The sequence below is a fragment of the Rhodopseudomonas boonkerdii genome, assembly GCF_021184025.1.
Lineage (GTDB): Bacteria > Pseudomonadota > Alphaproteobacteria > Rhizobiales > Xanthobacteraceae > Tardiphaga > Tardiphaga boonkerdii.
Map to the genome: position 1 here is coordinate 3,082,695 of NZ_CP036537.1, position 230,686 is coordinate 3,313,380.

194 protein-coding genes, 2 tRNA genes and 4 pseudogenes (1 of these 200 running past the window's edge) are annotated in these 230,686 nt (G+C 61.5%); 86 read left to right on the forward strand and 114 right to left on the reverse strand.

Annotation, left to right across the window (positions count from 1 at the left end; all coding sequences use genetic code 11):
• The 10 genes from E0H22_RS14150 to E0H22_RS14195 all read left to right on the forward strand — a co-directional run.
• Positions 1-947, forward strand: the 3' portion of a protein-coding gene (locus tag E0H22_RS14150; RefSeq protein ID WP_233021646.1) for an amidohydrolase/deacetylase family metallohydrolase. The gene continues 331 nt to the left of window position 1, outside the view; the window shows 947 of its 1,278 coding nt (coding positions 332-1,278); its start codon lies beyond the left edge, outside the window; the stop codon is at positions 945-947.
• 39 nt (positions 948-986) lie between these two features.
• Positions 987-3,368, forward strand: coding sequence for a xanthine dehydrogenase family protein molybdopterin-binding subunit (locus tag E0H22_RS14155; protein WP_233021647.1), 2,382 nt, complete (start codon positions 987-989; stop codon positions 3,366-3,368).
• Complete coding sequence (locus tag E0H22_RS14160) at positions 3,365-4,198, forward strand: FAD binding domain-containing protein (protein WP_233021648.1); 834 nt, start codon at positions 3,365-3,367, stop codon at positions 4,196-4,198. Before E0H22_RS14155 ends, E0H22_RS14160 begins: the two co-directional genes overlap by 4 nt.
• Entirely contained in the window at positions 4,195-5,397 is a 1,203-nt protein-coding gene (locus E0H22_RS14165; protein WP_233021649.1) for a xanthine dehydrogenase family Fe-S subunit, read from the forward strand. The genes E0H22_RS14160 and E0H22_RS14165 overlap by 4 nt, the downstream gene beginning before the upstream one ends.
• 79 nt (positions 5,398-5,476) lie before the next feature.
• Complete coding sequence (locus E0H22_RS14170) at positions 5,477-6,631, forward strand: ABC transporter substrate-binding protein (protein WP_233021650.1); 1,155 nt, start codon at positions 5,477-5,479, stop codon at positions 6,629-6,631.
• Positions 6,632-6,778: 147 nt separating this feature from the next.
• The gene (locus tag E0H22_RS14175; RefSeq protein WP_233021651.1) at positions 6,779-7,651 is read left to right on the forward strand and encodes a branched-chain amino acid ABC transporter permease; all 873 of its coding nucleotides are present in this window, start codon (positions 6,779-6,781) and stop codon (positions 7,649-7,651) included.
• Positions 7,648-8,691, forward strand: a complete 1,044-nt coding sequence (locus E0H22_RS14180) for a branched-chain amino acid ABC transporter permease (RefSeq protein WP_233021652.1) — start codon at positions 7,648-7,650, stop codon at positions 8,689-8,691. Before E0H22_RS14175 ends, E0H22_RS14180 begins: the two co-directional genes overlap by 4 nt.
• Positions 8,691-9,491 carry an ABC transporter ATP-binding protein gene (locus E0H22_RS14185; RefSeq protein WP_233021653.1) on the forward strand — a complete coding sequence of 267 codons (801 nt, stop codon included), beginning with the start codon at positions 8,691-8,693 and terminating at the stop codon, positions 9,489-9,491. The genes E0H22_RS14180 and E0H22_RS14185 overlap by 1 nt, the downstream gene beginning before the upstream one ends.
• Positions 9,484-10,188 (forward strand): ABC transporter ATP-binding protein, encoded by a 705-nt coding sequence (locus E0H22_RS14190; RefSeq protein ID WP_233021654.1) that lies wholly within the window; start codon positions 9,484-9,486, stop codon positions 10,186-10,188. The genes E0H22_RS14185 and E0H22_RS14190 overlap by 8 nt, the downstream gene beginning before the upstream one ends.
• The gene (locus E0H22_RS14195; RefSeq protein ID WP_233021655.1) at positions 10,154-10,516 is read left to right on the forward strand and encodes a Rieske (2Fe-2S) protein; all 363 of its coding nucleotides are present in this window, start codon (positions 10,154-10,156) and stop codon (positions 10,514-10,516) included. The genes E0H22_RS14190 and E0H22_RS14195 overlap by 35 nt, the downstream gene beginning before the upstream one ends.
• Before the next feature lie 159 nt (positions 10,517-10,675).
• Here the strand turns inward: E0H22_RS14195 and E0H22_RS14200 are convergent, their stop codons facing one another.
• Entirely contained in the window at positions 10,676-11,161 is a 486-nt protein-coding gene (locus tag E0H22_RS14200) for a MarR family winged helix-turn-helix transcriptional regulator (RefSeq protein WP_233021656.1), read from the reverse strand.
• A gap of 67 nt (positions 11,162-11,228) precedes the next feature.
• Between E0H22_RS14200 and E0H22_RS14205 the strand changes: the two genes are divergently transcribed.
• Positions 11,229-12,422 carry an FAD-dependent monooxygenase gene (locus E0H22_RS14205; protein ID WP_233021657.1) on the forward strand — a complete coding sequence of 398 codons (1,194 nt, stop codon included), beginning with the start codon at positions 11,229-11,231 and terminating at the stop codon, positions 12,420-12,422.
• Positions 12,423-12,465: 43 nt separating this feature from the next.
• Here the strand turns inward: E0H22_RS14205 and E0H22_RS14210 are convergent, their stop codons facing one another.
• Positions 12,466-13,158, reverse strand: coding sequence for a TetR/AcrR family transcriptional regulator (locus E0H22_RS14210; RefSeq protein ID WP_233021658.1), 693 nt, complete (start codon positions 13,156-13,158; stop codon positions 12,466-12,468).
• A gap of 102 nt (positions 13,159-13,260) precedes the next feature.
• Between E0H22_RS14210 and E0H22_RS14215 the strand changes: the two genes are divergently transcribed.
• A complete protein-coding gene (locus E0H22_RS14215; RefSeq protein WP_233026371.1) occupies positions 13,261-14,391 on the forward strand; it encodes a serine hydrolase domain-containing protein in 1,131 nt (376 codons plus the stop codon).
• A 175-nt stretch (positions 14,392-14,566) separates the two neighbouring features.
• On the opposite strand, the pseudogene E0H22_RS14220 reads toward E0H22_RS14215, so the two are convergent.
• Positions 14,567-15,520, reverse strand: a pseudogene (locus tag E0H22_RS14220) (aldo/keto reductase); the annotation flags it as partial.
• Positions 15,521-15,602: 82 nt separating this feature from the next.
• On the opposite strand from E0H22_RS14220, the gene E0H22_RS14225 reads away from it, so the two are divergent.
• Positions 15,603-16,163 (forward strand): TetR/AcrR family transcriptional regulator, encoded by a 561-nt coding sequence (locus E0H22_RS14225; RefSeq protein ID WP_233021659.1) that lies wholly within the window; start codon positions 15,603-15,605, stop codon positions 16,161-16,163.
• Positions 16,164-16,253: 90 nt separating this feature from the next.
• Here E0H22_RS14225 and E0H22_RS14230 read toward each other — a convergent pair.
• Both E0H22_RS14230 and E0H22_RS14235 read right to left on the reverse strand, forming a co-directional pair.
• A tRNA-Ser gene (locus E0H22_RS14230) sits at positions 16,254-16,343 on the reverse strand.
• A gap of 272 nt (positions 16,344-16,615) precedes the next feature.
• On the reverse strand, positions 16,616-17,176 hold the full coding sequence (locus E0H22_RS14235) for a hypothetical protein (RefSeq protein ID WP_233021660.1): 561 nt from the start codon (positions 17,174-17,176) through the stop codon (positions 16,616-16,618).
• Between the two features lie 687 nt (positions 17,177-17,863).
• On the opposite strand from E0H22_RS14235, the gene E0H22_RS14240 reads away from it, so the two are divergent.
• Positions 17,864-18,592: an outer membrane protein gene (locus E0H22_RS14240; protein WP_233021661.1), complete on the forward strand. Its 729-nt coding sequence runs from the start codon at positions 17,864-17,866 to the stop codon at positions 18,590-18,592.
• Between the two features lie 47 nt (positions 18,593-18,639).
• Here the strand turns inward: E0H22_RS14240 and E0H22_RS14245 are convergent, their stop codons facing one another.
• The gene (locus tag E0H22_RS14245; RefSeq protein WP_233021662.1) at positions 18,640-18,864 is read right to left on the reverse strand and encodes a hypothetical protein; all 225 of its coding nucleotides are present in this window, start codon (positions 18,862-18,864) and stop codon (positions 18,640-18,642) included.
• A 631-nt stretch (positions 18,865-19,495) separates the two neighbouring features.
• Here E0H22_RS14245 and E0H22_RS14250 point away from each other — a divergent pair.
• Positions 19,496-20,371 (forward strand): LysR family transcriptional regulator, encoded by an 876-nt coding sequence (locus E0H22_RS14250; RefSeq protein WP_233021663.1) that lies wholly within the window; start codon positions 19,496-19,498, stop codon positions 20,369-20,371.
• A gap of 7 nt (positions 20,372-20,378) precedes the next feature.
• Here E0H22_RS14250 and E0H22_RS14255 read toward each other — a convergent pair whose 3' ends face one another.
• From E0H22_RS14255 to E0H22_RS14265, 3 genes are all read right to left on the reverse strand, one after another.
• Positions 20,379-20,774, reverse strand: a complete 396-nt coding sequence (locus tag E0H22_RS14255) for a DUF930 domain-containing protein (protein WP_233021664.1) — start codon at positions 20,772-20,774, stop codon at positions 20,379-20,381.
• 287 nt (positions 20,775-21,061) lie between these two features.
• Positions 21,062-21,253 (reverse strand): hypothetical protein, encoded by a 192-nt coding sequence (locus tag E0H22_RS14260; RefSeq protein WP_233021665.1) that lies wholly within the window; start codon positions 21,251-21,253, stop codon positions 21,062-21,064.
• Between the two features lie 66 nt (positions 21,254-21,319).
• Positions 21,320-21,985, reverse strand: coding sequence for a Spy/CpxP family protein refolding chaperone (locus E0H22_RS14265; protein ID WP_233021666.1), 666 nt, complete (start codon positions 21,983-21,985; stop codon positions 21,320-21,322).
• A gap of 215 nt (positions 21,986-22,200) precedes the next feature.
• Between E0H22_RS14265 and E0H22_RS14270 the strand changes: the two genes are divergently transcribed.
• Positions 22,201-23,190: a hydroxyacid dehydrogenase gene (locus tag E0H22_RS14270; protein WP_233021667.1), complete on the forward strand. Its 990-nt coding sequence runs from the start codon at positions 22,201-22,203 to the stop codon at positions 23,188-23,190.
• Between the two features lie 155 nt (positions 23,191-23,345).
• Entirely contained in the window at positions 23,346-23,873 is a 528-nt protein-coding gene (locus E0H22_RS14275; protein ID WP_233021668.1) for a hypothetical protein, read from the forward strand.
• Between the two features lie 213 nt (positions 23,874-24,086).
• Here E0H22_RS14275 and E0H22_RS14285 read toward each other — a convergent pair whose 3' ends face one another.
• Positions 24,087-24,491: a (R)-mandelonitrile lyase gene (locus E0H22_RS14285; RefSeq protein WP_233021669.1), complete on the reverse strand. Its 405-nt coding sequence runs from the start codon at positions 24,489-24,491 to the stop codon at positions 24,087-24,089.
• 148 nt (positions 24,492-24,639) lie between these two features.
• The gene (locus E0H22_RS14290; protein ID WP_233021670.1) at positions 24,640-25,338 is read right to left on the reverse strand and encodes a ribonuclease activity regulator RraA; all 699 of its coding nucleotides are present in this window, start codon (positions 25,336-25,338) and stop codon (positions 24,640-24,642) included.
• Positions 25,339-25,575: 237 nt separating this feature from the next.
• On the opposite strand from E0H22_RS14290, the gene pxpB reads away from it, so the two are divergent.
• Genes pxpB through E0H22_RS14305 form a run of 3 tightly spaced genes read left to right on the forward strand, consistent with a single transcriptional unit; the run spans position 25,576 to position 28,128 of the window.
• Positions 25,576-26,307 carry a 5-oxoprolinase subunit PxpB gene (pxpB, locus tag E0H22_RS14295; protein ID WP_233021671.1) on the forward strand — a complete coding sequence of 244 codons (732 nt, stop codon included), beginning with the start codon at positions 25,576-25,578 and terminating at the stop codon, positions 26,305-26,307.
• Complete coding sequence (locus tag E0H22_RS14300; protein ID WP_233021672.1) at positions 26,304-27,341, forward strand: 5-oxoprolinase subunit C family protein; 1,038 nt, start codon at positions 26,304-26,306, stop codon at positions 27,339-27,341. Before pxpB ends, E0H22_RS14300 begins: the two co-directional genes overlap by 4 nt.
• A 19-nt stretch (positions 27,342-27,360) precedes the next feature.
• Entirely contained in the window at positions 27,361-28,128 is a 768-nt protein-coding gene (locus tag E0H22_RS14305; RefSeq protein ID WP_233021673.1) for a LamB/YcsF family protein, read from the forward strand.
• An 8-nt stretch (positions 28,129-28,136) separates the two neighbouring features.
• Here the strand turns inward: E0H22_RS14305 and E0H22_RS14310 are convergent, their stop codons facing one another.
• The 14 genes from E0H22_RS14310 to E0H22_RS14375 form a co-directional block, all read right to left on the reverse strand.
• Positions 28,137-29,177: an aliphatic amidase gene (locus E0H22_RS14310; protein WP_233021674.1), complete on the reverse strand. Its 1,041-nt coding sequence runs from the start codon at positions 29,175-29,177 to the stop codon at positions 28,137-28,139.
• A 214-nt stretch (positions 29,178-29,391) separates the two neighbouring features.
• A complete protein-coding gene (locus E0H22_RS14315; RefSeq protein ID WP_233021676.1) occupies positions 29,392-30,336 on the reverse strand; it encodes an ABC transporter substrate-binding protein in 945 nt (314 codons plus the stop codon).
• Positions 30,333-31,427, reverse strand: a complete 1,095-nt coding sequence (locus E0H22_RS14320; RefSeq protein ID WP_233021677.1) for an LLM class flavin-dependent oxidoreductase — start codon at positions 31,425-31,427, stop codon at positions 30,333-30,335. Before E0H22_RS14320 ends, E0H22_RS14315 begins: the two co-directional genes overlap by 4 nt.
• 31 nt (positions 31,428-31,458) lie before the next feature.
• Complete coding sequence (locus E0H22_RS14325) at positions 31,459-32,598, reverse strand: acyl-CoA dehydrogenase family protein (protein ID WP_233021678.1); 1,140 nt, start codon at positions 32,596-32,598, stop codon at positions 31,459-31,461.
• 166 nt (positions 32,599-32,764) lie between these two features.
• Positions 32,765-33,574: an ABC transporter ATP-binding protein gene (locus tag E0H22_RS14330; RefSeq protein ID WP_233021679.1), complete on the reverse strand. Its 810-nt coding sequence runs from the start codon at positions 33,572-33,574 to the stop codon at positions 32,765-32,767.
• On the reverse strand, positions 33,567-34,325 hold the full coding sequence (locus tag E0H22_RS14335; RefSeq protein ID WP_430715277.1) for an ABC transporter permease: 759 nt from the start codon (positions 34,323-34,325) through the stop codon (positions 33,567-33,569). Before E0H22_RS14335 ends, E0H22_RS14330 begins: the two co-directional genes overlap by 8 nt.
• 133 nt (positions 34,326-34,458) lie before the next feature.
• Positions 34,459-35,415, reverse strand: coding sequence for an ABC transporter substrate-binding protein (locus tag E0H22_RS14340; RefSeq protein WP_233021681.1), 957 nt, complete (start codon positions 35,413-35,415; stop codon positions 34,459-34,461).
• Positions 35,416-35,530: 115 nt separating this feature from the next.
• Positions 35,531-36,316, reverse strand: a complete 786-nt coding sequence (locus tag E0H22_RS14345; RefSeq protein WP_233021682.1) for an ABC transporter ATP-binding protein — start codon at positions 36,314-36,316, stop codon at positions 35,531-35,533.
• Complete coding sequence (locus E0H22_RS14350; protein WP_233021683.1) at positions 36,310-37,350, reverse strand: ABC transporter permease; 1,041 nt, start codon at positions 37,348-37,350, stop codon at positions 36,310-36,312. The genes E0H22_RS14345 and E0H22_RS14350 overlap by 7 nt, the downstream gene beginning before the upstream one ends.
• Positions 37,328-38,425, reverse strand: a complete 1,098-nt coding sequence (locus E0H22_RS14355; RefSeq protein WP_233021684.1) for an ABC transporter substrate-binding protein — start codon at positions 38,423-38,425, stop codon at positions 37,328-37,330. The genes E0H22_RS14350 and E0H22_RS14355 overlap by 23 nt, the downstream gene beginning before the upstream one ends.
• A 431-nt stretch (positions 38,426-38,856) precedes the next feature.
• Positions 38,857-40,455: a sulfite reductase subunit alpha gene (locus E0H22_RS14360; RefSeq protein ID WP_233021685.1), complete on the reverse strand. Its 1,599-nt coding sequence runs from the start codon at positions 40,453-40,455 to the stop codon at positions 38,857-38,859.
• Positions 40,452-42,254: a NirA family protein gene (locus E0H22_RS14365; RefSeq protein ID WP_233021686.1), complete on the reverse strand. Its 1,803-nt coding sequence runs from the start codon at positions 42,252-42,254 to the stop codon at positions 40,452-40,454. Before E0H22_RS14365 ends, E0H22_RS14360 begins: the two co-directional genes overlap by 4 nt.
• 300 nt (positions 42,255-42,554) lie before the next feature.
• On the reverse strand, positions 42,555-43,727 hold the full coding sequence (locus E0H22_RS14370; RefSeq protein WP_233021687.1) for a CmpA/NrtA family ABC transporter substrate-binding protein: 1,173 nt from the start codon (positions 43,725-43,727) through the stop codon (positions 42,555-42,557).
• Complete coding sequence (locus E0H22_RS14375) at positions 43,724-44,311, reverse strand: ANTAR domain-containing response regulator (protein ID WP_233021688.1); 588 nt, start codon at positions 44,309-44,311, stop codon at positions 43,724-43,726. The genes E0H22_RS14370 and E0H22_RS14375 overlap by 4 nt, the downstream gene beginning before the upstream one ends.
• Before the next feature lie 109 nt (positions 44,312-44,420).
• On the opposite strand from E0H22_RS14375, the gene rimO reads away from it, so the two are divergent.
• Complete coding sequence (gene rimO, locus E0H22_RS14380) at positions 44,421-45,749, forward strand: 30S ribosomal protein S12 methylthiotransferase RimO (protein WP_233021689.1); 1,329 nt, start codon at positions 44,421-44,423, stop codon at positions 45,747-45,749.
• Positions 45,750-45,787: 38 nt separating this feature from the next.
• On the opposite strand, the gene E0H22_RS14385 is transcribed toward rimO, so the two are convergent.
• Both E0H22_RS14385 and E0H22_RS14390 read right to left on the reverse strand, forming a co-directional pair.
• Positions 45,788-46,951, reverse strand: a complete 1,164-nt coding sequence (locus tag E0H22_RS14385; RefSeq protein WP_233021690.1) for an MFS transporter — start codon at positions 46,949-46,951, stop codon at positions 45,788-45,790.
• 24 nt (positions 46,952-46,975) lie between these two features.
• Positions 46,976-48,361 (reverse strand): FAD-binding oxidoreductase, encoded by a 1,386-nt coding sequence (locus E0H22_RS14390; protein ID WP_233021691.1) that lies wholly within the window; start codon positions 48,359-48,361, stop codon positions 46,976-46,978.
• Between the two features lie 111 nt (positions 48,362-48,472).
• Here E0H22_RS14390 and E0H22_RS14395 point away from each other — a divergent pair, with 111 nt between their 5' ends.
• A complete protein-coding gene (locus tag E0H22_RS14395; protein ID WP_233021692.1) occupies positions 48,473-49,378 on the forward strand; it encodes a LysR substrate-binding domain-containing protein in 906 nt (301 codons plus the stop codon).
• A gap of 84 nt (positions 49,379-49,462) precedes the next feature.
• On the opposite strand, the pseudogene E0H22_RS14400 reads toward E0H22_RS14395, so the two are convergent.
• Together E0H22_RS14400 and E0H22_RS14405 are read right to left on the reverse strand one after the other, a co-directional pair.
• A pseudogene (locus tag E0H22_RS14400) lies at positions 49,463-50,437 on the reverse strand (quinone oxidoreductase family protein).
• Positions 50,438-50,502: 65 nt separating this feature from the next.
• Complete coding sequence (locus E0H22_RS14405; RefSeq protein WP_233026372.1) at positions 50,503-51,228, reverse strand: TerC family protein; 726 nt, start codon at positions 51,226-51,228, stop codon at positions 50,503-50,505.
• A 175-nt stretch (positions 51,229-51,403) separates the two neighbouring features.
• Between E0H22_RS14405 and E0H22_RS14410 the strand changes: the two genes are divergently transcribed.
• Positions 51,404-52,600: a UbiH/UbiF family hydroxylase gene (locus E0H22_RS14410; protein ID WP_233021693.1), complete on the forward strand. Its 1,197-nt coding sequence runs from the start codon at positions 51,404-51,406 to the stop codon at positions 52,598-52,600.
• A 192-nt stretch (positions 52,601-52,792) separates the two neighbouring features.
• On the opposite strand, the gene E0H22_RS14415 is transcribed toward E0H22_RS14410, so the two are convergent.
• On the reverse strand, positions 52,793-53,746 hold the full coding sequence (locus tag E0H22_RS14415; protein WP_233021694.1) for an AEC family transporter: 954 nt from the start codon (positions 53,744-53,746) through the stop codon (positions 52,793-52,795).
• Positions 53,747-54,080: 334 nt separating this feature from the next.
• On the opposite strand from E0H22_RS14415, the gene E0H22_RS14420 reads away from it, so the two are divergent.
• Both E0H22_RS14420 and E0H22_RS14425 read left to right on the forward strand, forming a co-directional pair.
• Positions 54,081-54,494, forward strand: a complete 414-nt coding sequence (locus E0H22_RS14420) for a hypothetical protein (protein ID WP_233021695.1) — start codon at positions 54,081-54,083, stop codon at positions 54,492-54,494.
• A 160-nt stretch (positions 54,495-54,654) separates the two neighbouring features.
• On the forward strand, positions 54,655-55,044 hold the full coding sequence (locus E0H22_RS14425) for a hypothetical protein (RefSeq protein WP_233021696.1): 390 nt from the start codon (positions 54,655-54,657) through the stop codon (positions 55,042-55,044).
• A gap of 306 nt (positions 55,045-55,350) precedes the next feature.
• On the opposite strand, the gene E0H22_RS14430 is transcribed toward E0H22_RS14425, so the two are convergent.
• On the reverse strand, positions 55,351-55,866 hold the full coding sequence (locus E0H22_RS14430) for an STN domain-containing protein (RefSeq protein WP_347340835.1): 516 nt from the start codon (positions 55,864-55,866) through the stop codon (positions 55,351-55,353).
• A 269-nt stretch (positions 55,867-56,135) separates the two neighbouring features.
• Between E0H22_RS14430 and E0H22_RS14435 the strand changes: the two are divergent.
• Positions 56,136-57,300, forward strand: a pseudogene (locus E0H22_RS14435) (IS3 family transposase).
• 440 nt (positions 57,301-57,740) lie between these two features.
• Here the strand turns inward: E0H22_RS14435 and E0H22_RS14440 are convergent.
• The 8 genes from E0H22_RS14440 to E0H22_RS14475 all read right to left on the reverse strand — a co-directional run bounded on the left by E0H22_RS14440 (position 57,741) and on the right by E0H22_RS14475 (position 80,293).
• Positions 57,741-70,454: a filamentous hemagglutinin family protein gene (locus E0H22_RS14440; RefSeq protein ID WP_233021698.1), complete on the reverse strand. Its 12,714-nt coding sequence runs from the start codon at positions 70,452-70,454 to the stop codon at positions 57,741-57,743.
• Between the two features lie 161 nt (positions 70,455-70,615).
• Positions 70,616-71,590, reverse strand: a complete 975-nt coding sequence (locus E0H22_RS14445) for a FecR family protein (protein ID WP_233021699.1) — start codon at positions 71,588-71,590, stop codon at positions 70,616-70,618.
• Between the two features lie 47 nt (positions 71,591-71,637).
• Positions 71,638-72,189 (reverse strand): RNA polymerase sigma factor, encoded by a 552-nt coding sequence (locus tag E0H22_RS14450; RefSeq protein WP_233021700.1) that lies wholly within the window; start codon positions 72,187-72,189, stop codon positions 71,638-71,640.
• 9 nt (positions 72,190-72,198) lie between these two features.
• Positions 72,199-72,891 (reverse strand): STN domain-containing protein, encoded by a 693-nt coding sequence (locus E0H22_RS14455; protein WP_233021701.1) that lies wholly within the window; start codon positions 72,889-72,891, stop codon positions 72,199-72,201.
• 338 nt (positions 72,892-73,229) lie between these two features.
• Positions 73,230-73,706 carry an RNA polymerase sigma factor gene (locus tag E0H22_RS14460; protein ID WP_233021702.1) on the reverse strand — a complete coding sequence of 159 codons (477 nt, stop codon included), beginning with the start codon at positions 73,704-73,706 and terminating at the stop codon, positions 73,230-73,232.
• 767 nt (positions 73,707-74,473) lie between these two features.
• Entirely contained in the window at positions 74,474-75,883 is a 1,410-nt protein-coding gene (locus E0H22_RS14465; RefSeq protein ID WP_430715152.1) for a TolC family outer membrane protein, read from the reverse strand.
• A 21-nt stretch (positions 75,884-75,904) separates the two neighbouring features.
• On the reverse strand, positions 75,905-79,048 hold the full coding sequence (locus E0H22_RS14470) for an efflux RND transporter permease subunit (RefSeq protein WP_233021705.1): 3,144 nt from the start codon (positions 79,046-79,048) through the stop codon (positions 75,905-75,907).
• Between the two features lie 15 nt (positions 79,049-79,063).
• Positions 79,064-80,293, reverse strand: a complete 1,230-nt coding sequence (locus tag E0H22_RS14475; protein ID WP_233021706.1) for an efflux RND transporter periplasmic adaptor subunit — start codon at positions 80,291-80,293, stop codon at positions 79,064-79,066.
• A gap of 161 nt (positions 80,294-80,454) precedes the next feature.
• Here E0H22_RS14475 and E0H22_RS14480 point away from each other — a divergent pair, with 161 nt between their 5' ends.
• The 4 genes from E0H22_RS14480 to hspQ all read left to right on the forward strand — a co-directional run bounded on the left by E0H22_RS14480 (position 80,455) and on the right by hspQ (position 84,239).
• Positions 80,455-81,129 (forward strand): response regulator transcription factor, encoded by a 675-nt coding sequence (locus tag E0H22_RS14480; protein WP_233021707.1) that lies wholly within the window; start codon positions 80,455-80,457, stop codon positions 81,127-81,129.
• Positions 81,130-82,479, forward strand: coding sequence for a sensor histidine kinase (locus E0H22_RS14485; protein ID WP_233021709.1), 1,350 nt, complete (start codon positions 81,130-81,132; stop codon positions 82,477-82,479).
• 199 nt (positions 82,480-82,678) lie between these two features.
• Positions 82,679-83,656, forward strand: coding sequence for a tripartite tricarboxylate transporter substrate binding protein (locus E0H22_RS14490; protein WP_233021711.1), 978 nt, complete (start codon positions 82,679-82,681; stop codon positions 83,654-83,656).
• Between the two features lie 250 nt (positions 83,657-83,906).
• On the forward strand, positions 83,907-84,239 hold the full coding sequence (hspQ, locus tag E0H22_RS14495; RefSeq protein ID WP_233021712.1) for a heat shock protein HspQ: 333 nt from the start codon (positions 83,907-83,909) through the stop codon (positions 84,237-84,239).
• 479 nt (positions 84,240-84,718) lie between these two features.
• Here the strand turns inward: hspQ and E0H22_RS14500 are convergent, their stop codons facing one another.
• Positions 84,719-85,534 carry an invasion associated locus B family protein gene (locus E0H22_RS14500; protein WP_233021714.1) on the reverse strand — a complete coding sequence of 272 codons (816 nt, stop codon included), beginning with the start codon at positions 85,532-85,534 and terminating at the stop codon, positions 84,719-84,721.
• 335 nt (positions 85,535-85,869) lie between these two features.
• Here E0H22_RS14500 and E0H22_RS14505 point away from each other — a divergent pair, with 335 nt between their 5' ends.
• The 3 genes from E0H22_RS14505 (at position 85,870) to E0H22_RS14515 (ending at position 90,520) form a co-directional block, all read left to right on the forward strand.
• Complete coding sequence (locus E0H22_RS14505) at positions 85,870-87,642, forward strand: extracellular solute-binding protein (protein ID WP_233026373.1); 1,773 nt, start codon at positions 85,870-85,872, stop codon at positions 87,640-87,642.
• A 4-nt stretch (positions 87,643-87,646) separates the two neighbouring features.
• Complete coding sequence (locus tag E0H22_RS14510) at positions 87,647-89,146, forward strand: class I adenylate-forming enzyme family protein (protein WP_233021715.1); 1,500 nt, start codon at positions 87,647-87,649, stop codon at positions 89,144-89,146.
• 135 nt (positions 89,147-89,281) lie between these two features.
• Positions 89,282-90,520, forward strand: coding sequence for a GGDEF domain-containing protein (locus E0H22_RS14515; RefSeq protein ID WP_233021716.1), 1,239 nt, complete (start codon positions 89,282-89,284; stop codon positions 90,518-90,520).
• Positions 90,521-90,522: 2 nt separating this feature from the next.
• Here E0H22_RS14515 and mfd read toward each other — a convergent pair whose 3' ends face one another.
• Both mfd and E0H22_RS14525 read right to left on the reverse strand, forming a co-directional pair.
• Entirely contained in the window at positions 90,523-94,041 is a 3,519-nt protein-coding gene (gene mfd, locus E0H22_RS14520) for a transcription-repair coupling factor (RefSeq protein WP_233021717.1), read from the reverse strand.
• Positions 94,041-94,328 (reverse strand): FAD assembly factor SdhE, encoded by a 288-nt coding sequence (locus E0H22_RS14525; protein ID WP_233021719.1) that lies wholly within the window; start codon positions 94,326-94,328, stop codon positions 94,041-94,043. The genes mfd and E0H22_RS14525 overlap by 1 nt, the downstream gene beginning before the upstream one ends.
• Before the next feature lie 243 nt (positions 94,329-94,571).
• Between E0H22_RS14525 and recG the strand changes: the two genes are divergently transcribed.
• The 5 genes and pseudogenes from recG to E0H22_RS26050 form a co-directional block, all read left to right on the forward strand.
• The gene (recG, locus tag E0H22_RS14530) at positions 94,572-96,677 is read left to right on the forward strand and encodes an ATP-dependent DNA helicase RecG (protein ID WP_233021721.1); all 2,106 of its coding nucleotides are present in this window, start codon (positions 94,572-94,574) and stop codon (positions 96,675-96,677) included.
• Positions 96,678-96,760: 83 nt separating this feature from the next.
• Positions 96,761-97,435, forward strand: a complete 675-nt coding sequence (locus E0H22_RS14535; protein WP_233021722.1) for a response regulator transcription factor — start codon at positions 96,761-96,763, stop codon at positions 97,433-97,435.
• The gene (locus tag E0H22_RS14540) at positions 97,432-98,799 is read left to right on the forward strand and encodes a sensor histidine kinase (protein ID WP_233021723.1); all 1,368 of its coding nucleotides are present in this window, start codon (positions 97,432-97,434) and stop codon (positions 98,797-98,799) included. Before E0H22_RS14535 ends, E0H22_RS14540 begins: the two co-directional genes overlap by 4 nt.
• 145 nt (positions 98,800-98,944) lie before the next feature.
• Positions 98,945-99,532 carry a class I SAM-dependent methyltransferase gene (locus E0H22_RS14545; protein WP_233021724.1) on the forward strand — a complete coding sequence of 196 codons (588 nt, stop codon included), beginning with the start codon at positions 98,945-98,947 and terminating at the stop codon, positions 99,530-99,532.
• 78 nt (positions 99,533-99,610) lie between these two features.
• Positions 99,611-99,964, forward strand: a pseudogene (locus tag E0H22_RS26050) (DedA family protein); the annotation flags it as partial.
• A 199-nt stretch (positions 99,965-100,163) separates the two neighbouring features.
• Here the strand turns inward: E0H22_RS26050 and E0H22_RS14550 are convergent.
• The 3 genes from E0H22_RS14550 to glmU all read right to left on the reverse strand — a co-directional run bounded on the left by E0H22_RS14550 (position 100,164) and on the right by glmU (position 104,740).
• A complete protein-coding gene (locus tag E0H22_RS14550) occupies positions 100,164-100,928 on the reverse strand; it encodes a DUF502 domain-containing protein (protein WP_233021725.1) in 765 nt (254 codons plus the stop codon).
• A gap of 192 nt (positions 100,929-101,120) precedes the next feature.
• The gene (gene glmS, locus E0H22_RS14555) at positions 101,121-102,947 is read right to left on the reverse strand and encodes a glutamine--fructose-6-phosphate transaminase (isomerizing) (RefSeq protein WP_233021726.1); all 1,827 of its coding nucleotides are present in this window, start codon (positions 102,945-102,947) and stop codon (positions 101,121-101,123) included.
• A 440-nt stretch (positions 102,948-103,387) separates the two neighbouring features.
• A complete protein-coding gene (gene glmU / locus E0H22_RS14560; RefSeq protein ID WP_233021727.1) occupies positions 103,388-104,740 on the reverse strand; it encodes a bifunctional UDP-N-acetylglucosamine diphosphorylase/glucosamine-1-phosphate N-acetyltransferase GlmU in 1,353 nt (450 codons plus the stop codon).
• A 159-nt stretch (positions 104,741-104,899) separates the two neighbouring features.
• Here glmU and E0H22_RS14565 point away from each other — a divergent pair, with 159 nt between their 5' ends.
• Positions 104,900-106,168, forward strand: coding sequence for a hypothetical protein (locus tag E0H22_RS14565; RefSeq protein ID WP_233021728.1), 1,269 nt, complete (start codon positions 104,900-104,902; stop codon positions 106,166-106,168).
• A gap of 116 nt (positions 106,169-106,284) precedes the next feature.
• A complete protein-coding gene (locus E0H22_RS14570; RefSeq protein ID WP_233021729.1) occupies positions 106,285-106,665 on the forward strand; it encodes a hypothetical protein in 381 nt (126 codons plus the stop codon).
• On the opposite strand, the gene E0H22_RS14575 is transcribed toward E0H22_RS14570, so the two are convergent.
• Entirely contained in the window at positions 106,625-108,196 is a 1,572-nt protein-coding gene (locus tag E0H22_RS14575) for a glycoside hydrolase family 17 protein (RefSeq protein ID WP_233026374.1), read from the reverse strand. The two genes, E0H22_RS14570 and E0H22_RS14575, sit on opposite strands and share 41 nt — an antisense overlap.
• Positions 108,197-108,494: 298 nt before the next feature.
• Between E0H22_RS14575 and E0H22_RS14580 the strand changes: the two genes are divergently transcribed.
• From E0H22_RS14580 to E0H22_RS14590, 3 genes are all read left to right on the forward strand, one after another.
• A complete protein-coding gene (locus tag E0H22_RS14580) occupies positions 108,495-109,070 on the forward strand; it encodes a beta-1-3, beta-1-6-glucan biosynthesis protein (RefSeq protein WP_233021730.1) in 576 nt (191 codons plus the stop codon).
• 199 nt (positions 109,071-109,269) lie between these two features.
• Positions 109,270-111,939: a glycosyltransferase gene (locus E0H22_RS14585; RefSeq protein ID WP_233021731.1), complete on the forward strand. Its 2,670-nt coding sequence runs from the start codon at positions 109,270-109,272 to the stop codon at positions 111,937-111,939.
• Between the two features lie 180 nt (positions 111,940-112,119).
• A tRNA-Lys gene (locus E0H22_RS14590) sits at positions 112,120-112,194 on the forward strand.
• A 49-nt stretch (positions 112,195-112,243) separates the two neighbouring features.
• On the opposite strand, the gene E0H22_RS14595 is transcribed toward E0H22_RS14590, so the two are convergent.
• From E0H22_RS14595 to E0H22_RS14615, 5 genes are all read right to left on the reverse strand, one after another.
• Positions 112,244-112,540 (reverse strand): DUF3325 domain-containing protein, encoded by a 297-nt coding sequence (locus E0H22_RS14595; RefSeq protein WP_233021732.1) that lies wholly within the window; start codon positions 112,538-112,540, stop codon positions 112,244-112,246.
• Positions 112,537-114,165: a PepSY-associated TM helix domain-containing protein gene (locus E0H22_RS14600; RefSeq protein WP_233021733.1), complete on the reverse strand. Its 1,629-nt coding sequence runs from the start codon at positions 114,163-114,165 to the stop codon at positions 112,537-112,539. The genes E0H22_RS14595 and E0H22_RS14600 overlap by 4 nt, the downstream gene beginning before the upstream one ends.
• Before the next feature lie 13 nt (positions 114,166-114,178).
• Entirely contained in the window at positions 114,179-114,460 is a 282-nt protein-coding gene (locus tag E0H22_RS14605) for a DUF3649 domain-containing protein (RefSeq protein WP_233021734.1), read from the reverse strand.
• A complete protein-coding gene (locus tag E0H22_RS14610; protein WP_233021735.1) occupies positions 114,457-115,191 on the reverse strand; it encodes a DUF4198 domain-containing protein in 735 nt (244 codons plus the stop codon). The genes E0H22_RS14605 and E0H22_RS14610 overlap by 4 nt, the downstream gene beginning before the upstream one ends.
• A gap of 106 nt (positions 115,192-115,297) precedes the next feature.
• Positions 115,298-117,619: a TonB-dependent receptor gene (locus tag E0H22_RS14615; protein WP_233021736.1), complete on the reverse strand. Its 2,322-nt coding sequence runs from the start codon at positions 117,617-117,619 to the stop codon at positions 115,298-115,300.
• Positions 117,620-117,990: 371 nt separating this feature from the next.
• Here E0H22_RS14615 and E0H22_RS14620 point away from each other — a divergent pair, with 371 nt between their 5' ends.
• The 5 genes from E0H22_RS14620 to E0H22_RS14640 all read left to right on the forward strand — a co-directional run bounded on the left by E0H22_RS14620 (position 117,991) and on the right by E0H22_RS14640 (position 122,219).
• Positions 117,991-118,578, forward strand: coding sequence for a formyltransferase family protein (locus E0H22_RS14620; RefSeq protein WP_233021737.1), 588 nt, complete (start codon positions 117,991-117,993; stop codon positions 118,576-118,578).
• A 163-nt stretch (positions 118,579-118,741) separates the two neighbouring features.
• Positions 118,742-119,101 (forward strand): hypothetical protein, encoded by a 360-nt coding sequence (locus E0H22_RS14625; RefSeq protein WP_233021738.1) that lies wholly within the window; start codon positions 118,742-118,744, stop codon positions 119,099-119,101.
• A gap of 22 nt (positions 119,102-119,123) precedes the next feature.
• Entirely contained in the window at positions 119,124-119,621 is a 498-nt protein-coding gene (locus E0H22_RS14630; protein WP_233021739.1) for a hypothetical protein, read from the forward strand.
• A gap of 173 nt (positions 119,622-119,794) precedes the next feature.
• On the forward strand, positions 119,795-120,676 hold the full coding sequence (locus E0H22_RS14635; protein ID WP_233021740.1) for a DMT family transporter: 882 nt from the start codon (positions 119,795-119,797) through the stop codon (positions 120,674-120,676).
• A gap of 118 nt (positions 120,677-120,794) precedes the next feature.
• Positions 120,795-122,219, forward strand: coding sequence for a caspase family protein (locus E0H22_RS14640; protein ID WP_233021741.1), 1,425 nt, complete (start codon positions 120,795-120,797; stop codon positions 122,217-122,219).
• A gap of 69 nt (positions 122,220-122,288) precedes the next feature.
• Here E0H22_RS14640 and E0H22_RS14645 read toward each other — a convergent pair whose 3' ends face one another.
• Positions 122,289-122,519 carry a BrnA antitoxin family protein gene (locus tag E0H22_RS14645; RefSeq protein WP_233021742.1) on the reverse strand — a complete coding sequence of 77 codons (231 nt, stop codon included), beginning with the start codon at positions 122,517-122,519 and terminating at the stop codon, positions 122,289-122,291.
• 346 nt (positions 122,520-122,865) lie between these two features.
• Between E0H22_RS14645 and E0H22_RS14650 the strand changes: the two genes are divergently transcribed.
• Together E0H22_RS14650 and E0H22_RS14655 are read left to right on the forward strand one after the other, a co-directional pair.
• Positions 122,866-123,099 carry a hypothetical protein gene (locus E0H22_RS14650; protein ID WP_233021743.1) on the forward strand — a complete coding sequence of 78 codons (234 nt, stop codon included), beginning with the start codon at positions 122,866-122,868 and terminating at the stop codon, positions 123,097-123,099.
• Positions 123,100-123,726: 627 nt separating this feature from the next.
• Positions 123,727-123,930 carry a hypothetical protein gene (locus E0H22_RS14655; protein ID WP_233021744.1) on the forward strand — a complete coding sequence of 68 codons (204 nt, stop codon included), beginning with the start codon at positions 123,727-123,729 and terminating at the stop codon, positions 123,928-123,930.
• 27 nt (positions 123,931-123,957) lie between these two features.
• Here E0H22_RS14655 and E0H22_RS14660 read toward each other — a convergent pair whose 3' ends face one another.
• From E0H22_RS14660 to E0H22_RS14695, 8 genes are all read right to left on the reverse strand, one after another.
• Positions 123,958-124,449 (reverse strand): MarR family winged helix-turn-helix transcriptional regulator, encoded by a 492-nt coding sequence (locus E0H22_RS14660; RefSeq protein ID WP_233021745.1) that lies wholly within the window; start codon positions 124,447-124,449, stop codon positions 123,958-123,960.
• Positions 124,450-125,102: 653 nt separating this feature from the next.
• On the reverse strand, positions 125,103-125,852 hold the full coding sequence (locus tag E0H22_RS14665) for an SDR family NAD(P)-dependent oxidoreductase (RefSeq protein ID WP_233021746.1): 750 nt from the start codon (positions 125,850-125,852) through the stop codon (positions 125,103-125,105).
• Positions 125,849-126,718 (reverse strand): fumarylacetoacetate hydrolase family protein, encoded by an 870-nt coding sequence (locus E0H22_RS14670; RefSeq protein WP_233021747.1) that lies wholly within the window; start codon positions 126,716-126,718, stop codon positions 125,849-125,851. Before E0H22_RS14670 ends, E0H22_RS14665 begins: the two co-directional genes overlap by 4 nt.
• A gap of 22 nt (positions 126,719-126,740) precedes the next feature.
• On the reverse strand, positions 126,741-127,526 hold the full coding sequence (locus E0H22_RS14675; RefSeq protein WP_233021748.1) for a 2-keto-4-pentenoate hydratase: 786 nt from the start codon (positions 127,524-127,526) through the stop codon (positions 126,741-126,743).
• Positions 127,527-127,533: 7 nt separating this feature from the next.
• Positions 127,534-128,412: an alpha/beta fold hydrolase gene (locus tag E0H22_RS14680; RefSeq protein WP_233021749.1), complete on the reverse strand. Its 879-nt coding sequence runs from the start codon at positions 128,410-128,412 to the stop codon at positions 127,534-127,536.
• Between the two features lie 26 nt (positions 128,413-128,438).
• On the reverse strand, positions 128,439-130,256 hold the full coding sequence (locus E0H22_RS14685) for an FAD-dependent monooxygenase (RefSeq protein WP_233021750.1): 1,818 nt from the start codon (positions 130,254-130,256) through the stop codon (positions 128,439-128,441).
• A 41-nt stretch (positions 130,257-130,297) separates the two neighbouring features.
• The gene (locus E0H22_RS14690) at positions 130,298-131,251 is read right to left on the reverse strand and encodes a 3-carboxyethylcatechol 2,3-dioxygenase (RefSeq protein ID WP_233021751.1); all 954 of its coding nucleotides are present in this window, start codon (positions 131,249-131,251) and stop codon (positions 130,298-130,300) included.
• Positions 131,252-131,291: 40 nt separating this feature from the next.
• The gene (locus E0H22_RS14695) at positions 131,292-132,515 is read right to left on the reverse strand and encodes an ABC transporter substrate-binding protein (RefSeq protein ID WP_233021752.1); all 1,224 of its coding nucleotides are present in this window, start codon (positions 132,513-132,515) and stop codon (positions 131,292-131,294) included.
• Positions 132,516-132,607: 92 nt separating this feature from the next.
• Here E0H22_RS14695 and E0H22_RS14700 point away from each other — a divergent pair, with 92 nt between their 5' ends.
• Positions 132,608-133,390, forward strand: a complete 783-nt coding sequence (locus E0H22_RS14700; RefSeq protein ID WP_233021753.1) for an IclR family transcriptional regulator domain-containing protein — start codon at positions 132,608-132,610, stop codon at positions 133,388-133,390.
• A 214-nt stretch (positions 133,391-133,604) separates the two neighbouring features.
• Here the strand turns inward: E0H22_RS14700 and E0H22_RS14705 are convergent, their stop codons facing one another.
• Positions 133,605-133,868: a metal-sensing transcriptional repressor gene (locus E0H22_RS14705; RefSeq protein ID WP_233021754.1), complete on the reverse strand. Its 264-nt coding sequence runs from the start codon at positions 133,866-133,868 to the stop codon at positions 133,605-133,607.
• 886 nt (positions 133,869-134,754) lie between these two features.
• Here E0H22_RS14705 and E0H22_RS14710 point away from each other — a divergent pair.
• Together E0H22_RS14710 and E0H22_RS14715 are read left to right on the forward strand one after the other, a co-directional pair.
• Positions 134,755-136,491, forward strand: a complete 1,737-nt coding sequence (locus E0H22_RS14710; RefSeq protein WP_233021755.1) for an ABC transporter permease — start codon at positions 134,755-134,757, stop codon at positions 136,489-136,491.
• A 12-nt stretch (positions 136,492-136,503) separates the two neighbouring features.
• Positions 136,504-137,814, forward strand: a complete 1,311-nt coding sequence (locus E0H22_RS14715) for an ABC transporter ATP-binding protein (RefSeq protein WP_233021756.1) — start codon at positions 136,504-136,506, stop codon at positions 137,812-137,814.
• Positions 137,815-137,922: 108 nt separating this feature from the next.
• Here the strand turns inward: E0H22_RS14715 and E0H22_RS14720 are convergent, their stop codons facing one another.
• Genes E0H22_RS14720 through E0H22_RS14745 form a run of 6 tightly spaced genes read right to left on the reverse strand, consistent with a single transcriptional unit; the run spans position 137,923 to position 142,895 of the window.
• Complete coding sequence (locus E0H22_RS14720) at positions 137,923-138,327, reverse strand: carboxymuconolactone decarboxylase family protein (protein WP_233021757.1); 405 nt, start codon at positions 138,325-138,327, stop codon at positions 137,923-137,925.
• 51 nt (positions 138,328-138,378) lie between these two features.
• A complete protein-coding gene (locus tag E0H22_RS14725; RefSeq protein WP_233021758.1) occupies positions 138,379-139,101 on the reverse strand; it encodes an ABC transporter ATP-binding protein in 723 nt (240 codons plus the stop codon).
• The gene (locus E0H22_RS14730) at positions 139,098-139,823 is read right to left on the reverse strand and encodes an ABC transporter ATP-binding protein (RefSeq protein ID WP_233021759.1); all 726 of its coding nucleotides are present in this window, start codon (positions 139,821-139,823) and stop codon (positions 139,098-139,100) included. The genes E0H22_RS14725 and E0H22_RS14730 overlap by 4 nt, the downstream gene beginning before the upstream one ends.
• Positions 139,820-140,794, reverse strand: a complete 975-nt coding sequence (locus E0H22_RS14735; protein WP_233021760.1) for a branched-chain amino acid ABC transporter permease — start codon at positions 140,792-140,794, stop codon at positions 139,820-139,822. Before E0H22_RS14735 ends, E0H22_RS14730 begins: the two co-directional genes overlap by 4 nt.
• Entirely contained in the window at positions 140,791-141,651 is an 861-nt protein-coding gene (locus E0H22_RS14740) for a branched-chain amino acid ABC transporter permease (RefSeq protein WP_233021761.1), read from the reverse strand. The genes E0H22_RS14735 and E0H22_RS14740 overlap by 4 nt, the downstream gene beginning before the upstream one ends.
• Before the next feature lie 20 nt (positions 141,652-141,671).
• Positions 141,672-142,895, reverse strand: a complete 1,224-nt coding sequence (locus E0H22_RS14745) for an ABC transporter substrate-binding protein (RefSeq protein WP_233021762.1) — start codon at positions 142,893-142,895, stop codon at positions 141,672-141,674.
• A gap of 106 nt (positions 142,896-143,001) precedes the next feature.
• On the opposite strand from E0H22_RS14745, the gene E0H22_RS14750 reads away from it, so the two are divergent.
• From E0H22_RS14750 to E0H22_RS14760, 3 genes are read left to right on the forward strand one after another with little or no spacing between them, the layout of a single operon-like run.
• Positions 143,002-143,682, forward strand: a complete 681-nt coding sequence (locus tag E0H22_RS14750; RefSeq protein WP_233021763.1) for a GntR family transcriptional regulator — start codon at positions 143,002-143,004, stop codon at positions 143,680-143,682.
• 51 nt (positions 143,683-143,733) lie between these two features.
• Entirely contained in the window at positions 143,734-144,624 is an 891-nt protein-coding gene (locus tag E0H22_RS14755) for an NAD(P)-dependent oxidoreductase (RefSeq protein WP_233021764.1), read from the forward strand.
• A 9-nt stretch (positions 144,625-144,633) separates the two neighbouring features.
• Positions 144,634-145,854, forward strand: coding sequence for an alpha/beta fold hydrolase (locus E0H22_RS14760; protein ID WP_233021765.1), 1,221 nt, complete (start codon positions 144,634-144,636; stop codon positions 145,852-145,854).
• A 33-nt stretch (positions 145,855-145,887) separates the two neighbouring features.
• Here E0H22_RS14760 and E0H22_RS14765 read toward each other — a convergent pair whose 3' ends face one another.
• A complete protein-coding gene (locus E0H22_RS14765; RefSeq protein ID WP_233021766.1) occupies positions 145,888-147,297 on the reverse strand; it encodes a sensor histidine kinase in 1,410 nt (469 codons plus the stop codon).
• A gap of 4 nt (positions 147,298-147,301) precedes the next feature.
• The gene (locus tag E0H22_RS14770; protein ID WP_233021767.1) at positions 147,302-147,976 is read right to left on the reverse strand and encodes a response regulator transcription factor; all 675 of its coding nucleotides are present in this window, start codon (positions 147,974-147,976) and stop codon (positions 147,302-147,304) included.
• A 333-nt stretch (positions 147,977-148,309) separates the two neighbouring features.
• Here E0H22_RS14770 and E0H22_RS14775 point away from each other — a divergent pair, with 333 nt between their 5' ends.
• The 3 genes from E0H22_RS14775 to E0H22_RS14785 are packed head-to-tail and all read left to right on the forward strand — an operon-like array spanning position 148,310 to position 154,256.
• The gene (locus E0H22_RS14775) at positions 148,310-149,551 is read left to right on the forward strand and encodes an efflux RND transporter periplasmic adaptor subunit (protein ID WP_233021768.1); all 1,242 of its coding nucleotides are present in this window, start codon (positions 148,310-148,312) and stop codon (positions 149,549-149,551) included.
• A 39-nt stretch (positions 149,552-149,590) separates the two neighbouring features.
• Complete coding sequence (locus tag E0H22_RS14780) at positions 149,591-152,740, forward strand: efflux RND transporter permease subunit (protein ID WP_233021769.1); 3,150 nt, start codon at positions 149,591-149,593, stop codon at positions 152,738-152,740.
• Between the two features lies 1 nt (position 152,741).
• The gene (locus E0H22_RS14785; RefSeq protein WP_233021770.1) at positions 152,742-154,256 is read left to right on the forward strand and encodes an efflux transporter outer membrane subunit; all 1,515 of its coding nucleotides are present in this window, start codon (positions 152,742-152,744) and stop codon (positions 154,254-154,256) included.
• A gap of 510 nt (positions 154,257-154,766) precedes the next feature.
• On the opposite strand, the gene tgt is transcribed toward E0H22_RS14785, so the two are convergent.
• From tgt to coaD, 5 genes are all read right to left on the reverse strand, one after another.
• Positions 154,767-155,900: a tRNA guanosine(34) transglycosylase Tgt gene (gene tgt / locus E0H22_RS14790; protein ID WP_233021771.1), complete on the reverse strand. Its 1,134-nt coding sequence runs from the start codon at positions 155,898-155,900 to the stop codon at positions 154,767-154,769.
• Complete coding sequence (gene queA / locus E0H22_RS14795) at positions 155,897-156,979, reverse strand: tRNA preQ1(34) S-adenosylmethionine ribosyltransferase-isomerase QueA (protein WP_233021772.1); 1,083 nt, start codon at positions 156,977-156,979, stop codon at positions 155,897-155,899. The genes tgt and queA overlap by 4 nt, the downstream gene beginning before the upstream one ends.
• Positions 156,980-157,198: 219 nt before the next feature.
• The gene (locus tag E0H22_RS14800; protein ID WP_233026375.1) at positions 157,199-157,666 is read right to left on the reverse strand and encodes a peptidylprolyl isomerase; all 468 of its coding nucleotides are present in this window, start codon (positions 157,664-157,666) and stop codon (positions 157,199-157,201) included.
• Between the two features lie 113 nt (positions 157,667-157,779).
• Positions 157,780-158,370 (reverse strand): peptidylprolyl isomerase, encoded by a 591-nt coding sequence (locus E0H22_RS14805; protein WP_233021773.1) that lies wholly within the window; start codon positions 158,368-158,370, stop codon positions 157,780-157,782.
• 25 nt (positions 158,371-158,395) lie between these two features.
• Complete coding sequence (gene coaD / locus E0H22_RS14810) at positions 158,396-158,893, reverse strand: pantetheine-phosphate adenylyltransferase (protein ID WP_233021774.1); 498 nt, start codon at positions 158,891-158,893, stop codon at positions 158,396-158,398.
• Positions 158,894-159,219: 326 nt separating this feature from the next.
• Between coaD and E0H22_RS14815 the strand changes: the two genes are divergently transcribed.
• The gene (locus tag E0H22_RS14815; RefSeq protein WP_233021775.1) at positions 159,220-159,477 is read left to right on the forward strand and encodes a hypothetical protein; all 258 of its coding nucleotides are present in this window, start codon (positions 159,220-159,222) and stop codon (positions 159,475-159,477) included.
• Between the two features lie 90 nt (positions 159,478-159,567).
• Here the strand turns inward: E0H22_RS14815 and E0H22_RS14820 are convergent, their stop codons facing one another.
• The 3 genes from E0H22_RS14820 to E0H22_RS14830 form a co-directional block, all read right to left on the reverse strand.
• A complete protein-coding gene (locus E0H22_RS14820; RefSeq protein ID WP_233021776.1) occupies positions 159,568-160,896 on the reverse strand; it encodes a VpsF family polysaccharide biosynthesis protein in 1,329 nt (442 codons plus the stop codon).
• Between the two features lie 117 nt (positions 160,897-161,013).
• Positions 161,014-161,700 (reverse strand): class I SAM-dependent methyltransferase, encoded by a 687-nt coding sequence (locus E0H22_RS14825; protein WP_233021777.1) that lies wholly within the window; start codon positions 161,698-161,700, stop codon positions 161,014-161,016.
• A gap of 302 nt (positions 161,701-162,002) precedes the next feature.
• Positions 162,003-162,896 carry a LysR family transcriptional regulator gene (locus tag E0H22_RS14830; RefSeq protein ID WP_233021778.1) on the reverse strand — a complete coding sequence of 298 codons (894 nt, stop codon included), beginning with the start codon at positions 162,894-162,896 and terminating at the stop codon, positions 162,003-162,005.
• Between the two features lie 149 nt (positions 162,897-163,045).
• Here E0H22_RS14830 and E0H22_RS14835 point away from each other — a divergent pair, with 149 nt between their 5' ends.
• The 4 genes from E0H22_RS14835 (at position 163,046) to E0H22_RS14850 (ending at position 168,241) form a co-directional block, all read left to right on the forward strand.
• Complete coding sequence (locus E0H22_RS14835) at positions 163,046-163,696, forward strand: hydrolase (RefSeq protein WP_233021779.1); 651 nt, start codon at positions 163,046-163,048, stop codon at positions 163,694-163,696.
• Positions 163,697-163,826: 130 nt separating this feature from the next.
• Entirely contained in the window at positions 163,827-165,227 is a 1,401-nt protein-coding gene (locus E0H22_RS14840; protein WP_233021780.1) for an alginate export family protein, read from the forward strand.
• Positions 165,228-165,268: 41 nt separating this feature from the next.
• Positions 165,269-166,306: an Atu2307/SP_0267 family LLM class monooxygenase gene (locus E0H22_RS14845; protein WP_233021781.1), complete on the forward strand. Its 1,038-nt coding sequence runs from the start codon at positions 165,269-165,271 to the stop codon at positions 166,304-166,306.
• Positions 166,307-166,411: 105 nt separating this feature from the next.
• Positions 166,412-168,241, forward strand: a complete 1,830-nt coding sequence (locus E0H22_RS14850; protein ID WP_233021782.1) for a monovalent cation:proton antiporter-2 (CPA2) family protein — start codon at positions 166,412-166,414, stop codon at positions 168,239-168,241.
• Positions 168,242-168,413: 172 nt separating this feature from the next.
• Here E0H22_RS14850 and E0H22_RS14855 read toward each other — a convergent pair whose 3' ends face one another.
• Entirely contained in the window at positions 168,414-168,767 is a 354-nt protein-coding gene (locus E0H22_RS14855; protein ID WP_233021783.1) for a hypothetical protein, read from the reverse strand.
• A gap of 175 nt (positions 168,768-168,942) precedes the next feature.
• Here E0H22_RS14855 and E0H22_RS14860 point away from each other — a divergent pair, with 175 nt between their 5' ends.
• Positions 168,943-169,170, forward strand: coding sequence for a hypothetical protein (locus E0H22_RS14860; protein WP_233021784.1), 228 nt, complete (start codon positions 168,943-168,945; stop codon positions 169,168-169,170).
• A 156-nt stretch (positions 169,171-169,326) separates the two neighbouring features.
• Positions 169,327-170,082, forward strand: a complete 756-nt coding sequence (locus E0H22_RS14865) for a sulfite exporter TauE/SafE family protein (RefSeq protein ID WP_233021785.1) — start codon at positions 169,327-169,329, stop codon at positions 170,080-170,082.
• A 170-nt stretch (positions 170,083-170,252) separates the two neighbouring features.
• On the opposite strand, the gene gyrA is transcribed toward E0H22_RS14865, so the two are convergent.
• Positions 170,253-173,006, reverse strand: coding sequence for a DNA gyrase subunit A (gene gyrA, locus E0H22_RS14870; protein WP_233021786.1), 2,754 nt, complete (start codon positions 173,004-173,006; stop codon positions 170,253-170,255).
• 549 nt (positions 173,007-173,555) lie between these two features.
• Between gyrA and E0H22_RS14875 the strand changes: the two genes are divergently transcribed.
• The gene (locus E0H22_RS14875) at positions 173,556-173,819 is read left to right on the forward strand and encodes a DUF1127 domain-containing protein (RefSeq protein ID WP_233021787.1); all 264 of its coding nucleotides are present in this window, start codon (positions 173,556-173,558) and stop codon (positions 173,817-173,819) included.
• Between the two features lie 15 nt (positions 173,820-173,834).
• On the opposite strand, the gene E0H22_RS14880 is transcribed toward E0H22_RS14875, so the two are convergent.
• Together E0H22_RS14880 and E0H22_RS14885 are read right to left on the reverse strand one after the other, a co-directional pair.
• Positions 173,835-174,242 carry a DUF2306 domain-containing protein gene (locus E0H22_RS14880; protein WP_233021788.1) on the reverse strand — a complete coding sequence of 136 codons (408 nt, stop codon included), beginning with the start codon at positions 174,240-174,242 and terminating at the stop codon, positions 173,835-173,837.
• 176 nt (positions 174,243-174,418) lie between these two features.
• Complete coding sequence (locus E0H22_RS14885) at positions 174,419-174,916, reverse strand: single-stranded DNA-binding protein (protein WP_233021789.1); 498 nt, start codon at positions 174,914-174,916, stop codon at positions 174,419-174,421.
• Positions 174,917-175,363: 447 nt separating this feature from the next.
• On the opposite strand from E0H22_RS14885, the gene E0H22_RS14890 reads away from it, so the two are divergent.
• Together E0H22_RS14890 and uvrA are read left to right on the forward strand one after the other, a co-directional pair.
• Positions 175,364-176,074 (forward strand): outer membrane protein, encoded by a 711-nt coding sequence (locus E0H22_RS14890; protein WP_233021790.1) that lies wholly within the window; start codon positions 175,364-175,366, stop codon positions 176,072-176,074.
• 258 nt (positions 176,075-176,332) lie between these two features.
• A complete protein-coding gene (gene uvrA / locus E0H22_RS14895; RefSeq protein WP_233021791.1) occupies positions 176,333-179,308 on the forward strand; it encodes an excinuclease ABC subunit UvrA in 2,976 nt (991 codons plus the stop codon).
• A gap of 320 nt (positions 179,309-179,628) precedes the next feature.
• Here the strand turns inward: uvrA and E0H22_RS14900 are convergent, their stop codons facing one another.
• Complete coding sequence (locus E0H22_RS14900) at positions 179,629-180,168, reverse strand: DMP19 family protein (RefSeq protein ID WP_233021792.1); 540 nt, start codon at positions 180,166-180,168, stop codon at positions 179,629-179,631.
• A gap of 284 nt (positions 180,169-180,452) precedes the next feature.
• Between E0H22_RS14900 and E0H22_RS14905 the strand changes: the two genes are divergently transcribed.
• Positions 180,453-181,088 (forward strand): HAD-IA family hydrolase, encoded by a 636-nt coding sequence (locus tag E0H22_RS14905; RefSeq protein WP_233021793.1) that lies wholly within the window; start codon positions 180,453-180,455, stop codon positions 181,086-181,088.
• A 58-nt stretch (positions 181,089-181,146) separates the two neighbouring features.
• Positions 181,147-181,458, forward strand: a complete 312-nt coding sequence (locus tag E0H22_RS14910) for a GNAT family N-acetyltransferase (RefSeq protein WP_430715153.1) — start codon at positions 181,147-181,149, stop codon at positions 181,456-181,458.
• 58 nt (positions 181,459-181,516) lie between these two features.
• Here E0H22_RS14910 and E0H22_RS14915 read toward each other — a convergent pair whose 3' ends face one another.
• Both E0H22_RS14915 and E0H22_RS14920 read right to left on the reverse strand, forming a co-directional pair.
• Positions 181,517-182,308 (reverse strand): fumarylacetoacetate hydrolase family protein, encoded by a 792-nt coding sequence (locus E0H22_RS14915; protein ID WP_233021794.1) that lies wholly within the window; start codon positions 182,306-182,308, stop codon positions 181,517-181,519.
• 109 nt (positions 182,309-182,417) lie between these two features.
• The gene (locus E0H22_RS14920) at positions 182,418-182,798 is read right to left on the reverse strand and encodes a DUF3597 domain-containing protein (protein WP_233021795.1); all 381 of its coding nucleotides are present in this window, start codon (positions 182,796-182,798) and stop codon (positions 182,418-182,420) included.
• Between the two features lie 372 nt (positions 182,799-183,170).
• On the opposite strand from E0H22_RS14920, the gene E0H22_RS14925 reads away from it, so the two are divergent.
• The 5 genes from E0H22_RS14925 to E0H22_RS14945 all read left to right on the forward strand — a co-directional run bounded on the left by E0H22_RS14925 (position 183,171) and on the right by E0H22_RS14945 (position 188,545).
• A complete protein-coding gene (locus E0H22_RS14925; protein WP_233021796.1) occupies positions 183,171-184,073 on the forward strand; it encodes a DUF2189 domain-containing protein in 903 nt (300 codons plus the stop codon).
• 607 nt (positions 184,074-184,680) lie between these two features.
• Positions 184,681-184,833 (forward strand): DUF1127 domain-containing protein, encoded by a 153-nt coding sequence (locus E0H22_RS14930; protein WP_211908563.1) that lies wholly within the window; start codon positions 184,681-184,683, stop codon positions 184,831-184,833.
• 165 nt (positions 184,834-184,998) lie between these two features.
• Positions 184,999-186,435 carry a methylenetetrahydrofolate--tRNA-(uracil(54)-C(5))-methyltransferase (FADH(2)-oxidizing) TrmFO gene (trmFO, locus tag E0H22_RS14935; RefSeq protein WP_233021797.1) on the forward strand — a complete coding sequence of 479 codons (1,437 nt, stop codon included), beginning with the start codon at positions 184,999-185,001 and terminating at the stop codon, positions 186,433-186,435.
• A gap of 22 nt (positions 186,436-186,457) precedes the next feature.
• On the forward strand, positions 186,458-187,558 hold the full coding sequence (locus tag E0H22_RS14940; protein ID WP_233021798.1) for an AMP-binding enzyme: 1,101 nt from the start codon (positions 186,458-186,460) through the stop codon (positions 187,556-187,558).
• Between the two features lie 27 nt (positions 187,559-187,585).
• A complete protein-coding gene (locus E0H22_RS14945; protein WP_233021799.1) occupies positions 187,586-188,545 on the forward strand; it encodes an NAD-dependent epimerase/dehydratase family protein in 960 nt (319 codons plus the stop codon).
• A 7-nt stretch (positions 188,546-188,552) separates the two neighbouring features.
• Here E0H22_RS14945 and E0H22_RS14950 read toward each other — a convergent pair whose 3' ends face one another.
• From E0H22_RS14950 to yajC, 5 genes are read right to left on the reverse strand one after another with little or no spacing between them, the layout of a single operon-like run.
• On the reverse strand, positions 188,553-189,389 hold the full coding sequence (locus tag E0H22_RS14950; RefSeq protein ID WP_233021800.1) for a phytoene/squalene synthase family protein: 837 nt from the start codon (positions 189,387-189,389) through the stop codon (positions 188,553-188,555).
• Positions 189,386-189,769: an Mth938-like domain-containing protein gene (locus E0H22_RS14955; protein WP_233021801.1), complete on the reverse strand. Its 384-nt coding sequence runs from the start codon at positions 189,767-189,769 to the stop codon at positions 189,386-189,388. The genes E0H22_RS14950 and E0H22_RS14955 overlap by 4 nt, the downstream gene beginning before the upstream one ends.
• Positions 189,769-190,782, reverse strand: a complete 1,014-nt coding sequence (gene secF / locus E0H22_RS14960) for a protein translocase subunit SecF (protein ID WP_233026377.1) — start codon at positions 190,780-190,782, stop codon at positions 189,769-189,771. Before secF ends, E0H22_RS14955 begins: the two co-directional genes overlap by 1 nt.
• Before the next feature lie 31 nt (positions 190,783-190,813).
• Positions 190,814-192,418: a protein translocase subunit SecD gene (secD, locus tag E0H22_RS14965; protein WP_233021802.1), complete on the reverse strand. Its 1,605-nt coding sequence runs from the start codon at positions 192,416-192,418 to the stop codon at positions 190,814-190,816.
• A 42-nt stretch (positions 192,419-192,460) separates the two neighbouring features.
• On the reverse strand, positions 192,461-192,835 hold the full coding sequence (yajC, locus tag E0H22_RS14970) for a preprotein translocase subunit YajC (RefSeq protein ID WP_233021803.1): 375 nt from the start codon (positions 192,833-192,835) through the stop codon (positions 192,461-192,463).
• Positions 192,836-193,026: 191 nt separating this feature from the next.
• On the opposite strand from yajC, the gene E0H22_RS14975 reads away from it, so the two are divergent.
• Complete coding sequence (locus E0H22_RS14975) at positions 193,027-193,998, forward strand: ATP-binding protein (RefSeq protein ID WP_233021804.1); 972 nt, start codon at positions 193,027-193,029, stop codon at positions 193,996-193,998.
• Between the two features lie 102 nt (positions 193,999-194,100).
• Here E0H22_RS14975 and E0H22_RS14980 read toward each other — a convergent pair whose 3' ends face one another.
• Positions 194,101-195,507, reverse strand: a complete 1,407-nt coding sequence (locus tag E0H22_RS14980; protein WP_233021805.1) for a peptidoglycan DD-metalloendopeptidase family protein — start codon at positions 195,505-195,507, stop codon at positions 194,101-194,103.
• Between the two features lie 106 nt (positions 195,508-195,613).
• Positions 195,614-196,264 carry a protein-L-isoaspartate(D-aspartate) O-methyltransferase gene (locus tag E0H22_RS14985; RefSeq protein WP_233021806.1) on the reverse strand — a complete coding sequence of 217 codons (651 nt, stop codon included), beginning with the start codon at positions 196,262-196,264 and terminating at the stop codon, positions 195,614-195,616.
• A 273-nt stretch (positions 196,265-196,537) separates the two neighbouring features.
• On the opposite strand from E0H22_RS14985, the gene E0H22_RS14990 reads away from it, so the two are divergent.
• Positions 196,538-196,915, forward strand: a complete 378-nt coding sequence (locus tag E0H22_RS14990) for a response regulator (RefSeq protein ID WP_233021807.1) — start codon at positions 196,538-196,540, stop codon at positions 196,913-196,915.
• Between the two features lie 9 nt (positions 196,916-196,924).
• Here E0H22_RS14990 and surE read toward each other — a convergent pair whose 3' ends face one another.
• Positions 196,925-197,692 (reverse strand): 5'/3'-nucleotidase SurE, encoded by a 768-nt coding sequence (gene surE, locus E0H22_RS14995; protein ID WP_233021808.1) that lies wholly within the window; start codon positions 197,690-197,692, stop codon positions 196,925-196,927.
• Positions 197,693-197,855: 163 nt separating this feature from the next.
• Between surE and E0H22_RS15000 the strand changes: the two genes are divergently transcribed.
• Complete coding sequence (locus tag E0H22_RS15000; RefSeq protein WP_233021809.1) at positions 197,856-198,422, forward strand: hypothetical protein; 567 nt, start codon at positions 197,856-197,858, stop codon at positions 198,420-198,422.
• A gap of 18 nt (positions 198,423-198,440) precedes the next feature.
• Here E0H22_RS15000 and serS read toward each other — a convergent pair whose 3' ends face one another.
• The 11 genes from serS to E0H22_RS15055 all read right to left on the reverse strand — a co-directional run bounded on the left by serS (position 198,441) and on the right by E0H22_RS15055 (position 209,853).
• Complete coding sequence (serS, locus tag E0H22_RS15005; protein ID WP_233021810.1) at positions 198,441-199,745, reverse strand: serine--tRNA ligase; 1,305 nt, start codon at positions 199,743-199,745, stop codon at positions 198,441-198,443.
• Positions 199,746-199,832: 87 nt separating this feature from the next.
• Positions 199,833-200,039 (reverse strand): hypothetical protein, encoded by a 207-nt coding sequence (locus tag E0H22_RS15010; RefSeq protein ID WP_233021811.1) that lies wholly within the window; start codon positions 200,037-200,039, stop codon positions 199,833-199,835.
• A gap of 181 nt (positions 200,040-200,220) precedes the next feature.
• On the reverse strand, positions 200,221-201,024 hold the full coding sequence (tatC, locus tag E0H22_RS15015; protein ID WP_233021812.1) for a twin-arginine translocase subunit TatC: 804 nt from the start codon (positions 201,022-201,024) through the stop codon (positions 200,221-200,223).
• Entirely contained in the window at positions 201,021-201,545 is a 525-nt protein-coding gene (gene tatB / locus E0H22_RS15020) for a Sec-independent protein translocase protein TatB (protein WP_233021813.1), read from the reverse strand. The genes tatC and tatB overlap by 4 nt, the downstream gene beginning before the upstream one ends.
• A 67-nt stretch (positions 201,546-201,612) precedes the next feature.
• The gene (locus tag E0H22_RS15025; protein WP_233021814.1) at positions 201,613-201,852 is read right to left on the reverse strand and encodes a twin-arginine translocase TatA/TatE family subunit; all 240 of its coding nucleotides are present in this window, start codon (positions 201,850-201,852) and stop codon (positions 201,613-201,615) included.
• A gap of 141 nt (positions 201,853-201,993) precedes the next feature.
• Positions 201,994-203,148, reverse strand: a complete 1,155-nt coding sequence (gene scpB, locus E0H22_RS15030; protein WP_233021815.1) for an SMC-Scp complex subunit ScpB — start codon at positions 203,146-203,148, stop codon at positions 201,994-201,996.
• A 21-nt stretch (positions 203,149-203,169) separates the two neighbouring features.
• On the reverse strand, positions 203,170-204,000 hold the full coding sequence (locus E0H22_RS15035) for a segregation and condensation protein A (RefSeq protein ID WP_233021816.1): 831 nt from the start codon (positions 203,998-204,000) through the stop codon (positions 203,170-203,172).
• A complete protein-coding gene (gene nagZ, locus E0H22_RS15040; RefSeq protein WP_233021817.1) occupies positions 203,997-205,022 on the reverse strand; it encodes a beta-N-acetylhexosaminidase in 1,026 nt (341 codons plus the stop codon). Before nagZ ends, E0H22_RS15035 begins: the two co-directional genes overlap by 4 nt.
• A gap of 46 nt (positions 205,023-205,068) precedes the next feature.
• Positions 205,069-206,484: an SPOR domain-containing protein gene (locus E0H22_RS15045; RefSeq protein ID WP_347340792.1), complete on the reverse strand. Its 1,416-nt coding sequence runs from the start codon at positions 206,482-206,484 to the stop codon at positions 205,069-205,071.
• Between the two features lie 199 nt (positions 206,485-206,683).
• Entirely contained in the window at positions 206,684-208,486 is a 1,803-nt protein-coding gene (gene argS / locus E0H22_RS15050) for an arginine--tRNA ligase (RefSeq protein ID WP_233021819.1), read from the reverse strand.
• 152 nt (positions 208,487-208,638) lie between these two features.
• Positions 208,639-209,853 carry a deoxyguanosinetriphosphate triphosphohydrolase gene (locus tag E0H22_RS15055; RefSeq protein ID WP_233021820.1) on the reverse strand — a complete coding sequence of 405 codons (1,215 nt, stop codon included), beginning with the start codon at positions 209,851-209,853 and terminating at the stop codon, positions 208,639-208,641.
• A gap of 100 nt (positions 209,854-209,953) precedes the next feature.
• Between E0H22_RS15055 and erpA the strand changes: the two genes are divergently transcribed.
• Positions 209,954-210,301, forward strand: coding sequence for an iron-sulfur cluster insertion protein ErpA (gene erpA, locus E0H22_RS15060; RefSeq protein WP_233021821.1), 348 nt, complete (start codon positions 209,954-209,956; stop codon positions 210,299-210,301).
• A 9-nt stretch (positions 210,302-210,310) separates the two neighbouring features.
• On the opposite strand, the gene E0H22_RS15065 is transcribed toward erpA, so the two are convergent.
• Positions 210,311-211,546 (reverse strand): FAD-dependent oxidoreductase, encoded by a 1,236-nt coding sequence (locus E0H22_RS15065; RefSeq protein ID WP_233021822.1) that lies wholly within the window; start codon positions 211,544-211,546, stop codon positions 210,311-210,313.
• Positions 211,547-211,766: 220 nt separating this feature from the next.
• On the opposite strand from E0H22_RS15065, the gene E0H22_RS15070 reads away from it, so the two are divergent.
• Positions 211,767-212,819, forward strand: coding sequence for a Rieske 2Fe-2S domain-containing protein (locus E0H22_RS15070; protein WP_233021823.1), 1,053 nt, complete (start codon positions 211,767-211,769; stop codon positions 212,817-212,819).
• Here the strand turns inward: E0H22_RS15070 and E0H22_RS15075 are convergent, their stop codons facing one another.
• The gene (locus tag E0H22_RS15075; RefSeq protein ID WP_233021824.1) at positions 212,820-213,194 is read right to left on the reverse strand and encodes a nuclear transport factor 2 family protein; all 375 of its coding nucleotides are present in this window, start codon (positions 213,192-213,194) and stop codon (positions 212,820-212,822) included. It lies immediately after the preceding gene.
• Positions 213,191-214,687, reverse strand: coding sequence for a caspase family protein (locus tag E0H22_RS15080; protein ID WP_233021825.1), 1,497 nt, complete (start codon positions 214,685-214,687; stop codon positions 213,191-213,193). Before E0H22_RS15080 ends, E0H22_RS15075 begins: the two co-directional genes overlap by 4 nt.
• Before the next feature lie 230 nt (positions 214,688-214,917).
• Between E0H22_RS15080 and E0H22_RS15085 the strand changes: the two genes are divergently transcribed.
• Complete coding sequence (locus E0H22_RS15085; RefSeq protein WP_233021826.1) at positions 214,918-215,244, forward strand: hypothetical protein; 327 nt, start codon at positions 214,918-214,920, stop codon at positions 215,242-215,244.
• 22 nt (positions 215,245-215,266) lie between these two features.
• On the opposite strand, the gene E0H22_RS15090 is transcribed toward E0H22_RS15085, so the two are convergent.
• Positions 215,267-217,084: a winged helix-turn-helix domain-containing tetratricopeptide repeat protein gene (locus E0H22_RS15090; RefSeq protein WP_233021827.1), complete on the reverse strand. Its 1,818-nt coding sequence runs from the start codon at positions 217,082-217,084 to the stop codon at positions 215,267-215,269.
• A gap of 320 nt (positions 217,085-217,404) precedes the next feature.
• Between E0H22_RS15090 and E0H22_RS15095 the strand changes: the two genes are divergently transcribed.
• The 4 genes from E0H22_RS15095 (at position 217,405) to E0H22_RS15110 (ending at position 225,268) form a co-directional block, all read left to right on the forward strand.
• Positions 217,405-221,769 carry an autotransporter-associated beta strand repeat-containing protein gene (locus E0H22_RS15095; RefSeq protein ID WP_233021828.1) on the forward strand — a complete coding sequence of 1,455 codons (4,365 nt, stop codon included), beginning with the start codon at positions 217,405-217,407 and terminating at the stop codon, positions 221,767-221,769.
• 226 nt (positions 221,770-221,995) lie between these two features.
• Positions 221,996-222,268: a hypothetical protein gene (locus E0H22_RS15100; RefSeq protein WP_233021829.1), complete on the forward strand. Its 273-nt coding sequence runs from the start codon at positions 221,996-221,998 to the stop codon at positions 222,266-222,268.
• A gap of 280 nt (positions 222,269-222,548) precedes the next feature.
• Complete coding sequence (locus E0H22_RS15105; protein WP_233021830.1) at positions 222,549-224,081, forward strand: DEAD/DEAH box helicase; 1,533 nt, start codon at positions 222,549-222,551, stop codon at positions 224,079-224,081.
• Between the two features lie 119 nt (positions 224,082-224,200).
• Positions 224,201-225,268, forward strand: coding sequence for a GGDEF domain-containing protein (locus tag E0H22_RS15110; RefSeq protein WP_233021831.1), 1,068 nt, complete (start codon positions 224,201-224,203; stop codon positions 225,266-225,268).
• 150 nt (positions 225,269-225,418) lie between these two features.
• On the opposite strand, the gene E0H22_RS15115 is transcribed toward E0H22_RS15110, so the two are convergent.
• From E0H22_RS15115 to sufC, 7 genes are all read right to left on the reverse strand, one after another.
• Positions 225,419-225,868: a TfoX/Sxy family protein gene (locus E0H22_RS15115; protein WP_233021832.1), complete on the reverse strand. Its 450-nt coding sequence runs from the start codon at positions 225,866-225,868 to the stop codon at positions 225,419-225,421.
• A gap of 117 nt (positions 225,869-225,985) precedes the next feature.
• Positions 225,986-226,381, reverse strand: coding sequence for a HesB/IscA family protein (locus E0H22_RS15120; protein ID WP_233021833.1), 396 nt, complete (start codon positions 226,379-226,381; stop codon positions 225,986-225,988).
• A 118-nt stretch (positions 226,382-226,499) separates the two neighbouring features.
• Positions 226,500-226,913, reverse strand: coding sequence for a VOC family protein (locus tag E0H22_RS15125; protein ID WP_233021834.1), 414 nt, complete (start codon positions 226,911-226,913; stop codon positions 226,500-226,502).
• Positions 226,914-226,921: 8 nt separating this feature from the next.
• Positions 226,922-227,293 carry an SUF system Fe-S cluster assembly protein gene (locus E0H22_RS15130; RefSeq protein WP_233021835.1) on the reverse strand — a complete coding sequence of 124 codons (372 nt, stop codon included), beginning with the start codon at positions 227,291-227,293 and terminating at the stop codon, positions 226,922-226,924.
• Positions 227,290-228,537: a cysteine desulfurase gene (locus tag E0H22_RS15135; RefSeq protein WP_233021836.1), complete on the reverse strand. Its 1,248-nt coding sequence runs from the start codon at positions 228,535-228,537 to the stop codon at positions 227,290-227,292. Before E0H22_RS15135 ends, E0H22_RS15130 begins: the two co-directional genes overlap by 4 nt.
• Positions 228,534-229,853 (reverse strand): Fe-S cluster assembly protein SufD, encoded by a 1,320-nt coding sequence (gene sufD, locus E0H22_RS15140; protein WP_233021837.1) that lies wholly within the window; start codon positions 229,851-229,853, stop codon positions 228,534-228,536. Before sufD ends, E0H22_RS15135 begins: the two co-directional genes overlap by 4 nt.
• 11 nt (positions 229,854-229,864) lie before the next feature.
• The gene (gene sufC / locus E0H22_RS15145; protein WP_233021838.1) at positions 229,865-230,623 is read right to left on the reverse strand and encodes a Fe-S cluster assembly ATPase SufC; all 759 of its coding nucleotides are present in this window, start codon (positions 230,621-230,623) and stop codon (positions 229,865-229,867) included.
• Positions 230,624-230,686 lie beyond the last annotated feature (63 nt).

The window sequence follows — 230,686 nt, forward strand, 5'->3', positions numbered from 1 at the left end:
TCATCGCTGAACCCGCAAAATCCAGGGTTTACGCATTTCTCTCGGCCTATCTCGTTGGCGGGCTTGAAGGTCACTTCTATCCCAATCTCTATAGCCCCGATTGCGTCGATATCGATGCGACGGTGAAATCCGCCGTCGCCAATCGCGACCTCGTGCGCGGAATCAAGGCCCATGCCGAGATCGGCGGCTTCGCGCGCTGGGGCATCCGCGTGATCGAGATGGCGGCGGAAATCGGCAAGCGCGCCGAACTGCCGGTCTATGTGCATTTCGGCCAGTTGTGGGGCCTGCCGGAAAGCGGCACCAATGGTGAGGACGTCGATACGATCCTCGAGCGCGTGATCCCATTGCTCAAGGAAGGCGATGTGCTCGCGCACCCCTTCACACGACATCCCGGCGGCTTCGTCAACCGCGAGGGCGAGGTGCATCCGGTAATTCAGGCCGCCATCGATCGCGGCCTGAAGATCGATGTTGGCCACGGCAGTCATTTCTCCTATCGCCTCGCCAAGAAGGCGATCGCTGCCGGCATCGTGCCAAACACGCTCGGCGCCGACATCCACGGTTACAACACCGAAGTGCCCGCCCCCGCCGGGACGCCGGACGAGCACGAGGATGACGAGAACCATCCGTTCAAGGGGCAGGCCAAGTTCAGCCTCGTGCAGGCGATGAGCTCGATGATGGCGCTCGGCCTTACACTCGAACAGGTGGTTCCGATGGTGACCGCCAATCCAGCCAAGATGGTCGGCCTATCTGACAAGATCGGTTCACTGAAAGTTGGCATGGATGCCGACGTTTCGGTGATCTCGCAGATCCCCGGCAAGTTCATCCTGCGCGACAATGAAGACACCAAGACTGTCTCTGACGGCCTGCTGCAGCCAGCTTTCTGCATGCGCAGCGGCGTTCGCTACGACGCCACCGCCCCGATCCTGCCTCAGGCCGTCGCGGCCTGAGCTTTGCACATCGAACCGCAAGAGATCCGGAGTTTGTCGATGCGCAACGAGCGAGACATCGCGCCAGCCAGCCCTGCTTCCCCGCAAGGAGTAGGCGCGCGCGTGCCCCGCAAGGAGGATGATCGTCTGATGCGCGGCCGCGGACAGTTCGTCGGAGATATCCGCTTGGCCGGGCTACAGGACGTCGCCTTCGTGCGCAGCCCTCTCGCCCATGCCCGCATCAAGGGCATCCATGTTCCCGAACGCTATCGCGACGTGGTGTTCACCGCCGACGACCTGATCGGCGTCAAACCGATCCGGGCCGTAACATCGCTGACCGGCTTCAAGGTCTCCGACCAACCGATCCTTGCCACCGGAAAAGTGCGTCAGGTCGGCGAGCTGATCGCCATGTGCGTCGCGCCGACGCGTGCGGAGGCGGAAGACATTGCTGCCTCCGTCACGCTCGATCTCGAAGAACTCCCCGCTGTGTACGACATGCGCAAGGCGCTGGAGCCCGGCGCACCGCTGGTGCATGAGCATTGGGGCGACAATGTCTTTCTCGAAAGCTTCTTCGAGACCAATATCGATTCCGCTTTCGACGCCCCGATCAAGGTGACACGTGAAATCTCGACCGCACGGCAATGCATGTCGCCGCTGGAAGGTCGTGGTGTCGTCGCCACGTACGATCATCGCCTCGATCAGCTTACGCTCTACTCGGGCAGCCAGATGCCCCATATCGTGCGCAACGGCCTGTCCGACTGCCTTGAGATGGATCAAGGACAGATCCGTATCGTCTCGCCGGACGTGGGCGGCGGTTTCGGTCACAAGGGAATTCTGCTGCCGGAAGAAGTGTGCTTGTCCTGGCTGACCATGAAGCGCGGCTTCCCGGTGCGCTGGATCGAAGATCGCCGCGAGCACCTGACGGCCGCTGCAAATTGTCGCGAGCATTTCTACAAGATCACCGTCTATGCCGATCGTGACGGCACGCTGCGCGGTATCGATTGCGAGGCGCTGGTCGATTCCGGCGCCTACTCATCCTATCCATTCTCGGCCTGCCTCGAAGCCGCACAGGTCGTCAGCATCCTGCCCGGTCCCTACAAGATGCCGGCCTACCGTTGCCGCACCTATTCGGTGGCGACCAATAAGTGCCCCATCCTGCCCTATCGCGGCGTGGCACGTACCGGCGTCTGCTTCGCGCTCGAATTGATGCTCGATCTGGTTGCCGTGGAGGCTGGCCTTGAACCCGGCGATGTGCGCCTGCGCAACCTGCCTGGGCCCGAGCAGATGCCATTCGACAACATCACGAAGAAGCATTTCGACAGCGGCGACTATCCTGAAGCGATGCGACGCGCGCTTGCGCAGATCAATATCGAGGCTATCCGCGCGCGCCAACGCAAGGGCGAAGACGATGGACGCCTGATCGGCGTCGGCCTGTCGATCTACTGCGAACAAGCCGCGCATGGAACGTCCGTCTATTCCGGCTGGGGCATTCCCATGGTGCCCGGTCACGAACAGGCAACGGCGCGCATGACCCCGGATGGTGGTCTCGAATTGCGCGTCGGCGTGCATTCACATGGCCAGGGTATGGAAACCACCATGGCGCAGGTTGCCCATGAATTGCTCGGCATCGACCTTGCCAAGATTCGCCTCGTGCATGGCGACACCACTATGACTCCTTATTCGACAGGCACCTGGGGCTCGCGCGCGATGGTGATGGCCGGCGGCGCGGTTGCTACCGCCTGCCACGAACTCGCGGATCGTGCGAGGAAGATCGGCGCCAAGCTGCTGCAGGTGGACGAAGCCAGCGTTGTGCTGGCAGACGGCGAAATCCGCGGGCCGAACGGCAGCGTGTCGCTGCAGGAAATCGCTCACACTTGGTATCGCCGCCCGCAGGACCTGCCGGGCGATGTCGATCCCGCCGGGCTAGAAGCCACGTCCGGTTACAAGCCGAAGCGCGACACCGGCACATTCAGCTACGCTGCCCACGCCGTGACTGTCGCCGTAGACCCCGATCTCGGCGACGTCGAAATACTCGACTACGCCATCGTTGAAGACGGCGGCGTGCTGGTCAATCCGATGATCGTGGACGGCCAGATCTATGGCGGCCTTGCGCAGGGCATCGGTACGGCACTCTATGAGGAAATGCCGTTCGACCGCACCGGTCAGCCGCTCAATACCACCCTCGCCGATTATGTCCTGCCCGGTCCGACCGAAGTGCCGGAGCCCTGGCTCGATCACATGGAGACGCCGTCGCCTTATACCAAGTTCGGCGTCAAGGGGATCGGCGAAGGCGGCGCCATCGCGCCGCCAGCAGCAATCGGCAATGCGGTCAACGACGCGTTGCGCGGGCTCGGAGCTGAAATGCTGCATTCCCCGATCACGCCAAAGCGGATCGTCGAGGCCATTCTCGCAGCGCGGGATGCAGAAAGGTCGGCAGCATGAAACCGGCTCCGTTCACCTATGAGCGCCCCCGCGACATTGGCTCCGCCCTGTCTGTGATGACCGGGGCCGAGAGCAGCGTCAAAATCATCGCCGGCGGTCAGTCGCTCGGGCCGATGCTTAATCTGCGTCTCGTTGCCCCCGACACTATTCTCGACATTACCGGCATCGCCGAACTGAAGCGGGCCGACGTTGATGGCAACGAACTCATGCTCGGCGCCTGCGTCACGCACGCGGATATCGAGGACGGCCGCGTTCCGGACGTCACCCGCGGCGCCATGCAGCGCGTAGCCGCTAACATTGCCTACCGCGCCGTGCGCAATCGCGGCACGGTGGGTGGCTCGCTCAGCCATGCCGATCCATCCGCTGACTGGGTCTCGTCGCTCGCGGCGCTCGGCGCGTCGCTGTCCTTACGCAGCACGAGCGGCACGCGCCGCGTGGCGATGAAAGACTTCATCCTCGGTGCGCTGGAAAGCGTAATGGAATCCGGCGAAATGTTGGAAGCCGTGCACGTCCCCCTGATGCCATCCTCGGCCCGCTGGGGTTATGTCAAGAGCTGCCGCAAGACAGGCGAGTTTGCCCATGCCATCGGCGCGGTGCTGATCGATCCCGATGCCGGCAAGGCCCGCATCGTGATCGGCGCCGTCGAGGCTGCTCCTATCATTGTTGAACAGGCCGACGAATTGTTCGGTGGCACGATCGACGGCGGGTTCGCGTCGCGCTTCGACGCGCGCGTTGCGGACAAACTGCTCGCAGAGGCCGGCATGGCCGATTCTGCCGACCGGCATATCCATGTCGCTGTGCTCCGCAAAGCCGTCGCGGAGGCCGCATGAATACCGTCGAGCTCACCGTCAACAAGCGCGGCTTGCAACGCACCATCGAGCCTCGCACCAGTCTTGCCGACATGATGCGAGATACGCTCGATCTCACCGGTACGCATCTCGGCTGCGAGCATGGCGTCTGCGGTGCCTGCACCATCCTCGTGGATGGCGTACCGACGCGGTCCTGCATCACCTTTGCGGCCGCCTGCGACGGCGCTGACATCACCACAATCGAAGGCCTCGACGACGACGAGATCGCCACCGAATTGCGCGCCGCCTTCACCCGTGAACATGCCCTGCAGTGCGGTTACTGCACGCCAGGGATGCTGGTATCGGCACGCGATCTGGTGCTGCGCCTGCCTGAGCCGGACGAGAAGGCAATCCGCATCGGCATGAGCGGAAATCTGTGCCGCTGCACTGGTTATGTGGGTATCGTTCGTGCCGTGAAATCGGTGATCGAAGCTCGGCGTGCCCGCGACATCGCGTCAGAACCGAACGCCGGGCGGACGGTGCTTGGCCCGGCAGGTTCAGGCCACAAAGCTTGCACCGTTTCGCAGCAGCTTGCCTCGACGAGGCCAGCCACGACCGAGACTATGCCCGCGATCGTGCCGCTTGCCATTCCTGACTTCACGCCATCGACGGTGATGAAACAGAGTTTCACTGTCGCCCATCCCCCCGCAAAGGTGTTCGCACTGTTCGACGACATCACCACAGTCGCATCCTGCCTACCTGGTGCGACACTCACCGGTACGCCGCGTCCCGAGCGCGTCGAGGGCGCCATCAAGGTCAAGATCGGCCCCATCTCAGCGAACTTCAACGGCGCTGCGCGCGTAGAGCGCGATGACGCCAATCTTGCCGGTCGCATTATCGGCATCGGCAATGATCAGCGCAGCCGCTCTACGACCCAGGGCGAGATTCGTTACCGGCTCCTGCCGGAGAACGATGGCGCCGCCACACGTGTCGAACTCGCCATCGGTTACAGCCTCACCGGCATGCTGGCTCAGGTCGGCCGCAGCGGCCTCGTGCGCGATCTCGCGGCACGGCTGGTTGGTGAATTCGCCGCCAATCTCGATCGCCGCCTGTCCGGCGACACCATCACTGCGACTGCGTCCGCTGCGGGGCTGAACGGGAGCTCACTCGTCCTCGGTCTTCTGCGTGATCGCGCGGCACGATTACTGCAACGGTTCACCGGACGCGGAGACGCGGCATGAGGAATCCATGCTCGTGCTCCGCGCGCACCGGCGACGTCTGCACGGTTCAAGTTTCATCGGCGTATTACTGGAGGACCATATGATACGGACATTCAAGGCTGCCACCGCGACCGCCTTCGCGCTCGCTCTGCTCGGTAGCACGGCCTATGCACAGACAATCAAGATCGGCGTCAACGAACCTCTGACCGGCGCCTTTGCGGCGTCCGGCACCTATGTCGTCAACGGCGCCAAGATCGCCGTTGACGAAATCAACGCCAAGGGCGGCGTGCTCGGCAAGAAGATCGAACTCGTGATCGAAGACAACAAGAGCAATCCGACGGAGGCCGCTGCCGTCGCCGAGAAGCTTATCACCCGCGACAAAACGCCGGTGCTGCTGGGCGCCTGGGGCTCCAGCCTGACGCTGGCGGTGATGCCGAAACTCGTCGAATACGAAACTCCCATGGTGGTCGAGACATCGTCGGCGAGCAAGATCACCACCTCCGGCAACCCCTATGTGTTCCGCATTTCACCGCCGTCTTTCGTCGAAGCGGCTGCGTTCAAGGGAATCGTCGACAAGCTCGCGCTGAAGAAGGTTGATTTCCTCGTCATCAACAATGACTGGGGCCGCGGCACCGCCGAGGATTTCAGCAAGATGATGAAAGAAAAGGGCATCACCATCGGTCTCACCGAGACCATGGACCAGTCGGCCCAGGACATGAGTGCCCAACTCGCCAAGATCAAGGCGACGGATTCCGAGACAGTGATCATCACGGCCGCTGTGGATCAACTGACACTGATCTTCAAACAGGCCGCAGCTCTAGGTCTGAAGAAGCGTATCATCACGACCGGCGGCTCGCAGAATCCGGACCAGATTATTGCCCAAGCCGGAGCAGCCGCGAACAACACCATGCACTTGACGACATTCCTGCCGTGGATGCCGGAAAAGACTCCAAACCCGGAAGCCACAACCTATTTCATCACCGAGTGGAAGAAGCGCGGTTACGATTTCGCGGGGTGTACCGAGAGCTTCCGCGGCTATGACGGCATCCGCACCATCGCGGCTGCCATCGAGAAGGCCGGCAAGGCCGAGCCGGCGGCGATCAAGGACGCACTCTGGAAGATCGACGTCAAGGGACTGAACGGCGACATCATCTTCAGGAAGTCGGGGCCTGCCGGTTCGGAAAGCGGCCAGAGCTTCCCGAATGTCTATCTGGTCGAAATTGTCGACGGCAAGATCGTGATGAAGGATCTGTAAGCCAAGCAACGCGTCGTTCCGGGGCGCGCATTTTCGCGCGCCTCAGAACCTCGGCATGAGAAGCATCACTGCAAGATTCCGGGTCTTCGCCCTTAACGGCTATGCCGTCTACGGCGAGTCCCGGAATGACAGAGGAAGAAACACACCGTGGACCAGCTCCTCCAACACGTCGTCAACATGCTCGTGCTCGGCGGTACCTATGCTTTGCTCGGCATCGGCCTGACGCTGATCTTCGGCATCATGAATGTCGTGAATTTCACCCACGGCATTCTCTATACGTTCGGCGCCTATATGATGTTCATCGTCGTGCATCAGCTCGGCCTGAATTTCTTTCTCGCGCTGCCGGTTGCGATCGTCGCAGGCTGGCTGCTCGGCGCCGCCATCGAAATCACGTTGCTGCGCCCTCTCCGCGGCGCCGATATCGACACCACCATGCTGGTGATGATCGGCGCCTGGATTGCCATGCAGTCCGGCGCGCTATGGATCTGGGGCGGCGTTGCCAAGTCCATCGACAACCCCTTCCCTGAAGCGCCACTGGTAATCGGATCTGTCTCGGTCTCGTGGCTGCGTCTGTTCGTGCTTTTCGCTGCAGCGCTGCTCATCGTGATCGCCTATTCGCTGATCAACCTCACCAAGCTCGGCAAAGCGATGCGGGCAACCTTTCAGGATTCCGACACTGCAGCTCTGATGGGCGTCAATGTCGGTTGGATCTACACCTCGACCTTTGCCATCGGCTCCAGCCTCGCCGCCGCGGCTGGCGCCCTGCTCGGCCCCGTCTATGTCGTGTTTCCGCAAATGGGCGACCTCGCTGCTGTGAAAGCCTTCGCCATCGTTATTCTCGGCGGTCTCGGCAATATCACCGGAGCCGTGATCGGCGGCTTCATTCTTGCGCTGGCCGAAGAGCTCGGCGCCGGTTACGTGTCGTCCGGCTATCGCGACGCCATGGGATTTCTCATTATCATCGCCGTGCTGGTCTTTAAGCCCACCGGCCTGTTTGCTCGTGCGGAGCGCGTCGGATGAATCGTATCGTCTCTCTCTCCACGCTCGCCTTCTTCGCCTCGGTGCCGCTGTGGCTGAAGGATCCGTATCTGCTCAATGCGCTGATCACGACAGGCATCTTCATCATCGGTGCGATGAGCATGAATCTGCTGCTCGGCTTCACCGGGCAGCTCAGCCTCGGCCACATCGCGTTCTTCGGCATCGGCGCCTATGTCAGCGCCCTGACGTCGCTGGGCTTCGATGTCGAGTTGATCGGCGGTTTTCGCGTCGTGCATGAGCCGTGGCCACCGATCGCCGGATTCGCACTTGCCATCGTGATCTCCGGCCTGTGCGGCTATCTGGTCGGACGCTTGTCTTTCAGCGTGCGCGGCGCGTACTTCGTTATCGTCACGATTTCGTTCGCGGAAGTGGTACGACTGGTCGCGCTGAACTGGGTCGAGTTAACCCAGGGACCTCTGGCACTGACCAACATTCCCTCCATCGCCATCGGCTTGCCCGGCCTCGGCTACGTCACCCTGAAGACCAAGCTGCAGAACTACTATCTGGTTCTGACGGTCGCCGCAGTGTCGTACTTCCTCATCTCGCGTCTTGTGCATTCGCATTACGGCCGTGCTATGCGTGGATTGATGGAGAACGAGACGCTGGCGGTGTCCGTCGGCATCGACGTCACCAAGGCGCTGACGCTCACCGCTGTTATCTCAGCCGCGATCGCCGGCGCCGCAGGCAGTCTCTATGCGCATTATATCCGCATTATCGACCCCGAGGTCTTCGCTTTCATCTCCACTGTCACGATGGTGATCATGGTGGTGTCCGGCGGCAAGGGATCGCTGGCAGGCCCTGTGATCGGTGGCGTAATCTTCGGCCTGTTACCGGTGTTCCTGCGGCCAATCATGGCACCAGAGGCACAGTGGATCACCTATGGTCTCGTGCTGATCGCAATCCTCTTCGTCTTGCCGCGTGGCATCGTTCCGTCTCTGGCACCAAAGCTGGGCTTTGGCCGGCAGCCGCCGCGGCCCAAATCCATCGTTGTGAGCGAACGCACCGCAGAGGAAAGCGTGTGATGACCGATACCGTTCTCAGCATCGAACATGTCGGCGTGCAATTCGGCGGCCTTGTTGCGATCTCGGACATGAACTTTCATGTCGGCAAGGGTGAGATCGTCAGCCTGATCGGGCCCAACGGCGCCGGCAAGACGACGGCCTTCAACGTCATGACTGGTTTTCTCACGCCCACGAAAGGCGCAGTAAAATATTGCGGGCGCGATTTGCGCGGGATGAAACCGCACGAGATCGCCAATCTCGGCCTCGCCCGCACATTCCAGCGCACCAGCGTATTTCCGAACGACACCGTGTTCGACAATGTGCTGATCGGCCTGCATCGTCAGGGCAAGCTCGGTTTGTTCGAAGCAATCTTGCGGTTACCACGCGCCCGCGCGTCGGAAAGGGCCATGCGGGAGCGTGCCGCCGAGCTGGTCCGCTGGGTCGGGCTAGAGAACCGCACCCATGATCTGGCCGGGTCGCTTTCCTATGGCGAACAGCGCTTGGTCGGGGTTGCACTGGCGCTCGCCGCCCAGCCCGACATGCTGCTTCTCGACGAACCGGTGTCCGGCATGAATGCGTCGGAGACGCATACTTTCGTGCAGCTCATCCGCAATATCCGGGATCGGGGCGTCACCATCCTGTTGGTCGAGCACGACATGCCTATGGTGATGAGCGTGTCCGATCGCATCGTGGTGCTCAACTACGGTCGCATCATCGCCGAAGGGCCGCCCGACGAGATCCGCAAGAACCCGGCGGTAATCGAGGCCTATCTCGGCCAGAGCGCCAGGGATGTGGTGAAGGAGGTCACCATCGATGCTTGAGATCCGCGACATGATCTGCACTTACGGGCAGATTTCTGCCCTCAAGGGCATCTCGCTGTCGGTGAAGTCCGGTCAGCTGGTGGCGCTGATCGGCGCCAACGGTGCCGGCAAGAGCACGACATTGCGCGCCATTTCCGGCCTCGTGCCGTCTCGCTCCGGCCAGATGATCTTCGATGGCGAGGACATAACAGGCATCGGCGCGCAGCGCGTGCTCACCAAGGGTATCGCGCATTGCCCAGAAGGCCGCCGCGTCTTCCCGCATATGACCGTTGCCGAGAATCTCGACATGGGCGCCTATCTGCGCAAGGACACAGGCGAAGTCGCCGCCGACCGCGAACGCATCTACACCGAATTTCCCCGCCTCGCCGAACGCCGCAAACAGGCGGCCGGCACCCTCTCCGGCGGTGAACAGCAGATGCTGGCGATCGGCCGTGCACTCATGTCGCGCCCGCGTCTCGTGATGTTCGACGAACCTTCGCTTGGCCTCGCGCCGAACATCGTCGAGCGCACCTTCTCCATCATTCGTTCGATCCGCGACAGCGGCACCACTGTGCTTCTGGTCGAACAGAACGCCTTCGCCGCGCTTGAAATGTGCGACTACGCCTATCTGCTGGAATCCGGCCGTGTCGTTCTTGCCGGCGGCGGTGCCGAGCTGATCGCCAATGAACATGTGCGCCGCGCCTATCTCGGCGGATGACCGGGAGCGCTGGGTCGCAGTCTGTACCCGGGACAGGCTTGCGGTTCAGGAGATCGTCTGCGCCACGATTGCAGGCGTCGGCATCCTTATCATTCGCGATGGCGAAAGGATCATCGCCTGCGAACGCACCTGCCCGCACGAACAGGCAGATCTCGCCCGTGGTCATGTTGCCGATGGGCGGTTACATTGCCCGCATCATCGCGCCTCGTTCAGTCTGGCGACGGGCCAGGTGTCGGCGGGCTGGTCAAGCCGTCCGCTGCGCCGTTTTCCAGTGCGGTTCGATGAAACTCAGGTGTGGATTGACACAGAGGGCTGGGAACAACGCTGACAATGCGTGTTCTCGTCGGTACAGCCGGGACTGGTCGGAACATCAATAAGTACAAATCACGGATGCTGCCTGGCACGTGCCGGACACCGTTAGTTGAAAGACTGCATCGCAGCCTATAGCCAATCGCCGTTCAACCGACGGCCCAAAGGGCGATTGCTTCTAACGTTCCTTCTTTCCCGACCAGGCCAGCAATTGTGCGGTCATCTCGTCCTGAATGGCGATGGCTTCGTGCAGCACTTCGGCCACGACCTTCAATTCCTTGGCACCGTGCTTGTCGAAGGCAGCAGCGCCCGCCCGAGCTAATGGCAGATAGACCTCATTTATCAGCGCCTCGGTCGCCGCGTCCGCCTCCACCAGCACCTTGCGCCGGTCGACCGGGTCGGCACGACGGCGGACATAATTGCGCGCTTCCAGCCGATCGACCAAGGCCGTCACCGCCGCGGGGGTGAGCCGGGTGGCCCGGGCAATGGCGCTCGCCGTCTGCGGACCGCTGGTAAGGAAGCTCAAGCAAAGCCGCTCGGCCGGGCCCAGCTGGAAAATCTCGCCCACCGTTTCGTCATGGCGCTGGGTGGCTTCCTGCCAACGCACGATCAGCCGGCCGAGCCTTTCGATAAGTTCTGCCTTGCCGGCATTTGATTTGACCATCTAACTATCTTATTGTCTAATATTTAAGTTTTCGCATTATGCGGCGACCATGGTCGATGAGGCAAGGATGAAACCGAAGATCGGGATCGTAGGGGCGGGTTTTGCCGGGCTGGGCCTCGCCCTGGCCCTCGCCCGCAAAGGCTTTGCCTCCACCGTCATCGAGAAGAGAAGCGAGGAGCAACTGCAGAGTGAAGGCATTTTCCTGACGCTGGCACCCAATGGCATGAATGCACTGCGTGGAATGGGTCTGGCTGAAGCGGCACTCGAGCGCGGCGTCGAGACCCGGGGGCTGGTCTTTCATAACGAACATGGTCGCGCGCTGGGCACGCTCGATTACACAAAACATGCTCAGCGTTTCGCTGCACCTTCGGTCACCATCCGCCGGGGCGAATTGGGTGCTATCCTGCTCGATGCGGCGCGGGCCGCCGGGATTGCCACGCGTTTCGGCACGGCAGTGGAGGCCGTCGCGGAAACACCGTCTGAAGTGCTGGTGACCTCTTCGGACGGCGTCACGGAGGGCTTTGACATTCTCGTCGCGGCCGACGGGCTGCGCTCCAGCGTGCGGCGCCTCGTCATGCCCGAGCTGCCTGCCCCCGTCTACAATGGGCTACAGGGCTGCGGAGGCATTGTCGATGTGCCCGAGGTGCCCACCACCGATGGGCGGATGCTCATGACCTTCGGCCGCAACGCGTTCTTCGGCTATATCAAGGCGGCGGACGGACCGGTCTATTGGTTCAATACCTATCCCCAGGCCGACGAAAGCCGCAGCCAGCTCCTGACAGGCGTCGCGCTGGCGCAATTCCTGGGCGAGCTGCACCGGCCTGATCCCGAGATTAATCGGCAGATCATCGCCGCGATCGATCCCGCAGCGATCCGCGTCTATCCCGATTACGATATTCCGGACCTCGCGCATTGGTCGGCCGGACGGGTCGTCCTCATCGGCGACGCGGCCCATGCGGTAACGCCCCATTCCGGCCAGGGCGCCTCGATGGCGCTGGAGGATGCATTGGTGCTGGCCGCCACCATCGCAGCGGAAGCCACGCCCGCTCAGGCCTTCCGGCGCTTCGAATTGCTGCGCCGCCCACGGGTGGAGGCCGCGGTGCGCCTCGGTCGGCAGAGCGGTACGCCCAAAAAAGCGCAGAACTGGCTCTCGCTGCACTTGCGCGACCTGCTGCTACCACTGTTCATCCCGCTCGGGCAAAAGGCTCAAGAACGACTCTTCGCGTATCGGGCCGATTGCGCGCCCTTGTCGACACCCTGACCTCTCGCCACGGTGCGCGATAGTTCCCCGGCTGCGATTTTGTTCATGACCGCGGCGCGTCATCCGCCTGATGACGATGCAATTCGGCGATGCCAAGATAAGCGATGTCTTTGAGGTCAGCCTCGGTCGCGCCATCGCGCGCCTGCACCGACATGCCTTGAACCAGAGCGCCGATGAATCGGGCAAGTGCCGCCACATTCGTATCGGGTCGGAGCGCGCCTTCATCGACACCTTGTTGCAAACGGCCACGAAAGGCGACCAGTGTCGCGTCGCGCAAACCTGCAACCATCTCCGCGACCGCATGGTTCTCGGTGGCGCAGGTGAGAACGGCCGTCGAGATCATGCAGCCCCGAGGCCGATCCGGCCTGCAAAACTCCCGCGCCGAATCGAGCAGGACACGTTCGAATGCGGCCACCACATCGCTGTCTCTCAACGCTTCGGTTGTCGCTGCGCCGATATCGCCTTGATACCATTGCAGCGCCTCGCGATAGAGATCGGCCTTTGAGCGGAAGGCAGCATAAAGGCTCTGGGGCGTAATCCCCATCGCCGTCGTCAAATCGGCAATCGACGCACCCTCATAGCCAAGCCGCCAGAAGTGATGTCCCGCGACGGCCAGCGCCTGTTCGCGGTTGAAGGCTCGTGGGCGTCCCCGCGGGCGAGAAATCGCGGATTTTCCATTTATCACATCGGTCACTCTAGAAATTATCTCCGCGCTCAGATATTCAGGATCGATCATTCCTTATATCGAAGATCGTCTTTCATGCACATTCGCGTCATCGCTATCGCCTCCCTGACGCTTGCCGCTGCCGCGACAACGGCCCCCTCTGTCGATCCGGGGATGACAGCGCGGTTGGATCAGGCCATCGACCGGGCTATTGTGAGCAAACGCATCGTTGGCACGGTGGTGCTGGTCGCGCGCGACGGCGAGATCATCTATCGCCGCGCCGCCGGTTTCGCCGATCGCGAGGCCACGGCGCCGATGAGCGAGGACATGATCTTTCGCCTTGCCTCGATTTCCAAGCCGGTCGTCTCGACCGCATTCATGCGGCTGGTGGAAGAGAAGCGCATCGGCCTCGACGATCCCGTGACAAAATGGCTGCCGGACTTCCGACCGCGCCTGGCGAACGGGGAAACACCGGCAATCACGCTGCGGCAGTTGCTGACGCACACTTCGGGCCTCAGCTACCGGTTCCTGGAGCCCAAAGGCGGCGTCTATCATCGGCTGAACGTCTCCGATGGCCTCGATCAACCCGGACTCAGCCTCGACGAAAATCTGCGCCGTCTCGGCCAGGCGCCGCTCGCCTTCCGTCCGGGTGAAGGCTGGAGCTACTCTCTCGGGATCGACGTGCTGGGCGCTGTGATCGCGAAAGCGACGGGGGAGAGCCTGCCGGATGTGGTCAGAACGCGAGTGACTGGCCCGCTCGATATGCGCGACACTGGCTTTGCTGTCGCCGATCCATCGCGACTAGCGATTCCCTATGCGGATGGCAGGCCACAGCCGGTCCGCATGACCGATGGCATCTTCGTGCGGCTATGGGATGGCGGCGCCAGCTTTGCGCCGAGCCGGGCGATCGACCCAGCTTCCTATGCTTCGGGCGGTGCAGGCATGGTGGGCACGGCGGGCGACGTCCTGCGATTTCTGGAAACGATCCGCAAAGGCGGCGGCGACATCCTTTCGCCAGCCACGGTTGCTGCCATGATGCGCGATCAGGTCGGGCCGCAGGCGCATGCTCAAGGACTCGGCTGGGGCTTCGGCTATGGCTGGGCTGTCCTGGACGATCCATCCGGCACAGGCACGCCCCAATCCCGCGGCACGATCCAGTGGGGCGGAGCCTATGGCCATAGCTGGTTCGTCGATCCCAGCCGGAAGCTGACTGTCGTCGCGCTCACCAACACGGCCTTCGAAGGCATGTCGGGGGCATTTCCCTCCGAAGTCCGGGACGCCGTCTACGGCCGAAACGGTGAGTGACCGTTCGCCGCAACGGCAGACTGGAGCAATCAAAGTCTCAAAAGCCTACTCCGTGTAGCGTTCATATCGCCTTACTCAGTTCACGCACTGGGAGATGGCTGACACTGTATCCCGTGGCTGTCTCGGCGGCGCGGCGCAGCATCGCTGGGTCCGACACTCCCTGATGATCGAGCCGCGGCGTATAAGGGGCCTCCAGCCTTGCTGCCTCCTCGTCGGTGAGGCTGATGGAGAGGGAGGCCACGGCGTCGTCAATATGCTCCGTCTTCAAAGCACCCACGATCGGGGCTGCCACCACCGGATTGCGACGCAACCAGGCTAGCGCAATCAGGGACCGGCCGACACCCCGTGCTTCGGCAATGGCGCCTACTACGTCGACAATCTGTTTGTCGCTGTCGGCGGTGGCGGCACCCAGCTTGTAGACGGCTTCACTTTCCGCCCTTGCCGTGACCGCTCCCCAGGGGCGGGCCAGCCGGCCGCGGTTGAGCGGGCTATAGAGAATGGTCTGCACGCCTTCGTCGATGCAAAGCGGATGCATCTCGCGCTCTTCCTCTCGGTCGAGGAGATTATAGGTATCCTGCATGGACACAAAACGGGCCCAGCCGTTGGATTGCTGAAGATGAAGCGCCTTGCCAAATTCCCAGGCCCTCATGGACGATGCGCCGAGATACCGGACCTTGCCGGCCTTCACGATATCGTTCAGGGCCTCAAGCGTTTCCTCCCAGGGGGTGGTGCGGTCGCGGCGATGGATTTGATAGAGGTCGATATAGTCGGTGCCCAGGCGTCTGAGGCTCATATCGACTTCGGTCATGATCGCCTTGCGCGATAGCCCGATGCCATTGGGTCCGTCGCGCATCGGTGCGCTGATTTTGGTGGCGATCACGACATTTTCGCGATGCGCGAAGTCCTTCAGGGCCCGCCCCAAAATCTCCTCGCTGGAACCGATCGAATATAAATTGGCGGTGTCGAAGAAATTGATTCCCACCTCAAGCGCATGGCGAATGAGACGCCGGCTTGCCTCCTCGTCAAGCGACCAGGAGGGGTAACCACGGGAGGGGTCCCCGAACCCCATGCAGCCAATGCAGATCGGCGAAATATCGAGGCCCGTACGGCCGAGCTTGGCATATTGCATGTCCATCTCCACATTGGCTATATTCGGACAAATGTCCGTTTACCTGCGTAACGGACAATTGTCCATTTAGTCAAGAGGTGATATGGCTGTAGAAGAGGATGGATTGCGCGCTGACGCTCGCGCCAACCGGGATCGCATCCTGGAGGTGGCGCGGGCGGCCCTGACCGCCGATCCCGAAACGCCGCTCAGCGCTATCGGCAAGGCAGCCGGAGTTGGGCAAGGCACGCTTTATCGCCACTTCCCGACGCGGGAGGCTCTGGCCCTCGCCATTTATCGCAAGGAAATCAGCGCTCTTGCCGCCCTCGCCTCCACTCTTTTGCGAGAGCATCCGCCGCTTGAGGCGTTCCGTCTGTGGTGTGCCCAACTGGCCGATTCCAGCGCGATGAAGCGCGGCGTGGCCAAACTCCTGCAAGGGACAACTTCGGAGGCTGATGAGCGCGACGCCTATCAGCAAATGGTGTCGGCGGTGCGTTCACTCATAGCCGCGTGCGAGGCCGCGAGAGCGATCGATCGCGGCGCAAATGCCGACGATGTCTTGATGCTTCTCGGAATCCTTTGGCAGCTTCCGTCCCATCCTGGGAGGGATGTTCAGGCGGCGAGGATAGTCGCGCTCATGTTCAAGGGGTTGGGAGCCAAAGACTAGTTCGGCGAGGCAGGAGGCGCGTACAACATACTCAGGTGTTGAAGACCGAGCTGCTGCCGACGCCTATTGCTGGCCAAGTACGGCAATCGGTGGCGGAAGGGGTGGGATTCGAACCCACGGTACCTTTGCAGGCACGGCGGTTTTCAAGACCGCTGCCTTAAACCACTCGGCCACCCTTCCATTTCACACAGCGCTTAGCAAAGGGGGGCTCCAAGGGGAAGCGAAATACGGTTCGCCGTGCGCTCATCGGTGGACCGCACCGTAACGCAACGGCCTCAAGTTCACCCCTGCAAGCGCCTATTCGATAACACCCTACGCAGCGCTGGCATTATTGCCATCGCGGACACGCGGCACCGCCCATGTCCGCACTGGAGAAATCGTCACCGCCTTATCCGAGTTCACGCAGCGACCGAGACAGAGCTTGAACGGCACAAAGGTTCGCCCCTTCGCGCTCAGCGTGCCGGTGCTGTTTGCAGCGGAGCGCCGCCCACGGAGATGGCTCCTGCTGGCCGATCTACCGCCGGCATGCGCTTGCGCGGTGCGGCTGGAGCCGGGCGCGGAGCCGCTGCCACCGGGGCCGCGACGGCCGGCGTGCCTGGTGCCCTGCCCTGTTGCATCTGATCGATCTTCGATGTCAGGCTGGACACTTGCGTGGTCAATTCCTGAACCTGCTCGGACAACCGCTTCAGTTCGGACTGCTGTGCATTGAGGAGATCGGTGGCCGCGCGGATCGAGCCCCCGGTCTGCTGCTGGAATGCGGTGAAATCGGCCGCACTCACCATAGGTTCGGAAGCGCTGGCCAGAACGTCCGAATTCGCGCCGCTGTTCGAGGACGGGGTCGCGACGCCGTGCAGAATGTCCGTGACAGTGTCGAGATTGAGCCAGAGCACCCCACCCGTCACACCGACGAAAAGCAGCAGCGCTAGGACGCCGATCGCCCCGAACGATCGCCGCTTGCGCAGCGTCGTCGGCGGCGGCCCGACATTGATTTCACTTCCAAACGTATCAGACACTGAACTTCCTTCGCGCTTTGCATCGCCGTTCCCGCAGTCGAAGCGACTGCACGGAATTTCCCGGGGGTGAACGCCCCAAGCACTCGGCTAGCAGCGATTTATCTGTTTCACCGGGCTTGCGAGAAGCTTGCGCCGCGCGCCTGCCAAGGAATCTGCAAGATGGTGCCACGGTTTAGCCCGCGTGGATGTTGCAACAGCGCATCACCGTGCGACCGAATGACAGCCGCCGCATGATTGTCTTTGACTGTGCGGGCTCTGGTGACGTTTGGTCAGCGCGGGGGAGAAGGACCACGACCATGATCGACACCGTCACCGCACTGTTTGGCGTACTCAGCGCAAGCATCCTCGTCGCTCACGCTTACGACGGCTTCCGCGCCCGCTTCTGATTTCCCTTGGACCGATGCCCCCGCGCGGCATCCGCTGATGTCAGCTCGCGCTAACCATGCAGCTCCGGCGTCGAGTTTGCCCCCGAGCTTGCGACCGTGATCCCGGTTGCCATTTGGCAACAGCCAGGACCTTGGCTGGCCACTCCGTAAACCACACTCAGGTATTGTTCAGCTGCTGTTGCCGGCTGGTGACAGCCTGTGCTGCCAAGACTCGCTAGAACTTTTCCGATCGTCGCCTTCCCGACGGCCAAGGTTTTGGATGAGACGGCTCGAATTGGCATTGTTGCTTGCAACGTTTGGCGTGGCCCCTGCCACGGCCGCCGATCTGTCGTCGCGTATCCTGACCAAGGCACCTGCAGTCAGCGATCCCGCCTACAGCTGGGGTGGCTGGTATGCAGGTGGACAGATCGGTGGCGTCTGGGCTCCGAACAATGTCGACAGTCAGCAGACACTCCCCTCTGCATCCTGGCCGCCCAGCTCCGCCGGCTTCAACGGTGGCGGGCAGATCGGCTACAACCATCAGATCGATCGCTGGCTGTTCGGAATCGAGGCCGATGCGAGCTATACTGGGCTGCGCCGGAGTCCCACGGTGATGGCCCCGCTTCCGGCTGGCGGCGCTTTCACCGCGACCAGTTCCATCGGGAGCGACTGGATGGCGACGCTGCGGCCTCGTGCCGGCTATGCGATCGATCGCACACTGTTCTATCTGACCGGTGGTCTCGCTCTGACCGATCTCAATTTCGCGTCGTCCTATGCCGATACAGGCGGCCAAACAGCGACTGGCGGTTTCGACAAAACCAGGGTCGGCTGGGTTGCCGGCGCTGGAATTGAACACGCCTTCACCAAGAACTGGACGGCCAAGATCGAATATCTTTATGCGGATTTCGGCAAGCAGTCATTGACGACGCCGGTCATTGCCGGAACTGGCTCATCCAACGGCCTCATCGCTCAGGAGGTCGATCTGAAGACCAACACGGTACGCGGCGGTCTGAACTATCATTTCAGCGGCTCGCCATTCGGAAGGTACTGACGTCCAGATACTGCTATATGGGCCGCACGCGCCGGCGTCTAAGTCCCTTAGCCCGCGAGCGCCATACGCCGCTCTGATACCGGGAAGGCCTCGACCGTCACCGTCCACCTGAGCGGCCAGCAGGTCAGATCGGGACGCACCGCGTGCACGTACCCACCCACATAGACGCTATCGGATGCATCGCTGAAACGCTCGTCGATCACCTCACCATGAAGATGCGCCATTCGGCAGCGGCGCATCTGCGCGTAGGATGTCGTCTCGTATGTGGCCAAGCAGGCCTCCCGCGATTGTATTGCCTTGTTGAGCAAAAGTCAGTGAGTCGCGGTTAACAAATCTTCAAACGAAGGGCGGTCGGATCGACCGCTGATATGGTCTGCTCTAGCTCCATCAGCATCGGATCTCCTCTTTCGCCAAGACGAGATCAGAGGCTCGCTGCGGCGGTGTCAGTCTGAGCAGCCGACGCGCCTGGCAATGGGGACATACGAAGGTCCTGACCTCGCCCCCGCTGCCATCCGATTCGATCTTCAGCAGAAACGACTGGGTCCGACAGCTCGAGCACTTCAAATGCTCGGTTCTGATGTTGTCGTTGAGATACGCTTCGCGCCTGGACGACATATCTAATCTCCGAAATCGGCTGGGCTTTCGCTCCAGGTGCCATATTGGGCTGCTTCGAAAAACCCCGGAATAACAATCTATAGTTGCAAAATGGGTCGTTCTGACTTGATCAATGGAATCGGGGCCGTATGGAGCTACCTCACCTAAGGTTGAAAATCTAGATACTAGACGACACGGGGATACCTTTTTCTGCAACGAGCGCAGCAGCTCACCGAATTCGATTGCGATTCGCAGGAACACAACTGTAGATTTTTATACCGTCAACGATTCCGAATTCGGGGGCGTGACATGCACAAGCGATACCAACCGCTGAACATTCCGATTGAAATTGTCCGTACGGTCGTGGCGATTTCGGAAACAGGATCCCTTACGAAAGCTGCAGAACGACTTGGGCTTAGCCAGCCGGCCGTCAGCTCTCAGATCAAACGGATTCAGGGACTGGTCGGCGGCGCGCTTTTTACCAAAACCTCTCAGGGAGCGACTGCGACGCAGCTTGGCAAACTGGTGCTGCAACAGGCACGGCGCATTCTTGACGCCAACGATCAGATGTTACGGATCGGCGGTGCTGCACACGCCCCGCAGCCGATCCGGCTGGGGCTCAGCACATTGTTTGTGCGCCAATTCCTCGGCGAACGGAACGCCGGAAAGCTCGTTGACGTCGTCATCCATACGGACAACTCGGTCGGCATCACGAAGGGACTGATCGACGGCTATATCGACGTCGCATATATTTTGGAAAACCCTGAGATGACGAGCGAGACCTCGCATCTCGTCGTCAACGAAATTGACGAGGAATTCGTCTGGGTGCGCGCCAGGGACTTCGTGCTCAGTCCGGGCGCGCCGATCCCGCTGCTTACGTGGCCCGGAGACGAGTTGATGATCCGCACGCTGACCCGGAACGGCCTCGCCTACAAGATCGTCTTCAACAGTCCCGATTATCATGCCAAGCTGGCTGCAGTGGAAGCCGGGATCGGAATCACTGCAATCCCCAGACGTATGATTCCCGAACCGCTCGTATGGGCGCAGGAATATTACCTGCCGCCGCTTCCGCCGTTAAAAGCACTGCTTTGTGCAAGGCCTCACTTGGAGAGTTCACAGAGCACGGATTTGTTGAACGCGATATCGGAGCGCTTCTTCAAGACGCCGCAAGTCATGAACCTGTAAGCCGCGATCAGCGTGGAACGAGATAGTGCGCGTCCCACTCGCTGCGAGGAACTTCGGCACCGAGCTGGTAGCTGAACGATTTGATGTCGAGACCGTCCGACGACGTCTCGCATACATAAGACAGTTTGTACCATCGTCCCGCGGAACGGATCGCCCCGCCCGGCGCCTTGATTTGCGTGCCTCGCATCACCGGGTCCGCGAAAGCGTAGGCGACAAATTCGTCCGGTCGATATCCCTTGTGTTCACGGCCGACGATACCCATCGCCCGCGCATCGCAGCGCTGCTCGATGCGGGTTGCGGGATCGAGTTTCAACATCTGATCGGTACGGGACGATCTGGCATCCGCGGACGATGCGCCGGCGATTCCGGCAATCAACATGACGCCAAGAGCGATATTTTTCATAGGCTTGGAACGGGAACTTGAGATGAGTAGTGAGGAAGGCTTTGGGACGTAGGTTAGCACGTTCGCGGTTGCGAGAAACCCGGCTCAGCAATGAGCGGGTTATTTGTCCGCGCCATGGCCGACGTGTTTGTGCTCAGAAACTGGCAAAACTCGGACGGTTTGAACGGCCTACCTCGCTCCCGACATGCGGACAGTCCAGCCTGCGTGGATGGTCAAGCTGCAGCATGTGGGCCGGACAACCGCTTGTGAACATACCGCTCGTAAGGACCTGACCCGCGCAACGCCGTCTAACGCCGAGCGTCTTGATCTGCGTCGTGCCTGGACTTGTCAGGCTGAGTGGCGCTTACGGGGTCTGAGGCTGGGAATGTGTCCGTCAGCCCGGTCTTCAGCGCATCATGCGTCTTGCGATCCTCCTTTGCCGCTTCCTTGACGCCCGCGGCATATTTGTCGTGCGGTGCCGGATCGAACTTCTTAGCCATGACGGCTCCTCTCCATAGTTCGGAGAAAAACGTGGGCAAGTCAAAGAGGTTCCCGGAAGGCGGCTGTCAGTCTAGACCACGTTCGCGGCTCAACTTCACCATTTCCTGGACGAAGAGCGTCTTCTGCTTGTCGTCGAGCACTGTATAGAGCGGCTCCGCTGCATCAGCGACGGCGCGCTGATCGACCGCGCGGTCGTTGAGGAACTGAGCTTCGTTGCGCATCTGCTCGATAATATCGTCTGGCGGATCACGCTTGGCGCGGGCGACACGCAGCTTCAACCGCTCGGCGCCGTTATTGCCGAGCTTATGCATGGCGTCGCTGAAACCGGTCCAGTCCTTTTCCTGTTCGGGTGTCAGATTGAGCAACGCCTTGATTCTGAGGATGTTGGCGTCGCTGTTCGCGACGATCTGCTCGGCGGTCAATTCAGGCGTCTGCTCGGTGTCTTTCTTGCCCTTCTTTGCCTTGGACTGCTTGGCATTGGACCCCGTCCCCGAGACCGGTCCGCGCACGCTGTTGTTCGAGGGGACGCCGAGCACACCGCCGACGGCGCCGACCACGCCTCCGATTGCGCCACCCAGCACGCCTCCGATCGGCCCTGCTGCACGATTGCCATCCCGCGCGCCCTTCTGCATGCCCTGCACCAGGCCCTGAGCATGGGCAGCACCTGCATGCGCGAGCAGCAGCACGACGGCGACACCCAGCGCACGCTGCAGTTTGGACGATCGGATCATCAGTACCTCTCCATCGCCGCTTTTGCGGCGCAATAAAGTCAGCAGACCGACAGCTGCTGTTTCCACCATAGTAACGGCACGTCTGCCAAGCCCACCAGCCGCACCATGCAGCGTTGCAGCCTCTGATGTGGACCTCATTACGACAAGCCTGTTAGATAAATTCGGCGCAACAAAGAACATGGCGCATCACGAATTACATTTTTCGAGGGATGGAAATGGCGACCAACAAGAAGAAACTTCTGATCACCGAGTCTCTGTCGCCGCAAGGACGCGCACTATTCGACGCGCGCGACGACATCGAGACGATTGAATTCAGCAATCTCATTTCCGCGCCGGATTTCCTCAAGCTCATCGAGGCCAACGCGCCGGTACACGGAGCGGCTCTTGGCGCCACGCGTTTCGGGGCGGCTGAACTCGAAGCGAGCAAGAACTTGCAAGTCGTGGCGCGGATCGGCGTCGGTTACGACGCGGTCGACGTCCCGGCGCTCAGCAAGCACAAGGTGCCCTTGATGATTGCCGGCACCGCGAACTCCCCCTCCGTCGCCGAACAAGCGCTGTTCATGATGCTCACCCTGGCCAAGCGCGCGGCCGAGCTGCACGCCATGGTCAAGGACGGCAAATGGGCTACGCGCTTCACCGCGCTGCCTTTCGACCTGTTCGGTAAGACTGTCCTTGTCGTCGGCTTCGGCCGGATCGGCAGCCGCACCGCCACGCGCTGCCAGGCGATGGAAATGAAGGTCCTGGTCTATGATCCCTACGTCTCCGCCGACGCCATCAAGGCGGCTGGTTATGAGCCGGTGAAGGATCTCGACGCGGGCGTGGCACAAGCGGATTTCGTCACTCTGCACTGCCCGAAGACGCCGGAAACCACGGGCCTCTTCGATGCCGCCCGCATCGCCAGGATGAAACCCACGGCCTATCTCATCAACACCGCTCGCGGCGGCATCGTAGTGGAAGCAGCGCTCTATGACGCGCTGACCTCGGGTAAGCTGGCGGGCGCCGGCCTTGACGTGTTTGAAGCCGAACCCCCGCCGCTCGGTCATGCGCTGTTCGAACTTCCCAATGTGATTATCGCCCCGCATGTCGCCGGCGTAACCCGAGAGGCGCTGGACCGTATGGGCTTGCAGACTGCGCGCAATATGCTGAGTGCCCTGGATGGAGAGCCGATCCGGGCCAACGTGGTCAATGCGGATATCCTGGACTGACCACAGTATTGACGCTCCGACCTCGGCCAGGGGCCGCAGGCGTGCCCCAAAAGGGCCACAGGCGTTGTGAAAGTGTCACATGGCCGGCTCGCTGCCGGCCATAACGCTTTGATTTGCCTTTGGACTTGCCTTTTGGACGAGCCGGGAGCCTTGCCTTGACCCAGAACGATCCGACCGATCACGCCCTCGCTGCCATCGCCAGCATTCTCGACGGCAAAGAGTCCTCGCTGTCCCGGATCGCCGACACGGACCGACCCGACGATCGCGAGCATGAAACGGTCACGGCCGTCGCCGAACGCGTCACGGTGACTGTCGAACAGGAAACCGTCATCGCAGAGATGGATGCTCCGAGCACCGCGCCCGAGTCCGATATCTCAGCGGAACCGCAGCCTGCTGCCATCGAGCCCGCTGAAGTCGACGGCTATACCCGTCTGGGCCCTGGCCCGCTCGACGCCATTCGCTTTCGTTGGACGGCACGCTGCGACAAAGACGGCCAGTATTTCGTCGATGAAACCATCGGTAACAATTCGCGTCCGATTTCATCCGGTCCGATGCCGCGTCAGGATGTGGTGGCGTTCATCAATGCGCGCGAAAGTGCAGCGCGCGAGCGCTTCCAGAGTCTGAAGCGCCAGATGACTCTCGGCCACCATGCATCTGAGGACGAGGCAGCTCGCGAAAGCTGAGATCGACGGAACTTTCCCGAACGGCGATGTGAACCCGCCGATAAACGCAAAACAGCGCGACGAACGGGGCACACCAGCGGCAACGGAGGCCAAGCCGGCTCAATCGGCCGTGACTGCGACTGAAAAGCAACGACTCGTTGCGTGCCGGGGCTGCGCTTTCGGAGGCATGTTCTGCGGTGGTCAAACCTGGACCCGGGTAAACTGACGCCGGGGTTATCCGACGGGCACCTCATACTGCGCGTCGGTTACCTTCTCCATCCAGTCGGCGGTCTTGCCGTCCAGTGCTTCCTGCATGGCGATATGGACCATCCCCGTGTTCGGTGCAGCGCCGTGCCAATGCTTCTCACCCGGTGGAATCCAGACCGTATCGCCCGGTTTGATCTCAACGATCGACTGACCTTCTGTCTGAAAACGGCCAACGCCTGCGACGACATACAACGTTTGACCGAGCGGATGGGTGTGCCAGGCGGTACGGGCGCCCGGCTCGAAGCTCACGCGAAATGTCACCAGCCGCGCCGGCGCCTCGGTGACAACGACCGGATCCTGCCAGACCGTGCCGGTGAAATACTCTTCCGGAGCCCGTTTGGTCGGGCGTGAACCTGCGGGGAAAAGTTTCATGCTACGATCCTCTCTGTCCCTCGTGATGAGGAGGCCTAACGGCGCAATTGCGCCACTGACAGTCTCGAACGCACGAGCGTGTGGCCCTCACCCTTCGAGACCGGCCTGTGGCCGCTCCTCAGGATGAGGGACGACGGCATTCGTTCCGTTACTTCTTCGATGCTGCGTAACGCGCCTTGGTCTCCGCATTCATCGGATATAGCCCAGGCAACGAAGCGCCGTTATTCACCTCGTTGACGATCCAGGCTTCCATGCGCTCCTGCTCCTCGCCTTCGGCAAGGACGTGATCGAGGAACGCCTTCGGAATGACGACAGCGCCATCCTGATCGGCAACGATCACGTCGTCCGGGAAAATCGCAACGCCGCCGCAGCCGATCGGTTCGCCCCAACCGACAAAGGTCAGCCCTGTCACCGAAGCGGGTGCCGCAAAGCCGTCGCACCAAACCGGCAGATTGGTGCCGAGCACGCCTTCAATGTCGCGCACGACGCCATCGGTCACCAGAGCGGCGACGCCGCGCTTCTGCATGCGAGCGCAGAGAATGTCGCCGAAGATGCCGGCATCGGTGATGCCCATGGCGTCGACCACGGCGATGCAGCCTGCCGGCATCGCCTCGATGGCCGTGCGGGTGGAGATCGGCGACGACCAGGATTCCGGCGTAGCAAGGTCTTCACGTGCCGGCACGAAGCGCAAGGTGAAGGCCGGTCCAACAAGGCGCGGCATGCCCGGGCGCAACGGCTTGGCGCCACGCATCCACACATTGCGCAGCCCTTTCTTCAGCAACACCGTGGTGATGGTCGCGGTGGAGATCTTGGACAGGGTGGCAACGACTTCAGGAGACAGGGACATGCGCGGAGCTTTCCGTCAGAGGATGTTCAAGCCGCGCATCTTGCGGTGGAATGCCACGACGTCAAGGGGCGCGACGACACGCGCAGCAAGGTCGCACGGAATGCATTACGATCACTGGAGCTTATCGCTTTCATACGCATTAATTTATTGAAGATGCACGACTATTTTGAGATTACGAATTCCACTCGCCGGCAAAACGCGTTATGCATGACGGGTAAGCGACAGACCTGAGACGCCATGGCCGTAGCTCTCTCCCCGCCCCGCATCCTGCCGTCCGGCGATGCCGCCATTACGGTCGAATTCAGCCGCACCATCGATGAAGATGCCAATCGCCGCGTGCTGGCGCTGGACAAGCTCGTCGCGGCCGCGGCGTTACGCGCCGTCACCGAGACCGTGCCCACCTATCGCTCGCTGCTCGTGCATTACGATCCGATGCAGATCGACTTCGACGCACTTGGAGCCAAGCTCACGGAGCTCGCTCTGAAGCCGTTGCCGGAAACGAAAGCCGCACGACGCTGGCGCATCCCCGTCGCCTATGGCGGCGAGAACGGTGTCGATCTCGAGGACGTTGCCAAGGCGCTCGACATCACGCCTGAAGAAATTGTTCGGCGCCACGTGGCTGGCGACTACAAGGTCGCCATGATCGGCTTCACGCCGGGCTGGTCCTATCTCAGCGGCTTGCCGAGCGAGATGCAGATGTCGCGCCGGCAGAATCCGCGACTGCTGACGCCGGCAGGTACCATCTCGATTGGGGGTATTCAGACCGGCGTACAGTGCCTCGCCGGCCCCAGCGGCTGGCACCTGCTCGGTCGCACCGCCGTGCGCACCTATCAGCTCGGCCGCGACCCGACATTCCTGCTTGAACCCGGCGACGCCGTGACCTTTGCTGCCGTTGACGAACATACGTTCAGAGAGCAGGACCGCGCGGCCGAGGCAGGCGAGTTAGTTGCCGAGTTGATCCCATCATGAGCAAGCTGGTCGTCGCCTCCGTCAGCCCCGGTACCTCCGTGCAGGACGTTGGCCGTTTTGGCGCGCAGCGTTACGGCCTCGTCCCCTCCGGCGCCGTCGATCGTCTGGCCATGGCTGCAGCCAATGCGCTGCTCGGCAATCCGCTGCTTGCAGCGACCATCGAACTTGGCCCGCTCAATTCGGTCTTCACAGCAAAAGGTGGTGCTGTCCGTGTTGCACTGACTGGTGCACTACGCCCTGCCGAGGTCGCCGGTAGCCAGGTCGCTATCAATACGACCGTGACGCTGGCTGATGGCGAGAGCCTCAATATCGGGGTCGCACGCGCTGGCACTTTCGGCTATCTCGCCATTGAAGGCGGTGTACGCGGCGAGCCAATGTTCGGCAGCCTCGCGGTCAATGCGCGAGCTGGTCTCGGCAGCCCCTATCCCCGGCCACTGCAGGTTGGCGATGAGTTGCCCGTCGCAACTGCGAGCGCGACGCCCGAGAAGCGCATCGAACTGCCCGCACCGGTCGAAGGTCCGATCCGTGTCGTGATGGGGCCGCAGGATGACGAATTCGCCGAGGGCAAGGACGTGTTCCTCAGCAGCGACTGGAAAATTTCCGCCACCAGTGACCGCATGGGCTACCGTCTCGAAGGGCCCGTGATCAGGCATCTGCACGGACACAACATTGTCTCTGACGGGACCGTGAATGGCTCGATCCAGGTCCCCGGCAACGGCCAGCCCATCGTGCTGATGCCGGACCGCGGCACATCGGGCGGTTATCCGAAGATCGCGACGGTCATCTCGGCAGATCTCGGCCGTTTCGGTCAAACCCAGCCGGGCATGCCATTCCGCTTCAAAGCCATCACGATGGCAGAAGCGCAAGCAGCATATCGCGCCTACGCGGAATTGCTGCAGAGTCTGCCGAGCCGGGTCCACGATTCCAATATCTTGATGCTCGATATCAAGGCACTTCTGCAGGCAAATGTCGCCGGTACGGCTATCGATGCCATCGATGACGCGACTTGGCAGTTCGCCAACGCAGGCAATTAACACGCACGGAGAGCTCATCATGACCATCGATCTCAATTGCGATCTCGGCGAAAGCTTTGGCATGTGGCAGATGGGCAATGACGCCGCGATGATCGATCTCGCGACATCCGTCAACATTGCCTGCGGCTACCATGCCGGCGACGCCGACGTGATGCGCAAAACGGTACAGCTTGCAAAAGCGCGGGGCGTCAAGATCGGCGCACATCCCGGCTATCGCGATCTCCACGGCTTCGGCCGCCGCCCCATTGCGGGCCTCTCGTCGCTCGAGATCGAAAATCTGATCGCCTATCAGATCGGTGCGCTCCAGGGCATCGCCGCAATGGAAGGTTACAAGGTCACCCATGTGAAGGCTCATGGCGCGATCTCGAATGTGGCCTGCGAAGACGACATGACGGCCCGTGCCATCGCCGCCGGCATCAAGGCGGTTGATCGGAATCTGACCTTTGTCGTTCTGGCGAATTCCAAGCTCGTCACCGCGGGCGAAGCCGCGGGATTGCCGCTGGCACACGAAGTGTTTGCCGACCGCGCCTATGAGGACAATGGCAATCTGGTCTCACGCAAGAAGGAAGGCGCGGTACTACACGATGCGAAGATGATTGCCGACAGGGTCGTCAAAATGGCGCAGACCGGCGAAGTGATTTCTGTCACCGGTAAGGTGATCAAGATGAAGATGGATACTGTTTGCATCCACGGCGACACACATGGCGCCGTGGAGATCGGCCGTCAGGTACGGGCGGGATTACAAGCGGCCGGGATCGACGTGAAGCCTTTCAAGACCGTATTATAGCGTCCCCTTCATCTGTCGTTCAACATGCCCTCATGCGGCAAGCCTTCGATCGGGCACTCTTCGACCCCGACCGTACGACGCGTGATGGCCTCGACATTGTCTCGCGCCTTGTCCGGATTGGTGACCCAGGTCGAATAGAAATCGAACGGGCACGCCGCAACGCCCTTGTTGCTCTCACCCGAGTTGATGGTGCCGGTATAGCCGCGGTGCAGCAGCTTGAAGAGATGGTTCTCCGACTGCCCGTTGCGGCGGGCATCGCGGATCAAGGATTTCGACAGCGCGGCATACTGAATGCCGTAATCCTCCTCGCCGCATTCACCGAGCGTGCGGCCATCGAAGCCGATGATCGCCGAGTGGCCGAAATACGAATAGACGCCATCGAAGCCCGACGCGTTGGCAACGGCAACATAGGTGTTGTTGGCCCAGGCCATCGCTTTCGCCATCAGTACCTGCTGGTCTTTCGCCGGATACATATAACCCTGGCAACGCACGATCAGTTCGGCGCCCTTCATGGCGCAATCGCGCCAGATCTCGGGATAGTTGCCGTCGTCGCAGATGATTAGCGAAATCTTGAGCCCTTTCGGGCCCTCTGAAACATAGGTGCAGTCGCCAGGATACCAGCCTTCGATGGGAACCCATGGCATGATCTTGCGATATTTCTGAACGATCTCACCCTTGTCATTCATCAGGATTAGCGTGTTGTACGGAGCCTTGTGCGGATGCTGTTCGTGACGCTCCCCGGTCAGCGAGAACACGCCCCAGACCTTGGCCTTGCGACAGGCTTGGGCGAAGATCTCGGTTTCATCGCCAGGCACCAGAGATGCGGTTTCATACATCTCCTTCTCGTCATACATGATCCCCTGGGTCGAATATTCCGGGAAGACGACGAGATCCATACCGGGCAGGCCGATTTTCATGCCGACGATCATATCAGCGATCTTCTGCGCGTTGGCGAGCACCTCGGCCTTGGTATGCAGCCGCGGCATCTTGTAGTTCACGACTGCGACGCCGACCGCGTCCTTGCTGGATGAGATATCGCCGTGATGCATGATGCAGGACCTCCGTTTGGCGACGATCCTGTGCCGCGAGGGAGAGACCGGCCATACGTGGATTTACGGATGCGGTGATGCGACTTCCCAACCACAACTCCGGCAAAGCCGGGCCTGCCCCGGCTATCCACGTTTGACATACTGCAAAGACGCGAATGCCCGGCACGAGGCCGGGCATGACGGAGCATAAACATCTCGGCCAGAGCCGAGTGACCTACAAGCCCACAGCCTTCTCAATCACGGTGTTGAACGACCGATCCATGATCGCATTGGCATCCAGCTTCTGCTTGATCAATCCGTTGCGTTCATAGAGATCGATGGTTTTCTGCTCGTCCGCGACGACGCTATCGTCGATGGGCGCTATCTTGATCCTGGCGCGCTGCAGCCAGGCCAGTGGCACCTCGGTCGGAATGCGCATCAGCTTGCCCCAGGTGTCGGCGTAGCTTTGCTGATTGTTGAGCGCCCATGCCCGCGCCGCAGTGAGACGGCGCAGATAATCCTCGAGCTCAGGACGCTTGTTCTTGATCGCATCCGGTGTCGCCACTTGCAGGCTGAGGCCGGCGGAAAGACCTTCAGCGGTCAGGATGCGTTTCGACTGAAACAACACCTCCTCCTGGCTCACATAGGGTTCCCATGTGGACCATGCATCGACCGAACCGCGTGTGTAGGCGACCTTGGCGTCGGAGGGCGCGAGGAACACGATCTGCACGTCGTTCTGCGTCCAACCTTTCTTCTCCAGCGCAGCGAGAATGAGCTGATGGCCGATCGAGCCGCGACCGGTCGCGATCTTTTTGCCTTTCAGGTCGTCAAAGCTCTTGATGGCGGAGTCCTTCGGCACCACGATGGCGAGGCCGTCCTGGGTCTGCTTGATCGCGCCGATGGCCTTCACCGGCACATTGGCTGCGGCGGCGAACGTAAACGGCGCATCGCCAACCAGACCGGTTTCGATCGCACCGGCACCGAGTGCTTCTAACAGCGGTGCTGCGGCCGGAAACTCCTTCCACTCAATCTTGTAAGGCACGTCCTTGAGCACACCGGATGCTTCCATCACAGCGCGCGAATTGCCTTTTTGATCGCCAACGATCAGCGTCGTCTCGGCCTGCGCCGAGCCAACGAGTGCCGCTAGCGCCAGGCCAGCGGCAAGCAAAAGACCTTTCATGCTGCGACAACTCCCTTGTCCGCTTCGCGTGTAGCAATGAGCGCGCGCGTGGCGGGGATCAATTCGCGGCCATAATCGATGGCGTCGATCAGCGGATCAAAGCCACGGATCAGGAAGTGGCTGACACCGAGATCGTAGTAATCGGCAAACACTTCAGCGACCTGTTCTGGCGTGCCAACCAGCGCCGTGGTGTTACTGTTGGCGCCGGTGAGCGCCGCCATTTCGGTCCACAGCCGCTTGTCGATACGGGTGCCCTGTTCCGCCAATGCCAGCAGGCGCTTGGCGCCCGCGGTGGCGTGACCGTCCGCCGGCTTGCGATAGCCAGTCTGGTCCTGCAGCGCCGTGGCGCGGGCGAGAATATCATCGGCCTTGGCCCACGCCTTTTCCTCGGTATCGGCGATGATGGGACGTACAGACAGGCTGAAGCGTGGCGACGGGCGGCCACACTTCTTGGCAGCGGCGCGCACGCGGCTGGTGACGTCGCGCACCTGCGCATAAGACTCACCCCACAACGCAAAAGTGTCGGCATGTTTGCCCGAGACCTCGATCGCGGCATCCGATGCGCCGCCGACGAAGACGTGGATCGGCGCGGTCGGCTTCACCTGTGAGAACCCGCCGTCGACCCGATAATATTTGCCGTGATAGTCGAACGGTTTCTCGCTAGTCCATTCCTGCTTGATGATATCGAGCCATTCGCTGGTGCGGGCATAGCGCTCGTCCTTGTCGTCGAGCGTATTGCCGTCCTGCCGCAACTCCTTGGCGTTGCCGCCGGTAATGACATGCAGCGAGACGCGGCCCTTGTGAAAATTCTCGATGGTGGCGAGCTGACGCGCCAGCACCGTGGGTGCTGTAAAGCCCGGACGCTGGGCGATCATCACTTTCAGCTTCCGGGTGACACCGAGCGCGTGCTGGGCGACCTGCAGGCCGTCGGGTGCTGTCGAATGAAAGGCGAGCAGCGCGCGGTCGAAGCCGGCGAGTTCATGCGCCTTGGCGACGGTCTCAATATAGGCAGGATCAATCACCGGGCCGGAACGAACGCGGGTTTCTGATGCATCGTTGTTGGTGATGAAGCCGATGAATTCGACGGACATGTCTTCCTCCAATTCCGAATGATGATGATGGTCAGATGCCGAGTGCCCGGCGGCCTGCGATGGTACGGATGCTGTCGTCCTGCGGTGTGTGCACGCGGCCGCACAGCACGTCGCGATAATGCCGCTCGAGCGGATTGGCGCGGGTAAGCCCATGATTGCTAGTCAGGGTCAGCGCGTCCTCGACCGCCGCCACGGCATTGTTGGTGACGGTCATCTTGATGATGTTCGCTTCTACTGGATCGAGGTCGCCGCCGTGGTCGATATCAGCTGCCAGGCCGCGGATGAGACGTGCATTGATGGAGAGCTTGGCTTCGATACCGCCGACGATCTCCTGCGCCCGCGGCAAGGTCGCCAGCGGCGCGCCGAGACTGGACGGCACCCGTGATTTCAGAAAATCCAGCAGCCAGTCACAGGCCGCACGCGCCACGCCGTCATAGAGCGAGCCGAGCAGCGCCGCCTGAATTGTCGATTGCAGGATGTCGGGCTTGCGCCAGTCCGCGGGCATACGCAGCTCAATGACATGATCGTGCGGGATCAGGACATCGGCGAAGAGGACGTCATGGCTCCCGCTTGCGCGCAGACCGAGATGATCCCAGGTCTCGATGATCGAGATACCCGCCAGCCCGGCGGGCACCAGGAACAGGCCGACCTGCGGATCTGCTTCATCGGTCTTGGCGAGAACGCTGTACCATTTCAGGATCGGCGATCCCGTCGAATAGGTCTTACGGCCGGTGAGACGCCAGCCCTCTGGCGTCTGCCGCGCTGTCGTGGCTGGCAGGCCACCACGCGATGGTGAGCCCAGATCGGGCTCGACACGCAAAGTATTGATGAGCGCGACCTCACCGGGCTCCGGCACGATCTTGCGCACCAGATGCTCCGGCCATGGATTGCCGCGCGCAATCACGAGATGATGCATGTAGTGCATGATCAGCACCAATGCCGTGGCCGGGTCCGCTCGCCCCACGAGGCCTATCACGCGCGCTGCATCGCCAATAGACGCGCCGCTACCGCCGAATGCGCGCGCGACCGGAAATGTCAGCAGCCCGGCATCGGCCAGATCGCGAAAATTCTCGAACGGAAAACTTCCGTTTCGGTCATGCAACGGCGCCCGTTCGGCAAAGCCGAACGTGAGTAGTTTGACCCTGTCGATAATACTGGGAACCGCGTCCATGTCGTACTTCTTTCGGCTTCTCTGGCGTTAGAGAATGCCGTTCTGCAGGGGTTACAAGCGGTTTCCGGAAATAACGACAGTGGGACTGACAGGCCTCTGGCCCACAGGCCAAAATTCTCCCTCACATCACGAGATAGAATTCTATTCTCCGTTCTTTGGGCCGGTTTCAGGAATCCGCAGCCGCGCCGCGGCTGCCGGCAATATGGCTGGTCAGCTTCTGAGTCACCTGGCGCCGCAATGCGTTGAACTCCGGCGAGGAGACATCTCGCGGCCGCGGCAGATCCACATCGATCTCACAGTCGATGCGGCCCGGCCCAGCCGACATCACGATCACCCGATCTGCCAACATGACCGCCTCCTCCACCGAATGCGTGACGAAGATCACCGTCAGGCCGGTTGTACGCCAAATCTCAACCAGTTCCTCCTGCAGCTTGCTGCGGGTGAGCGCATCGAGCGCGCCGAACGGTTCGTCCATCAGCAGGACGTCGGTGTCGTTGCTGAGGACGCGCGCGATGGCAACGCGCTGCTTCATGCCGCCCGACAACTGGTGCGGATAGCGATCAGCGAAAGCCGTGAGGCCGACCATCGCCATGAACTTGTCCGTGATTTCTTTGACGACCTTGGTCGCGACGCGGCGGTGTTTCGGGCCGAATCCGATATTGTCGCGCACCGTCAGCCACGGAAACAGCGCATAGTCCTGAAACACCATGCCCCGATCAGGGCCGGGCTTGTCGACCTCGAATCCATACATGGTGACGGAGCCTTCGGTGGCCCTTTCGAAGCCGGCCACGATCCGCAGCAAGGTCGACTTGCCGCAGCCGGATGCGCCGAGCAGGCAGACGAACTCCCCCTTCCGGATCGTGAGATTGACGCCACGCAGGGCTTCGACCGGACCGTTGGACGCTTGATAGAATTTTTGAACGCCGCTGATCTCCAGGATCGGCGGCGCGTTCGCGACAGAGATTTTATCAAGCATGGTGCTGCGGACTCCACCGAAGGAAGTAGTTGCTGAGCATCATGAGGATGCGGTCCGACAGGAAACCGGCGATGCCAATAATGATCATGCCGGTGATCACGAGATCGGTCCGCGACAGCGTGCGGCCATCCATGATGACCGCTCCCAGCCCTTCGGGCACGCCGGTCATTTCGCCGACTACGATCAGGATCCACGCAAAGCCGGCGCCGAGGCGAAGCCCGTTAAAAATGCTTGGCAACGCCGCCGGCAACACAACCGAACGGAACTGCTGCGCGCCGCTGCAGCCGAGCATATCGGCGGCCTCGAATAATCGAACGTCGACCGATTTCACACCGAAGATGGTGTTCAGCAGGATCGGAAAGAACGCGCCGAGAAAGACGAGGAAAATCGCCGCGCGCGGGCCGAGGCCGAAGAAGATCATCGACAGCGGCAGCCAGGCCGTGACCGGAATCGGCCGTAGCAGCGATAGCGTGGGGTCGAGCAGCGAACGCAAAAGCGGAATACGTCCGAGCATCAGGCCGAGCGGAATGCCGATGGCGGCCGCGCAAAGGAAGCCACCATAGACGCGCTGCACGGATTTCCAGAGATGCACGAGCAGACTGCCGCTATAGGCATCATCATAGATACCGCCGAAGGCGAAATCCCACATCATCTGGGCCACACCAAACGGTGACGGCACCAACCGCGTGCCGGTCACACGCACCATCAGGTCCCAGATCATCAGCAGACAGGCCGGCACAATCAGTGCCATGCCCACAACGCGGACACGCCGCAAGGCGTGCCGGCGTGGCTTCACCGCACACCGTGAAGCCGGCTTGGCGAGGGATACGGCCGGCGCGGCCTCGCGCGTCGAGTCCATTGTGCCCTGCAGGCTCATGGCCGGCTCACGACGCCGTTAGCGCTTTGACGAAACTGGGGTCGATAAACGTCTTGTAGTCCGGCTCCTGCCGGATCTGCTTCTTCGCCAGCATCTGGCTGCCGTAATACTGTGCCTGCTTCATGAACTGGTCGTCGATGTTCCAGGTCAGTTCCACATTTGGCGCCGCCTTCTCAATTGACGGTTTCTGCTGACCGAGTTTCTGCATCGCGATGGCGATGAAAGCTTCGCGGTCCTTCATGGCATATTCCGCAGCAGCACGATGGGTCTTGAGCACGGCCTTGATTAGCTCGGAGTCTTTTCCGATCAATTCACGGCGCGTGGCCAGCACCATATTCAGCGAACCGGTCGGCGTGCTGTAGGGATATTCGACGATCTGGCCAACGCCATTGGCAAGGCTGATCCCCGGCCCTGGCTCTGCGCCGACATAGGCGTCGATGTCGCCGCGGGCGAGCGCGGGCGCCATGTCGCTGAAAGATAGGCGCATGGACTCGACGTCCTTGATGGTCATGCCCTCAGCTGTCAGCCGGTCGAGGATCACCACTTCCTGCGTCGAACCGGGCAGAATGGCGACCTTCTTGCCTTTCAGATCCCTGATCGTGTTGATGCCGGAATCCTTCTTGGCCACCACGGCCATGCCGCGATTGCAGGCAGAAGCGATCACCACCACCGGCTCGCCATTGGCGCCGCCGAGGGTCGCTGCCGCAAAACCGAAAATGCCGAAGTCGACAGTGCCGGTGACGACGGCGTTCTTGCCGTCGGTCGGGGTCTCGAACGGGATCACCTCGAACTTGACGCCATCAGGCGCGAATTTCTCGTAGAAATACGGCGTGACACCGTGAATGAGCTTCAGCGTTCCGATCTTGACCACGCGGTCGGCAGCGAATGCCTTGATGCTGGTCGTGGACAGCGCCGCGGCAATGGCCGTCAGGCGGATGAAATCGCGTCGGTTGGTGCTGTACATGTCATTCCCTCGGCTGAACCGTGTGTCAGCCCGAAAGGAATGCAATATCCATGCCTCGTATACAGCTATCGGTGGAGCATGCCCCCACCCGCAACGGATCATAGCCGGGACGGGCTCACCACGTCGCGTCCAGCCCGAGCAGCCCCAGGATCTGTCGCCGCAACTCGGCCAGATGCGGATCGCCGCGATGTCGGGGATATGGCCGATCGACGGCGATGTCGGCCTTCACCCGCGCCGGACGATCGCTGAACACGATGACGCGATTGGCAAGGAACAGCGCCTCCTCCACATCGTGCGTCACCAGGAGCGCCGTGAAGCCATTACGTTGCCAAAGCGAAACGAGTTCCGACTGCATCGTGATACGTGTCAGCGAGTCGAGCTTTCCAAGCGGCTCGTCGAGCACGAGGATGCGCGGATCGTTGACCAGCGCCCGCGCCAGTGCGACGCGCTGTGCCATACCGCCGGAGAGCTGATGTGGATAGGCTTTCCGGAATGCGCCAAGGCCGACGAGATCGATGGCGGCGTCGACGCGATGGCGCTGCGTCTTCAGCACGCCCTGCGCCTCCAATCCAAGCGCCACATTGTCCCAGACCGTCCGCCACGGAAACAATGTCGGATCCTGAAACACGACGACGCGCGACGGGTATGGGCCCGTGATCGCCACGCCGTCTTCGGCGAGCGTGCCCGCGCGTGGCGGTTCGAGACCGGCGACGAGACGCAGCAGCGTGGACTTGCCGCAACCTGACGGACCCAGCAGCGCGACGAACTCACCGGGCGTGACGTCGATCGTGATATCTTCGAGGACAGGCAGCGTCTTGCCATCGATATCGAAGGCATGGCTGACGCCGGCGATCGCCAACGAAGCACCTGCGGCCTCGAACGCCGTCGCCAGCGCTACCATTTGACGACTCCCTTCTGCCACACCAGCAGGCGGTCGCGCACACGGAACAGCAACGTTATCGCGCCCGAACACAGCAAGGACATGACGATCAGCGCTGCATACATATTGTTGTAAGAGGCCCAGCCCTGCGCCCATTGCAGATACCAGCCAAGGCCGGCCTTCACACCGATCATCTCGGCCGTGACGATCACCGCAAACGAAGCGCCAAGCCCCATGAAGAGGCCGACGAAGACATGCGGCAGCGCCGCCGGGATGGCGACGCGCGTCACCAGGAACAGCGGCTTCGCACCGAGCGTCCGCGCCACGTCGTAATAGGCACTGTTGACGCTGGCGACGCCCGACCAGGTGAGCACCGTCACCGGAAATCCGACCGCCAGCGCGATCAGGAAGGTGCTTGCACTCCAAGCCGACGGAAAGGCGAAGAAAGCGATCGGCAGCAGGGCGGTCGCCGGCACCGGGCCGATAAAGCGCAGGATCGGATGAACCCAATAACCGGCCAGACGCGACCAGCCGATCGACACGCCGGCAATGAATCCGACCGCAGCGCCGATGAGATAGCCGCCAAGCTGCAGCTTCACTGATGCAAGCGCGCTATCGAATAATTTCGGCAGATCATCGGTATAGACTTCCACGATTGACTGCGGCGGCGGGAAGAACGGCAGCGGCAACCAGCCAAATTTCGCCGTTGCCAGCTCCCAAAGCGTTAGGAATGCACCCAACGCCAGCAGCCATGGTGCGCGTTGATGCACGCCCCGGCCAAAGTGGCCGAGAGCGGCTTGGGCTGTGGTTGTGAAGACGATGAAAGCAGCGATCGCGAAAGCCACGTAAGCAACTGCGTCGGTGCGCGACCAGTCGCCGATATCCGGCCAGTGCAGGCTCGCATAGCCGAACGCTCCCCAGGCGAGCCCCGCTCCCACACCGGACAAGGTCGGCCGCAACTGTTCTGCAAGCGCCAGACCGCCATCGTCTGCGACGACGAGGCTTTCACGGTCTGCGCCGGTTGGCGCGATATCAGATGCGGAATACGTCGGCATAGATGCGCTCCGCGAATTTGGTGGTGTCGGTATTCGGCTTGAACACCGACACCTGCTTCAGTTCATCCGCATAGGTCTTCAGCTCGCGCTTGAGCTGATCGCCGACGGGGTGATGATGATGGGTATGGTATTTCACCATGCCCTGCAGATCCTCAAGGGTTGCGGTCTTCGGCGCATAAGGCTGGAACGAGGCAGCGGCCTTTTCCGGATTCTGCGATGCGAACATGGCGGCATCAAGCAATGCCTGGGTCAGCGCACGGGCCACCAGTGGCTCCGCCCGCAAAAGGCTACCGCGTACGCCGACGATGCAGCAGCTGATGTCGCGATACGGGCCGTCGAGATTGGAGCCGACCTCCTTGAACTCCCCGTCCTTGAGCCAGAGATAAGCGAGCGGATCGGAGGCAAGACCGATCTGCGCCTCGCCTTTCTCCAGTGCGAGCCGCACGAGATTGCCGGGATACTGGCGAAACTCGACATCCTTGTCCGGGTTGAGGCCGACCTTTGCGAGCTGAATCGAGAAGAAGTTCTTGTCCGGACCGGCCATGTCACCGACAGCGATCACCTTACCCTTGAAGTCGACGATACCCTTCACATCAGACTTGGCCGGCGCCAGCGCGCGCAAACAGCCGCCGTGGGTGCCGGCCACGATCTTGACGTCGAACCCCTGCTCCAGCGGCTTCAACCAGCGCAGGGCCATGCCCAGCCCCGCGTCCGATTTGCCGGTAGCGATTGCCTCCAGCAACTGGTCGGTGGAGCCGCTATAGTTCACGAGTTCGACGTCAAGATTCTGTTTCGCAAAGAAGCCGTGGTCGATGGCGACCGGCAACGGCGCCAGGCAAACGGCACCGGCATTCCACGACAGCTTCAGCTTGCGCGGCGCGCCAGTGAGCACCGGCGCATCGGATGATGCCTTGCAGATGGGAAAGTCAGAGAAATCGATCGGCGACGCCTGTTTGAATGGAAATGCCTGCGCCCCCCAGACGCCGAGCGGCGCTGCAAAAGCGGCCGCGGCACCGGCGCCGAGCAGGCTTCGACGGTCTATCAACGACGCGCGCTTGTGATTGTCGTCGGGCATCTCATTTCCTCAGCTAAGACACAGCACAGCCTTTAGCGCAACGCATGACGTTGCGGCTCGCACTGATGCGATGGTGAAAGCCTCTAGGGATTGGTCCGGAGCGGGTGTCGTTCGACTCTCGCACCATCATTGTTGACGGTGTGAGGATGCGCAGCACGGAGCGCAGGGTCAATGAAATGGAATTTTGAATGTCGGTGGAGATGGAGAGTTTATCTCCATCGGATATGGCCGCGGGAGAGAAGGCAACTTAACGCTGTTCAAGCGTTCTACGCGCGATCAAGGTGGAGCAAGATCGTTCTCACACCCTTCGTCCCTCATGGTGAGGAGGCGCACTTGCGCCGTCTCGAACCATGAGATGCAGGCGCTCGGTGCTCATGGCCATCCTTCGAGACGCTTGCCCAGCGGCGCGCTCCCAAGGATAAGTGGAATTGTCAGTACACGTCGAGCTGGAATCGCCCTTTCTTCTTCAACTCGCTCACGAAGGCTACGGCTTCATCGATCGACCTGGCACCATGCTGCGCCGTAACGTCCACCAGCGCGCGCTCGACATCCTTGGCCATGCGTTTGGCATCGCCGCAGACATAGACGTGAGCACCCTCGGCAAGCCACGTCCATAGATCGCGGCCGACTTCCCGCATGCGGTCCTGCACATAGAATTTCTCGCCGGTGTCGCGCGACCATGCGAGCGACAGACGGGTAAGGAATCCATCGTTCTTCATCGCGTTGAGTTCGTCGGCATAGAAGAAATCCGACGCACTGCGCTGATGGCCGAAGAAAAGCCAATTCTTGCCGGGCGCCTGCGTCGCCTTGCGATCGTGCAGGAAGGCACGGAATGGAGCGATTCCGGTACCGGGACCGACCATGATGATCGGTATGTCCGGGTTTTTCGGCAACGCAAAGCCATGCGCCTTCTGCACATAGACCTTGAGTTCGTCGCCCGGCCTGATGCGATCAGCCAGAAAGGTCGAAGCAAGGCCGTGGCGCTTGCGCTTGCCGACGACATAACGCACGGTATCGACGGTCAGCGACAGCCTGCCCGGCGTTGCGTTATGCGATGACGAGATCGAATACAGCCGCGGCTGCAACGGCTCCAGCGCCTCGATGAAGGCTTCCGGATGCGGACGTGTGCCGGGAAATTTCTGCAGCGCCGCCATCACATCGAGGGTCGCCGCATCGCCGTCGGGATCCTCGCCCTGCGCCAGCGCGCGCGCCTTGGCCCGCTGCGCACCACCGGTCAGATAGGAGATCAACTCGAACAGCGAGTCTGGCGCTGGCGCCAATGAGACGTCGTTCTGCAAAATGTCGCGCAGCGTCTTGCCCCGCACGTCGGTCATGTGCGAGGCACCGAGCAGCGCAATGATCTGGTCGACATGGCCGAGATCATTGCTGGCGAAAATACCAAAACTGTCGCCCACCACATAATCGAGACCGCAGCCCGATAGATCGAAATCGATGTGCCAGGTTTCCTTCTCGGATCCGGCTCCATTGAGCAGGCGGCGGCCGAGGAAAATCGCCGGTGCCGGATTGTCGCGCGAACGGCCGAACGTGGACGGATCGGGTGCTGCGGCTTCGACCGGTTCGGCAGTCGCGGACTTCGCTGCGGGAGCGACACCACCCGCCGTGTCCAGCTCCTCATAAAGCGATTTCAGCATTCGCGCGGTTTCCTTGCCGCCGGGAACGCAGAGATTCAGACGCGGCTCGGCCTTGGAGGCGATAGCGTCGGAGTAATCGCTGCAGTTATAGCCGCACTGGCCGCAATCCTGCTGCGCCATGGCCGCCATCATCCTGCGACGGACGGGTTTGCCTTCCGCAAGCTTCATGCGATCGGCAAACGGCATCGTCTGGTCGTGCCACGGTGCGCCGTCATCCTCCTCCACGAGGGCGGCGCCCTGCTCCGCCGACAGGGGCGTTGCCGGTGCCTCGGACAGGAGGCCGGCGAAGAAACCGTTCAGCCATGAGCGCTGCGCCTCGGAGAACGGCGCCGATGACGGGATGATGTCGAGTTTGGGAGGCGTGACCATCTGGTTCATGCGGAGGCCTCCGTCTCGTCAATTTGTTCTTCGGCGAGCTTTCGCAGGGCGCCTGCATCGTGACGGCGCGAGAATGTGAGGAAGGTTTCGTCCGGCGAGATGCGATTGGCGAGATAGGCCTTCAGCAATTTCTCGACGATCCTTGGAGCATCTTCGGATTTGACGTTTTGATAGAGTTCCTGCCCCACATCGGCTTGCGGGCCGAAGCCTCCACCAGTGAAGATATGGAATCCATCCAGCGTATCGTCGCTGTCGTCCTGCGCGATACGGGCGCCGATCATACCGATATCGCTGATGTAATGCTGCGCACAGGAATGATGGCAGCCGGTGAGATGGATGTTGATTGGCGTATCCAGCTCGACACGCTTGTCGCACCATTCGGCAATGTTCGACGCGGTACGTTTGGTATCGGCGTTGCCGAACTTGCAGCCGGCGCGGCCGGTGCAGGCGATCAGGCCGGCGCGGATTTCCGAGGTCTTCACGTCAAGGCCGATGGCCTCGATAGCGGCGAACGCCAGCGCGATATTGGTGTCCTTTACGCCGGAAATCAGCAGGTTCTGCCACACCGTCAGGCGAATATCGCCATCGCCAAAATCACCTGCGATTTTGGCGAGACCACGCATCTGGTCGGTGGTCATCTTGCCGAGCGGCAACGCGACACCGATCCAGTTGAGCCCGTCCTGCTTCTGCTTGTGGACGCCGATATGCGCCGTGCGATCGAAGGCTGGTCGCGGCAGCAGCGCATCGGCCGCGATGCGCGTGAACGGCGCGCCTAACTTTTCTTCGACCAGCACAAGAAACTTCTCCATGCCCATGCCGTCGATGACGTATTTCAGACGCGCCTTAAGCCGGTTGGTGCGGTCGCCGAGATCGATGAAGACGCGCACGATGGCATCGGAAACCCTGGTCGCGTCCTCCGGCTTCACGACGATGCCGGTATCGGTAGCGAAGTCCTTGTGACCGGTGATGCCGCCAATTCCAAGTTTGAACCAGACACCGGGCGCAACGCCAAAGCCGTCCTTCACCTCGACGGCCTGGAACGCGATGTCGTTAGTGTCTTCCAGCACGGCGATCTTGCCGGCGCCGTCGAACGCTACGTTGAACTTGCGCGGCAGGCCATAGAGCGAGCGGTCGTTGAGGATGTGGTAGTGCCACTCGCGCGCATAGGGCCGGGTATCGAGCAGTTCCTGCGGATCGATACCGGCGGTCGGCGTGCCCGTGACATTGCGGATATTATCGGCGCCGGAACCGCGCGAGCAAAGGCCGAGATCCTGGATGCCCTCGATCAGCTTGACCGCGTTCTTCGGCGGAATTTCGCGCACCTGCAGATTGGCGCGCGTGGTGACATGGCTGAACGGCCCGCAAAGTTCGTCGCTGAGATCGGCGAGGCCGGAAAGCTGCCAGTGCTTCATGATCCCGTTGGGGATGCGCAGGCGCGCCATGTAACTGTCCTGCGTCGGCCCGACATAGAAGATGCCGTAATAGCGCCAACGGAAATTATCGGCGGGCGATGGCCGCGCATCCGCTGCAGCCTGTTGGCACAGCCGCGGATAAGCATCGAAGGGATGCTCCTCGCGCTTCCACTTCTCCTGATCGACCAGTTTCTTGCCGGCGGCCGTGGTACGGTCCTGCGCCCTGATATGCGGGGCATCCGGTCCGGTCGGCTCGGCATTGCCCTTCCCGGCCGCACTGCCGCCAAGACCCTTGCCGACCCGGCTGATTTGCAGGCCAGTGGTGAAACCTTCGAGATAGCGCTTCTGTTCGTCAGAGAAGTCGACGGAAACAGGTTCGATTTTCATGCGGCGACGAAGCTCCTGCGGCAACGGGTGCGAAAGGATGAGACCGCTCCACATCAGTCCGGCGCCTGAGCCGGCTTGAATTGGATGACGGTCCGATCAGCGTCGTTGCTGCGGATATCCATCTGGGATGGCCGGCAGGCATCAGCGGACACCGGCTGGTCACAGACATTCAAGTCTCGTGCCAGCTCACCCAACTTGTTTTATCGAGAAAAATCAGTCGCCTGACTGCAAGGCGATCATCTCACCCAGACATGGATGCAGCTCTTCTGCACTGCACGCACAATAATGAGGCGGCGGCGTTCAACCGCCCTTCAAATGCGCAATCTCGAATGCGGCGAGATGAGCTTCGATCCGATCCGGATCGAAGGCCGGCCCGGCGAAGGCGCCGACAGCGTCCTCCCCGCCATAGCCGACCGGACCTTGCGCACCGATCGCGGCGTCATACAAATCCGGCCGGAACACCGCCTTTGCCGTCGCCAGCGCTTGCGCACTGATTGCCGTCTGTCCCCAACGCACCATCTGGGCATAGAGCCACGCCGCCTGCGCCGGATCGGGTCGCCCGGCGCCTTCCCGGCCAACCAAAAGGTAACGGTTACTCTCGCGCCAGGTGCCATCCGGCGAGACCTTGAGCTTTCCGTCCAGCGTCCGCTGCAATACCTCCGGCGACACACCGATGCGGTCGGGTCTGGCGAGAATGGCCGTCACCTCGTCGCGGTTCTCGGGTGCCTCGATGAAAGTTGCCGCATTCACATGCGCCCGCGTAAGCGCCGCAACCACGTCCGGATTTTTCTCGGCCCAGTCTTGCCGCATCGCCAGCACCTTCTCGGCCGCGCGCTGCAGGATATCCGAGACGAAATGCAGGATATGCCCGATGCCGAGATCGACCGCGATCGAGTTCCAGGGGGCGCCGACGCAGAAAGCGTCGACATGGCCGCTGGCGAGACTGTCGACCATGTAAGGCGGCGGCAGCACCACCAAACGCACATCCTCATCGGGATCGACGCCACCCGCAGCCATCCAGAAGCGAAGCTGGTAGTTATGGGTCGAGAACGGGAAGGTCATGCCGAAGGTCAGTGGATCGGCCCCTGCCCTTGCGCGGGCCACAACTACCCGGCGCAGCGCCTGCGCGGTCGCCATCGGATCGGTGGGAGCGCCGTCGAGCTCCGACATGATGGCGCCATGCAAGGCCGGCGACACCGTGATCGCGTTGCCGTTGATGCCGAGGTTGAACGGCGCAACGATCGGCACCCTCACATGACCGAGCCCGAGGCTGGATGCGATGGCGACCGGTGCCAGCAGATGCGCGGCCTCGAACAGACCGATGTTCAGCTTGTCGCGGACGTTCGACCAGGACACCTCACGGACCAGCTCGACGTTGATCCCCTCGTCTTTCGCGAATCCCTTATCCACGGCAACGATCAAGGCGGCTGCGTCGACCAGGGGGATAAAGCCTATGCGAAGCGGATGGGTCATTTCAGCAACTCCGCTGCGGTGATGATCGACTGTGCGATCTCGCCGATTTTCTTCTTCTCGCGCATTGCCGTCGAGCGCAGCAGCACATAGGCCTCCTCTTCATTGAGGCCCTTGAGCTTCATCACGATGCCCTTTGCACGATCGATGATCTTGCGCTCTTCCAGCGCCGATTTGGTGCGCTCGAGTTCGTCCTGCAGTTTGGAGAAGGCATTGAAGCGGGAGATGCAGAGATCGAGGATCGGCTTGATCCGCTCTTTCTTCAGTCCGTCCACGATGTAGGACGATACCCCTGCCTCGACGGAAGCGCGTGCCGACTCGGCATCGCTTTGGTCGACGAACATGGCCACTGGCCGGCGGACGGCACGCGACACCTGGAACATTTGTTCCAATACGTCACGGCTCGGATTTTCCAGATCGATGACAATCACGTCGGGATCGAGCTGGTAGACCCGGGCCAACAGGTTCTGCATTTCCCGGATATGATGCACGTCGCCATAACCGGCTTCGCGCAATCCTTCTTCAAGGATGGCGGCCCGGATCGGGCTTTCGTCGACGATGACGATCTTGGGCGACTTATCGGACATCGGGCACTCGGCTGAATACCACTCCATAGCATGCCGCGCTGCGCCATAAAGCCTTGTATTTATAGGCAAATGGGACTACGTGCTGCCCTTCAATCAGGCAGATCGAACAATGCAACAGGCCGCCGCGCCCAAAATCTCGTTTGTGTCCTTAGGATGCCCCAAAGCCTTGGTCGATTCCGAGCGCATCATCACGCGCCTGCGCGCCGAGGGCTATGAGCTCGCTCGCAAGCATGACGGCGCCGATGTCGTCATCGTCAATACCTGTGGCTTCCTCGACAGCGCCAAGCAGGAGTCGCTCGGTGCGATCGGCGAGGCCATGGCGGTCAACGGCAAGGTGATCGTTACCGGCTGCATGGGCGCCGAGCCCGAGCAGATCGAGGCCGCCTATCCCAACGTGCTGTCGATCACCGGCCCACAGCAATATGAAAGCGTGCTGGAGGCCGTGCACCGCGCGCTGCCGCCGGTGCACAATCCGCATATCGACCTCGTCCCCCCGCAGGGTATCAAGCTGACGCCGCGGCACTACGCCTATCTCAAGATTTCCGAAGGCTGCAACAACCGCTGCACTTTCTGCATCATCCCGAAGCTGCGCGGCGATCTCGTGTCGCGCTCGGCAAAGGATGTGCTGCTCGAGGCCGAGAAACTCGTGAAGGCCGGCGTCAAGGAACTGCTGGTGGTCTCGCAGGACACCTCGGCCTACGGCGTCGATATCAAATATGCCGAGAGTCCGTGGAAGGATCGTAGCGTCCGCGCAAAATTCTACGACCTCGCCAAGGAGCTCGGCGAACTCGGCGCCTGGGTGCGCCTGCAATATGTCTATCCCTACCCGCATGTGGATGAGGTCATCGGATTGATGACTCCGACCAGCAATATCCTCCCTTATCTCGACATCCCCTTCCAGCACGCCGCTCCCAATGTCTTGAAGGCCATGAAGCGCCCGGCGTCGCAAGACAAGACCCTTGGCCGCATCAAGGCCTGGCGCGAGCAGTGTCCCGATCTTGTGCTGCGCTCGACCTTCATCGTCGGCTTCCCCGGCGAGACCGAGGATGATTTCCAGTATCTGCTCGACTGGCTGGACGAAGCACAGATCGATCGCGTCGGCGCATTCAAATATGAGCCGGTGGCGGGAGCGGCGTCCAACAGCATCGGTCTCGATGTGCCGGACGAGCTGAAGCAGCAGCGCTGGAACGCGCTGATGGAGCGCCAGCAGAAGATTTCGGCACGCCGTCTCAAGCGCAAGGTCGGGACGCGGCAGCAGGTGATCATCGACGAGGTCGGCCCGACGGTATCGAAAGGCCGATCGAAAGCCGATGCACCGGACATTGACGGTGCGGTCTATGTCACCGCCCGCCGGCCGTTGAAGGTCGGCGAGATCGTCACGGCCAAGATTGAGCGTGCGGACAACTACGATCTTCACGGCAGCGTGGCCGGGTTCTAGCTAAGCAATCACGCTCGCAGGCCCCCCGTCTCACGCGCTCAAGTCGTTGCAACGGCCGGCCGATGCCGGCCGGCAGCAATACGGCGAAAGAGCCACAGGACGATCGGGCAAACCAGGAGTGCGACGGCGCCGAAGTCGAGTGCGACGCTCACGGAGCCGACCGACGCGGAGAGCTTTCCTCCGATCACCGGTCCGACCAGCATCCCGACATAGTAGACCGTGTAAAATAGCCCCATTCCGATCGGCCGCGTCTTCAGTTCGAGCACGCTCGCGGGCAGGCTCATGATCGCACCAGCAGGTAAGCCGCAGAAGATACCCACAGCAACGACGATGGGTAGCAGCGCGCCGCTTCGCGACAGAAGAAGTGTCAGAAGCGCAAAGGCAATGCAGCCTGCCACGAGGATGGCCTCGCCGCGCTTGGTCCGATCGGCGAGGAAGCCGCCGAACGGAACCGAAAACACGGCGAGCCAGAGTACAATACTAATGGTAGATCCCGCCGCTGCGCTGGACCACCCCCGCTCGACAAGCATTGACGGGCCGAAACTGAAGATCATTGTAAGGCTGATATTGTAGAGGGACCAGATAACCCCGGCAGCAATCACGGCGCAGATCGTGCGGACGGTCAGCTTACCGCGCTCTCCTTCAATCCTGACGGACGCATCCGGCGCACGATAGACCAAAGTGATGAGGCAGAGACCGATAAGGATTACCCCTGTGACAGCAACGTTGACCGCATGCAGCCCGAATGTCGCTCCGATTGCTGGCAACAGCATCAGTGAGATTGCGATGCCAGCCGGCCACGCGTTGATGAAAATGGCCATCGCGGTGGCAATTTCCCGGCCGGCAAACCAGTCTGCCACCATCTTGGTCATCAGAACGTTCAAGAGAACACCGCCGATGCCCGCGGTCAGTCGGCCTGCGATCTGTGCGCTCCATGACGGTGACGCGGTCATCAGCAGTTCGCCCGCCAGCATCATCAACAGTCCGGCGAGAACCGTCACCTTGTCACCATGGCGGCGACCGATCGCGCCGCCGGGCAAGGCGAGCACGGCCCCCGGCGCGAAATAGAGCCCGATCAGAACGCCGACCTCGGCCAGGCTCTGACTGAACTGTGGCGCCACAGCCGCGACGCTCTGAAACTGAAAGGCGATGGCCATACGGGCGACGAACAGGACAGCAAGAATCGTCCAGCGGCTTCGCATTTGGATCTTCCCCGATGCCCTGAACTATGCCGTTGGCTTGATATTCTGGTTGAGGCGGAAAACATTCGTCGGATCGTACTTGTTCTTGATTGTGACAAGGCGTGGGTAATTTTCACCATAGGCGTCACGCACCCGGTCCTCCCCCTCCTCCCCCAGATTGTTGGCATAGACGCCCCCCGTCGAATAGGGCCTGACGGCACTCCAAAGCTCACGCGCCCAGCTCATGTTCGCGTCGTCATCGGCCGGATCGTCCCAGATCGCGATAGGAAAGCAGTCGAACGCCGCATCGCGGTTTGCGTAGGGTGAGTCCGATACCGAAACCCGCGCGATGGCGCCGCCGACGTGCTGGAAAACCAGTAGAGATGAGGTGCTGGGAGCTCTTGCATAGGTGTCAAGCAGCGCGTCAATCGCGCCTATGCTAATCTGGCGAAGGAATTGCGCTTTCCAATAGTAGCGGCGGCCGCGTGGAAACAGGTCGTCGCCGCCCGACTGAATCTCAAGATAAGGAACAGTTGCGAGGCGCGTCTCAACGGGCGAGCCGAATTTGATGATCGGTGAAAGGACACGCTCACCGTGATGATGCGAACCAACATAGCTACCGGAGATGCTGAAGAACCGGTCGCCCGACGGCAGCGTTACTAGGGCTGCATCGACGTTGACCTCGTCGGCAGCGCTTCGCGCGAATTCATCATAGAACTGCATGGCATCGCGCGCCCGATCGTAAGGATGAAGCGCCGACGCGGCGACCAGTGACCTGCCGATCGCATGCAGCTGATATTCGAACGCCGTCACAATGCCAAAATTTCCGCCGCCCCCTCTTAAGCCCCAGAACAGGTCCGAGTGTTCGGTCGGACTGGCCCTTAAGAGCTTCCCCTCGGCTGTCACCACATCGGCTGCAATCAGGTTGTCGCAGGTCAGCCCGTATTTTCGCCCGAGCTTGCCAAAACCGCCGCCAAGCGTGAGCCCGGCGATACCGGTATCGCTGTTGACGCCCATGGTGGTCGCTAGACCGTACGCCTGTGTGGCGCGATCGAATTCGCCCAGATGGAGGCCCGCCTCCGCGCTCGCAGTCCGATGGACGGGATCGACATCGATCCGCTTCATCCGAGACAGATCGATGACTATGCCGCCATCACAGACCGAGAGGCCCGCGACGTTGTGGCCTCCGCTGCGGACGGCCACCGGGAGCGTGCGGGATCTTGCGAAGGTCACAGCCTTGAGTACATCCTGTGCATCCACACAGTAGGCGATCATGGCCGGCTTTTTATCGACAACGCCATTCCAGACCTTCCGAGCTTCGTCATAGCCGGCGCTCCCATTAAGGACCACGTCTCCCCTGAGGCCCAGTTGTGGGGAAGCCTGAAGTCCGAAATGCGAGTTGCCCATCAGTGGATCGCGCCGCTGCTCCATCCGGTTTGCTCCTGGCTGTGAGTGCCATTCCATCATCTCATAGAGTGCCAAACCGATTCAAAATCGAAGAATTCAGGTGCCAGGTGAGAAAATCTCATCTACCCTGTTGGAATGAGGAAGCTTCCGCCGCTTCGCGCACTCCATGCTTTCGAAGCCGCTGCCCGGCATCAAAGCTTCGGGGCTGCCGCGACGGAGCTCGGCGTCACCCCGACGGCAATCAGTCACCAAATACGACAGTTGGAGGAGGCCTGCGGAGCAAAGCTGTTCCAGCGCCGCCCGCGGCCCTTGCTCCTGACGAGCACAGGCGCTCGCCTCTATCCGGCTTTGCGCAACGGCTTCGATGCGCTGGCTGCGGCTGTGACTTTGTTGCAGGAAGAGGATGTGCAAGCTCCGCTGCGTGTGACGAGCCCGAACGCATTCGCCAGCAAATGGCTGGTCCCGCAACTGCCGAAATGGCGCGAAGAAAACCCCGCTATCCCTTTAGAGATCATCGGCACGGATGCTGTCCTCGATCTGAGAGCAGACGTCGCAGATGTCGCGATCCGTTATGCACGAAAGCCTCCGCTCGACTTCGTGGCGCGTGAGGTATTTCGAGACGTATACACTCCCGTTTGTAGCCCGCATCTGCTGGAACGCCATAGCCCGATCACGCGGGCTGCAGATCTCCTGCGTCTGCCTTTGATCCATTATGACTGGATGAACCGCGATCCGGAAGCGCCGTCCTGGCGGCAATGGCTAGCCGTCGCGCAGTCGATCGATCCCGATTTCAACCCTCTCGAAAAGGCCTGGGACCTGAGCTTCCGCGAGGAGCTGCACGCTATTGATGCCGTTATCGGCGGACAGGGGGTTGCGATCTGCAGCGATGTGGTCGTCAGCAACGAATTGAAAAACGGATTGCTCGTGAAAGCGCATCCGCTCTCCTTACCTGGCTATGGGTTCTATCTCGTTTCGATGGCTCATAGTCCGCGGGCGCCTGTCATCGAATCCTTCTCGACGTGGATGAGGACCCTCAGCTGACGTCACGAAGCACATCCGCGGAAGTGCGTTCGATCCACCCTCCCCGTTCCACGGCTGCGGCGATCGGGGAAGGGAAAAGAACGATCACACCTTCAAGATTACCGCGCCGGTCGTCTTGCGCGCCTCGAGATCGGTATGCGCCTTCGAGGCATCCTTCAGCGCATAGGCGTGATTGATCGGTACATGCAGCTTGCCGTCGATAACCGCCGAGAACAGCGTATCCGCCCCCTCCAGCAACTCCGAGCGCTTCGCCACATAATCGTTCAGCTTCGGTCGCGTCGCGAACAGCGAGCCGTGATTGTTGAGCTCGGCGATGGCGAAAGGAGGCACCGGACCAGAGGCATTGCCGAACGACACCCACAGACCGCGCGTCTTCAAACATGACAGCGAACCCGGATATGTCGTCTTTCCGACGCCGTCGTAAACGACATCGCACAGTTCGTTCCGCGTGATCTGCTTTACGCGATCGACGAAATTCTCTTCATTTTAATAGATCACGTGATCGCAGCCATTGGCGAGCGCGAGTTCGCCCTTCTCCTTCGAGCCGACGGTACCGATCACATGGGCGCCCATGGCCTTGGCCCATTGGCTCGCGATCAGGCCGATGCCGCCTGCTGCAGCGTGGATCAAAACCCGATGATGCGGTTCGACCTTGAAGGTCTTGTGCAGCAGGTACCAGACCGTGAGGCCCTTGAGCATCAACACGGCACCCTGCTCATGGGTGATCCGATCCGGCAGCTTCACCAGACGATCGGCAGCGAAGACACGCTCGGTGGCATAGCTGCCAAGATTGGAATAATAGGTGACGCGATCACCGGGATGGAAATCGGTGACACCCGCCCCTACTTCCACCACTTCGCCGGACGCCTCATTTCCAGCGATGAAGGGCAGCTGCGGCGCCTTGTAGAGGCCGCTGCGAAAATAGGTGTCGATAAAATTGACGCCGATGGCATGCTGACGGATGCGCACCTCACCTGCGCCTGGCGCCGGCACGTCGACATCCTCATAGGTCAGCACCTCCGGTCCGCCAATCTGATGGACGCGCACGGCCTTGGTCATCGCTCGATCTCCCTGAATGACTTTGGCCACAAGCGATACCAACGGCCTCGAGATGTCAACCGGGGCTAACCCACGCGCCGGCGGCGGTTGCGCTTGGCGAGAATGTTGAACAGTTCCACGGCCGCCGAGAACAGGATGGCGAAATAGATGTAGCCGCGCGGAATATGGAATTTGAATCCATCCGCCACCAGCGACACGCCGATCAGCACAAGGAAGGCCAGCGCCAGCATTTTCGTGGTCGGATAGGCCGCCACAAAACGCGCGACGGGGCCGGACGACACATACATCACCGCACAGGCGATGATCACGGCGGCTACCATGATCTCGATACGGTCTGCCATACCGATGGCGGTGATGATGCTGTCGAGCGAGAAGACGAGGTCGACCACCACCACCTGCAGGATCACCCAGGCGAAGGCATTGGCCGCCTGCTTCTCGTCGGTGTGCCCTTCCCGCGCTTCCACCTCCGCGTGAATTTCATGCGTGGCCTTGGCAATCAGGAACAGACCGCCGCCGATCAGGATCAGGTCGCGCCATGACAGCGCCAGCCCGAGCGCCGTAATCACCGGCGCCGTCAGCCCGATCAACCAGACTAGGATGCTGAGCAGCGCGATGCGAAAGATCAGCGCCAGCGCGAGACCGATCTGCCGCGCGCGCTTCGCCTGATCCGGCGGCAGCCGCGCGACCAGTACGGAGAGGAAGATCACATTATCGATGCCGAGAACAATTTCGAGCGCGGTCAGCGTCAGCAGCGCAGCCCAGGCTTCGGGGCTGGAGAACAGTTCGATCATGGCAATCATGGCCTCGCGAACACCGGGACATAAGGGCTAGCAGAATTCCTTGACGATTGTCACTTGGCCATGCGCAGCGTTCGGCCGCCAGGGGGCATGAAACGATCGCGATGTGCCATGGTTTGAAGATGTGTCTTGGCTTGAAAATAGCTGCACAAAAGCCGATGGTCCGGCCATGACCGATGCTCCTGCTCTCCCATATGAGGTCGCCATTGTCGGCGGCGGCCCGGCCGGCCTGACCGCGGCCATCGCCGTTGCCGAGACCGGCGCCCGCACCGCGCTCGTTGCCCGCCGGACCCCTTATACCGACAATCGCACCACCGCCTTGCTCGGTGGCTCGGTGGACTTTCTGGACAGCCTGGGCGTCTGGCAACGCTGCGCCAACAAGGCGGCAGAGCTTACCGCCATGCGTCTCGTCGATGATACCGGCCGCCTGATCCGTGCGCCCGAAGTGAAATTCGTGTGTGAGGAAATCGGCCTCGCGACCTTCGGCTATAATATCGAGAATCGCGAACTGGTCGCCGCGCTGGAAGCGCGAGCCAGCGAGTTGACCAATCTCGTCCGTATCGATGCCGAGGCAGAAACAGTGGCGCCGGCGGAGGCGCAGGTCACGATGCTCACGACCGGCGGCGAGACGCTCGCCGCGCGCCTCGTGGTGGGCGCCGATGGTCGGCAATCGCTGTGCCGTGAGGCTGCCGGAATCGCCGTCAAGCGACGCCCGCTCGGCCAGATGGCGCTGACGTTCAACATCGGCCACAGCCGGCCGCACAGGAACATCTCGACGGAATTCCACACGCCCCATGGCCCCTGCGTGTTCGTGCCGCTGCCCGGCGATCGTTCCAGCATCGTCTGGGTGAACACGCCGAAGGATGCCGGCGCACTGATGGCGCTCGATGACGCTGCGCTCTCGGCGGTCGCCGAGAAACAATCGCATCATATCCTCGGCCGCGTCACCGTCGCGCCCGGCCGCCACCTTTTCCCGCTCGGCATCGAGGAGCCGTATGAGCTTGCGAGAGACCGCATCGTCCTGGTCGGCGAAGCCGCCCATGTGGTGCCGCCGATCGGCGCCCAGGGCCTCAATCTCGGCCTCCGCGACGCCTCCGATCTCGCCGAGATGGTGCGCGACGCCGGGATGCAAGGTCGGGATGTCGGTGCACCCGACGTGATCGCCCGTTTCGCCCGCATGCGCAGCAACGACATCCGTTCGCGCACCCTCGCCATCGACATGGCAAACCGTTCGCTGCTCAGCGATTTCCTGCCCATGCAGGCTATCCGTGCCGCCGGTATGCACGCCATCAGCGCCATCGGCCCGCTGCGTCGGCTGGCCATGCGGGAGGGCTTGTCGCCATCCTGGCGAAGCCGCGCGTCCTAAAGTATTTCTGACCTTGATAGAACCGTGTCCCGGGCGCGCTGCAGCGTCAGGCGATGCGTCGCATCGCCGACAACGCTGCTGCGCAGAACCGGGACCGTGCAAGGCTCGGCGTTTGTTGCGGTCCCGGCTCTGCGAAGCGGCATGAATGCCGCATCGCGTCCGGGACATGATTCCGTCAAAGCAGAAACTGCTCTAGGGAAACGCGATCTGACCCGACTTCAGGAAGTACATGACGGAAGTCAGCGTCAGAACCGAGACGAATGTCCCAAGCAGCACCGCAACCGACGCCGGCTCGATCCAGCTGTCATACTGCCGTGCGATCACGAACACGTTGAGCGCCGGCGGCAGCGATGCCAGCAACACGGCGGTTGCCGCCCAGAGCGGTGGAAACGGGCCGAGAACGAGCATCAGTCCGAACACGATCAGCGGATGAATCAGGAGCTTGATGGCAATCAGCCCCGGAATCTCCCATGGCACGCGTCCAAGTGGTCGCAGCGCTACGGTGACGCCCAGCGCGAACAAGGCAACCGGCGCCGCAGAATTCTGCAGGAAGAGCAGCATGCCGTCGACAGCCACCGGCATCTGAATGTGAAATGCGGCGACCGCCGCGCCGAGATAGGCAGCCACGATCAGCGGGTGAAAGACGATGTGCTTCACCACGATACCGATGGTCGGCAGCAATGGACGCTTCTCGGCCGAGGTCAACGCCATCATCAGCGGTGCGATCGAAAACAGAAAGATGCTGTCGAAGCAGAACACCAGAGCCGTCGGCACCGCCGCCTTCGGCCCGAGCACGGCCAGCGCCAGCCCTGGTCCCATATATCCGATATTGCCGTAGCCGCCCGCGAGCCCTGCCATTCCAGCCTCGCGCATGGTGAGGCGGCCAAGTAGTTTGCCGGTCCCCACCGACAGAAAGAAGGCCGTCGCCGTCGCTAGCGTGGTGCCGATCACGAAGGGCAGGTTGTTGAGTTCCTCGAATGGTGTTTTTGCCATGATGCGAAAGAACAACGCCGGCAGCGACACGTAGAGAAGAAAGAAGTTCATCCACGCGAGGCCGGATTCCGGCAGGCTTTTCGCCTTCCCGCAGGCGAAACCGATAAAGATCAGCCCGAAGTAAGGGAGCGCGAGATTGAGGACGTCCATCATGCGGTGGCATTCGCCTTGTCATTCAGGTCCGTACAGTGGTGGGAGACCCAAAGTTCTGCACTTTTGAGCCAAAGTTCTGCGTGGGATCGGACCACGGTCCTATTCGGCGTTGAGAATACAGAGCAATTCGCCAAGATAATTCCCAAGCCCGTCCGGCAGATCTGGCGGCGGCCGGCCTATCTGGCCAGCCGAGAGTGCCCTTCTGGTGTCTTCCGCCAACTCGGCGACCGATCAAAGCGGTAATTTGATTCCATTTTGATTGAAAGGCCGAAGACTCCATATGGCGTCGTTAACTAATTTCTCCGCCGCTCGATTGACAGCGAAAGAACATATCATGAACATTGTCGTGCGATGTTCATGGGAAGAAGAGAGCGTGCTGTTACAGGTTTTGAAAGTTTGCCTCGAGGAAGCGAAGCGTGATGCTCGGCAAGGCAATGGGTATCTGAGCTGCCACTCGGCACCGAGGGATGATCAAAGGACCATCTGTCTCGATCATGTGATCGCCACCACCGACAAGATCCCCGAGTTGCTATGCGATCACGCCGAGCAGTTTCGTGCAATCAGCCAAGTCCGGTTCGAGCAAGAGATGGACAACTTAGGTGAACGTGTAGGGATCGATTTCTTCCCGGAGACCTCAACTGAGTTTGTCTGGCGACTGCTTCGCAATTTGGTAGGAACGAAATCGGACCACTTTGCACTTCGAGGATTTCACCGCCCCCGTTCCGAAATACGATATCCTGTTCTGTAATCCGTACGCGAGTATGCCCGCATGACAATGCGCATGAGACCTTTGCATGCCGCCAAACAGATCACGCTCTCATCGGCCCGGCGCGTATCCGACAGTTTTCCAAACTGGCCGTGACCGACAACAAGCTCGAAAATTCTTGAAGAACGCACAGGGAGATCAAATGCTTTCAGACGCTCTAAAAAAGCGCTTCAAAGATGCTGAATTCGACGGATGGCAGGGATACTGCTTTCTAGGTTTTCCCAAACCTGGCCAGGATCCGCGCCAACACTGTTTCGACCGAATGGCTGCAACGGCGGATTCAATCCCACGTGAATTGCGCACCCAGGCCGAACGTTTCCTGGCAATCAGCTCCTTATGGTTCGAAAAGGAGATGGGAAATTTATGCGAAGATGTGGGATGGGATTTCTTCCCAAAAAATGCAGCCGAATTCGTCGAACGGTTAATGGTCGAGATAAAGAGCAAGCCGCTTCCGGATGACGAATATCTTCGAGAATTGGAACGCTGTAGCTTGCTCCCTGTCGAGGACTTGGCATTCGGCGAGTTCTGCTGACCTATTCGTCACGCGTCACTACTAGCACGCGAAGCGCTCACTTTCAGACTTGCGTCTAGCACAGAAGCATCCCCACAATTCTCTACATGGCTTGATCCGTAACAGCTGAGGCGGTCTCAAGTTCGTAGCACTTCGCAGCCGAGGAGAACTCGTGTCCTACACAGTTATGGATCTCGATCCGACGGGAAACGTGGAGAAAAGTATCAGAGATTGGAAAGTCGACGACGACTCCATTATCGAAACTAGTGTTGTGAGTTCACTCGATGACAAACACTTCGCAGTGGTATTCGCTGCTGTCCGATCACGTCACTTCAATGACCGTATTAGCGCCATCACGTTTCTACTAAAACTGCCGCCTGACGATGATGGCACCGATTGCTTAATAAGATAGCTGCCGGGCCGCGCCTCGTCGGACCGGCACAGCGCCGCCAGGAGGCTATGTTGCACAAGTGCATAATAGAACCGATGCGCCGCTGGCCGTGCCCCCTGTTCGATCGCCCCGGCTTGAGCGGGCAGCAACACATAGGCTTTATTAGACAAAAAACGCGCGGTGAGACCGGTCCCAGTCAACAATCGATGCAAGGCTTCGGCCGGGTCCAGGGGTCCGTTCACTTCGGTCGAGACTTTGCCATTCGACAGGCTCGTATCATAGAGGCCTTCGCTGCCCGATTGTTCGCCATATGCTGTCAATGCCGCACCGAGCGGTTGCGCGGGAAGATGGAAACTAGTCAGCGACGACGATTCCGCGTGTAGCGGTGTTGCGGCGACAAAGCACCACAGACACACCAGACCAATGCGGATAACCCGCCCTCGCCGACGCACGACGTCCAATGCAAAACTCACACGCGCCCGGATCTGCTGTCTTTACAATTGGCGCTCCATCGCCGCGGCCGCACCAACAGCCGACTTGGCAAAGTAGCCGCAGCCAAATGCAAACATCGATAGTGCCGTAACGATCGAATATTACAATTTAACGACAGTGAGGTGAGCGATAGAATGGTCTAGTTACGAGTAAACGACGATCGTGGTCTGCCCCCTGAAAAGTGGTCCTCCCTGAAGTAGGCTATTAAGCTGTTAGAGAGGACGTTGGAATGCCCCAGAAGAAGCATAAGCCGGAAGAGATCGTTGCGAAGTTGCGGCAGTTGGATGTTCTGTTGTCACAAGGGCGATCGGTTGGCGAGGCGGTTAGCACGATCGGCGTGACGCAGTTTACGTATTACCGGTGGCGCAACGAGTTCGGTGGCCTGAAAGGCGACCAGGTGAAGCGTCTGAAGGAGCTTGAGAAAGAGAACGGCCGGCTGCGCAAGGCGGTGTCGGACCTCAAGCTGGAGAAGCTGATCCTTAAAGAGGCTGCCTCGGGAAACTTCTGAGCCCCGCCCGCCGCCGACGTTGCGTCGGCCATGTCATGGCGAAGTTCTCCGTCTCGGAGCGCTTCGCCTGAAGGATTCTCGGTCAGCATCGTTCGAGCCAGCGCAAGAAGCCGCAAGTCCGGCCAGATGAAGAGGCGTTGACGGCCGACATTGTCAGTCTGGCCTCGTGCTACAGCCGCTATGGCCATCGCCGGATCACGGCGATGTTGCGGTCGGAGGGCAGGACGGTGAATGCCAAGCGCGTCGAGCGCATCTGGCGGCGGGAGGGGCTAAAGGTTCCCCAGAAGCAACCGAAGAGAAGCCGGCTCTGGCTCAATGACGGATCGTGTATCCGTCTTCGGCCCGAGCGCCCCGACCATGTCTGGTCCTATGATTTTGTCGAAGGTCGGACGCACAATGGCAGGAAGTTCCGCATGCTCAACATCATCGACGAGTTCACCCGGGAGTGCCTGGCGATCCGCATTGATCGCAAGCTGAACTCGACAGACGTTATCGACGCTCTGTCGGACTTGTTCATCCTGCGCGGCGTGCCGGGTCATGTTCGTTCGGATAACGGCCCGGAGTTCATCGCTCAGGCTGTGCGGGATTGGATCGCGGCTGTCGGCGCCAAGACCGCCTTCATCGAACCGGGCAGTCCATGGGAGAATGGCTATTGCGAAAGCTTTAACTCCAACTTCGCGATGAATTGCTCAACGGCCAGATCTTTTACAGCCTGGAAGCAAAGATCATCATTGAGGCTTGGCGGTGCTACTACGACGCAGAGCGGCCACGCTCATCGCTCGGTTATAAGCCACCAGCGACAGAGGCCATTGTCTGGCCTACACCAAACCGTCAATCGGCCCCATCATCCGGCAAGGCAATGGCGCAAAAACCGATCATGCATTAAGACTGAAAATGGACCACTCCATAGGGGCAGGCCACTAAGGCTAGTGAGGCTTTCGCCCGTGCTGCGCCGATTAGGATCTTGATCGACGATTGCGCGTAGGCGCTAGTGACCGTCGAAAGAAGCTGGTCAGGAAGAAAATACGCGCTGGTCGGACCAAAGCCCGGATTGGTCGACTGGTAGCTGATCATCGCGTTAGCGAGCGACCTTCTGGGCGTTTTCAGAAGCCTGAATATCGGTCGTTCAAGAGAATTGGGGGCGTTTGCTACCTAGTATCGGATTTCTCACTAAGTGGTGACTTAGGCTCTCGAAATTGTCCATCGCAAAGCTCCTTCTCGTGTGCGTGGTGGCTCACGAGTCGAGACTCTCAACGATGGACGACTTCCGGAAATGTCAAACTTATGCTCCCTTCCCAGCAAAGCTGGGGGATCTCTCCTGGTAGGCTAGGGCCGAATCTGACGGCGGCGATCTGCGGTCAGCCGCCTCGCTTCGTCGATGGTCATGTCGCCTGCCCCAAGCACCTGATAGTCGCTATCGGGATTTTGGCTCCGCCGATCGCGCTCGTCCGACTTTTGGTCGCGGTCCGGGCTCATTACCGACGATCCCTCGCCGCCACCGTAGCCGAGAACTTCGACGATCACGATCGATGGCTGAGCTCCCCCTTGCGATGGCGGTGGAGCGGCCTGCTGTGTCGCGGCGTTGGCGTTCGATGCCGCGGTCAGCGGGCCGACCGGCGGCGCCTGCACCGTCGGAATTCCGCTCGACGTGCCCTGAACCTGAATGTTGGCGGCGTTGACAATCTGAAGCGCCGCAAGATTGACATTGCCCGAAACGCGAATGCCGGCTTCACCCGCATCGATGGTGCCCAGCGGCGCGATCAGATCGACGTTGCCGGGCGGCACCTCCGGGATCGGATTGAGCGTTGCGATTCCGGCGCCGGTCGTGGGAACGCTCGGAGACAATTTCACCCGTCCATACTTGTCATAAACACGCTTCGGCGGCGTATAGACCTGTGTCGTCTTGGAGCCGCGGCCGGCATTGATGTCGCCCTCCGCGGACCAGGCGACAATGTTGCCGCCGAAGGTCGTCATGATGCGCGACAGTCCGAGCAGCAGGCTGCCTTGCGAATAGATATCGATGTTACCATCGCCCTGGGTAATCAGGCCCGCCGACGATGGCGGCGCGACGCCCTCGACGCCCAGCAGGATTCGACCGCCGGGTGCCAGCAACTGAATATCGCCACCCTCGATCGTTCGGACGCCCGAGCCTCCGAACATCGTAATGTCGCCCCTATAAGCGATCGGTACGCCGGTCGCATCGTGATCCGGGAACAATGCCGCGATCGCTTGCCGGCCGCGCAGATAGGAGCGCGGACGCAGTCCATTGACATCATTGTACTCGCGACCGCTCTGGCGCAGCTCTTCGTAGAAGACGCGCCGCAAGAACACGGCCTGCTGCTCCGGCGACAGCGAAGCGAACCGCTCGCGTGTCTGCGCATCCGTGCCGCGGAAGCCGTAGTGCACCGAGAACCAGTCAGCCAGCTCCTTCTCGTAGGTCTTCACCACCTTGCCGGGTTGATCGGGGAGCGGCACACCGGCCTTCGCCAGATTGGCGGGATCGAGATAACGCAGCAGCGCATTGTAGTTTGCCGCGTCCGCCCCAGCCATCATCAGCACCGAGGCGCCGGAGCGGATGTCGCCCGAGACCACCGGGCCAAGACTCGTCACGGTACCCTGATCTGCTTGGTAGATGTCACGCCCCGCCGTGATCATCAGCGAGCCCGGACCGGCGACCTGCAGGTTGGCATAGACGATGTCACGCCCCGCCGACACCACCGAGATATCGTTGTCACCGGTGTGCAGGATCAGGTTGCTGGTCCGTGTCCCATTATACTGTTCATCCAACGTACCAACCGGGGTGCCGAGGCTGACGATGTCACGCCCCGCCATGATCTGCATCGGCTTTGCCGCGACATACCAAGTGCCCGCAGGCTCCGGATTTGCGCCGGTGCCGGTGACCACCTCACCACTCTTGAAGCCGACGATATCTCCGCTGGCCGCATAGATGAGTGCAGGCTTCGGATCTGCGGCGTGTAGATTGCTCGCCGTATTCGGGCCGAACGCAAACAGCTCGGCGCCACCGGGATTCAGCGAACCAAATCGCGGGAAAACCGTTCCGGTCCCGTTGACGTTGGTCGTCGTGATGTCGCCGCGCTGCCATCCCACAAATGCGGGGGTGAATGGCGTTGTCAGCCCGCTTTGATCGGCGCCCGAGATGTTGATCGCATAACCGTTTGCGTAGATCGAACGGCTGGCCAGCAATTCGAGCTGTCCAATCGGAGATGGCGCCAGCGTGAGCGGCGGCGGGATGATGGTCGGCACAATGTCGTAGGCGCCGTAATAGATACTGCCGCTGGCCGCGAGCGCCGTCAGCGTCGGCGGATAAACGAAAGTGCGATCGGTGGCGGCATCGATGGTGCCGTTCGAGAGCATATTCTGGGTGGTGGGAACCAGATTGCCGCCGGCCGAGGCCAGGTTGATCGCCGTCTCATTGCGCCACAGCGTGAACCAGGTGGTGCCGCCGCCGTCATGCGGAACGCCTCCGACGGTGTAGCTCGTTGTGTTCTGCTGCAGCACCCGCCCCGGGTCTGCAGCGCCGGCCAGCACCAGGTCGCCGCGCGTCGACAAATCGACCACGGCATCGCCCGGGATCACCAGTAGCCCGCCGAAGCCCAGGCCCCTGTTGGCGGTTGACGGCTCCGGCCAACGCGGATCGGCGGCGAGTTTCGCGCCATAGGTCACGTTGATGCCGCCGATCGTTCCAGCCTGCAGATCGATCAGGCCGCGGAGATTGGTGAGCACGCCGCTGGAATCGCTCTGGACCCTCGTGGTCATGAGCGTCGGCTGCAGCGGATTGAGCTGACCGCCGATCTTGACCTGCATGTCGCCGCCGCCAGTCAGGATCAGTTGCCCATCCGATGTGATGCGCCCGGTCGAGCCCACCGTGACGTTCAGCGCCGTCGAGCTTTTCGCCTGATTGCCGCCGCTTTGCGACGCCAGGACACCGGCATCGCCGCCCGCCAGAACCGTGACGTTGCCGCCGCCAAGCGTACCGAAGCCGGAGAAGCCGACCAATGCCAAAGGCGTCATACCCGGATCGCGCGGCTGCGGAAGCGCGACGGTGCCAAAATTGATCCACCATGCGGTCTGCTGGCCGGTGATGTTGCCGCCCTGGCGCCAAAGCCAGTTGCCCGGATTGCCATCCTGAACGCCGGACGGATTATTCGACATTCCCGTCAGGTTGCCCTGCGCCGCCACTAGCAGATTGCCACCGGCTTCAGGATACCAGGCGTGGTAGACGCTGCTTGCGCCGCCATCGATCAGGCCCTCAAAGGAAGTCCCGGCAGGACCGAGGATAGAGCTGCCCATCAGCCGACCGCGCGACAGATCATACGGATTCGAGCCATCCGCCGCCAGGATCGCCGGCGACGGGGTGCCGGCCGTATAGATGCCGAACGAGGTGCGAACTTTGAGATCGGAGCTGGCCAGCAATTCGAGATCACCGGTCCCCGTGCGCACCACGCTTGGCAGCGCGAACTTCGGCAAGGCGGACGCGCCCCCGGGACTCCATGTGCAGTAATCCGGAAGGTTCTCACAGACCCACGGATCGTCGGCCGGTTGCCCGGGCGTTCCGAATGGATTGTCGCCATCGACCGAAGCCCAGACCCAGCCTGCGGGCTGGATCGAGATGCTCGCCATGACCGATGAATCGGCGAGCACCAGGCTGCCTGCGTTGGCGCTGCGCGGCCGTAGCGCGCGGCTGTCGGCGGCAGTCACATCGGCACCCGCCACAAAGCGCAACGACCATGACTGCGATCCCTGGGGCAGTAGCGGGGCCGCGGCCCAGATCCCGCTCGGCGTTGGGTCGTCGCGCAGCTTCACGAAACTCGCATCGTCCGGCAGCGTGACGACGGTTGCCGACGGGATGATAGCGCCGATCGGCAACGTCAATGCGCCATTCAACGTCAAAGCTGCTGGCAGCGCCACGTTCTTCGGCCAGAGCATCGGGCCGACCACAATGCTGGATACGAAGCGGTTGCCGGCGCCGAGAACCGTGCCGGCGGGGAGAGCTGTATCCTGGCGCAGCAGCGTGCCGCGTGGATAGATCACCGTGCCGGACGTATCGCGTATATCCGCGCGCACCACTGTCCCGGCAGGCAACGTCAGCCCCCCCTGTAGCGGCGCGTCGGCGGGAAGCACGGTGTTCGCCGGCAGCGTAAATCCCTGTACCGACACGTCGTAGTTCAGCACGCTGGCGCGCGGGAAAACGGTGCCATCCGCCAGCTCCACGCCAGCGCGCGGGATCACGACATCGCCTGCATAGGGCTGGGTACCCTTGACGAGAAGCCGTGCGACCTCCGGCGTGTCCTGGCCGTCGATGGCCAGTGGTAGCGGCGCAGCGCCGAAGCCGTCGCTGACATTGCCGAACACATTCAGGTTGCCGCTAGCGCGGATCACCAGACGACCGGGCTCGCCCGAGCCATAGATGGCGGTCTTCGCGGTGTTTGGGTTCAGGCTGTCGTAGCGATAGCGGGACAGGTCGATGTCTCCGGAGATCGTCAGATCGCCATCGGGCGTCGCGCTCGTGATCTCCACGCCCGGCCGCAGGTGGAATGCATCGGCATAGGCGCGTAGGCCATCGAGACGATTCTGCAGATCGGCATTCGCCAGCGCCGCGGTGATGAACGCGGTGCTGGACGTATGCACGGTCTCCATCAAGTCTTGATTGACGATGCCGTCGGCCGGACGATAGGTCCGGAAACCGTTGACGGCGATGCTGCGCGCTCCCGCGATGGTGACCGGACCTGCCGCATCGATCGCGACATCGTCGGCACCATCGCCGCTGCCACCTGCGCCACCAAGCCGCGATGCGTTCAGCTCGATCGTGCCGCGCGCGACATTGTCCGCCGAACGCACATCGATCCGCGCACCGGGCGCCAGGCTGAGCCGGCCCTGGGTCGTGGTCAATTCCACCACGGCGCGGTTCGGCGCATCGATCGGCTGACCGTAGCTGTCAACGCGAAGCACTGTGCCATGAGCATCGAGCACGGAGGCAGCACCGAGCGTCAGACCATCGCGTGCAGCAAGCCTGATCGTTCCGACGCGCTCGCCGCTGGCATCGATGCGACCATTGATGGTGAGGCGACCACCGTCGACGGATAGGCTGATGCTGTTCGCCACCAGCTCGTCGCCGATAATCAGATCGCCCTGCTTGAGCTGGAAGCTCCGCGCGCCGGTCATGCCGGCCAGCGTGAGCCGCTGATTGAGCCCGGTGAAATCGGCGATCGTCTGCGCGCGCACATCGATGCTGCCGGCAAGAAACGGCACCATCGTGCCGCCGGCGTCGTAATGCCCGGAAGCACCGCCACGCAACGAACCGGCGAGGACGACATGGCCAGCGGCCGCATCGACCGCGGTCACTGACAAAGATCCGGCACGGTTGTTCACCGCCGAGACGTCGATGACCGAACCAGCCGCCTGAACGATATTGCCGTGGGTACTTTCGAGTACTACGTCGCCGCCCCAACTATAGCGCACCGCATCGAGCAGGCCGACGGTTCGTCCCGCCAGATCGATGCGTGCCGCGTCGCCCAGTACGATGTCGCCGTCCGCAGAGACCGTCAGCTTGCCGCTCGGCAACACGACGGCGCTCGAGATCGTAACGGTACCGCCGGTCAGGCCAATCTCGGCGCCGATCGCCGCCGGACCCACTGCCGCTGCACCGCCGGTACCGGTCACATTGAGCGCGCCGCCCGCCGTGATGCGATTGATGGAGCCGGCGTCTCCCGTGAGCATCGGCGTGATCAGATTGAGATAGCCGCCGCTGTAGCTGTATCCCACCCCGGTCTGGTACGCGCCCTGGCTCTCATACACCGACAATGTGTTGCGGTTGTTCGCGGTGATCCGGCTTTGCCCAGTCACGTTGACGGTGGAGAAACCGAGCGCCAGACGATCGAGCGTCACCTGGGTATCCGGCCTGGACTCGCTGGGATAGCCGAACACCACCTCGTCGGCGATGATATTGAGCGTGCCGTGGCCGGTGCCGGCGCCACCGGCGATCACCGCTCCCGGCGGCAGGCTCCGCGGCCCATTTTGGCCCTTGCGTTCGACGCCATCGTTAATGCCGTTCCAGACCAGTTGCCCGGTGGTGAGCGTGGCGCTGTCGCCGGCTGCGCCAAGGCCGTAGATCGCCGGCGTGTTGAGCACAAGCGAACGCAGGCTGGACTGGCCGGTCGCCGGGTCGATCGTCGACAGATTCAACGAGCCGTAGAAATTGATCGACGATTGCGCCGAAAGAATAAGGCTTTCCAGCTTGGGAGCACCGGCCACCGCGTTGCCGGCCAGCAGGCGGCCGAACACATTCTGGTTCAGCACCAGACCGTCGGGCAACACGCCGGCGGCGCGCTCCGCGGCGATTGCGGACTCGTCGCCGATATTTACATTCGGCATGGTGAGCGAAAGATAGCGCGCGCCGTAGCGCATGCCGTCGGAGATCGACAACGTTCCGCTCTGGACGCCGAAGGCAAGCGTGCCTTCGGTCGCGATGGTGGCGGCGCCGACCGAGATGCCTCCGGCGACGGTGCCGTTGATCGTAAACTGGGGCATGTCAATCCAGCCGTTCGAGACGACCATCATGTTCCCGGTTCCGCCGGCGTTGTAGGCGTATCCGTCACTCGACGGCATCACCGTCGCAGCACCGGCCCCGGTCGTGTCGATGCGCGCGCCGTCTTCGATCCGAATACCGCCGGCACCGGCCGTGATAAACACTTCGGGCGCGCGCAAAACTGCGCCGCCGCGCACCACGACCGTGGTGGCAAAACCGCCGGTGCGCACATAACCGTTGTCAAGATCGAGGATCTGGCCGCCACCGAGCGAGATTCTGGCGGCACCGATGGCGCTGAGGTCCGCTGCACGCACCGACGCGTAGCCGGCCGTTGGCGTCGAGTCTGCGCCGAGAATTTCGAGGCGCGAGTTGAACGGCGTATCGACACTGACGACGCCGCCATAGCCGCCGCTGCCCGGCGTGAACAGTGCCTGGCCAGCGAAAGACAACGATGGGCGCCTGGACGACTGTGCAGCAAGAATGAGCTGCAGTGCGGCGGCATCGGCCGGCAGGCTCGGACGCGGCTGTCCCGTGCGCGCGGCGGTCGCAAGCATGAAGCTCGCATAGTCCTGCTCATTGTACTGGGAATAGCTGCGCACCGTAGCGCCGGGCGTGATCACGACCTGGTTGGGCCGGCTGGCATGGATCGAGGTGTTGGCGACACTGCCATAGGCCGTCGTTATGTAAGAGCCGTTGGCCAACGCGACCGGACGGCTTTCGAACTGGACCGTCCCACCGAGTTCGACGCGGAACGCGCCGGGCAGCAGCGCGTAGGATGCCGGCATCAGTGTGTAAGTCCCCGCCGCAAGGCCGGGCACGCCACCTCCGACCGTAATGCGCTGTCCGACGATCGATGGCGCCTTGCCTTGACTGGCGGGTACAATCGGCGAATAATCTCCAGTCGCGCTCGGGACGATCGCGAACACCTGGTTCTTGAGGTTGCTATAATTGTTTCCCGGATTGGCTGCGGCGAGCGGATTGAGCAACGCATCGACCGAGCCGCCACGGCCGCTGATGAAGCCGGCGCCGAGCAGTTGTCCACCACCGGAAAGATCGAGCAGCGCACCGCTGGCAACGGTCACGCTGGGACCGGACAGGTTGATACCTCCGACGACCTCGCCCCACACGTTGACGCCGTTCAACGCCTGGGTCACCGCAGTGCCGTTGTAATTGTAGACGATGCCGTCGACGGTGCCGCCATAGGGCATCGCAAGTCCCGCGGCGCTTACCGACGTGATGCTGCCAGGCAGGAGGTCGAGCTTCTGCACGCCCACTAGGTTCTTGCCCGGAACAGCCGCACCGCCGAGGACGAGCGTGCCAAGCGGCGCGCGCAGGATTCCGCCTTGCTCGATCTGGGCGCTGTAGACCGTAAGCTTGCCGAACACCGAGAATGGCAGCGCTGGCGTATCCGACGTCGTGCGGCCGAATCGTACAAGGTCGTTCGCCATGACTAAGACCTTGCTGTTGCTGACCGGATAGACCTGCGCGGCATCGAGCTCAAGCGTGCGGGAACCGTAGGTGTGACCGGTGATCCGGATATCGCCCCGGCTCACCACCTGGACCTGATCGATGCCCGCGATGCTGGTCAGTGCCGCCGAGCCATCCGCCAGCGCCAGCGCCGTGTTGAGCGGCTCGAAAGTGCCGGCGAGATCGACGAGATCGGCATTCACCGTCAGTCGCGCGGTGCCCGTCTTGGCCGGCTGCGTGCTCGGCATCGTGCCGAAGCCCGGCTGGACATCGCCTGGGGCACTACCGGGGCGTGGCTCGTACGCACCGCTGATCGGCGCGGATACAGCCTTGCCGAACGACGCATAGGGCGCCGCAAGATCGATCCGTTCGTTACCTGCCTTGGCCACGATATTGCCCGAGATCGACAGGCTTTGCGGCAGAGCGAGGCTGACATTGCCGTCGAACGCGATGGTGTCCGCATAGAGGCTGAGATTGGCGAAGCCGCCGGCGGCAACCTGATCGGCTCCAATTCGCGCATGGCCAAACCGCAATGCCGGATCGCGCATGCCCCAGACCAGACCGGACGCGAGTCCGCTTCCGCCGGCCCGCGCCGCGACTTCGAGAATGCGGAATTGCCGCACCTCGTCCGGCGTCGGCCGATCAATCACATCGGAGTAGCGAGGCGTCACCAGGGCCAGCGACAGTGTGCCGCCCGGCGCGCCTTCGCCGCCGGCCTTCGCCGTCATTGAGCCGTCGAGATAGAAACCGTTCAGCGCGCTCATCGCAATGCTACCGCCGGCGGTCGCCACCGTGACCGGACGGGCGATGCCGATGCCACCGGAAACGGCGTCCGCAACATCGAGGATCGCGCTGGCGCCCGAAGCGTCGAGCCGTGCACCCGGGCGCATGATGACAAAGCCGTTGCCTGCCGGCGGGAAGCCTCCGGCATTGCTCTCCGTATGCGCGCCCAGCGTGATGCTGCCGCCCGCATCGACCAGGCCGTAGCGATGACCACGCCGATCCACCGCGACGGCGCTGCGCCCGGCGACGTCAAGCAAGGCGTTATCGCCCAGCCAGATCGACTGCACGCCGACAAACGGATTGGCCTTGCCATTGCTGTAGACCTGCAGGATGTCGATCTTGCCGCCGGCTGCCGTGAGCTGTCCGTCGACGGTGATCTGGCCCGGGCTCTGCAAGGCGATGGCATGGCCGGGATCGACCGTGATGGTCGCATCGGTGCCAATGGCGATCATGCCCCTTGTCAGGTCGAGGTTGGACTCGAGCATGAGGTCGGCGCCGACACGGCGCGTCATGCGGCCATTGACCGGATCTTCCAGATTGACCGGCGGAAGCCACAGTTCGAGTGCCGAGGCGGGATCGGAGCCCGTCGGCGCGCTGAAGGCCGCCGTGCCGAAGCGATAGACCGGTGTGACGACATCGATCGCGGCGCGATCGACCACTAGCAATCCCTGATGACCGTTGATGGCGTAGCTCGAGAATCCCGTCTTGAAGATATTCGTATTGAGTTCGGTCAGCGCGGCAACGGCGAAGGGACGCGAGGCGACGGTACCCGCTGGGATCGCCGTGCCGACAGCGAAGCGCAGCTGGACGGGGGCGATGTCGCCGGCTGCGAAAGTGAGTTGGGTCGCCGCAAGCGGGATGCCATTCGGAAACTCCCCCGCCGTAAAGGTGAATCCTGCCGGCAGTTTCGCCATGTCGCCAGGAAAAATCTTGGTGCCCGCCGCGATCTGCGCACCGGCGCCGTAATACGTGTAGTTGACGTCGTAAAAGAAGGAGCCGGCCGGAACAGTCCAGCCGCTGGGGCCGACCATCAGCGGTCTCTCTCTGCTGGCGTCCACCTTCAAGGCGACCGCGGCGAAGTCTCCCGGCGCGAGGTTGAAGATCGTTTCGTCGTAGCTGAACGGAATGCGCCCGCCGGCCGGGATGACGATCTCTTCTGCGAGGAGCAGCGGAATCGGCGCCGTCTCGCCCGCAGCGAGCACGCCGTCGGTCGCCAGTGCCTTGCCCCCGATCACGATCGACGGACCGCTGCCGATGACGAGCTTGCCGCCCCCATTCGCGCCGTAACCGCCGATACGCCCGTCGAGGATCAAACGACCGCCGACCGTCGGACCACCGACCGATCGGTCGTCGGCGATCAGGGTTACGTCGCCGCCCTTGCCGCCTCTCGTCTTGCCGCCCCTCAGCAGGGCCGCCCCGGACGATACGTCGATGCTGCTGCCGCTCGCCAGCGTGACATCTTGCGTCGAGGTGAAGCTGACGCTGCCTCCATCGACGAAAGCGAGCCCGGAAAGATCGTCCGGCGAACTGGGCACGTTGGTCCACACCCCGCGCGCGTCGATGGTTGCACCGGCATGCAAAGTGAGCTGCGCGAGCCCGTCGGCCGTCGTCAGCACGATCGGCGTCAGCGCGGCCGCATCGGGCCTGAGAATATTGGTGACGCTGACGCTGCCCGAACGCGCGGTGATATCGGCCTTGATGTCGACGAAAGGCGCAATGAATTCCACCTGCGCGCCACGCGCAAAGCTCAGCGGCGCCTCGGTGGCGATCGACTGTTTCGCAGCCACGCGGAGCCCACCCAGTCCGAACGCGCTGATCGTCCCGCTGTCGAACCAGCCGGTATTGACCCGATCGAGCGGAATGGCCGCGACGGGATCGAGTCCTGCCGAGATCGAAGCAATGCTGCCGAACTTGACGGCGGTCGTGGACGCATTGACGAGCCCGCGCGCATCGTAAAGTCCAAGCGCGAGGCTGCCGGAGAGCGGAGCCGTGTTCTGCGTCAGCTCGTAGCCGTCGGAAATGTCCGCGGGACGCGCAGCGATCTGCCGTCGCCCCTTGATGACGTCCGCAAGAATGGCTCCCTCGAACACCGAGGTCGGCGTCGACAGGATCAGGCGTCCGGCGTCGCGACCGACCGTGTAGCCATCTTCCCAGCGCATGTTCTGTCTGTCGAACACACTGGAATAGACCTCAACGACATTCCAGCGCTCGTGATTGACGACAAAGCCGCCTGCAACTGTCGTATAGGTCAGGTCCGCCGGCGCGTTGTTGAGATTGTAGTAGCGGCCGTCGCGCCCGAGCAGATTGGTTTGCGGCAGATATCCGCCTTCGTACTGGACCGCCCCGCCCCCAATGTTGAAGGTCGATCCTCGCTGCGCGACGACTTCCGGTGCGGACAATGTAATGTCACCACCGACTGCGGCCCACTCACCGATCTTGTGGCCGGTGTTGTTGAGATAACCGCCGACCTCGAGCAGACCGCCAGCAGTATAGTAACGCTTGGATGCGTAGCCGCCGGTGCCGGCAGGGATCAGGACGAGATCGCGGGCATCGATCCAGACATCCTTATTGATGAGCGCCCCGCCGTCGCGATTCTGCGGGGAGTCGCGCAGCTCATTGCCCTGGATGTTGACCTTGATGGCGTTGGCCGACATCGGAAGCAAAACACCCTGGGCGCCCGACACATCGACGACGGCGCCCATTCCGGCGAAGACCCGCTTGCCGGCCGAAATGGCGACCTGTCCGCCGGTGGCCACGGTTAACGAGCCGTTTTGCAAGTCGACGAGGCCACCGCTCACGATCTCCACGCGTGACCGGTCGCCACGATCCGCAAGTCGGGAGAGGTTGTCGAACTGACCAGGATTCTGGGTTGCGCGAATGGCGTTTTGCATCGCGGAGTCTGCGATCAGCGCATCGCGCTGCGAATTCAGCGCTGTCTCCGCGGAATCGAGTTCGGGCAGAATCAAAGTGATGCCGCTTCCCGCGAGCGTTACCGTGCCGCCGGCATCCGAGGCAGAGTTCAGCAAATGAATCGTGCCGCGCTGATTGACCGAAGTGGTCGACATCAGAACGCCGCTCTGGGTGATGGCATGCCCGGCGAGCGTGATGTCGCCCTGTGGGGCGAAAACCAGCCCGGTATTGCCGATCGCACCGGACGCGCTTCCTGCGCGAAGAACCGGCACCACTTCATTACCACGGGTGGTGGAGACCTGATTGGAATCGGTACCCAAGCCCGGACGCAGAATGAAGTCATCGCCCGCCGCCAGCAGCGTCTGGCCCTTCGGCGTCACGATTGATCCGGCGTTGTCCACGTTGCTGCCAAGCAGCGCCACGAAGCCGCCGCCCGATTTCACCGAGGTCGGCGCACTGGTGGCAATCGACGCGCCGGCTTCCACCACGATCCTGCCGGCCGCTTCCTTGAAGCTCGCCACATAATCCTGGCCGCTCCGGGTCGAATAGATCCCGCTGACGAGAAATTGCGTATCGGTGATGCCGGCAGCGGATGCCACCAGCGAGCCGACATTGATCTGACTTGCGCCGCCGAAGATGATGCCGTTCTGATTGACGACGAGAACCTGCCCCGGCGCGTTGATCCGTCCGAGTATCTGGCTCGGGCCGGCGGCATTGCCGACCACGCGGTTGAGCACGCTCCAGTCGTTGCCTTGCTGGTTGAAATTCACGGTGGTTCGACTGCCGACGTTGAAAGTCTGCCAGTTCAGGACCGCCTGCTGCGCGGTTTGGTTGACGGTGACGGTGGTCTGGTCGCCACCTGCCGACTGAACCGGAAGATCGGCGCCCCTCCACAGGTGGGCTCCGGACACTGCGCCCGGCGCGATCTGGAGCCCACCGGGCGCCAGCCCGTTGGGCACCACCTGAGGCAACGCGTTCGAGCGCTGCACGGAAGCTGCTGCATTGCGCGCGGCTGCCTGCGCGGCCTGCAGAGCTTGTAACGCCTGCGCTGCTCTTGCCAGTGCTCCCTCGCTCTGTCTTGCTGCCTCCGTCGCCTGCCGGGCCGCGGCAGCCGCGGCGTCACTGGCGATCGTCGGCGCCGACATCGTACCGCCGCCGCCCCCTAAAGAGCGCGCGAACGCACCTTCCTGCCCGGTCAACATCAGCGCAAATATGCTTGCACCAGCCAGGAACAGACGATGCGGCGACATCTGTTGCATCACACCTTGCGTCAGATGATATTTACCGACGGTCGCTGAACGGCTGGTTTGCGGAGCATTCGGCTTGGCGGACATGCGAACTTCTCTCATCGAGCACAGGCGGGACACCGGCCGCAGCCATTGCGGTGGCTTTGCGGTCCATTTCTGTGAGTCCCGTCGTCGTTCGCGACCGAAAAAATTTTTGCTCGCTTGATCGGAGGGCGACGCGGCCATCGCATTCGCAGGGCCGCATCCGATTATCGCAGCAGAACGACTCCGGCCGGCAGGTTGGTGACTGTCGCACCGAACACTTGCTGGATCTGCTCCACAACGCCATCCACATTGGCGATCGCAAAGCGCGCGCTGAACAGCTTGCGTCCCAACGTTGTGTTGGTCACGACAATCCGTCCGGGGCGATAGCGGTTGATCTCGTCGACCACGTCCGACAACGGCGTTCCATGGAACACCAGCACGCCGGTTTGCCACGCCGTCACCGTAGCGGGATCGATCGAGGTTACTGCGCCAAGATCTCCCGCTGCGCAGACGACCTCTTGTCCGGCGCGCAGTTGAACCGCACGCCCGCCCGTTGCGACTTGCACTTCGCCCGCAATGCAGCTGGTGCGGACCGCGGGTCCGGCAAAACGGATATTGAATGTCGCCCCCTCAGCCACGGCGCGCGCGTCCCCGGCGCGCACTTCGACGCGATGCAGGTCACGAGCCGTGATTGCGGCCTCGCCAGCCAGAAGTTCGACGCGCTCGATCCGGTCGTCCGTTGTCCGCAGGGCAATGCTGGTCCGCGTGTTCATGTCGATCGACGAGCCGCCGGCGAGCGCAATGTTGCGCTGCTCGCCGATCGCAGTCCTGTAATCGGCAGCAAGCTCCGAGACCGATGGCCACAAGCCGAGTGGAGGACGGACAGCGACATAGGTTGCCGCCGCGGTCGAGGCGGCCAGCGCCCCGCCGATGAAGGCGCGCCGTGCCATATGTGGTCTTGGCGCGACACGGGCATGATCGCGCAGAACCGCTGGCCCGTTGGCCGCCGGCCCGATCGTGTCCCAAACGCGGCACGCGCGGGCAAACGCATCCGCGCGCGCCCGATCCTCCCCCACCCACTGCTTGAACGCCTCAAGATCGGCGCCATTGGCCTTGTCTGCGGCGAAGCGAAGCACCCAGACCTGCGCCTCACGGTCGACCTCGTCGAGCAGTGCGGCGGGATAGTCAATGCTCCTCATCTTGACGTCGCTTCCCCGCGAATGGCCTGAAATCGATCCATGATCTCTCAATCTTCAGAGTCTTTTCGTGGCCGCGGACCGAATCTTTGAATCACATCGCGGCCGAGTCGAAGCGCACAATGCGCCAGCGCATGTTTCAACTCGATTTCGACGAGGCGCTGGGAAATCTCGAGGCGGCCGGCAATATCGCGAAGCGCGACACCGTCCAGCCGCGACATCAGCAGTATCTCGCGACGACGCGGCGTCAATTCGGCCAGCGCGTCGCGCAGCGCTTCCACCTCGGATCGAGCCGACGCCGCACGTTCCGGGTCGGGCGCCTCGTCGATCAGGCCGATCGCGGTCTTGGCATCCGACAATGTCACCAGATGCTTGTCGCCGCGCCAATGCGCCAGCGCAGCATAAAACGCCATCTGAACCAGATAGCGTCCCGGGCTGCGCAGCTCGCCTGCCGGAGGCGCGCGATCGATGCGCAGCCAGGTGTCATGCAGCACGTCGTTGGCAAGCTCGCTCGATCCCAGCCGCCGGACCAATCTGGCGCGCAGGTCGTCGTAGCCGAGCACGAAGAACCGCCGCAATAAATCACGATTGGACTCACTCATTTGCGGCCGTCACCTCGCCCCGGCCGCGGCATGGCCGCATCTGGCCGGCGCTCCCGGAGGCGGTGCGAGAATCACGATCGAGACAGGCTGCGGCATCCCCGCAGGCGGCGCCTCGAGCGACAATCCATGCAGAATGCCGTCGACACTGGCGCTCCCTGGTGCGCCTGTCACCATATCGAACAATTGAGCGCGCCCGATCGCGCCCGACTGCATGATCCAGACCTTGAGGAGCAGATCGACGTCACGCGGCCGGATCTCGGCGCGGCCGCACAGCGCACGCGACAACTCCTTCTGAAGCATCGCGAAATATGCCTGATCAGTCGTGCTGGCAAGGCGGATCGACGACGAAGAGACCAGCATGAAACTGCGCGGGCCGGTGCTGCGCGGCATCAGACCGGTCCCGGCCAGGAGTCCGCGCAAAGCGACCTCAGGGCTCAGCACGCCACGAACGGCGAGAGAGTGCAGCCCGGCTACGAGTGTGCTGTCGTAGAACACATCCAGCCCCGTGGCAGTACCATAGGCATCAAGCGCGCTCGCCAGCGGTTGCGCCGGGATATTGAAGTCGATTGTTGTGCTGGCGGGTACGTCTCGCGCATATGCAGGGCTGCCACTTTCCAAAACACAGATGAAACATAGAAGCGCCGCCATCAGACGCTCAGCAAACCGCAGCGTGATCGAAGCCGCGTTGATCGAACGTTCCAAGCGGCAGTCTCTAAAGTGCATGAGGTGCGCTTGCTCGGTTTGTCGGAAGGCCGATTCAGATCCGACAATGCCTGACATCTGCCGATAGAAATCCTTCTTCCGGTTAGACGAAGATTTTCGCTGCCTAGGCTTACAAGGTGCAGAACTAGCCAGCCAATATTACGGTTTCACGACAAGACAGATGGCAACATCACGCCGTCTTTCGAGAATGAATTTACTTGATCTAACTGAGAAAAATCAGTTCACTCCAGAAGCGTGATAATGCCTCAAATCCGTACAGGTCGCTGTGGGACAAGATTATTTGACTGCCGTTGGATAGGCCCTCAATTAATGTTCCCTTAGCCCCTGAAAATGCGCATTCCGGCGCTGAATGACTGTCCCTGATCGAAACCTGTCCAACCGGCCTGTCGGGGCATATTGCCGAACCGAGCCGCAAGAAAGATCGTCCGGCGCCGCTCCGGAAGCTCCGTGATGATCTTTCGGAAGGCGTCCAGATCGGACTGCGCCAGGAGCACCTCTTCCGGTGTCGCCGTCTCATCGCGCACGTCCAAAGCCGTATCGATGTCGAGCGCATTCTGATGACGTCGTTCCCGCCAGCGACGGTCTTCCGCGACGTTCAAAACAACGCGGAAAAGGTAGCTATCTGGATTCTGCACGACGCTCACGGTCTCGGCACCGGCAAGGCGCAGCCAAGCGTCCTGAATCGCATCGCCGGCCAAATCTGGCGCCCCCAGGCGCTGCGTGAGACGCGCCTTCAGATTGTCGTAACGCGCCAGAAAACGAGCGCGTATCGCTGCCAATGGACTATCGCTCATCGCGGTGTCTCGCCGACATTGCGGCGCATACACCCCTCAGCTCAACCAGGTCTTCGATGCTGGCGTCTTCGAGATGCTGCAGCCATTTCTCCGTAAAGCGATTCTGATAGTCTTCGTCTGCGTCCATGGTTCACCTCCACGGACAATAGAAAAGCAGCCCCGAAGGGCTGCTTCAATTCGCGTAAAGGGTCATATCCGACTGACGCTAACTGGTGCGGTGCGTTGTGAAACGCCATGAACAGACATGAAACGTAGCGCCACTTTGTGCGCCAGGGTGCTGGATTTTCTCCAGTCTTATCAGTCTCAGAGACGGTAGAGGATCTGGTCGGTCCAGAAGCGCTCGACGCCACAACGGCGGAGCAGTCAAGCTTCGGCCGATAAAATTCTCGATTTTGGAAGAGCGCGCTTGAACCACATGCAACGCGAAGCCTTTGCAGACCGCTCATCAGCACCACGTTTGTGCTTCGGAATTCATCGAACCGCAGGTAGCTAAAGGAATAACGCCCTATCGCTGTTCGTTTAGTACAGAACTTTGGCTGCGATTTGGACAGAACTTTGAGTAGCGGCAAAATCGCTTGTAAAAGAAGCGGGGCTAATCAATGCGGTGAAAGATTAACCTCACAGAACTTTGGGTTTCCCAGCACGTACAGCGAAACGCTGCACGCGCCGCCGCCAAACCTTTGACGTGGTGGATAAGAGAGAACAGTCTCACCAACAAGCGAAAAACGCCCGACGCAGTGTGCGTAACCGCGCTCAGGTCAGGATGATCACTTCCCTGACGGCGTCCTCAGGCCATGCCATGCATCTCGGACCTGGTGATAATGCACCTCGGGCAGATAATCAGGCGTGTTGAGGGCCAGCGTTCGAACATCCAATCCGCCGACGGCACCCAATAGCGTATAGGACGCGATCACCCGGTCGCGAAGCGCTCCGATCAGCCTCGCTTTGGCCTGGATCAGATCCTGTTGCGCATTGAGAACATCGACCGTGGTGCGTTGCCCGCCCAGCGCTTCCCTCTGCACACCCTGCAGGGCTACGCTCGCCGCCTTCACCTCGGCCTCGGCTGCGGCAACGGCGATCTTGCTGCCTTCATGCGAGACCCACGCACCGATGGCGGCCGAACGCGCCTGATTGCGAACCTGCTCGAGCACCTGTCGGCTCTGCATCGCCAATTCCTTGGCCTGCCGCGTCTGTGCCGCAGCCAATCCACCGTCATAGATCGGCACCGAGGCCTGGCCGATGATCGACGCCTGATCGGTACCGAAGGTTCCGAGCGTGGAATCCGATTGCACCGAGCGGCTCGCGCCGGCCTGCACCGTGACGGTCGGATACAGGCTGCTTTCGGCAACGCTGATGGTCGTCGTCGCCGTATCGACATCGAAGCGCGCCGCCAGCACAGCCGGATTCGCCGATGCGGCCTGTGCAACCGCATTGTCGCGGCTGGTCGGCAGCAGACGATCGATCGGCTCCGCCGGGGCAAGCCTAGCAGGGGCCACGCCGATCACCTGCAGATAGGTCGCCTGATTGATCGCGAGACTGACCTCGGCAGCATTGAGATCCGCCTGTCCGCGCGCCAGCCGCGCCTCCGCCTGCGCCGTGTCGGTCGGTGTCACATCGCCGGATGCGAGGCGCTTCCGCGCGACATCGAGTGTCTCGCGCAGCGCGGCGACATTGACGCGCTGGGCATCGAGGAGGGACGCACTTGCCAAGACATTCGTATAGGCCGTGACGGCATCGAGCAGCACCCCCTGCCCGACATTGCGCAGCGCCTCGCGGCCGCTCTTCACCTGGAACTCAGCGACACGAACGCTGCTCGATGTCTTGAAGCCATTGAACAGCGTCTGGGTAACCGTCACGCCGATCGTCCACGGCTTCAGCGTTGCACCTTGCACCGTATTGTCGGGCAGAAGGTTGCGCACGGCCTGAAGGCCGACGCCCAGTGTCGCGGCGATCTGCGGACGATAGCCGGCCATCGCCTGCGAGACATTCTCATCCGTCGCCCGCTGCCGTGCCCGATCCGCATTGAGCTGCGGATTGGATTGATAAGCCTTGACCAGCGCATCGTTGAGCGTTTCGGCTTGCGCGATTATTGCAGAGAACGCCAACGCCGCGGCCACGCTCAAGGCATGTCCGCATACCGACGCGCACCATCGCACCGAGCCAGTTCGTTGGGTCATCACGCCGCCCCGCTTTGCTGATTATTCTGCCGGAACGGCGCCGAGATCCGACGCCGTCGCATGTTCGCGCCGCGAGAACATGCCGATCAACACTGGCAGGACCAGCAGCACCAGCACCGGCGCCAGCACGATGCCGCCGACAACCACCAGCGCCAGCGGCCGTTGCACCTGCGATCCGATCTCGGTCGAGAACGCCGCCGGCAGCAGACCCACACAGGCCGCGATGCAGGTCATCATCACCGGCCGGAATCGCGCGTGACACGCCTCGGCAAGCGCGCTCATCCGCGCCATACCGGCATCGATCTGCTCGTTGTAATAGGACAGCAGGATGATGCCCTCCATTACCGAGATTCCGAACAGCGCGATGAAGCCGATCGCGGCAGAAACGCTGAACGGCGTACCGGTCACCGTCAGTGTGAAAATGCCGCCGATCATCGCCATTGGAATGACGCTGAGCGCGAGGAACATGTCGCGGAACGAGGAAAAGTGGAAATACAGGATGACGCTGATCAGAAGGATCGTGATCGGCACGATGACCTTCAATCGCGCGATCGCATCCTGCAAATTACCGAACTCACCGACCCATTCGAGCCGGTAGCCTGGTGGCAGCGTCACCTCCTCTGCGATCTTCTTCTGCGCTTCCAGTACGGTGCTGCCGAGGTCGCGGCCGCGGACACTGAACTTGATCGGCAAATAACGCTGCTGTTGTTCGCGATAGATGAACGAAGCTCCCGCCACCAGCTTGACGCTGGCGACTTCCTTCAGCGGAATCTGCACGACCGAGGAACCGCTGTTGACGCCGATCGTCAGGCGCTCGATGGCACCCACGCTCTTGCGATAGGGCGAAGCCAGCCGAACCATGATCGGGAAGTGCCGATCGCTGCCGTCCTCATAAACCTCGCCCGCCGCCTGACCGCCGATGGCAGTCTGTACAGCCGAGTTGATGTCACCCGGCGCAAGGCCGTAGCGTCCCGCCGCATTGCGATCCACATCAATGCGGATGGTCGGCTGCCCGACCGAGTTGAACACTGCAAGATCCGTAACGCCAGGCACCGATTGCATGACGGCCTTGATCTTGGCTGCGGTCTTCGTGAGAGCATCGAGATCGGAGCCAAACAGCTTGATCGAGTTCTCTCCCTTCACGCCGGACACGGATTCCTGGACGTTGTCCTGAATATATTGGGAAAAATTGAATTCGATGCCCGGAAACTCGTTGCTCAAACGTTTTGAGAGTTCGCTGGTCAGCATCTCCTTGTCGACATCCTTGCGCCACTCGCTGCGCGGACGCAGAGGCACGAAGAATTCGGCATTAAAGAAGCCGGTCGCGTCGGTTCCATCGTCGGGCCGCCCCTGCTGCGACACCACCGTCTCGACTTCCGGATAGTCCTTGATCAGCGTTCTGATCTGATTGACGTACCTGTTGCCTTCGTCCAGCGAGATCGAAGGCGGCATGGAGGCACGTACCCACATATTGCCTTCCTCGAGCCGAGGCAGGAATTCGAGGCCGAGCGAACGTGCCATCAGCAACGATCCGAGCACCAGAATTCCCGCAACCGCGAGCGTAGCCCTGCGGCGTTCGAGCGCCAGCCCGAGCAGCGGCGAGTAGATTCGGCGCAGCCAGCGCACCGCAACGGTTTCGACTTCCTTGACACGTTCCGGCAGCAATACCGCGCTCAGGGCCGGCGATACCGTGAGTGTCGCCAGCAAGCCGCCGCTCAACGCGTAGGCATAGGTCTTCGCCATCGGTCCAAAGATATGCCCCTCGACACCGCTCAGCGTAAACAGCGGCAGGAAGCCGACGATGATGATCAGCGCCGAAAAGAAGATCGCGCTGTTCACCTGAGTGGCCGCATCGAAGATGACCGCGAGCTTGCCCTTGAAGCCGTGCCGCAGTCCGCCATGGTCGGTCGCCCCGGCATGGCCGGCGAGATGCCGGAAAATGTTTTCCACCATGATCACGGTGGCATCGACGATTAGGCCGAAATCAATGGCTCCGATGGACAGAAGATTGGCTGACTCGCCCCTGATGACGAGAATGCCGATGGCGAAAAACAGCGCGAACGGGATCGTCGCGGCGACGATCATGGCACTGCGCAGATCGCCCAGGAACATCCACTGCACGAAGAACACCAGCAAAATGCCGAAAGCCAGATTGTGCAGAACGGTATGCGTGGTCGCCTGGATCAGGTCGCTACGGTCGTAAATACGTTCGATGCGAACGCCCGGCGGCAGGATTCCGCTGGCATTGATATTCGCGACCTCCGCCTCCACCCGCCGGATGGTCGGAAGGCTCTGCTGTCCGCGCCGCATCAGCACGATGCCTTGTACGATGTCGTCGTCATTATCCTTGCCGGCGATACCGAGGCGCGGCTTCGCACCGACCGAGACCTCGGCGATGTCGCTGACGCGAATGGGATTGCCGTTCACCGAAGAAAGCATGGTGTCACGCACCTCCTCGATGGTGCGGATCAGACCGATGCCGCGGACCACAGCCGATTGTGGGCCGATATCGACGGTGTTGCCGCCGACATTGACATTGCTGTTGTTGAGGACCGTGATCACCTGCGGCAGCGTGAGGCCTGCTGCGTTCAGCTTGTTGAGATCGACGTTGACGTCGAAGGTTTTGCTCTTGCCGCCCCAGCCTGTGACGTCGATGACGCCGGGCACCGCGCGAAACCGGCGCGCGATGACCCATTCCTGCAAGGTCTTCAGATCCATCACGCCGTAATTCGCCGGCCCCACCACGCGATAGCGAAAGATCTCGCCGATCGGACTGGTGGGCGAAATGGTCGGCTGCGCACCGTTCGGAAGCGGCGGCAGCTGGCTCAAACGGTTGAGCACCTTCTGCTCGGCTTCCTCATAAGTGACATCGTAAGTAAATTGCAGCTTCACGTCGGAGAGGCCGAACAGCGAGATCGTCCGCATCGTCTTCAGATTCGGAACGGACGAGACCGCCTGCTCGATCGGGATGGTGATGTAGCGTTCGATCTCTTCCGCCGACTGTCCCGTGCTCTGCGTCACGATATCCACCAGCGGCGGCACCGGGTCGGGATAGGATTCGATGTTCAGCTTCATGAACGCAATCACACCCGCGCCGAGCGACAGCACGAACATAACGACGACAAGCACGCGGAATTTGAGCGCAAATTCGACAATGGCGGCCATGGCGATATCTCGAATTCAGAAAATACTTGCGGCGCGATCGATGAAGATCGTGCCTTTGACCACGACGCGCTCGCCGATCTTCAGCCCGTCCAGCACCTGCACGCGGTCGCCATCGGTGAGACCGATACGGATCTTGCGGACCTCCAGCGTGCGATCGTCACGCGCAACCCAGATCCGCGGCTCGTCGCCGGTGTAGATAATCGCGCTCGACGGAATATCCGGAGACAGCTTGCGCGCATCGCCATCGAACAGCGTGACGCTCGCGAACATTTCCGGCTTCAACACGCCATCCGCATTGTCGATGGTGCCGCGCACCAGCAAACGGCGGCTGTTCGGATCGAATGCGGACGACACATAGTCGATGCGCGCCTTGAACACCCGGTCCGGCGCCGCCAGCACCTTGAACGACACATCTTGGCCGAGCCGGACCTGCGATACGTCGGTCTCGCGCACGAAGGCGACGAGCCACACCGTCTTGAGATCGCCGATCACGAAAGCCGGATCGGAAGCGCCGGCCGCGATATACTGGCCCGGGCCGAGCTTGCGCTGAACCACGGTGCCGCCGATCGGCGCAACGATGGTCGTCTCCGGATTGATCTGGCGCTTCTCGGCGAATGTATCGATGGCCTCGTCGCTGAGTCCGAGAATGCGCAACTTGTTGCGCACGGCCTCGATGGCGGTTTCGCTCGAACGCGCGTCGTTCTGGGCCGCCGCCAGGTCGGCTTGCGCCTGCTGCCAGTCCTTGAGCGGCACGGCCTTGCCGGCATAAAGATCGTTGGCGCGTTTCTCGACCGTCTCGGCAAGCTTCAGTTTGGTGCGGGCGGTCGCCAGTGTGCTGGCCGCGGCGACATAGTCGTTGAGGTTCTGCACGGTGTCGGCAGCCTCCACCACGAACAGCGGCTGCCCCTTGCGGATCGCATCCCCCGGCTTGGCGAAAATCCTGTTGGCGCGGCCGGCATAGGGCGAGAATACCGGCGTCGACGTCTCGTCATTGACGGCAATCTTGCCCTCGGTGGTGAATTCCGAGCGGAACGGATAGCCCTCGGATACCGCCAGCTCCAGCGTGCCCCATTGCGCTTCCGTCGGCCGGAAGACGCCGGGTTCCGGCGCTGCAACGGTGCCACCGCCGACGGCGGCGTTCACGTCGATGATCCACCAATAGGCAGTCGGCAGAACCAGGCCGAATGTCGCCAGTACTGCAACCGCGGCAAGGATCCGGGGGCGCTTCAGAACGGTTGGCAGCATCGCAGTCTCGCAGGAAAGCGGCCACCCGGACGGGGCAGCAACAAGAGCGACGCCGATAGCCGGCCCAGCTTACAACAACCTTACAAGAGCCGGCCACTTGCCAAGGCTTGGCGCTTGCCCCGGTGGCTCCGGACCGCCAAGTTCGGCGCTGGAGAATCGCGATGCGACTGCTGGTGATCGAAGACAATGACGACCTGGCCGGCCTGCTTGCGCAGGGACTGCGGGCAGCAGGCTACGAATCCGATCGCTTTGCCTCGGTGGAAGATGCGCGGATCGCCTTGTCGACCGTGTCCTATGCCGCCCTTATCCTCGACCTCGGCCTGCCCGATGGCGACGGGCTCGACGTGCTGCGCGAGCTGCGGCGGCGGCACGATCCCATTCCCGTCATCCTGCTCACCGCGCGCGCCGGCCTCGAGGACCGCGTGTCCGGACTGAAGCTCGGCGCCGACGACTATCTCGTCAAGCCCTTCGCGCTCGAAGAACTGCTGGCGCGGATCGAGGCCCAGTTGCGCCGGCCCGGCCAATTGCTTGGTGCGGAATTGAAAGTCGCCAATCTCATCTTTGATACCCGCGAACGCCGCTGCATGATCGACGGCAAGCTGCAGCCGCTCTCGGTGCGCGAGACCACCGTGCTCGAGCATCTGATGCGCAGCAAGGGCCGCGTCGTGTCGAAGCGCCAGCTGGAGGACAGCATCTTCGGCCTCTCGGAAGACGTCGGATCGAACGCCGTCGAGGTCTATGTGCACCGGCTGCGCAAACAGCTCCAGGAGCGCGGCTCGAAGGCCCAGATCCATACGATCCGCGGCGTCGGCTATCTCCTGTCCGAGGAGCGATAGATGCGCCCGCTTCGCTCGATCCTGTCGCGCATCGTGGTCCTGCACATCGTCGCTGTCGCGATCACCACACTTACCATATCCCTGGCCCTGACCTGGTTGCTCGATCGCGCCATCGACAACATTCACGATGAAGCCATGCGCAAGCAGGCAACATCGATCGCCGCCCATCTTCGGGTCGGTCCGGACAACAAGCCGATCCTGCAGCTGCCGCCCGAGATCGAGGGAATCTACTCGCAGCCGTACAATCGCTACGTCTATGCGGTGGTTGACCGTGACGGCGCGGTCCTGTTCTCGTCGCAAACCAGTCAGCGGCCGGTGTTCGCCGACTGGGACAGAACCGAGCTGTCGTCGGAAGAGGAGCGGCACGGCGATGCGACGATCTCCGGCGTCAGCCTTCGCAAGACGCTGAATGGCACGGATTACTGGATCCAGACCGGTGAGAACCTGTCGAACCGGGACGCCTTGACCGATGACATCACCAGCGGTTTCTTCCGCGAAGTGGGCTGGATCACCGTCCCCATTCTCCTCGTTCTGCTGGTCATCGACATTGCCATCTTCCGCCGCGCGCTATGGCCGCTGAAGCAGGCTTCGGCGATCGCCCAGGAGATCGGTCCGTCCCGCACCGACATTCGTCTGCCGGCCGATGACGTCCCGCTTGAAGTCAAACCGCTGATGACCGCTGTGAATCGGGCACTCGACCGCCTCGACGAGGGTTTTCGCGTGCAGCGCGAATTCGCCGCCGACGCGGCGCACGAATTGCGAACACCGCTCACCGTCGTTCGCACCCGCCTCGAACTGATGGAAGACAAGGAACTGGTCGCGGGCTTGCGAAAAGATCTCGACGGCATCAGCCATCTGGTCAATCAATTGCTCGAATTCGCCGAAATCGAGAACGCGGAAGTGGCAGACGACGAAGTCGCCGATCTGCGTAGCATCTGCGAAGAGGTCGCAGCGTTTGTCGCCCCCATCGCCATCGCTCAAAAGAAGACGGTGGCTCTCACCGGCAGCGAACTGCCCGTTCGCGTTCACGGCAATGCCGAGATGATCCGCCGCGCCGTGCTCAATCTTGCGAGAAACGCCGTGGAACACACGGCGGAAAACACGATCGTTGAATTCGACCTCGCCGCTGACGGCACGATTTCCATCAGGGATTTCGGACCGGGTATCGCCGCGGACGAAAAGGAAGCCATCTTCCGGCGCTTCTGGCGGCGCGACCGCAATCGCTCGGGCAGCACCGGGCTGGGCCTCTCGATCGTTCGCCGGATCGCCGAAATCCACAATGCGACGCTGCGCGTGGACAGCCCGCCGACCGGCGGTGCTATTTTCACCTTAGCCTTTAGGCGGTCATGAGGCCCCTTCTCAAGTCCCACCATCCGCGCTAGGTCCTCCTCGCTGGCCGATCCGATCGGCTGTGCGACGACGTTTCCGGTCGATGTCATATCCAGCCGATGTTATGGCGGCGAACATCCCGTTCGCAGCCGGTTGCCTGACATGACGGTCGGTTCCGCCTCGCATCGTCTTCAAGAACGTTAGGAAGGATTCGCTCCCCATGGCTCACCTGAGTCGCCGCGCCATTCTGGCAGCCCCGCTCCTGCTGCCTCTGGCCGCCCAGGCCCAAACGGCCTATCCGTCGCGCCCCGTGCGCGTCATCGTCCCCTATCCTGCCGGCGGCGGCACCGACACCTGGGGGCGGCTTGCGGTCGAAGGCATGCAGCCAGAGCTTGGCGGCACGATGATCATCGACAATCGCGGCGGGGGCAATGGCATCATCGGTACCGAAGCCGCAGCCAAGGCAGAGCCTGATGGTCATCAGCTTCTGTTCACGATCACCTCGCATATTCAGGTGCCGGTGGTGATGCGTCGCTTCACCTATGAGCCGGTCAAGGATTTCGCACCGATCGGCCGCCTCAGCTACACCGCGCTTGCTTTCTGCGTCGGCCCGAAGGTCCCCGCCGAAGTTACGACGATGCAGCAATTCGTCGAATGGGCGAAGGGCAAGGATCTGTCGCTGGGCAACTACGCCGCCGGTTCGCATGGTCATGCCTTTGCGGTGCTGCTGGCACGTGAGGCGAAATTGAAGGCGGTCAACATCGCCTATCGTGGCGAAAGCCCGATGCTGCAGGACATGCTGGGCGGCTCCATCGATGGCGGCTTCCACTCCATGGCGGCCGCGGGCGCGATGGTGCGCGATGGCAAGATCCGCGCCCTCTCCGTCGCCGGCAGCAGGGAACGCATTGTAAGTCTGCCCAACGCGCCAACCATGATCGAGCTCGGCTATTCCGATTACTTCGGCTTCACCGGTTTCTCCGGCCTTTTCGCGCCAGCCAAGACGCCACAGCCGATTGTCGACAAGCTCGCCGCAGCCTTCCAGGTCGCAGCCAACAAGCCGTTGGTCAAAGAACGTCTGGTCGGAATGGACACCGTTCCGGCCTATTTGCCGCCAGCCGAATTCAAGGCCGAAATCGAGCGTTCGCTGAAGCAGTGGACCGAGATCGTCGAGGCCCTCGACCTCCGCATGGACGGCTGATCCGTCCTGCAATCCCTCACGTTTCGGCGCGGCGGCGAACCAGACCCGCTGCCGCGTCACCGTCCCGGCCCCTACGACATGCCTCTGGGGCGTGAGTTCCCGGTTCCGTCACCTGCGCTGCCGATCCTGACCTCGACTGGCCCCGGATCGAACAGCCAGTGGTCCTGCTTACCGTTTTCCGTTCGCAGCTGTCGTAAATCCGTCGCTTTGCCTCTAGCATCGGCCACAATCCTGGTCTATTCGACCGATCATGATCAAAGCGCGCACCGCCAAATTTCAGATCGGACAGATTGTCCGTCACCGGATCTATTCGTTCCGAGGCGTGGTGTTCGATATTGATCCCGTGTTCAACAACACCGAGGAATGGTGGTTGTCGATCCCGGAAGAAGTCCGGCCACACAAGGATCAGCCATTCTATCACCTGCTCGCTGAGAACTCGGACTCCGAATACATCGCCTATGTGTCCGAACAGAATCTTGTTCCGGACGAGACCGGCGAACCGGTCCGCCATTCACAGGTCACCGAAATCTTCATCCGCGACAAGACCGGCGGCTATCGCCAGCGCAATCAGTCGCTGAACTGATCTCTTGCGCCATTTCCCTCCCTCTCGATCCCTCATGGTGAGGAGGCGCATCGCGCCGTCTCGAACCATGAGCTGGTTAGGCGGAATGTGCTACCATCCTTCGAGACGCCGCTACGCGGCTCCTGAGAGTCTGACTCATAAAGCGGTCTGAGGCGCTTTTCGACAGCTTTTGCTCGGGACAATGCCGCGTTCAACTCAGTATCTCACTTCTCCGTCCCTCATCCTGAGGAGCCGCGTAGGGGCGTCTCGAAGGATGGCCGAAGAGCGTCGAGCCAAGCCATCTCATGGTTCGAGACGGCGCTGCGCGCCTCCTCACCATGAGGGGCGGTGTGTCGCGTTCCGCCTGGGCGACCAGCAGCGCCAAACTACGGACTGCATTTCCAGTCAGACTCTCAGGATGAGGGCGGAGCTTGGCATTTCATCGATCGAAACAAAAAAGGCGCCCACCGGGCGCCTTTTCGTTTCTCGCTCCGACCCGCTTACTTGGCGGCCGGATTGGCCGGGGCCGGCGTTGCCGGAGCCGCACCGCCCGCGGGCTGCTGCGCTTCGAGCTTGGCGCGGGCTTCCGCAGCGCGCTTCTGCAGCTCTTCCTGCAGCTTCTTCTGGGTTTCCTCGAACACCTTCGGATCGGTCGGCGGGCCGTCATAGGCCTTGGCGAATTCGGCCAGCGGCAGCGGCAGCGTCAGCGGCGCACCATTGGAATTGATGGCCTGCACGATCAGATTCTGGCCCTTCTTCAGGTTGGCCAGCAGCTCCGGGGTAACTTCGTAGTCCGACATACAGCCGTTCTGGAAGCAGATCACATACGGGCTCTGCGCCGGTGCGTTGTTGTCCACGATCACGCGGGTGCCGTGCACCAGCTGCATGCCGAGCGGCAGCGTCACGCGCAGGATCTTCTTCGGCTCGCCTTCCGGCTCGATGATCACGGCGGCGATCACGGGCTGCCCCGACTCGATGCGGCCGTCCTTGCCGGTGAAGCAGACCTGCTTGGCATTGGCATCCTGGCCCTTGAGGCAGAACTTGGTCCAGGGAGCGTAGATCAGCTGAACCTGCTGCTGCTCACCCTGCGGCTGCTGCGGGGCGGCCTGCTGTTGGGCCGGAGCGGCGGGGGCAGCCTTGGGAGCGGCCTTCGGGGCCGCCTTGGGGGCCGGGGCGGCCTTCTGCGGCGCACCCGGGGCCGGGGCCTGGGCAAATGCGTCCGAACCAATCACGCCTGCGGTCAGGGCCGTCGCCGCCAGAAGCGCGAAGCCTCGCCCGCGCGGCAACACCGACGCAGCCAAGAGACGGAAATTCATTGCGGAAAACCCTTTCTGAACGGAGGCGCTCAAATCCCGGAGGCGGCGCTGACATTCACCCTGAACAGTCACCCGTTGGCGGGTGTCTCGCTGCCGAATACGGCCGTTACGTGACAGGCCGCGCCGCCCTCGTCAATTGCCCGCTCTCAATACAGCGGCGGGCGAAAAGATCAATGGCAACAGGCAGATTTGATGCATGGCACACATGACTACACTTGGCGGAGACACAGCCGTGCTAGGTTTCCGGGGTGACTTTGACCGAATCAAATCTCGCCAATCGGCTGCGGGTTGGGCTGGTAAGCGGTCTACTGGCGGGCGTCGTTGCGCTTGCCGCCATCACCGGCGGCGCGGCCGCCGACGGCGTTCCGCGCCATGCCATCGCCATGCATGGCCAGCCCGCCTTGCCCGCCGATTTCCGCCACATGCCTTACGTCAATCCGGATGCCCCCAAAGGCGGCCGCATGGCATGGGGCATGCTCGGCACATTCGATAGTCTGAACCCGTTTATCGTGCGCGGCATCGCCGTGCAGCAGATGCGCGGCTATGTGATGGAGAGCCTGCTCGCCCGCGGCCAGGACGAGCCCTTCACGCTTTATGGCCTTCTCGCCGAAAGCGTCGAGACCGACGACGATCGCACCTATGTCACCTTTCGCGTCAATCCGAAGGCCCGCTTCTCCGATGGAAAATCCGTCACCGCCGAAGACGTCCTGTTTTCATGGCAGCTGCTGAAAGAGCGCGGCCGCCCGCACTTCCGCCAGTACTTTGGCAAGGTCACCAAGGCCGAATTGCAGGGTCCCCTGACCATCCGCTTCGACATCAAGGAGGCCGACGACCGTGAATTGCCGCTGATCCTCGGCCTGATGCCGATCCTGCCCAAGCATGCGGTCAATCCCGACACCTTCGAGGACACCACCATGGCGCCGCCGCTCGGTTCGGGGCCGTATACGGTGACCCATGTTCGGCCCGGCGCCAGCGTCACGATGACCCGCAATCCCGATTACTGGGGCCGCGATCTGCCGGTCAATCGCGGCATGTGGAATTTCGATGAGGTCCGCATCGACTACTACCGCGAGGCCAACGGCATGTATGAGGCCTTCACCCGCGGCCTCTATGATTTCCGGGTCGAGAACGAACCGCTGCGCTGGCATGAGGGCTATGATTTTGCTGCCGTGAAATCCGGCGATGTCGTCCGCGACAGCGTCACCACCGGCCTGCCGAAACCATCGGAGTTTCTGGTCTTCAACACTCGCCGGCTCGTGTTCTCCGACATCCGCGTCCGTCGCGCGCTGACGCTGCTGTTCGATTTCGAATGGATCAATCGCAACTACTTCTTCGATCTCTATGCGCGCTCGGGTGGCATCTTTGCGGGGTCCGAACTCTCCGCCTATGGCCGCCCGGCCGATGACCGCGAGCGCGAGCTGCTGAAACCGTATGCCGCACAGATTCCCGCCGACATCATGGATGGCAGCTACCGCCTTCCCCTCAGCGACGGCTCCGGCCGCGACCGCCCGGCCCTCCGCACAGCTCTCGCGCTGCTGAAAGACGCGGGCTACCAGCTCGACAAGAACGTACTCCGCAAAGCATCCGACAGAACGCCGCTCAGCTTCGAAATCCTGGTCACCACCCGCGACCAGGAGCGCATCGCCCTGACCTATGCCCGCGATCTCAAACGCGCCGGCATCACGGCGAACATCCGCGCCGTCGACGGCGTGCAGTTCGACCAGCGCCGCATCAACTACGAATTCGACATGCTGCCGAACCGCTGGGACAACTCTCTGTCACCTGGCAACGAACAGGCGTTCTACTGGGGCTCCGAAGCCGCTGACGTTCCCGGCACGCGCAACTACATGGGCGCGAAGAATTCGGCCATCGACGCCATGATTGCCGCCATGCTGCAAGCCCGCGAGCGGCCCGCATTCGTCGCCGCCGTTCACGCGCTCGACCGCGCATGGATGTCCGGAGCTTACGCGATCCCTCTGTACAATGTGCGCGAACAATGGCTCGCGCGATGGAATCGGATAGAACGACCCAAAGCCACTTCGCTCGTCGGCATCCTGCCGGAAACCTGGTGGGCCAGACCGTCGCCTGCTCCGCCCGACCGGAAATGACCCCGTGACCTCAGCCAGCACCTCGCCGACCCTCGATGGATTGTTCCGCCGCTCGCTGCTCCGGCAGCCCGAGGCGCTGGCTCTGGTCGATCCTGCCGACAAAATGCGTGTCACACAGACGCCGCAACAGCGCCTCACCTTCGCCGCAGCAGATCGTGAGATAAACGCCCTCACAGCGCATTTTATCGACATGGGCCTGCCGCCGGGCTCGGTCATCGCCTTACAGCTTCCAAACACTGTGGAATTCGTCCTGACGGTGCTCGCCGCGCACCGCGCGGGCTTGGTTGCCGCACTGTTGCCGCAACTCTGGCGGCAGCACGATCTCACCACTGCATTGAACCGCACCGGCGCCCGCGCCATCGTCACATCGAGCAAGATCGACGGCGTCAGCCATGCCGACCTCGCGATGAATGCAGCAGCTGAAGCCTTTTCGATCCGCTATGTCGGCGGCTTCGGCAACGATCTGCCGGAAGGCATGATCCCGCTCGACCACGTGCTGGCCGGCCCTTTCATCGAACCGCTGCCGCCGACACCGGACGCGCGCAGCGCCGCCATCATCACCTTCGACACCGCCGCCGACGGTTTTCGTGCCGTGCCGCGAACCCATCTTAATCTGATTTCCGGCGGGCTCGCGGTCTTCCTCGAAAGCGGCATACCGCAAGGTGCCAGCACGATGTCGGCGCTGGTGCCGACATCGTTCGGCCATCTCGCATCATCGCTCGTTACCTGGCTGCTGTCCGGCGGCGTCCTGGCGCTGCATCATCCGTTGGACAGCGCGGTGCTGGAGCGCGAGATCATCGATGGCGGCTGCGATGTGCTGGTCGCTCCCGCGCCCTTCGCCCATCGCCTCGCCGAGGATGGCCTGCTCGACCGCGCACCGATGCTCAGGCATGTGGTGGGCCTCTGGCGTATGCCGGAACAGGTGGAAAGCTCCCCGGCCTGGCCGGCATCACAGGCCGATTTCACTGACGTGTATCTGTTCGGTGAGGCCGGCTTGTTCGGGGCCATCCGCGGCGACGATGGCTCGCCCGCGGCCATTCTTCCGGGCCCGCACGGCGCTCCCCGCGCCGCCGCGGGCACTGCCGTCGCTGGCGAAACGCTGCTGTCGCCGCGCGGCACGCTTGGCCTTCGCGGCCCGATGGTGCCCGTCCTCGCCTATACGGCGCAGCCCGATGCCAGCAACGGGCTGATCCCGGCCAAACCGCTCGACTATGTGGACACAGGCTATCAGGCCCGCCTCGACCGCGCGACCGGCGCATTGCACATCACCGCACCGCCCTCCGGTGTGACTTCTGTCGGCGGTTATCGTTTCCTCGCCCAGGATCTCAGCGAATGGGCCAAGCGGCTTGGCGACAATGCCATGCTGACGGCACTCCCGGACCGCCTTGGCGGCTACCGCCTCGCCGGTCGCGCCAGCGACAACGGCCGCGCCCGCGAAGCCCTGACGGAACTCGGCCTCAATCCTCTGATGGTCGAGGCGTTCCGGGATCGGGCAGCGGAGTAATCCGCCTGGCAAAGGGCACTGTTACATATCGAAAACGCCAGCAATCTCATGGCGTTTTCCGGCTTTCTCATTGACCCAGCATTAACGACATCGCGCTAGCGTGACCCTACTTATATCCTCCGGGGTCTCGTGCGCATGTCCGATCAGGCGACCATCGTTGCCATTTCCAGTCAGCAACCTGCGCCCTTCGCGACCGCCCTCGCCGACAGCAACATCTTCCCGGTGATCGATGCAACCTGGAGCACTGCGCTCGAAGCGATCGCGCAGGTGCAGCCGGCAGCTGTCGTAGCAACCGCATCTACTGCCGAGATGCCGGCCTTCAGCAAACTGGCCGCCAAACTTGCTGCCCGTCAGCCCTATATCCCGCTGATCGCCATTGATCCCGTATCCGAACTGCCGGGCCAGGCCATTCCGCTGATCGGAGATCATGGACGGTTCACAAGGCTCGGCGCGCGGCTGCGCAACGCACTGCGTATTCGGACGCTACATGCCACGGTGCTCCGTCGCCTTACTGCCGAAAATCTCCACCACTTCACCACCAACGCGCCCAATCCGCTCGAGGACGCGACCGTGATGCTCGTTGGCCGTGGCGGCAGTCATCCTGCCCTGTCGGTGGCGTTCGGCGAGCGCGTCAGCCTGGTCGGTGCGCTCAGCATCGAGGCTGCCGCAAAGCACCTCAATGCCCGGGACCTCGACGGAATTGTCATTGGAGACGGCTTCACGCCACGCGTCGTCGATGCGTTCCTGACAGTGCTTGCCGAAGACCCGCGCTTTCGCGGCCTGCCGGTGATCGTCACCTCGTCCGGCTTCGCACAGGAGTACGACCTCGCCAATCTCGAAACCATCACAGGTGATGCCGACCACATCACGATGTTGGCTCTGCCGCTGGTACGCCAGCGGGCCCTCGAGGCAAGGCTAAATCGGACCCTACGCTCGATCGATTCCGACGGCCTTATCGATGCGGCGACGGGATTGCTCACACCCGAGGCGTTCGACCGCGATCTCGCCACGGCGGTCTATCACACCCAGACGCGCGGCGGCGGCCTTTCCGCCGCCCGTTTCACATTCAAGAACGTCTCGTTACGCGCCCAGCGCGATTTGGCGCGGATTATCAGCCGGCTGATGCGCAAGATCGATTTCGGCACGCTCTGCGCCGACGGCTCGATCATCGTAGTATTCGCCGAGACCGATCCGCGCAACGCACACATGATCGCGCGGCGCCTCTCGGCTGTCATGAAATACACCATGCACGGACCGAAGCGGGATGCCCGCAACGACCCGCGCGTGAAGGTGGCCGGCATGACTGCGAACGATTCCGCGAAATCGCTGCTGGCAAGATTGCAAGACGCCGCTGCTCAACGCGTGGCGTCGTAGAGCTAAGCCGCCTTCCTGTTCTCGGCAAGGTTCGCAAGATCTCGCAAAATATCCGTCGCGCCTTCGAGCCGATCTTCAGGCGTGTCCCAATCCTGCAGAAACACCACCTTCATATCCGGGCGTACCTTTGCGGCGTTGCCGTAACGGCGGATGAACGCCACCAGCTTCTCCGGCTCCGCAAAACTGTTGTCACGAAACACCAGCGACATGCCCTTCGGACCGGCATCGACTTTCTCGATATTGGCGCGGCGGCAATAGGCCTTGATGGCGGCGATCTTGAACAGATAGCGCACCTCGTCCGGCAACACACCAAAACGGTCGCGCAGTTCGGCGGCAAAGCTCTCGATCTCGTCGTCGGTGTCGAGATCGGCAAGACGGCGATACAGCGACAGCCGCACGGACAGGTCGGCCACGAAATCGTCGGGGATCAGTACCGGCATGCCGATGGTGATGGTCGGCGACCAACGATCGGCGATCGGCTCAGAGATGCCGGATTTCAGCGCAAGGATCGCCTCTTCCAGCATCGACTGGTACAGCTCGAAGCCGACCTCCTTGATATGACCCGACTGCTCCTCGCCGAGCAGATTGCCAGCGCCGCGAATGTCGAGGTCGTGGGAGGCGAGTTGGAAGCCGGCGCCAAGGTTTTCCAGTGACTGCAGCACCTTCAGGCGGCGCTCCGCCTGGGCGGTAATCTTCTGCTTCTCCGGTAGCGTGAACAGCGCATAAGCGCGCAGCTTCGAGCGGCCGACGCGGCCACGCAGCTGATAGAGCTGTGCGAGGCCGAACATATCCGCGCGGTGGATGATCAGCGTATTCGCATTCGGAATGTCGAGGCCGGATTCGACGATCGTGGTGGAGAGCAGGATGTCATACTTGCCGTCATAGAAGGCCGACATGATGTCCTCGATGACGGTCGGCGCCATCTGGCCATGGGCCACGGCGACCTTCATCTCCGGAACATGTTTATCGAGGAACGCCTTCACTTCGGCGAGATCGTCAATACGCGGCACGACATAAAATGCCTGACCACCGCGATAGCGCTCGCGCAGCAGCGCTTCGCGTATCATCAGCGGATCGTGCGGCGCGACGAAGGTGCGCACAGCGAGACGATCGACCGGCGCCGAGGCGATGATTGAGAGATCGCGCACGCCGGTGAGCGCAAGCTGCAGCGTGCGCGGGATCGGTGTCGCCGACAGCGTCAGCACGTGGACATTGGCGCGGAGCTGCTTCAGGCGTTCCTTATGCGTCACGCCAAAATGTTGCTCCTCGTCCACCACCACAAGACCGAGTTCCTTGAACTTGATGGACTTGCCGAGCAGCGCGTGGGTGCCGACGACGATATCGACCGAGCCGTCGGCGAGGCCCTTCTTCGTCGCGCTCAGTTCCTTCGGCGTGACGAGGCGCGAGGCCTGCGCCACATTCACAGGGAAACCACGAAAACGCTCAGCAAAGTTCTTGGCGTGCTGGCGCGCGAGCAGTGTGGTCGGAACGACCACAGCGACCTGCTTGCCTTCCATGGCGACACCAAAGGTCGCACGCATGGCGACTTCCGTCTTACCGAAGCCGACATCGCCGCAGACCAGACGGTCCATTGGCTTGCCGCTTTCGAGATCGTGCAGCGCCGCGTCGATGGCGTTCTGCTGATCCTCGGTTTCCTCATAGGGGAAACGTGCGCAGAATTCGTCATACTGTTCGCGTGGGATCGAGATTTTCTCGGTCTCGCGCAGATGGCGTTCGGCAGCGATCTTGATGAGCTCGCCGGCAATCTCCTGAATGCGGTTCTTGAGCTTGGCCTTGCGGGCCTGCCAGCCGGAGCCGCCGAGCTTGTCGAGTTCCACACTGGTCTGGTCGGAACCGTAGCGCGACAACAGCTCGATATTCTCAACCGGCAGATAGAGTTTGGTCTCGTTGGCATAGCGCAGTTCGAGACAGTCATGCGGCGCGCCGCCGACCTCGAGGGTCTGCAGACCGACGAAGCGGCCTATACCGTGCTCGACATGAACGACAATGTCGCCAGCCGAGAGCGACGTGACTTCCGAAATGAAGTTATCGAGTTTGCGGCTGGCCTTGCGCGGGCGCACGAGGCGATCACCGAGAATGTCCTGCTCGCTGATGACGGCGACATGGTCGGTCTCAAAACCGCTCTCCATGCCGACCACGGCGAGCGAGGCCTCGTTGCGCGGCACCGCATTCACAGCGCGCCAGGAATTCACCATCTGCAAATTAAGCAGCTTGTGATCCCTGAGCATGCTCGCCATGCGGTCGCGCGAACCTTCGCTCCACAACGCGACGACCACCTTCTTGCGCGACGACTGCAGCGACTGGATATGCGCGACGACCCGCTCGAACACATTGACCGAGGTATCGGCGCGTTCGGGTGCGAAGTTGCGCCCCTGCTTGGCGCCGACGTCGACAGTGTCGGCGGTGCCTTCGGGCACAGCAAATGGCGACAGCCGCGCTACTGAAGTCTCATGCAGCCGCTTCTTCCACTCGTCCTCGGTGAGATACAGCCGGTCAGGCGGCAGTGGCTTGTAGATGGCGCCGCCGCCCGCCATGCCCGTAGCGTCCTTGCGGGCCTCGTAATAGTCCTGGATCTGCTTGAAGCGCTCGCCAGCGGCGTCCTCTGCCAAGGGCTGCATCACGATGGGAGTGCGATCGAAATAGTCGAACAGCGTATCCATCTTCTCCTGGAATAGCGGCAGCCAGTGCTCCATGCCTGGATGGCGGCGGCCTTCGCTCACCGCTTCATAGAGCTGGTCGTCGCGCTCCGGCGCACCGAATTCGGCGACGTAGCCCATGCGGAAACGACGGATGGTTTCGGTAACGAGCTGGAATTCCGACACCGGCACGAGATCGAGACCACGCATGGTGAGATGCGTACGCTGGGTCTCGGCATCGAAGGTACGGATGGATTCCAGGCTGTCGCCGAAGAAATCGAAGCGCACGGGCATCTCGAGCCCGGCAGGAAACAGATCGAGAATACCGCCGCGCACCGCATATTCGCCGGGCTCACGCACGGTCGAGGAGCGGCTGTAGCCGTTATGCTCCAGCCAGGCGACGATGTTGTCCATCGGGACCACATTGCCCGGCGCGACCGAGAGCGCCTGTGCGGCGACGAGATCGCGAGTCGGCACCCGTTGCACCATGGCGTTCACCGTGGTCAGCACGATCATCGGCTTGTCGCTGCCGGTCAGGCGCGACAGCTGCGCCAGCGCCGTCATGCGCTGGGCGAGAATACCGGCAAAGGGCGAAACCCGGTCGTAAGGTTGGCAATCCCAGGCCGGGAATTGCAGCACCGGCAGGTCAGGCGCAAAGAATTCCAGTGCACGCGCGAGCTGCTGCATACGCGGGCCGTCGCGGCAGACCACCGCTAGACTCACCGCGGGCGGCTTCGGTCTGGCGGCGACGGCACGCGCGAGATCGGCAACGATGAGTCCTTCGGCGCCCTCGCTCGCGTTGGCGAAGGTCAGCACCTTGCCAGGCAATAGCTGCGAGGCCGGCGAAGCGACGGGAGATTTCATCAGACCTTGTCCAGATTGCGGAACTCTTTGATCCGCTCGAACAGCGGGGTACGGTATTCCGGGGCGAGATCGGTGTCGCCAACGAAGGCTGGATAGAGCTCGGGATCCTCGAGCGCAATCAATGCTTCCAGCTGGGTCAGTTCGAGGTCGGCGAGAATGCCGATCTCGGCATCGGCGAAGCGTCCGAGAATGAGGTCCATCTCCCGGGTACCGCGATGCCAGCAGCGATACAGCAGCCGCTTGCGGCGATCATCCAGACCGTTGCTCGATCGTGTCGTTCCCGTCATCCGTTCGTTCCCAAGCCGTTAAAGTCAGAGCATGATCCCGAAAACCGGCATCCACTTTTCAGGATCATGCTCCAAAGCCAAACGCCAAAAGCCCGGACATGCCGGGCCGGGTGCATATAGCGACCATGGGGGGCGTTGTCAGCACCTCAAGCATGCAAAGGGGGGCTGCGCGGATTGCTTTCCCTCCAAAATGGTTTCAAGTCTGGCGATATCGGCCTCCGAGGCTGTTCCGCGAGTCGAGCGATGCGCCCTGACGTTCTCAATCCTCTGTTTGCGCCGATCACGACCATGACCGGGATCGGCCCAAAGCAGGACAAGCTGTTCCGCTTCCTGCTCGGCCGCGAAGAGCCTCCGCGCATCGTCGATCTGCTGCTGCACCTGCCCGCCAGCGTCATCGATCGCCGCCATCGCCCCAAGATCAACGAGGCCGAGATCGGGACCATGGTGACGCTCGAGGTGATCGTGGAGCGGCACCGGCCGCCGCCGCCCGGCCGCTCCCGCGCGCCGCATCTCGTCTATTGCACCGACGATACCGGGACGGTCATCCTGACCTATTTCCGGACTTTTCCGGGACAGATCGAAAAACTGCTGCCGCTCGGCGCGAAGCGTTACGTCTCCGGCACAACGCAGCTGTTCGACGGCATGCTGCAGATCACGCATCCCGATCGCGTGGTGGATGAGGAAGGATTCGCAAAACTCTCAGGGATCGATGCGGTCTATCCGCTGACCCAAGGTCTGGCCATCACGGCGTTGCGCAAAGCGATCGCGCAGGCACTCACCAAGCTGCCGGAGTTGCCCGAATGGATCGGCGCCGACGTCATTCGCCGCTGTAAGTTTCCGTCATTCAGCCAAGCCCTGCAGCGCGTCCACGTTCCGGAGGAAACCACCGACATCCTGCCGGACGGCCCGTTCTGGTCACGCCTCGCTTATGACGAACTGCTCGCCGGCCAGCTCGCATTGGCACTGGTACGCGCGCAATTGCGCCGCCCGGCGGGAGATCGCAATGCCGGCGACGGCGGGTTGCGGCGAAAGGTCATCGATGCCCTGCCCTATGCGCTGACGCCATCGCAGCAGCAGGCATCGGCCGCCATTGCCGACGACCTCACCCTGCCCGTCCGGATGCTGCGGCTACTGCAGGGCGACGTCGGCTCGGGCAAAACGGTGGTGGCGTTGCTGGCCGCCGCGGCCGTGGCAGAAGTCGGGAAGCAGGCCGCCTTGATGGCCCCGACGGAAATCCTTGCGCGCCAGCACGTCAAGACCATCGCGCCGCTCGCCGAACGTGCCGGGCTGCGCGTCGCCATCCTCACCGGCCGTGAAAAAGGACGCGAGCGCAAGGACATTCTCACGCGGCTGGAAGCTGGCGAGATCGACTTCCTCGTCGGCACCCACGCGCTGATCCAGGACGACGTGATCTTCAAATCGCTGGCGCTTGCCGTCGTCGATGAGCAGCATCGTTTCGGCGTGCGCGAACGCCTTGCGCTCACCAATAAGGGCACAGCCGTGGATGTATTGGTGCTGTCCGCGACACCGATCCCGCGCACGCTGGTGCTGACCTATTTCGGCGACATGGATATCTCGGAGCTGCGGGAGAAACCGGCCGGCCGCCAGCCGATCGAGACCCGCACTCTTTCAGCGAGCCGTCTTGCCGAAATCGTCGATGGCATCGGCCGTGCCGTGGACGCGGGCAAGCTGATCTACTGGATCGTGCCGCTGGTGGAAGAGTCCGAGATGGACGGACCGAAACTAACCAATGCGGAGGAGCGGTTCGAGTATCTGCAGCAACGCTTCGGCGACAAGGTCGGCCTCGTCCATGGCCGTATGCGCGGGCTGGAGAAAGACGCCGCAATGGCGCGCTTCGCAAGTGGCGCAACGCAGGTTCTCGTCGCGACCACGGTTGTGGAAGTCGGCGTCGATGTGCCCGCTGCGACCATCATGGTGATCGAGAACGCCGAGCGTTTCGGCCTCGCACAGCTGCATCAGCTCCGCGGTCGTATCGGCCGCGGCTCGGAAGCATCGACCTGCCTTCTGCTTTATCGCGAGCCGCTCGGCGAGATCGCCCGGAAGCGCCTGACCGTGATCAAGGACAGCACCGATGGTTTCCGGATCGCCGAAGAGGACCTCAAGTTGCGTGGCGAGGGCGACGTCCTTGGAACGCGGCAGAGCGGCCTGCCCGGCTATCGCATTGCGCGCTCCGAAGTCCATGCACAGTTCATCACGCAGGCGCGTGATGAAGCACTACGGATTCTGCAGGAAAATCCGAAACTCATCGGCCAGCGTGGCGAGGCACTGCGGTGTCTTCTCTACTTGTATGAGCGCGACGAGGCGATATCGCTGCTCGGAGCGGGATAGGCCGTTCAATGACGCGTAATGTTGTGGCAATGTTCCCGGACCATTTTCTGGCCTTGGCATGATGAAGCGAACAGGATGATTGCGTGCGCGTGCTCCTTGTCGAGGACGAACCGGAAATGGCTTCAGCGCTGTCAACCGCGCTCAAGGGGCACGATATGGTGGTCGATCGCGTTGCGACGGTCGGCATGGCCAGGGAGGCCATCCTCACGAACAGCTATGGAGCCATATTGCTCGATCGCCAGTTGCCTGACGGCGATGGACTCGCGCTGATCCCCAATTTGAGAGCCCACGGCATACAAACTCCGATTATTGTCCTGACGGCACGGGGCGACCTCGCCGACCGCATCGCTGGATTGGATACCGGCGCCGATGACTATCTCGGCAAGCCATTTGCGATCGAGGAACTGCTCGCGCGGCTCCGCGCCGTATTGCGCCGGCGGAGCGACATGCCGACCGAAACACTGCAGCTTGGCCGCCTCACCTACAATGCCGATCACCGCGAAGCGAGTATTGGCGGTATCGTGCTCGCGCTCCCCCGTCGCGAGCTGTTGGTGCTCGAGACATTGATGCGACGTTCCGGTCGCACGGTCGCACGGTCCACACTTGAGGAAGCTGTCTACGGCTTTGATGACGAAATTCAGTCCAACGCGCTGGATACCCATGTTTCACGTTTGCGGCGCAAACTCGCAGAAAACGACGCAGGCGTCGAGATACACGCCATTCGTGGGCTCGGCTATCTGATCAAGCGCACGTCATGAGCGCGCTTCGCCGTACGTCGTTGCGTTGGGTTTTGGTCAATCGGCTCGTCAGCCTTCAGGCAATGATGCTCACCGGCTTGGTCCTGGCCGTGGTGGGCGGGTTATGGGCGGGCGGCTATCTCGTCGCGCTTGAGCCCGAGGACGAGACCATCAGCGTAATCGAGGGTGCCCTCGACCGCGATCCTGCGGGCACTCTGGTCGTTCGCGAGACCGTCGCGCTTGCACAGCAGCGCGCCACGATGCCGGAACTGTGGTTCGTGATTCGGGACGGCAAAGGTGCCCGCATTTCACAAGGCAATGTGCCTCCCGAATTCGCGCATATAGGCGATGCGCTCGACGATATCGGGCAGGCCCGGCTTGGCTGGAACGTCGGCGACACACCGCGCGCCACCGCGAGAATGCGTTGGGTCGACAGCGCCGCAGGACGTGTACAGATCCTCGCCGGCGCTGGCGGCACAGTGCCATGGCATCGCCTCGCCCTCGCTATCCTTACGTTGTTCATCAGCGTGGTGTTGCCGATCCTTGCCGTGATGACTTTGACGACATTGATCGCCACCCCCGTCGTGGTCCGACGCGCACTGCTCGGTCTTAACGATACGGCGGCACAAACAGAACGGATCGACATCGACAGACGCGGGGCACGCGTTTCGCTGGATCGTGTCCCCGAGGAAATTGTCCCGTTGGTGGCCGCGATAAACGGCGCGCTGCGCCGCCTCGACGATGGCTACGAGCGTCGCCAAAGATTCCTTGTCGATGCCGCCCATGAACTGCGAACCCCGATTGCCATCCTGCAAATTCGCATCGAGTCGATCGAACCGGGACCATACAAAGCCCGCCTGCTCGAAGATGTCCGGCGCCTGGCGATTCTGGCCGAACAGTTGCTCGACAGCGAGCGGTTGAGGCAATCGGTTGTACCACGGTCCGATATCGATCTCGTCGATGTGACGCAGCATGTGACCTCGGACCTTGCTCCTCTCGCCATCGCGGCCGGCTACGAAATCGCATACGAAAACAGCGTAGAGCGAGCCCCGATGTCGGGAGATCAAGGAGCTCTGGAGCGTGCACTCGCGAATCTGATCCACAATGCCATCGAACATGGCGGGCGCCACGGCAAGATCGTCGTCAGCGTCACCTCGACCTCGATCTCGGTGACCGACCAGGGTCCCGGCATCGCGCCTGAAGACCGGGAACACGTGTTCGAACCTTTCTACCGAATCAACGGTGGATCGCGCGGAGCAGGCCTCGGCCTCAATCTGGTTCGCGAGATCGTCCAGCTCCATGATGGAACGGTTGAAATTCATGAAGGATCGAACGGCGGCACGCGTGTCACAATGACGTTCGGCAAACGACGTTCGCTCCGTTAACGCTGACGCTCCAGAGGTCCGCATTTATCGAGGCGCCTTATTTCAGCTTGAGCCGCATGACGTCATGTTCGCTCAATCTCCATTCCGCATATCGCAGCTTCGCCGACCATGATGCTCGGCACTGCGTGCGAAATGGACACTCTTCATGACAGCAAATGGCTTGCTCCTATTCCTCCGATCTCTCGCGGCTGAACCTCGCATGGTCGGAGCGGTTGTACCGTCTGGCTCCGCACTCGCCAACCTGATTACGCAGGATATCAACGGTGCTACAGGCAAGGTTCTCGAACTCGGCCCGGGCACCGGCGTCCTTACGGCGGCACTGTTGCAGCGAGGCGTAAGGGAGTCGGATTTGACGCTGATCGAATACGGCTCCGACTTCATGCGCTTGCTGCAGCAGCGATTTCCACATGCGCGAGTATTGTGGATGGACGCCGCCTGGATCTCGCCGCAGAAACTCTTCGCTCCCGAGACATTCGGTGCCGTCGTGAGCGGACTTCCCTTGCTCAACATCGCGGAGCAGAAGGTCGACGCGATCCTTTCCGGAGTCTTTGCCAGCCTCAAGCCGGGCGGTGCGATGTATCAGTTCACTTATGGCGTTCGCTGCCCGATCAGCCATTCACAACTGGAGCGCCATGGTCTTCAAGCGTCATGTGCCGGCCGCGTGCTAATGAATGTGCCGCCTGCTTCGGTCTATCGAATCTCTCGTCGTCCGGCTCGTCAAGCATCGGAATAAAGGCCCATGGAGACAGCCCTATCCGATGCTATCGCTCGCTGCATTCAGGCTGGCCCGATTGGAATTGTCGGACTCGGCATGGCGGAGAAGCTGTTTCCGTTCGTGCCGTCTTACGCTGCATTTGTCGCGCTCGGTATCGCGATTGCAGCCCAACAGAGCGACCTCGCAACAGCTATTCCGGCGCTTGCATTCGGCTCAACGCTCGGTTCGCTGGGCTGGTATGCCATTGGCCTAGCGCTGGGGAAACAACGTAGTGAAATATTAGTCAAGCGCTTCGGCCGCTATATGGGATTGACGCCTTCCCTCTATCTGCGCGCCACGACAGCATTCCAGCGACATCTGTTCTTGATCATTGCCGGCAGCCAGACGATCCCCGTCGTCAGAGTTTACATAGCGATCCCTGCTGGCGTCCTCAGCGTATCGCTCATGCAGTTTCTGCCAGGAACCTTCGTTGGCAGTTTGGCATGGAGCGGGCTCCTGCTCGCTTTGGGGTTCTGGATTGGAGATACAAGTGCGAACCCAGCAGTCGCAGGCGTAGCTGCCGTAACGGCATTGATCGCACTTGAATCCGTAATCCTATATGGTTGCCGTCGTTTCAGGAGACGGCAGCCCCAAACATGCCCACCAGACTCTATTCTACCTTCGCAGGCTGTTTCACAGCCTGTACCGCCCGCGACTTCTTCGCCATCTCAGCCAGCGCAGCGATCTTCTTCTGTGGATCGGAACCTGGCTGCACAACGCCCGCCGACATGATCAGTGTCGCCGCCGCTTCGGCCGACATATCGATTTCGATCAGTTTACTCTTCGGCACATAAAAGAAAAAGCCGGTGGTCGGATTCGGCGCACAAGGCAGGAACACAGAGATGTGCTCCTCCTCACTCGGAAGCTTACTCGAAACCTCGGCACTCGGCGGCTGCGAGATCAGCACGATCGACCACATACCTGGTGATGGAAACTCCACCATGCCGACTTTGCGGAAACTCGATCCATTACCCGAAAACAGCGTTTCGAATACCTGCTTAAGGCCACGATAGATCGCACGCACCACCGGCATGCGGCCGAGCAGATTCTCGCCGAGATCAACCAGCGAACGACCGATCAGATTGGCGGTCAAGAAGCCAAGCAGCGTCAACGCGACGAAGGCAACCACGAGCCCGGAGCCGGGAATCCCGTAAGGTAGCCATTGTTCAGGCCGATAGGCCTCCGGCACCAGCGGACGGACGATCGCATCGACCCAGGTGACGAACCACCAGGTCAGATAGAACGTAATGGCAATGGGGCCGGCCACGATCAGGCCGGTGAGAAAATAATTGCGAATGCGCGCCATGAAGCCCCGCGGAGCATCATGCGGCAGTTCGCCCGGAGGCGGGGTCGGCGGCAGTTCGGAGGGCTGCATCAAACTCTCGGCGTCAACATCTGCGGAGGCGGCGAACATCGGCTCGCCGCTCCCCTTGCCGGGCATCCTAGCAGGATTTTGCCAGTACGGGGAAAGTCACCTTTTTGAAGATCGCCATCGGATCGTCCAAAAGTAGAATACAACCTGTTGAACCTCCACGGTCCGGGCCGCTGGAGCCTGCGACAATCCGGCCTACTCCACCGTCACCGATTTGGCGAGATTGCGCGGCTGGTCCACGTCGGTGCCCATGACAACGGCTGTGTGATAGGCGAGCAATTGCACCGGAACGGCATAGACCAACGGGGTAAAAGCTGCGGGCATGTCCGGCATCACGATGGTCACCATTGAGTCCACGGTGGCTTCCTCCGCGCCCTTGGCATCCGTCATCAGAATGATGCGGCCTCCCCGGGCAGCGACTTCCTGCATATTCGAGACTGTTTTGTCGAACACCTTGTCATAGGGCGCGATCACGACCACCGGCATGCTTTCATCGATCAGCGCAATTGGCCCGTGCTTGAGCTCGCCGGCGGCATAACCTTCCGCGTGGATGTAGGAGATTTCCTTCAGCTTCAGCGCGCCTTCCAGTGCCAACGGATAACTGGTGCCCCGGCCGAGATAGAGCACGTCCTGCGATTTGGAGAGGTCGCGGGCGAGCTTCTCGATCTCATGTTCATGCGTCAGCGCTTCAGTCATCAAGCGCGGAATCTCCACAAGACCATGTACGAGCTTGGCCTCGTCGGCATCGGACAGCTCGCCCCTTGCCTTGCCGGCAGCAACAGCGAGCGCAGCCAAGGTCATCAGCTGGCAGGTAAAGGCCTTGGTGGAGGCGACACCGATCTCAGGACCTGCCAGGGTCGGCATCACCGTCTCGCTTTCGCGCGCAATCGTCGATGTCGGCACATTGACGACGGCGAGAGTGTGCATGCCCTCGGCCTTGGCATAACGCAGCGCAGCCAGTGTGTCAGCCGTTTCGCCGGACTGCGAAATGAAGATCGCCAGATCGCCCTTACGGACCGGCGCCTCACGATAGCGGAATTCGGAGGCGACATCGACCTCGACCGGCAGGCGCGCAAAGCGCTCGAACCAGTATTTTGCAACAAATCCGGCCAGACTCGCAGTGCCGCAAGCGGCGATCGAAATGCGCTGAACGTTCCTGAAGTCGAAGGGCAGTTCGGTCGGCAACGAAATGCGTTCGTTCGCCATATCCACATAGCGCGCCAGCGTATGACCGATGACTTCCGGCTGCTCGTGAATCTCCTTCGCCATGAAGTGGCGATAATTGGCCTTGTCGACCATGAAGGCCGACGCGCCCGACTTCAGCAGTTCACGCTTCGCAGGCCTGTTGCTCCCGTCGAAAATCTCGCAGCCCTTGCGGTTCAGCACCACCCAGTCGCCGTCCTCGAGATAGCAAATGTCATCCGTAAAGGGCGCCAGGGCGATGGCATCGGAGCCCAGATACATCTCGCCATCACCAAAACCGACTGCGAGCGGCGATCCCTTGCGGGCGCCGATCATCAGGTCGTCTTGTTGCTTGAACACGAAGGCCAGTGCGAAAGCCCCCTTCAGGCGCGGCAACGCCTGTTTCACGGCCTCGACGGGCGTTGCCCCCTTCTTGACGAAGGAATTGACGAGGTGTGCGACAACTTCAGTATCGGTCTCGCTCGAGAAGACCGCGCCCTGCCTCTCAAGTTCGACGCGCAACTCACGAAAATTCTCGATGATGCCGTTGTGAACGACAGCGACCCCATCGGCGGCATGCGGATGCGCATTGGCTTCGGTCGGCTTGCCGTGGGTGGCCCAGCGCGTATGCCCGATCCCGACATGGCCCTTAAGCGGCGCCTTGCCGAGCTTGGCTTCCAGATTCCTGAGCTTGCCTTCGGCGCGGCGACGCGTCAGCGCGCCGTCTTCCAATGTCGCGACACCTGCAGAATCGTAGCCGCGATATTCGAGCCGCTTCAGCGAATCCACAATCTGCTCAGCGACCGGGCCGCGCCCCAGAATTCCGACGATGCCGCACATGGGTGAATTGATCTCCAATGGAAACGAATTGGGCGCGAACGGCCCGACGCAGGTGTCTGGCCCCTCTTAGCGACAATCGCAAAATCATTGATACTCAAGAATTATTGCCGATTGAGACAAGTCGACGGATGTATGCGACGATTTCGCTGCACGCATTTAACAAAGCCTCAACGTATTCGCACGACCCTTTCCACTGAAGTGGAGTGCATGCCATGTGGGAGCCGCGCGATCCGAGAGAGCCTCGATCCATCGCCGTAACGCGGCTGCGTCATATCGAGATGCACACCAGTCGCCTTGCCCGCTGGCCGCCGCCAATGCGCGACGCCGTCGCACCGCCACCGCACGAACCGCCACCGAACACCTTACCGGAGGAGTCGATCAAGCCACCGCCGCGCCGAAACTGGTTCCTCAAACGGAAGGAAGGCGCCTGACGGATGCCCTCACTTGGGCTTCTTCGATCCCGTATACTTGTCGCGGAAGCGCCTACCCCAGCCTTCCCTAGTGGAGACCTCGTTGCGCTCTACGGCCAACGCATCGTCCGGCACGTCGCGAGTAATCACCGAGCCTGAGCCGATATAGGCTCCACTACCGATCTTTACCGGTGCAACCAATGAGGAGTTCGAACCAACGAAGGCACCGGCACCAATGATCGTCTTGCTCTTGTTGAATCCGTCATAGTTGCAAGTGATCGTCCCGGCCCCGATATTCGCCCCTGCGCCGATCTCGCTGTCCCCGATATAGGTCAGGTGGTTGACCTTTACTCCGGCCGCCAGCTTGGCCGCTTTGGTCTCCACGAAATTACCGATCCGAGCTCCCTCGCCCAACGAGGTACCCGGCCGGAGCCGTGCATAGGGGCCGACCGAGACCGCCTTGCCAATCTCAGCCTGCACGATGTGCGAGAAGGCGTGGATCACGGCTCCATCGGCGATACTGACGCCCGATCCGATGACCACATATTGCTCGATCGTCACGTCCTTGCCGAAGGTTGTATCGGCAGACAGATGCACCGTCTCCGGCGCAACGAGGGTGACGCCCGCATCGAGCGCCGCCCTGCGCAGCCTTGTCTGCATGATAGCCTCTGCCTCGGCGAGCTGTGTCTTGGTGTTGATGCCGCGCACTTCGTCCTCATCGGTCTCGATAACAATTGCCTTGAGGCTCATGCTGCGGACGATCTCGACAGCGTCCGTCAAATAATATTCGCCCTTGCTATTGGCGTTCCCGATCTTCTCGATCACCTCAAGCGCGGTCGTGCCGGCAAAAGCCATCACGCCGGCATTGCAGAGATCGATTCTCCGCTCGGCCTCGCTCGCATCCGCCTCTTCACGAATGGCCACCAATTGTCCGTCCGCAACCAGCAAGCGCCCGTAACCGCCCGGCGCCTTTGCACGAAAACCGAGCACCGCCAGGGCGGCACCGTCCTTGAGCGGTGCCCGCAGCCGCTCGAAAGTCTCCGACGAGATCAACGGCGTATCGCCGAACGCAATCAGTAGATCGTCTGCGCCCCTCGCGATGGCGTCCTTCGCAGCCAGCACCGCATGAGCCGTGCCGAGCCGTTCGTTCTGGACGAATGTCGTGGCATCGGCACGGATACGTGTCGCTTCGGCAGCGACATCCTCGCGATCCGGTCCGACCACGACCGCAAGCGCGGACCCCGCCCCTTGGGGCGCCGCCATGACGACATGGGCGAGCAGCGACTGGTTCGCCACCTGATGCAACACCTTCGGCAGTGACGATCGCATGCGCGTCCCCTCGCCGGCTGCGAGTACAATCGTAAGGCTGGTCCTGCCGGTCATCGCAAAGTCCTCGTTTCCGCTTCGCGGACGTCATAGCGGCTTTTCGCCGTCGCCGGAAATCGCTTTCCGCTGCGTCCGGCTTTCACGACGACCGGCTGGCGACGGTTTCCTGATAATGTTGGATTGTGATTCGGGGCGATGGGACGACGCAGACGTCGGATGGCTGACAAGCGCGACCAGTGGGCGGAGTCCTTTTCAGCCGAGCCGCAAGGCGGCTGGATGACGGGATTTCTCGCAGATGAAGAAAAAGGTGTCCGGCGTCTGATGTGGCGATTGGGATCTTGGGGCGTGGCTGCCGTTTGCGCGGTCGCGGTCGCTGTCCTTGCCGGCCGGTACGAGATTCAGTTGCGCAGTGATCAGTTCGCCATCGCCGATGCACAGAGCCGCCAGGAGCAGCAGCTCCACCGACTGACACGGGAAGCGCAGGTGGAGAACCGGCGGCTCTCCCAGGCCATCGACACCCTGAATAGCGACCGCGATCGCCTGTTCGCGCGCATGGCGTCGGTGGAACAAGGCCTGGAATCGGCCACCGGGTCGATCCTTGCCCGACCCGCCCTACCACCCCCGCCCCCGCGAGAGCCGCCGCCACAGGTCGCAGCGCCTGCGTCCCAGCCGTCACCGCCTCCATCCATATTGACGGAGCCGAAGACTGCTGCGACGCCGGCAGACCTTCCGACTCTGCCGATCAAGCCGCCCGAGAACTCACCACCCGACGCCACTGCAAAGGTGGTGATTGAGCCACCGTCCACACCGCGCACGGCGACGCCTGCCGCTTCCACGACGCCAAAATCCGACGACACAACTGGTTCGGAACCAGCCGCCGCAACAGCCGAGCCTCGATCCGTCGCACCGAAAGCGCTTGAACCGGCTCCTCCCGTGCAAACGGCTGCGATCGCCCTGGCGCCGGCCGAGGTGGCGACACCGGTCGCGCGGACCGACTTCGGAGTGGATATCGGCGGTGCCAACTCCGTCGATGGTCTGCGCGCAATCTGGCACGGCCTGTCGAAAACGCCGGCCCTGAACGGGCTGCACCCAATCATCGTGGTGCGCGAACGCAGGAATGGCCTCGGTATGCAGCTCCGTCTGGTGGTCGGGCCGCTCACCGACGCCGCCGCGGCCGCGCGCATTTGTGCGACCCTGGCAGAGAGCAAGCGCGCCTGCGAGACTTCGGTATTCGACGGTCAGCGCCTGGCTCTGAAGAACGAGGCCGCTTCGGTGGAGTCACCAGCGGCTTCGCCTCCGGCCGTCCCCAAACCGCCCCGGCCACCGCATCAGCGCCGAGTGGCACCGAAACCGGAACCGGCTCCCGCGCCGAAACCGGAACAGCGATCGGAGCACCCCCAGCCCAAGCCCGTCGAGGAAGCACAGATACAAGCGCCCAAACCGACGCCCTCGCTATCCACGATCCTCGGCTTTAGCCGAGAGTAAGATTGCTTGCACCGGGAACTGGTTGAAGAGAGAAGCTCAAGCAAATCCTCACGAGCATGAGTACGCGACTGCTTGCCGGCTTGTCCGCAGGCCCTAACCGCAGCATAGTCAGGACCATGAAAAAAGATCCCTTCCGCCTCAGCCCCTACGAAGTCCAGTGGTTACTCGTCGTCGGTTTCGCCACCGTCGGCTACGCGATCTACCTGCGTTACATGGCCATCGAAATGTCCACGGTAGCGCTGGCCTGCGATGCGGGGTCCCAGACCTTGCTGTGCAAGAGCAGGCTGGTAGCGACCTATCTGTTCAAGAATTCGGTGCTTGGCATCGCCGCGATCGTGATCGCGGCGCTCAATCTGCTCAGGCCCTCGATCGTGCTGATCACCGGCGCTGTCGTCGCCGCCGGTCTCGGCATCGTGCTCTACAACATCGCCCTGTCAGGTATCGCGATCGGCCTGCTCATCCTTGGATTTGCGCGGCCCGCGCCCGCCACAGCGTAATGGCGAAAAGTAGATAAACTGCACAAGTCCACAATGACTGCCAGTTATCCGGCCCCTCGTTGAACCCGATATAGACCAGCGAAGCCACCAGCAGACCGGCAAAGGTGGCTTCGGCGATCGGACGCGTCCCTTCAGCGCGCCGGTTCACCGTCATCAGACCGGCGAACGGCACCACCGCCATGGTCAGAGCGGCGAACGGGAAATCGCGATAGCGCGGATCGAACACGAAGCCGAGCGCGGTCTGTGCCGCGATCAGCGCGGTCACGATCAGGGTCAAGCCCAGCAGAACCGTGATGACATTCCGGTTCTGGTAGGGGCGCGGCCCCAGCAGTTCCAGGAATGTCGGCAGCGAACGCCCCGACATGGTCGCATAGGTGCAGAGCAGCGGCGACAGCACGCCGGCAGCCAGCAGAGCCCCCCACTGAATCCAGCGGCCGGTGCCATAACTTTCATAAAGCAGCTTGTCGACGGCAACGCCGAGCAAAGCGCCGGCGACAGTCGCCGAGACCGCCACCGTCAGCCACGCCGAGAATCGCGGCGACCAGGGTTTGCGGCGCAAGGTCAGCATTCCGGTCAAAAACACCAATACGCTCAGACCGAGGCCCAGGCCCATATGCAGCTTCCAGGCGGGATAGTTGCTGATCGGCACGCCCGCCGGATATTTCAGCGCACGCGCGTCGGCGTCATAGAGTCCCCAATATCCCCCCACGGTGCCCTCGAGATCGCGCTTCCATGGCTGATCATAGGCCTCGATCAGATTGACCCGAAAACCCTCGCGCTTGGCGAGATCGAGGATTTCCGACACCACCTGCGCCTGGTTGTCTCGGGACGGGAGGGCACCCTCACGCATGCGGCCGGCGCTCGGCCAGCCGGTCTCGCCAATCAGAATTTCTTTGCCCGGAAACGCCACAGCGACGCGCTTACGGATCGAATCCACGTGCGCTGCAGCATTCTTGGCGCGAATCGGGAGGTCTTCCCAGTAGGGCAGGATGTGGATGGTGACGAAGTCGATGGCGTCGTAGAGCTCGCGATTCTTCAGCCAGAACTCCCAGACATCGGCATAGGTCACCGGCAGCTTGCCGACCTGAGCCTTCATCGAGCGGATATTGCCGATCAGATCGGCGGCCGTCATTTCGCCGCGCAGCAGTACCTCGTTGCCCACCACGACGCCCGTAATGACGTTCGGATACTGCTTGGTCAGCTCGACCACCCCGGCGATCTGGGCAGCGTTCTTCAGGCGGTTGCTGCCGAGCCAGACGCCCTGCAGCACCTTGAGCCCGACCTTGGCCGCCAGCTCCGGCACCTGATCCAGACCGTTGTCGATGGAATAGGTGCGCACGCATTTCGAGATTTGCGCCAATTGCACCATGTCGGCAGCAATTTGTGCCGCGGGAATGATTGCGGTCGAGTTCAGCGGGGTCTGCTCGCCGCGAAATGGCGCATAGGACACGCATTCCAGCTTGGCGGCAGGGTCGATCGGGGCGCGCACGAGCGAGACCGGCGTGGCGAGCCACCACCACACCGCTGCGATCGTACCGAGTGAGATAAGGAGAAGCGCCAGCGGCGTGCGGTAGGAAATTGGTTCCGTCCTCCAGAAAACGTTCGTCGATTAGCTTGTCGGCGCCGATCTGCCAAGTGCGCGACAACCACGGTCGGGTGATTGCCCACTCTCTCTCGCCACGGAAATGAGACCAACTTCGGACGTTCTGGACAAAATTGAAAATGTCCGTCATGGGATTCACCTGAGGTCTTCGCCGTATTGGAGACCCATTTGCACGTCATGCCGCGACCCTGTCGGAAGGCTGACGGCCAACTTTGTCGGGGACTTTATGGGTCGACTGGTGTTCGGGTTCCAATCTGTAGTGATGCGCCGTCTGGCAACGTCGGCCTTCGCTGTCCTACTCGGTGCAAGTGCCGTGATCGCGCCGGTCACCATCGCTCTCGCCCAGGATCAAAAACCTGCGGCAAATGCGCCGACCACGCCCGCCGACGTCGCCCGCGAAGGCCAGAAGCGCGCCGACGAATTCGTCGAGGCAACTCAGGCGATCAACGGTCCCGCCGGCAATCCGGAATGCGTCTGGCTCGGCCGCCGCGTCGTTGTCCTGATGTGGCGCGACGATCTCGACACCGCCTTCCGCCATCTCGACCTTTATGACCGCTTCGGCTGTCCCGGCGGCCATGTGCAGGCGACCTTCCGCTGCCTCGTCAAGTTCGGCCCCGCGATCGACCCCAAGGTCGCGGACAGCCTCAACCGCCATGTCCATGCCTGCTGGATCAATCCAAACGCCACTCCGCAGCCGGCCGCATTGAGCCAGCCCGCGGCACCCGCGCCTGCTGCTCCGGCTGCCCAGTCTGCACCGACCGATGGCAAGCCGGACGCCAAACCGGCCGAGGCGCCTAAGTGAGCGCCAAGTAAGCTCGACGATACGGCGCACCGCCGCGTAAGCGCGGTGCGCATCCGAAACTGGTGCCGCCCTCAAAACGCCATGGCGGCAGTTGAGTTGTTGAATTCCGTGGCAGATGTTCTCTGCCCGTCGCCACTGGCCGGACCTCGGGGACAGGTCCGTACCCCGGCCCGCTTCGCCCCGTTATGGTTTCGTCGCGATGCGCGCTGTCGTCGCCGTTATATTGCTCGTCACTGCCCTTCATGCCGGCCTCTGGGCGCTGCTGCGCGAAAAGCAGGAGGCCCCCGACTTCAAGGGCATTGTCCCCAGCTACTCCTATGCACCGTTCGAGGGCACGGGACATCCTGACGTCGACAACATCCCGACCGTCGAGAAAGTGCGCGCCGACCTCCGCAAGCTCGCGACCATGACGCGGGCGATCCGTCTTTATTCGTCCACCGGCGGCGTCGAGATCGTACCGGCCATCGCCAATGAATTCGGCCTCAAGGTCACGCTCGGCGTCTGGATCGACAAGAATGTCGACCGCAACGAGCGCGAAATCGCTTCCGCCGTCGATCTTGCCAAAAAGAACCCCAACGTCATCGGGATCGTGGTCGGCAACGAAGTGCTGTATCGCGACGAACTGAAGATCGACGAACTGGTCGAATATATCCGGAAAGTGAAACGCCAGGTCAGCGTGCCCGTGACGACCGGTGAAATCTGGAACATCTGGCGCGACAATCCGCAGCTTGCGTCATCGGTGGACTTCATCGCGGCGCATATCCTGCCATACTGGGAAAACTTCACCGATACGCAGGCGGTCGATCAGGCCGTCTATCTCTACGGCCTGCTTCGCGAAACCTTTCCGGGCAAGCGCATCGTGATCGCCGAATTCGGCTGGCCCAGCGAAGGCTACAATCTGCGCCGCGCCGAGCCCGGTCCGTTCAAGCAGGCGGTAGTGCTCCGGAACTTCGTCACCCGCGCCGAAGCGATCGGCATGGACTACAACATCGTCGAAGCCATCGACCAGCCCTGGAAATTCTTCGAAGGCGGCGTCGGCCCCTATTGGGGCGTGCTCAACGCCAACCGCGAACCGAAATTCTCCTGGACCGGTCCGGTCGTGAACCCGGACTACTGGAAGAATGCCAGCCTCGCTTTGCTTGTCGGTGTTCTGCTGTCGCTGCCGATTTTGCAGATCGTCGCCCCCACGGTGATGCAGGCGCTGGTCCTGTCCATTGCCGCCAACGCCGTCGGCGCCTGGGCAGCGACCATCTTCGCCTATCAGCAGACCCACTATTTCGTCTGGGGCTCGGCCTTCGCGCTCACCCTCGGCTGCATCCTGTTGATCCCGCTGATCCTGATCGCGCTTGCCCGCATCGAGGAAATTGCGGCCATCGCCTTCGGCAAGAAGCCGCTGCGCCTGCTGACGCCGGAGCGCAGCGCGGCATTGTTCGCCGCCGCGGAGGCCGAACAGAAATATCCGAAAGTCTCGATCCACATCCCGGCCTATCGCGAACAGCCGGAGATGCTGAAGCTGACGCTGGATGCGGTGGCGGCGCTCGATTACCCGAATTTCGAATGCGTGGTGATCATCAACAACACGCCTGATCCCGCCTACTGGCAGCCGATCCAGGATCACTGCCGCATGCTCGGCGAGCGCTTCATCTTCATCAATGCGGAGAAGGTCCAGGGTTTCAAGGCCGGCGCGCTGCGCATTGCCATGGACCGCACCGCGGCGGACGCCGAAGTGATCGGCGTGATCGACGCCGACTACGTGGTGACGCCGAACTGGCTGCGCGACCTCGTCCCAGCCTTCAACGATCCCCGCGTCGGCCTCGTGCAGGCGCCGCAGGATCATCGCGACGAAGATACGTCGCTGATGCACTACATCATGAACGGCGAATATGCCGGCTTCTTCGATATCGGCATGGTCCAGCGCAACGAGGCCAATGCCATCATCGTCCACGGCACCATGTGCCTGATCCGCCGCGAGGCGATGGACATGGCGGGCGGCTGGGCCGGCGACACCATTTGCGAGGATAGCGATCTCGGCCTCGCGATCATGCAGCATGGCTGGCTGACGCATTACACCAAGGAGCGTTACGGCTACGGCGTGCTGCCCGACACCTATGAGGCGTTCCGCAAGCAGCGCCATCGCTGGGCCTATGGCGGTTTCCAGATCATCAAGAAGCACTGGCGCCGCTTCCTGCCCGGCGCGAGCCGCATGACCCAGGATCAGAAGCGCGAATTCGGCATCGGCTGGCTGAACTGGCTCGGGGCCGAAAGCCTCGGCGTGGTGGTGGCGATCCTCAACATCGTCTGGGTGCCGATCATCGCCTTCGCCGGCATCGCCATTCCCGACAAGATCCTGACCCTGCCGATCATCGCATCCTTTGTGATCTCGCTGGCGCACTTCCTGATCCTGTATCGCCTGCGCGTGAAGATCGGCCTGTGGCAGATGCTCGGCGCCATGATCGCCGCGATGTCGGTGCAATGGACGGTGTCGCGGGCCGTCGCCGATGGCCTGATCAAGGACCACCTGCCCTTCACCGTCACCTCGAAGGGCGGCAAATCGCGGAGCTCGATCGAATTCCAGGCCTTCTGGGAAGCGGTCATCGGCGTGCTGCTGCTGATCAGTTCCGGCGTGCTGGTGTTCGCCAACAACGACAAGCAGGTCACGGAAATCTACATTTTCGCCGCCGTCCTGGTGCTGCAGAGCCTGCCGTTCCTGTCCGCCGTGGCGATCGCGATCCTGGAGAATTCCCGCGCCAACCGGTTCGAATGGTGGACAAACACAACGATCCGCACCGCTGAACTGATCGGCCTGCGTCCGGTGCAGATGCCCCAGCTCGACATGAACCGGCCTGAGGCCCAGCGCGAGGCGCGCTGACCGCAGGGCAGTTCATGTCCATAACCCGCAGGCTCGCCCTTGACCCCGGCGGGCCCGCCTTTTACACAGCCGGTCAACGCGACACGCTGCATTGCGGCCAATGTCGCGGCCGTGGCCGACCGGCCTTCCGCGCTCCTTGAGGGCGGAACTTCCGGCAAGCCTCTCTTCAGCGGCATCTTCGGGCGGGTAGCTCAGCGGTAGAGCATTCGACTTTTAATCGACTGGTCATGGGTTCGATCCCCATCCCGCCCACCACAACTTCATGAATTTCCGGACGAATTCCGCTACTCTAACTGGTAAAAACTTATCGGGGCCGCAGCCCTCGCCCCCGCGTTCGCCCATATCCGATCAGCGCACAGACAACGATGCCGGCGGCTAGGCTCGTATGGCCGCTGAACATCACGAGACCGAGACCCCACCCGTGCTGAGCGACAAGGATACCCAGCGCGCCCAGTAGCGCGGCGATACCGACGAGGCGCAACATCCGCGTCGTGGCGGATCGTAGCGTCCGGCCGAACAGATCGCGCTGCTGGCGGTTCGTGGCACCTGCCAATGCAGTGAAGCCGGCGACGCTCAGCAGGAAGGCAAAGAGATGGCTCACTCCGCCGCCCCGCCCGATGCGACGGCCACCGCTGGTTGCTGGTGCGCTTTGCGCCCGGCCAGCACCTTGACTTGATGTCGTGCGGTGCGGATCGCCAATACGGCATGCAGCGCGGCCAGCACCCAGCACATCAGATCAATGCCCGCGAACACCCAGTCGCCCTGCGCAAGGCTATGCCAGAGCGGACGCTGCGTCGTCATGGCGTTGAGCAGCGGCAGCAGGAACAGCAATGCCGACGCCGCCCAGAGCTGCTCGACCCAGGCGGCCTTCACTGGACGCGCAAGCGCATGCAGCAAAGCCGCGGCCCAGACCATGAAGAACAGATCGATCTCCCAGTTGGAACGCCCTGCCAGCGTGGTCGGCAGCAGGCGGTTGCCCCACATGAAGGCGGTCATAGCGATCGACAGGCCGGCGATGCTCGCAATGTTCAGCCGCTCCACGAGGCGGAAGCCGAAATAGGGACGCTGCGGATCGGGCAGCTTCTGCCTGCGCTTCACCGTCCACATCACGAGCCCCGTGCCGACCATGGCCGTGCCCGTGAAACTGACGATGAAGTAAAGCCAGCGGGTGACGGTGTCGCTGAAGCGCCCGAGATGCAGCGCATAGAGAACGCCGCGCGTCTCCGCCGCGGCTCCCACCTGGTCGCGGACCGACAGCAGTTTGCCGGTCGTTCCGTCGAATTCCATGTATTGCGGACTCATGGAGACGCGGCCGGAATCGCCGCGTATCGCGATCACGCGGGCTGCGGCATCGCCGGGATGCGTGGCATTGACGCGGCCGACATTATCGTGCCCCCAGCGTTCCTGCGCCTGACGCACCATGTCCGTGACCGATGCCAGCGGGACCTTCTGGCCGGTGGCCTTGCCCGGCTGCGCGAATGCGCTGATCTCCGCCTGCATCTGCTGACGCTCGGCCGTCGTCTTGATCGCCACCTGCCCGCCCCATGGCATGTACATCGCCATCAGCGTCACCAGGCCGGTATAAGTGATCATCGCATGGAACGGCAGGCCGAACACCGACAGCGCATTGTGGGCGTCGAGCCATGACCGCTGTCCCTTGCCCCAGCGGAAAGTGAAGAAGTCGACGAAGATCTTCTTGTGCGTGATGACGCCGCTGATGATGGCGATCAGCATGAACATCGCGGCGACGCCAGCGAGCCACCTGCCCCACAATACGGGCATGTAGTGGAACTGGAAATGAAAGCGGTAGAAGAAATCGCCGCCCAGCGTATCGCGTGCATTCACGCGCTCGCCCGTAGCCGGATCGAAATGGCCCTCGGCGAAGCCGCGTTGTCCGGGCTCGCGGGTCGTCGTACGCCAGAACGCATAGGCGCTGTTGTTGCGGGCATCGGGCAGACGAACGCTCCACTGCGAAGTGCCCGGCGCGATCCTGTCGAACGTATCGGCGACGCGCTGCGCCACCACGGCGGGATCGGGCAATTCGACGAGACGCGCCAGCTCCGGCCGCGCCCATTGCGACAGCTCGTCCTTGAAATAGGAGACGGTGCCGGTGAGGAACATCGCATAGAGCACCCATCCGAGCAGAAGGCCCACCCAGGTGTGCAGATCCGACATGCTCTGCCGGATGCCGCGACCTGCAACTTGCCGATCACTCTCCACCGTCATGCCGCGGACCTCGTCAGGAAACGGACCACGCCGCGAGCCCCAGCGGCACCGCGACAACGATCAGGCCGGTCCAGGCCTTCAACGCACTGCGGACCGCAAATACCCAGATCACGGCGACGGCATAGACAAGAAAACTCGCCAGCGTGCCGGCGATCACCGCCTGGACCTTGTCCATCGGCAATGCGAGCACGGCGATACTGCTCAGCGCAGCCAGTGCATAGCCACCGAACAGCGCAGCGACGATGCGCGAGATCAGCGGGCCGGTGGCAAGAAGGCGATGAACAAGGATGCTCATCTCGCCGGCGATGGCTTGGCTGCCGGGCCAGCAGGAATCGGAGCGAGACCGTTGGCGTTCAGATAGGTCACCGTGGTGGCGTAGCTCACCGCATCGTATTTCTCAGCGCCATTCGTCCCCGTACGTTCGCCTGCCGTGCGATCATTGAAACTGACCTCAGCCACGTAGGTGCCTTTCCAAGGCATGTCGAACTTCACCACGCCCTGCTCGTCAGTATGCGCTTCCTTCGACCATCCGGACTGCGTCACCAGCGTGACCTTGGTCTTGGCTTTGGGCTGCTCCTTGAAGAACAGTTTGAACTCGCCGTCCTGACCGGTCGGCACGAGGTCGAGAACGAGCTTCGGCCTCTGCGCGGCAAAGCCGGTGATGTAACGCGCAGCCGGATAGTACCAGCCAGTGATCTGCTTATCCTGCTGCTTGGTCGTATAGAGCGGATAGCTCGCATCCTCTGCCACGATGCTGTCGCCGGACGCTGCCTTGAACGGCAGCGTGAAGCCGCTTGCAGTCTTGGTCGCCTCCGCCTTCTGCTCACCTTTGGCAGACACGAGCGCCCCGGCCACCTTTACAAATTTGTCGAGCAGGCCCGGCGATGCCTCGCGTAGATTCTCGCCGAATTCGCCGAACCGCACGACAGCGTTCTGATCATCGGCTTGTTCGATCCAGATCTGGTGCGCCTGCGCGGAAGTCATAGCGCCAAGCATGGCGACAATGGCGATGGAGAACTTCTTCATAACGAACCTCGATTAAGCCTGACGAACACGCGGTCCGGCGCGGGTGACATCGCAATACGACATCATACGCGCCGGACGATCTTGCTTCCCGTATCGTTAAGACCGATCAGAAATCGAACGCAGCAGACAGGATATAAGTGCGCGGCGAACCGACCGTGACGAAGGTGCCAGTGGAGAGCCAATAATTTGCGCCGCCGACATTCTCGATATTCGCGCGGAAAGTAACCGGCTTGCCCGTGAGTGCCGTGGTCGTATAGCGCGCACCGATATCGACACGGGTCCAGTCGTCATAGCGCAGTAGATTGGCACTAGTGAGATAGGCGCCGGACGTGTAGATCACGCGGCCATTGAAGGCGAGCCCGGAGACCCACGGCGCATCCCAGTCAAGGCCAGCAGAGAACGTCTTGTCCGGCACGCCCGCGGCATCCTTACCGATTTCGGAAGCCGTCGAGGACTTCGTGATTTCCGGACGCAGGAACATCGCGCTGACCATGCCGCGCAAGCCAGGCGCTAACAAACCGTAAGCATTCAATTCCAAACCGCGGTTTCGTTGCTCACCATCATAGGCGCGAACGAAGGCGGGCGTCGTCACAAGATTCGGACGCATGATCTGGAACACCGCCGCGGTCGTGGTGATGGTACCCCAATCAACCTTCACGCCAGCTTCCTGTTGCTTCGACTTATAGGGCGCAAGTACTTCGCCCTGGTTCACGAAGCCCTGCCCAATTGGGACAACAGTTCCCTGACTCAATCCTTCAGCATAGTTCACATACAGTGAGACATTTTCCAAAGGCTTCACAACGAGGCCAGCAAGTGGCGTCGTCGCTGCAGCATCATAGGTTCCGGTCTGCGCGCCAGTGAGGTAGTTATACGAATCCTGCCTCACCATCTGGTGCCGCGCACCAATGGTTAGAAGAACACGTTCGTTGAGGACAGACAGCCTATCTGACACCGCAACGCTACTAAGCGTGATGTCAGAGCTTCGTCCTTGCGGCGGACGTCCCGCTGCAATGGTTGGCAGTGGCGACGGGTTGTAGATGTTAGACAGCACATAGGCCGGCGTTGGATTTTGCAGCGAGGTGACGTAGCCGTAGCCGGACTCCTGATTGAATCCGGTATAGGCGACGTTCACAGCATGACTGATGGGCCCGGTATTGAAGCGCGACCGGAGCCCCACATTGCCGCTGACTGCCTTGCTGTAAAAATCATAATAGGCGTTGTAGGCGGCGAACCGTCCGAACTGGTCCAAACCGGAGCTCACGCCGGCCACGCGCGAGTCAGCAAGATTTTGTGCGCCGTTGCCGTCGCGATAGCCAACACCGGCATAGGCGGTGAGCCAATCGGTGACATCGTATTCGAGCCCAGATGCGATGGTGTTGTCCCGCTGCACCAGATTGATGTTCGGATACCAGGTGCTACGCGAATCGGGCGGCGCAGGAATGAACGGCACTGTGGTCTGAATTGTCATCTGCGGACGAGAATTTTTGGTGTCGTCATTCTGCGAGATGGCATCAAAGGTCCAACGCAGCCGATCGCCGCGGTAGTCAAGCGACAGGGCAGCGAGACCCGACCGCCAGTTCCCCCCGTCGATGGACGCCTCGCCATTGCGACCGACGCCGTTGAAGCGAACGCCCCATTCGTTGTTATCGCCATAGCGCCGGCTGGCTTCGAGATGCACGCCGTAATTGCCAGCACTCATGAAGAAAGGCGTGATCCGCGCGAACGGCACATCGGTGGCGCGCTTGGTGACGATGTTGATGCTGCCACCAACACTGCCCCCTGGCGGCATACCGTTGACGAACGCGCCCGGCCCCTTGAGCAACTCGATGCGTTCAGTGATCTGAGCGGGGACGTGATTAGGAGCCGCTAGTCCATAGAGACCGTTGAGGCCGACGTCGCCGGGGCCGACCTGAAATCCACGGATCTGAAACGTATCGTCAAAACCGTTCGCCCCTTGGGTCACGCGAACTGACGCATCGTTGATCAGCGTATCGGCTGCGGTGCGCGCCTGCTGATTCTCGATCAGCTGGGAAGTGTAGTTCACCGTGCTGAAGGGCACATTCATCGCGCTCTGGCTGCCGAGCAGGCCGAGCGTGCCGCCGGTGGCAACCTGACCACCTGCATAGGCCGGCGCCGGCGCGCCGATGGTGCGGGTCGATCCGACCGTGGAGATCGGTATCATCGGCTGCTGCTCGACAGGCTGACGCCGCGCGACACGGGTCGCACGCTGAGGCGCTGTACGTGTGCGGACAGTGGCCGCAGGACGCGCGCGCTGCTGGGGCGCATCAATGGCAACCGGCGGCAGCACATTCGGCTGCGCGCTTTGCGCGTTCACTCGCGACGTTCCCGCGCCATTCAAACACAGCGCAACGACGCTCGTCGCTGCGCCGACAAACAGACGATTCTTATAGTTCTGATAGATGGTCACAAACGCCCCCAGTGACATGACTGGGGTGGGTGACTAGGTAATCGTCGGCACCGAGGCAACGAAACCGATTTAGAATCTATTGACGTACGGGAATAAGCACATCGCCGCTTGGCGCTGGAATCGCGTCTATTCCGAATGAATCACGAGAGGACACCGAACGAATTGCGACGCTTTGACACGCCTTGGTTTCGACTTTGCCTCGACCATCTCGGCAAGCTGGTGTTGTGACAACGACGACCTGCAAGTATCGCGTCAACCTGTGTCCAGCTGGAAAAGCCGCTTGCTTGCCAAGATATTGATCTTGCGTTGATGACAGAAACCCTGCCAAGACCGTCATCGACATACCCGCCTCTGACCACCGGACCACATCCATGCGAATTACTCTCGTCGGCTCCCGCCACTTTGGCGTCACCACGCTCGACATGCTCAAGAGCCACAAGGTGGAGATCGTCAGCGTCGTCGTCGCCGATGCCGAGGATCGTCTGGCTGCCGCGGCGAAGGCCGCAGGCATTCCGGTCACCGTTCAGGCGAATCCCAAGCTCGTTGTCGCCTCCGAAATTCCCGACGGCACCGACCTGATCATCACGGCTCACAGCCATGCCCGTATCGGCCAGGATGCGCTGGACAAGGCCAAACTCGGCGGCATCGGCTACCATCCCTCGTTGCTGCCCCGTCACCGGGGAATCGCAGCGGTGGAATGGACGATCAAGGAGGGCGATCCCATCGCCGGCGGTACCGTGTACCACCTGGCCGACGTCATGGATGGCGGCGCCATCGCCGCCCAGGAATTCTGTTTCGTGAGAAAAGGCGAAACCGCCCGTGAACTGTGGGAGCGCGCCCTCGCCCCGCTCGGCTACAAGCTGCTCGGTGAAGTCGTCGATTATGCTATTGCGAACAATAGCTTACCTGCCACCTATCAAGATGAGCAGTTCGCCACCAAGGCACCCAAGCTTCACTGATTTGTCGGACTGAACGAAAATATTACCTTCGGCCGGGAACGACCGCGGGGGAAGGTACGTTGCATCGACATAGGTGCTATGGCTTCATTGCGCGCCGCACAAACTTTGGACACATTAGGCTCCAATAACGCGGGTTATCACAATATCTCAAGGATTTGATTCAATGCGTTTCGACCGCATGCGCGTGTTCCTGTCCGCCTCCGTGCTGGCCGGTGCCACGTTTGCCGCCATTGCCCCCGCATCCGCCCAGCACCCTTATGATGGTCTTTGGAACGTCACCATTTTCACGCAGTCCGGCAGCTGCGACCGCACGGCCAGCTATCCGCTGACGGTGACCGATGGGCGGGTGTCCGCTCCCGGCGCCGAAGTCTCCGGCAAGATTGCAACCTCGGGCGTCGTCCGGGTTTCGATCGGCCCGGCATTCGCCAATGGCCAGCTCACCGGCAATGCCGGTTCCGGCAAATGGAATGGCGCTTCGAACGGCGTCCCCTGCAGCGGGCGTTGGGAAGCTTCTCGTCAATAAACCGCAGCCAGGAAACGCTCCTATGAAAGTCGCCTCGATCTTCCCGCGCGGTCTCGGCCGGACCGCTGTCGTTGCCGCCGCCCTCGCGGTGCCGCCGATCGCGGCTTTAGCACAGTCTGCGCCGTTTGCCGGCATGGCAGGCGTGTGGTCCGGTCAGGGCAACATCTCGCTCGACGGCGGCGCCAAGGAGCGGATCCGCTGCAAGGCCACCTATGCCGTCTCAAACGACGGCAACGGCCTGAACCAGTCCCTGCTCTGCGCCAGCGACAGCTACAAGTTCGAGCTGAAGAGCAATGTGCAGGCCAAGGGCCACCAGCTCACCGGTCAGTGGTCCGAGACCACCCGCAATGTCAGCGGCGAGCTGTCGGGCACCTCCAGCGCCGGCAAATTCAATGTCAATGTCTCGGCGCCTGGTTTCGACGCCAAGCTGACCCTGACCACCACAGGCAACAAACAGGCCGTCTCGATCTCGTCCGACGGCCAGTTCAAAGGTGTGAACATCACGCTGAATCGCAGCTGAGTTCACGCGTATACGAATTCGGGGCCCCGGCCGCGCGTGCGCTGCCGGGGTTTTGTTTTGCGCGCATCGCTGATGCGCCGTTTCCGTACGTTGCAAAGGGATAGCCTCGACGATACTGCATCCAAGGCGAACGCCGGACATAGCGGCGGGCCAAGCAGGAAACGTTCGCGTCCATGACTTCATACCCTCCGTCGATCTTTCGCGCCGCGCTATGGATGTCCGGCTGGCTGCTGCTGATGCTGTTCGTCGCCATCGGCGGACGCGAGACGCTGCGCGATCTCAACGTCTTTCAGGTCATGGAAATCCGCTCGCTGTTCGGCTTCGTCTTCCTGATCCCGATCATCCTGATGAACGACGGGTTCGGCACGATGCAGACGGCCCGCCCGCTCGCCCATGTCACACGCAACCTCGTACATTATGGAGCACAGCTCGGCTGGTTCTACGCACTGACGCTGATCCCGCTCAGCCAGCTTGTCTCCATCGAATTCACCATGCCGATCTGGATCGCCATCATGGCTGCGATCTTTCTCGGCGAACGTATCACGCCGTGGAAGGTGGTTGCCATCGTACTCGGCCTGATCGGCGTGATCGTCATCGTGCGCCCCGCCACCGGTGAGCTGAACGTCGGGCAATTGATCTCTCTCGCCTCGGCCTTCGGGTTCGGCATCTCCGTGACCTTGATCAAGTCGCTGACCCGCACCGACAGCGCGCTCAAGATCATCTTCTGGATGATCGTCGTACAATCCGTGGCCGGCCTCGTTCCCGCGATATCGGTCTGGCAGTGGCCATCCGCCTATGTGTGGTTCTGGCTGGTCGTGGTCGGATTCTGCGGTACGTTCTCTCATTTCTGCATGGCGCGCGCGATGCTCTATGCGGATGCGACAGTGGTGGTCCCGATGGACTTTCTGCGCGTACCGCTCAGCGCCACCATCGGATGGTTACTCTATTCCGAACAACTCGATATGCTCACGCTGCTCGGCGCCGCCCTCATTCTCGCCGGCAATGCTTTGAACCTGCGCGCTCCCGCGCCTGTTCCCCTGCGCACAAGCGCCTGAGTTCCATCTTCGATTTTATTCGCACAATGCGCGTACCGACATTTTAGCCGTTGCGCGTAGTTGGTAATTTGTCCCGAGCCAATCGGTCGCCGACCGGATTCGATGGGGGAGATTTGCCGTGCGCCAGCTCGTATTCGCTTTGTCCGCGCTGTCCGTCGTTTTTAGCGCCGATGCAGCGCTTGCCGATAAACGTGTCGCGTTCGTCGTCGGCAACGGCGCTTACAAGAACGTCGATCCGTTGCCGAACCCACCCATCGACGCCAAGGCGATGGCGAGCACGCTGCGCAATGTCGGCTTCGAGGTGATCGAGGGCTCCAACCTCACCCGCGACGGCATGACCGAGCGCCTGCTGGAATTCGGCCGCAAGGCGCAGGGCGCGGATGTCGCACTTTTCTTCTATGCCGGCCATGGCATCTCGGTGAACAACATCAACTACCTGCTGCCCATCGACGCCAATCTGAAATCGGAGATGGACGTCAAGCTCGGCGCAGCCATCAATGTCGAGACGACGCTCGAGCAGACCATGGGCGACGCCAAGGTCAAGTTGGTGTTCCTCGATGCCTGCCGCGACAATCCGTTCGCCGCCAAGATCCGCTCGAGCGGATCAGCCACGCGCAGCGTCGCGGTGTCGTCCGGCCTTGCCGAGATGAAGTCGGGCGAAGGCACGCTGATCGCCTTCGCCACCAGTCCCGGCCAGACCGCGCTCGACGGCAAGAGCGGCGGCAACAGCCCGTTCACGCGTGCGCTGCTGAACAACATCACCGCCCCCGGCGCCGAGATCCAGCAGGCCATGACCAAGGTCCGCGCGCAGGTGCAGGACGAGACCAACAAGGGCCAGCTGCCCTGGGGGCACACCAATCTGATCGGCGCCGTCTACCTCAATCCCGACATCCAGACGCAGGTTCAGGTTGCGGCCGCCAGCCCGACGGCGACCATGCCGGCGGCCGGCTCCGACGTCGAGCTCGAGTTCTGGCGCTCCATCAAGGATTCCAATCGTCCCGAAGAGCTCAACGCCTATATCACCATGTATCCGAACGGTCAGTTCAAGCCGCTTGCCCTCGCGCGCATCGCCGCGCTGCAGGAGGCCGGAACTGCGCCGCGCAACGCAGCGCCGGGCACCGACAAAGCCGTCTTCACCGAACAGTCCAACCAGCTCACCGAGGACAAGATTGGCCTCAATCAGGCCAAACGCCGCGATGTCCAGCGCCGCCTCAACGCCCTCGGCTTCGACACCAAGGCCACCGGCAGCTTCGATGCGGGCACGCGCGGCGTGATCACGCGCTGGCAGGCCGCACGCGGCTATCCGACCTCGGGTTATCTCAACAAGGCGCAGCACGTGGCCCTGCTTGCCGAACCCGTCACGCTGGCAGAGGAACCGGTCGTTGCCCCCGCTCCGAAGCCCGTGCGCCGTCAAGTGCAGCAGGCTTACGAAGAGGCACCGCCGGTCGCCCGGCGTCAGCCGGCTCCTGCTGCACCCGCGGTGGACCCCGCACTGCCCGGCCGCTTCATCGGCGGCGTCGTCGGCGGCTTCCTCAACCGCTAGGGCCGTCCACGCCGGCGTCCGGCCTGTCGAGAAGACCGGCGCTGGCGTTTTTCTTTGATCGGCCTCGTATTACTTGCCTGCGGCTTTGCGCAGCGCATCGTTAATGCGGTCCTGCCAACCGGGGCCGGATTCCTGAAAATATTCCAGAACATCCTGATCGATCCGCAGCGACACCAGTTCGCGGACACCGGGAACGGCTGCTTTCTTGACTGGTGCCTCGACCACGGGCGCGGTGGCCTTCTTGAAGGCCGCCTCGGCCTCGCTACGAGCATCCTTGGGGCGGCGTGGTGACTGGGCCATGACGGGCAATCCTTACACGGTGTGCTGTATTTTAAGAACTAAGACCAGGCTCAGATAATTACCAGCCGATAAGACGCATCGAGGCCGCTGCCGGACTGCCGCAATGAACGTATCGTCGTGCGTGATCCGGTCGGTAACAGAACCTGCAGATTTGAATGCTACATGATGAAGCCGTGGCACTGCGTCGCAACGGCCCGTCTCGGCTCACCGCTGCATCGCAAAAACGCGATTGGAATATCACCAGATCAACGCATTTGTGTTGCGACAAGGTCAAACAAATCGGTTCTGGTCGGGCAGATCAGGATAATCTCATCACGGATCAACTCAGATGGTGAAGGAGGTCTCGATGTCAGCATCCGCTGAAATCCGTACGACCAAGACGTCCCATCAGAAATCGCCGGGCTCGCCGCCGCGCGGGGTTGATCTCCCGACCTGCCCGGTCTGCGCGGACAGCATGATTGCCGCGGAGTCGTCGGCGTTCCTCGCCGACAACGTGGTCAGCTATCTGTGGACCTGCGACACCTGCGGCTACGGCTTCGTCACCAATCATACTGTGAAAAAGAAGGCCTCTGGTTGTTGATGCCGGCTAGTGTGTCCACCGCGGTTTTTCTTTGTCCACAAAATCACCTCTGGGATGTCCATTCGCTTGCCATCGACTACTTCACAGAAGCTAGTGCGGAATGCGCAGCGGGTACGTCAGAAAGTCAAACCCGCCGAAGCGGCGGGTTTACGAGCTCTATGAGTTCATTGTGAACGCGGATGTTCGTCCGATTTTTGCCGCCCGTCCTCGACACCTCTCTCCAATGCGCCGCGAGAATGTCGTCGGTGGGCGATAGCTGATCGATTCAGCGTTGGTCGCTGCACATGACCGTCCAGAACCAGGTGCGGCCCGACGAGGCACGTGCGCTCTACAAAACGCTTGAGAGCGAATTCAACCGCCGTGATGGCTCCGCAACCGGTTTCCTAGTTTGGGCATACATCGGGGTCCGTGGAAGCTCAGACGTCGCTTGCCGTTTTCTAACGACGACTAGGTTCACTGAATTAAAGCGCACCGAGAGGTGTACGGAATTGGACAGACACGCGTTCGTCAGTGGTTCAAAGCGTTCACCAAAACGGGCTATAGTAACGAGCGGAGTATGTGAGGGCTGGTAGCACGCTGGACTTCCGCGGCCTAATGGCGTTCGCACGGTATGACGAGTGCGAATTCGTGATGCGTACGATCCTGATCGACGATCAGGCGGAGAACCTGGCCTTCACACATTGCTCGTTCGAGGACTGCAACATTTCCGAGCTCCGGCCCGACGAGAACAGGGCATTCATAGCCGAAGACAATATCTTCAAACTCCCGATCGAGGACCGCAAGGCTGATTTCGACAAGCACCTCACGGAGGCTCTGTCGAGCCGACTTTGATTAACTCACCGGGGGCTACATCGCGTTTCAATCGATGTTCAATTCAGCAATGATAGCGACCTTCCGCATCTTCTTCTCGAGAGCGGAAATTCCATCTGCAAGTTCGGCGATCAATACCTCTCCGAGTTCGGCATGAACCAAAGCCTGCAGCCGATCTCGTTGCTTTGACGCTTGCTTCATCCGTTCGCGACAATCGTCCGTCAACGACAGTATCACGATCCGTCGGTCATCCCGCGACTGTTTCCTCTTAATCAGTCCCTCTGCCTGCAAGGTTCTAGTCTGAGACGAGACAAACGACGGATCGACGCACATCTTACTGGCAACGTCCTTGACCGAAATCCCGCAACCTCCGTTCATCGTTTCCAGTATTGTCAAAATCGCCCATTGCGGCCCGGATACGCCGACTTTCTGACCGAGCAGATCGCCGATCCTTGAGATCGATGCGTTGATCGATATGAGATTGAAAATCTCGTCAAATCCGTGGCTCACTGGCTCATTGTCTGGACTGGTTATTTGCATCTTGATAACGGTTGTCCTTCAGCAACTTGTTTCATGAACTCCGTGATAGGGGCGATCTATGACGGAGATGACGCCCTCGCCACGCCGCGTCCACCGACGAACGGGAATGTGCACCCGACCGGAGTAATGACTGCCGCGACCAGATACGCCATCGAATAATTCCCGAAGTATTGGCGTAGGTGGCCAATCAATGCTGGTCGTAGCGACGTTGAGAGTTGGATCACGGTGGCAGCCGTTCCGAAGACGGCCGCTATCTCGCTCTTCAACCTCGGTCTCACCATGGGACAAAAGACTGCTCGAGTGCGGAAGGACCTTGATGCTCGCGGCGTGAAACCAGCACAAGAACTGCTAGGATTCGATGCAATCCTCTACCGTAGGTCGGACATCAAATCCCTAGCATAGGGAGCATTGCAAACGTAAAGCTCCCTAATCAGGGAGCTTTTTAGGCCTCGCGTCGTCAAAATGGACACACTAGGCGTGTATCCACGGACAAATGGTCGGAATCCCGAAATGAAAAGTGCGGAAAATCAAGGTTTTGAGGTGTCCAGTGCACACACCTCGGTTTTCTCGACACCAGTTGTTGATCCTGGGCTAGTGTGTCCATCCCGCACTTTTGTGTCCAAAAATTCGTGATCTGGTTGACCATTGCTGTCTCAGTAAGTCGCCCGACCTCCCGAGAGATCGAAGACCGCTCCTGTACTGAAGGAACACTCCTCGCTGGTGAGCCAACACACCATGGACGCAACCTCCTCCAAGGTGCCGAACCGCCCTTGGGGAATCTTCGACAGCATGAAGTCGATATGTTGCTGGGTCATCTGATCAAACAGCGGGGTCTTGATCGCCGCCGGTGTCACGCAATTGACCCTGATGCCACTCTTGGCGGTTTCCTTGCCAAGTGACTTCGTCAAGCCGATCACGGCAGCCTTTGAAGCGCTATAGGCGGACGCATTCGGGTTGCCCTCCTTACCAGCGATCGATGCGATGTTGACGATACGCCCGTAGTCGTTCTTCTCCATCGCGCGAACCGCGGCACGATTGACGAAAAACGTGCCGTTGACATTGATGTCGAACACTCGCCGCCAGTCTTCCGCCGGATAGTCGCGCAGGGGCGTGTTCGGCCCCGTGATGCCCGCGCTGGACACGACGATATCAAGCTTCGCGCCCAAGGCGGCGATCGACCGCTTCATACCGACTTCGACATCCCGTTCAGACGAGATGTCGATCTTTTCTATATGTGCTCCGTCGAGTTCTGCTGCAGCCCGCTCAATGGCGTCACTGACATCCCACATCGCGACTTTTGCGCCTTCGGCAACGAGACGCCGCGCGACCTCCTTGCCAATTCCGGACGCCGCTCCGGTCACGATGGCGGTGCGGCCCGCGAACCTACGTTGCGCGAAATTCATCGAACCCCGGCTCCGTCCTTGGACCACGCGACCACCTTTTGACGCTGAACTCCGAGCTTCTCGATGCCAACGGTCATCGTGTCGCCGGGCTTCAGGTAGATCGGGGTGGGCTTGATGCCCATTCCGACACCCGGCGGGGTGCCGGTCGCAATCACATCGCCGGGCAAGAGCGTCATAAAGCGGCTGACATAGCTGACGATCTCGGCGCAATTGAAGATCATCGTGCGCGTATTGCCCATCTGCATACGGCGGTCATTCACGTCGAGCCACAGATCGAGCGCCTGTACGTCTCCTACCTCATCCTTGGTGACCAGCCATGGACCGACGGGACCGAAGGTGTCGCAACCCTTGCCTTTGTCCCAAGTGCCGCCGCGCTCCATCTGGTATTCGCGCTCACTGACATCGTTCACGACGCAGTATCCTGCCACGTAGGAGAGCGCATTCTCCGGCGGGACATAGGTCGCCTTGGTGCCAATGACGATGCCAAGCTCGACCTCCCAGTCGGATTTCTGCGAAGCTTGGGGGAGCATCACGTCGTCATTCGGTCCGGATAGTGAGGTAATTGCCTTCTGAAAGACGATGGGCTCCGACGGGACCGGAAGACCAGCCTCGGCCGCATGGTCGGAATAGTTGAGGCCGATCGCGACGAATTTGCCAATTCCGGAAATGGGAACGCCAAAGCGTTGAGGGCCTGTCACCTGCGGCAGGGCCGATATCGAGACTTCCGCGATCGCCTTCAAAGACGCCGGAGACAATGTCGCCGGACCAATATCCGGCACTACCGATGACAGGTCGCGCAGCACGCCGTCGTTGCCAACCAAGCCGGGCTTTTCCGCGCCCGGCTGTCCAAATCTCACAAGTTTCATGTGGCTCTCTTCTATTTTTCGATCAGGCGAAACGGGCGCTCACCGAGCCTAATCCCTCGATACTCGCCTGGAATACGTCGCCGGAATTCGCCGGAACCATTGGGCCAAGCGCTCCGGACAGAACGATGTCTCCTGCACGCAGCGGACGGCCTCGCTTTCCCAGTTCAGCAGCGAGCCATGCCACCGCATTAAGAGGGTTATCGAGACAGGCCGCGCCCTTGCCTTCCGACGCAACGTCGCCATTGCGCGTCATCTTCATCGTGACTTCGCGAAGGTTGAGGTCACCCAATGGGCGTTTGTCCTGTCCGAGAACGAACAGAGCCGACGAAGCATTGTCCGCGATCGTATCGTAAATCGAGATTTCCCAGTTGCGGATGCGGCTGCCGACGATCTCGAGTGCAGGCATCACGAATGCCGTTGCATCAAAAATCTCCTTTGCCGTCGGATTGGCACTGACGATGTCCCGTGCCATTTCGAACGCGACCTCTGCCTCGATCTTGGGCTGGAGCACCCGCCCCTTTGCGACCGGTTCGTCCTCCTGGACCTGCATATCCGCAAAGAGGATGCCAAAGTCAGGCCGATCGACGCCCAACTGCTTTTGCACGGCAGGCGAGGTCAGGCCGATCTTGCACCCGACGATACGGCGTCCTTCGGCCAGCCAATGCGACGTGTTGGCCTCCTGGATGGCGTATGCCGTGTCGATTTCCTGGAAGATCAGTTGCGTCCTGATCGGCGGGATCGGTTCTCCGGAATAGGCCTCCCGGATCGCTTTCGCGATGCCGTCGATGTTCTCTGCAACATTTGCCATATCAGCCTTACCCCTTCAGGAATTCGATGTGGATGCGATTGAACAGTTCGGCGTCCTCAAACTGGGGCCAGTGGCCGCATTCGTTCATGACGACATACTTGGCGCCCGGGATCATGTCCGCGATCTGCTTGCCCTCTTCCGGCGTTGCCGTGGGATCATGCGAGGTCCAGACCACCAGAGTCGGAGCCTTGATAGACTTGTACTGCTCGGCGGTGATCATGTTGGGGCGGCGGATTTCCATCTCCTGAAGGCACATGATGCGCTTCATGGTCTCGGAGAAGCCGGACTGGGAATAGATCGCCCGGCGTGTCTCGATGAGATCGTCCGAGACCATGCTCTTGTCGCACATCAAGAACTCAAGACGGGTCTTGATGCGCTCCCAGGTCGGGTCCGAGGCGGCCTCGTTTGACAGGGTCTTCAATCGCTCCATGACGTGCGGATGCGCGGTCCAGCCGCCCGCCGTGTTGAGTACGAGCTTTTCGACGACCTGTGGATGGTGAACCGCGAGATAGGTCGAGACCCAGCCGCCAAGAGACTCGCCGGTCAGCATCGCGCGATCCCGACCGAGGGTCTTCAGGACCGCTAGAATGTGTTCGGCGTAATCCTTGACCTGATAATTGATCGGCGGCTGATTGGTCCAACCATGACCGAGCATATCGATGGCGACAAACCAAAAATCCGCGTTGGCGTGCGGACCAAAATTACGCGAATACGCCTCGGCATGCCCGCCGACGCCGTGAAGCGCGAGAACTAGCGGCTTGGACGGATCGCCGGACTCGATGCATCGGGTCCGGATCCCGCCAGCGTCGATGAAGTGCTGCTTGAAGGAAACGCCCTTCAGATCGGCCCAGACGCTCGAGAAATTGTTCGGTCGTGTATTGCTCATAGGATTATCCGGTTGTCTTCGATTGGTTATGCGAACAGCGGGGCCTCCGTCTGCTCGCGGTATGGAGGCGCTGCATCGGCTTCGACATTGTTGAAGTCGTTGCGGGCGAGGATTTTCTGAAGTGCGTTGGCTAGCTTGTCGTACGCATCGCTGTCATCGCTCGCGGCGGCCGATTGACGCCAAGCAACGACGCCGTCCGGCCGCACAAGCACGGCGCCCGCTTCGTCGATCTCGCGGATCCGCTGCCATTCGCAGTAGAGATCCTGCTGGTCGGGCGTCCCGATAACCACCACTCGGAGGAAAGGCAGGTTCATCTGCTCGACGGCCTTCTTCCAGTTCTCGCCCGCGAGACCGGTCACGACCGCGAAAGAGCCCTTCCCCGTGACGTCCAACGTCGATTTACGTTTGCCGTCGACTCCAACGATCCATGCATGTGGGATTTTCGCACCGGGTCGCGTCGTAGCCTGATTGTAGAGACCTTGATCCCTGCGCCATACCTCGGGCTCGGCATTCGCATCGGCAAGGACAGCGCCGCTTTCGTAGCGCTGGTTCATCTCGGTGCCCTGCGCGTTGAATTCCGTCTGCTTGAGATCGAGTGCGTCCTGGACCGCTCGGCGGGCCGCAACACCCTCCGGGCCGGGATCCTGGAAGCGCGCGATGCCTGCGGCCACAGGGTTCGCAGCTTCCGGAACGCGGAAACACGCATTCAGCGGCGCATAGTCCATGCGAGACTGGTTGGCGCGCTTCACGATCTGCTCGCCAACAGGAGCGCGTTCTGCCGAATAGCTTTCGAGCAATGCAGGCCCCGCATATCCCTTGATGACGTATGCGAGCTTCCAAGCGAGGTTATGGCCGTCTTGAACGCAAGTGTTCATGCCGAGACCGCTCGATGGCGGATGGCGATGTACCGCATCACCGCCGCACAGAACCCTGCCCTTCGTGTATTCAGTCGCGTAAGCTTGGTTAACGTACCAAAGCGACGTCCGAACGATATCGATGTTGATCTTCGGGTCACCAATCAGGATTCGGATTTTCGAGATGATCGTGTCCGATGAAAGATCCGGCTCGCCCTTGTTGATGTCGAAGCCCCATCCTGCGATCCAACGTGTCCAGGGACGAACGGCTCGCAGGAGGCCCATTCCAATCTCACCGAAACTGGCATCCGGCGTCACGATCCAGTTGAGGATGCTCGGTCGATGGGCGCTGTACTTCGAGAGGTCGGCATCGAAGATCGTATAGACAGTGCCGGCACGCGCCATTTGCCCAATAATCGGCAGTCCAAGGTGTTCGACCACCGATGAACGAGCGCCATCGGCTCCGACCATGTATTTCGCCCGGATCGTGTATTCACGCCCGTCAAGGCGATCTCGCATCCGGGCCGTGACGCCGTTTTCGTCCTGCTCATGGCCGAGATATTCGGTGTTGAACGTAAACGTCGCACCTCGCTCGGCCGCCTTCTGCAGCAGGATCGGCTCAAGCAAGGGCTGAATGATATCGACCATGCCGCAAGGGCTGGCCTTCAGATAATCGCCCTTGCGGTCGTCGCCGGTGCCCCAGGTGCGCATCCGGATCAGTTCCGGACCCGCCAAGCTGGTCGCGAAGGTGGTGTCTCCCATCACGTCCCAGTGGCTCGCAAAGCGAGCGATCTCGTCATCGATGCCGAGATCGCGGAAGACTTCGTTCGCCCGCTGGTTGGTGATGTGGGCCCGCGGACTATCCGCGAGCCATGCAGAACGCGACACCATGTGCGCGCGCACGCCGTAAGTGGCGAGCCCGAGCGCCGTGGTGGCACCCATAGGACCAGAACCTATGATCAACACGTCCGTGTTGAAATCCGCACTCATTGGAGACCTCCTTCGATTTTATTGATTTGCGGAGACGCCCGTCAGCGGGCGGCCGTCTCCGATCCACGTGCGGCGATCATCGCCATGCCCGCGATCCAACCCGGGATCGCTTCGTAGAACTCGCGTTCAACCTTGTATTCGCCGGCGGCGGACAAGGCGCCGAATGCTGCGATCCAGGAAAGCACTTCGTTGGCTCCGCGTCCGGCGGCCTTACGGACTTCATCCGTGTCCAGCTTGTCGGCGGATACGAAATCACCCGAGCGAAGGATACGCATGAACTCTGCGTCCCATTCAGGATTGAGTGGCGCGCATGGGCCTTTCCCTGCCTCGGCGAGTACGCCCGCTTCGAGGACTTTCTCCTCGCGAGCTTTCTGAGCCTCAGGCGATTGATGCCGATTGTTGATCAGGCGCTCGCGCACCTCTGGCGTCGCAGTGCGGATGTCCGGAAGCGGCGGATCGTGCGACAGGCCGCCGGACGCCGCGAACAGCACACGTTTGCCGGATTTGGCGGCGAAACGGCCGACCGCCTCGCCGAGCATGCGGGTGCGGCGATAGGTCGGGAGCGGAGGGGCAGCACCGTTCACGAAAATCGGCAGAAGAGGGATCGAGCGGAAATTGCCGAACATCGCTTCCCACATCTGGACGAAGCCGTGATCGACGGGCATTCGATATGAGAGCGCGACGTCGAAATCAGCGGCACGGAGATAGTCGGTGAGTTCGAGAGCGGTATCTTCCGGAACGGGAAGCGGCCCGAGGCCGCCTCCCCAATCTCCAAGTGACTCCGCTCCCGCGCCAACACAGAATGCGGGCATCAAGTCGTAGAAGAATCCGTTGAAGTGGTCCGGCGCGAATTGAATGATGTAATCGGGATTGTAATCGCGGAGCCACGCTCCAAGATCCGAGAAGGCGTCCTTGACGCGCTGCTCGGTCTCTGTGGTCGCCGGACCGCGATACATCAACGGTGTGTGCGAAGCGCAAACAACAGCAAAAGACATCAGTTATCTCCTTGCATTGAATTTCTCATCAGCCGCTCGCTTACTTTTGGACGAGCGAGCACTCGCTCTCGGCAAGCGGCCGCGCCAGGGATTCTCCCGGCAAGGTCTGAAGCACGTTGTAAAGATCCCACTCGCCCTTCGGTTCGCCGGGCTTCTTGACCTGCAGGAGGTACATGTCGTGGATCATCTTGCGATCGGCGCGGATGTATCCGTCCTTGGCGAAGAAGTCGTTCACCTTCTGGGATTCCATCTGCTTCATGACAGTGTTGGCATCGTCCGTCCCCGTTGCCTTCACGGCCTTCAGGTAGTGAACGACCGAGGAATAGACGCCCGCATGAAATCCGCTCGGCATGATCTTCGCCTTTTCGAAGAACCGCTTCGCCCATGCGCGCGTCTCCTCGTTGCGATCCCAGTAAAACGGCGCAACCTCGTACGCGCCCTGAGCCGTCTTCACGCCGATGCCCTTCATGTCCTGCACGGTGGACTGCAGCGGCACGATCTTGGCGGTCGAATTGAGCCCGAATTCCTCGGCCTGCTTCATCGCCGTTTCGGTATCGCCGCTCGCGGATGCGATGGCGATGACATCCGCCTTCGTGCTTTGAGCGCGCAGCAGAACGGAAGAGAAATCGGAATTGCGCGATGGGAACACCGAGTTACCGAGGACCTCCCCACCGTTCTTCTTCACCTGCTCGATCGTGTCGCGCGTCAGTGCGTGCCCGTAGGCCTGATCAACAGTGAGGAAATACCACTTCTTGCCACCTGCGGCGGAGATTGCCTTGGCGGCGCCCTGCGCGAGACCATAGGTATCGACGGTCCATTGTACCGACAGCGGTGAGCAGGCCTTTCCAGAGAAGTCAGACGACGTGGATCCCGAAAGCAGCATGATCTTGCTCTTCTGCTTCGACAGGTTCTGCACGGCAAAGCCGATTGGCGAACCTTGCATATCCGCAACGGCATCGACGCCTTCCACGTCGAACCAGCGGCCGGCGATCGCCATTCCGGCGTCGGGCTTACCCTGATGGTCGGCCGACACGACCTCGACCTTGAGACCATTCGCGGCATCCTCGGCCGCCATCTGCGCGGCGATGACGGATCCCATGCCGTTGGAGCTCGATGCCGGACCGCTGAGGTCGGTAAGGACGCCGATCTTGACGGTCCCATTGCTAATGCCGCCAGCCGTCTCCGCTGACTGCGCCCACGTCATGGTCGTCAGAGCCGTGGAAACGAGAAGGGTGGATGCGAGCGCGACGCTACGAATGAACATGGTCTCCTCCATTGATTTTTATATGTCCGTTCGCATTGACGGATGACGCGGAGGACTGCCATCTCTATTGTGGAAATGTTCATGTGGTGAACATGGAGCAGACGATGCACCCCAATGTCCGCGCCCTCTCGCGGGGTCTGGCAATCCTGGCCGAACTGAATGTCGGAGGTCCGAGTTCGGCCCAAACGCTCGCTCGCAAGACTGGGATCAATAGGACGACGGCGTATCGTCTGCTTCACACGATGATCGAAGACGGCTTCGTGACTTTCGACGAGCCCAGTGGAGAGTTCAGTTCGACGCCACAAGTCCGGCAACTGAGCGACGGTCTTTCGGCACGAGACGCCATGAGCCAGGCGGCACTTCCCGCTATGTTTGCTCTGATGAAAGAGGTTTCTTGGCCGAGTGATTTGGCAGTTTTTGACTCCGGCTCCGTAATCATCCGCGAGACCACGCATCCTTACAGTCCCTTTTCCGTACACCGCGCCATGATCGGACGTCGCCGCCCGTTCCTGAGGAGCTCGCTCGGCCGCGCCATCCTCGCGGCCGCGCGTCCAAAGGTGCGCAGGACCATGCTGGAAATCACTGCGGCTTCCGGAAATGCCGACGCCGCGCTTGCCGAGGATCAAGCGGTCATCAATGGACTCCTTGAGCAGTTCAATCGCGACGGCTTTGCGTGGTCCGTTGGCGAAACCGAAAAGAACATCAGCGCCATCGCACTGCCGATCGTTGGCGCGAGCGGCGTCATCGGCAGCATGAACATCATTTTCTTCAGCACCACGATGACGCCTCAGAAGGCAGCGGGACGCTATCTGCGAAATCTGCAAAAGGCTGTCGCGTCAGTTGAGACCGAACTCAGACGCTCGATCAGACGGTGAAACCGAGCAGCAGACCTTTTGCGGAGTATTCACGACAGGTCGACGAACTCGAATACGTCCGTCGCTGGTTGGGCACGGGTTCTTGAAATCGACAGCTGAAGCAGAGCGCCGTGGGATCAGCGTCAACAACAACCCTAGCTGCTTCCCTTCCCGGCGATGACCCAAACGAGCGTCAGGACAGTATCGAACAGCCCTATAGGTCGCGCCTCAAGCTTTATAGGTACTTAGTCATAAGCTTCAGGTTTCGGGTAACGGCCTGCACCTTTGCGTTCGTTCCCGCAGCGGCGTCGAGGCTGTGAGCGATATGGTCATGGATCAACAGTTGCTTCGCGCTGTCGATAGCGTTTTCGACAGCCTGCAGCTGTTGGGCAACTTTCGCGCATGGCTGGCCTTGCTCGATCATCTCAATGATCTTCTCCAGATGACCATTGGCGCGCTTGAGGCGGCGGCTTACGGCATCGCTCGCTCGATCAGACATTGGCTATCCATATCCTCCCTACCAGGATCGACGATCCACGGGGGGAGGATATATCAAATCTGTTGACAGCCAAGCGAAATCGGGACATGACGCCTGTATGCACCGGTCGCTTGCGGATCGGAATGCATTTCAACCTGATGAAAGAGCCATGGGTAGTACCCTCTCAGGCTGCGCGTTTCCGGGCATCCGTCTCGGTGGCGCACTGCCTCAACATAGTGAAACCGTTCGCGACGGCAGCCGCCGCGTGACGATGGGCATGCGCGACTAAGCTGCCGATCGCTCACCGTTCGCCGCTGAAGCGGCGCTGGAGGTGAGCGATGTTCGAAACAATCGCCAAAATTCGTCTACGCGTCTTCAGATACTTCGTGTCTGTCCCGACGGCGGCTGGTCCTGCCAACGATGACGTCGCGCGGCCTCACCGACACATCCGTACGAATCGAGATGTCCTGATTTGCCGCTGGATGTCCTCGCACGGAGGAAAATCCGTCGCCTGCTACTGGACCGTCGTCCCGGCCAATCCTCCTCCCAAGCATTCCCGCCTCGCCGACGAGGCCGATGCCCCCGTCGCCCGGCTCCAGCTCGGTGCTCGTGTGCCGGGATGCACATGATGACCGTCGCTCCTCATGGCGTGCGACAGTGGCTCGGATTGGCAATCTTGCATTCGTCTCGGTGGACGCTCCGGATCTGCATGTGGCTGTATGTCCAGCGTATTGCGTCACACGGCCTTCTCCAAGCCCTCCTATCAACCGCAGGATATCTGGAGCGGGTTGGCACCGCCGTCGCTCTACGGCGCCCTCTTCGACGACCTAGAGCCGGAACGAGACTGCGCCGCTAATCCTCGATACCACGGTGCCTGCACCACGAACTCTAGCTGGACGTACTGACGATGAAGAACTCTGAGTTCCGAATTGGCTTCATCCGGTCCGCAGACTGGCGGCCAAATATCTGGGATGTCGTTGCACTCGTATTGTTGATCGGAGCGCTCGTTCTGATCGCTTACGGGAGCGAACAGGCAGCCGTTCCTCTCTCCGATCTCGAACATACCCCGCTGTCCTTGGGCCCCGAAAATCTGCCCATCTATGCCTTGCGCACGATGCTCCGGATGCTGCTGGCGATGGCCTGTTCGATCGTATTTACGTTCGCCTATGCGACGCTCGCCGCAAAAAGCAGGCGCGCGGAGATGGTCCTCATCCCCTTACTGGACATTCTTCAATCAGTCCCGATCCTCGGCTTTCTGACCTTCACCGTCGTATTCTTCATGAACCTGTTTCCGGGACAGGTCCTCGGCGCCGAGATGGCCTGTGTTTTCGCGATCTTCACGAGCCAGGCCTGGAATATGACCTTCAGCATGTACCAGTCCTTGCGCAGTGTGCCCAAGGACCTGGACGAAGCATCTCGCAGCTTTCGCCTGTCGGGCTGGCAAAGGTTCTGGCGACTGGACGCGCCCTTCGCGGTTCCAAGCCTGATCTGGAATGCGATGATGTCGATGTCCGGTGGCTGGTTTTTCGTCGTCGCGTCCGAGGCGATCACCGTTGGCAACGTGACCGTCACGCTTCCTGGTATCGGATCGTATGTCGCACTTGCGATCCAGCAGAAGAACCTTTCGGCAATTGGCTACGCGCTAGCTGCCATGATCATCGTTATCCTGATGTACGATCAGCTTCTTTTCCGACCGGCGGTCGCATGGGCAGACAAATTCCGCTTCGAACAGACGGCATCCGGCGTCTCTCCCACCTCATGGGTTCTGGATGTATTTCGACGCACACGCGCTCTGCGAATCCTGCTGAAGCCATTCTACCTTGCTTCCGACACGATCTATCGACTGCGTGTGAATCTACCCGTTCATCGTCGCAAAGCCTCAACGGACGTCGCGCGTAGCCGCATCGGCGATGCCGCGTGGATTGGACTTGTTGCCCTGCTCACCATCTATTGCGCCTGGCAGGTCTACACCTATTTGTCGTCAGCTCTCGGCTGGACCGACGTCGGCATCGCGTTGACCTATGGTCTGATCACATTGGCACGCGTGCTGGTTCTCATTCTTCTGGCAACCCTGATCTGGGTGCCGATCGGCGTGTGGATCGGCTTGCGGCCGCGTATCGCGGAACGTGTTCAGCCGATCGTTCAATTCCTCGCTGCCTTTCCCGCAAACATTGCTTTCCCGATTTTCGTGCTCGCAATTGTTCGCCTGGATCTGAACGCTAACGTCTGGCTGAGCCCTCTGATGATTCTGGGGACGCAATGGTACATTCTCTTCAACGTGATTGCCGGAGCCTCTGCTTTCCCCACCGATTTGCGCGAAGCCGCCGGCTCCTTCCATCTGAAAGGATGGCGGTGGTGGTTCAAGGTCATATTACCGGGGATCTTCCCATACTACGTCACCGGCGCGATCACCGCTTCAGGAGGATCGTGGAACGCCTCGATCGTCGCAGAAGTCGCGAGTTGGGGCGACACCCACCTGACCGCCATTGGGCTCGGTGCCTACATCGCACAAGCAACTGAGGCTGGTGACTTTCACAGGGTTGTGCTTGGCATCACTGTCATGTGCGTGATGGTCACGCTGTTCAATCGCCTGCTCTGGCGCCCTCTCTATGCCATCGGCGAACGACGCCTTCGTTTCGGCTAACAGGAGATTGTCATGCTCGAAGGTGCTGCACAGATGAATCTCATCGAACTCTCCAAAGTCGGCCGATCGTTTCCCAAGGGAAGCGGCGACAGCCTGCTCGTCCTCGAAAACGTTGACCTCACCATCAAGAGTGGAGAAATTGTCGGCCTTCTCGGACGCTCCGGTTCCGGAAAATCCACGTTGCTACGGATCATCGCTGGCCTCATCGCACCTTCCGAAGGCGATGCGAGATACCGCGGCGATCCGATCGAAGGGCCACCGCGCGGTCTGGCCATGGTCTTTCAGTCGTTCGCGCTATTCCCATGGTTGACGGTGCTGCAGAACGTGGAACTGGGCTTGGAAGCCCTCGGGTTGGACGCTGGCGAGTGCCGCAACCGTGCCTTGGCCGCCATCGACCTGATCGGCCTCGACGGGTTCGAATCCGCATATCCGAAGGAATTGTCGGGCGGAATGCGGCAACGCGTAGGATTTGCTCGCGCACTCGTCGTGCATCCCGATCTTCTTTTAATGGACGAGCCTTTCTCCGCGCTCGATGTCCTCACCGCCGAGACGTTGAGGACGGACCTGATCGATCTTTGGAGCGAAGGTCGTCTTCCCATCAAGTCCGTTCTGATGGTCACGCACAACATCGAGGAAGCGGTGCTGTTGTGCGATCGTATTCTGGTGTTTTCGTCAAATCCGGGACGTGTGGCGACTGAGATCAAGGTGGATTTTCCCCATCCTCGCAACCGTCTCGACCCTGCATTTCGCCAGCTCGTGGATAGCATCTACGCGCGAATGACCCTTCGGGATGATGTCGCCATCGTGGCGACGCCCGGATCATACGGCGCCGGAATAGACCTAGCCCTCAACCACGCATCGTCAAACGAACTGTCCGGCTTGATCGAGACGCTCGCGGCATCCCCCTATCACGGCCGGGCCGATCTTCCCGTCCTGGCGGGACAATTTCAGTTTGAAGCCGATGACATGTTTCAGCTTTGCGAAGCTCTGCAGGTACTGCGGTTCGCTCGTCTGAACGATGGCGATATCGTGCTTACCGAGGCGGGCAAGCGATTTGCCAATCTGGGTACCGATGATCGCAAGAAGCTGTTCGCTGATCACCTTCTGAGCTTCGTCCCGGTGGTCGGATTGATTCGTCGCGTGCTGGATGAACGGCCAACGCACACGGCACCGATCGCACGGTTTCGGAACGAATTGGAAGATTACATGTCGGAAGGCTACGCGCAGGAAACATTACGCACCGCAATATCCTGGGGACGATATGCCGAACTGTTCGCCTACGATGAGGCGTCTGACACTTTCAGCCTTGAGGATCCGAGCTGAATCCATGTCTGCATTTTCGTTAAAGATAGACCGCGCCGGTCATACCAGCGCGGCCAGTGGATGACTTCCAGCTTGGCTGCGGCCGCAAAGGACAGCCGCACTGGACTGTTATTTGACCTGCCCCATTTCCTTGAGAACCTCGTTCGCCACTTTGAAGGCGTCTAGGCCGGCCGGAATGCCACAATAGACTGTCGCGTGCAGAAGCACTTCCTTGATCTCCTCGACGGTGACACCGTTATTGATCGCGCCCCGGGTGTGCAGCTTAATCTCGGGCGAGCGATTGAGCGCGGTCAGCATCGCGAGATTCAGCATGCTACGCGTTTTCTTGTCGAGACCCGGACGATTCCAGGCATAGCCCCAGCACCATTCGGTGGTGATGTGCTGGAACGCCATCATGAAATCATTGGCGGCGTCGATCGACTTGTCCACATAAGCGGCGCCGAGCACTTCGCGGCGTGTCTTCAGACCTTCGTCAAACAGGCCGCCAAGGGTGATCGTCTGGTTGTAGCTCATGTCGCGGATCCTTCTTGCTGTAATAGTAGATTGCCCTCGCCTGCCCCTCGGTCAGATACCGAGATAGGCAGCACGAACGGCCGGATTCTCATTCAATTCGGCTGATGTACCTTGCAGCGTGACACGCCCACTTTCCAGAACATAACCGCGTGCGGCGACGTCAAGAGCGAGGCTGACATTCTGTTCGACGAGGAGAATCGAGGTTCCACCGCGATGGATCTTCACGAATGCCTCGTGCATCTCCTCGACGACCTTCGGCGCGAGACCGTGGCTGGGCTCATCGAGCAACAGCAGCTTGGGCTGCAGCATCAGCGCGCGACCGACCGCCACCATCTGCTGCTCTCCGCCAGACAGCGTGCCTGCAAGCTGGGCCCGCCGCTCACGCGTTCGCGGAAAAAGCTCAAAGATTCGTTCCATTCGCTGCTGCAGGTCGGTCGCCTTGCGTGCGGTGAATGCGCCAAGCATCAGGTTTTCCTCGACACTCATGTCCGGGAAGACATGGCGCCCTTCCGGGACATGCGCGATGCCGAGCGACGGAATGTCGTGCGCTGTGCGTGTGGCGAGATCGGTGCCATTGAAGCGCAACGTGCCGCGAACATTGGGGACAAGACGCGAGATCGTGCGCAGGATCGTACTCTTGCCCGCAGTATTGGCGCCGATGATGCAAACGAATTCGCCGTCATGCATCTGAATATCGATATCGTGCAACACATCGATGCCGCCGTAGCCGGCATTGAGGCCCTTGATTTCAAGGAGAGGCTGGGAGGTGTTCATGCATGGCCCTCCGCCGACCGCCCGAGATAGGCTTCGACCACCACGGGATCGTTGGCAACCTCGTGCGGCGTGCCGTCAGCGAGCAGACGGCCGAAATTGAGCACTAGGATGCGATCGCAGATCGTCATGATAGCACGCATGTGATGTTCGACGACGAGCAGCGTAATGCCGTCATCGCGTAGCTGGCGGATCAGATCCATGATCTCCTGCATTTCGACGGGATTCAACGCCGCCATGACCTCGTCGAGCAGCAGAACCTTGGGATCGGTACACAAAGCGCGCGCGAGCTCGACTCGCGCACGTTCCGGAAATGAAAGATTGCCAGCCATCTTGTGCGCAACAGATTTGAGGCCGACGCGATCCAGGCAAACCAGCGCCCGCTCTCGCGCGGTTTCCACATCGTGGCGTAGCAAGCCAGCCGTCAGCACATTGTCGAGCACCGAGCTCTCGGCGAACAGCGCCACGTTCTGGAACGTCTTGGTCATGCCAAGGCGGGCGACCTTATGCGGTTTCTGGCCGACGATACTGGTACCATCAAGCGTGATGGCGCCGGAATCCGGCTTGATGAGCCCGCAAAGCGTGCTGAAGAAGGTCGTCTTGCCTGCCCCATTGGGACCGATGAGTCCGACGATCTGCCCTTTCGGAACGGAGAACGTCACGTCCGATAGCGCCTGCAAACCGCCGAAGCGCCGCGAGATGCCACGCACATCAAGGATCGTCATGATTGCGCTCCCTTGCCCTGAAGTCGAGCGCGCAGCGTCTCGAAGATGGTTACAAGTCCGCGTGGACGCCAGAGGATGACGACGATCAGGATCACGCCGAAGATCAGCTGCGACAGGCCTGCCGCGCCTGACGAGAACAGATCGTTCATCAGCTCCTCGATCGGCACGATGAAGAACGCGCCAAGGATGGGACCGACAGCCGTACCGACACCGCCAATGATGGCGATCAAGGCGACGCGAATGGAAATCGACGCCGCGCTGAACACGGTATCGGGATCGAAGAACACCGCGACCTGGGCGAACAGCGTGCCCAGCATGGCTGTCAGGACACCGGAGATCACGGCGGTCTGCAGCTTGACCTTGGTCGTATCGATGCCGATGACTTCCGCAGCCGCCGCGTTTTCGCGGATGGCGCGCAGACGATAGCCCATCGCTCCGCGTCGGATCACTTCGAAGATGACAGTGACGATGACGAGCGCCGCCAGGGCTATATAGGCGTGCGGAAGCAATTGCTTGAACGAATAGGCGGCAAAGCTTGGCGGCACGAACGGCACCGATAGACCGCCCGGACCGCCAGTCAGCGAGGTCCAGACATTGGCGATGACACGTGCCACTTCGCCGAAGGCCAGCGTCGCCAACGCGAAATAATGGCCCTGCAGACGCATCGTCGGAATCGCGATGATGAGCGCGGCAAGACCGCCGAGCGCACCAGCCGCGAACATGCCGATCCAGGGACTGATGCCGAATTTCAGCAACAGGATCGTGGATGTGTAGGCGCCGATGCCGAAAAAGGCAGCGTGCCCCAGCGACAACTGATTGGCGAGGCCGCCGATCAGATTCCACGCCTGCGCCATCGCGGCAAACAGCAGCGTGAAGGTGAAGACGCGGATCCAATATCCGGTCGGGCTCAGGAACTGGGGTACCGCCGCCGCAATCAGAACAACGAGTGCAATCGCAATCCAGCGTTTCATCGGCTTGCTCCCACGAGACCCTGCGGCCGGACGGCGAGCACGAGAATGAAGACCAGGAAGAGAACGAGATTCTGCAGCTGGATCGGGAAGAACAGCGCAGACAGCGCCTGGATGACGCCAACCGCAAGACCGCCGACCACCGCACCAGCGACGCTGCCCAGGCCGCCAAGCACGACGACCGTAAACATGAGGACGACGAACTGCCCGCCGACTTGCGGAAACACCGTGACATAGGGAAGAATGACGGCGCCGCCGAAGGCGGTAAGACCGACGCCGAGCGCAAAAGCCATCTTGTACATCAGGGCCGTATCGATCCCCATGAGTTGCGCCGCCATGGGGTTTTGTGCAGTCGCGCGCATGGCGCGACCGAACCAGCTGGTGCGCATGAACCACCACAAAGCAACGCCGCAAGCCAGCGACATCGAGAATGCGATGAGATACGGCACACTGATGAACAGCGATCCGAGTGACAGCGACATCGTCTGATATGATGTCGTGACCGAACGGAACTGCGATCCGAAGGAAAGAAGCGCGCCGTTTTCGAGCACAATCAAAAGACCGACCGTTAGAAAGATCTGGGCCACGGACGGCGCTTTCAGCACGCGCGAGATCAGCTGCCCCTGCACCAGCCATCCCAGCGCAAACGCCACCGCAAATGACAGTGGCGCCGCCAGAACGGGATCGAGGCCGAGATAGGCCCAGGCAAACCATGATACGAACATGCCGATCATCAGGAATTCTGCTTGCGCGAAATTCACAATGCCCATCACGCCGTAGACGAGTGTCAGGCCAATCGAGATGACGGCGTAAACGCCGCCAACCAGGAGGCCGTCCAATATCGCTTGAATGAACGACACGATCTTCTTTCGCTAAATGATCAGGAATTCCACTCGGCCGTGCCTTTGGCCACTTCCTTCGGCCAGACGGTCACGAGCTCTTTCTTGCGCCACTGCACCATCACCGGGATCGACGCGGTGTTGAGGCCTGTGCTGTCGAACTGCACGGCACCGCCGGTCATCGCATTGGTCCAGCCGCCAGTGAATTTCCCACCGCGCAGTGCCATTGTGACGTCCTCGGCCTTGGCCGACTTCGCTTTCTCGATGGCCTGCACCAGCACATCCAGCGCGACGGCATGCTCGAGCGCCTCGTGCACCATGAAGTAACCGAAGCGCTTGCGGAAACGATCGGTGAGACTCGTGTCGAGGTCATAATTGGCTGGGGCGATCGACAACACGCCTTCCGCGAATTCACCAAGCCCTTTCTCGAAATCCGGGATCACATAACCGGCGGCACCGCCGATGGCCGGAATAGTGATGCGCTGCTGGCGCATGGTACGGATGAGCAGCAAGCTGTCATTCAGATAGGAGACCGGAAAAACCGCCTGAGCACCCGACGCGCGCAGCTTGTTGATCAGCGGCGTCGTATCGGTGATTCCCAGCGGATAGGCATCGTCCATCACCAGTTCGATATTCGCCGCCTTGGCAGCCGCGCGAAGACCGCCAGCCTGGGCGGTGCCATAGGCCGTGTCCTCATACATGATCGCGATCTTGTCGATCTTGGTGCCCGCCGCTTGCGCGATCGCGACGGTGTAATCGAGCTGGGCCTTGCCGAGCGCCGATGCCTTGGCAACGACCTGGAAGATGTTCTTGAAACCGCGCCCGGTAATCTGGTCCGCGAATGACATCGTCAGCAGCGGGATATCGCGCCGCTCGGTGACTTCGGAGATCGCAATGGTCAGCGACGACGCGAAGGCGCCGAGAATGGCCGTCACTTCGTTCTGGCTGATCATGCGCTGGGCGACGGTGCCGGCCGTGGTCGGCGTCGACGTCGCGTCGGCGACGATCAGATTGATCTTCGCACCGCCGAGCGCCTTGATGCCGCCGGCCGCGTTAATCTCATCCGCGACCAGCTCGATGCCGTTGCGAGAATTGATGCCGAACTGCGCATTGGCGCCCGACAGCGGCATGATCACGCCGATATTCACCTGCTTGGCCTGGGCGCGCGCCGGGGAAACAACCCAGGGCGCCGCGATCAGCGCGGCCGACCCGGCCAGAACGGTACGGCGATCGATGCCCCCGCGCGTAGATGACGTCTTCGACATGGCAGTTTCCTCCGATGGGCGCCTTAAGGCTTACCTCATGGGGAACACAAATCAGACAGGCGGTCAAGCTGCTTGACAGATTGTCTGACAAGAGGTCAATTGACGCATGGCAGAAAACGACTCGGACCTGAACGTCACGCGCGAAACGACGAGCCTGCGCCAGCTGGTGGAAAATCGGCTGCGATCAGCGATTGGCAGCGGCCGCTTCAAACCGGGCCAGCGGCTGATCGAGCGCGAACTCTGCGAACAGACCGGTGTGGGCCGCACGTCGATCCGCGAGGCCCTGCGGCAGCTCGAAGCCGAAGGCCTCGTCACAACGATCCCGCATCGGGGCCCCGTCGTCAGCACGATCACCGTCGAAGAAGCGGCACAGCTTTACGATCTGCGCGGATTGCTGGAAGGTTATGCGGGCCGCGAATGTGCACGGCGCCGCGACCCGGAAATCATCGCACGCTTGCGCAAGCAGTTCGTGAGGATGGGCGAAGTCGCAGGCCAGGAAGACCGGAGCGACCTTCTCGCCGCCAAGACCGAATTCTACGCTGCACTGCTCGAAGGCTGTGGCAACGGTTTCGTCGAGCGCTTCCTGAAAATGCTGCTTAACCGCGTCACGGTCCTGCGCATGACATCCATGACGCAGGCCAACCGGATCGGCACCAGTCTGCACGAGATCGAGACGATCCTGACCGCCATTGAAAATGGCGACGAGGCAGGCGCTGAACGCGCCTGCGTTCTGCACATTCAGAACGCCGCAAAGGTCGCGCTCGACGCTCTCAGCCGCAGCGACTGACACCAGACCACATCAATAAATCACGACACGAACAATCGTAGAGGAACGCCCGTGACGAATTCAGCAGCAATCATCCCGCCCGCCAAAGTGACCGTGATCGGACTTGGCAATATGGGCCGGCCGATGGCCGCCTGTATCGCCCGCGCGGGATTTCAGGTGATGGGCTTCGACCTGTCAACGGATGCGCGAAATGCCTTCGCAAAGGAAGGCGGCAATGCCGCTGCGACGATCGATGAAGCGATCGTTGATGCCGCGGCGATCGTGACGCTGCTTCCGGACGGCAAGATCGTGCGTGCCGCTATCGAAGGCTTTAAAGCCAAGCTGGCCAGAGGCACCGTGATCATCGACATGAGCTCCTCCGCTCCACTCGGCACCCGCGCCCTCGGCGAAGAGCTGATCGCGGAAGGTTTTGAGTTCATCGATGCGCCGGTCTCCGGCGGCGTGAAGCGCGCCATCAGCGGCACGCTGGCGATCATGGCCGGTGGCGCTCACGCGACCATCGACCGCGCTGACAGGATCCTGCTCTCCATGGGCCCTGCCGCTTTCCGCACCGGCCCGCTCGGCTCCGGCCACGCCGCCAAAGCGCTCAACAACTACGTCTCGGCCGCAGGTCTCGCCGCTGCGGCAGAAGCGCTCGCCATCGGAAGCAAATTCGGTATCGAACCGAACACGCTCGTGGACGTGCTGAATGCCTCGACCGGCCGCAATAATTCAACCGAGAACAAGCTCAAACAGTTCATGATCTCGGAGAGTTATGCGTCTGGCTTCGCTATGGCGCTGATGGCGAAGGACATTCAGACCGCCGACGAGCTCGCGCATCAGATCGGCGTCAAAGCGCCCCTCGCCGATGAAATCACGGCCATGTGGAACAACGCGCTCAAGCAGCTCGGGCCTAAGTCTGATCACACCGAGATCGGCCGCTATCTCACCGCGGACAAGTGAGCCACATCGATGTCCGTCTTCGAACGGCTCGTCGATCATCTGACAGCGGCGCTCGTCAAGCCGGAAGTCGAAGCATTTTCGCGCGGCCTTTCGCTGCGCGTGCGCTTTACGGTCGGCGACCAGGCTCATGACGTCATCATCGGCACGCCGCCTGCCGATTCCAATACCGCCAGCGAGATCGGGATTACGGCCAGCGCCGATGATTGGGCTCTCGTGCTCGCCGAGCCGGCGCCGCCGACCTATCATTCCTTTTCGTCGATCCAGTTGCGCAACTCGCGCTTCACGATCACCGGCGATCCTCTCGCGATCGCGCAGGCCCGTGCCTGCTTCGAGGCGATCTTCGCCAATCTCACATCCTATCATGGAGTCGAATCGCCATTCGCGGATCTCAGCCGTTTGACCGGCAGCTATCACAGCATCACGAACGCCGCAGGCCGGACCGCGCAGATCTATAGCGAGGAAGCCGGCGCTGGCACACCTGTGCTCTGCCTGCACACGGCCGGCGCCGATACCCGCCAGTTTCATGGCGTGATGTGTGACCCCGCCCTTGGCGACGATTGGCGTCTGATCGGCTTCGACATGCCCTTTCACGGCCGCTCGATGCCCCCGGCCGGCTGGACCGGTGAGGCCTATCTGCTCAATCAGCAGACCTATCTCGACTGGTGCGTCAGTTTTATCGAGCAGATCGTTCGCGAACCGGTCATCGTCATGGGGTGCTCGATGGGCGCCGGCATCGCCATGGTGCTCGCCGCCGAGCGGCCAGATCTCGTTCGGGCGGTGATCGCACTGGAAGCACCGCTGCGACCGCGGGGGCGCCGCAACGGCTATCTTACCCATGCCAAGGTCAATGGCGGCTGGCATTCCGCAGCCTATGTGCGCGGCCTGCTCGGACCGCGCAGCCCGGCGGAACTGCGCCGCCGAGCCGCCTATATCTATTCGCAAGGTGCACCCGGCATCTATGACGGAGACCTCGCCTTCTATTCGGACGAGTTCGACGGCGAGCAGATTGCCAAACAGATCGACGGCAGAATCATTCCGGTGTCCCTCCTCATCGGCCACTACGACTTCTCCGCAACGGTCGATGACGCCTATCAACTCGCCGGATGGATCGAGCATGCACGCGTCATCGAAATGCCGGAACTCGGGCATTTTCCAATGACGGAGAATCCGGCAGAGATGCTGCGCTATCTGCGGCCTGTATTCGCGTCGCTGAAGCGGTCAGTCGGATGAGGCAGCTCACTCGCTGCCGCAAATCTTATATCGTCAAAGGAGAGACGCCGACCGCGCCCCATCGCTCTCCACCAGATCGTCATCATGCCATTCGTCCCGAGGAAGAAGCGCCATGATAAACTCAGATCCGCCTCCCGCTCGATCGCATACTTCCACGTCGCCTCCGTGTGCTTCCACGATCCGCTTGACGATCGCCAATCCAAGACCGACAGAGCCTGCGCGTCGATCGCGCCGCCAAAACCTCTGAAAGATCAGCGCTCTCTCGCCTACCGGAATGCCCGGACCACGATCAAGAACGCTTACGCAACTGCTGCTCCTGACGACGAGTTCGACGACCGAGCCATCACGGGTATGCCTCAGCGCATTTTCAACCAGATTTCGGATCGCACGACGCAACATCTCGGCATTTCCCGGGATAACATCGAGATTGCGAGCGCTGGTGACCGATATCTGCTTTCCCTGGGAAAGCGCGAGCGGAGTGAGAAAAGCAGCGATCTCCACGCAGATGTCGTGCAAACTCACCTTCTCGTTCCAATCGATAACGACCGTTTCGAGATCTGCCGCATCCAGCAATTGATTCACGACACGGGTCATCCCCACAACGTCGTCGTTCAACGTGCTCCTAGTCGCCTTGTCAGACAAAGTCTCGATCCTGCCGCGAAGGATGGTCAAAGGCGTTCGAAGCTCGTGCGCCACATCGGCAGCGAAATCGCGCTGGGCTCGGAAAGCACGTTCAAGACGATCAAAAGCCTGATTCACAGCGACAACCAGCGGCCTGATCTCAATCGGGATATTCCGCACGGGAAGCCGCAGATCAATCCTTTCTGGTCCGATACTGCGGGCTTTCGCTGACGCATCCAGCAAGGGACGCACCGCACGACGAAGGATCAGAAAATCCACCGCGACAAGAAATATGAGCACTGGCGCAGTGATCCAGCCGACCTGATTGAAGTAGTTTGCAACCAGATCATCGACGATGACATCGCGATGAGATAAATTCTCCGAGACCTGTACCCAGACGCTCCGGCCATCCAGACTCCGTTTCATGCTTACGCCGGCTATGGTACGAGCCCCCCGCGTCGTGGTCTCTTGATAAAACGATGTTGTTTTACCATCGTCATCGACAGGGTAGAGATGCGTTTCATCCGGTCGCGAGGAGAAAAGAGTTACGCCCGCGTCGTCAAGAATAACGTAGGAATAGCGTCCATAGGCTTGCGAATACTGATCGCGCAGTCCAGCCGGCAAGTCGAGTGACCACCCTCCTTCCTTGCGCTTAAGATGATCGACGATGCGTAATGCCTTATCCTTCAGAGCATCCTGCTGCAGTTGATCGACATCAGCGTCGAGCGTCTTGTAGAGCATCAACGGCAGAATGACCGCAGCACAGACAATCGCTATCGTGTGAAGGAACACGACCTGAAGCATAATGGAACGAAATCGCATGAGCTCAGGAGTCTTCCGTTAAAATGTATCCCACTCCGCGAACGTTCAAGATCTTCACGCGCGCGTTCATTGCAGCCAGCTGCCGTCGCACCCGGTGCACATAAACCTCAACGGCGTTCGACCCCACCTCTCCCGACAGGCCGAAGATTTGATCTTCCATGATCTTCCTCGACACAACACTGCCCTTGCGTCTGAGCAACATTTCCATCACTTCGAACTCGCGCCCGAACAGTATTCTCGGTTGCCCATCGACAAGAAGTTGCTTCCCTTCTGTGTCGAGCACCATGTTCGATAAGGACAATGACCGCCCCAGGAGCTGATCGGGCCTGCGTAGAAGAGCTTCGATCCTCGCAACCAGCTCCTCGAATGCAAATGGCTTCACCAGATAATCGTCTGCCCCGGTCCGCAGTCCGCTGATACGGTCCTGCACCCCTCCGCGCGCCGTAAGAACCAACACCGGGATCGGATCATTCCGAGAACGGAGCTCCCGCAGAACGAGCAGTCCATCTCCGTCCGGAAGGCCGAGATCGAGTATCAGCGCGGCATATCGCGTTGCGTTCAGCGAATCGCGCGCCGTCGCAACATCGGCGACCCAATCGCTCTCAAATCCAGCGTCCTTCAAGCCCCTCGAAATAATATCTGCAAGTTCAGGATTGTCCTCGACAACCAGTATTCGCATGCACGTGATCTCCGCAACGAAGCGGTTCTAGCGCAGCACAACCTTCCATGTCACTCGGCACGCCATTGTAAGGTTCGCGTAATCTTCATGTAAGATTCGCGTAAGCGGTTACTTCAGCTGCATATTTCTGCTTCGCCCATCGAGTACGTAAGGCGTGTGTAATTGCGCGCGCATATATGATCGGCAGCCGTACTGGCGGAATCTGAGACTGACACTCGGATATGTCATGGCGCATCAAATTGAAGGCCTAGCAGGTAGCACAATCAGCGTTTGGAAATGAGGCCGCCTTAAGGCTCGCAGCCAACTTTCCTTAAACAAGAGAGACCGACATCGATGTCGCCCGGCGCAAAGTTAGTTCAAAATCGTAATCTACTTACATTTGCAGTTGTTTCTCTCGTGACTACCGCTTCCCTCATATACTTTCTGTCGGGTTCGCATACATCGCACGCGATCGGCGAGAATCCAGGCAATCAACGCAAGAGCACCGAGCACTTTCGCCCAACCCCATCTCAGTGGGCCTCCCTGTCGGTTCAGCCCGTAACCTCCATGCGCTTTGCGCAAGAGTTCAGCACGGAGGGAAAGATTGCGATCGATGAGGATCGCGCTACGCGCGTTTACTCGCAATACGCAGGACGCATCACAAATCTCGCGGTTGGAACCGGTGATACCGTACAGAAAGGACAGCTTCTTTTCGTCATCGAAGCCGCGGATTCCATCGAAGCGCAGAAGGATTTCGTATCTGCTTTAGGCGATCTCAACAAAGCACGCTCGCAGGTCAATTTGACAACCGTGGTCGAGCGTCGTCTGAGCAGCCTCTACAAGGATAAAGCCATGTCCTTGAAGGAATGGGAAGAAGCCGACGCCAACCTGACTGCTGCAAAGAACGACTTGCGAACCGCAGAAATTGCACGACAGGCGGTCAAGAACCGGCTCAAGCTTCTCGGAAAGACCGATTCTGAGGTTGAACTTTTTGAGAAGACCGGAGTGATTTCTCCCGAAACTCCTGTGTACTCGCCCCTCGCCGGCACCGTCATACAACGTCGGATCGGACCGGGACAATATGTCGACGCTGGCGCGAGCGATACAGACCCCGTGATGCTTATCGGCGACATGTCGAAGGTTTGGCTTGTCGCCTATATTCGCGAATCCGATGCAGACCATATCCGGATCGGGCAACCTCTCAGTTTTACCGTGCTGACCTTGCCGGGCCAGGTGTTCGAGGCTCGCGTTAGCTATGTCGCATCCTCGCTCGAAGCGAGCAGCCGTCGCCTTCTCGTTCGGGCGACAGTGGAAAACTCTGGTGGTCGCCTGAAACCCGAGATGTTTGCAACCGCCCACATCATCACCAATGAACCAACGGAATCGCCTGCGGTCCCGCGCGATGCCGTTCTCTATGAAGGCACCTCAACACGCGTATGGATTGCGCGGGATAATGGGGAAGCCGAACTGCGTCACGTCAAGGTGGGTCTTACAAGCGGAGACATGGTGCAAATTCTGGACGGCCTGTCGGTTGGCGACAAAATCATTGCCCGCGGGAGTCTCTTCATCGATCGCGCTGCTGCACTCAGCCGTTAGCTCCGAAACGCCGCCTCGCGCGAACTGAAAGTTTTTTCCATGAACAGCTTCATTGCAGAGGTCCTGCGGCTGCGGACGCTTGTGATCCTGCTTTTCTCGCTTCTGATCGTTTTTGGCGTTGCTGCCTTCAGTAAGTTAAACATCGAGGCGTATCCCGATCCGGTACCACCCCTGGTTCAGGTTATAACGCAGAATCCGGGGCAGTCGGCGGAAGACATCGAGCGCTATATCACGATCCCGATCGAAACAGGGCTCACCACGGCTCAGCATCTTACTTCCGTTCGCTCGATCTCGCTCTTCGGCCTGTCCGACATCCGACTTCAGTTCACTTATGACTTTACCTATGAAGAGGCGCTCCAGCGCGTGCTCAACCTTCTGGGGCAACTTCCTCCGCTCCAGAATGACGCTCAGCCGGACATCTCCCCGTGGAGCCCGATCGGCGAAATCTACCGATATCAATTGATCGGACCGCCCGGCTACAGCGTGATGGATCTCAGGACTTTGCAGGATTGGGTGGTTGCCAGACGCTTTCGCGCAATCCCGGGCGTCCTCGACGTCTCGAGTTGGGGAGGAAAAACAAAGACATTCGAGGCCCAGATCGACCTGAACCGCTTGACGGCAAACGGCTTGACCTTGTCAGAGGTGGTCGAGGCCCTCAAGAAGAGCAACGTCAATGTCGGCGGTCAGACCGTCAATGTCGGCATGCAGTCCGCCGTCGTACGCGGAATAGGTTTGATACAGACGATCGACGACATCCGAAATACGACACTGTCGCAATCGGGCGCAAACCCGATCCGCATGCGCGACATCGCGGATATAAGCGTCAGCCATCTGCCGCGACTGGGCATAGCCGGCCGGGACGACCTCGACGATATCGTTCAAGGCACCGTTCTCATGCGAAGAGGAGAACACAGCACGCCAGTCATCGAGAGGGTGAAGAGCGAAATCGAGCAGATCAACTCGTCGGACCTCTTGCCTCCTGGCGTTCAGATTGTCCGAATCTACGATCGGAGCGAACTTATCAGCGCAACCACCAGCACGGTTCTTTTCAACGTCCTGTTCGGTATCGCACTGGTGTTCCTGATCCAATGGATGTTCCTCGGGGATCTTCGCAGCGCGATCGTGGTGGCATCAGCGATACCTTTCGCGTTCTTCTTTGCAATCATCATTATGGTTCTGAGAGGTAATTCCGCCAACCTGCTTTCAATCGGAGCGATCGACTTTGGCTTGATCATCGATGCGACGGTCATCATGGTCGAGAACCTGTTCCGGCGACTGACAAACAACGCACGCAATCGTCTCACAGACCCCCACGGAACTTCGGCAGAAACAAAGATCTCGATCATCCGGCGCGCTGCATCCGAGATGAGCAGGCCTATTCTCTTCTCCGCAGCTATCATCCTCGCGGGGTTCCTCCCGCTCTTCACTCTGACAGGCGTTGAAGGCCATATCTTCGGGCCTATGGCGCAAACATATGCCTATGCTCTCGCTGGCGGACTGATCGCTACCTTCACTATCGTCCCGGCGCTGAGCGCTGTGCTGCTCTCGACGAAGACCGTACATTCGGACACGATCGTGGTCCGTATGATCGGCCGCGCATATTTCCCTCTGCTTCGCGGAGCGATGCGCCGCCGAGCGATGACAATCGCTCTTGCAACGAGTATGGGGCTTGTCTCGCTCGTGGCGGGGCGGTCACTTGGGGTCGAGTTTCTCCCCACGCTCGAAGAAGGAAATCTCTGGCTCCGCGCAACGATGCCGTCCTCCATCTCGCTGGAAGCCGGAAACGACACGGCCAACCGGATACGCCGATATCTTTCTCAGCTTCCGGAAATCGAGACCGTTATTTCTCAGCAAGGCCGCACGGATGACGGCACGGATTCCAACGGATTCTTCAACGTCGAGTTCAACGCACCATTCTCCGCCAGGAAGAATTGGCGTTCGGGAATGGATAAGCCGCGCCTGATTGCGGAAATCGACGAACAGCTAAAGGCCGATTTTCCCGGTGTCGAGTTCAACTTTTCCCAATATCTACAGGACAACGTTTCCGAAGCGATATCGGGGGTCAAGGGCGACAACACCGTAAAAATATACGGCCATGATCTGAATACGCTGAAAGACATCGCAGAGCAGATCAAGGCCACGATGGAAACGGTGCCGGGCGTCACCGATCTCAGCGCGTATACCCTGCTGGGTCAGCCGACCGTTAACATCAAGATCGACCGCTTTGCCGCGGGACGATACGGCCTCATGCCCGGTGACATCAATACGGCAATCCAGGCCGCCATTGGCGGTGAGGAAGCCGGCAATCTCTATGAGCCAGCCAGCGACCGCTTTTTCCCGATCATGGTGAGGCTGGCCCCTAAGTATCGCGAGAACATCGAGGCAATCAGTCAACTCACTATCGGGGTTAAGGACGAAGAATCCGACGAGGTCATTCGGGTTCCCCTTCGCGAGGTCGCAACGGTCAGCTTGGTTTCGGGGCCGTCATTTATCTATCGTGAGGGACAGCAACGTTACGTTCCGATCAAGTTTAGCGTTCGCGACCGCGATCTGGGCAGCGCGATTCTCGAAGCCCAGAAGAAGGTGCGTGATCTGAATATTCCTTCCGGTTACCGAATTGAATGGGCAGGCCAGTTCGGGCACTTGAAGGATGCGATCAAGCGACTGCAGCTGATCATTCCTGTCACCCTTCTGCTGATCGCGATACTCCTGTTCGTCAACTTCTCTTCGGTGACCGATACACTCCTCGCTCTGAGTGTGATTCCGATGGCGACGATCGGCGGAATCCTGACTCTTCTTGTCACGAATACACCATTCAGCGTATCTGCCGCCGTTGGCTTCATTGCCCTCTTCGGCATCTCCGTGATGGAGGGCATCATTCTCCTGTCGCAGTTCAATCAGCTGATCGAGAGTGGCACGGAGCGATCAAGGGCGATCTATCAAGCGTGCGAGCTACGCTTTCGCCCGGTCTTGATGACATGCATGGCGGCCGGTGTCGGCTTGCTTCCGGCGGCCTTCTCAACGGCGATCGGCGCCCAAGTCCAACGCCCGCTCGCGCTTGTCATCGTCGGCGGCATCATGCTGGCTCCGTTGTTCATCCTCGTCGTATTTCCGATCCTGATCGAGAGATTCTCGCGTCGAAGCGCGCTTTCGGGAGATGCGGCGACAGTTGCGACGCCGGCCGAATGAGATGGCTGAACGGAGAATGTCGAGAGTGCTGATCCGGGAGACCCGAAACGTGCGTAGAATGCCTCATGGCCGGACGGTCCTCACCATCGTCCTGACGACCTTTCTATCTGGCTGCGCCGTTGGCCCCGACTTCAAAACGCCGGAAGCGCCACACGCAACGTCGTTCCTTCCAAATCACGACAAGGATCTGCCGCGTGGCGACACGGTGCAGGGACGAAAACTGCTTTCCGGGCAAAGCTTACCGCCGGAGTGGTGGGAGCTATTCGGCTCTCCAGCGCTGGACCGTCTGGTACGTGAGGGTCTCGCACATAACCCGGACCTGTTGTCTGCGGAGGCATCCGTGCGCGCAGCACAAGCGAACGCGATGGCCCAACGTGGCGCTCTGTTTCCGGTGATAGATGCTAGTTTCGATGGCAGTCGTCAACGTCCTCCCGGCTTCTTGTCGGATGGAGAAACGGGTGAGAGCACGAGGATATCTCCATACAATGTCACAACGCGGCAGGTCAGCGTATCGTTCGTGCCTGATATATGGGGTGGCTCACGGCGTCTCATCGAAGCCGCAGACGCGGAAACGGAGGTACAGATCTTCCAGCGTGAGGGCGTCTATCTCACACTGGCATCAAACATCGCGCTGGCGGCTATCGAGGAAGCGCGCCTGCGTGGACAAATCGCTGCAACTCATCGTATCATAGATCTTCAGTTGCAGTTCCTGCGTATCCTCCGGCGTCAGAACGAGGAAGGTCAGATTGCCTTGCCCGACGTGGTTGTACAGGAATCGGCAGTCGCGCAGGCTCGCCTTACGCTCCCGCCACTGCAGAAGCAGCTTGCGCAACAGCGTAACCTCCTCGCGAGGCTAACCGGCCGTACTCCGGCCGACCTCGAGGCCGCCGCTTTCGTTCTGAAATCTTTCCGGCTACCTCGAAGCCTGCCAATCAGTTTGCCAGGAGAGCTTGTAAGGCAGCGCCCCGACGTGCGGACCGCTGAAGCGACCTTGCGTGGAGCCAACGCGCAGATCGGTGCAGCACTCGCTGCGCGCCTTCCTCAAGTTACTCTCAGCGGCAATGTCGGCAAAACGCGATCCAACATGCCTGATTTGTCGCCCGGCGGCGCCTTCTGGCTCTTGGCCGGCAATGTTGGACAGAAAGTTTTCGACGCCGGCACGCTATACTTCCACCAACGCGCGGCAGAAGAAACGACAGCAAAGGCAATCTCGGACTACAGAAGCACGGTGCTGACGGCGTTCCAGAATGTCGCGGATGTGCTTCGCGCCCTGCAATCTGACGCAGCCAGCGTACAGGCGGCCACTGCGGCCGAGCAAACCGCGCGGCGAAATATCGAACTGATACGTCGACAAGTCGAGCAGGGACAGATCAGCGTACCGACGTTAATTGTTGCCCAGGAAGCTTATCTGCAAGCATCCCTGGCTCTGATCGACGCACGCGCCTCAAATCTCGCAGACACTGTCGCTCTCTTCCAAGCGCTGGGTGGGGGCTGGTGGAACAGAAAGGACTCGTGACCGACGCTCAAACCAGCATTCGCAGGCAGACGTCGAATTTGCAGACCGGAACAATTCATTATGCGCAAACAAGCAGTGCTCTTGGCGAGCGTTCTCCTCGCTTGTCCGAGCGCCCACGCAAGGTCGATTAACAAAGGTGATCCGTGGGATCCGAGCCACATCAATAACCTGCCGATGATCGTCCGCGATTACGTCACCACGATCTGCAAGGGACCACCACGGGCACAACGCGATTTCGCGACCTATAATCCTCAGGAGCGGCGCTGGAGACTAAACATCGAATATCTGAGATGTGCGGGTCTCGCTCCCAACTTTAGACAGCGAGGCAACTGTCTCAATGTAGATTTTGTCGATGTCGGCTCCGGCTACCGCCTGGCTCGGAAACAGTATGCGGAATGCGGGTACTAATTCGTGGCCTTCGGACATCTCGCATTCGATCTTTGCTCCAGTCATGATCGATCGCGAACCGATGCTCGCGATCCCGTTGCGATGATCGACCGTCAGTCGGCTTTAGCGCGACGCGATATCGCCGCGTGCCCAGCCTTCGCGCGTTTGTGCGCGGAATTCTTCGAAGCTACCGTTTTCAATCGCTGCGCGGATTCCCTGCATCAGCGTTTGATAATAGGCGATATTGATCTCCGATAGCAGCATCGCGCCGAGCGTCTCATTGGCACGCACGAGATGGTGCAGATAGGCACGCGAATAATTGCGTGTAGCCGGCCACGGGCTTTCCTCGTCGAGAGGACGCGGGTCATCTTGATGCCGCGCATTGCGGATATTGATCTGGCCGTACCGCGTAAAGGCCATGCCGTGGCGGCCATTGCGGGTGGGCATCACGCAGTCGAACATATCGACGCCGCGGCCCACCGCTTCCAGAATGTCCTCGGGCGTGCCGACGCCCATCAGGTATCGCGGGCGATCCGTTGGCAGAATCGGCGCGACTTCCTCGATCATCGCCAGCATGACATCCTGCGGTTCGCCGACGGCAAGACCGCCGATGGCATAACCGTGAAAGCCGATATCGATCAGCCCGCGCGCGCTGGCATGGCGCAGCGCCGGCACATCGCCACCCTGGGCGATACCGAACAGCATGTAGCCATCGGGCGCCGTCTCGAACGCCCGCTTGCAGCGCTCCGCCCAGCGCAGCGAAAGCTGCATGGCCCGCTCGATATCGCCACGCTCCGCGGGTAGCCGCACGCATTCGTCGAGCTGCATGGCGATATCTGAATTCAGCAGGCGCTGGATCTCGACGGCACGTTCGGGGGTAAGTTCATATTTCGCGCCGTCGATATGCGAGCGGAAGGTGACGCCCTGCTCCGTGACCTTACGGAGCTGCGCCAGCGACATCACCTGGAAGCCGCCGCTATCGGTCAGCATCGGCCCGTTCCAGGTGGTGAACTTCTGCAGCCCCCCGAGCGCCGCGATACGCTCGGCGCCGGGCCGCAGCATCAGATGATAGGTGTTGCCCAGCACGATATCCGCGCCGGCATCGCGCACCTCGCGCCAATGCAGGCCCTTCATGGCGCCGATCGTGCCCACGGGCATGAACGCCGGCGTCCGTACCATGCCATGCGGCGTGGTCAGTCGGCCGAGACGCGCTGCGCCGGATGTGCCGAGCAGTTCAAAGTGATTGGCGACGGTCATCGATAGCTTTCGTTGCGAAATAGCAGGCTGGCATCCCCATAGGAGTAGAAGCGGTAGCCTGTAGAAATCGCATGGGCATAAGCCGCCTTCATGGTGTCGAGACCCGCGAAAGCGGAGACGAGCATGAAGAGTGTCGAGCGCGGCAGGTGAAAATTGGTAAGCAGGATATCGACCGCGCGAAAGCGATAGCCCGGCGTGATAAAGATCGCGGTGTCGTCGGCAAACGGCCTGATCACTCCATCTTCGCCGGTTGCGCTCTCAAGCAGACGCATGGATGTGGTACCGACTGCGACGATACGACCGCCGGCGGCGTGTGCCGCATTGAGCGCATCCGCCGTCTCGCGCGAAATAGATCCCCATTCGGAATGCATCTTGTGATCAAGGGTATCGTCCACCTTCACGGGCAGGAAGGTCCCTGCCCCCACATGCAGCGTGACGCGATGCAGCCCGACACCGCGCGCCGTCAGCTTTGCTTCAAGCGCCGGCGTGAAGTGCAGACCGGCGGTCGGCGCAGCGACAGCGCCCTCGTTCACCGCAAACATGGTCTGATAGTCAGCCGCATCCTGCTCATCCGCGTCGCGCTTCGACGCGATATAGGGAGGCAATGGCGGCGAACCGAGTTCTGCGATGGCCTGATCCAGCGCCGGGCCGTGGAAGCCGAACGCGAATGTCACCTCGCCCGCCTCGCCTTTGGCTTCCACGGTCGCATCGAGATGGCCGAGCAGGCAGACGCGGCCGTCATGGCCGAAGCGCACCACGTCGCCGGGCGCGAGTTTCTTCGCGGGCTTCACGAAAGCCTGCCAGCGCGAGCCATCGATGCGCTTGATCAGCGTCGCCTCAATCTTCGGCTCGGTATCGCGGCTGATGCGCCGGCCAGTGAGCGAGGCTGCAATCACCTTGGTGTCGTTGACGACAAGCTGGTCGCCCGGCCGCAGCCAGTCCGGCAGATCACCGACAGTGCAATCCTCGAGCACCTCACCCGGCCGCACCACAAGCAGCCGCGCGGACTCGCGCGGCGACGCCGGGCGAAGCGCGATGTTCCCGGATGGAAGCTCGAAGTCGAAAAGATCGGTGCGCATTGACTGGATGTATCACGATTATCGAAGCGTCGCCCGCCCTCCGCCCCTTATGGTGGGGAGGCGCGCAGCGCCGTCTCGAACCATGAGCTGGTGAGGCTCGAAACTCGCCGCCTTCCTTCGAGACGCGCTTCGCGCTCCTCAGGATGAGGGACGGAGTTAGAAACGTGGATGCCCGGCACAAGGCCGGGCATGACGTCGTTATACTAGCAAAAACGCCGATCAGGCTGCCTGATCGGCCGCCATATAGGCTTTCACGATCTTGTCCGGGTTCTGCACCGGCTCGCCACGCTTGATCTTGTCGACGTTCTCCATGCCTTCTGTCACCTTGCCCCAGACGGTGTACTGCTTGTTGAGGAACGAGGCGTCGTCGAAGCAGATGAAGAACTGGCTGTCGCCGGAATCCGGATTGGCGGCGCGGGCCATCGACACGGTGCCGCGCACATGCGGCTCGGCGTTGAATTCGGCCTTTAGCTTCTGCCCCGAACCGCCGGTGCCGATGCCCTGAGGACAGCCTGTCTGGGCCATGAAACCGTCGATGACGCGGTGGAAGACGATGCCGTCATAAAAGCCGTCGCGCACCAGCTCCTTGATCCGGGCGACATGGCCCGGCGCCAGGTCCGGGCGCATCTCGATAGTGACGTTGCCCTGGGTGGTTTCGAGTACCAGCGTGTTGTCGGTGGCCATGATGAACTCTCTTTCGTTAGCAATGCAAATGGTCAGCACACGATGCGGTGTGCTGAGTTAAGCGTGGCACATCTGCGCCACAAGTCGTGATGCGTTAGTTGGCGACCGGATGCGGCTTACTTGATGTCCGAAGCGACCCGCACGGTCACCATCTTGTCCGGATCCGTCACGGCGCCCGAGGCGGAACCCGGAGGCGCCTTCTTGAGCTTGTCCACCACATCCATGCCCGACACGACATCACCGATCACGGTGTATTTGCCATTCAGAGACGAGCCGTCGGCAAACATGATGAAGAACTGCGAATTCGCCGAGTTCGGATCGGAGGTGCGCGCCATGCCGACCACGCCGCGCTTGTAGGGCACCTGCGAGAATTCCGCCGGAAGGTTCGGATACTTCGAGCCGCCAGTGCCGTTGAAGTTCTTGCCGTCGCCGGTCTGCGCCATGAAGCCGTCCATCACGCGGTGGAACGGAACATTGTTATAGTACCCCTCACGCGCCAGCAGCTTGATGCGTTCGGCATGCTGGGGAGCGATGTCGGGGCGCAGTTTGATGATAATGCGGCCCTTAGTCGTATCGATGACGATGGAATTCGCCTTGTCGAGCCCGGCCGGCAGCGGCGCCGATGTGGGAGCCTGGGCGGTGGGCGTCTGCGCGTATACGGGAGCTGCCAATAGCAGCGCGGCTGCAAGGGCGATGGTACGGATCATGGATACTCCGATGCGAAAATGCCGGTTAACTGGCGAATTTGGACTTGAGAGCCTTGGCGACGGCATCCGGCACGAAAGCAGAGACGTCTCCTTGCATGGCAGCGATCTGCCGCACCAGCGTGGCGGTGATGGGGCGGACCGCCACGGAAGCCGGCAGAAACACCGTCTGCACACCCGGCGCCATCGCCTCGTTCATGCCCACGATCTGCATCTCGTAGTCGAGATCGGTGCCGTCGCGCAGGCCGCGGATCATGATGGTGGCGCCGAGTTCCACCGCAAGCGTGGTGGTGAGGTTGTCATAGGTGACGCAGTCGAATTGACAGCCAGCTTTATCGGCGATCGGTCCGAATACCTGCTTGATCATGTCGAGCCGCTCTTCGGTGGAGAACAGCGGCTTCTTGCCGGGATGCACGCCCACGGCGACGACGAGCTTGTCGCAAAGGCCGACGGCATGACGGACCACGTCGAGGTGGCCGTTGGTAACGGGATCGAACGATCCGGGGTAGAGCGCGATACGGGTCATGCGCTCACACCTAGCCTGCCGAAGGTGCCCCCGCAAGCGGCCTTGGTTCCATCCAAGACGCTCCAAGCCACCCGACAATATTTTTCGAATCGGGTCGAACCGGAACGCCGCCCGGAGCGTCTGCTAGGTATCCAGGGACGGCACTGAAAACACTCGCTTTTCGGAGAATTGTGTCGTCGCGGGTGGATCGATGAAACACAGACCAGGCGAAACGAAACCAGTTCGTCCGAGGACGACAATCTGCCGAAACCTGCCCTGGCTAATCAGGCCAGCACAGGGACCGACAAACAACCGGGTCGAAATGACCCGACCGACAGGGGACCATCATGATCAAGGCTCTTTCCGCCGTCGCGATCGCAGCTTTCATTGCCGCAGCCGTCACCATCCTCCCCGGCTTCGCGCCGAGGGTCGAAGCGTCCGTTCCGGTGGCCCTCGCCAAGTCCGATCGTCTGGACGTCAAGGCCGTCGGGTCCGCCTGTTCCGAGCAGGCCTGGCCGAATTTCGAAGCCTCGTGCCTGCGCAGCGCGTCGACGAAGGTGATCAACATTCGCGAGGTTCGCGTGGTGACCGCGGAGCGCCACTAGTCGGCCCAGCGCTTTGCATCAAAGGGCTCTTGGTACGACCGCAGGCCTATCGCTTCAGAATACCCCTGCCCCGCACAGGCCAGCCTTCCTCTAAACGACGTAGCGTGATGACGCGCCATGCCGGCGAAATAGCGCCGATACGACGATCATGAAAAGTGTCAGATTGAGGAAGCGTCCGGCGAAAGATCCGAATGTGTTGACGAGCATCAGATAGACGATCATCGGCACGATGACTCGCGGCTCCAAGCGCCTAAAAGCATCGTAAAAGACAAGCAGCAGACCGAGCAGGATCAGGGACGAGATCACGACGCCCTGATAGATGCTGATATGGACAAAGGGATTTTCGATGCCCCACTCCATGCCGAAGGAATACATCTGCGAGCGGATATAATCGGGATCCGGCCCCCACAGAAAATCCCCCCAGCTGAACGAGCCCCAAAGCGGGAACATTACCAGACGACTGCGAGCGCTACCGCCGTCTTCATTGAACCGTTCGAGCAACTGATCGAAAAAGCCGGCAAGCGCCAGCGCCGTCACGACGGCGATTCCGACCGGCACGGCCGCGATGGCGATCATCACCGTACTACGCGCGTATCGATGGCCGGACGAGAACCGGACGATCTGCCAACAGATCGCGATCGTGAGAATGAACAGCGTCAGAACCAGCGCCGTACGACCGCCGAACGCCACCATGGCTGCGGTCTGCAGCGCAATCATCGGCATCCGCCATCGCGACTTCAACAGTCTGCCGCCCCCGACCAGCAGGCTCACGATATAGGCGCAGGTGATCGTCGCAGCATGCAGGGGATGACCAAGCAATGCCACTGCGCGCGCCTCGGCGATCTGCGTGCCATCCGGCGAATAGGTGGTGAGCGGAAAAACCATGATGCCGGACACCAGCTCGAAGATCGCGAGTGACGCGTTCACGGCAAAAAACGCGTGCAGAAAGCGCTCGAGTTTCACCATGCCTTGGGGCGGCACGAACGGCAGCAACATGCAGCACAGAAACAGATGCAAGTCGGTGTCGAAATACATGCCGAAGCCATTGCGGCCACCGAGAACGATATTGATGAAAGCGAAGGTCGCGGCGCAGAAAAAGAAGATCGATCCGAGCTTGGTCGCAAGATAGTAGTCGATGAGATCGCGCTTGCGCGGATAGGACAGAATGAAAATCGGAAACAGCAAAACGATAAAGTAGGTCGCTGGATGGATCTTGGTGATCTGCGAACCTTCGATCGCGGAATAGTCGTAGCCAAGAAAATCCAGCACCGTTCCGGAGAACAGGAAGACGAGCAAGAAATAGACAACCAGCATCTTCTGGATGTTAGGGCCAGCAAAAGGCAAGTTAAGTCTGACCGACTGCCCCTGCGGCATGGCGCGCGGCATCCGCTCGACGCTATCGGCGACCTGATCGCTCATGATCTTGCTATACGTGGGAAGAGAAAGTCGGCGGCAGCATGCTTAGAATGCTACCAGCGCAGTTAAAATCTCATTAATACATGAGGCAACTATGGCCGTAGCGCAGTCTGGACGCGCCTAGTTGCTCGTCGCCACGAAAGACTTGGGGTAGCCCACCAGACGCTCCACGATGATTTTCGCATTCGGAAACAGACTATCGAACATCGCTCGATCGAGCATACTTGCATGTTCGACCGCCCACATGCCGTCCGTAACCGTTTCAGCCTTGCTCTTCGCCCAGCCGAGTCTGTAGTTCCGTGCGATCCAGAGCTGCATGGGTGCCGGCAGCCAATGGTAGAACGCCATGCTCTGATGCGGTTCCCATGGAAACCAGAAATTCGGTGTCTGGTGAAAGTAATGTGGAGCGACGCGGGTCGTTTCTCGGGCGAAAGCCACCTTGTTATGCCAGTTCCCGACATGCTCGATGACGGAATTGGAGTGGCAGATATCGTAGCTGTTGTCGGCGAAAGGCAGATCGCAGCCATTGCCTTCGACGGCGTTGAACCGCTGCTCGTTCTTAATCGGGCGAATGTCGCCCTTCAGGTTCAGGAGATCGATATGAACATTGTGCCGCGCGAGATAGGCCTCCCCCAGCATTTCCCAATAATATTCCATCCCGCCGACATCGAGGATCCTGACGACCCCTTTCTCGGCATGAACGGTTTCAATCAGGCGACGGAGGGGAGCGCTGCGACGCGCGCGAAAACGCGAGCCAAGGCTGTTTGGATTGTCGTAATCACCAATGATCTGCCCGATACGACGCATGTGGTGCCTCCATATATTCTATTCAGTATGACGCTTCAGTAGACGACCGAAAGATACAAGTCAGCTCAAACAAGCATAGAACTACCGCGAATTGCCCGAGATGCTTAACTCCGTCCAACCACGATCACACAATGAAAGGGTTTCGCGCGGATCTAAAACAGTTCTTTCTCGAACGACTGGCATTTAAATAAATTCTGCAGACGTTGCGTCGAGGCATCGACGTCCCGGCGAGTGCATCACATGCAACCGCAAAGCGATCAGACGCCCAACTCGGTTTGACCGTCCGTGACTTCCGCCTCGACTTAGGGGGCGACACCTGCCGGGCGCGGAGTCTCTGCGAAACACGCGATCAGCATTTCGGTAAGAACCCGCACCTTCCGTGCGGGATGCTGACTTGGTGGACGGAGGACATAGACACCTGCCGGCGGTGGTGGATAGCGTGTCATGACCGCAACCAGCGCGCCGGAGGCGATATAATCGTCGGTGATACCACCCGGCAGCCAGGCGATACCGAGTCCTGCCAATGCGGCGGCGACAAGAGCTGCTCCGTTGTCGGCCTTGAATCGCCCCTGCGGACGAACCGTGACGATCTTATCGCCGTCCATGAACTGCCAGGCTTCCGTGCCCTGCATAAGCGCCTGGTGAGCGATGAGCTCGTCAGGTGTCTCGGGCGCTCCTTGCGCTTTGATATAATCCGGGCTCGCGACCAGCTTCCCGTAAAGCGGCCCGACATGGCGCGCGATCAGGTTGGAATCCTGCAAATAACCGAACCGGATCGCACAATCGAATCCCTCTGCGATCAGATCGACAAAGCGATCGCTGTAAACGGCGTGGATGTGAAGTTGCGGATGGCGCCTTGCCATGTCCGCGAGCACGGACGCCAGATGTGTTGGGCCGAAAGTCAGCGGCGCGGCTACGCGCAATCGACCGCAAAGCTCGCCGTCCGGCAGGATCAATTCCCGGGCTGTGTCGATCTCGGCACAGGCGCGCGCCGCATGATCGCGAAACATGATGCCAGCTTCCGTGAGAGCAGCGCCACGCGTGGTACGCGCCAGAAGCTGAACACCGAGTTCCGCTTCGATGCGTGCGAGCTGACGACTGACAATTGACTTTGAGACGCCAAGCCGCCGCGCGGCGGGCGATACACCACCAGCATCGGCCACTTCCACGAATGTCCTGAGCTCTTCGATATCCAATTCGGCGTTCCCCGTTCCGCGACACAGCTTGGCAAGAGGGGGCACTATCGCATTACCGATACGAACGGCAATACCTCCGTCGGACAACGTCGCCGTTGGCGCATGCCCCCTAACCCACCTCACTTACAACGGCAGCAGAGGATGTATTCATGACTTTTCGCAATGGTCTTGCGTCGCTTCTTCGCCCCGAAGACTCGGTTCTCGTTCTGATCGACCATCAGCCCTTCCAGATGGCCAACCTGAACAGCCACGAACCGCAGATGGTGATCAACAACACTGTGGGTCTGGCCAAGGCCGCCAAGCTTTTCGGCGTCCCCACAATTCTCACGAGCGTACTCGTCGAACGTGGCGGTGTCCTGTTTCCGCAGATCACCGATGTCTTCCCTGGACAGGAGGTGATCGACCGGACCTGGGTCAACACCTGGCAAGATCCGAAGGTGGTGGACGTGGTGAAGGCGACGGGCCGCAAGCAACTGATCATCGCCGGCCTGTGGACCGAAGTCTGCGTCGCGATGCCCACGATCCAGGCCCTCGGCGAGGGCTGGGATGTCACGGTCGTCACTGACGCCTCCGGCGGCATATCGATCGAGGCGCACGAGGTCGCGATCCAGCGCATGATCCGAGCCGGCGCCAACATGATGACCTGGTTCGCGGTGCTGGCCGAATGGCAGCGCGACTGGGCCCGGCTGGACACCGTGCCCGGACTGACGGACATCATGATCCAGCATGGCGGCGGCAGCGGCATCGCCTATGTGTGGGAGCAGCAGCTGCTGAACACGCCGGCGCCAAAAGCTAACTGAGCAAAAGGACGGCGCGACCGCGCGAGCATTGCCCGCGCATCGCGGTCTCGCCGCCCATCTCAGCGCAACAGCAGCGGGAACGAGCTGTCCGATCCCGATATCTGACTGCCATCGTCGATGAAAACGCCAGATGATCAAGTTCAGCTTCGTCCTTGCGGCGACGATCGCCGCGACGACTACATTCGTTCGGGCACAGGTCGGCACGGATGTCGAGCGCGCACCGACGCTGACGAACGAGCGATATGTCGAGGATTGGTCCTATCTCGCCGATCCATCGCGGCGAACCGGCCATTGGACGGAGCCGTTCAAATACATCCCGTTGGACGAGCATGGATTGGTCTATCTCACCACAGGCATGGAGGCCCGGTCGCGTTATGAAGGTTATACGAACGTCAATTGGGGATCGGCGCCGAACGATAGTTATATCTGGCACCGGTTCATGCCCTATGCCGACCTTCACGCGGGCAAGGTGCGGCTTTTTACCCAACCGATCTTCTCGGAGATCACGGGCACCGACCGGCCCGTGCGTCCGGTCGATACGACCGGCGCCGATATGCTTCAGGCGTTCGGCGAGATCGAAATGGATGTCGGAGACCGTACCGCGCTGCGGATGTCGGCAGGGCGCAAGCTGATGTCGCTGGGCGCCGGCCGCTTCATCGACACCCGCTACGGTCCCAATGTCCCGCAGGCCTTCGACGGTCTTGACGCGGTCGTGACATCGGCAGATCGGCAAGTGACCGTCCTATATGCGCGTCCCATTGATAACTTTCCGGGCGACTTTGATGACCGGCCGTCGCGCCAAAAGTCCGTCTGGGGCGCTTATGCGACAGAATGGCTGAGGGAGAACCGGTCGATCGGTGTCGATGTCTACTATCTCGGCCTGCTGGATCGCGATGCTATTTTCGACCAAGGCTGCGGCAGAGAGCGAGCACATACGTTCGGAACGAGAATTTTCGGCGACACGGGCACATGGTTCTGGAATGTCGAAGGCGCATTGCAACGCGGGTCTTTCGGCACGCATCGTGTGGCGGCATGGGGCATTGGTGGCGAATTCGGCTATCGTTTCCTGCAAACGTGGCTACAACCGGAAGTCCGGTTCATGAGCGATGTCATCTCGGGCGACAACAACCCGGACGATCCCAATCTCGAGACGTTCAATCCGCTGTTTCCAAGAGGCAAGTATTTCGGCGCCTTGTCTCCGGTCGGACCGCGCAACCTCATCCAGGTCCGGCCGTCGATTTCTGTCCATCCGCGCAGGGATGTTGCAGTCTCGCTCACCGGGGGCGCCTTTTGGCGACAGAGCGCCGCCGACGGCATCTATGGCGTTCCCGGAAACCTCGTACGGAGCGGCAAAGGCAGCGATGCGCGCTTCATTGGACATCAGGTCGAACTGTCCGTGGCGTGGCAGGCCACGGCCGAGCTCAACCTGTCGGCATCGTTGAGTACCTTCGAACCGGGACGTTTCATATCAGACACCGGGCCTTCGCAGACCATCACATTGATCAGTCTGATGGCGAACTTCCGGTTCTAGGACTGAAGCTGCCTGATTGACGAATTTGACAAGGAGCTCTGATGGAAATCGGTATCGACAGTTTTGCGGCCATCCTCCCCGATTCCGCAACAGGCCAGCCGCCTGCGGCAACTGACCGCATGGCCGATCTTCTCGCGGAGGTCGAAGTGGCCGACCGTGCCGGACTCGATGTGTTCGGCATCGGCGAGCATCACCGCGCCGAGTTCCTCGATTCAGCGCCGGCGATCATCCTGGCCGCAGCAGCAGCGCGCACCCAGAATATCCGGCTGACGAGCGCGGTGACAGTGCTGAGCGCCGCCGACCCCGTGCGGGTGTTTCAGGAATTCGCCACCCTCGATCTGATTTCGAAAGGGCGCGCGGAACTCGTTGTCGGCCGTGGCTCGTTCGGCGAGGCCTATCCGCTGTTCGGTATGGACCCGCGGGACTATGACGAACTGTTTGCGGAGAAGCTCGATCTGTTCCTGAAACTCGGCGAGACCAAGCACCCGATCTGGAAAGGTCGCTTCCGCTCGGCGCTCGAAGGTCAGGGGATCTATCCCCGCCCCCATCAGCCGCGACTGCCGCTCTGGATCGGTGTTGGTGGCACGCCGGCATCCTTCGTGCGCGCCGGCACGCTTGGCCTGCCGCTGATGGTCGCGATCATCGGCGGGACTTTCGAACGCTTTCGCCCGCTCGTCGATCTCTACCGCGAAGCCGGCATCCGTGCTGGGCACGATCTCGACAAGCTTAAACTCGGCGTACATGCGATGGGTTTTGTTGGCGAAACCGACGCGGCAGCCAGGGATGCGTTCTTCCCCGGCTGGGCGCATCTGACCGCGAAGATTGGCCGCGAACGCGGCTGGTCGCCGCCGTCGCGCCAGCAATTCGACGCCATGGCCGGCCCGGAGGGCTCGTTCCTGGTTGGCGCCCCCCGTACAGTTGCCGCCAAGATGCGCCACGCGAACGAAGCACTCGGCGGTGTCGCGCGCATCACCTTCCAGATGAGCACCGCCTCGCTCGAAACCGCCGCCATGAAGCGCTCGATCGAGCTTCTCGGCACCGAAGTTGCGCCGATCATACGGTCTCAAGCCCAACTGTGACCGGTTCCATCTCCGGTCCTTGCCCGCGACGCGCCACACAGGCATATGCACACGAGGCTGCATGCACCGGGCAGAGCCGCCCGGCCGATCAATGAAAGAGGTCTTATGGCGGACGCTTCCGGTTTCAACTTGGGACACGCTATCGTCCTGCTGGGTGCGGCCACCGTCGCGGTACCTCTGTTCAAGCGCCTGGGGCTCGGCTCCGTCCTCGGCTATCTCACCGCAGGTCTCGCCGTAGGACCGTTCGGTCTAGGCCTGTTCCACGATCCCGAGACACTGCTGCATACGGCCGAACTCGGCGTCGTCATGTTCCTCTTCATCATCGGACTCGAAATGCGCCCGTCGAAGCTGTGGAAGCTGCGGCGGCAAATCTTTGGCCTCGGCGCCGCGCAGGTCATCGCCTGCGGCTTGCTGCTCACGCTGGTCGGCATGGCCGCGGGCCTCGCTTTTCCCGTCGCCATGATCGGCGCCATGGGTTTTGTACTGTCCTCCACCGCCGTCATCATGCAGCTGCTGGAGGAGCAGGACGAGACCACGACGCCCGAGGGCCAACGCGCCATCGCGATCCTGCTGCTGGAAGATCTCGCGATCGTGCCGCTGCTGGCGCTCGTCGCAGTGTGGGGCGCCGCCGAGGCGCCGGCCGCCGCGACGACCAAGCCCGCATGGCAGAGCATCGGCATTGCCCTCGCCGGCCTCGCGGCACTGATTGCCGCTGGCCGTTGGCTGCTGGATCCGTTCTTCCGCATCATCGCCCGCGCCGGCGCTCGCGAGGTGCTCACGGCCTCCGCGCTGCTGGTCGTGCTCGGCTCCGCCGTGTTCATGCAGAGCGTCGGCCTCTCCATGGCGATGGGCGCCTTCCTCGCCGGCGTCCTCCTTTCGGAATCCAATTTCCGCCATCAGCTCGAAGCCGACATCGAGCCGTTCCGCGGCATCCTTCTCGGCCTATTCTTCCTCAGTGTCGGCATGTCGCTGGATCTGCGCATCGTCGCCAGCGAATGGATCATGGTGCTGGGCGGGGTCCTGGCCTTCATGATCGTCAAGGCGATCGGCATTTACGCCATCGCGCGCCTGACGAAATCGGACCATGCTGCGGCGAGCCACCGCGCCGCGCTGTTCGCGCAAGGCGGCGAATTCGCTTTCGTGCTCTATGCGGCAGCGCTCGCCGCCGGCATCTTCGACGCCCGCGCCTCCGCCGTCATGAGCGCCATCGTGATCCTGTCCATGGCGCTGACGCCGATCGTACTGCTCGTCCATGGGCGCATACGCTCCCCCGCCCCCGTCTCCATGGACGGCATCGACAAGGCCGACGGCCTGCGCGGCCGCGTGCTCTTCATCGGATTCGGTCGTTTCGCACAGGTGGCGAGTCAGGCCTTGCTGGCGCGCGATATCGAACTGTCCCTCATCGAGAGCGACGTGGACATGATCCGCGCCGCAGGCAATTTCGGCTTCAAGATCCATTATGGCGACGGCACCCGTCTCGACGTGCTGCGCGCATCGGGCGCGGCCACGGCAGAGGCGATCCTGATCTGTGTCGACAAGCCGGAGGCCGCGGATCACATCGTCGAACTCTGCCGCTCGGAATTTCCGCTGGCCAAACTCTATGTCCGCTCATTCGACCGCGGCCATTCGTTGCGTCTGATCAAGGCCGGTGTCGAATTCCAGATTCGCGAGACCTTCGAGTCCGCGCTGGTGTTCAGCGAGGCCGTCCTGAAAGGCCTCGGCCTTGAAGAGGAAGCGGCGCGCGAGTCCATCGCGGAGGTCCGCGAGCGCGACGCGCAGCGCGTGGAGTTGGAAGTCATCGGCGGTCTGGAAGCCGGCCGCAAGCTGATCCGCGGTAATGCGGAGACGCCGGAGCCAAGCCCGTTCTTCAAGACACGACCGGCGAGTGGGGAAAACACAGACGAGAATGTGCTGGGAGCTGCTGCAAAATCGTAGTGAGAATGGCGCGTTGCGCGATCCGGCGACAGAGCTTCAACGGGATCGAACCACCAATCCATCGCCCTTGAAATAGCAACGCCGCAGGTGCGCCTCCGATCGCTGTAAAAGAGGGAAGCTAAATGAAAAACTTCACGGACACAGGACGAGCAGTTATAGAATCTGGACATGTCTATGCGGCGATAAGTCTAGCTTTGGCTTTGCCCGACATTTTCTCGTCACAGCGTTCACGAGCAAGGATCGCAATTGTCCCGCGCCAATGGCGTTGATAAACCTGAAAGATGAGGGGAATTGCGCTGTGCATCGCCGGAATGCTTTTAACCGGCTGCTCCATTGATCCTGGGGCGACTTTGGCACCGGACATGATCAAGGACCGAGCACCCGGAGCCGCCGCAACAGAACCGGCGCCTGAAATGCGCGCCATGCTGTAAACGAGGATGGGAGAGTTCTTCCTGGCGCAATCGTCTGCGTCGAACGTCTGTTTCTCGATGCCGCGCCGGACCAAGCTTGGCTGGTCAGCCTGCATTCGCGCAATGTTGATTAGCGCGGTGGGAAATTCGCTCGGAGACCAAACCTTTCTGGTTATCATAGAGGGCGGAAAGCCAATGCGAAATGAAAACGTTTCCTGCGGCTCAGACCGGTGTTCTCAGGAAGCCTACGAGCAGCTTTGACTTTCGCGCTCATGGAATAGGACGGAAAGGATGCCTCACGCTCGGATCAAGCGGTATGCTGGCCAAACAATCTTCATCGTATTCAGCTTTCTCGCATTCGTATCGCTTGCCGGCGCGGCAGTGACTATCGGCTCCTTGGGAGTGCCCAATGCAGATATCGCTGGTGCTCTTCGCAAAGCACTCATTGCTACGGGCATGTCTGCCGTGTTCTTCACCACCGGGTATTTTGCCCGCCGCATCCTGACTCGTGAGGCGTAATCTCACGCTCCCGAGTAATCCGCACTGAAGGCCCCTATCGAGATCGCACCACCGGAAACTGCACGTCAGCGGTTGAGAATTTGCCCGGTGTTGTGCGAACTTCTAGAATCAAGAACGCGCGGCGGAGACCGCGAACGACAGGGGCGGGAGAAAACGATGGATGCAATCTCCGCATCTACACTATCAGCCGCCGGCGTCATCGGCGGAATCGTGAATGCGATCGCCGGCGGCGCAACATTGATCACCTTTCCAGCAATGATCGCGGTTGGATTGTCTCCAATGATCGCCAACGCTTCAAACGCTGTAGCAGTCGTGCCGGGCCACCTAATGGCGGCCCTCGCGGACCGGTCACGATGGCCGAACTGGGATTCTCTTACGCAGAAGGCCATAGCTGCATCAGCATGCGGAGGCACGCTCGGCGCGCTCCTCTTACTCGCTAGTTCAGATCGCATATTCGTTTTGCTAGTGCCGGCGCTCGTCGGGATTGCTACTTTGATCTTTGCATTTGGCCGGAAGATTCAAGAAAGACTGAACCATCATCGCGCAACGGAGAGCGAGCACATCCGACCTGTACTTCTCTTTTTGGCTGCCATTTATGGTGGCTATTTTGGCGCAGGACTAGGCGTCATGCTTCTAGCCGTGCTTACAATTACCGGCCGAGAGGATGTCAGGACCGCAAATGCTCTGAAGAACGTACTTGCCACTGCGGTCAGCTTCGCGACGATCACGATCTTTGTTATTCGGAACGCGGTTAGCTGGCCAGAGACTTTGATCATGCTTGCAGGAGCGCTCATTGGCGGCTTGCTTGGAGGCCGTCTTTTCGCCGTGCTGCCCGCGCCGATAGTCCGTGGCGCCATTGTTGTGATTGGAGGCGCGATGACCGTAATCTACATTTGGCGGTATTGGCTGTAGCCAATCATACACTTATGACCAAGGAGCGTCATCCCTTACCGTCGATCCGTAGCAAGAGCGTCGGGCCGGCCCCACCTTGAGCAATAAGCGCGCGTCTTACCCGTACAGAAAAGCCCGCAGCATAGCCGCGGGCTTTTTGCTTCACGCATCGTAAACTGCCACGAAGAGCCTCAACCCTCCACCTCCGGCGCAGCCCCACCCGCCTCAGGCTCCTCGCCCTCGCCGGCTTCGCCGATATGCTCCACCGACACCACGTGCTCGTCGTCCGCGGTGTTGAACACGATGACGCCCTGGGTGGAGCGGCCGGCGACGCGGATGCCTTCGACGGGACAGCGGATCAGCTGCCCCTTGTCGGTGACCAGCATGATCTGGTCGCTGTCTTCCACCGGGAAGGAGGCGATCAGCTTGCCATTACGCTCGTTCACCGACATGGCGACGATGCCTTTGCCGCCGCGGCCGGTGGTGCGATATTCGTAGCTCGAAGTGCGCTTGCCATAGCCGTTGATGGAAACGGTGAGCACCACCTGTTCCGCAGCGCCGAGTTCCGCATAGCGCTCCTGCGACAGCTGAACGGCACCGGACGTCTCTTCGCCCTCGGCCTCGACAGCCGACTCGTCGGCCACAGCTTCGCCCGCCACCGCGCGGCGCATTTTCAGATAGGCCGAACGCTCGTCCGAGGTCGTCTCCACATGGCGCAGGATCGACAGCGAGATCACCTTGTCGCCTTCGGCCAGCGCAATGCCGCGTACGCCCATGGAGCTGCGGCCCTGGAACACGCGAACATCGGTGACCGGGAAGCGGATGCACTGGCCGCCGCCAGCGGTCAGCAGCACGTCGTCATGCTCGGTGGCGATCTGCACGTCGACGATGCTCTCGCCCTCGTCCAGCTTCATGGCGATGATGCCGGAGCGGCGGACATCGACGAAGTCCGATAGCTTGTTGCGCCGGACATTACCGCCGGTGGTGGCGAACATCACGTCGAGCGTATCCCAGGTGCTCTCGTCCTCGGGCAGCGGCATGATGGTGGTGATGCGCTCGCCCTGCTCCAGCGGCAGGATGTTGATCATCGCCTTGCCGCGACCGTTCGGCGGCGCGATCGGCAGGCGCCAGACCTTCTCCTTGTAGACCTGGCCGCGCGACGAGAAGAACAACACTGGCGTATGCGTGGAGGCCACGAATAGGCGCGAGACAAAATCCTCGTCACGCGTCGCCATACCGGAGCGGCCCTTACCGCCGCGGCGCTGCGCCCGATAGGTCGAGAGCGGCACGCGCTTCACATAGCCATGATGCGACACCGTCACCACCATGTCCTCGCGCTGGATCAGGTCCTCGTCCTCGACCTCGCCTTCCTGCTCGACGATCTCCGTCTTGCGCGGCGTGGCGAACTCCGCCTTCACGGCACCGAGTTCGTCCTTGACGATGCCCTGCACGCGCGCACGCGAACGCAGGATGTCGAGATAGTCGGCGATCTCGATGGCGAGTTTATCAAGTTCGTCAGAGATTTCCTCGCGACCGAGCGCCGTGAGGCGTGCAAGGCGGAGCTCGAGAATGGCCTTGGCCTGTTCGAAGGACAAACGCGCGGTACCGTCCGGATTGATGCGGTGACGCGGATCGTCGATCAGCGTAATCATCGCCTCGACATCCTTCGCCGGCCAGTCGCGCGACATCAGGGTCTCACGCGCCGTGTTCGGGTCGGGTGAATAACGGATCACACGGATGATCTCGTCGATATTGGCGACGGCGATGGCGAGGCCGACCAAGATATGCGCCCGGTCGCGCGCCTTGTTGAGGAGGAATTTCGTACGCCGCGTAACGACCTGCTCGCGGAAGCCGACGAAGATCGTCAGCAGGTCCTTCAGATTGAAGACCTGCGGGCGACCGCCATCCAGCGCCACCATGTTGGCACCGAAATTGGTCTGCAGCGGCGTGAACTTGTAAAGCTGGTTGAGCACGATGTCCGGCACGGCGTCGCGTTTCAGCTCGACGACTACGCGATAGCCGTCACGGTCGGATTCATCGCGCAGATCCGAGATGCCATCGATCTTCTTCTCGCGCACGAGTTCGGCGATGCGCTCGACCATGGTGGCCTTGTTCACCTGATACGGCACTTCGGAAATGATGATCGCCTCGCGATCCTTGCGGATCGGCTCGATCGAGACTTTGCCGCGCATCACAATGGAGCCACGGCCGGTGTGGTAGGCGGTGCGGATACCGGCGCGACCGAGAATGATGCCGCCGGTCGGGAAGTCCGGGCCCGGAATGATCTTGTTGAGATCGTCGATGGAGAGCGAGGGATCGTCGATCAACGCCACGCAAGCATCGATACATTCGCCGAGATTGTGCGGCGGAATGTTGGTCGCCATGCCAACAGCGATGCCACCGCCGCCATTGACCAGAAGGTTCGGGAATTTCGCGGGAAGAACCTTCGGCTCTTTTTCCGACGAGTCGTAGTTGTCCTGATAGTCGACGGTGTCCTTGTCGATATCGTCGAGCAGCGTCTGCGCGATCTTGGTGAGGCGCGATTCCGTGTAGCGCATCGCGGCCGGCTGATCGCCGTCGATGGAGCCGAAATTGCCCTGGCCGTCGATCAGCGGCACGCGCATGGAAAAGTCCTGCGCCATGCGCACCAGCGCGTCATAGACCGATTGGTCGCCATGCGGATGATACTTACCGATGACGTCGCCGACGGTGCGCGCCGACTTGCGGAACGGCTTGTTGTATTCGAAGCCGTTCTCGTACATCGCATAGAGGATGCGCCGATGCACCGGCTTGAGGCCGTCGCGGGCGTCGGGCAGCGCGCGCGCCACGATCACGCTCATGGCGTAATCGAGATACGAACGCTTCATCTCGTCGAGGATGGATACGGGACGGATATCCGAGGGAACCGGCGGCTCCCCAGGCTTCTGGTCTTCGTTGTCGGACAAGGTTGTTTCCGGTCAGATTCGGGTGCGACTCATATAGCGTAAAGCACGCGCGTAGGCCACCCCGACAACCTCCGAGGCAAGTGATTTTCGACCTTATCTTTCAATCAGTTACGGCGCTCGCAAGGAAGAAACGGCAAGATTGGTGGAAGCCGTACAAATCGCGTGAGAAACGGCGGGATCCTGCAGCAATCTTGCGGCCGTACAGCGGCGGGCCAGAGGCAAGCACCGGCTCACGGATCATGCCGCTTGGGGGCAGACGACGGGCTCGCGGACACGTCACTTCGCAATCTTCGAGACTCGCAAGCACGCACTAGTGAAAGAAACGCAGAAAACAACCATTGATTTATGGGCGGCATCATAGTATGCGGCCATCATGAATATGTTTGTGCGCATCTCCAATCGCAAATCGATGACCCGCCTTTGCTGGGCCATGGAAGGAGTCATGCGCTAGGACGTTCAAAGCCGCTATCTTCTTCGACAGGCCCCGCCGGCATCGGACGGGGCTTTTGTTTTGGCCTCGCCTGCCGTGCGCAACAGCAGGAGTGACCGATGCCAATCCAATTCACACCGCCAGCAACCGGGACCGGCGATGCCGCCGCACCATCGGCGCTGCGGGCCGCCGCTTTCTTGAAGCCGTGCTGGCACTGGTTTCAGGAGCAGTGCCGATGCCGCGAGCCAGGCATCTCGCTGCATGATCTCAGCGAAAGAGAACTGATAGATATCGGCATGACGCGCGCGGAGATCGACCACATCACCGCGCATCGTCGCCTCGATCGGCTTCGCGATGGCATGGCATATCCTTGGATGTGCTGAAGCACCGAAGCCTAATTAGCGGCCGGCGAACACCACCGTGTGCATGACGCGCCCCGGCACCATCGTGAACAAGCCGGCGATCACCAGCGCGCCGATGAAGATCGACACCATCGTGATGGCATGCGCGCGCACGCGGTGCCGGCGCGCGTGAAGGACGCCGACCACCAGCATGATCGGCGTAAGGATCGAGAGCAGATGGATCGGGCTCCAGTCACGCCACAGCCGATAGCTATCGCCATGAATCCAGAACGAGCTGATCGCCGTAATGGCCAGCAATAGCACCCATAGCCAGCCCATCACCCGATGCGACAACGTGCCCTTGGGGGCAGCGAGTTGAACGACGCCAAGCGCAAATCCTGCCATGGCTGCGAAGGCATGCAACGGGATCGGCGCGGCGGCATCGAGCAGAGGCTGGAGCGACATGTGATCACGGATCCAAGAGAATGATGCAAGCAATTCTCGCACAAATCTTTCCAATGTAAAGATATCGCGCTCATCCACATTGCGGCAGCCATCGCGCCCATTCATCCACCCGAAAAGAAAACGCGCCGCGAGCAATCGCTCGCAGCGCGCCGAGGTGTCGTTAGCAATGCGGTGGATCAGAACGGGATGTCGTCATCCATATCGCTGCGACCGCCGGCCGGCGCGGCGGCCACGCGGCGCGGCGGCGGGCTGGACTGGCCGCCGCCAAAACTGTCGCCCATGTCGTCGCCGCCATAGCCGCCACCACCGCCCGAGCCCCCGCCGCGGCCGTCGAGCATGGTCAGCGTCGCGTTGAACCCCTGCAGCACGACTTCGGTCGTGTATTTTTCAGCACCGGACTGGTCGGTCCATTTGCGGGTCTGCAACGCGCCCTCGATGTAAACCTTGGCGCCCTTCTTCAGATACTGCTCCGCCACCTTGGCGAGCCCCTCGCTGAAGATGACCACGCGATGCCATTCGGTTTTCTCCTTGCGCTCGCCGGTTGCCTTGTCGCGCCAGGTATCCGAGGTCGCCACCGTGAGATTGACCACCGGATTGCCGTTCTGCATGCGGCGGACCTCGGGATCCTTGCCGAGATTGCCGACCAAAATCACCTTGTTGACGCTACCCGCCATGCCACTCTCCTAACTCTCGAATCTGAATTGCTGATCGGATGCCGACGTCCAAGCCCGGCACCAAAGTGCCGGCTGTGCGCAACCGTGCCGATATCGACCCTATACGGTCCGTCCCCGCGGGACGTCCCCGCACCGCGGGTTATCCACCACGACGTCACTCTAGTATGTTCCCTTAATGTTCTCAAGCAGCAGAATTCGCGCGACGGTATCGTGGCAGCGCGGGGCAGACGGCCCCGTGAACTCCAGCGCACCCGATTCGTACAACCGGCCTAGGCAACTGTTTCCGCTTACCTTTTACTTACGTCCAATCCAAGGACAACGTATGCGAGTGTGGCTTTTAAGTGACTGCATTTTGACGGGACTCGCCTATAGTCCAACCAGGGATTGAATTCGGCGTTCACGCCGGGGGAATGGTTTCGCTGCGAAACCGCACTGGGGAGACTTCAGATGAAGAAGATTTTGCTTGCTTCGGCTGCCCTCGTTGTTCTCGGCGCTTCTGCGGCTTCCGCCGCTGATCTGGCTGCCCGCCCCTATACCAAAGCTCCGCCGATGCCGGTCGCCGTCGCCTACAACTGGTCCGGCTTCTACGCCGGTGTCATGGGCGGCTATGGCTGGTCCGACCGTTACCGCATCGATGGCTTCGCGTTCACCACCAATGACATCAAGGGTGGCTTCGGCGGCGGCACCATCGGCTACAACTGGGCGATCCCGGGCGGCAACTGGCTGTGGGGTCTCGAAGTCGATGCCGCGGCATCGGACATGAAGTACAGCGACACCATTCTCGGCATCGTCACCGTCGAGGACAAGATCCGCTCGTTCGGCAGCGTCACGGGACGTCTCGGCGTCACCGCCGGCGCGGCGCTGTTCTACGCCAAGGGCGGTTACGCATGGGCTGACAACCGCATTTCCATCGCCATCCCCGGCGCTTCCGCCTCGCAGAGCAAGGTTCACTCGGGCTGGACCGTGGGCGCCGGCGTCGAATACATGTTCGCACCGAGCTGGTCGCTCAAGGGTGAATATATGTATGCCGATTACGGCAACGCCGCCTATGGCGACCCGAATGTCGGCTTCACCAATGTGGGCCTGACCACACACACTGTGAAGGGCGGTATCAATTACCACTTCAACTGGGGCGGCCCGGTCATCGCCAAGTACTGAGCTTCGAAAAACAAGTCTTCGAAAGGCCGGCAGCAATGCCGGCCTTTTTCTTTGCCCGCTATTTGCCCGCGCCCTTTCCGAAAGCAGGTCTCCTCTGCACCCCCACGGCCAACAAAGTGCTGGAGACCGCGCGAGAGCACTGGAAATCCCTCCCCGTTCTTCCTATGTTCCGGACACACTCAATTCGGCGTTGATCCCGGTGCCCCGGCGAGACGCGCCCGCATGTGGCGCGCACGGCGTGCCGGGGAATGCATTGCGATGGATGAAGTCATCAAGGCGAGGCGGCAACAGGCTGCAGCGAACATGCGCAGCATCACCATCCGCGGCGCCCGCGAGCACAATCTCAAGAACATCGACCTGACGATCCCGCGCGACAAGCTGGTGGTGTTCACCGGCCTGTCCGGCTCTGGAAAATCGTCTCTCGCCTTCGACACCATCTATGCCGAGGGCCAGCGCCGTTACGTGGAGTCGCTGTCGGCCTATGCCCGGCAGTTCCTGGAGATGATGCAGAAGCCGGATGTCGACCAGATCGACGGCCTGTCCCCCGCCATCTCCATCGAGCAGAAAACCACCTCTAAGAATCCGCGCTCGACCGTCGGCACCGTCACCGAGATCTACGACTATATGCGCCTGCTGTGGGCGCGCGTCGGCATTCCCTATTCACCGGCGACGGGCCTGCCGATCGAAAGCCAGACCGTCTCCATGATGGTGGACCGCGTGCTGGCGATGCCGGAAGGCACGCGGCTCTACCTGCTGGCGCCGGTGGTGCGCGGCCGCAAGGGCGAGTATCGCAAGGAATTTGCGGACTATCTCAAGAAGGGTTTTCAGCGCGTGAAGGTGGACGGCACCTTCCACGAACTCGCGGAAGCACCGACCCTCGATAAGAAGTTTCCGCACGACATCGACGTGGTGGTCGATCGCATCGTGGTGCGCCCGGATATCGGCCAGCGCCTCGCCGAAAGTTTTGAAACAGCTCTGAAGCTCGCCGATGGCCTCGCCGTCATCGAATATGCGGATGCGCCCGCTGCTGCCGCCGAGGACACCGGCAAGAAGAAGGTCGCCAAGATTCACGACAAGACCGGCGCCGAGCGTATCCTGTTCTCGGAGAAGTTCGCCTGCCCGGTCTCCGGCTTCACCATTCCGGAAGTCGAGCCCCGTCTGTTCTCGTTCAACAACCCCTATGGCGCCTGCCCCAAATGCGGCGGCCTCGGCGTCGAGCAGACCATCGACGCCGATCTCGTCATTCCCGACAAGGAGCTGACGCTGCGCAAGGGCGCCATCGCGCCCTGGGCAAAATCGTCATCGCCTTATTATCTGCAGACACTCACCGCGCTCGGCAAGCACTACAAGTTCACGCTCGACACCAAATGGAAGGACCTGCCGAAGAAGACGCAGAACGTCCTGCTGCACGGCTCCGGCGACGACGAGATCAAGTTCTCCTATGAGGACGGGGTTCGCTCCTACGACACCAAGAAACCGTTCGAGGGCGTGGTCACCAATATCGACCGCCGTTTCCGCGAGACCGAAAGCGAATGGGCGCGCGAAGAACTCGGCAAGTATTTTTCCGACGTCCCTTGCGATGCCTGCGAGGGCTATCGCCTGAAGCCGGAAGCGCTCAGCGTGAAGATCGGCGGGATGCACATCGGCAACATCTCCGAACTTTCCGTGCGCAAGGCCGGAGACTGGTTCGAGACCGTGCCGGGCATGCTCAACAAGCAGCAGAACGAGATCGCCGTTCGTATCCTCAAGGAAATCCGCGAACGCCTCTCCTTCCTGCTCGATGTCGGCCTCAACTATCTCACGCTGTCGCGATCCTCGGGCACGCTGTCCGGCGGCGAGAGCCAGCGCATCCGCCTCGCCTCGCAGATCGGCTCCGGTCTCACCGGCGTGCTCTATGTGCTGGACGAACCCTCCATCGGCCTGCATCAGCGCGACAATGCGCGGCTGCTCGACACGCTGCGCCGACTGCGCGATCTCGGCAACACCGTGATCGTTGTCGAGCATGACGAGGACGCCGTCATCGCTGCCGACTATGTCGTCGATGTCGGCCCCGGCGCCGGCACCCATGGCGGCAACATCGTCGCCCAGGGCACGCCCCAGGAGGTGATGAAGAATCCAAAGTCGCTCACCGGCAAATACCTCACCGGCGAGATGTCCGTGCCGGTGCCTGAACGGCGTCCGCCGAACCATCGCCGCACCATCAAGGTGATCAATGCGCGCGGCAACAATCTGAAGAACGTCTCGGCGGAGCTGCCGCTCGGCCTGTTCACCGCCATCACCGGCGTCTCCGGCGGCGGCAAGTCCACGCTGCTGATCGACACGCTCTACAAGGCGATCGCGCGAAAACTCAACGGCGCAAGCGAAGGTGCTGCGCCGCATGACCGTATCGAGGGTCTCGAACATATCGACAAGATCATCGAGATCGACCAGTCGCCCATCGGCCGCACGCCGCGCTCGAATCCGGCGACCTATACCGGCGCCTTCACGCCGATCCGCGAATGGTTCGCCGGCCTGCCGGAATCCAAGGCGCGCGGCTACGAAGCCGGCCGCTTCTCCTTCAACGTCAAGGGCGGCCGCTGCGAGGCCTGCCAGGGCGACGGCGTCATCAAGATCGAGATGCACTTCCTGCCCGACGTCTACGTCACCTGCGACACCTGCAAGGGCAAACGCTACAATCGCGAAACGCTGGAAGTCCTGTTCAAGGGAAAATCCATCGCCGACGTGCTCGACATGACCGTCGAGGAAGCCGCCGAATTCTTCAAGGCGGTACCGCGCGTGCGAGAGACTTTTAAAACCTTGCACCGTGTGGGCCTGGATTACATCCATGTCGGCCAGCAGGCGACGACGCTCTCAGGCGGCGAAGCGCAGCGCGTGAAACTAGCGAAGGAACTGAGCAAGCGCGCCACCGGCCGCACGCTCTACATCCTCGACGAGCCGACCACGGGCCTGCATTTCCACGACGTCGCAAAGCTGCTCGAAGTGCTGCATGAGCTGGTGGAGCAAGGCAACACGGTGGTGGTGATCGAGCACAATCTCGAAGTCATCAAGACCGCCGACTGGGTGATCGATCTCGGCCCCGAAGGCGGCGACGGCGGCGGCGAAATCGTCGCCTGGGGCCCGCCGGAAGATATCGTGAAAGCGCCGCGCAGTTATACCGGGCAATTCCTGAAGCCGGTGCTGGCGAAGGCGGGCAAGCCGAAGAAGCGGAAGGTGACAGGGGAAGCGGCGGAGTAGACGCGCCGCCAAGGGAATCCTTGAAAGAGCCTGTTATCTTTTCAAATTCTCTCTCAATCCAAAAAGTATCGCGGTCCGTCGGGGCAGCGATTGTTCACGACCTTCGCGACGCAATGGTGGAACGCGCCGATAAGATGGCGACGCCTTGTGCGACTTACTGAAGTCGCTAAGGATAGGCGTTAGAGTCGAAACAGTTGAATCCGTTAGCGTCGATCAAGCGTCGCTGTTGTCTGTCTAGAATCATTCCTGCTTGAGCGCCGCATGCCGTTGAATGTGGGGCTACAGGTGTCGCGCCCTCGCCTCACATCAGTCCCCTAGTGCTACCCGCAAACCCGTTCGGGATGCTTGCGCGCATAGGAGATCCAGAATCCGAACAGTCCGTTGTCGATGTTCTGCAGATCCCACATCCGTTTCGTCAGCGGCAGCATCAGTCGGTCGAGTTCGGAATCGCTGTACCACTCGACAAAGTCCTGGAAATCCTGCGCGCAGAGAGCGCTGATCTCTTCCCAGAATGGCTGCACAAGCTGATAGGCTTCAGCAAAAATCTCGGCATACTCTTGCGCGCCCAATTCACCAAGCGCCCATAGCGTTTGTTCGGAATAGCCGCGGTGGTGCCAATTCGCAAAGTGCCAGCCGAGGTCGTCCAGCGTCAGGCTCACATCGAGCTGGTAGACCGCTGCCATCGCGCGTAAACCTACGGGAATCCTCGATAGTCGCGTCAGAAATTCATCGAGGTCGTCGCCCTCGCTCGAGCCGAGGCGCTCGGTCAATTCGGCCGCGAGAAGCTTGAACAGCGCATCATCGGGACACGCGTTGATCTGATCGACCCGCAGGACCACCGTGCCGTCGCCTCCAGCCAAGACCTAGCCAAAATGGCTGCGGTCGAACAAAGTGCGGCCCACACGAGCGGTGCGATACGCATGGAAGGCATTGTGTCCCCTCGCAGACCGCACCTCGAGCAGACCTCCGCATTTTTCTCTGACTTTATCAGATGACCGGCTAGACATGCACCCATTCGTCGCGGCATCGCGACTTGATGGCGTCACCTAACCCGGTCATGCTTGGCCCAGTCGGCGGCCTCGATTCCACCGCCTTTTCATGACCAGTTGCGCGGCGAACCTTCCTTGCCGCTTTTTCCAGTGACATGACTTACAAACTCGCCATTTTCGACTTCGACGGCACGCTCTCCGACAGCTTTCCGTGGTTTCTCAGCGTCATCAACCAGGTGGCTGAGAAGCACAAGTTCCGGCGCGTCGAACGCGATCGCATCGACGAGATGCGCAGCGTCGGCGCCGGCGAGCTGGTGCGGATGCTCGGCGTGCCCAAATGGCGCATCCCGCTGATCGTCCGCGACATGCGCAAGATGAAGGCGCAGCAGATCGACCGCATCGCGCTGTTTCCCGGCGTCGACCGCATGTTCGACGAGTTGAAGGCGCGCGGCGTCACGATCTGCGTCGTCAGCTCGGACAACGAGAACAATGTGCGCACCGTGCTGGGCGAGCTCGAGGAGCACGTCTCCTTCTTCGCCTGTGCCGCCGGCCTGTTCGGCAAGACCGCCAAATTCCAGCGCATCCTCGAACTGACCGGCGTCTCGGTGGATGACACGCTCTCCATCGGCGACGAAATCCGCGATATCGATGCGGCGCGCGAGGCCGGCGTCGATTTCGGCGCGGTGTCGTGGGGCTATACGAGCGCGGCTGCGCTGAATGCTCGCGCGCCAACTTTCATGTTTTCGCGCATGGACGACATCACCGTGGCCCTGACGACGCCGCGGGGCTGACCGGCATCGGGCCGCATTGTCTGCGCATGCAGGCGCACTTACGTTTCGATCGTAATCCATGACCGATCGGGACGCCATCATGACCGACACCCTCACTGCCTCCGCCGTCCGCGACAACAAGGGCGCCAGCCGCTTCGAGCTTGCCGTCGACGGCAGCATTGCCTTTGCGAATTATCGCCAGACGGGCGACCGCGTGATCATCACTCATACGGAAACGCCGCCTGCGCTGCGCGGTCGCGGCGTCGCATCGGAATTGGTGAAGGGTGCGCTGGGGTTAATTCGCGCGGACGGCCACAAGGTCGTGGCGGGATGCAGCTTTGTGGTCGACTATCTCGAACAGCATCCGGAATATGCGGATATCACGGGCTAACAACACGCTCCGTCATTCCGGGCTCGCGCGCGACGATGCGCGCGCGCCGGAATGACGACTAGACAATCTTGATCGACATGTCCGGCAATCCCTGCAGCTTGCACAGCAACACGTCGCCCTTCACCACCGGGCCGACATTTTCCGGCGTGCCGGAATAGATGATGTCGCCGGCCTTCAGCTCGAAGGCTTCCGAGAGTTTTGCGATCTGCTCGGCGACGCTCCAGATCATCTTGTCGAGATCGGAGCTCTGCTTCACGGTGCCGTTTACGGCGAGCGAGATCGGGCCCTTGGTGAGATGCCCTGTTTTCGCCACCGGATGGATCGGGCCGATGACGGCGGCGTGGTCAAAGCTCTTGCCGATCTCCCACGGCTTCTTCTCGTCGCCCATGGCGCGCTGCAGATCGCGGCGGGTCATATCGAGGCCAAGTGCATAGCCATAGACGTGGTCGAGCGCTTTCTCCGCCGGAATGTTGGTGCCGCCGGATTTCAGCGCGGCGACGAGTTCGACCTCGTAATGATAGTTCTTCGTCAGCGAGGGATAGGGATGATCGGCCACCTCGCCGATCTTCACGTTCTGAATCGCGTCGGTTGGCTTCTGGAAAAAGAACGGAGGCTCACGGGTGGGATCGGAACCCATCTCGCGCGAATGCGCCGCGTAGTTGCGGCCGATGCAGTAGATGCGGCGAACCGGAAAGACATCTGTCTCGCCGGCGATGGGAATGGTCACCGTATCGACCTTGAAGATGCTTTTGGGGCCGGCCTGCGCCTGCGCGGCCTCACTGCCGATGGCGGTGGCGGTCAGCGCGACGGCGCCTCCGGCGACGAGTGTCCGGCGATCGATCAGATCCATGGTGGTCCTCCCAGTACTGGCTCTTGAAGAGCGCTTTGTTGTCCACTGGCATACCACAACAAAAAGGCCCGCGCGAGCGCGGGCCTTTGGTTTCGCAATCGCGAAGCGATCAGTGTTTGAGATCGTCCGGCAGCTTGCCTCCATTGGCGGCGAACTTGGTCATCACCTGCTTGTGCAGCCAGATATTCATGCTGGCGCTGTCATTGGAGTCGCCGGTATAGCCGAGTTCCTTGGCCAGCTCCTTGCGGGCGCTGAAGCTGCTGTCGATATCCAGCGCCTTCATCAGATCGACGATGGAGGTGCGCCATTCCAGCTTCTCGCCCTTGGCTTTGACAGCCGCATCGAGGATCGGCGCGACGTCCACGGTGGCCGCGGGGGCGGCACCTCCGGCCGGAGCTGCGGATCCGCCGGCAGCGGGCGCAGCGTCGGCAGCCGCAGCACTGGCGCTGCCGCCGAAAATCGCGCTCATGATCTTTCCGAAAATGCTCATTCTGATGGCTCCCAATGACTTTGATGATGGCCTGAAGAATTGCCGCAAGACATGACCGGCGAATGACCGCCGCACAGCATTATGTCCCTATCGACCGCCGCTGCCAATGCGGCACGGCGACGGATAACGGAGACACATCAAAGGTCCAATCCAATTGCGGCGATGCCCGGGCCGCACCGCAGCGCAACATCGCTGCGCACTGCACCCTCACCCAAGCGTGAGAGACGCTGCGACGCGCCGGCGCTAGGATGGTTGCACAGGTCGCGGCAGTCAGTCTCCTTGCATGCGCGTCTGGCTTTGATCGTGATCGTTTCCGAGCGGCTTCCGCGCCATCGGCGCCGCGAGTGCTGCGCACAGAAGGGAGCAACGACCATGGCCCTCTCCTATTCCGGCAATGCCAGCGATCTCGCCCGCGCCGCCGATATCGGCCCGGCGCCGGCAATTTACACCCTCACGCCATCAGACCTCCGCGACGCGCTGCGGCTCGGCTGGGACGACTTCAAGGCGGTCCCCAGTCATGCCGTCATACTTTGTCTGATCTATCCCGTGATCGGCATCGTGCTGGCGCGCACGGTGCTTGGCTATTCGATCCTACCGCTGCTGTTCCCACTCGCCGCCGGCTTCGCTCTGCTCGGACCGTTCGCGGCCATTGGCCTCTATGAACTCAGCCGTCGTCGCGAAACGGGCGAAGACCCCTCAGCGTGGCACGCGCTGGGTGTGACCCGGTCACCCTCTTTCGGCGCCATGTTGGCGCTGGGTCTCGCGCTGCTGGTTCTGTTCCTGGTCTGGATTGCAACGGCGCAAGCGATCTATGTCTCCACATTCGGCAATGCGCCTGCCGCGGCGATTCCAAGCTTTCTGTCACAGGTGCTGACGACGCCTCAGGGCTGGCAGCTCATCGCCGTCGGCTGCGGCACCGGCCTGATATTCGCGCTCGTCGCTCTCTGCATCAGCGCAGTGTCGTTTCCGCTGATGCTGGATCGACATGCGGGTGTGATGGATGCGGTCACCACATCGCTGCGCGTGGTCGCGCGCAATCCGGTGACGATGGCAATGTGGGGCGTCATCGTAGCCGCCCTGCTCGTGCTGGGCTCGCTGCCTTTCTTCCTCGGACTCACGGTCGTGATCCCGCTGCTCGGCCATGCGACCTGGCATCTGTACCGCAAGGCGGTGGAGCGCAATCCGAATCCTCCGGTCATGCCGGAACGCAGCCCAACCAGGCGATACGCGGCTGATTTCCCGGTCTCGTTGTTCCAAGGCCGCCGCGAGGATTGAACGGCCATCGCTCTCGCCAGGCATCTGCCCGGTCTCCCGGCAAATGCGTGGCCGCTCTTCGAACCAGAAGGCCATTCAGTTTTTGCGCGCCACACACGCCAGCCGAGATCCAGCCCCCCTGCCACAATCCTAGCGGCATCTCGCCGCCGGGAACAAAGCAGGAAATCATTCGACTGAAGCCGTCTCTCTGTGACGCACATCTATGCTGCAGTCTCTCCCCATTTAAGATGAATATACATTCATACCTAATGCTTGCATGCGATTCGCGCATGTCTATATGACGACTGTTAACGGCTTCGACGAGCCCCGCCGACTTCCGGCCACGCCGCGATCATCTTGCCGCCACACGCGAGAAACGCCTCTAAAACAGTGATTTAATCGCCTAACTAACGGAAGCCGAGCCAATTGCGGTGCCCGGATACGCATACTGCCCTGAGAGGCGCCAGCGGGCGCCGAAAGGTTAATCAGCTCTTGCCGAAGCCATGCACAAATCGCTTAGCTGCATCGCAACATCTGAACTGCCGCACTGCGAAACGGCCATCTATATTCACTCCAACAGCGATGCACTCCCCAAGAGATGAATCGCAGACTGTGAAGGAGATAGAAAATGTTGCTCTCGCTTATCCGTATGATCCAGGCTTTCCGTGACTATCAGCGCAACGTTGCCGAGCTGTCGCAGCTCAGCGATCGTGAACTGTCCGACATCGGTCTCGACCGTTCCGACATTCCGCGCGTTGCTTCGGGCGCCTACAACGGCTGATCCGTCCGGACGGCATTCCGTCCACCGACGTTTCACGAATTGCGCCCGCATCCCGCGGGCGCGATCGTGGTCACCGCAAAACAGGTAGTGCAAAGCACTGGCTAACCTGCGGAACCCGCCCAAAGCGAATTCCGTTTCGCTGCGAAACGCGCTACATGCGGGGCCATGACAACAGCCCCTAATTCTGACGACCGCGTCCATGTGATCGGCGCGGGCCTTGCCGGCTCGGAAGCCGCCTGGCAGGTCGCCAATGCCGGCATCCCGGTGGTTCTTCATGAGATGCGTCCGGTACGGATGACCGACGCCCATCGCACCGATGGCCTCGCCGAACTCGTCTGCTCCAATTCATTCCGTTCCGACGATGCCTTGAACAACGCTGTCGGCCTGCTGCATGCCGAAATGCGCAAGCTGGGCTCGTTGATCATGCGCAGCGCCGACGCCCATCAGGTGCCTGCTGGCGGCGCGCTGGCGGTGGATCGCGACGCATTCTCCGATGCCGTTACCAAGTCGCTGGAAGATCACCCGCTCATCACCATCGACCGTACGGAAGTCGCCGGCCTGCCGCCCGCTGAATGGCGCAACGTCATCGTAGCGACCGGCCCCCTCACCTCGGCTCCCCTGGCCGATGCGATCCGCGAATTGACCGACGAGAACGCGCTCGCCTTTTTCGATGCCATCGCGCCGATCGTGCACAAAGACTCCATTGATATGGAGATCGCGTGGTTCCAGTCGCGCTACGACAAGGTCGGGCCCGGCGGCAATGGCGCCGACTACATCAACTGCCCGATGACCCGTGAGCAGTACGACGCCTTCATCGATGCGCTGCTGGCGGGCGAAAAGACCGATTTCAAGGAATGGGAGCTGAACACGCCCTATTTCGACGGTTGCCTGCCCATCGAGGTGATGGCCGAGCGCGGCCGCGAGACGCTGCGCTATGGGCCGATGAAGCCGGTCGGCCTCACCAATCCGCGCGATCCGCTCGTGAAGCCCTACGCCATCGTCCAGCTGCGCCAGGACAACAAGCTGGGCACGCTCTACAATATCGTCGGTTTTCAGACGAAGCTGAAATACGGCCCGCAGCAAACTGCGCTGCGCATGATTCCCGGCCTGCAGAACGCCGAATTCGCCCGGCTCGGGGGCCTGCATCGCAACACCTTCCTCAATTCGCCAAAGCTGCTCGACGAACAGCTGCGCCTCAAAGCAGAGCCGCGCCTGCGCTTCGCCGGCCAGATGACCGGCTGCGAAGGCTATGTGGAATCCGCCAGCGTCGGCCTGATTGCCGGCCTCTGCGCCGCAGCCGAAGCCAAAGGCCAGTCATTGGCCATGCCGCCAGCAACCACGGCGCTCGGCTCGCTGCTCGGCCATATCACCGGCGGCCATATCGAGACCGTGGATGCAGGCCCGCGCTCGTTCCAGCCGATGAACATCAATTTCGGCCTGTTCCCGCCGCTCGCCTCACCGCCGACCAAGAAGCCGGATGGCTCGCGGCTGCGCGGCAACGAGAAAACCATCGCAAAGAAGCAGGCGATGAGCGCCCGCGCGTTGGCCGATCTCGACACCTGGATCGCGGCGAGCCTTCCCGCCGTCGCGGCAGCGGCATAACGCCAGCTCGGTTGGATCAGTCATGAGTTTGCCCGAACAGGACGCCGCCGCGCTGTCCAAACACTGGACCGAAGGCGTGCTTTTGAAACGCGACGTATTTTCCACCGTCGAGCGCGGCCGTTTCCGCACGCGTGATGGCGATGTCGATGCCGTGCTGCGCCGACTCGATCAGGTGCCGTGGTGGTCGTTCGTCCTTGCGCTGCATCTGTTCACCCGCGAGCGTCGCGCACTGACGCTGGCGCGCGACCTCAAGGTCGGGCCGGAGCTGCTCTGGGCCGGCAAGCGCACGCTGGTGCGTGGCTTCATCGACGGCGTCGCGCTGCATCTCGCAAAGCCATACAATGACGCACGTTATTTCCAGTCGGCCAAGCTGGCGCTGCGCAAAATGCATCGCATGGGCGTATGCCATAACGATCTCGCCAAGGAGCAGAACTGGCTCCGCGGCAGCGACGGGCTGGCCTATCTCACTGACTTCCAGCTCGCGGTCTGTTTCAAGAGCCGCAGCCGGCTGTTCCGCATTGCAGCCTATGAAGATCTCCGCCATCTCCTCAAACACAAGCGGACCTATGCACCGGAGCTTTTGACGGCGAAGGAAAAGCAGATCCTGTCGAAGAAGTCGTTGCCGGCGCGGATCTGGCTGATGACCGGCAAGAAGGTCTATCGCGCCATCACCCGTGGCATCTTCAACTTCACCGACCGCGAAGGCGGCGGCAAGCGGCTCGTCAATGACGCGCCGCCGCTGCTGGAGATCATCAAGCGCCATCCGGCCGTGCGCGACGCCGCGATCGTGGCGTTCGCGGATCGTCGCATGGGTGTTGGGCTTTATGCCTTCGTGGAGGCGGATGACGCGGCGCTGGAAAGCAAGCTGCAGGGCGAGCTGAGCGGGTCGAAGACCGCCAAGCCGCCAGAGCATCTGCAGGTGATCCCGGCGCTGCCGCGCGATGCATCGGGCAAGATTCGCACCGAAGTGCTGCAGCTCGTCGCAATGAACCAGGTCGATCTGCTCGAACCACTGATGAACAGCGATGCAGACCGGGCATTTCTCAAGACCATCCTTGACTCCCGCAAGAATCTGCGTGACCGATTTAATTTCGAGACCACGCAACCTCCCCTCACTTCCTGACCTCCGACCGACCTCTCAAGAAGATCGATGCGTATTCTGCTGACTGGATCATCGGGCTGGCTTGGACGCTTTCTCGGGCCGCGTCTCCGAGCGGCAGGTCATCATGTTGTCGGCCTTGATGTCGCGGCTGGTACGGAGACGTCCGTCATCGGCTCGGTGGCGAACCGTGCATTGGTCGATCGCGTCTTCTGCGAGTTCGGCATCGAGGCTGTCATTCACTGCGGCGCGTTGCACAAGCCGGACATCATCCGCTATCCGGCTCAGGCCTTTATCGACGTCAATGTCAGCGGCACGCTGAACCTGCTCGAAGCTGCCGTACGGGCGAAGCACGATCGTTTCGTCTTCACATCCAGCACCTCGCTGATGATCACGACGGCAATCCGCGAAGAAACCGGCAACGCGGCCGTCTGGCTCGATGAAACCTCCGGACCGCTGGCGCCGCGTAACATCTATGGCGTGACGAAACTGTCCGCGGAAGAGCTGTGTCGCCTCACGCATCTCGAACATGGACTGAATTGCGTGGTGCTTCGCACCAGCCGCTTCTTCCCGGAAGAAGACGACACACTCGATCACGTGCCTGGTCCGAACCTCAAGGCCAATGAATTCCTCAATCGCCGGCTGACCGTCGAAGACGCCGCAGACGCGCATATCGTTGCGCTCGACAGGGCTCCCGCCATCGGTTTCGACACTTTCGTGATCTCTGCGCCCCCACCCTTTGCGAAATCAGATGTCGGGGCCCTGAAGCAGGATGCCGCGCGCGTCATCGCCGGCTATTTCCCTGATGCCGGGGAACTCTATGCCAGGCGCAGCTGGAAGCTGCCCCACAGCATCGGACGCGTTTACGATCCCGGCAAAGCCGAACGCGTGCTCGGCTTCCGTTGCAAGACGGATTTTGCCAGCATCATCGACGCTCTGAAGAACGACACAGAGCTGCCCTTCGCTCACGATCCCGACTATATGTCACCGAAGGAACGCGCGGCTCGCTGAGCCAGCGCTACGAGGCCCGCCACAAGGTCCAAAGCGTTCGTAACCGTGAGCGGATATAGAGTTCGAACGGATCGAAGCGCGCATCCGCCATCTGGCCGAGATCATATTTCACCAGCGCTATCGGCAGGAACGCCGCGCGGGCCGGCTCCGCGACGTCGGCAAGCATGCTGCCGGCCACGGCCAGCTGCTCCTGTGCGCCCTTGATGAGTTGATCGAGCGTCGCCCGGATCGCAGGCGTCAGCTTGCCGGCATAGAATTCATGCTCACTGCCGCCATTCTGCCGGAGCATGTCGTGCGGGAGATAAAGCTGCCGACGCGCGGCGTCGTAAGGCAAGCGCGCCGCGATGCGCGTGACGCCGTGCGCGAGGCCGAGATGTTCAGCGGCATGATCGACGGCTTCGGAGCGATCGCCGAGGATACGCCCGGCGCAGGCAAACAGCGTTCCCGACGTGTCGCGGAAATGGCTTTCCAGCACCGCGAGATCTGGCATCGGATCGTTGTAGAGATCGAAGACATGAGCATCGATCAGCTTGGCGAGGCGATCGACCGGCAGATCAAAGTCGCGCACCGTGCGGAGCAACTCGGCGGCTACCGGGTTCTGCTCGACATCGCCATGCCCGGCGCCAGCCAGCGCATCGGTCCACCACTGCAGCCGGATCTCGCCAGGCAGCGCCTGCCTGACCTGATCGCGCACACGGCTGACCTCGGCGTTAAAGCCGTACAGCGCCAGCAGCGGGCGCCGCTTGTCCGCAGGTACGAACAAGGTCGAGGCGTAACGGTCAAAATCGTGGGTGCGCACGAGATCGGCGCAGAACACCGCAGCGCTCGTGTCGGCGCCGCTCATGGCACGGCGATCAACGCGGCAGCCACGCGGCGGCGCTCGCCGATCATGATGTTGTAGGTGCGGATCGCAGGTCCCGTCATCATCGTATCCACGACGATGCTGACGCCACGCAGCGCTTCGCGCAGGTCGCGCGGCATGATCCAGACGTCATTGCCGGTGCCGATGATCAACGTGTCGATGCCGGCATGGCTCTCGAAGACACGGCGCAGCGTATCGCGGTTGATCTCGTCCGGTCTGGTGACGGGCCACGGCCACACCGCATCGGGCAGGCACAAAAGCGAGCCCTGATGCGACATGGTGTCGAAGATGAAACCGCCCTTGCCATAGGCTTCGATCTCGGCCGCGCGCGGGAGATGCGGCTGCTCGGGATCGACCGGCATCAGGCTTGCGCCGTCTTCTTCGCCGACTTGCCCGTGCTCACCGGTTCGTCACGATTCTCACCGACGCCAAGATAGATCAGCATGGGCGCAGCGATGAAGATCGAGGTGTAGGTACCGACCAGTACCACGCCGAAGATCATCACCGCCGTGAACGAATGGATCGCGTGACCGCCGAACAGATACAGCGCGAGGAGCGCCAGCGTCACGGTCACGTGCGTGATGATCGAACGCGACAGCGTCGAATTGATCGACTCGTTGAGCAGTTCCGGCATCGGCATCTTCTTGTAGCGACGCAGGATCTCGCGGATACGATCATAGATGACCACGGTGTCGTTCAGCGAATAACCGAGAATGGTCAAGAGCGCCGCGATGCTGGTGAGGTCGAAATCGACCTGCGCGATCGACATGAAACCGATGGTCAGCACGATATCGTGGACGTTGGCGATCATGGCGCCGATGGCGAACTGCCATTCGAAGCGGAACCAGAGATAGATCAGGATGCCGAAGATCGCGACGATCAGGCCAAGCATGCCGTAAGCCAGCAATTCGCCGGAGACGCGCGGGCCGACCACTTCGACGCGGCGATATTCGACGCTGTCGCCGAGCGTGGCGCGCACCTTCTGCACCGCGGCCTGCTGCGCGGCATCGCCGCCGGGCTGCTGCGCGAGACGGATGAGAACATCGGCGGGACCACCGAACTGCTGCAGCTGCACGTCGCCGAGCTGCAGACCCGACAGTTTGGTGCGCATATCCGAAATATCGGCCTGACCGCTCTTGGCCTGCACTTCCATGAGCGTACCGCCCTTGAAGTCGATGCCGAAATTCAGGCCATGGGTGAAAAACAGCGTAATCGCCGCGATGGTCAGCAGCGCCGAGATCGGGAACGAGATGCGACGAAAGCGCGTGAAGTCGAACTTCGTATCGTCGGGGACGATGCGAAGCGGTGGCAACAGGTCGAAGATGGTCACAATCGACAGAACGACGACCAGTGCAGCCAGACCGAGAAGAACCATTTGTGTCGTAGTCAAAGTCTGCTCCGTCAGCTCAGATCGGCACGCGCTGCGGCCGCTTCCACCTGACCCAGGTGGCAACGATCAGTCGGGTCACGGTGAAGGCGGTGAACACCGTCGTGATGATGCCGATGCCGAAGGTCACGGCAAAGCCGCGCACCGGACCAGTGCCGATATAGAACAGCACTGCCGCGGCGATGAAGGTGGTGATGTTGGAATCGAGAATGGTGGCGAGCGCGCGTTTGAAGCCGGCGTCGATGGCGGCGATCGCCGTGCGGCCGCCGCGCAGTTCCTCGCGGATACGCTCGTAGATCAGCACGTTGGAGTCCACCGCGATACCAACCGTGAGCACAATGCCGGCGATACCGGGCAGCGTCAGCGTGGCATTGAGCAGCGACAGGACGCCGAAGATCATGGCGACGTTGATGGCGACAGCGATATTCGCGAACAGGCCGAACAGACGATAGGTCAGCAGCATGAACAGAATGACGAAGATCGAGCCGATATAGGCGGCGAGTTCGCCCTTGGCGATGGAGTCCTGACCGAGGCCGGGACCAACCGTGCGTTCTTCGATGATCGACAGCGGCGCCGGCAGCGCGCCCGCGCGCAGCAGGATTGCGAGGTCATTGGCGCCCTGCACGGTGAACGAGCCCGAAATCTGGCCCGAACCGCCGGTGATCGGCTCACGGATGACCGGCGCCGACACCACCTCGTTATCGAGCACGATGGCGAAAGGCAGGCCGACATTCTTGGTGGTCGCTTCCGCGAACTTGCGGGCACCCGCGGTATTGAAGCGGAACGAGACGATCGGCTCATTGGTGCGCTGGTCGAAGCCCGGTTGCGCATCGGTGAGATCGGCGCCGGAAACCAGCACCTCCTTCTTCACCAGATACGGCACCTTCGGCGAGGTCGAGCTCATCAGGAGATCGGAGTCGGCGGGCACCCGGCCCTGCGCCTGTTCCGCCGGGATCGACGTATCGACCATGCGGAAGTCGAGCTTCGCGGTCTTGCCCAGCAGTTCCTTCAGGCGTGACGGATCCTGCAGGCCCGGCACCTGCACCAGCACGCGGTCGAGGCCCTGACGCTGGATCAGCGGCTCAACAGTGCCGAGTTCGTTGATGCGGCGCTCAATGATCTGCAGCGACTGATCGACCGACTGACGCAACCGGTCGTTGATCGCCGCCTGCGGCACGGTAAAGCGGATCAGCCCGCCGCCGGCGTCGGAGACCTCGAGACTGCGCGCCCCGCTCTGCCCCATGATGCCGCCGAGCGGCTGCGACAGTTCACGCAGCTTGCTGAGCGCGTTCGGAAGATCGGTCTCCCTGGTGATACGAACTTCGACCGCGTCGCCGCGGACATTCAGACCCGTATACTGAACGCGGGGATTGATGTCGCGCAACGTCCGGCGCACGTCATCGCGGACCTGATCCAGCTTGTCCTTCTTGACAGCGGCGGCATCGACTTCGAGCAGGATGTGCGATCCGCCCTGCAGATCGAGGCCCAGCACCAGATGGCGCTGTGCCCATTTCGGCCAGGTCTTCACGGTGGCTTCGGGAATGAAGTTCGGCACAGCGAACAGGCAGACGACCAGCGCCGTCAGGATAATGCCCAGCGCCTTCCACCGTGAGAAATACAACATCGAACAGGTCCGTCAGGATTCGAGGATAAGCGTCGCCGCGAGTTATTTCGCCGCCGCGTCGTCCTTCGCCTCGGTCTTCTCGCCCTTCTCCTTGGCGGGCTCGCCCTTGGTGCGGACGCCGGAGATCATCGAACGCAACTGACGAACGCGGATGCCGTCGGCCAGTTCGAACTCGACCTGCTCGTCGTCCACCACCTTCGTCACCTTGCCGATCAGGCCGCCCGAGGTGACGATGGTGTCACCGCGACGGATATTTTTCACCATTTCGGCGTGATCGCGCACCTTCTTCTGCTGCGGGCGCAGGATCAGGAAATACATGATCACGAAGATCAGCGCGAACGGCAGGAGCGACATCAGCATGCTGTTGGTGTCGTTGCCGGCGGCTGCGGCCTGGGCGAACGCAGGGGTAATGAACATCGGAAGTCCTCAATCGGGCTGGAAATGACCGGCGACGCAGCCGCAGAAAGCCGGCCCTCGCAAATTCGGCGCGGACTATAGCGGCCGGCAGGCCAATTGCAACGCTCCTAACCCCCTTGATGTACAAGCGTTTGTACCGCTTGCGGAGCTGTTCCCGGATGGTTAAGGGTGCGGGCCGAGGAAAGTCAAAAATGTCAAAAAAACCCAATAAAACCAGCCGCCGCCCTGCCCCCAAAGACGCCAAGCCCGCCACCCGCAAGACAGCCGCCGGCCGCCCGCGACCGATGGCCGCCCCCGGCCTGGAAGAGCGCATTGCGGTCGCCCTGGAAGCGATCGCGGCCAACATGGCCGCAGCGAGACCCAAGGTGTCCAATGCCGATTCTCTCGCCAGCGCCGATGCCTTCATTTGGCATCCCGATGGCCGCCTCGCGCCCGTGCCGAAGGTCAGCCGCGTGGAGCTCGACCTGCTGCAGGGCATCAATCAGCAGGTCGATACGCTGATCGAGAACACCCGCCGTTTCGCCAATGGCCTGCCCGCCAATAACGCCCTGCTCTGGGGCGCGCGCGGCATGGGCAAATCGTCCCTGGTGAAGGCCGCACATGCGCGGATCAATGCCAGCAAGTCGGTCAGCGGCCGACTGAAACTGGTCGAGATCCATCGCGAGGACATTGAGAGCCTGCCGCTCCTGATGGCGCAGATCCGCGCCTCGGACTTCTATTTCATTGTGTTCTGCGACGATCTCTCCTTCGACGGCAATGACGCCTCCTACAAGTCGCTCAAGGCCGTGCTTGAAGGCGGCATCGAAGGCCGGCCGGAGAACGTCATCCTTTATGCGACCTCGAATCGCCGCCATCTGCTCGCCCGTGACATGATCGAGAACGAGCGCTCGACCTCGATCAATCCCGGTGAAGCAGTGGAGGAAAAGGTCTCGCTATCGGACCGTTTCGGCCTCTGGCTCGGCTTCCACAAATGCAACCAGGATGAATATCTCGCCATGGTCCGCGGCTATTGCAGCCATTACGCGATGGAGATCGACGACGCCCAGCTCCAACGCGAAGCGCTCGAATGGTCCACCACGCGCGGGTCGCGCTCCGGCCGTGTGGCCTGGCAGTTCGTGCAGGAACTCGCAGGACGCTTGGGGGTGAAGCTGGCGGCGAAGTAAGTCGTCGTGCTCGCCTGGCGCATGAGTATTGTTCTACGCACCGCACGAATAAAAAAGAACGGCACCAGAAGGTGCCGTTTTTTTCCGAGCTGAATGGCAGCGTCATGCACCGTTCAGGAATTGCAGGGGATCGACGGGCGACGAGCCCTTGCGGATTTCGAAGTGCAACTGCGGTGACGAGACCTCGCCGGACTGGCCCGACTTCATGATCACCTGACCACGCTTGATGGTTTCTCCGCGCTTCACCATCAGCTCGCTCGCATGGGCGTAGGCCGTGACATAACCATTGGAGTGACGCACCAGCACGAGATTGCCATAGCCCTTGAGCTCGTTGCCGGCATAGGCCACGACCCCATCCTCGGCGGCCTTGACCGGCGTGCCTTCCGGCACGGCGATGTTGATGCCGTCGTTCGACTTGCCGTTGGTTTTGGCACCGTAGCCAGCCGCAACACGGCCGCGCACCGGCCAGCGGAATGTCGGCAGTGCGCCGGTGGCTTCAGCGGCCTTCGCCGGTGTCTCCGGAGCGGCTTCTTCGGGTGTCGTGGTGGCGCTGGCGAGACGGGCCTTCTGCTGCGGCTCGGCGACCGCGACGCGGGCTGGCGCAGTCACGACGGGAGCAGCCGCGATCGTGGAGGGTGCGCCAAGCGGCGCTGGCGCCGAAGCCGGCGCGGCCGGTGCAGCTGTGACCGCCGTACGCGCGGCAGGGATCGTGATCTTGCTGCCGAGCTTGAGCTGAGCAGTCGGCGACAAACCATTGGCCCGCGCGAGTTCCGCCACCGGGATATTGTTCCGGCGTGAAATGCTCATCAACGTATCACCGCGATTGACATAATGCGTGGTGGACGCGGCAGCTGGTTTTGCCGGCACCGCGGCGGCGACGGCCGGCACGGCAACGGTGCCCTGACGCGGAATGATCAGGGACTGGCCGGGCGACAGCGCACGCGGACCGCGATAGCCGTTTGCCTGCAGGATCGCAGCCTGTGACACATTGTAACGCTTCGACAGACCTTCCAGCGTGTCGCTGGTGCCAACAATGATCGTGGTGCCATTCGACGCAGGCGCAGCAGCGACCGAGCGCGGCGCCGTGCTGCCGGTATGCTCGATCGGCGCACGTGCAGGCGGTGGTGTGTACATGCCGTTACCGCCACCGCTCATCGGCGCAGCAGATGCGACCGGGCGTGGGGCGGACGGATAGGATTGCGGCGCCGAGATGGGCGGCGGCAGCGGTTGCGACGAGTATTGCGGCTGCGGATTATAGGCCGGGCGCTGATACTGCGGCAATTCACGCGGCGCCTGGGCGACCGGGCGCGGCGGCACCGAGCCCGTGGCCTCGCCACCCTGCCAGCCGAACTGGCGATTGCTATTCTGACTGATCTGATTGCTGTCGAAAGTTTGCGAAAGCCTGGTCGACATGTCGGCGCTGCAGCCGGCAAATCCGATCGACATCAACGCCAGCACCGCAACCTGCGGAGAACGACGCGAGCAAAGCAACTCGACAACGCGGGACATTGGTTACTCACTCATACGCAACAAACGACTGAATTGAGTAAACACCGTCTCCGTTACCAAGCCTTTAACCCTGCGGCGAAGATGACAATGTCGATCACGCAGTTGTTCAAAGCTCGCGCGCGATACCCGGCAGCGCCGGAACGAAGCGCACCGCCACCAGCTCGCGGCGCTCGATCGTCCCGCCGCTCTTGCGCATGCGTATCAGCGTCTGCACACCATGATGCGGGCCGACGGGCGCGATCAGAATGCCGCCATCGTCCAGCCGGTCGATTAACGATTGTGGCAGGGTCTCGACCGCCGCGGTGACGATGATACGGTCGAAGACGCCAAGATTGGACCCGAGGTCGAGGCCGTCGCCAAGCATGACCTCGACATTGTAGAGGCCGAGACCTTCCAGTCGCGCCCGCGCGGTCTCGGCCAGCGTTCGATATCGCTCGACGCTCAACACGCCACGGACCAGCTTGGCGAGAACGGCCGCCTGATAGCCCGAACCGGTACCGAGTTCGAGCACGCGATGACTCGGCTCGAGCTGCAGCTGCTCGGTCATATAGGCCACCACGAAGGGCTGACTGATGGTCTGGCCGCAGGAAATCGGCAGGGCGGAATCCCGCCAGGCGTAACCGCGATCGGTCGGATCGACGAAACGGTCGCGCGGCACTTCTTCCATGGCGCGCAACACACGGGCGTCGCTGATGCCGCGGCGGCGCAAACTCAGTTGGAACCGCATTTGTTCGGGCGGATGGCCGGTATCGATCATGGAATGTCCACCCTCAACTTGCGATGGCGTTCCATTACCCCAAATAAGTTGACGTAACCTCGCCGGGAACAAGATCTGCGACTGGGAGCTTTTTGTCCGCCGAGTTCCCGATCAAGGTTGCTCTCCAGAGGCGCGGGGTAATCGGATTTACATCGCGCATGTCGGCGCTGCGCCTGCCATGTCGGGCATATGCGCTTTTGATCGGTGAGTGCGCGATTGCGTTCCAAGGCGGAATTTGCGACCTTCCATTGGGATCATGCAAGGAATGCGGCCATGACTGAATCGAACCAGCCGGGCGGCGCCGTCTTCCTCGTCGAGGACGAGGTGATGATCCGAATGATGGTCGCCGACATGCTGGAAGAACTCGGTTACCGCATCGCGGCCGAAGCCGGCGAAATCAACGAGGCGATCCGCCTTGCCGGTTCCGCCGAATTCGATGTCGCGATCCTCGACGTCAACGTCAACGGCAAGGTGATTTCGCCGGTGGCCGAGGCGCTCGCCGCGCGCAACAAGCCCTTCATTTTTGTGACCGGCTACGGTGCCCAGGGCTTGCCCGAAGAGTTCCGCGATCGACCGGCGCTGCAGAAACCGTTCCAGATGGAAACGCTGGCGCAAATGCTGGTCACGACGCTGAAGGGCGTCGCGGTTTAGGGCAGATCACTACCCCAGTGCTTTTGCCAGCGTCGCGCTGAACGCTTCGTCCGTGCGATCAAGCCGCAGCGGCGTCACCGAAACATAGTGCGCCGCAAGCGCGGCAAGGTCGGTGCCTTCCGGCGGCGCTTCCGCGGCGACGATACGCTCGAAGCCGATCCAGAAATACGGGTTGTTGCGGCCATCGCGGCGCTCGTCGATCCGCAGAAAGCCCTGATTGCGCTTGCCCTGACGCGTCACCACGACGCCCTTCACGGCGTCGGCCGCACAAGCCGGGAAATTGACGTTGATGACGGTGTTCTTCGGCACGCCGGCCTTGATCACCTTCCGTAGCACATCCGGCCCGAATGCCAGCGCCGTCTCCCACTGCGGATTGTGACGCGTTTCCATGGAGAACTCCTGGCTCAACGCCACCGACGGAAAGCCGAGAATGGTACCCTCCAGTGCACCGGCGATGGTGCCGGAATAGACCACGTCCTCGGCGACATTCCGCCCCTTGTTGACGCCGGACAGCACCAGATCGGGCTGCTTGTCCTTGAGGATGTGCCGCGCGCCCATGATGACGCAGTCGGTCGGCGTGCCGCGCACCGCATAGTGCCGCTCGCTCACTTCGCGCAGGCGCAGGGGATCGTTCAGCGACAGTGAATGCGAGACACCGGACTGATCGAGTTCGGGCGCCACGACCCAGACGTCGTCCGACAACTCCCTGGCGATCTGTTCGATGATCTTGAGGCCGGGAGCGTGAATACCGTCGTCGTTGGTGCAGAGAATGCGCATGCGCGTCAGCCCTTTCGATCTTGGCCGACTTCGCCGGCAGCGAACTTTTGCCAGCCCGGCGGGGCTTTTGCCACCCCCTATTCGCCACTGCCCGCTGTGCATTCGCGCCATTTTTCCGGCTCACGGGAACCAGCTGACCGGGAGCGCAGTTCTCTTTTGATAAATGAGTGTCAGTGCGTTCGGACATCAGCGCACGGCCGTCGGTTTGGCCGCAGCGCCCAACGAGGCGACGACGATGGTCACGGTGCTTTATCGGCGAAACTGGCTTGCCATCCCGGCGCTCGCACTCGCCGGCACTGCCGGATGGTTGCTCATGCCAGGCTTTGCAAAAGCGCCGGAGCCCGACCTCATGCTGAACCTGGCAGTCGCCAGTCCGCCAGAGGACGGTACGATCACCGAAATACAGCCCACCCAACCGGCCAACGTGACCGAAACGGTGGATCTCGACCGCGTCCGTCTGTCACGCCAGTCATTCCGGCGCGGCGGCATGGGGTCGCAGGCGCTGCTGACCTTCACCGTCCGCAATGCCAATGCCTACGACATCAAGGATCTCGAACTGCTCTGCGCCTTCAGGAGCCGTGATGGCCGTTACACCACGGAACGCCGCAAGCTGGTGGCAGAGACCGTCGCGATGAAGAGCCGCAAGGCGTTTCCGATGACGCTAGTCGGCCACGTCAACATCCGCGCCTCGAAGGCGAAATGCTCTGTCGTCACCGCAAGCCGGGCATGACGCGCATTCAGGCGCAACTCAGTTCGCCTGAATGACCTTCAGCCCGCCCATATAAGGCTGCAGCACGTCCGGCACCGCAATGGAGCCGTCTTCCTGCTGATAGTTCTCCATGACAGCGATCAGCGCGCGGCCGACCGCCGTACCCGAGCCGTTCAGCGTATGTACGAAACGCGGCTTGCCATCCGGCCCGCGCGAGCGCGCATCCATGCGGCGTGCCTGAAAATCGCCGCACACCGAACAGGACGAGATCTCACGATAGGCGCCGCCCTCGCCCTGCCCCGGCATCCAGACTTCGATGTCATAGGTCTTCTGCGCGGCAAACCCCATATCGCCGGTGCACAGCGTCATGACGCGGTAATGCAGACCGAGTTTGCGCAACACTTCTTCGGCGCAGGAGAGCATGCGCTCATGTTCGTTCCTGCTCTCCTCGGGCGTCGTTACCGAGACGAGTTCGACCTTGGTGAACTGATGCTGCCGGATCATGCCGCGGGTATCGCGACCGGCCGCACCGGCTTCAGCGCGGAAACACGGCGTCAGCGCCGTCATGCGCAGCGGCAGTTCTTTTTCGTCGAGAATGGATTCGCGGACGAGATTGGTGAGCGGGACCTCGGCGGTGGGGATGAGCCAATAGCCCTGACCTTCGCTACCCAACGCGCCAGCTGCAAACTGATCGTCGCGAAACTTCGGCAATTGCGCCGTGCCGAACATCGCATCGTCGCGCACCAGCAGCGGCGGATTGACTTCGGTATAGCCATGCTCGTTCGTATGGAGATCGAGCATGAACTGCCCGATCGCACGCTCGAGACGTGCGAGGCCTTTTCTCAGCACGACAAAGCGCGAGCCCGACAGCTTCGCCGCCGCCTCGAAATCCATGAAGCCCATAGCTTCGCCGATCTCGTAATGCGGCTTCGGCGTGAAGGCGTAATTGCGCTTGGCACCGAAATGATGGCGCTCGACATTGCCATGCTCATCGACGCCATCCGGCACGTCATCCAACGGCAGGTTCGGAATGCCGGCGAGCTCGGTGCGCAGCTGCTCCTCAGCCGCCTTCACCGCCGCTTCCATCTCCGGCATTTTGGTCTTGAGTTCGGCAACCTCGGCCATCAGCGCATTGGCACGCGCCTCGTCCCTGGTCTTCTTGGCCTCGCCAATTTCCTTGGAGGCCGCATTACGCCGCGCCTGTGCCTGCTCGGAGCCCAGGATCGCCGTGCGGCGGGCCTCGTCGATCGCCAGCAACGACGACGACATCGCAGCCAGACCGCGCCGCTTCAACGCAGTGTCAAAGGCCTCGGGATTATCGCGGATCGATTTGATGTCGTGCATGGCGGGATTCCTGAGCGAAAGCGGCTCTGAGTACCCCGAATAGGCGTGATTTGGAACACGAAATGGACTGAAGGTCGCCCCGCCGGTTCAATGTGAACGGAGCAGGAATGCGAGCACACCGATACTGGCAACGATCACACCGACACCTGCGATCACCATTCCGCCAAGCCGAACCGTCAGACGAAGGGTTTGCGCGTCGATTGCCGACATAAATTCCGTCCTGAGCAGAACCATATCGGATTTCAGCTCGGACTTGGCCGCCAAAAGGTCTGATCTAATTGCCAGCTCGGTCATGATGGAGTCCCTCGCCGCTTCGGCATGCGCTTCAGCGTGAGAGCCGGGCAATCCCGCATCACGGAGGCGCTTCGTGTAGCCAAGCGCATCAAATGCGAAGACCACAATCACCTCCCACAACGAGACCAGAAACACAACCTAAGATAGATTGTACTGTGCGTCGTTGCAAGGCGCCGTCGCCCTACTCCACCGTCGTCAAATCCGTCCCGGTCGCCGCCGCGGCCCGCTTGGCTGCGTTCTTCTCGACGATGGCAACGGCGTAGATCGAACCTTCGTAGAGCACCATCAGCGGGATCGCGAGGGACATCTGGCTGATGACGTCAGGCGGCGTCAGCACAGCGGCGATGATGAATGCACCGACAATGAAGTAACGGCGCTTATCGCGCAGCTGTTTGGAGGTGAGGATACCGATCCGGCCGAGCAACGTCAGGATGACCGGCAACTGGAACGCGATGCCGAAGGCAAAGATCAGAGACATCATCAGCGACAGATATTCACCGACCTTCGGCAGCAGCGCGATCTGCGCCGTCTCGGCGCCGCCGGCCTGCTGCATGCCGAGCGAAAAGCGGATCAGCATCGGCAGGACCATGAAATAGACCAGCAGCGTTCCCAGCGCGAAGAAGATCGGCGTCGCGATCAGATAGGGCAGGAACGCGCCGCGCTCGTGCTTGTAGAGGCCGGGCGCGACGAACATGTAGATCTGCGCTGCGATCACGGGAAACGAAATGAAACCCGCGCCGAACATCGCAAGCTTGAGCTGCGTCAGGAAATATTCCAGCAGCGCCGTATAGATGAACTTCGAATTCTCAGGACCCGCCACCCAGACGAACGGCCAAACCAGAACGTTGTAGATTTGCTTGGCAAAGAAGAAGCACACGACAAATGCCACCGCAAATGCCAGCAGCGCCTTGATCAGCCGCGACCGCAGCTCGATCAGATGATCCATCAAGGGGGCCTTCGAGGCCTCGATATCTTCGGCGCTCATAGGGCTTTGGCATTCTTCAGGATGTCGGGATTGCCGGCCTCGGCAGGCTTGGCGCTTCCGCTCGCGACGGGCACGTCGCTTGCGGTCGGTTCGGCCGGCGTCGGCTGGACTTCACGGGTGATCGCCAGCGGCTCATCGACAGCGCTGTGCGCCTCGGCCTCGACAAAGGTCTCCGGCGTCGGCGGTTCGGGTGTGGTCGGCGTCACCGGCGGGGTCGTGACGTTGTCGATCTTGTCGATGGTCATGGCCTCGCTGACATCCTTGGTCAGCGAGGTCATGATGTTGTTCTTGGAAAAGTCGGAGGCGGCGTCCTTGACCTCGTCGAAGGCTTTCTTGACATCGGCCATTTCGGCTTCGCGCATCGCCTCGTTGAACTGACCCTGGAATTCGGCGGCCATGCGGCGGGCCTTACCCATCCATTGCCCGACCATGCGCAGCACACCGGGCAATTCCTTCGGGCCGATGGCGATCAGCGCGACGACGCCGATGACGACCAGTTCACTCCACCCGATGTCGAACATGTAACAACCTGCTCACAGGCCGGACGAGCCGCGCCTTCTGACTCGTCCGCTGCGATCCAACTTGACCTTAGACAGCCTTGCTGCCGACATCCGACCGGTTGGTCGAGGATGCCTGCGGGGCCTGATCGATGGTGCGGTTCGGGTCGGCCGGCTTCTCCGCCGGCTTGTCGTCGTCCGCCATGCCCTTCTTGAAGGCCTTGATGCCCTGGGCGACATCGCCCATGAGGTCGGAAATTTTGCCGCGACCGAACAACAGCAGGACCACCGCGATCACGACGATCCAGTGCCAAATGCTGAGAGAACCCATCCTGCTAACCCTCCAAACACGCAGCCGGCGTACCGGCCAGATTTATCCGGAACGTAGGCTGCGGGTTCGTCAAAAACAAGGACTTAACCACCGTGGAATCGCGGATGGACAAGTCGTAACGTCGCGAGCGTTAATGTCGCATCAGCGATGCTGATCGTCATCCTCGTCCGACCGGGGCGCCTGATCGTCGGACGCGCCCTCGGCGTCGATTTCCCCGTCCTCGCCGTCCTCATCCAGATCGTCTTCGTCGTCGAAGTCGCCATCGTCATCCTGATCGTCGGAGTCGAGTTCCGCGGTCACATCCTCAGCCTGTTCGGCCTCGTCCTGTTCTCTTTCGAGGGTACCGTCCACCCCGCCGTCATCGATCTCGACGGCGCCAAGCGCCGGCACTTCCGATTCCCCAGTGTCGGTCAGATCGGTCATCTCACCAACCTCGACAAAGCCAGCAGCCTCCACGGTCGCATCGTCGGAGGTCGCAGTTTGGGCCTGTTGCCCCTGCGCTTCCGGGAACTCCGGATCGGGCTCGGACAGCGCGAGGTGCAGCTCGCCCTCCTCCAGCGGATCCTCGTCCTCGCGCAGCTGCGGATCGTCGGATGGGTTTGGTACGCTGAAACCGGCCGGCAGGCGCGAGTCGAGCAGGCCCGTACCCTTGAGCTCTTCGAGACCCGGCAGATCGCCGAGAGCCTCAAGGCCAAACTGGGACAGGAAGGTATCGGTGGTGCCAAAGGTCAGCGGACGGCCCGGTGTCTTGCGGCGACCGCGGGGCTTGATCCAGCCGGTTTCCAGCAGCACGTCAAGCGTGCCCTTGGAGGTGACCACGCCGCGGATGTCTTCGATCTCGGCGCGGGTCACTGGTTGATGATAGGCCACGATCGCCAACACCTCGACGGCAGCACGGGACAGCTTCTTGGTCTCGCTGACCTCGCGGGTCATGAGCCAGGCTAGATCGCCGGCGGTGCGGAAAGTCCATTTGTTGGCGATGCGCACCAGATTGATGCCGCGCATGGCGTAATCCGCTTGCAGCGCCTCCAGCGCCTTCTTGACATTCACGCCTTCAGGCATGCGCTTGGCGAGCGCCGACTGGTCCAGCGGCTCGGTAGAGGCGAATAGCAGCGCTTCGAGGATACGCAGTTCTTCCGGACGCGCGGCAACCTCCTGCGCCTCATTCTGCTGAACGGCATCCTGCTGAGCCGCGTCTTCGGCGACGGCTTCGTTCGGCTGAACGGCCTCGCCCTGCTGCATGTCCTCGATCTGATCCTCGACAACGTCGACGCGTTTTTCGGCAACACTTGCCATGTCCGGATCTCCTTCTCTCACTTACTCGACCGGAACTTCCGGGGCCACAGGCACGGGCGGAGGGCCTACATGCTTGCGGAAATACAAGGGTGCAAATGCTTCGCTCTGGCTGAGATCGAGCGCGCCTTCGCGGACAAGCTCAAGCGCCGCTGCAAAGCTCGACGCCATCACGGTGGCGCGCTGCTGTGGATCGGGCACATAGGCCAGCAGATATTCGTCGAGCCGGCTCCAGTCCTCGGCCATGCCGATGAGCCGTTCCAGCGAGGCACGGGCCTCGCTCAGAGACCACACGGTCCGCTTGGCGAGATGGACACGGGTCAGCACACGGGCTTGACGCTGGGTCGCATAGGCCGACAGCAGATCGTAGAGCGTCGCCGTGAATTTCTGCTGTTTGATCTCGGCAATCTGCTCCGGCATGCCGCGCGGGAAGGTTTCGCGGCCGAGCTGCGGCCGGGCCATCAGCTGGTCGGCGGCGCTGCGGATCGCTTCGAGACGACGCAGCCGGTTGGCCAGCGCGGTCGCCATGTCTTCGGCGCTAGGTCCTTCCTCCGTCGTCGTCTGCTCCGGCAGCAGCAGGCGCGACTTCAGGAAGGCCAGCCAGGCCGCCATCACGAGATAGTCCGCGGCGAGTTCCAACCGGATCTTCCGCGCTTCTTCGATAAACAGCAGGTACTGGTCTGCAAGCGCGAGGATCGAGATCTTGTGCAGGTCGACCTTCTGCTGGCGGGCGAGCGTCAGCAGCAGATCGAGCGGGCCTTCATAGCCCTCGACGTCGATGACCAGCGCCGGCTCGTCATTGGGAACGATCTCGGCTGGCCGCCCGGTTTCAAACGACAGAATTTCGGCGCTCATGCGCTGGCTCCCGCCCGTGCGATCAGTTGGTCGAGTTCCGCCCGTCCAGCGGCGCGGTCAAACGGTTGCGGCTGCCGACGCGCCGCGATGGCCTCACGGGCCCGCTCGTCGGCCTTCCCCTTGAGCAGCGGCGTTTCCCTGGCCACGGCCTGCATCTCGTCGAGCTTGCCGTTGCAGTGCAGGACGACGTCACAGCCCGCGCTCACGATCGCGCGGGTCCGCTCGGCGATCGACCCCGCCAGAGCATTCATCGACACGTCATCACTCATCAACAAACCCTGGAACCCGATACTTCCGCGAATCACCTGCTCGATGATTGTCGCAGAAGTCGTGGCCGGCTGAGTGGCGTCCAGAGCGTTAAACACAACATGTGCCGTCATCGCCATCGGCAGGTCGGCAAGCGGACGAAACGCTTCGAAATCAGAAGCTTCCAGCTCTTTCTTCGAGCTATTTACTACCGGAAGTCTATGGTGGCTGTCAGCATTGGCCCGGCCGTGCCCCGGAATATGCTTGAGCACCGGCAGAACACCGCCATCGGCCAGACCATCGCTCACCGCTCGCGCGATGGCCGCAACCTTGACCGGATTCGTGCCGTAAGCACGATTGCCGATCACGGCATCGGCTCCGTCGACCGGCACATCGGCCAGCGGCAGGCAGTCCACGGTGATGCCGAGGTCGACCAGATCCCCGGCGATGAGCCGAGAGCTCAGCCAGGCCGCCCGCAAGCCCAGCTCCGGCTGGATATCGTGGAGCGCGCCAAAGACCGCGCCAGGCGGATAGACTGGCCAATGCGGCGGCCCCAGACGTTGAACCCGGCCGCCTTCCTGGTCGATCAGGACCGGAGCCCCCAGATCACCTGTCGTCCCACGCAACTCCTCAATCAACGCAGCAACTTGCGACGGATTATCAATGTTTCGCTTGAAGAGGATAAAACCCCACGGCCGCTCTGCGCGCAAAAATGCGCGCTCGTCTGCCGTCAGCTCGAGGCCGGAAACGCCGGTTATGAAAGCGCGGTTGCTCATGGGGCCGATTAGGCCCCATCACCACGCAGGGTCAAGGAAAGCGCCGTTAATTCCTTTGGACGACGCACTGTCCGCCGGCAGATTTCAGGTTCCCGCACAGCTGCTGGGCGTCTTCAGACGAAAGCGGCCCGACCATCGCGCGGTAGTAAGTCCCCTTGTCTCCGAGATCGGCTCTCTTGATCAGTGGAGAACGGGATCCCAATACCGACGGGAACTTGTTCTGCAGAGCCCTGAACGAAGCTCTGGCATCGGAGTCACTACGCTGCGACGACACCTGGACTACATAGCCGCCGGTCGCCGCCGAGGACGGCGGAGCGATATCCTGCGGCGCCGTGTTCAGCGAGGCCGAACGCGTCGTGGGCGCCACGGGGGCGGACTGCGGCGTCAATGACATCGGAGCGTTGGCCGAGGCGTTCGAATTGACGGCCGGCGTCGGCGCTGGAGCCGGAGCCGTCAGCTTGGCTGGCGCCTGGCGCGTGGCAGGCGTTGCCATCGCATCGGACTGATCGCCACGGATCGGGAGCGTACGAACCCGGCGCGGCTCGTCACCGTTCATGGCACCATTGCCCACCATCGGCTTGTTCGCCGGGGAAACGCTGGCGGTGGTCGGCGGATTGCTGTTCTGGTTCAACGGCGGAAACACCACGCGCGGCCCGCCGGCCTTGGTGGCGTCCTGCACATTCACCGGCTGCTCCTCGCGCGACACCAGGCGCTCCTGCCCGGTGGCGAGACGATCGAGCTGCTTGCCGCTGTCATTCGACGCCGTCGCCGATGGCGGCACGATCTTGTTGGGGCCGGGATCGGCCTTGATCACCGGCGGCTCGCCGCTACGCGTCGATCCGATGAAGGTGCGATAAGCGAAGGCGCCGCCGGTACCGATCACCGCCAGGGCGAGCACGGCCGCAACGGTCATCATACCGCCGCGACGTTTCGGACGCTCGTCTTCGTCGGCGATGTCAGGCTGATGATAGGCGTAGGGATCGTCCTGATACTGATCCTGCTGATAGGCCTGATGCCCGTGCTCGGGCTGGCCGTAGAGTGCGTCGTCGTAGCGGTTCGGATCGAGCGGCTGTTCCGGCACCTGCGGATGACCATAGGCGTCGTAGCCCGCATGCGGCTGCTGCTCGTAACCCTGCGCCGCATAGTCCTGCGGGGCGTAACCGCTGGCGGCATAAGCCTCGGCATCATGATGCTGCGAGGCCTGCTGGTAGTTCTGCCGGAAATCGAATTCCGACTCGGCCTCGCTGTAATGCTGCTCCTCCGGCTCAGCCGGCTGCTGGGCGCGCTGCGCGGCGACGCGCTGCATCCATGGCGGCGGAGTCGGCGCAGCTTCGAACTGCTCCTCGGGCTCGTCCTGATAGGGAGACGCCGGCTCGGCCCGACGCTGCTGGGCGGCGGCTTGACGCGCAGGCGCGGAAGCGAAGGGATCGGTCTGGCCTATCAAGCGTGCCAGCTCAGCCAAGGGATCGCCCTCGCCGTGCGCACGCGGATCGTTATGGCCGGCATCCGCGGGGTAAGATCGGTTCTGGTATCGATTGACCATGGTGATGTCACATCCCCTGCGGGAAAGCTGTCACCTCGCCGACCGGACGAGATTGACGCCTGTCATTGACCGCGGCACACCCCCATGCCGCGACCATTCCCAAATTGCTACTCAACTACTAACGCATCTCGTCCGGAGCAGAGACGCCGAGCACGGCGAGACCTGACCTAAGAACGGAAACGATGCTCTGCACGAGTGCCAGACGTGCTTTGGTAAGTTGTGCATCATTAGTGATAATGAAGCGTAAATGAGGCGCATCGCGCCCCTGGGTCCAGTGCGCGTGGAAGGCACTGGCCAGATCGTAGAGGTAGAATGCGATCCGGTGCGGCTCATGGGCAATGGCAGCCGCCTCGATCATACGCGGATACAGCGCAAGCTGCCGCAGCAGGCTGAGTTCGGCGGTATCGTCCAGCCGCTCGACCGCCGCATCCTGGAGATAAGCGATCCGGGGTCCTTCTTCCAGAGGAAGCCCGGCCATTTCCGGCATCTGTTCCCGCGCATTGCGGAAGATCGAATGACCGCGGGCATGACCATACTGGACGTAGAAAACGGCATTGTCCTTGGACTGCTCGATCACCTTCGCAAGGTCGAAATCCAGCACCGCGTCGTTCTTCCGGAACAGCATCATGAAGCGAACGGCGTCGGAGCCAACCTCATCCACCACCTCGCGCAAGGTGACGAAATCGCCGGAGCGCTTCGACATCTTGACCGGCTCGCCATTGCGCAGCAGCTTGACCAGCTGGACGATCTTCACATCCAGTTCGCCCTTGCCGTCGGTCACGGCCTTGATCGCCGCCTGCACGCGCTTGATATAGCCGCCGTGATCGGCGCCCCAGACGTCCACCATGTTGTGGAAGCCGCGATCGACCTTGGTCTTGTGATAGGCGATGTCGGAGGCAAAATAAGTGTAGCCGCCATTCGACTTCAGGAGCGGACGATCGACATCGTCGCCATAAGCGGTGGCACGGAACAGCGTCTGCTCGCGATCCTCGTAATCGTCGACCGGCTTGCCCTTCGGCGGCGGCAACCGACCTTCATAGACATCGCCCTTTGCACGCAGGAAGTCGATGGTCGCGCCGACCTGATCGATCGCGCCCGTAATCAGCGACCGCTCCGAAAAGAAGACTTCGTGACTGATGTTCAAGGCAGCGAGATCACCCTTGATCATCTCCATCATCATCTCGATGGCTTTTGCGCGTGTGATCGGCAGCCACTGCTCTTCAGGCATCTCGTTCAGCGCGGCGCCGTGCTCGGCGGCCAGCGCCTGCCCGACCGGCTTCAGATAGTCGCCGGGATACAGGCCTTCCGGGATTTCGCCGATGGCCTCGCCGAGCGCCTCGCGATAGCGCAGGAAGGCGGAGCGGCCGAGCACATCGACCTGTGCTCCGGCATCGTTGATGTAGTATTCGCGGGTGACGTCGTAGCCGGCAACATCGAGCAGACTCGCCAGCGCATCGCCGAACACCGCGCCGCGGCAATGGCCGACATGCATCGGACCGGTCGGATTGGCCGAGACATATTCGACATTGACCTTCTCGCCGGCGCCGATGGCGCTGCGGCCATAGGCATCGCCGTCGCGCAAGACGGCACGCAACGCCTCGGCCCACACGGAGGTCTTCAGCGTCAGATTGATGAAGCCGGGACCGGCGACATCGACCGAGGTGACAAGGTCGTCCGCGCGCAGCTTGGCTGCGATGGCATCGGCGAGATCGCGGGGCTTCGCCTTCGCCTCCTTCGCCAGCACCATCGCGGCATTGCTCGCCATGTCGCCATGCGACGCATCCTTGGTCGGCTCGACGACAATGCGCGACAGATCGATGCCGGCAGGCAGCACGCCTTCGGCGATGAGATCGTTGCAGACCGCGTGCACGCGGGCGAGCACATTGGCGAACAGATGCGGCGTCGGAGCAGAAGTGGTCATTCGATACGGGAACCGGGCTGAGCCGGACTCACCCGGCATGAATGTTTCGGCGTCATTAGCATGGCGCGTTTGCATTTGCGCGCGGTTTGCACGCAAGCGCGCGACGGTTTGCAAATCCGTATATTTCACAATAAAAGCAATAGCTTATTGATTCAACGCAATTCCGGAGTGCTGTCGAACAGCCGGATATGCTCGGTGATGGCGAAACGGTCGGTCATCCCGGCAATGAAATTGCCGATCCGCCGCGCCTGCTCCGCCTCCGATGCCGCCTCACCATCCGATGAGGGTTGCCATTCGGGCGGCAGATCTTCGGGGCGGCGCGTGTAGCGGGAGAACAGATCGGCCACCAGGCACTCCGCTTCGACCATCACCCGCATCACCCGGGGATGGCGATACATGCCGGTCCAGAGGAAGGATTTGATGGCGCGCTCCGCATCAGCCGCCTCGGCCGAAAATGCGATCAGCTGACGGCCGCAGTGACGGACCTCCTCAGCCGAAAGCGGCCTTACCTCGTCGAGCCGGCGCTGCGCCTCGCCGACGACAGAGCCGATCAAATAGGAAATCAGCTCGCGCACCAGTTCGGCGCCCCGCCGATCCTGATCGAGACCGGGATACCTGCGATCGATCTCGGCGATGATGCCGGCGGCCAGCGGAATCGCCTTCAGATCATCGATACCAAACAGGCCGGCACGCAGGCCGTCGTCGATATCGTGGGCATCATAGGCGATATCGTCGGCGATCGCCGCGGCCTGCGCCTCCAGCGAGGCGAAACTGCCGAGTTCGAGATCGAGGCTTCGGTTGAACGTCGTGATGCCGAGAGGCAGGCCGTGCTGCGCGTAACGCGCCAGCGGCGAACCGTCCGCGGCCGTCAACGGGCCGTTGTGCTTGACGATACCCTCAAGGGATTCCCAAGTCAGGTTCAGCCCGTCAAAATCAGGGTAGCGATGCTCGAGCGCCGTAACCACCCGCAGCGCCTGGGCGTTGTGATCGAAGCCACCATGAGCTTCGAGACAGGTGTCGAGGGCGCGCTCGCCGGCATGGCCGAACGGGGGATGGCCGAGATCGTGGGCCAGCGCCAGCGTCTCGGTCAAATCCTCGTCGAGGCCGAGCTGCCGTGCCACCGCCCGGGCGATCTGGGCGACTTCCAGCGTGTGTGTCAGGCGCGTGCGGTAATGGTCGCCCTCATGAAACACGAAGACCTGGGTCTTGTGCTTCAGCCGCCGGAACGCCGTGGAGTGGATCACACGGTCGCAGTCCCGGCGGAAGGCGCTCCGGGTCCGGCTCGGCGCTTCCGGGAACTGGCGGCCGCGGCTGCGATCGGGGTCGCAGGCAAAGGGAGCGCGGGGAGCTGCCATTCCGACCGACACGGCTGTTTATCCTTGATCCAATTGATTCCGGGGACTGTCGCACTTAACTATGGGGAGCAGGAGATTCAAAGGGTTCGAATCCCTCCGGCGGAGCCACATGATGACCGAGACTGCCACGACCGAAGCCCCCCTCACCGTCAGCGCCAGCGCCGCGCGCCGGATCGGCGAAATCCTAAAGGCTGAAGGTGACGGCGCGATGCTGCGCGTTTCCGTCGAAGGCGGCGGCTGCTCGGGCTTTCAGTACAAATTCGACGTCGAGCGCGCGAAGGCCGAAGATGACGTGGTGATCGAGCGCGACGCCGCAGTCGTGCTGGTCGATCCGGCCTCGGCGCCGTTCCTTGCGGGTTCCGAACTCGATTTCGTGGACGACCTGATCGGCGCCTCGTTCCGGGTCGTCAATCCAAATGCCACTGCGTCCTGCGGCTGCGGGACCAGCTTTTCGATTTAAAGCTTCGCCTCATCCGCCGTACGGCCCAACCTCCGGCGACCGGACATGCTCGGGTCGCACGCCAATGGCGAGGATGCGTGCCGTCAGTCCCTGCAGCCACGGAATCACGTTGACCATGCGCATCACCAACGGCGGGGTCAGGGGCTGACCGCCGGGCGCCAGCGCACGGCTGATGATGTTGTTCTGCATCACCACCTGGATCGCCTGGGTCACACGCATCGGGAATTCCCGACGCTGGCGCACGGCATCGAGATCGTCTTCGCTCACCGGCCCCCTTCCGAGCTTCGCCGCCAGCAGATTGGCGGTCGCAACCGCATCCTGCACGGCGATGTTCACGCCGACGCCTCCGACCGGTGACATTGCGTGGGCGGCATCGCCAATGCACAGCAAACCTGGCAGGTGCCACCGCTTCAGCCGATTGATAGCGACAGTGAGCAGCTTGACGTCATCCCAACTCTTCACCTCGTCGATATGCGCGGCCAGGATCGGAGCCAACCGCGATACTTCCGAGCGGAAGGCCTCGATGCCCCTGCCCTTGACCTCGTCGAAATGGTTTTTGGCGATCACATAGGCGCATTGCCAGTAGTCGCCACGATCGATGGTCACCATCATCTTGCCGGGCTCGAGCCGCGCGAACACGCTCTCTGTCTCCTGCCCCTTGGCGATACGAAACCAGAGAATGTCCATCGGCGCCGCAATGTCTTCGACCTCGAGCTTCGCAGCCTGGCGCACGACCGAATGCCGGCCGTCGCAGGCCACAATGAGATCGGCACGGATTTCGATCGGTCCCTGCTCCGTCGTCGCCTTGACGCCGCTCACCTGCGCACCTGACCAGATGAGATCCGTGACCTCGGTCTTCATCATCACCTTGAGATGCGGAAAGCGCTGCCCCTTGTCGCGCAAGAAATTGAGAAAGTCCCATTGCGGCATGAAGGCGATGAAGGGGTATTTAGCCGGCGTGCGGGTGATATCGACAATGCGCAGTTTGTGCTGACCGAAGTAACCATCCATCTTCGCGATGCGATCGTGCTTGATCTTGAGGAAGTCGTCGATCAGGCCCAGTTCATCCATCACCTGCAGCGTCGAGGGGTGCACGGTGTCGCCGCGAAAGTCGCGGAAGAAATCAGCATGTTTTTCCAGCACGATGGTGTCGACGCCGGCGCGGCCGAGCAGATAACCGAGCATCATGCCGGCAGGCCCGCCGCCGACGATGCAGCAACGTGTCGCCAAACGTCCGGTTTCCATCACGCCAGCCATCTCCTCGTTTCGCGCCGAGCGGCAAGTTGAAGGAGCACCAATTCCACGTCAACAAGGCACCGCCTGGATTTCGATGCGGCGGCGATATTCAGCTCGATAACGCTGCAACATGGGCCCAAAATTGTTTCTTCACATGCCCGTCGTTATCTCTAAGAATACGCTGTCCTCGTCGATCCGATCCAATCACCTCCCATCAGGACAGGCGTGAATGATCAATTCGGCCACTAGATCGGTCGCACCGCAGCGACTTGGTTTTCCCAGAGACCTGAGCTTCGATGCCCAGGACTGGACCGTGCTCTCCCGCTACTGGTACCCGGTCGCGCGCAGCGACGAACTCGGCGACAAGCCGATGCAGGCCACGCTGCTGGATGTCGATCTGGTGGTCTATCGCGCCGCCGGCCGCGTCATCGCCGCCCGCAATCTGTGCGTCCATCGCGGCACCCAGTTGAGCCTCGGCTGGGTGGAACATGATACGATTGTCTGCCCTTATCACGGCTTTCGTTATGGCCCCGACGGGCGCTGTCGGTCGGTTCCGGCGCATCCGGACATCCCGATCTCCGACAAGCTTCGCATCACCGTCCTGCCCACTGTCGAGCGTTATGGATTGATCTGGACCACGCTGAACGGCGAGAAGGACACGCTGCCGGTCTTTGAGGCCTGGGACGATCCCGACTTTCAGCCGATCATGGCGCCCACCATCGACATCAATAGTTCCTGCGGACGCCAGATGGAGGGCTTCCTCGACGTCGCGCATTTCGCATGGGCGCATGTCGAGTCATTCGGCGACCGCGACAATCCCGTCGTTCCCAGCTATCAACTGAAACGGACATCTTTCGGCATCCGCGCCAACTATCTGAGCACGGTGAGCAACTATCCGAAGGGTCTTCGGCATCTGGCGCCCGAAGGTTTTGAATGGCTGCGGGTGTTCGATGTGTTTCCGCCGTTCTGTGCCCGGCTGACCGTCCACTTCCCCGGCTCGGACCGGCTCTGCATCCTTAACGCGCCGTCGCCCGTCTCGGCGAGAAAGACCCGCCTGTTTTGTCCGCTGGCGCGCAACTTCAACAAGGACGGTCCGCTCGACGAGGTGCTGGCCTTCAATCTGCAGATCTTCAACGAAGACCGCGTGATCGTTGAATCGCAAAAGCCGGAAGATCTACCGCTGGACATGCAGATGGAAACGCACATCCCTGCAGACCGCACATCGATCGCCTATCGAAAACTGCTGAAATCGATCGGTCTGGGATCGCACTACACGAGTTGATCAAGCCGCCGGAAGCGACGTGCTCTGGAAGGTCAGCATCTGCCAGCCTGTGCCGCGACGGATCCAGACCACCGTGGTGCGGCCATTCAGTTTCTTCAATTGTCCGGCGATCATCACCTCGCCCGTCATGCGGCCGATGACGAGCGCGGCATCGCCGACGATCCGAATGTCCTGATCGAGAAAATTCAGCGCGCGATAGTCGTAATATCCTGCAGCCAGACGTTCGAGATAGAGCGCCTTGCGCTCGGTCACCGCATTCGAATGGGTGTAACTGAGATCGTCGACGAACATCTCCTCGAGTGCCGCAATGTCAGCGGCAAGCATCGCCTTGCGGCGACGCTCTTCGAGATCCGCAATCGCATCACGATCGCTCATTTCCGGAACGTCCTGATCTCCGACACGCTGCCGTCGCGGAACTGCAATTCCACCGACACCGAGCGCGCGCCACCCGGCACTTTCATGTAGATGGGCGCGTTACTCGGCACCGCCATCGGATCGCGCTGGTTGCACGGCGGCAGTTTGAGCACCTGATCCGGCACCGACGTGTCGAAGCCAAGCTTCACCTCGCGGATCGCGCAACGATACGAAATCAGGTGCGTGTAATAGAGCAAACCGTTGGAGCCGCCGAATTCCAGCCAATTCGAGGCGGTCATGTCCAGAATCTTCCTCTGGTCGCGCACCAATGCCGCTTCCGGATCGAAGCGGATCGGGAACGGTCCCTGCATCTCGCCGGTGGCATCGATGTAACGCACCTGCAGCGTGGTCGCCGGCTCGTCCGCATTGAGCTGGATGGACGGATTCGGCAGGCGCTTGCGCGTACGCGGATCGAGCGTATCCATGAAGCCGGTCTCACGGAAATCGCCGCTGTCGCCCTTGCGCCACGAAATGCCAAGCGCAGGATCGGCGATGGAGAACACCACGGTCCAGCCACCATTGTGGCGCGAGAAGCTCGCTATCGGCGCATTCGGATTGTCCGGCGCCGGAAGCGGCGATGTGTTCACCGGCGGCAGCGCCGCGACCTTCGGAAGCTGCGATGTCGGAATGGTGCTGGCCTGCACGGCGTCGGCCTTGAGCGGCGCCTGGCCGTTGAGGAAGACGTCGTCCACCATCTGGTCGAAATAGACGGGCACCTGGCGGTGTTTCACCGTCTCGGCGAGTTCGCTGACGGTGCGACGGGTGCGCTGGGCGATCTGCACGAGATTGAGCGAGGGCTCCTGCAGCTCCTTGATAAAGGTGCGGGTGAACACCGAGTTTGGATCGGTGTCGTTGTTGGACAGGCGATCGAGTGCGGTCTGGCGCGGCCCCGCAGAGAAGATCGAGAACACGCCTTCCGGCAACTGCGTCATCGGCGCAAGGCCGCCGGAGCCGTTCAACGCGCGCACGCCGCTGCGCTCGAACGGATTGTTGCGGCAGGCGTCGAAGACAAGAATGGCGCTGCGCACGCCCTTGTTCTGCAGACGATCGACGATGCGATCGGCGAGCACGGCGCTGTCGCGCACGAGCTCTTCCTGCCCTGCCGTCGCAGCGGGAATATCGGTGGGAAGCAAATAGTTCTGCCCAGTAATTTCAAAACCGTGGCCGGCGAAGAAAAAGAAAGCCGTGTCGCCCTTGTCGAGCGACGTCTCGAAGGCCAGCAGCGCCTGGCTGAATCCCTGTCGCGTCTGATTTTCGGCGACCATCACCTCGAAGCCGAGCTTCTTCAGCACCTCGCCCATGGCGCGGGCATCGTTGACCGCCTTCTGCAGTTTCGTAACGTTGCGATAGTTGTCGTTGCCGACCACGAGAGCGACGCGCTTCGCAGCCCACGCCGGCAGTGCGACGAATGTCGCGCTCATCAGCACACCTATGGTGAGTACGAGCTGTCTCATCGTCGCATTCATGCCTGCATTCCCATTTGCAGCGGCGCTCGCCGCGCGATTGTCTGCCTTGGTCGGAACCAAAATGCGACCGGTTCAATCCGGGATGTAACCGGATCGAGGCAATTTGTCTTGCATCGCCAGATAGATCAACCAAGCCTGCGGCATGGCGCAATTGCCACAAAATGTTCCGCAATCTTCTATAATCGAAGCCGATTGCGCATGATGCTCAGGAGAACTGCGTGAAATTTCTCGTGCTCGCAACCGCTTTGCTCGCCCCCACCCTCGCATTCGCTCAGAACGCAGCAACGGCGCCCACCCAAGCTCCCGCTGCAGCTCCCGTGCCCCGCGCGGCAAAACCTGCAGCAGCAGCTCCGAAACATGCGGCGAAGCCGGCACCGGCCTCCCCCGAGACGCTGGAGATCACACAGGTGATCGGGCTCCGGCAGATCGATCCGGCGACTTACGAGATCGATGTCCGTCTGCAGAACGGCCGCGCGGCCCAGCTGCGGGCCAATGCCTTTGTAATGCAGAATCTCGGCCAGCTGCTCGGCACTTACGGTAAGTAAGCGGGCGCGAAGTCGCCGCGGTTCAGCGCCGCGGCAAGCCAGCTTCGACAAGAATGTCCAGCGTCCGTGCGCTCGCTTCGAGGTAAACCGGACTGGTATTGGCAGTCGGAGGGCTGATATTGTCCGCCGTCGCGCCCGGCCGAAGCGCCAGCCCCTTGGCGAGCATCGCCTGTGCTTCGGTATGGCGCCCTAGCCGCTGCAGGGCAGCCACCAGCATGAAATGCGTGCGCCCCGTGCCCTGGGTCACGGCAAGCGAACGCTCGAGCCACGTCACAGCCTCTTCGTAACGCTCCAGACAAACCAGCGCGAAGCCGGCGCCGAGCATCCATGTCCAGCGCGATACCGTCGGCGTGTCATATTGATCGGCGAGCTTGAAATTCGCCACCGCTTCCTCGAAGCGGCCAAGGAATATCTGGTTGAGACCGAGGTGATAGATGGCGAGACCGTTCCAGGGATCGAACGACAGCACCCGCGCACATGCGACGAGGCTGTCGACGAAACGATTGGTGGCACTGAGCAGACGGCAATAACTTTCCAGCACCGGCACATAGGTCGGCTTGATGCGAAGCACGCGCTCCATCAGCTCCTGCGCGCTCTGCCTGACGCCCTCGCGCTCTTCCGGCTTGTACCAGACCATCTGGATGCCGCGCAGCTGCAGCGCCGCCAGCGCCGCCTGCGCATCGATATTGTCAGGATATTCCGCGAGCGCCTTACGCAGCATCGTCTCAGCCGCATGAAACCGCTCCGGCGTCGTGTTAACGATGGAGGCTGTCGCCTGCTCCACCGCGACCTTGGCGCTGCCGGGTGCGCCCTTCGAGCCTGGCATTGCATCGTTGAGGATCGCATTGATGCGCACCGCCAGCGGATGTCCGACGGCGGCAGCCAGCCGCGACTGCTGGATATCGCGATCGACATCGCCGCCGGCGACGGCGAGATCGGCGCTCCAGGCGATTTCGCCGCTCGACGTTCGCTCCAGACGCGCGCGCAGCAGCCAGTTCTGGTCTTCTTTCAGGAGTTCCGTATTGACGACGTAATCGGCCGCCGCCCCTCGCCCCGACGACGGTTCCAGCGATGCGCGCGCAGTGACCTGCCCGGGTGCGACAACACGGATATTCTCGATCCGCGCAAGACCGGAGCTGAGACGCTCGGTGACACCCACAGCCATCGCGCGCACATCCGCATCGCCGATGGTCGTGACCACGGGCATCACGGCAACGGACGGACGGACCTGCCGCGCCGTCGTTTGCCTGCCGAGCATCGGCAGCACGGCGCCAGCCGCGACAAGCAGAATGGCGGCGCAAGCGACGGCGACAGTGCGCCAGCTGGCGCGCGTCCGGTTCGCTGACGGCAGATGCGGGACGAATCGGTTCGGCAAGCGGCCGTCGCTAACGACCTGATCCGCGAGTACGGTCTTTCCATCGCGATCCGCCGGCATGAGGTCGCGGATGCCCTGGGCCGGTTTGCCGGCTGCGTCTGGCGCGTCCGTCCTCGCCGCGATCCCTGGCCCGGGAGCGTCCGGCCTGATCTGTTCCGTCGCGGCGATCGTGACATCGGCTTCGAACAGATAGCCGCGACCGGAAACGTTGCGGACGATCTGGCGCTGGCTGTCGCCAAGCGCCGCACGAATCTCGCGGATGCACTGGAAGAGACTGTCCTCGCCGACATGCAAGCCCGGCCAGAATCGCTCCATCAATTCCTGTTTGGTGAGCAGGCGGCCGGTGTTGCCGGCAAAGAATGCCAGCATGTCGAATGTCTTCGGGCGCAACCGGATGAGCTCGCCGCCCGGCCCGCGCAATTCGGCGCGCTGCAAATCGATCTGAAAGCCGGCGAAACGCAGCACTTAACTCCCCCAAACACATCGGCAAGACATCAGGAAGCTCTGCCACAAACCTTCAAACGAGAGTAGCAGAGCGCGCCAAAACTGAAAATATCAGAAAATTTTCAGAATGCGCACAGCCAGTTCCGGGCGAAATTCAGGACCCTGCGCCTCTGGCGTGGCAAGGAGGTCTGATCAACGGGGCGGGAATTCGGTTGCGGGGCATCGGTAGAGCAGGTCTGAAGCGGTTGGCATCCTGGCCTGACCGTCGGTTCTGGAGGACGGGCCATCTCGCAACGCGCGCGACGGACGCTGCCCGGTCACATGGCGGGTCATCGGCCCTGTTGTTCGGAATCGCGGCCATTACCGCTACCGCCGGCACCATGCTGACCGGCGAGGCCCACGGACAGACGGTCTTTCTCCCCGGCCAGGTGGTCCAGACGATCGATACTGCGACCGGGCAATATTCCACCGTTCCGCAAGCGGTGGACCCGGTCAACCGCCGGCTAGCTGTCAGCAATGATCAATCCCTGCTCTACGCGGGAGGTGCCGGCAACACCATCTCGGTGATCAACTCAGCCACGGGGGAGATCGTTGCCTCGATTGCCGGTATCACGCCGAACATTCTGTGGCTGAGTCCCGACGGAACACGCCTTTACGCGACGGATCCCAACACAGGTAACCTGTCGGTGATCAGCACCGCTACCAACCACGTCATCTCGACGACGCCGCTTGGCTTCTACCCTTATGACTTCGCCGTGACGGCCGACGGTGCACACCTCTACATCCCGGCAGCACTCGGTAATTCGATTGCAGTCGTTGATACCGCTACAGGAGCCGTCACAGCGACGATAACCGTCGCCAATCGCCCCCAGTCGGTTGCATTCAGCCCGGACGGCACCCGCGCCTATGTAAGCAGCGTGGGAGGGGAAGTTTCAGTCATCGACACCACGACAAATACGGTCCTCACAACCATAGCTGTCGGCGGACAACCCGCTGGCCTCCTCGTCAGCCCTGACGGACTGAGAATCTATCTGGCCAGCCAGGCCGATCGCAAGGTTTATGTCATAGATACGGCCAGCAACACCGTTATCACGACGATAAGTGTCGGTGCCTTTCCGAGTGGATTGGTTTATTCAGCGGATGGCAGCCGCATCTATGTGGCGAACTACGTCGATCGAACCGTTTCGGTCATCGACGCAATCACCAACAGCGTAATCGGCACGATCGGTTTGTCTACTTTCAGCTTTTTTGCCAGCGTCTGTGCCAATGGCAATGCGCTGCTCGCAAGCGGCCGCACCTTCACGGCCAATTCGTCGGCTGCGTTGAGTTGTACGCTGGGGGCGGGCGTGAGCGGCCCGGTGTTCACCGGCGGCACGATGCTGTTCGCGGGGGCCGGCATCAGCAGTTCGCTGCCCATCGACCTACAAGCGGGCGGCGGCACCTTCAACACTGCCGGCAACAATGCGACACTGTCAGGCACGATCAGCGGAATCGGCGGCCTGACCAAGACTGGCGACGGCACCCTGACGCTGTCCGGCACCAACAGCTATCACGGCGGCACCAATCTCAATGGCGGCGTGCTCAGCGTCTCATCCGATAGCAATCTCGGCGATGCATCCGGCGCGCTGAGCTTTAACGGCGGCATCCTGCGCATCACCGGCACGACGTTCACCTCGACGCCGCGCACGATCAACTGGGGCGCGAACGGCGGCGGCTTCGACATCGCCGATGCCGCAAACACATTTACAGTGTCCCAGAATCTGACCGGCAGCGGTGGCCTGACCAAGCTCGGCGCGGGCACATTGGTTCTGGCTGGGAGCAACACCTATTCCGGTGCGACCGTCATCTCGGCAGGCACGCTCGCCGGCGGTGTCTTTTCGCTCAGCGCGAACAGCGCTCACACCATCGCTGCGGGCGCGACACTCGATCTCGCGGGCAACTGGCAGAATATCGGCTCGCTGTCCGGTGCCGGCACCGTAACCAATTCCGGCGGCACCGATGCCAGCCTGATCACCGGGACCGACAACACGAGCGCGACGTTCTCGGGTGTCATCCAGGACGGCGCCTCGCGCACCCGGGTCAAGATCGATGGCACCGGTATCACCACCTTCACCGGCACGAACACCTATACGGGCGGCACGGCGATCTGCTTCTGCTCCACGCTGCAACTCGGCAGTGGCGGCACCACCGGCTCGATCGTCGGCGATGTCACCAATAGCGGAACGCTGATCTTCAACCGCTCTAACAGCTATACATTTGCCGGCGTAATTTCCGACGGTTTCCCCGGTCAGGGCAAAGTGGTGCTGAACGGTACGGGCGAGACCATCTTCACCGGCAGCAACACCTATAGCGGCGCGACGACGATCAATGCCGGCACCCTACAGATCGGCGATGGCGGCACCAGCGGTTCGGTGGCCGGCAATATCGTCAACAACGCTGCGCTCATCTTCAATCGCTCAGACGATTCCACCTATGGTGGCGTCATCAGCGGCAGCGGTACGGTGGAGAAGCGCGGTGCCGGCGCGCTGACCCTTGCAGGTGCCAACACCTATACCGGCGCGACCACGATCACCGCAGGCACGCTTGAGATTCAGGACAGCTTCGCGTCGCCCACCATCGTCAATAACGGCACGCTGATCTATTCCACCGCCGCCAATGCCGGCACGGCGTCGATCACCAATAACGGTCAGCTGACGTTCTTCGGCCAAACGACAGCTGGCAGCGCGGTCATTGCCAACAGTGGCACTATCCTGTTCGACGGCAACTCCACCGCCGGGAATGCGCAACTGACCAACAACGCGCCTGGTGCGGTGGTCAACTTCTTTACCTCGGGCCCGGCCAGCGACGCCAGGATCAGCGCCGCCTCCATTGCCGGCGGCGGCCGCTTCGATCTCAACAGTAGCGAACTGACCGTCGGCGGCAACAATTTGTCGACCACTGTCACCGGCGTGTTGACCGGCGATGGCTTCGTCACCGGGCAATCGCTGGTCAAGACCGGCACCGGCACTCTGACGCTCGCTGGCATCAACACCTATACCGGCGCGACCACGGTCAATGCCGGCACGCTTAGCGTGGACGGTTCGATCGCATCGTCCTCGCTCACCACGGTGAATGCAGGCGCCACACTGGGCGGCACCGGCACGGTAGGCAACACGCTCATCAATGGCGGCACGCTGGCGCCCGGCAATTCCATCGGCACGCTGACCGTGCAGGGCAATCTCGCCTTCACCTCGGCCGCGCGCTACATGATCGAAGTCTCGCCTGCCAGTGCCGACCGCACCAATGTCGCCGGCACTGCGACGCTTGGCGGCGCGGCGGTGAATGCGAGCTTCGCGCCGGGAAGCTATGTCGCGAAGAAGTACACGATCCTCAATGCGACGGGCGGTCTCGGCGGCTCCACCTTCAGCTCTTTCGTCGCCACCAATCTGCCGGACGGTTTCAAGTCGTCGCTCAGCTATGACAACACCAATGCCTATCTCGATCTCGAACTGATCTTCGTTCGCCCGGCCACAGCAGGCGCCGGCGGCAATCAGCAAAGCGTCGGCAATGCACTGGTGAATTCCTTCAACAGCAATGGTGGCATCCCGCTGGTCTATGGCGGCCTCACGGCGAACGGCCTCACCCAGGTCTCCGGCGAGACGACGACGGGATCGCAGCAGACCGGCATCAACGCCATGACTCAGTTCATGGGCATGATGATGGACCCATCCGCCGCAGGCCGCAGCGATGCGCCGCCGGCTGCTTCAAACTTCGCAGCCACCGATGCCATGGCCTATGCGCCGGAGACGCGGGGCAAAGCGCCGCGCGACGCCGATGCCGCGATCACCAAGGCGATGCCCCGCGCGGCGAGCTTCGAACAGCGCTGGAGCGTCTGGTCGGCCGGCTTCGGCGGATCGCAGACCACCGACGGCAATGCCGCCGCGGGCAGCAACAGCGCGACCTCGCGCATCTACGGCGCCGCAGCCGGCGCCGATGTGTGGCTGTCGCCGACCACGCTGGCGGGCATCTCCATGGCCGGCGGCGCCACCAGCTTCTCCGTTGCACAAGGCGGCACCGGGCAGTCCGATCTCGTCCAGGTCGGCGGCTTCGTTCGCCACGGCATCGGCTCAGCCTATCTCAGCGCGGCCTTCGCCTATGGCTGGCAGGACATCACGACCGAACGTCTCGTCACCGTCGCCGGCGTCGACCGCCTGCGCGCGCGCTTCACCGCCAACAGCTATGCCGGACGCATCGAACTCGGCAGCCGCAGCACCCTCGCGTGGCTGGACGGCATCGGCATCGCGCCCTATGCCGCTGCTCAGGTGACGGCCATCGACCTGCCCGCTTATGCCGAAAGCGCCGTTGCTGGCAGCAACGCCTTCGCACTCAGCTATGCAGGCAAGACCGTCACCGCGCCGCGCACTGAACTCGGCCTGCGCGCCGACAAGGCCTTCGCACTCGATGGCGCGCTGCTGACCCTGCGCGGCCGTGCCGCCTGGGCGCATGACTTCAACACCGACCGGGCCGCATCGGCGACCTTCCAGGCACTTCCGGGCGCGAGCTTCGTCGTCAACGGCGCCGCCGCCGCGCGCGATGCGGCGCTGACATCAGCTTCGGCCGAAGTCGCATGGCGTAACGGCTTCGCCCTCGCCGCGACCTTCGAGGGCGAGTTCTCCGACACCACGCGCAGCTACGCCGGCAAGGGCATGGTGCGCTACGCTTGGTGACAGGCGCGAGGCATGAGCTACGCCATCGCGCGTCTGCCTGAAAACATCGGCAAAAATTCAGAACCTCCGCAGAGGAAATCCGGATGATTTCAGGACGGGCCTGTCGCGTGCATGAGACATATCGCCAACTTCATCACTGAGACAGGATGGGTTGGAATGGGTGCATAGGAGCGTGCGAGGCGCTGCGACGCGCCGCATGGCTCGCCCCGGGGGACTTTGTCGTCACATGACCAACATTCCCACATCCCTTCGCATTGCCATCAGCTTCATCGTCGCGCTCTGGATCGTCGGCCTCACCGCCCTCGCCGTCGGCGCTCCCGGGGAAATCGTGGTGGCGACGGCGGCCCTCGGCACTGTGGGCGCAATGGTCGAATGGAGCAGCCATCGACCGGATCGGCGGCCCGTCGCGCCGCCGGATGAGGCGCCTGACGATTGCCCGGCGGCTGTGCAAATGCGGTATGAGGCCGAGCCGCAAGGCGAATTTCGCCGGAAACATTAAGCCTTTTGGGCAGTTCCAGGCCCATCTCGCATTGACTTTGGGCGATTCCAGCCTATGTTCCGCCTCGAAGCGGCCCGGTATCGAAACGCGATATCTTGAGTAAGCCGCCTGTCAGCGCCCAGCGATCCCCGTGCATGTTTGCGTGCCGCTCCGGGGGTGGGCGTGATGGTTTTTCCGAGAATCCTAGCGGCGGTTTCGACCAGAGGCATGATCTCGATACGGCATCGAATGAGCGATATCCCGTTACTCGATAGCATCATGGCCCCATAACAGAGGCTCAATGTCCTTTTCCAATCTCGGCCTGTCCGACAAGGTTCTCGCCGCCGTCACGGCCGCTGGCTACACCACCCCCACCCCCATTCAGGAACAGGCGATTCCCCATGTTCTGGCACGCAAGGACGTGCTCGGCATCGCCCAGACCGGCACCGGCAAGACCGCAGCCTTCGTGCTGCCGATGCTCACTTTGCTCGAAAAGGGCCGCGCCCGGGCCCGCATGCCGCGCACGCTGATTCTCGAGCCGACTCGCGAACTCGCCGCACAGGTGAAGGAGCAGTTCGACAAATACGGCGCCGGCCAGAAGCTCAACGTCGCGCTGCTGATCGGCGGCGTCTCGTTCGGCGACCAGGACATGAAGCTGACCCGCGGCGTCGACGTCCTCATCGCCACCCCGGGCCGCCTGCTCGACCACACCGAGCGCGGCGGTCTCCTGCTCACCGGCGTCGAACTGCTGGTGATCGACGAAGCCGACCGCATGCTCGATATGGGTTTCATCCCGGACATCGAGCGCATCTGCAAGCTGGTGCCGTTCACCCGCCAGACGCTGTTCCTCACGGCCACCATGCCGCCGGAAATCCGCCGCATCACCGAGACCTTCCTGCACAATCCGGTGAAGATCGAGGTCGCCAAGCCGGCGACCGCCGCCGCCACCATCACCCAGTCCCAGGTTGCCGTCTCCCGCAACGACTGGCAGAAGCGCGAAGTGCTCCGCACCTTGCTGCGCGAGGCCGAAGACCTCAAGAATGCGATCATCTTCTGCAACCGCAAGCGCGAGGTCGCGCAGCTCGCCAAATCCCTGCAGAAGCACGGCTTCGCTGTCGGCGCCCTCCATGGCGACATGGAGCAGTCCGCCCGCCTGGCCGCGCTGGATCAGTTCCGCAAGGGCGAGCTGCCGCTCCTCGTCGCTTCCGACGTCGCTGCCCGCGGTCTCGACATTCCCGCGGTGAGCCACGTCTTCAATTTCGATATCCCGCATCACTCCGACGACTACGTCCACCGTATCGGCCGCACCGGCCGCGCCGGCCGCAGCGGCACTGCGATCTCGCTGGTGTCGCCGTCGGACCAGAAGTCCATCCAGGCGGTCGAGAAGCTGATCGGCCAGAGCATCGCCAAGCACGAAAGCGCCGCCCTCGACGCCCTGCCGGCCGAGGACGAGAGCGAAGCCGCGGAAGCGCCGCGCTCGAACCGCCGCCGCAGCGGCAATCGCGAAGCCAATGAGGATGGTGGCCGCGGCCGCCGCGACGGTCGCCGTGGCGAGCGTTCGGCCCGTCCGGAGCGCGAAGCCCGCGCGCCGGAGTCCCGTTCGCCGACAAGCGAAGCCCCGCGCGAGCGCAAACCGCGCCGCGACCGCGATCGTCGCCCAAGCGAGGATCGCGGCAGTGGCCCGCAGCCCGCGGTCGCCTCTTATGGCACCTCGCAACCGCCCTCCATCGGACGTCCGCAGGCGCCGCGTCCGCGCCGCGAGGAGGACTTCGAGCCGGGCGACCACTCGCATCTGCCGGCCTTCCTGCTGCGCCCCGTCCGGGCACGCGCGTAGGTAGCATTTTCAGCACGCGTTTACCTGCGATTCACACACGCCCCCTAGTGTCACCAGATATTTTGTGACATTTCGCAAGTGAGGGCGGCGCAATGCAGCGCCGCTTGGGGACACATGACGTGACCGCAAGCCTCGACGATCTTGAACGCACATTGGCCTTCGCCGACATCGCGCTCGGGCAGATCCGCTCGCTGCGCCAGCCCGCGATCCCGCGCAATTACGAGATCTGGTACGTCTATGCGACCGGCTACAATCCGGCGCTCAACAAGGTGATCAACGAGACGCTGGCGCGCAACGGTCGCCTCAGCGACGCCGATCTCGACCAGATCCACGACACCTATCTTTCCCAGGCGCGTGTCACCGATCGCATCGATCAGGTCGGCGCCCGCGTCATCGGCGAGATCGACGACGTGATGACGCTGATCAACGATGCGCTCAATATGACCGTCGATTTCAATACGAGTCTGGCCGGGGTCGGCAAGCAGCTCGCGGTCGCCCGCGATCCCGGCGCCATCAAGGCTGTGATCGAAAGCCTGGTGAAATCCACACGCGAGGCGCACGACACCAACAAGGCGCTCGAAGAGCGCCTGCTGTTCTCGCGCGGCGAAGTCAGCGTGTTGCAGCAGAGTCTCGAAGCCATCCGTGCCGAAAGCCTGACCGATCCCCTCACCGCGCTCGGCAATCGCAAATATTTCGACCGCGCACTGATGGCCGCGATCGAGATCGCGCAAGAACGCGGCGAGCCGCTGTCGCTGCTGATGCTCGACATCGATCACTTCAAGTCGTTCAACGACAATTACGGTCATCTCACCGGCGACCAGGTTCTGCGTCTTGTCGGCATGTCGCTGAAGCAGACCATCAAGGGTCAGGACATCACCGCCCGCTACGGCGGCGAGGAATTCGCCGTGGTGCTGCCGAACACGCCGCTACGCCAGGCATTGACAGTGGCCGATCACATCCGCCGCGCCGTGATGTCGAAGGAGCTGAAGAAGAAATCGACCGGCGAGATTCTCGGCCGCGTCACCATCTCCATCGGCGTCTCCATGCTGGCGAGCAGCGACGACATGGATTCGCTCATCGGCCGCGCCGACGCCTGCCTTTACGCAGCCAAGCGCAACGGCCGCAACCGCGTGATCTGCGAAGTCGATCCGGAATATCAGAACGAGATCACGTTCCAGGTGGCGTAGCCTCAATCCGTCCCTCATGGTGAGGAACGTGCGCCCCCTCATGGTGGGGAGCGGCCGCAGGCCGCGTCTCGAACCACGAGCTGGCCTGGCTGCGAGCATACCGCCATCCTTCGAGACGCCGCTGCGCGGCTCCTCAGGATGCGGACGGAGTTACTTGGCTTTCTTCGTTTTCTTCTTGGCTTTAGCCGGAGGCTTCGCGACCTTCTGTCCCGCTGCAGGTTTTCGCTTGGAAGTCTTCTTGGCGCCTTTCTTCTTTGCTGCTTTCTTCTTGCTGGTCTTCGCCAGCGCCGCCCGTATCGCCGCGGCATGCGCCGTGCGCGCCCACCCCGTCACTTCGTCGGGATCGTCATAGAGCCGCTCTGGCAAGCGCCAATAGGACGCGATCATCCGCAGCTTGCCCTTCATCTCATACTGAAAGCACTGCGAGCCCTCGCTCTCGAAACGCGGAATCGAGTTCTCGTCGGCGCGCAGATAGATCGCCCCGCGCAGCACCAGTGCGAAATTGATGCCGTCAGCGGAAACGCCGAAGCCGGAAAACATCCGGCGAATGGTCACCGGCCCGAAGCCGGCGAACAGTTCGGAGAGGAAGTCGCGGTCCATGGGGGGAGTGTAACATGGAACGCCGCCGTAGGGCGGATTAGCCGAAGGCGTAATCCGCCGGCCGAGAACATGTGGCGAAGAACGGCGGATTACGCTTCGCTAATCCGCCCTACGTGTTCAATCCACCTTCGCCGGCTGCAATTGCACGGACTCGCCGCAGCCGCATGCGCTGATCTGGTTCGGGTTGTTGAACACGAACTGCGCCTGCATCTTGTCGGTCTTGTAGTCCATCTCGGTGCCGAGCAGGAACAGCACGGCCTTGGGATCGACCAGGATCTTGACGCCCTTGTCCTCGACGACCTCGTCGGTCGGCTTCACGTCATGGGCATATTCGACGGTGTAGGACTGGCCGGCGCAGCCGCCGTTCTTGATGCCGACCCGCAAGCCGATGATCTCGGAATCCGCGCGCCTGGTCAGCTCCAGCACACGCGCCGCCGCGGCGTCCGTCAGGCGCATCACCTGCGGCCGCGGACGCGGCTTGGGCTTGGAGACCTCCTGCACGGGGATATTCATGAAACCCATCTCCTCTCGCCGTGCACCGGCGATCATCATGCGTCTAAATTAATCACGAAATTCCTGCTGTGAAGGCCTCACACGGGAATTCCGCTTCCATCATTCGACCATTCCCCGGTTAGTAGACCGTCCACACACCCGGTGTCAGCAACTCCAGCAGATGCTGGTCGGGATCGCGAAAGTAGATGCTACGTCCGCCGCGGGGCCAATCGGTCCTGCCCTCGATCGCGATGTCATGCGCGCTGAGCCGCTCCTCCCAAGCCGGCAAGTCATCAGCCGCGATGGCAAAGCCCACATGAACCGGGCCGTTGCCGTCGTGTGGCGGAATGGTGCCGCCCGGCAGACGAACCGTCTCCAGCGTGGAGCCCCGATGAAACAGCAGCAACACATTGCGGCCACCGATATCATAAGCAACAAATCGCGTATCACTGGTGAGCGGCACAAGTCCCAGCACGCCCTGGTAGAATCCCCGTGCGCGATCGAGGTCATCGACATAGAGTGCTGTCTCGATAACCCCGTTCAGCTTCGGCACGACAGCCTTCACCACATATTGAGCACGAGGCGGGCCTCGTCGCTCATCCGGTCCGGCGTCCAGGTCGGCTCCCAGACGATATTGACCTTGACGATGCCGGCGCCCGGCACGCTGGCCACGGCATTCTCGACCATGGTCGGCAGCTCCTCCGCCGCCGGGCAGTTCGGCGTCGTCAGCGTCATGTCGATGTCGATGCCGCGATCGTCCTTGATATCGACCTTGTAGATCAGGCCGAGTTCATAGATGTCGGCCGGGATTTCCGGATCGAACACAGTCTTCAGTGCGGCGACGATCTCCGTGCCCATGCGCTCGGTTTCAGCCGGATCCAGCGCGGAGACGGTCTGCATGTCCGGCGTCTTCGCCTCTGCGGTGTCACTCATGCGAAAAGCTCCCGTGCCTTGATCAACGCCTGCGCGAGATGATCGATTTCTTCGCGGGTATTATACAGTCCGAACGATGCGCGACAGGTGGCCGTGACATTGAATCGTTCCAGAAGCGGCATCACGCAATGGGTGCCGGCACGCACCGCAATGCCCTGGCGGTCGATCACCGTCGCCACGTCATGGGCATGGGCGCCCTTGAGCTCGAACGAAATGACCGGCCCCTTGTCCTTCGCCGAGCCGAAGATGCGCAGCGAATTGATTTCGCGCAGCTTGCCTTCCGCATAGGTCAGAAGGTCATGCTCATGCGCGGCGATACGTTCGCGGCCGATCGAGTTCACATAATCGATGGCCGCGCCGAGGCCGATCGCCTCGACGATCATCGGCGTCCCCGCTTCGAACTTGTGCGGGGGGTCTCCATAGGTCACCCAATCGCGCGAGACCTCGCGGATCATCTCGCCGCCGCCGGCATAGGGCCGCATGGCGACGAGCCGGTCATACTTGCCATAGAGGACGCCGATGCCCGTCGGGCCGTACAGCTTGTGGCCGGTGAAGACGTAGAAGTCGCAATCGATGTCCTGCACGTCCACCGTGCCATGCACCGCAGCCTGGCTGCCGTCCACCAGCACCGGAATGCCGCGCGCGTGCGCGATCGCAGTCACTTCCTTCACCGGCACGCGGGTGCCGAGCGCATTCGACATCTGCGTGATGGCAACGATCTTGGTGCGATCGGTCAGCAGCTTCTCGAATTCGCCGATGAGGAAATTGCCCTCGTCGTCGACCGGCGCCCACTTGATCACAGCGCCCTGTCGCTCGCGCAAAAAGTGCCATGGCACGATGTTCGAATGGTGCTCCATGATGGAGACCACGATCTCGTCGCCTTCCTGGATGTTCTCGCCACCGAAGGCTGCTGCCACAGTGTTGAGCGCATCGGTGGCGTTGCGTGTGAAGATGATCTCTTCCGGACGCCTCGCATTGAGATAGTGCTGAACCTTGATGCGCGCGCCCTCATAGGCTTCGGTGGCGGCATTGGCCAGGTAATGCAGTCCGCGATGCACGTTGGCATATTCGGACTTGTAGGCTTCCGTCATGCGATCGAGTACGGCATTCGGCTTCTGCGCCGAGGCCGCGTTGTCGAGATAGACCAGCGGCTTGCCATAGACCTGCATCGCCAGCGCCGGGAAATCCTTGCGGATCAGCTCGACGTCATAGGAGCCGTTGATCACCGCTGGATGGTCACTCATGCACGCGTCCCCAGCCAGCGTTCGGCGGCGCCGATGGCGACGTCCCGCAGGTCGTCATTGACGATGGATTCCAGCGCTTCACCCACGAAAGCCTGGATCAGCAGCGCCTGCGCTTCCTTCTCGGGAAGGCCGCGGGCACGCAAATAGAACAGCAGGCTGTCATCCAGCGCGCCGACCGTAGCACCATGACCGCACTGTACATCGTCGGCGAAGATTTCGAGTTCGGGCTTGTTGTCGATCTCGGCATCATCCGAGAGCAACAGCGCACGCGACATCATCTTGCCATCGGTCTGCTGGGCGATCTGATGCACGTTGATCTTGCCCTGAAACACCGAATGCGCGCGCTCGTCGAGCACGGCACGGAAGTTTTCTCGGCTCAGACACCCCGGCGTGGCGTGGTCGATGACGAAGGTGCAATCGCCATGCTGCTGCCCACGCAGCAGATGAATGCTGTTGGTAGAGAGCTCGCTGCCCTCGCCCGCCAGCGTGATAAAACTCTGATAGCGGCTGACGGCGCCACCAGTGGTCAGGCTGAAGGTGTTGAACTTCGTCCGCGCGCCAACAGTGACGATGGCGCTGGCGATGCTGGCGGCATCGATGGCGTCTTCCATCACCCGTACATGCTGCAAGTCGCTGTCATCGCCGACCCAGATCACGGTCGTATCGTGAACCTGATAGGCCTTGGCGGCCTCGGTGGCGACGAAGGTCTCGACCAGCGTGGCCTTGGCCTTGTGGCCGATCTGGACCAGCGAACGCGTGAAGGATGCCGCATGGGGCCTGGTCGCCACATGCACGATCTGCAGCGGCTTCGTCAGCTCGGTGCCATCGGCAACGCCGATCACCAGGCCATCGGTCGCGAAGGCCGCATTGAGCGACAACATCACGTCATTGACCTTGCTCAGCAGCAGATCGGCGCGGGCGGGGTTCGCCTCGTTCGCCAGCACGGCGCTGAGCAGATGCACAGTGACGCCGTTCTCGGTCGCGAGATCGGAGAGGTCGGCGGCGAACACGCCATCGACCAGCACCAGCTTCTGCGTATCGCCATCCTTCAGCGCTGCCACGGCCGCACGCGCCTCGGCCAGCGTGGCCGCATCCGGCGCGGCAGCGAGCGGCGCGACATCGCCGAGCAGACGGCGCAGGTCCGTATACTTCCATTCCTCGACGCGGCGGGTCGGCAGGCCGCCGACAGTAAACGCATCGAAGGCACGCTGGCGCGTCTCGGTGACGGACCCGGTGCCAGGCAGACGACCGCGCGCAGCGGCAAAGGTGCCGTCCAGCGTCGCGCCCGTCGTGGTCTTTGCTACAGCTACATTCATGACGATCTCACTCAGGCAGCAGCGTCTTCATACTGCGCATAACCCGAAGCTTCGAGCTCCAGCGCCAGTTCCTTGCCGCCGGATTTCACCACGCGGCCCTTGGACATCACATGCACGTGGTCCGGCACGATGTAGTTCAGCAGGCGCTGATAGTGGGTGATGACCACCATGGCGCGATCCGACGAGCGCAGCGCGTTGACGCCTTCCGAGGCGATGCGCAGCGCGTCGATGTCGAGGCCCGAATCCATTTCGTCAAGGATGCAGAGGCTCGGCTGGAACAGCGCCATCTGCAGCACCTCGTTGCGCTTCTTCTCGCCACCGGAGAAGCCCACATTGACGCCGCGGCGGAGCATGTCCTGCGGGATGTTCAGCGAGGCGGCGACTTCGCGCACCTTCTTCAGGAAGTCCGGCGTCGAGAACTCGTCCTCGCCGCGCGCCTTGCGCTGTGCGTTCAGGGCGGTGCGCAGGAAGGTCATGGTGGCGACGCCGGGGATTTCCACCGGATACTGGAACGCCAGGAATACGCCCTTGGCGGCGCGCTCGTCCGGCTCCATCTCGAGCAGGTCTTCGCCCTTGAACAGGATCTCGCCGCCGGTGACTTCATAGCCCGGCTTGCCGGCGATGACATGGCTGAGGGTCGACTTGCCCGAGCCGTTCGGGCCCATGATGGCATGCACCTCGCCGGCATTCACGGTCATGGTGAGCCCATGGAGAATCTCGCGATCCTCGACACGGACTTGCAGGTTCTTCACTTCGAGCAGAGCGGGCATTTTCGTTTTCCTTGTGTACTGGCTCTCGTCCTGAGGAGCGCGCTCTTGCGCGCGTCTCGAAGG

Excerpts from the sequence above, each read along its gene's own strand:
- E0H22_RS14155 (WP_233021647.1), top strand. The coding sequence starts at position 987 with ATGCGCAACGAGCGAGACATCGCGCCAGCCAGCCCTGCTTCCCCGCAA.
- E0H22_RS14160 (WP_233021648.1), top strand. The coding sequence starts at position 3,365 with ATGAAACCGGCTCCGTTCACCTATGAGCGCCCCCGCGACATTGGCTCC.
- E0H22_RS14165 (WP_233021649.1), top strand. The coding sequence starts at position 4,195 with ATGAATACCGTCGAGCTCACCGTCAACAAGCGCGGCTTGCAACGCACC.
- E0H22_RS14170 (WP_233021650.1), top strand. The coding sequence starts at position 5,477 with ATGATACGGACATTCAAGGCTGCCACCGCGACCGCCTTCGCGCTCGCT.
- E0H22_RS14180 (WP_233021652.1), top strand. The coding sequence starts at position 7,648 with ATGAATCGTATCGTCTCTCTCTCCACGCTCGCCTTCTTCGCCTCGGTG.
- E0H22_RS14185 (WP_233021653.1), top strand. The coding sequence starts at position 8,691 with ATGACCGATACCGTTCTCAGCATCGAACATGTCGGCGTGCAATTCGGC.
- E0H22_RS14190 (WP_233021654.1), top strand. The coding sequence starts at position 9,484 with ATGCTTGAGATCCGCGACATGATCTGCACTTACGGGCAGATTTCTGCC.
- E0H22_RS14195 (WP_233021655.1), top strand. The coding sequence starts at position 10,154 with ATGAACATGTGCGCCGCGCCTATCTCGGCGGATGACCGGGAGCGCTGG.
- E0H22_RS14200 (WP_233021656.1), bottom strand. The coding sequence starts at position 11,161 with ATGGTCAAATCAAATGCCGGCAAGGCAGAACTTATCGAAAGGCTCGGC.
- E0H22_RS14205 (WP_233021657.1), top strand. The coding sequence starts at position 11,229 with ATGAAACCGAAGATCGGGATCGTAGGGGCGGGTTTTGCCGGGCTGGGC.
- E0H22_RS14210 (WP_233021658.1), bottom strand. The coding sequence starts at position 13,158 with ATGATCGATCCTGAATATCTGAGCGCGGAGATAATTTCTAGAGTGACC.
- E0H22_RS14215 (WP_233026371.1), top strand. The coding sequence starts at position 13,261 with ATGACAGCGCGGTTGGATCAGGCCATCGACCGGGCTATTGTGAGCAAA.
- E0H22_RS14225 (WP_233021659.1), top strand. The coding sequence starts at position 15,603 with ATGGCTGTAGAAGAGGATGGATTGCGCGCTGACGCTCGCGCCAACCGG.
- E0H22_RS14250 (WP_233021663.1), top strand. The coding sequence starts at position 19,496 with ATGCACAAGCGATACCAACCGCTGAACATTCCGATTGAAATTGTCCGT.
- E0H22_RS14255 (WP_233021664.1), bottom strand. The coding sequence starts at position 20,774 with ATGAAAAATATCGCTCTTGGCGTCATGTTGATTGCCGGAATCGCCGGC.
- E0H22_RS14260 (WP_233021665.1), bottom strand. The coding sequence starts at position 21,253 with ATGGCTAAGAAGTTCGATCCGGCACCGCACGACAAATATGCCGCGGGC.
- E0H22_RS14265 (WP_233021666.1), bottom strand. The coding sequence starts at position 21,985 with ATGATCCGATCGTCCAAACTGCAGCGTGCGCTGGGTGTCGCCGTCGTG.
- E0H22_RS14270 (WP_233021667.1), top strand. The coding sequence starts at position 22,201 with ATGGCGACCAACAAGAAGAAACTTCTGATCACCGAGTCTCTGTCGCCG.
- E0H22_RS14285 (WP_233021669.1), bottom strand. The coding sequence starts at position 24,491 with ATGAAACTTTTCCCCGCAGGTTCACGCCCGACCAAACGGGCTCCGGAA.
- E0H22_RS14290 (WP_233021670.1), bottom strand. The coding sequence starts at position 25,338 with ATGTCCCTGTCTCCTGAAGTCGTTGCCACCCTGTCCAAGATCTCCACC.
- pxpB (WP_233021671.1), top strand. The coding sequence starts at position 25,576 with ATGGCCGTAGCTCTCTCCCCGCCCCGCATCCTGCCGTCCGGCGATGCC.
- E0H22_RS14300 (WP_233021672.1), top strand. The coding sequence starts at position 26,304 with ATGAGCAAGCTGGTCGTCGCCTCCGTCAGCCCCGGTACCTCCGTGCAG.
- E0H22_RS14305 (WP_233021673.1), top strand. The coding sequence starts at position 27,361 with ATGACCATCGATCTCAATTGCGATCTCGGCGAAAGCTTTGGCATGTGG.
- E0H22_RS14310 (WP_233021674.1), bottom strand. The coding sequence starts at position 29,177 with ATGCATCACGGCGATATCTCATCCAGCAAGGACGCGGTCGGCGTCGCA.
- E0H22_RS14315 (WP_233021676.1), bottom strand. The coding sequence starts at position 30,336 with ATGAAAGGTCTTTTGCTTGCCGCTGGCCTGGCGCTAGCGGCACTCGTT.
- E0H22_RS14320 (WP_233021677.1), bottom strand. The coding sequence starts at position 31,427 with ATGTCCGTCGAATTCATCGGCTTCATCACCAACAACGATGCATCAGAA.
- E0H22_RS14325 (WP_233021678.1), bottom strand. The coding sequence starts at position 32,598 with ATGGACGCGGTTCCCAGTATTATCGACAGGGTCAAACTACTCACGTTC.
- E0H22_RS14330 (WP_233021679.1), bottom strand. The coding sequence starts at position 33,574 with ATGCTTGATAAAATCTCTGTCGCGAACGCGCCGCCGATCCTGGAGATC.
- E0H22_RS14335 (WP_430715277.1), bottom strand. The coding sequence starts at position 34,325 with ATGGCACTGATTGTGCCGGCCTGTCTGCTGATGATCTGGGACCTGATG.
- E0H22_RS14340 (WP_233021681.1), bottom strand. The coding sequence starts at position 35,415 with ATGTACAGCACCAACCGACGCGATTTCATCCGCCTGACGGCCATTGCC.
- E0H22_RS14345 (WP_233021682.1), bottom strand. The coding sequence starts at position 36,316 with ATGGTAGCGCTGGCGACGGCGTTCGAGGCCGCAGGTGCTTCGTTGGCG.
- E0H22_RS14350 (WP_233021683.1), bottom strand. The coding sequence starts at position 37,350 with ATGCCGACGTATTCCGCATCTGATATCGCGCCAACCGGCGCAGACCGT.
- E0H22_RS14355 (WP_233021684.1), bottom strand. The coding sequence starts at position 38,425 with ATGCCCGACGACAATCACAAGCGCGCGTCGTTGATAGACCGTCGAAGC.
- E0H22_RS14360 (WP_233021685.1), bottom strand. The coding sequence starts at position 40,455 with ATGAACCAGATGGTCACGCCTCCCAAACTCGACATCATCCCGTCATCG.
- E0H22_RS14365 (WP_233021686.1), bottom strand. The coding sequence starts at position 42,254 with ATGAAAATCGAACCTGTTTCCGTCGACTTCTCTGACGAACAGAAGCGC.
- E0H22_RS14370 (WP_233021687.1), bottom strand. The coding sequence starts at position 43,727 with ATGACCCATCCGCTTCGCATAGGCTTTATCCCCCTGGTCGACGCAGCC.
- E0H22_RS14375 (WP_233021688.1), bottom strand. The coding sequence starts at position 44,311 with ATGTCCGATAAGTCGCCCAAGATCGTCATCGTCGACGAAAGCCCGATC.
- rimO (WP_233021689.1), top strand. The coding sequence starts at position 44,421 with ATGCAACAGGCCGCCGCGCCCAAAATCTCGTTTGTGTCCTTAGGATGC.
- E0H22_RS14385 (WP_233021690.1), bottom strand. The coding sequence starts at position 46,951 with ATGCGAAGCCGCTGGACGATTCTTGCTGTCCTGTTCGTCGCCCGTATG.
- E0H22_RS14390 (WP_233021691.1), bottom strand. The coding sequence starts at position 48,361 with ATGGAGCAGCGGCGCGATCCACTGATGGGCAACTCGCATTTCGGACTT.
- E0H22_RS14395 (WP_233021692.1), top strand. The coding sequence starts at position 48,473 with ATGAGGAAGCTTCCGCCGCTTCGCGCACTCCATGCTTTCGAAGCCGCT.
- E0H22_RS14405 (WP_233026372.1), bottom strand. The coding sequence starts at position 51,228 with ATGATCGAACTGTTCTCCAGCCCCGAAGCCTGGGCTGCGCTGCTGACG.
- E0H22_RS14410 (WP_233021693.1), top strand. The coding sequence starts at position 51,404 with ATGACCGATGCTCCTGCTCTCCCATATGAGGTCGCCATTGTCGGCGGC.
- E0H22_RS14415 (WP_233021694.1), bottom strand. The coding sequence starts at position 53,746 with ATGATGGACGTCCTCAATCTCGCGCTCCCTTACTTCGGGCTGATCTTT.
- E0H22_RS14420 (WP_233021695.1), top strand. The coding sequence starts at position 54,081 with ATGAACATTGTCGTGCGATGTTCATGGGAAGAAGAGAGCGTGCTGTTA.
- E0H22_RS14425 (WP_233021696.1), top strand. The coding sequence starts at position 54,655 with ATGCTTTCAGACGCTCTAAAAAAGCGCTTCAAAGATGCTGAATTCGAC.
- E0H22_RS14440 (WP_233021698.1), bottom strand. The coding sequence starts at position 70,454 with ATGTCCGCCAAGCCGAATGCTCCGCAAACCAGCCGTTCAGCGACCGTC.
- E0H22_RS14445 (WP_233021699.1), bottom strand. The coding sequence starts at position 71,590 with ATGAGGAGCATTGACTATCCCGCCGCACTGCTCGACGAGGTCGACCGT.
- E0H22_RS14450 (WP_233021700.1), bottom strand. The coding sequence starts at position 72,189 with ATGAGTGAGTCCAATCGTGATTTATTGCGGCGGTTCTTCGTGCTCGGC.
- E0H22_RS14460 (WP_233021702.1), bottom strand. The coding sequence starts at position 73,706 with ATGAGCGATAGTCCATTGGCAGCGATACGCGCTCGTTTTCTGGCGCGT.
- E0H22_RS14465 (WP_430715152.1), bottom strand. The coding sequence starts at position 75,883 with ATGACCCAACGAACTGGCTCGGTGCGATGGTGCGCGTCGGTATGCGGA.
- E0H22_RS14470 (WP_233021705.1), bottom strand. The coding sequence starts at position 79,048 with ATGGCCGCCATTGTCGAATTTGCGCTCAAATTCCGCGTGCTTGTCGTC.
- E0H22_RS14475 (WP_233021706.1), bottom strand. The coding sequence starts at position 80,293 with ATGCTGCCAACCGTTCTGAAGCGCCCCCGGATCCTTGCCGCGGTTGCA.
- E0H22_RS14480 (WP_233021707.1), top strand. The coding sequence starts at position 80,455 with ATGCGACTGCTGGTGATCGAAGACAATGACGACCTGGCCGGCCTGCTT.
- E0H22_RS14485 (WP_233021709.1), top strand. The coding sequence starts at position 81,130 with ATGCGCCCGCTTCGCTCGATCCTGTCGCGCATCGTGGTCCTGCACATC.
- E0H22_RS14490 (WP_233021711.1), top strand. The coding sequence starts at position 82,679 with ATGGCTCACCTGAGTCGCCGCGCCATTCTGGCAGCCCCGCTCCTGCTG.
- hspQ (WP_233021712.1), top strand. The coding sequence starts at position 83,907 with ATGATCAAAGCGCGCACCGCCAAATTTCAGATCGGACAGATTGTCCGT.
- E0H22_RS14500 (WP_233021714.1), bottom strand. The coding sequence starts at position 85,534 with ATGAATTTCCGTCTCTTGGCTGCGTCGGTGTTGCCGCGCGGGCGAGGC.
- E0H22_RS14515 (WP_233021716.1), top strand. The coding sequence starts at position 89,282 with ATGTCCGATCAGGCGACCATCGTTGCCATTTCCAGTCAGCAACCTGCG.
- mfd (WP_233021717.1), bottom strand. The coding sequence starts at position 94,041 with ATGAAATCTCCCGTCGCTTCGCCGGCCTCGCAGCTATTGCCTGGCAAG.
- E0H22_RS14525 (WP_233021719.1), bottom strand. The coding sequence starts at position 94,328 with ATGACGGGAACGACACGATCGAGCAACGGTCTGGATGATCGCCGCAAG.
- recG (WP_233021721.1), top strand. The coding sequence starts at position 94,572 with ATGCGCCCTGACGTTCTCAATCCTCTGTTTGCGCCGATCACGACCATG.
- E0H22_RS14540 (WP_233021723.1), top strand. The coding sequence starts at position 97,432 with ATGAGCGCGCTTCGCCGTACGTCGTTGCGTTGGGTTTTGGTCAATCGG.
- E0H22_RS14545 (WP_233021724.1), top strand. The coding sequence starts at position 98,945 with ATGACAGCAAATGGCTTGCTCCTATTCCTCCGATCTCTCGCGGCTGAA.
- E0H22_RS14550 (WP_233021725.1), bottom strand. The coding sequence starts at position 100,928 with ATGCAGCCCTCCGAACTGCCGCCGACCCCGCCTCCGGGCGAACTGCCG.
- glmS (WP_233021726.1), bottom strand. The coding sequence starts at position 102,947 with ATGTGCGGCATCGTCGGAATTCTGGGGCGCGGCCCGGTCGCTGAGCAG.
- glmU (WP_233021727.1), bottom strand. The coding sequence starts at position 104,740 with ATGACCGGCAGGACCAGCCTTACGATTGTACTCGCAGCCGGCGAGGGG.
- E0H22_RS14565 (WP_233021728.1), top strand. The coding sequence starts at position 104,900 with ATGGCTGACAAGCGCGACCAGTGGGCGGAGTCCTTTTCAGCCGAGCCG.
- E0H22_RS14570 (WP_233021729.1), top strand. The coding sequence starts at position 106,285 with ATGAAAAAAGATCCCTTCCGCCTCAGCCCCTACGAAGTCCAGTGGTTA.
- E0H22_RS14580 (WP_233021730.1), top strand. The coding sequence starts at position 108,495 with ATGGGTCGACTGGTGTTCGGGTTCCAATCTGTAGTGATGCGCCGTCTG.
- E0H22_RS14585 (WP_233021731.1), top strand. The coding sequence starts at position 109,270 with ATGCGCGCTGTCGTCGCCGTTATATTGCTCGTCACTGCCCTTCATGCC.
- E0H22_RS14600 (WP_233021733.1), bottom strand. The coding sequence starts at position 114,165 with ATGACGGTGGAGAGTGATCGGCAAGTTGCAGGTCGCGGCATCCGGCAG.
- E0H22_RS14605 (WP_233021734.1), bottom strand. The coding sequence starts at position 114,460 with ATGAGCATCCTTGTTCATCGCCTTCTTGCCACCGGCCCGCTGATCTCG.
- E0H22_RS14610 (WP_233021735.1), bottom strand. The coding sequence starts at position 115,191 with ATGAAGAAGTTCTCCATCGCCATTGTCGCCATGCTTGGCGCTATGACT.
- E0H22_RS14620 (WP_233021737.1), top strand. The coding sequence starts at position 117,991 with ATGCGAATTACTCTCGTCGGCTCCCGCCACTTTGGCGTCACCACGCTC.
- E0H22_RS14625 (WP_233021738.1), top strand. The coding sequence starts at position 118,742 with ATGCGTTTCGACCGCATGCGCGTGTTCCTGTCCGCCTCCGTGCTGGCC.
- E0H22_RS14630 (WP_233021739.1), top strand. The coding sequence starts at position 119,124 with ATGAAAGTCGCCTCGATCTTCCCGCGCGGTCTCGGCCGGACCGCTGTC.
- E0H22_RS14635 (WP_233021740.1), top strand. The coding sequence starts at position 119,795 with ATGACTTCATACCCTCCGTCGATCTTTCGCGCCGCGCTATGGATGTCC.
- E0H22_RS14645 (WP_233021742.1), bottom strand. The coding sequence starts at position 122,519 with ATGGCCCAGTCACCACGCCGCCCCAAGGATGCTCGTAGCGAGGCCGAG.
- E0H22_RS14650 (WP_233021743.1), top strand. The coding sequence starts at position 122,866 with ATGTCAGCATCCGCTGAAATCCGTACGACCAAGACGTCCCATCAGAAA.
- E0H22_RS14660 (WP_233021745.1), bottom strand. The coding sequence starts at position 124,449 with ATGCAAATAACCAGTCCAGACAATGAGCCAGTGAGCCACGGATTTGAC.
- E0H22_RS14665 (WP_233021746.1), bottom strand. The coding sequence starts at position 125,852 with ATGAATTTCGCGCAACGTAGGTTCGCGGGCCGCACCGCCATCGTGACC.
- E0H22_RS14670 (WP_233021747.1), bottom strand. The coding sequence starts at position 126,718 with ATGAAACTTGTGAGATTTGGACAGCCGGGCGCGGAAAAGCCCGGCTTG.
- E0H22_RS14675 (WP_233021748.1), bottom strand. The coding sequence starts at position 127,526 with ATGGCAAATGTTGCAGAGAACATCGACGGCATCGCGAAAGCGATCCGG.
- E0H22_RS14680 (WP_233021749.1), bottom strand. The coding sequence starts at position 128,412 with ATGAGCAATACACGACCGAACAATTTCTCGAGCGTCTGGGCCGATCTG.
- E0H22_RS14685 (WP_233021750.1), bottom strand. The coding sequence starts at position 130,256 with ATGAGTGCGGATTTCAACACGGACGTGTTGATCATAGGTTCTGGTCCT.
- E0H22_RS14690 (WP_233021751.1), bottom strand. The coding sequence starts at position 131,251 with ATGTCTTTTGCTGTTGTTTGCGCTTCGCACACACCGTTGATGTATCGC.
- E0H22_RS14695 (WP_233021752.1), bottom strand. The coding sequence starts at position 132,515 with ATGTTCATTCGTAGCGTCGCGCTCGCATCCACCCTTCTCGTTTCCACG.
- E0H22_RS14700 (WP_233021753.1), top strand. The coding sequence starts at position 132,608 with ATGGAGCAGACGATGCACCCCAATGTCCGCGCCCTCTCGCGGGGTCTG.
- E0H22_RS14705 (WP_233021754.1), bottom strand. The coding sequence starts at position 133,868 with ATGTCTGATCGAGCGAGCGATGCCGTAAGCCGCCGCCTCAAGCGCGCC.
- E0H22_RS14710 (WP_233021755.1), top strand. The coding sequence starts at position 134,755 with ATGAAGAACTCTGAGTTCCGAATTGGCTTCATCCGGTCCGCAGACTGG.
- E0H22_RS14715 (WP_233021756.1), top strand. The coding sequence starts at position 136,504 with ATGCTCGAAGGTGCTGCACAGATGAATCTCATCGAACTCTCCAAAGTC.
- E0H22_RS14720 (WP_233021757.1), bottom strand. The coding sequence starts at position 138,327 with ATGAGCTACAACCAGACGATCACCCTTGGCGGCCTGTTTGACGAAGGT.
- E0H22_RS14725 (WP_233021758.1), bottom strand. The coding sequence starts at position 139,101 with ATGAACACCTCCCAGCCTCTCCTTGAAATCAAGGGCCTCAATGCCGGC.
- E0H22_RS14730 (WP_233021759.1), bottom strand. The coding sequence starts at position 139,823 with ATGACGATCCTTGATGTGCGTGGCATCTCGCGGCGCTTCGGCGGTTTG.
- E0H22_RS14735 (WP_233021760.1), bottom strand. The coding sequence starts at position 140,794 with ATGAAACGCTGGATTGCGATTGCACTCGTTGTTCTGATTGCGGCGGCG.
- E0H22_RS14745 (WP_233021762.1), bottom strand. The coding sequence starts at position 142,895 with ATGTCGAAGACGTCATCTACGCGCGGGGGCATCGATCGCCGTACCGTT.
- E0H22_RS14750 (WP_233021763.1), top strand. The coding sequence starts at position 143,002 with ATGGCAGAAAACGACTCGGACCTGAACGTCACGCGCGAAACGACGAGC.
- E0H22_RS14760 (WP_233021765.1), top strand. The coding sequence starts at position 144,634 with ATGTCCGTCTTCGAACGGCTCGTCGATCATCTGACAGCGGCGCTCGTC.
- E0H22_RS14765 (WP_233021766.1), bottom strand. The coding sequence starts at position 147,297 with ATGCGATTTCGTTCCATTATGCTTCAGGTCGTGTTCCTTCACACGATA.
- E0H22_RS14770 (WP_233021767.1), bottom strand. The coding sequence starts at position 147,976 with ATGCGAATACTGGTTGTCGAGGACAATCCTGAACTTGCAGATATTATT.
- E0H22_RS14775 (WP_233021768.1), top strand. The coding sequence starts at position 148,310 with ATGTCGCCCGGCGCAAAGTTAGTTCAAAATCGTAATCTACTTACATTT.
- E0H22_RS14780 (WP_233021769.1), top strand. The coding sequence starts at position 149,591 with ATGAACAGCTTCATTGCAGAGGTCCTGCGGCTGCGGACGCTTGTGATC.
- E0H22_RS14785 (WP_233021770.1), top strand. The coding sequence starts at position 152,742 with ATGGCTGAACGGAGAATGTCGAGAGTGCTGATCCGGGAGACCCGAAAC.
- tgt (WP_233021771.1), bottom strand. The coding sequence starts at position 155,900 with ATGACCGTCGCCAATCACTTTGAACTGCTCGGCACATCCGGCGCAGCG.
- queA (WP_233021772.1), bottom strand. The coding sequence starts at position 156,979 with ATGCGCACCGATCTTTTCGACTTCGAGCTTCCATCCGGGAACATCGCG.
- E0H22_RS14805 (WP_233021773.1), bottom strand. The coding sequence starts at position 158,370 with ATGATCCGTACCATCGCCCTTGCAGCCGCGCTGCTATTGGCAGCTCCC.
- coaD (WP_233021774.1), bottom strand. The coding sequence starts at position 158,893 with ATGACCCGTATCGCGCTCTACCCCGGATCGTTCGATCCCGTTACCAAC.
- E0H22_RS14815 (WP_233021775.1), top strand. The coding sequence starts at position 159,220 with ATGATCAAGGCTCTTTCCGCCGTCGCGATCGCAGCTTTCATTGCCGCA.
- E0H22_RS14820 (WP_233021776.1), bottom strand. The coding sequence starts at position 160,896 with ATGAGCGATCAGGTCGCCGATAGCGTCGAGCGGATGCCGCGCGCCATG.
- E0H22_RS14825 (WP_233021777.1), bottom strand. The coding sequence starts at position 161,700 with ATGCGTCGTATCGGGCAGATCATTGGTGATTACGACAATCCAAACAGC.
- E0H22_RS14835 (WP_233021779.1), top strand. The coding sequence starts at position 163,046 with ATGACTTTTCGCAATGGTCTTGCGTCGCTTCTTCGCCCCGAAGACTCG.
- E0H22_RS14840 (WP_233021780.1), top strand. The coding sequence starts at position 163,827 with ATGATCAAGTTCAGCTTCGTCCTTGCGGCGACGATCGCCGCGACGACT.
- E0H22_RS14845 (WP_233021781.1), top strand. The coding sequence starts at position 165,269 with ATGGAAATCGGTATCGACAGTTTTGCGGCCATCCTCCCCGATTCCGCA.
- E0H22_RS14850 (WP_233021782.1), top strand. The coding sequence starts at position 166,412 with ATGGCGGACGCTTCCGGTTTCAACTTGGGACACGCTATCGTCCTGCTG.
- E0H22_RS14855 (WP_233021783.1), bottom strand. The coding sequence starts at position 168,767 with ATGCAGGCTGACCAGCCAAGCTTGGTCCGGCGCGGCATCGAGAAACAG.
- E0H22_RS14860 (WP_233021784.1), top strand. The coding sequence starts at position 168,943 with ATGCCTCACGCTCGGATCAAGCGGTATGCTGGCCAAACAATCTTCATC.
- E0H22_RS14865 (WP_233021785.1), top strand. The coding sequence starts at position 169,327 with ATGGATGCAATCTCCGCATCTACACTATCAGCCGCCGGCGTCATCGGC.
- E0H22_RS14875 (WP_233021787.1), top strand. The coding sequence starts at position 173,556 with ATGCCAATCCAATTCACACCGCCAGCAACCGGGACCGGCGATGCCGCC.
- E0H22_RS14880 (WP_233021788.1), bottom strand. The coding sequence starts at position 174,242 with ATGTCGCTCCAGCCTCTGCTCGATGCCGCCGCGCCGATCCCGTTGCAT.
- E0H22_RS14885 (WP_233021789.1), bottom strand. The coding sequence starts at position 174,916 with ATGGCGGGTAGCGTCAACAAGGTGATTTTGGTCGGCAATCTCGGCAAG.
- E0H22_RS14890 (WP_233021790.1), top strand. The coding sequence starts at position 175,364 with ATGAAGAAGATTTTGCTTGCTTCGGCTGCCCTCGTTGTTCTCGGCGCT.
- uvrA (WP_233021791.1), top strand. The coding sequence starts at position 176,333 with ATGGATGAAGTCATCAAGGCGAGGCGGCAACAGGCTGCAGCGAACATG.
- E0H22_RS14905 (WP_233021793.1), top strand. The coding sequence starts at position 180,453 with ATGACTTACAAACTCGCCATTTTCGACTTCGACGGCACGCTCTCCGAC.
- E0H22_RS14910 (WP_430715153.1), top strand. The coding sequence starts at position 181,147 with ATGACCGATCGGGACGCCATCATGACCGACACCCTCACTGCCTCCGCC.
- E0H22_RS14915 (WP_233021794.1), bottom strand. The coding sequence starts at position 182,308 with ATGGATCTGATCGATCGCCGGACACTCGTCGCCGGAGGCGCCGTCGCG.
- E0H22_RS14920 (WP_233021795.1), bottom strand. The coding sequence starts at position 182,798 with ATGAGCATTTTCGGAAAGATCATGAGCGCGATTTTCGGCGGCAGCGCC.
- E0H22_RS14925 (WP_233021796.1), top strand. The coding sequence starts at position 183,171 with ATGGCCCTCTCCTATTCCGGCAATGCCAGCGATCTCGCCCGCGCCGCC.
- E0H22_RS14930 (WP_211908563.1), top strand. The coding sequence starts at position 184,681 with ATGTTGCTCTCGCTTATCCGTATGATCCAGGCTTTCCGTGACTATCAG.
- trmFO (WP_233021797.1), top strand. The coding sequence starts at position 184,999 with ATGACAACAGCCCCTAATTCTGACGACCGCGTCCATGTGATCGGCGCG.
- E0H22_RS14940 (WP_233021798.1), top strand. The coding sequence starts at position 186,458 with ATGAGTTTGCCCGAACAGGACGCCGCCGCGCTGTCCAAACACTGGACC.
- E0H22_RS14945 (WP_233021799.1), top strand. The coding sequence starts at position 187,586 with ATGCGTATTCTGCTGACTGGATCATCGGGCTGGCTTGGACGCTTTCTC.
- E0H22_RS14950 (WP_233021800.1), bottom strand. The coding sequence starts at position 189,389 with ATGAGCGGCGCCGACACGAGCGCTGCGGTGTTCTGCGCCGATCTCGTG.
- E0H22_RS14955 (WP_233021801.1), bottom strand. The coding sequence starts at position 189,769 with ATGCCGGTCGATCCCGAGCAGCCGCATCTCCCGCGCGCGGCCGAGATC.
- secF (WP_233026377.1), bottom strand. The coding sequence starts at position 190,782 with ATGGTTCTTCTCGGTCTGGCTGCACTGGTCGTCGTTCTGTCGATTGTG.
- secD (WP_233021802.1), bottom strand. The coding sequence starts at position 192,418 with ATGTTGTATTTCTCACGGTGGAAGGCGCTGGGCATTATCCTGACGGCG.
- yajC (WP_233021803.1), bottom strand. The coding sequence starts at position 192,835 with ATGTTCATTACCCCTGCGTTCGCCCAGGCCGCAGCCGCCGGCAACGAC.
- E0H22_RS14975 (WP_233021804.1), top strand. The coding sequence starts at position 193,027 with ATGTCAAAAAAACCCAATAAAACCAGCCGCCGCCCTGCCCCCAAAGAC.
- E0H22_RS14980 (WP_233021805.1), bottom strand. The coding sequence starts at position 195,507 with ATGTCCCGCGTTGTCGAGTTGCTTTGCTCGCGTCGTTCTCCGCAGGTT.
- E0H22_RS14985 (WP_233021806.1), bottom strand. The coding sequence starts at position 196,264 with ATGATCGATACCGGCCATCCGCCCGAACAAATGCGGTTCCAACTGAGT.
- E0H22_RS14990 (WP_233021807.1), top strand. The coding sequence starts at position 196,538 with ATGACTGAATCGAACCAGCCGGGCGGCGCCGTCTTCCTCGTCGAGGAC.
- surE (WP_233021808.1), bottom strand. The coding sequence starts at position 197,692 with ATGCGCATTCTCTGCACCAACGACGACGGTATTCACGCTCCCGGCCTC.
- E0H22_RS15000 (WP_233021809.1), top strand. The coding sequence starts at position 197,856 with ATGAGTGTCAGTGCGTTCGGACATCAGCGCACGGCCGTCGGTTTGGCC.
- serS (WP_233021810.1), bottom strand. The coding sequence starts at position 199,745 with ATGCACGACATCAAATCGATCCGCGATAATCCCGAGGCCTTTGACACT.
- E0H22_RS15010 (WP_233021811.1), bottom strand. The coding sequence starts at position 200,039 with ATGACCGAGCTGGCAATTAGATCAGACCTTTTGGCGGCCAAGTCCGAG.
- tatC (WP_233021812.1), bottom strand. The coding sequence starts at position 201,024 with ATGAGCGCCGAAGATATCGAGGCCTCGAAGGCCCCCTTGATGGATCAT.
- tatB (WP_233021813.1), bottom strand. The coding sequence starts at position 201,545 with ATGTTCGACATCGGGTGGAGTGAACTGGTCGTCATCGGCGTCGTCGCG.
- E0H22_RS15025 (WP_233021814.1), bottom strand. The coding sequence starts at position 201,852 with ATGGGTTCTCTCAGCATTTGGCACTGGATCGTCGTGATCGCGGTGGTC.
- scpB (WP_233021815.1), bottom strand. The coding sequence starts at position 203,148 with ATGGCAAGTGTTGCCGAAAAACGCGTCGACGTTGTCGAGGATCAGATC.
- E0H22_RS15035 (WP_233021816.1), bottom strand. The coding sequence starts at position 204,000 with ATGAGCGCCGAAATTCTGTCGTTTGAAACCGGGCGGCCAGCCGAGATC.
- nagZ (WP_233021817.1), bottom strand. The coding sequence starts at position 205,022 with ATGAGCAACCGCGCTTTCATAACCGGCGTTTCCGGCCTCGAGCTGACG.
- argS (WP_233021819.1), bottom strand. The coding sequence starts at position 208,486 with ATGACCACTTCTGCTCCGACGCCGCATCTGTTCGCCAATGTGCTCGCC.
- erpA (WP_233021821.1), top strand. The coding sequence starts at position 209,954 with ATGACCGAGACTGCCACGACCGAAGCCCCCCTCACCGTCAGCGCCAGC.
- E0H22_RS15065 (WP_233021822.1), bottom strand. The coding sequence starts at position 211,546 with ATGGAAACCGGACGTTTGGCGACACGTTGCTGCATCGTCGGCGGCGGG.
- E0H22_RS15070 (WP_233021823.1), top strand. The coding sequence starts at position 211,767 with ATGATCAATTCGGCCACTAGATCGGTCGCACCGCAGCGACTTGGTTTT.
- E0H22_RS15075 (WP_233021824.1), bottom strand. The coding sequence starts at position 213,194 with ATGAGCGATCGTGATGCGATTGCGGATCTCGAAGAGCGTCGCCGCAAG.
- E0H22_RS15080 (WP_233021825.1), bottom strand. The coding sequence starts at position 214,687 with ATGAGACAGCTCGTACTCACCATAGGTGTGCTGATGAGCGCGACATTC.
- E0H22_RS15100 (WP_233021829.1), top strand. The coding sequence starts at position 221,996 with ATGACCAACATTCCCACATCCCTTCGCATTGCCATCAGCTTCATCGTC.
- E0H22_RS15105 (WP_233021830.1), top strand. The coding sequence starts at position 222,549 with ATGTCCTTTTCCAATCTCGGCCTGTCCGACAAGGTTCTCGCCGCCGTC.
- E0H22_RS15115 (WP_233021832.1), bottom strand. The coding sequence starts at position 225,868 with ATGGACCGCGACTTCCTCTCCGAACTGTTCGCCGGCTTCGGGCCGGTG.
- E0H22_RS15120 (WP_233021833.1), bottom strand. The coding sequence starts at position 226,381 with ATGAATATCCCCGTGCAGGAGGTCTCCAAGCCCAAGCCGCGTCCGCGG.
- E0H22_RS15130 (WP_233021835.1), bottom strand. The coding sequence starts at position 227,293 with ATGAGTGACACCGCAGAGGCGAAGACGCCGGACATGCAGACCGTCTCC.
- E0H22_RS15135 (WP_233021836.1), bottom strand. The coding sequence starts at position 228,537 with ATGAGTGACCATCCAGCGGTGATCAACGGCTCCTATGACGTCGAGCTG.
- sufD (WP_233021837.1), bottom strand. The coding sequence starts at position 229,853 with ATGAATGTAGCTGTAGCAAAGACCACGACGGGCGCGACGCTGGACGGC.
- sufC (WP_233021838.1), bottom strand. The coding sequence starts at position 230,623 with ATGCCCGCTCTGCTCGAAGTGAAGAACCTGCAAGTCCGTGTCGAGGAT.